Source organism: Phascolarctobacterium sp. Marseille-Q4147 (assembly GCF_017968825.1).
In the GTDB taxonomy this organism is placed as follows: domain Bacteria; phylum Bacillota; class Negativicutes; order Acidaminococcales; family Acidaminococcaceae; genus Phascolarctobacterium_A.
This window is the reverse complement of the sequence record NZ_CP072874.1, coordinates 692060-922745: the sequence shown is the minus strand read 5'-3', so window position 1 is coordinate 922745 and position 230686 is coordinate 692060. Positions and strand designations below refer to the sequence as shown.

General features: G+C 46.4%; 210 protein-coding genes, 5 tRNA genes, 3 rRNA genes, 1 other RNA gene, 5 pseudogenes and 1 other annotated feature (2 of these 225 cut by a window edge). Of the genes and pseudogenes, 163 read left to right on the top strand and 61 right to left on the bottom strand.

The features are described from left to right. Positions 1–700, bottom strand: a pseudogene (locus tag KAH19_RS04300) (PLP-dependent aspartate aminotransferase family protein); it reaches 440 nt to the left of the window's first position. 443 nt (positions 701–1143) lie between these two features. Next, positions 1144–1395, top strand: a binding site (T-box leader). A gap of 72 nt (positions 1396–1467) precedes the next feature. Here KAH19_RS04300 and KAH19_RS04295 point away from each other — a divergent pair. Beyond that, positions 1468–2271 (top strand): MetQ/NlpA family ABC transporter substrate-binding protein, encoded by an 804-nt coding sequence (locus KAH19_RS04295; RefSeq protein ID WP_210685246.1) that lies wholly within the window; start codon positions 1468–1470, stop codon positions 2269–2271. A gap of 116 nt (positions 2272–2387) precedes the next feature. On the opposite strand, the gene KAH19_RS04290 is transcribed toward KAH19_RS04295, so the two are convergent. Beyond that, positions 2388–2945 carry a hypothetical protein gene (locus tag KAH19_RS04290; RefSeq protein WP_210685245.1) on the bottom strand — a complete coding sequence of 186 codons (558 nt, stop codon included), beginning with the start codon at positions 2943–2945 and terminating at the stop codon, positions 2388–2390. 150 nt (positions 2946–3095) lie between these two features. Here KAH19_RS04290 and KAH19_RS04285 point away from each other — a divergent pair, with 150 nt between their 5' ends. The 10 genes and pseudogenes from KAH19_RS04285 (at position 3096) to KAH19_RS04245 (ending at position 11998) form a co-directional block, all read left to right on the top strand. Continuing rightward, on the top strand, positions 3096–3833 hold the full coding sequence (locus tag KAH19_RS04285; RefSeq protein WP_210685244.1) for a phosphatase PAP2 family protein: 738 nt from the start codon (positions 3096–3098) through the stop codon (positions 3831–3833). A 158-nt stretch (positions 3834–3991) separates the two neighbouring features. Then, positions 3992–4414 (top strand): very short patch repair endonuclease, encoded by a 423-nt coding sequence (locus KAH19_RS04280; protein WP_210685243.1) that lies wholly within the window; start codon positions 3992–3994, stop codon positions 4412–4414. Positions 4415–4439: 25 nt separating this feature from the next. Continuing rightward, positions 4440–5444: a DNA cytosine methyltransferase gene (locus KAH19_RS04275; RefSeq protein ID WP_210685242.1), complete on the top strand. Its 1005-nt coding sequence runs from the start codon at positions 4440–4442 to the stop codon at positions 5442–5444. Continuing rightward, the gene (locus tag KAH19_RS04270) at positions 5441–6262 is read left to right on the top strand and encodes an Eco47II family restriction endonuclease (protein ID WP_210685241.1); all 822 of its coding nucleotides are present in this window, start codon (positions 5441–5443) and stop codon (positions 6260–6262) included. The genes KAH19_RS04275 and KAH19_RS04270 overlap by 4 nt, the downstream gene beginning before the upstream one ends. Before the next feature lie 71 nt (positions 6263–6333). After that, complete coding sequence (locus KAH19_RS04265; protein WP_210685240.1) at positions 6334–8235, top strand: P-loop NTPase fold protein; 1902 nt, start codon at positions 6334–6336, stop codon at positions 8233–8235. 77 nt (positions 8236–8312) lie between these two features. Continuing rightward, positions 8313–8576: pseudogene (locus KAH19_RS04260) on the top strand (type II toxin-antitoxin system RelB/DinJ family antitoxin); the annotation flags it as partial. Further along, positions 8525–8665, top strand: a complete 141-nt coding sequence (locus KAH19_RS11045) for a nucleotidyltransferase family protein (protein WP_371816698.1) — start codon at positions 8525–8527, stop codon at positions 8663–8665. The pseudogene KAH19_RS04260 and the gene KAH19_RS11045, both read left to right, overlap by 52 nt. A gap of 223 nt (positions 8666–8888) precedes the next feature. Then, positions 8889–10352, top strand: a complete 1464-nt coding sequence (locus KAH19_RS04255; RefSeq protein ID WP_246869425.1) for an NAD(P)/FAD-dependent oxidoreductase — start codon at positions 8889–8891, stop codon at positions 10350–10352. A gap of 2 nt (positions 10353–10354) precedes the next feature. Then, entirely contained in the window at positions 10355–11623 is a 1269-nt protein-coding gene (locus tag KAH19_RS04250; protein WP_210685237.1) for an NAD(P)/FAD-dependent oxidoreductase, read from the top strand. Between the two features lie 12 nt (positions 11624–11635). Beyond that, positions 11636–11998: a DUF1667 domain-containing protein gene (locus KAH19_RS04245; RefSeq protein ID WP_009145284.1), complete on the top strand. Its 363-nt coding sequence runs from the start codon at positions 11636–11638 to the stop codon at positions 11996–11998. Positions 11999–12127: 129 nt separating this feature from the next. Here KAH19_RS04245 and KAH19_RS04240 read toward each other — a convergent pair whose 3' ends face one another. Beyond that, on the bottom strand, positions 12128–12472 hold the full coding sequence (locus tag KAH19_RS04240) for a hypothetical protein (protein ID WP_210685236.1): 345 nt from the start codon (positions 12470–12472) through the stop codon (positions 12128–12130). Positions 12473–12733: 261 nt separating this feature from the next. On the opposite strand from KAH19_RS04240, the gene KAH19_RS04235 reads away from it, so the two are divergent. The 9 genes from KAH19_RS04235 to rarD all read left to right on the top strand — a co-directional run bounded on the left by KAH19_RS04235 (position 12734) and on the right by rarD (position 23583). Next, on the top strand, positions 12734–13618 hold the full coding sequence (locus KAH19_RS04235) for a YitT family protein (RefSeq protein WP_210685235.1): 885 nt from the start codon (positions 12734–12736) through the stop codon (positions 13616–13618). A gap of 390 nt (positions 13619–14008) precedes the next feature. Next, positions 14009–15560: ribosomal RNA gene (locus KAH19_RS04230) — 16S ribosomal RNA — on the top strand. 234 nt (positions 15561–15794) lie between these two features. Next, a 23S ribosomal RNA gene (locus KAH19_RS04225) occupies positions 15795–18700 on the top strand. Positions 18701–18769: 69 nt separating this feature from the next. Continuing rightward, positions 18770–18886: ribosomal RNA gene (gene rrf, locus KAH19_RS04220) — 5S ribosomal RNA — on the top strand. The 16S, 23S and 5S rRNA genes sit together here, the layout of an rRNA operon. Positions 18887–19474: 588 nt before the next feature. Further along, positions 19475–20062, top strand: a complete 588-nt coding sequence (locus KAH19_RS04215; protein ID WP_210685234.1) for a hypothetical protein — start codon at positions 19475–19477, stop codon at positions 20060–20062. Between the two features lie 129 nt (positions 20063–20191). After that, complete coding sequence (locus KAH19_RS04210) at positions 20192–20833, top strand: DNA-3-methyladenine glycosylase (RefSeq protein WP_371816697.1); 642 nt, start codon at positions 20192–20194, stop codon at positions 20831–20833. Positions 20834–20888: 55 nt separating this feature from the next. Further along, positions 20889–21422, top strand: a complete 534-nt coding sequence (locus KAH19_RS04205) for a methylated-DNA--[protein]-cysteine S-methyltransferase (protein WP_210685233.1) — start codon at positions 20889–20891, stop codon at positions 21420–21422. Positions 21423–21434: 12 nt separating this feature from the next. Continuing rightward, a complete protein-coding gene (locus tag KAH19_RS04200; protein WP_210685232.1) occupies positions 21435–22613 on the top strand; it encodes an MFS transporter in 1179 nt (392 codons plus the stop codon). A gap of 88 nt (positions 22614–22701) precedes the next feature. Continuing rightward, positions 22702–23583 carry an EamA family transporter RarD gene (rarD, locus tag KAH19_RS04195; RefSeq protein WP_210685231.1) on the top strand — a complete coding sequence of 294 codons (882 nt, stop codon included), beginning with the start codon at positions 22702–22704 and terminating at the stop codon, positions 23581–23583. 51 nt (positions 23584–23634) lie between these two features. Here rarD and KAH19_RS04190 read toward each other — a convergent pair whose 3' ends face one another. Beyond that, positions 23635–23910, bottom strand: a complete 276-nt coding sequence (locus KAH19_RS04190; RefSeq protein WP_210685230.1) for a helix-turn-helix domain-containing protein — start codon at positions 23908–23910, stop codon at positions 23635–23637. Further along, a complete protein-coding gene (locus KAH19_RS04185) occupies positions 23907–24275 on the bottom strand; it encodes a type II toxin-antitoxin system RelE/ParE family toxin (RefSeq protein WP_210685229.1) in 369 nt (122 codons plus the stop codon). The genes KAH19_RS04190 and KAH19_RS04185 overlap by 4 nt, the downstream gene beginning before the upstream one ends. A 304-nt stretch (positions 24276–24579) precedes the next feature. Here KAH19_RS04185 and KAH19_RS04180 point away from each other — a divergent pair, with 304 nt between their 5' ends. From KAH19_RS04180 to ilvC, 5 genes are all read left to right on the top strand, one after another. Next, a complete protein-coding gene (locus KAH19_RS04180) occupies positions 24580–25608 on the top strand; it encodes a YeiH family protein (RefSeq protein ID WP_210685228.1) in 1029 nt (342 codons plus the stop codon). 493 nt (positions 25609–26101) lie between these two features. Continuing rightward, complete coding sequence (locus KAH19_RS04175) at positions 26102–27460, top strand: tagaturonate epimerase family protein (protein ID WP_210685227.1); 1359 nt, start codon at positions 26102–26104, stop codon at positions 27458–27460. 603 nt (positions 27461–28063) lie between these two features. Continuing rightward, the gene (locus KAH19_RS04170; protein ID WP_021719399.1) at positions 28064–28285 is read left to right on the top strand and encodes a hypothetical protein; all 222 of its coding nucleotides are present in this window, start codon (positions 28064–28066) and stop codon (positions 28283–28285) included. Between the two features lie 13 nt (positions 28286–28298). Beyond that, positions 28299–29969: a biosynthetic-type acetolactate synthase large subunit gene (gene ilvB / locus KAH19_RS04165; RefSeq protein ID WP_210685226.1), complete on the top strand. Its 1671-nt coding sequence runs from the start codon at positions 28299–28301 to the stop codon at positions 29967–29969. Positions 29970–30013: 44 nt separating this feature from the next. After that, positions 30014–31036, top strand: a complete 1023-nt coding sequence (gene ilvC, locus KAH19_RS04160; RefSeq protein WP_256437814.1) for a ketol-acid reductoisomerase — start codon at positions 30014–30016, stop codon at positions 31034–31036. A 415-nt stretch (positions 31037–31451) separates the two neighbouring features. Here ilvC and KAH19_RS04155 read toward each other — a convergent pair whose 3' ends face one another. Both KAH19_RS04155 and KAH19_RS04150 read right to left on the bottom strand, forming a co-directional pair. Continuing rightward, a complete protein-coding gene (locus tag KAH19_RS04155) occupies positions 31452–32852 on the bottom strand; it encodes a DHA2 family efflux MFS transporter permease subunit (protein ID WP_210685224.1) in 1401 nt (466 codons plus the stop codon). Next, complete coding sequence (locus KAH19_RS04150; protein ID WP_210685223.1) at positions 32845–33351, bottom strand: MarR family winged helix-turn-helix transcriptional regulator; 507 nt, start codon at positions 33349–33351, stop codon at positions 32845–32847. Before KAH19_RS04150 ends, KAH19_RS04155 begins: the two co-directional genes overlap by 8 nt. A gap of 339 nt (positions 33352–33690) precedes the next feature. Here KAH19_RS04150 and KAH19_RS04145 point away from each other — a divergent pair, with 339 nt between their 5' ends. Both KAH19_RS04145 and KAH19_RS04140 read left to right on the top strand, forming a co-directional pair. After that, positions 33691–34278, top strand: a complete 588-nt coding sequence (locus KAH19_RS04145) for a hypothetical protein (RefSeq protein ID WP_210685222.1) — start codon at positions 33691–33693, stop codon at positions 34276–34278. Between the two features lie 6 nt (positions 34279–34284). Then, entirely contained in the window at positions 34285–34614 is a 330-nt protein-coding gene (locus KAH19_RS04140) for a helix-turn-helix domain-containing protein (RefSeq protein WP_210685221.1), read from the top strand. A gap of 78 nt (positions 34615–34692) precedes the next feature. On the opposite strand, the gene KAH19_RS04135 is transcribed toward KAH19_RS04140, so the two are convergent. Then, complete coding sequence (locus tag KAH19_RS04135; protein ID WP_210685220.1) at positions 34693–35757, bottom strand: acyltransferase; 1065 nt, start codon at positions 35755–35757, stop codon at positions 34693–34695. A gap of 236 nt (positions 35758–35993) precedes the next feature. On the opposite strand from KAH19_RS04135, the gene KAH19_RS04130 reads away from it, so the two are divergent. The 30 genes from KAH19_RS04130 to KAH19_RS03985 all read left to right on the top strand — a co-directional run bounded on the left by KAH19_RS04130 (position 35994) and on the right by KAH19_RS03985 (position 74389). Continuing rightward, positions 35994–36818: a hypothetical protein gene (locus tag KAH19_RS04130; RefSeq protein WP_210685219.1), complete on the top strand. Its 825-nt coding sequence runs from the start codon at positions 35994–35996 to the stop codon at positions 36816–36818. A gap of 94 nt (positions 36819–36912) precedes the next feature. Then, complete coding sequence (locus tag KAH19_RS04125; RefSeq protein ID WP_210685218.1) at positions 36913–38202, top strand: OmpP1/FadL family transporter; 1290 nt, start codon at positions 36913–36915, stop codon at positions 38200–38202. Positions 38203–38321: 119 nt separating this feature from the next. Then, positions 38322–38927, top strand: a complete 606-nt coding sequence (locus tag KAH19_RS04120; RefSeq protein ID WP_021719413.1) for a DUF1847 domain-containing protein — start codon at positions 38322–38324, stop codon at positions 38925–38927. 185 nt (positions 38928–39112) lie between these two features. Further along, positions 39113–39901: a histidinol-phosphatase HisJ family protein gene (locus KAH19_RS04115; RefSeq protein ID WP_210685217.1), complete on the top strand. Its 789-nt coding sequence runs from the start codon at positions 39113–39115 to the stop codon at positions 39899–39901. Then, positions 39898–40662 carry a fumarylacetoacetate hydrolase family protein gene (locus KAH19_RS04110; RefSeq protein ID WP_210685216.1) on the top strand — a complete coding sequence of 255 codons (765 nt, stop codon included), beginning with the start codon at positions 39898–39900 and terminating at the stop codon, positions 40660–40662. The genes KAH19_RS04115 and KAH19_RS04110 overlap by 4 nt, the downstream gene beginning before the upstream one ends. Positions 40663–40806: 144 nt before the next feature. Further along, entirely contained in the window at positions 40807–42153 is a 1347-nt protein-coding gene (locus tag KAH19_RS04105; RefSeq protein WP_210685215.1) for an MATE family efflux transporter, read from the top strand. A 104-nt stretch (positions 42154–42257) separates the two neighbouring features. Continuing rightward, on the top strand, positions 42258–42821 hold the full coding sequence (locus tag KAH19_RS04100) for a hypothetical protein (protein WP_210685214.1): 564 nt from the start codon (positions 42258–42260) through the stop codon (positions 42819–42821). A 112-nt stretch (positions 42822–42933) separates the two neighbouring features. Beyond that, complete coding sequence (rsmI, locus tag KAH19_RS04095; RefSeq protein WP_210685213.1) at positions 42934–43821, top strand: 16S rRNA (cytidine(1402)-2'-O)-methyltransferase; 888 nt, start codon at positions 42934–42936, stop codon at positions 43819–43821. Then, entirely contained in the window at positions 43814–45775 is a 1962-nt protein-coding gene (gene metG, locus KAH19_RS04090; RefSeq protein ID WP_210685212.1) for a methionine--tRNA ligase, read from the top strand. The genes rsmI and metG overlap by 8 nt, the downstream gene beginning before the upstream one ends. Before the next feature lie 121 nt (positions 45776–45896). Then, positions 45897–46487 (top strand): hypothetical protein, encoded by a 591-nt coding sequence (locus KAH19_RS04085; RefSeq protein ID WP_210685211.1) that lies wholly within the window; start codon positions 45897–45899, stop codon positions 46485–46487. A 3-nt stretch (positions 46488–46490) separates the two neighbouring features. After that, entirely contained in the window at positions 46491–47270 is a 780-nt protein-coding gene (locus tag KAH19_RS04080; RefSeq protein ID WP_210685210.1) for a TatD family hydrolase, read from the top strand. 187 nt (positions 47271–47457) lie between these two features. Then, positions 47458–49158, top strand: coding sequence for a ShlB/FhaC/HecB family hemolysin secretion/activation protein (locus KAH19_RS04075; RefSeq protein ID WP_210685209.1), 1701 nt, complete (start codon positions 47458–47460; stop codon positions 49156–49158). 35 nt (positions 49159–49193) lie between these two features. Next, the gene (locus KAH19_RS04070; protein ID WP_210685208.1) at positions 49194–57071 is read left to right on the top strand and encodes a hemagglutinin repeat-containing protein; all 7878 of its coding nucleotides are present in this window, start codon (positions 49194–49196) and stop codon (positions 57069–57071) included. Positions 57072–57125: 54 nt separating this feature from the next. After that, positions 57126–57581, top strand: a complete 456-nt coding sequence (locus tag KAH19_RS04065) for a hypothetical protein (RefSeq protein ID WP_210685207.1) — start codon at positions 57126–57128, stop codon at positions 57579–57581. Between the two features lie 5 nt (positions 57582–57586). Further along, positions 57587–58003 carry a hypothetical protein gene (locus KAH19_RS04060; RefSeq protein WP_210685206.1) on the top strand — a complete coding sequence of 139 codons (417 nt, stop codon included), beginning with the start codon at positions 57587–57589 and terminating at the stop codon, positions 58001–58003. Between the two features lie 405 nt (positions 58004–58408). After that, positions 58409–62863, top strand: a complete 4455-nt coding sequence (locus KAH19_RS04055; protein ID WP_210685205.1) for a hemagglutinin repeat-containing protein — start codon at positions 58409–58411, stop codon at positions 62861–62863. After that, on the top strand, positions 62847–63212 hold the full coding sequence (locus tag KAH19_RS04050; protein ID WP_210685204.1) for a hypothetical protein: 366 nt from the start codon (positions 62847–62849) through the stop codon (positions 63210–63212). Before KAH19_RS04055 ends, KAH19_RS04050 begins: the two co-directional genes overlap by 17 nt. Before the next feature lie 117 nt (positions 63213–63329). Next, positions 63330–64463, top strand: coding sequence for a hypothetical protein (locus KAH19_RS04045; protein ID WP_210685203.1), 1134 nt, complete (start codon positions 63330–63332; stop codon positions 64461–64463). An 8-nt stretch (positions 64464–64471) separates the two neighbouring features. Beyond that, entirely contained in the window at positions 64472–64921 is a 450-nt protein-coding gene (locus KAH19_RS04040) for a hypothetical protein (protein ID WP_210685202.1), read from the top strand. Between the two features lie 19 nt (positions 64922–64940). Next, the gene (locus tag KAH19_RS04035; RefSeq protein WP_210685498.1) at positions 64941–65492 is read left to right on the top strand and encodes a hemagglutinin repeat-containing protein; all 552 of its coding nucleotides are present in this window, start codon (positions 64941–64943) and stop codon (positions 65490–65492) included. After that, positions 65467–65883 carry a hypothetical protein gene (locus tag KAH19_RS04030; RefSeq protein WP_210685201.1) on the top strand — a complete coding sequence of 139 codons (417 nt, stop codon included), beginning with the start codon at positions 65467–65469 and terminating at the stop codon, positions 65881–65883. Before KAH19_RS04035 ends, KAH19_RS04030 begins: the two co-directional genes overlap by 26 nt. Before the next feature lie 324 nt (positions 65884–66207). Next, positions 66208–67656, top strand: a complete 1449-nt coding sequence (locus KAH19_RS04025) for an aminotransferase class I/II-fold pyridoxal phosphate-dependent enzyme (RefSeq protein WP_210685200.1) — start codon at positions 66208–66210, stop codon at positions 67654–67656. A 9-nt stretch (positions 67657–67665) separates the two neighbouring features. Next, positions 67666–68301 carry a dTMP kinase gene (gene tmk / locus KAH19_RS04020; protein ID WP_210685199.1) on the top strand — a complete coding sequence of 212 codons (636 nt, stop codon included), beginning with the start codon at positions 67666–67668 and terminating at the stop codon, positions 68299–68301. Position 68302: 1 nt separating this feature from the next. Further along, the gene (locus KAH19_RS04015) at positions 68303–69328 is read left to right on the top strand and encodes a DNA polymerase III subunit delta' (protein ID WP_210685198.1); all 1026 of its coding nucleotides are present in this window, start codon (positions 68303–68305) and stop codon (positions 69326–69328) included. Between the two features lie 6 nt (positions 69329–69334). Further along, positions 69335–70177 (top strand): stage 0 sporulation family protein, encoded by an 843-nt coding sequence (locus KAH19_RS04010; RefSeq protein WP_021720771.1) that lies wholly within the window; start codon positions 69335–69337, stop codon positions 70175–70177. Beyond that, positions 70170–70898: a tRNA1(Val) (adenine(37)-N6)-methyltransferase gene (locus tag KAH19_RS04005; RefSeq protein WP_210685197.1), complete on the top strand. Its 729-nt coding sequence runs from the start codon at positions 70170–70172 to the stop codon at positions 70896–70898. The genes KAH19_RS04010 and KAH19_RS04005 overlap by 8 nt, the downstream gene beginning before the upstream one ends. A gap of 148 nt (positions 70899–71046) precedes the next feature. Next, entirely contained in the window at positions 71047–72015 is a 969-nt protein-coding gene (locus KAH19_RS04000; protein WP_210685196.1) for a 3D domain-containing protein, read from the top strand. A 15-nt stretch (positions 72016–72030) separates the two neighbouring features. Beyond that, positions 72031–72573, top strand: coding sequence for a ribonuclease M5 (gene rnmV, locus KAH19_RS03995; protein ID WP_210685195.1), 543 nt, complete (start codon positions 72031–72033; stop codon positions 72571–72573). After that, positions 72570–73421, top strand: a complete 852-nt coding sequence (gene rsmA / locus KAH19_RS03990) for a 16S rRNA (adenine(1518)-N(6)/adenine(1519)-N(6))-dimethyltransferase RsmA (RefSeq protein WP_210685194.1) — start codon at positions 72570–72572, stop codon at positions 73419–73421. Before rnmV ends, rsmA begins: the two co-directional genes overlap by 4 nt. Before the next feature lie 290 nt (positions 73422–73711). Further along, positions 73712–74389: a heparan-alpha-glucosaminide N-acetyltransferase domain-containing protein gene (locus tag KAH19_RS03985; RefSeq protein WP_210685193.1), complete on the top strand. Its 678-nt coding sequence runs from the start codon at positions 73712–73714 to the stop codon at positions 74387–74389. A 219-nt stretch (positions 74390–74608) separates the two neighbouring features. On the opposite strand, the gene KAH19_RS03980 is transcribed toward KAH19_RS03985, so the two are convergent. The 3 genes from KAH19_RS03980 to KAH19_RS03970 are packed head-to-tail and all read right to left on the bottom strand — an operon-like array spanning position 74609 to position 76538. Then, positions 74609–75472 carry a hypothetical protein gene (locus tag KAH19_RS03980; RefSeq protein ID WP_210685192.1) on the bottom strand — a complete coding sequence of 288 codons (864 nt, stop codon included), beginning with the start codon at positions 75470–75472 and terminating at the stop codon, positions 74609–74611. Beyond that, positions 75469–76044 carry an hDIG domain protein gene (locus KAH19_RS03975; RefSeq protein WP_021720778.1) on the bottom strand — a complete coding sequence of 192 codons (576 nt, stop codon included), beginning with the start codon at positions 76042–76044 and terminating at the stop codon, positions 75469–75471. Before KAH19_RS03975 ends, KAH19_RS03980 begins: the two co-directional genes overlap by 4 nt. Before the next feature lie 59 nt (positions 76045–76103). After that, positions 76104–76538 (bottom strand): Rrf2 family transcriptional regulator, encoded by a 435-nt coding sequence (locus KAH19_RS03970; RefSeq protein WP_210685191.1) that lies wholly within the window; start codon positions 76536–76538, stop codon positions 76104–76106. A gap of 186 nt (positions 76539–76724) precedes the next feature. On the opposite strand from KAH19_RS03970, the gene KAH19_RS03965 reads away from it, so the two are divergent. From KAH19_RS03965 to KAH19_RS03945, 5 genes are all read left to right on the top strand, one after another. Further along, complete coding sequence (locus tag KAH19_RS03965; protein ID WP_009144405.1) at positions 76725–77063, top strand: hypothetical protein; 339 nt, start codon at positions 76725–76727, stop codon at positions 77061–77063. Between the two features lie 59 nt (positions 77064–77122). Continuing rightward, positions 77123–78061: an AEC family transporter gene (locus KAH19_RS03960; RefSeq protein WP_210685190.1), complete on the top strand. Its 939-nt coding sequence runs from the start codon at positions 77123–77125 to the stop codon at positions 78059–78061. Between the two features lie 92 nt (positions 78062–78153). Next, the gene (locus KAH19_RS03955; RefSeq protein WP_210685189.1) at positions 78154–79557 is read left to right on the top strand and encodes an FAD-binding oxidoreductase; all 1404 of its coding nucleotides are present in this window, start codon (positions 78154–78156) and stop codon (positions 79555–79557) included. A gap of 207 nt (positions 79558–79764) precedes the next feature. After that, positions 79765–80052: a LysM peptidoglycan-binding domain-containing protein gene (locus KAH19_RS03950; RefSeq protein WP_210685188.1), complete on the top strand. Its 288-nt coding sequence runs from the start codon at positions 79765–79767 to the stop codon at positions 80050–80052. 249 nt (positions 80053–80301) lie between these two features. Beyond that, on the top strand, positions 80302–80730 hold the full coding sequence (locus tag KAH19_RS03945; RefSeq protein ID WP_009145362.1) for a hypothetical protein: 429 nt from the start codon (positions 80302–80304) through the stop codon (positions 80728–80730). A 134-nt stretch (positions 80731–80864) separates the two neighbouring features. Here KAH19_RS03945 and KAH19_RS03940 read toward each other — a convergent pair whose 3' ends face one another. After that, a complete protein-coding gene (locus KAH19_RS03940) occupies positions 80865–81071 on the bottom strand; it encodes a cold-shock protein (RefSeq protein ID WP_210685187.1) in 207 nt (68 codons plus the stop codon). A 125-nt stretch (positions 81072–81196) separates the two neighbouring features. After that, positions 81197–81844, bottom strand: a complete 648-nt coding sequence (locus KAH19_RS03935) for a YitT family protein (RefSeq protein ID WP_210685186.1) — start codon at positions 81842–81844, stop codon at positions 81197–81199. Between the two features lie 197 nt (positions 81845–82041). Between KAH19_RS03935 and KAH19_RS03930 the strand changes: the two genes are divergently transcribed. The 6 genes from KAH19_RS03930 (at position 82042) to pdxT (ending at position 88581) form a co-directional block, all read left to right on the top strand. After that, on the top strand, positions 82042–83013 hold the full coding sequence (locus tag KAH19_RS03930; RefSeq protein ID WP_210685185.1) for a YybS family protein: 972 nt from the start codon (positions 82042–82044) through the stop codon (positions 83011–83013). Between the two features lie 59 nt (positions 83014–83072). Next, positions 83073–85121, top strand: coding sequence for a DHH family phosphoesterase (locus tag KAH19_RS03925; RefSeq protein WP_210685184.1), 2049 nt, complete (start codon positions 83073–83075; stop codon positions 85119–85121). After that, on the top strand, positions 85093–85539 hold the full coding sequence (rplI, locus tag KAH19_RS03920; protein WP_021719166.1) for a 50S ribosomal protein L9: 447 nt from the start codon (positions 85093–85095) through the stop codon (positions 85537–85539). The genes KAH19_RS03925 and rplI overlap by 29 nt, the downstream gene beginning before the upstream one ends. 436 nt (positions 85540–85975) lie before the next feature. Further along, positions 85976–86740: a sulfite exporter TauE/SafE family protein gene (locus tag KAH19_RS03915; protein ID WP_210685183.1), complete on the top strand. Its 765-nt coding sequence runs from the start codon at positions 85976–85978 to the stop codon at positions 86738–86740. A 393-nt stretch (positions 86741–87133) separates the two neighbouring features. Further along, entirely contained in the window at positions 87134–88006 is an 873-nt protein-coding gene (gene pdxS / locus KAH19_RS03910) for a pyridoxal 5'-phosphate synthase lyase subunit PdxS (RefSeq protein WP_210685182.1), read from the top strand. Beyond that, complete coding sequence (gene pdxT / locus KAH19_RS03905; protein ID WP_210685181.1) at positions 88006–88581, top strand: pyridoxal 5'-phosphate synthase glutaminase subunit PdxT; 576 nt, start codon at positions 88006–88008, stop codon at positions 88579–88581. The genes pdxS and pdxT overlap by 1 nt, the downstream gene beginning before the upstream one ends. Here the strand turns inward: pdxT and KAH19_RS03900 are convergent, their stop codons facing one another. Next, positions 88582–89997: a PLP-dependent aminotransferase family protein gene (locus tag KAH19_RS03900; protein ID WP_210685180.1), complete on the bottom strand. Its 1416-nt coding sequence runs from the start codon at positions 89995–89997 to the stop codon at positions 88582–88584. Between the two features lie 265 nt (positions 89998–90262). Between KAH19_RS03900 and KAH19_RS03895 the strand changes: the two genes are divergently transcribed. Further along, positions 90263–91729 (top strand): bifunctional UDP-sugar hydrolase/5'-nucleotidase, encoded by a 1467-nt coding sequence (locus KAH19_RS03895; RefSeq protein WP_210685179.1) that lies wholly within the window; start codon positions 90263–90265, stop codon positions 91727–91729. A 134-nt stretch (positions 91730–91863) separates the two neighbouring features. Here the strand turns inward: KAH19_RS03895 and KAH19_RS03890 are convergent, their stop codons facing one another. From KAH19_RS03890 to KAH19_RS03870, 5 genes are all read right to left on the bottom strand, one after another. Then, positions 91864–93027: a M20 family metallopeptidase gene (locus tag KAH19_RS03890; RefSeq protein WP_210685178.1), complete on the bottom strand. Its 1164-nt coding sequence runs from the start codon at positions 93025–93027 to the stop codon at positions 91864–91866. Positions 93028–93282: 255 nt separating this feature from the next. Further along, positions 93283–94398, bottom strand: coding sequence for a M20/M25/M40 family metallo-hydrolase (locus tag KAH19_RS03885; protein WP_210685177.1), 1116 nt, complete (start codon positions 94396–94398; stop codon positions 93283–93285). 20 nt (positions 94399–94418) lie between these two features. Then, positions 94419–95693 carry a C4-dicarboxylate transporter DcuC gene (gene dcuC / locus KAH19_RS03880; RefSeq protein ID WP_210685176.1) on the bottom strand — a complete coding sequence of 425 codons (1275 nt, stop codon included), beginning with the start codon at positions 95691–95693 and terminating at the stop codon, positions 94419–94421. 175 nt (positions 95694–95868) lie between these two features. Further along, positions 95869–97164, bottom strand: a complete 1296-nt coding sequence (locus KAH19_RS03875; protein ID WP_210685175.1) for a hypothetical protein — start codon at positions 97162–97164, stop codon at positions 95869–95871. Between the two features lie 91 nt (positions 97165–97255). After that, positions 97256–98110, bottom strand: coding sequence for a patatin family protein (locus KAH19_RS03870; protein WP_210685174.1), 855 nt, complete (start codon positions 98108–98110; stop codon positions 97256–97258). A 717-nt stretch (positions 98111–98827) separates the two neighbouring features. Between KAH19_RS03870 and KAH19_RS10975 the strand changes: the two genes are divergently transcribed. The 17 genes from KAH19_RS10975 to KAH19_RS03790 all read left to right on the top strand — a co-directional run bounded on the left by KAH19_RS10975 (position 98828) and on the right by KAH19_RS03790 (position 111641). After that, positions 98828–98956 (top strand): hypothetical protein, encoded by a 129-nt coding sequence (locus KAH19_RS10975; RefSeq protein ID WP_256437809.1) that lies wholly within the window; start codon positions 98828–98830, stop codon positions 98954–98956. 2 nt (positions 98957–98958) lie between these two features. After that, the gene (gene madB / locus KAH19_RS03865) at positions 98959–100170 is read left to right on the top strand and encodes a Na+-transporting malonate decarboxylase, carboxybiotin decarboxylase subunit (RefSeq protein ID WP_210685173.1); all 1212 of its coding nucleotides are present in this window, start codon (positions 98959–98961) and stop codon (positions 100168–100170) included. Between the two features lie 18 nt (positions 100171–100188). Then, complete coding sequence (locus tag KAH19_RS03860) at positions 100189–100932, top strand: biotin--[acetyl-CoA-carboxylase] ligase (RefSeq protein WP_210685172.1); 744 nt, start codon at positions 100189–100191, stop codon at positions 100930–100932. Between the two features lie 38 nt (positions 100933–100970). After that, positions 100971–101420, top strand: coding sequence for a HutP family protein (locus KAH19_RS03855; RefSeq protein ID WP_210685171.1), 450 nt, complete (start codon positions 100971–100973; stop codon positions 101418–101420). Between the two features lie 157 nt (positions 101421–101577). Beyond that, on the top strand, positions 101578–103251 hold the full coding sequence (gene mdcA / locus KAH19_RS03850; protein WP_210685170.1) for a malonate decarboxylase subunit alpha: 1674 nt from the start codon (positions 101578–101580) through the stop codon (positions 103249–103251). Between the two features lie 15 nt (positions 103252–103266). Then, complete coding sequence (gene mdcC / locus KAH19_RS03845; protein ID WP_210685169.1) at positions 103267–103593, top strand: malonate decarboxylase acyl carrier protein; 327 nt, start codon at positions 103267–103269, stop codon at positions 103591–103593. 1 nt (position 103594) lies between these two features. Continuing rightward, entirely contained in the window at positions 103595–104554 is a 960-nt protein-coding gene (locus KAH19_RS03840; protein WP_210685168.1) for a biotin-independent malonate decarboxylase subunit beta, read from the top strand. A 28-nt stretch (positions 104555–104582) separates the two neighbouring features. After that, a complete protein-coding gene (mdcE, locus tag KAH19_RS03835) occupies positions 104583–105464 on the top strand; it encodes a biotin-independent malonate decarboxylase subunit gamma (protein ID WP_363317001.1) in 882 nt (293 codons plus the stop codon). 24 nt (positions 105465–105488) lie between these two features. Next, entirely contained in the window at positions 105489–106592 is a 1104-nt protein-coding gene (locus KAH19_RS03830) for an acyl carrier protein (RefSeq protein ID WP_210685166.1), read from the top strand. Continuing rightward, positions 106574–107284 (top strand): phosphoribosyl-dephospho-CoA transferase MdcG domain-containing protein, encoded by a 711-nt coding sequence (locus KAH19_RS03825; RefSeq protein WP_210685165.1) that lies wholly within the window; start codon positions 106574–106576, stop codon positions 107282–107284. The genes KAH19_RS03830 and KAH19_RS03825 overlap by 19 nt, the downstream gene beginning before the upstream one ends. Before the next feature lie 75 nt (positions 107285–107359). Continuing rightward, on the top strand, positions 107360–107569 hold the full coding sequence (locus tag KAH19_RS03820) for an acetyl-CoA carboxylase biotin carboxyl carrier protein subunit (protein WP_210685164.1): 210 nt from the start codon (positions 107360–107362) through the stop codon (positions 107567–107569). A 78-nt stretch (positions 107570–107647) separates the two neighbouring features. Next, entirely contained in the window at positions 107648–107857 is a 210-nt protein-coding gene (locus KAH19_RS03815; protein WP_210685164.1) for an acetyl-CoA carboxylase biotin carboxyl carrier protein subunit, read from the top strand. A gap of 94 nt (positions 107858–107951) precedes the next feature. Further along, positions 107952–108317: a malonate transporter subunit MadL gene (gene madL / locus KAH19_RS03810; RefSeq protein ID WP_210685163.1), complete on the top strand. Its 366-nt coding sequence runs from the start codon at positions 107952–107954 to the stop codon at positions 108315–108317. A gap of 23 nt (positions 108318–108340) precedes the next feature. Further along, positions 108341–109096 (top strand): malonate transporter subunit MadM, encoded by a 756-nt coding sequence (gene madM / locus KAH19_RS03805; RefSeq protein WP_246869423.1) that lies wholly within the window; start codon positions 108341–108343, stop codon positions 109094–109096. Between the two features lie 47 nt (positions 109097–109143). Beyond that, the gene (locus KAH19_RS03800) at positions 109144–110094 is read left to right on the top strand and encodes a triphosphoribosyl-dephospho-CoA synthase (protein ID WP_210685162.1); all 951 of its coding nucleotides are present in this window, start codon (positions 109144–109146) and stop codon (positions 110092–110094) included. A gap of 134 nt (positions 110095–110228) precedes the next feature. Continuing rightward, positions 110229–111182, top strand: coding sequence for an AEC family transporter (locus KAH19_RS03795; protein ID WP_210685161.1), 954 nt, complete (start codon positions 110229–110231; stop codon positions 111180–111182). Positions 111183–111215: 33 nt separating this feature from the next. Further along, a complete protein-coding gene (locus KAH19_RS03790; RefSeq protein ID WP_210685160.1) occupies positions 111216–111641 on the top strand; it encodes a PaaI family thioesterase in 426 nt (141 codons plus the stop codon). An 80-nt stretch (positions 111642–111721) separates the two neighbouring features. Here the strand turns inward: KAH19_RS03790 and KAH19_RS03785 are convergent, their stop codons facing one another. Together KAH19_RS03785 and gluQRS are read right to left on the bottom strand one after the other, a co-directional pair. Then, positions 111722–111940 (bottom strand): hypothetical protein, encoded by a 219-nt coding sequence (locus KAH19_RS03785; RefSeq protein ID WP_040564521.1) that lies wholly within the window; start codon positions 111938–111940, stop codon positions 111722–111724. Positions 111941–111993: 53 nt separating this feature from the next. Further along, a complete protein-coding gene (gene gluQRS / locus KAH19_RS03780; RefSeq protein WP_210685159.1) occupies positions 111994–112950 on the bottom strand; it encodes a tRNA glutamyl-Q(34) synthetase GluQRS in 957 nt (318 codons plus the stop codon). Between the two features lie 212 nt (positions 112951–113162). Between gluQRS and KAH19_RS03775 the strand changes: the two genes are divergently transcribed. From KAH19_RS03775 to bioB, 8 genes are all read left to right on the top strand, one after another. Beyond that, positions 113163–113726 (top strand): hypothetical protein, encoded by a 564-nt coding sequence (locus KAH19_RS03775; RefSeq protein WP_210685158.1) that lies wholly within the window; start codon positions 113163–113165, stop codon positions 113724–113726. 120 nt (positions 113727–113846) lie between these two features. After that, a complete protein-coding gene (gene trmB, locus KAH19_RS03770) occupies positions 113847–114485 on the top strand; it encodes a tRNA (guanosine(46)-N7)-methyltransferase TrmB (RefSeq protein WP_009144566.1) in 639 nt (212 codons plus the stop codon). Positions 114486–114498: 13 nt separating this feature from the next. Beyond that, positions 114499–115677 (top strand): FtsW/RodA/SpoVE family cell cycle protein, encoded by a 1179-nt coding sequence (locus tag KAH19_RS03765; RefSeq protein WP_210685157.1) that lies wholly within the window; start codon positions 114499–114501, stop codon positions 115675–115677. Further along, positions 115674–117707, top strand: coding sequence for a penicillin-binding transpeptidase domain-containing protein (locus KAH19_RS03760; RefSeq protein ID WP_210685156.1), 2034 nt, complete (start codon positions 115674–115676; stop codon positions 117705–117707). The genes KAH19_RS03765 and KAH19_RS03760 overlap by 4 nt, the downstream gene beginning before the upstream one ends. A gap of 116 nt (positions 117708–117823) precedes the next feature. Continuing rightward, positions 117824–119494 carry a formate--tetrahydrofolate ligase gene (locus KAH19_RS03755; RefSeq protein WP_210685155.1) on the top strand — a complete coding sequence of 557 codons (1671 nt, stop codon included), beginning with the start codon at positions 117824–117826 and terminating at the stop codon, positions 119492–119494. Between the two features lie 195 nt (positions 119495–119689). After that, positions 119690–120520 carry a bifunctional 5,10-methylenetetrahydrofolate dehydrogenase/5,10-methenyltetrahydrofolate cyclohydrolase gene (locus KAH19_RS03750; protein WP_210685154.1) on the top strand — a complete coding sequence of 277 codons (831 nt, stop codon included), beginning with the start codon at positions 119690–119692 and terminating at the stop codon, positions 120518–120520. Positions 120521–120556: 36 nt separating this feature from the next. Further along, positions 120557–120985 (top strand): VanZ family protein, encoded by a 429-nt coding sequence (locus KAH19_RS03745; RefSeq protein WP_210685153.1) that lies wholly within the window; start codon positions 120557–120559, stop codon positions 120983–120985. A 241-nt stretch (positions 120986–121226) separates the two neighbouring features. Then, the gene (gene bioB / locus KAH19_RS03740; RefSeq protein WP_246869422.1) at positions 121227–122246 is read left to right on the top strand and encodes a biotin synthase BioB; all 1020 of its coding nucleotides are present in this window, start codon (positions 121227–121229) and stop codon (positions 122244–122246) included. A gap of 414 nt (positions 122247–122660) precedes the next feature. Here bioB and KAH19_RS03735 read toward each other — a convergent pair whose 3' ends face one another. The 4 genes from KAH19_RS03735 to KAH19_RS03720 all read right to left on the bottom strand — a co-directional run bounded on the left by KAH19_RS03735 (position 122661) and on the right by KAH19_RS03720 (position 125269). Continuing rightward, on the bottom strand, positions 122661–123275 hold the full coding sequence (locus KAH19_RS03735) for a hypothetical protein (RefSeq protein WP_210685152.1): 615 nt from the start codon (positions 123273–123275) through the stop codon (positions 122661–122663). Between the two features lie 4 nt (positions 123276–123279). After that, positions 123280–123519, bottom strand: coding sequence for a helix-turn-helix domain-containing protein (locus KAH19_RS03730; protein ID WP_210685151.1), 240 nt, complete (start codon positions 123517–123519; stop codon positions 123280–123282). Positions 123520–123662: 143 nt separating this feature from the next. Next, the gene (locus tag KAH19_RS03725) at positions 123663–124514 is read right to left on the bottom strand and encodes a type II restriction endonuclease (RefSeq protein ID WP_210685150.1); all 852 of its coding nucleotides are present in this window, start codon (positions 124512–124514) and stop codon (positions 123663–123665) included. Between the two features lie 44 nt (positions 124515–124558). Further along, a complete protein-coding gene (locus KAH19_RS03720; protein WP_210685149.1) occupies positions 124559–125269 on the bottom strand; it encodes a hypothetical protein in 711 nt (236 codons plus the stop codon). 191 nt (positions 125270–125460) lie between these two features. On the opposite strand from KAH19_RS03720, the gene KAH19_RS03715 reads away from it, so the two are divergent. The 9 genes and pseudogenes from KAH19_RS03715 (at position 125461) to KAH19_RS03675 (ending at position 135279) form a co-directional block, all read left to right on the top strand. Continuing rightward, entirely contained in the window at positions 125461–126186 is a 726-nt protein-coding gene (locus tag KAH19_RS03715) for a TRM11 family methyltransferase (RefSeq protein WP_371816696.1), read from the top strand. A 75-nt stretch (positions 126187–126261) separates the two neighbouring features. Continuing rightward, on the top strand, positions 126262–127095 hold the full coding sequence (locus KAH19_RS03710) for a Dam family site-specific DNA-(adenine-N6)-methyltransferase (protein WP_210685148.1): 834 nt from the start codon (positions 126262–126264) through the stop codon (positions 127093–127095). Between the two features lie 11 nt (positions 127096–127106). Further along, entirely contained in the window at positions 127107–127916 is an 810-nt protein-coding gene (locus KAH19_RS03705; protein WP_210685147.1) for a site-specific DNA-methyltransferase, read from the top strand. Between the two features lie 271 nt (positions 127917–128187). After that, positions 128188–130689 carry a response regulator gene (locus KAH19_RS03700; protein WP_210685146.1) on the top strand — a complete coding sequence of 834 codons (2502 nt, stop codon included), beginning with the start codon at positions 128188–128190 and terminating at the stop codon, positions 130687–130689. A gap of 22 nt (positions 130690–130711) precedes the next feature. After that, a complete protein-coding gene (locus tag KAH19_RS03695) occupies positions 130712–131077 on the top strand; it encodes an Hpt domain-containing protein (RefSeq protein WP_210685145.1) in 366 nt (121 codons plus the stop codon). Beyond that, positions 131074–131448, top strand: coding sequence for a fluoride efflux transporter CrcB (crcB, locus tag KAH19_RS03690; RefSeq protein ID WP_210685144.1), 375 nt, complete (start codon positions 131074–131076; stop codon positions 131446–131448). Before KAH19_RS03695 ends, crcB begins: the two co-directional genes overlap by 4 nt. Positions 131449–131539: 91 nt before the next feature. Further along, entirely contained in the window at positions 131540–133150 is a 1611-nt protein-coding gene (locus tag KAH19_RS03685; RefSeq protein ID WP_210685143.1) for an AAA family ATPase, read from the top strand. Positions 133151–133207: 57 nt separating this feature from the next. Further along, positions 133208–133794, top strand: a pseudogene (locus KAH19_RS11040) (DUF262 domain-containing protein); the annotation flags it as partial. 63 nt (positions 133795–133857) lie between these two features. After that, the gene (locus KAH19_RS03675) at positions 133858–135279 is read left to right on the top strand and encodes an HNH endonuclease family protein (protein ID WP_371816695.1); all 1422 of its coding nucleotides are present in this window, start codon (positions 133858–133860) and stop codon (positions 135277–135279) included. Here the strand turns inward: KAH19_RS03675 and KAH19_RS03670 are convergent. Together KAH19_RS03670 and KAH19_RS03665 are read right to left on the bottom strand one after the other, a co-directional pair. Continuing rightward, the gene (locus KAH19_RS03670; RefSeq protein ID WP_210685140.1) at positions 135276–136154 is read right to left on the bottom strand and encodes a DMT family transporter; all 879 of its coding nucleotides are present in this window, start codon (positions 136152–136154) and stop codon (positions 135276–135278) included. The genes KAH19_RS03675 and KAH19_RS03670 overlap by 4 nt on opposite strands. Continuing rightward, positions 136151–136954 carry an ATP-binding protein gene (locus KAH19_RS03665; RefSeq protein WP_210685139.1) on the bottom strand — a complete coding sequence of 268 codons (804 nt, stop codon included), beginning with the start codon at positions 136952–136954 and terminating at the stop codon, positions 136151–136153. Before KAH19_RS03665 ends, KAH19_RS03670 begins: the two co-directional genes overlap by 4 nt. 198 nt (positions 136955–137152) lie before the next feature. Here KAH19_RS03665 and pcrA point away from each other — a divergent pair, with 198 nt between their 5' ends. Both pcrA and ligA read left to right on the top strand, forming a co-directional pair. Then, positions 137153–139378, top strand: coding sequence for a DNA helicase PcrA (pcrA, locus tag KAH19_RS03660; protein WP_210685138.1), 2226 nt, complete (start codon positions 137153–137155; stop codon positions 139376–139378). 39 nt (positions 139379–139417) lie between these two features. After that, positions 139418–141457, top strand: coding sequence for an NAD-dependent DNA ligase LigA (gene ligA / locus KAH19_RS03655; RefSeq protein WP_210685137.1), 2040 nt, complete (start codon positions 139418–139420; stop codon positions 141455–141457). A gap of 45 nt (positions 141458–141502) precedes the next feature. On the opposite strand, the gene KAH19_RS03650 is transcribed toward ligA, so the two are convergent. Beyond that, positions 141503–143062: a sodium:alanine symporter family protein gene (locus KAH19_RS03650; protein ID WP_210685136.1), complete on the bottom strand. Its 1560-nt coding sequence runs from the start codon at positions 143060–143062 to the stop codon at positions 141503–141505. A 292-nt stretch (positions 143063–143354) separates the two neighbouring features. Between KAH19_RS03650 and KAH19_RS03645 the strand changes: the two genes are divergently transcribed. The 7 genes and pseudogenes from KAH19_RS03645 (at position 143355) to ffs (ending at position 149883) form a co-directional block, all read left to right on the top strand. Further along, positions 143355–144761 carry an FAD-binding oxidoreductase gene (locus KAH19_RS03645; RefSeq protein ID WP_040564517.1) on the top strand — a complete coding sequence of 469 codons (1407 nt, stop codon included), beginning with the start codon at positions 143355–143357 and terminating at the stop codon, positions 144759–144761. 268 nt (positions 144762–145029) lie between these two features. Next, a pseudogene (locus KAH19_RS03640) lies at positions 145030–146430 on the top strand (FAD-binding oxidoreductase). Between the two features lie 74 nt (positions 146431–146504). Then, positions 146505–147902 (top strand): FAD-binding oxidoreductase, encoded by a 1398-nt coding sequence (locus tag KAH19_RS03635; RefSeq protein ID WP_210685135.1) that lies wholly within the window; start codon positions 146505–146507, stop codon positions 147900–147902. Between the two features lie 245 nt (positions 147903–148147). Continuing rightward, on the top strand, positions 148148–148462 hold the full coding sequence (locus KAH19_RS03630) for a helix-turn-helix domain-containing protein (protein ID WP_210685134.1): 315 nt from the start codon (positions 148148–148150) through the stop codon (positions 148460–148462). Positions 148463–148607: 145 nt separating this feature from the next. After that, entirely contained in the window at positions 148608–149468 is an 861-nt protein-coding gene (locus KAH19_RS03625; protein ID WP_009144540.1) for a universal stress protein, read from the top strand. Positions 149469–149624: 156 nt separating this feature from the next. After that, a tRNA-Ser gene (locus KAH19_RS03620) sits at positions 149625–149714 on the top strand. A gap of 69 nt (positions 149715–149783) precedes the next feature. Then, an RNA gene (ffs, locus tag KAH19_RS03615) (signal recognition particle sRNA small type) lies at positions 149784–149883 on the top strand. Between the two features lie 64 nt (positions 149884–149947). Here ffs and KAH19_RS03610 read toward each other — a convergent pair. Continuing rightward, positions 149948–151516: a nitrite/sulfite reductase gene (locus tag KAH19_RS03610; protein WP_210685133.1), complete on the bottom strand. Its 1569-nt coding sequence runs from the start codon at positions 151514–151516 to the stop codon at positions 149948–149950. A gap of 165 nt (positions 151517–151681) precedes the next feature. Between KAH19_RS03610 and dnaX the strand changes: the two genes are divergently transcribed. The 14 genes from dnaX to KAH19_RS03540 all read left to right on the top strand — a co-directional run bounded on the left by dnaX (position 151682) and on the right by KAH19_RS03540 (position 165800). After that, positions 151682–153502, top strand: a complete 1821-nt coding sequence (gene dnaX / locus KAH19_RS03605; RefSeq protein WP_210685132.1) for a DNA polymerase III subunit gamma/tau — start codon at positions 151682–151684, stop codon at positions 153500–153502. Between the two features lie 87 nt (positions 153503–153589). Continuing rightward, entirely contained in the window at positions 153590–153916 is a 327-nt protein-coding gene (locus KAH19_RS03600; RefSeq protein ID WP_009144537.1) for a YbaB/EbfC family nucleoid-associated protein, read from the top strand. Between the two features lie 4 nt (positions 153917–153920). Further along, on the top strand, positions 153921–154520 hold the full coding sequence (gene recR, locus KAH19_RS03595; RefSeq protein WP_009144536.1) for a recombination mediator RecR: 600 nt from the start codon (positions 153921–153923) through the stop codon (positions 154518–154520). A gap of 21 nt (positions 154521–154541) precedes the next feature. Continuing rightward, positions 154542–154814, top strand: a complete 273-nt coding sequence (locus KAH19_RS03590; RefSeq protein WP_210685131.1) for a pro-sigmaK processing inhibitor BofA family protein — start codon at positions 154542–154544, stop codon at positions 154812–154814. A 178-nt stretch (positions 154815–154992) separates the two neighbouring features. Then, positions 154993–156210 (top strand): dicarboxylate/amino acid:cation symporter, encoded by a 1218-nt coding sequence (locus KAH19_RS03585; RefSeq protein ID WP_210685130.1) that lies wholly within the window; start codon positions 154993–154995, stop codon positions 156208–156210. Between the two features lie 208 nt (positions 156211–156418). Further along, positions 156419–157084 (top strand): CoA pyrophosphatase, encoded by a 666-nt coding sequence (locus KAH19_RS03580; RefSeq protein WP_210685129.1) that lies wholly within the window; start codon positions 156419–156421, stop codon positions 157082–157084. 14 nt (positions 157085–157098) lie between these two features. Next, positions 157099–158466 carry an LCP family protein gene (locus KAH19_RS03575; protein ID WP_210685128.1) on the top strand — a complete coding sequence of 456 codons (1368 nt, stop codon included), beginning with the start codon at positions 157099–157101 and terminating at the stop codon, positions 158464–158466. 373 nt (positions 158467–158839) lie between these two features. Continuing rightward, complete coding sequence (locus KAH19_RS03570; RefSeq protein WP_210685127.1) at positions 158840–159697, top strand: DegV family protein; 858 nt, start codon at positions 158840–158842, stop codon at positions 159695–159697. Between the two features lie 21 nt (positions 159698–159718). Further along, positions 159719–161326 (top strand): DAK2 domain-containing protein, encoded by a 1608-nt coding sequence (locus tag KAH19_RS03565; protein ID WP_210685126.1) that lies wholly within the window; start codon positions 159719–159721, stop codon positions 161324–161326. Between the two features lie 6 nt (positions 161327–161332). Continuing rightward, positions 161333–161764, top strand: coding sequence for a Fur family transcriptional regulator (locus KAH19_RS03560; RefSeq protein ID WP_021720189.1), 432 nt, complete (start codon positions 161333–161335; stop codon positions 161762–161764). Between the two features lie 163 nt (positions 161765–161927). Further along, positions 161928–162743 carry an MBL fold metallo-hydrolase gene (locus tag KAH19_RS03555; RefSeq protein WP_210685125.1) on the top strand — a complete coding sequence of 272 codons (816 nt, stop codon included), beginning with the start codon at positions 161928–161930 and terminating at the stop codon, positions 162741–162743. A 13-nt stretch (positions 162744–162756) separates the two neighbouring features. After that, positions 162757–163854: a S1C family serine protease gene (locus tag KAH19_RS03550; RefSeq protein ID WP_210685124.1), complete on the top strand. Its 1098-nt coding sequence runs from the start codon at positions 162757–162759 to the stop codon at positions 163852–163854. Continuing rightward, positions 163851–164330 (top strand): 23S rRNA (pseudouridine(1915)-N(3))-methyltransferase RlmH, encoded by a 480-nt coding sequence (rlmH, locus tag KAH19_RS03545; protein ID WP_210685123.1) that lies wholly within the window; start codon positions 163851–163853, stop codon positions 164328–164330. The genes KAH19_RS03550 and rlmH overlap by 4 nt, the downstream gene beginning before the upstream one ends. A 216-nt stretch (positions 164331–164546) precedes the next feature. Further along, positions 164547–165800, top strand: a complete 1254-nt coding sequence (locus KAH19_RS03540; RefSeq protein ID WP_210685122.1) for an ATP-binding protein — start codon at positions 164547–164549, stop codon at positions 165798–165800. Between the two features lie 189 nt (positions 165801–165989). On the opposite strand, the gene rbr is transcribed toward KAH19_RS03540, so the two are convergent. The 4 genes from rbr to KAH19_RS03520 all read right to left on the bottom strand — a co-directional run bounded on the left by rbr (position 165990) and on the right by KAH19_RS03520 (position 170080). Then, positions 165990–166529 (bottom strand): rubrerythrin, encoded by a 540-nt coding sequence (rbr, locus tag KAH19_RS03535; protein WP_009146377.1) that lies wholly within the window; start codon positions 166527–166529, stop codon positions 165990–165992. 251 nt (positions 166530–166780) lie between these two features. After that, a complete protein-coding gene (gene mnmA, locus KAH19_RS03530) occupies positions 166781–167854 on the bottom strand; it encodes a tRNA 2-thiouridine(34) synthase MnmA (protein ID WP_210685121.1) in 1074 nt (357 codons plus the stop codon). After that, entirely contained in the window at positions 167851–168930 is a 1080-nt protein-coding gene (gene hydE, locus KAH19_RS03525) for a [FeFe] hydrogenase H-cluster radical SAM maturase HydE (protein WP_210685120.1), read from the bottom strand. The genes mnmA and hydE overlap by 4 nt, the downstream gene beginning before the upstream one ends. Before the next feature lie 4 nt (positions 168931–168934). Further along, entirely contained in the window at positions 168935–170080 is a 1146-nt protein-coding gene (locus KAH19_RS03520; RefSeq protein ID WP_210685119.1) for a cysteine desulfurase family protein, read from the bottom strand. Between the two features lie 406 nt (positions 170081–170486). On the opposite strand from KAH19_RS03520, the gene cysK reads away from it, so the two are divergent. After that, positions 170487–171416, top strand: coding sequence for a cysteine synthase A (gene cysK / locus KAH19_RS03515; protein ID WP_040565217.1), 930 nt, complete (start codon positions 170487–170489; stop codon positions 171414–171416). A gap of 119 nt (positions 171417–171535) precedes the next feature. Here cysK and KAH19_RS03510 read toward each other — a convergent pair whose 3' ends face one another. Further along, a complete protein-coding gene (locus KAH19_RS03510; protein ID WP_210685118.1) occupies positions 171536–171973 on the bottom strand; it encodes an Rrf2 family transcriptional regulator in 438 nt (145 codons plus the stop codon). 367 nt (positions 171974–172340) lie between these two features. On the opposite strand from KAH19_RS03510, the gene KAH19_RS03505 reads away from it, so the two are divergent. Continuing rightward, the gene (locus tag KAH19_RS03505; RefSeq protein ID WP_246869421.1) at positions 172341–172898 is read left to right on the top strand and encodes a hypothetical protein; all 558 of its coding nucleotides are present in this window, start codon (positions 172341–172343) and stop codon (positions 172896–172898) included. A gap of 101 nt (positions 172899–172999) precedes the next feature. Here the strand turns inward: KAH19_RS03505 and hemL are convergent, their stop codons facing one another. From hemL to KAH19_RS03465, 8 genes and pseudogenes are all read right to left on the bottom strand, one after another. Continuing rightward, a complete protein-coding gene (gene hemL, locus KAH19_RS03500; RefSeq protein ID WP_210685117.1) occupies positions 173000–174298 on the bottom strand; it encodes a glutamate-1-semialdehyde 2,1-aminomutase in 1299 nt (432 codons plus the stop codon). Positions 174299–174310: 12 nt separating this feature from the next. Beyond that, complete coding sequence (gene hemB, locus KAH19_RS03495) at positions 174311–175300, bottom strand: porphobilinogen synthase (protein ID WP_246869420.1); 990 nt, start codon at positions 175298–175300, stop codon at positions 174311–174313. Between the two features lie 14 nt (positions 175301–175314). Further along, positions 175315–176832: pseudogene (cobA, locus tag KAH19_RS03490) on the bottom strand (uroporphyrinogen-III C-methyltransferase). A 13-nt stretch (positions 176833–176845) separates the two neighbouring features. Then, on the bottom strand, positions 176846–177766 hold the full coding sequence (hemC, locus tag KAH19_RS03485) for a hydroxymethylbilane synthase (protein WP_210685116.1): 921 nt from the start codon (positions 177764–177766) through the stop codon (positions 176846–176848). Continuing rightward, positions 177738–179042, bottom strand: coding sequence for a glutamyl-tRNA reductase (hemA, locus tag KAH19_RS03480; RefSeq protein WP_210685115.1), 1305 nt, complete (start codon positions 179040–179042; stop codon positions 177738–177740). The genes hemC and hemA overlap by 29 nt, the downstream gene beginning before the upstream one ends. After that, complete coding sequence (locus tag KAH19_RS03475) at positions 178996–179658, bottom strand: bifunctional precorrin-2 dehydrogenase/sirohydrochlorin ferrochelatase (protein WP_210685114.1); 663 nt, start codon at positions 179656–179658, stop codon at positions 178996–178998. Before KAH19_RS03475 ends, hemA begins: the two co-directional genes overlap by 47 nt. 269 nt (positions 179659–179927) lie before the next feature. Next, complete coding sequence (locus KAH19_RS03470) at positions 179928–180473, bottom strand: NADH peroxidase (RefSeq protein ID WP_210685113.1); 546 nt, start codon at positions 180471–180473, stop codon at positions 179928–179930. A 160-nt stretch (positions 180474–180633) separates the two neighbouring features. Beyond that, the gene (locus tag KAH19_RS03465) at positions 180634–181245 is read right to left on the bottom strand and encodes a hypothetical protein (RefSeq protein ID WP_210685112.1); all 612 of its coding nucleotides are present in this window, start codon (positions 181243–181245) and stop codon (positions 180634–180636) included. A gap of 177 nt (positions 181246–181422) precedes the next feature. On the opposite strand from KAH19_RS03465, the gene KAH19_RS03460 reads away from it, so the two are divergent. From KAH19_RS03460 to KAH19_RS03450, 3 genes are all read left to right on the top strand, one after another. Further along, positions 181423–183033: a polysaccharide biosynthesis protein gene (locus KAH19_RS03460; protein ID WP_210685111.1), complete on the top strand. Its 1611-nt coding sequence runs from the start codon at positions 181423–181425 to the stop codon at positions 183031–183033. Positions 183034–183046: 13 nt separating this feature from the next. Next, positions 183047–183985, top strand: a complete 939-nt coding sequence (locus KAH19_RS03455) for a M23 family metallopeptidase (RefSeq protein WP_210685110.1) — start codon at positions 183047–183049, stop codon at positions 183983–183985. Positions 183986–184256: 271 nt separating this feature from the next. Further along, positions 184257–185183, top strand: a complete 927-nt coding sequence (locus KAH19_RS03450; protein ID WP_210685109.1) for an alpha/beta hydrolase — start codon at positions 184257–184259, stop codon at positions 185181–185183. Between the two features lie 39 nt (positions 185184–185222). Here KAH19_RS03450 and KAH19_RS03445 read toward each other — a convergent pair whose 3' ends face one another. After that, positions 185223–185870: an HAD family hydrolase gene (locus KAH19_RS03445; protein WP_210685108.1), complete on the bottom strand. Its 648-nt coding sequence runs from the start codon at positions 185868–185870 to the stop codon at positions 185223–185225. A 104-nt stretch (positions 185871–185974) separates the two neighbouring features. Between KAH19_RS03445 and KAH19_RS03440 the strand changes: the two genes are divergently transcribed. Further along, positions 185975–186784, top strand: a complete 810-nt coding sequence (locus tag KAH19_RS03440) for an HAD-IIA family hydrolase (RefSeq protein WP_210685107.1) — start codon at positions 185975–185977, stop codon at positions 186782–186784. A gap of 43 nt (positions 186785–186827) precedes the next feature. Beyond that, positions 186828–188054 (top strand): Xaa-Pro peptidase family protein, encoded by a 1227-nt coding sequence (locus KAH19_RS03435; RefSeq protein ID WP_210685106.1) that lies wholly within the window; start codon positions 186828–186830, stop codon positions 188052–188054. A gap of 58 nt (positions 188055–188112) precedes the next feature. On the opposite strand, the gene KAH19_RS03430 is transcribed toward KAH19_RS03435, so the two are convergent. After that, positions 188113–188751: an isochorismatase family protein gene (locus KAH19_RS03430; RefSeq protein WP_210685105.1), complete on the bottom strand. Its 639-nt coding sequence runs from the start codon at positions 188749–188751 to the stop codon at positions 188113–188115. A gap of 203 nt (positions 188752–188954) precedes the next feature. Here KAH19_RS03430 and KAH19_RS03425 point away from each other — a divergent pair, with 203 nt between their 5' ends. The 6 genes from KAH19_RS03425 (at position 188955) to alr (ending at position 192719) form a co-directional block, all read left to right on the top strand. After that, positions 188955–189404: a hypothetical protein gene (locus KAH19_RS03425; protein ID WP_210685104.1), complete on the top strand. Its 450-nt coding sequence runs from the start codon at positions 188955–188957 to the stop codon at positions 189402–189404. Positions 189405–189592: 188 nt separating this feature from the next. Continuing rightward, positions 189593–189961 (top strand): hypothetical protein, encoded by a 369-nt coding sequence (locus tag KAH19_RS03420; RefSeq protein ID WP_210685103.1) that lies wholly within the window; start codon positions 189593–189595, stop codon positions 189959–189961. A gap of 101 nt (positions 189962–190062) precedes the next feature. Beyond that, complete coding sequence (locus KAH19_RS03415) at positions 190063–190269, top strand: hypothetical protein (RefSeq protein ID WP_210685102.1); 207 nt, start codon at positions 190063–190065, stop codon at positions 190267–190269. A gap of 93 nt (positions 190270–190362) precedes the next feature. After that, the gene (locus KAH19_RS03410) at positions 190363–190920 is read left to right on the top strand and encodes a hypothetical protein (RefSeq protein WP_210685101.1); all 558 of its coding nucleotides are present in this window, start codon (positions 190363–190365) and stop codon (positions 190918–190920) included. 381 nt (positions 190921–191301) lie between these two features. Next, positions 191302–191445: a FeoB-associated Cys-rich membrane protein gene (locus tag KAH19_RS03405; protein ID WP_210685100.1), complete on the top strand. Its 144-nt coding sequence runs from the start codon at positions 191302–191304 to the stop codon at positions 191443–191445. 155 nt (positions 191446–191600) lie between these two features. Further along, positions 191601–192719, top strand: a complete 1119-nt coding sequence (gene alr, locus KAH19_RS03400) for an alanine racemase (RefSeq protein ID WP_009144443.1) — start codon at positions 191601–191603, stop codon at positions 192717–192719. Positions 192720–192897: 178 nt separating this feature from the next. Here alr and KAH19_RS03395 read toward each other — a convergent pair whose 3' ends face one another. The 6 genes from KAH19_RS03395 to thiS form a co-directional block, all read right to left on the bottom strand. After that, entirely contained in the window at positions 192898–193425 is a 528-nt protein-coding gene (locus KAH19_RS03395; protein WP_040564460.1) for an inorganic diphosphatase, read from the bottom strand. 141 nt (positions 193426–193566) lie between these two features. Continuing rightward, positions 193567–194145, bottom strand: a complete 579-nt coding sequence (locus KAH19_RS03390; RefSeq protein WP_210685099.1) for a thiamine phosphate synthase — start codon at positions 194143–194145, stop codon at positions 193567–193569. Beyond that, positions 194138–195355, bottom strand: a complete 1218-nt coding sequence (thiH, locus tag KAH19_RS03385; RefSeq protein ID WP_210685098.1) for a 2-iminoacetate synthase ThiH — start codon at positions 195353–195355, stop codon at positions 194138–194140. The genes KAH19_RS03390 and thiH overlap by 8 nt, the downstream gene beginning before the upstream one ends. Positions 195356–195364: 9 nt before the next feature. Further along, positions 195365–196132, bottom strand: coding sequence for a thiazole synthase (locus KAH19_RS03380; RefSeq protein ID WP_210685097.1), 768 nt, complete (start codon positions 196130–196132; stop codon positions 195365–195367). Position 196133: 1 nt separating this feature from the next. Further along, the gene (thiF, locus tag KAH19_RS03375; protein WP_210685096.1) at positions 196134–196763 is read right to left on the bottom strand and encodes a sulfur carrier protein ThiS adenylyltransferase ThiF; all 630 of its coding nucleotides are present in this window, start codon (positions 196761–196763) and stop codon (positions 196134–196136) included. Further along, the gene (gene thiS / locus KAH19_RS03370) at positions 196764–196958 is read right to left on the bottom strand and encodes a sulfur carrier protein ThiS (protein WP_210685095.1); all 195 of its coding nucleotides are present in this window, start codon (positions 196956–196958) and stop codon (positions 196764–196766) included. 242 nt (positions 196959–197200) lie between these two features. On the opposite strand from thiS, the gene KAH19_RS03365 reads away from it, so the two are divergent. Continuing rightward, positions 197201–197548 (top strand): cupin domain-containing protein, encoded by a 348-nt coding sequence (locus KAH19_RS03365; RefSeq protein WP_210685094.1) that lies wholly within the window; start codon positions 197201–197203, stop codon positions 197546–197548. A gap of 59 nt (positions 197549–197607) precedes the next feature. On the opposite strand, the gene KAH19_RS03360 is transcribed toward KAH19_RS03365, so the two are convergent. From KAH19_RS03360 to KAH19_RS03345, 4 genes are all read right to left on the bottom strand, one after another. Continuing rightward, a complete protein-coding gene (locus tag KAH19_RS03360; RefSeq protein ID WP_210685093.1) occupies positions 197608–199200 on the bottom strand; it encodes a helicase HerA-like domain-containing protein in 1593 nt (530 codons plus the stop codon). A gap of 28 nt (positions 199201–199228) precedes the next feature. Continuing rightward, entirely contained in the window at positions 199229–199459 is a 231-nt protein-coding gene (locus tag KAH19_RS03355; protein WP_210685092.1) for a hypothetical protein, read from the bottom strand. Positions 199460–199468: 9 nt separating this feature from the next. Further along, positions 199469–200419 carry a magnesium transporter CorA family protein gene (locus KAH19_RS03350; protein ID WP_021720430.1) on the bottom strand — a complete coding sequence of 317 codons (951 nt, stop codon included), beginning with the start codon at positions 200417–200419 and terminating at the stop codon, positions 199469–199471. A 74-nt stretch (positions 200420–200493) separates the two neighbouring features. After that, positions 200494–200733: a TIGR03905 family TSCPD domain-containing protein gene (locus KAH19_RS03345; RefSeq protein ID WP_210685090.1), complete on the bottom strand. Its 240-nt coding sequence runs from the start codon at positions 200731–200733 to the stop codon at positions 200494–200496. A gap of 276 nt (positions 200734–201009) precedes the next feature. On the opposite strand from KAH19_RS03345, the gene KAH19_RS03340 reads away from it, so the two are divergent. The 18 genes from KAH19_RS03340 (at position 201010) to aguB (ending at position 216448) form a co-directional block, all read left to right on the top strand. Then, positions 201010–202452: a sodium:solute symporter family protein gene (locus tag KAH19_RS03340; protein WP_246869419.1), complete on the top strand. Its 1443-nt coding sequence runs from the start codon at positions 201010–201012 to the stop codon at positions 202450–202452. A gap of 49 nt (positions 202453–202501) precedes the next feature. Then, a complete protein-coding gene (locus tag KAH19_RS03335; RefSeq protein WP_009144430.1) occupies positions 202502–202942 on the top strand; it encodes a HutP family protein in 441 nt (146 codons plus the stop codon). Positions 202943–202951: 9 nt separating this feature from the next. After that, positions 202952–203617, top strand: a complete 666-nt coding sequence (gene sdaAB, locus KAH19_RS03330) for an L-serine ammonia-lyase, iron-sulfur-dependent subunit beta (RefSeq protein WP_210685088.1) — start codon at positions 202952–202954, stop codon at positions 203615–203617. 10 nt (positions 203618–203627) lie between these two features. Further along, positions 203628–204515, top strand: a complete 888-nt coding sequence (gene sdaAA / locus KAH19_RS03325) for an L-serine ammonia-lyase, iron-sulfur-dependent, subunit alpha (protein ID WP_210685087.1) — start codon at positions 203628–203630, stop codon at positions 204513–204515. A gap of 25 nt (positions 204516–204540) precedes the next feature. After that, positions 204541–204915 (top strand): RidA family protein, encoded by a 375-nt coding sequence (locus tag KAH19_RS03320; protein WP_021720424.1) that lies wholly within the window; start codon positions 204541–204543, stop codon positions 204913–204915. Positions 204916–205058: 143 nt separating this feature from the next. Then, positions 205059–205134, top strand: a tRNA-His gene (locus KAH19_RS03315). 42 nt (positions 205135–205176) lie between these two features. After that, positions 205177–205252, top strand: a tRNA-Gln gene (locus tag KAH19_RS03310). Between the two features lie 2 nt (positions 205253–205254). Further along, positions 205255–205330 (top strand) — tRNA-Lys (locus KAH19_RS03305). Between the two features lie 92 nt (positions 205331–205422). Then, a tRNA-Leu gene (locus tag KAH19_RS03300) sits at positions 205423–205507 on the top strand. Positions 205508–205690: 183 nt separating this feature from the next. Further along, positions 205691–206539 (top strand): NERD domain-containing protein, encoded by an 849-nt coding sequence (locus KAH19_RS03295; RefSeq protein WP_210685086.1) that lies wholly within the window; start codon positions 205691–205693, stop codon positions 206537–206539. Between the two features lie 698 nt (positions 206540–207237). Then, the gene (gene ilvN / locus KAH19_RS03290) at positions 207238–207777 is read left to right on the top strand and encodes an acetolactate synthase small subunit (RefSeq protein ID WP_021720421.1); all 540 of its coding nucleotides are present in this window, start codon (positions 207238–207240) and stop codon (positions 207775–207777) included. A gap of 29 nt (positions 207778–207806) precedes the next feature. Further along, positions 207807–209468, top strand: a complete 1662-nt coding sequence (ilvB, locus tag KAH19_RS03285; protein ID WP_210685085.1) for a biosynthetic-type acetolactate synthase large subunit — start codon at positions 207807–207809, stop codon at positions 209466–209468. A 123-nt stretch (positions 209469–209591) separates the two neighbouring features. Then, complete coding sequence (locus KAH19_RS03280) at positions 209592–211040, top strand: aminotransferase class I/II-fold pyridoxal phosphate-dependent enzyme (protein ID WP_021720419.1); 1449 nt, start codon at positions 209592–209594, stop codon at positions 211038–211040. Between the two features lie 13 nt (positions 211041–211053). Then, positions 211054–211908: a polyamine aminopropyltransferase gene (gene speE, locus KAH19_RS03275; RefSeq protein WP_009144908.1), complete on the top strand. Its 855-nt coding sequence runs from the start codon at positions 211054–211056 to the stop codon at positions 211906–211908. A 35-nt stretch (positions 211909–211943) separates the two neighbouring features. Beyond that, on the top strand, positions 211944–213203 hold the full coding sequence (locus KAH19_RS03270; RefSeq protein ID WP_210685084.1) for a saccharopine dehydrogenase family protein: 1260 nt from the start codon (positions 211944–211946) through the stop codon (positions 213201–213203). A gap of 1 nt (position 213204) precedes the next feature. Next, entirely contained in the window at positions 213205–214443 is a 1239-nt protein-coding gene (nspC, locus tag KAH19_RS03265; protein WP_210685083.1) for a carboxynorspermidine decarboxylase, read from the top strand. Continuing rightward, the gene (aguA, locus tag KAH19_RS03260) at positions 214440–215573 is read left to right on the top strand and encodes an agmatine deiminase (RefSeq protein WP_210685082.1); all 1134 of its coding nucleotides are present in this window, start codon (positions 214440–214442) and stop codon (positions 215571–215573) included. The genes nspC and aguA overlap by 4 nt, the downstream gene beginning before the upstream one ends. Next, positions 215570–216448, top strand: a complete 879-nt coding sequence (gene aguB / locus KAH19_RS03255; RefSeq protein WP_210685081.1) for an N-carbamoylputrescine amidase — start codon at positions 215570–215572, stop codon at positions 216446–216448. The genes aguA and aguB overlap by 4 nt, the downstream gene beginning before the upstream one ends. A 62-nt stretch (positions 216449–216510) precedes the next feature. Here aguB and KAH19_RS03250 read toward each other — a convergent pair whose 3' ends face one another. The 5 genes from KAH19_RS03250 to KAH19_RS03230 all read right to left on the bottom strand — a co-directional run bounded on the left by KAH19_RS03250 (position 216511) and on the right by KAH19_RS03230 (position 220968). Beyond that, on the bottom strand, positions 216511–216924 hold the full coding sequence (locus KAH19_RS03250; protein WP_246869418.1) for a type II toxin-antitoxin system HicB family antitoxin: 414 nt from the start codon (positions 216922–216924) through the stop codon (positions 216511–216513). A gap of 4 nt (positions 216925–216928) precedes the next feature. Beyond that, positions 216929–217123, bottom strand: coding sequence for a type II toxin-antitoxin system HicA family toxin (locus KAH19_RS03245; protein WP_009144914.1), 195 nt, complete (start codon positions 217121–217123; stop codon positions 216929–216931). Positions 217124–217352: 229 nt separating this feature from the next. Next, entirely contained in the window at positions 217353–217946 is a 594-nt protein-coding gene (locus KAH19_RS03240) for a hypothetical protein (protein ID WP_210685080.1), read from the bottom strand. A gap of 195 nt (positions 217947–218141) precedes the next feature. Beyond that, on the bottom strand, positions 218142–219599 hold the full coding sequence (locus tag KAH19_RS03235; RefSeq protein WP_246869417.1) for a sodium/proline symporter: 1458 nt from the start codon (positions 219597–219599) through the stop codon (positions 218142–218144). A 157-nt stretch (positions 219600–219756) separates the two neighbouring features. Next, positions 219757–220968: a DUF401 family protein gene (locus KAH19_RS03230; RefSeq protein WP_210685079.1), complete on the bottom strand. Its 1212-nt coding sequence runs from the start codon at positions 220966–220968 to the stop codon at positions 219757–219759. A gap of 175 nt (positions 220969–221143) precedes the next feature. On the opposite strand from KAH19_RS03230, the gene KAH19_RS03225 reads away from it, so the two are divergent. From KAH19_RS03225 to galE, 5 genes are all read left to right on the top strand, one after another. Further along, positions 221144–222460 carry an AAA family ATPase gene (locus KAH19_RS03225; RefSeq protein ID WP_210685078.1) on the top strand — a complete coding sequence of 439 codons (1317 nt, stop codon included), beginning with the start codon at positions 221144–221146 and terminating at the stop codon, positions 222458–222460. Beyond that, complete coding sequence (locus tag KAH19_RS03220; RefSeq protein ID WP_210685077.1) at positions 222457–223236, top strand: retron system putative HNH endonuclease; 780 nt, start codon at positions 222457–222459, stop codon at positions 223234–223236. Before KAH19_RS03225 ends, KAH19_RS03220 begins: the two co-directional genes overlap by 4 nt. Before the next feature lie 117 nt (positions 223237–223353). Continuing rightward, positions 223354–224724, top strand: coding sequence for a phosphomannomutase (locus KAH19_RS03215; RefSeq protein WP_210685076.1), 1371 nt, complete (start codon positions 223354–223356; stop codon positions 224722–224724). Positions 224725–224804: 80 nt separating this feature from the next. Continuing rightward, positions 224805–225686, top strand: a complete 882-nt coding sequence (gene galU, locus KAH19_RS03210; protein ID WP_210685075.1) for a UTP--glucose-1-phosphate uridylyltransferase GalU — start codon at positions 224805–224807, stop codon at positions 225684–225686. 3 nt (positions 225687–225689) lie between these two features. Next, positions 225690–226679, top strand: coding sequence for a UDP-glucose 4-epimerase GalE (gene galE, locus KAH19_RS03205; protein ID WP_210685074.1), 990 nt, complete (start codon positions 225690–225692; stop codon positions 226677–226679). A 137-nt stretch (positions 226680–226816) separates the two neighbouring features. Here the strand turns inward: galE and KAH19_RS03200 are convergent, their stop codons facing one another. After that, positions 226817–228346, bottom strand: a complete 1530-nt coding sequence (locus KAH19_RS03200) for a hypothetical protein (protein ID WP_210685073.1) — start codon at positions 228344–228346, stop codon at positions 226817–226819. A 172-nt stretch (positions 228347–228518) separates the two neighbouring features. Beyond that, on the bottom strand, positions 228519–230686 hold the 3' portion of the coding sequence (locus tag KAH19_RS03195; protein WP_246869416.1) for a pyruvate carboxylase. Its footprint extends 1273 nt past the window's final position; 2168 of the gene's 3441 nt are visible here — the last part of the coding sequence; its start codon lies off the right edge, out of view; the stop codon is at positions 228519–228521.

Sequence of the window (230686 nt, the reverse complement as noted above, 5' to 3'; positions counted from 1 at the left end):
CATCAAGTGCTCCCAGACAGGCACCGGTTGTTTTATAAATCAGACGCAGCTTGTCGGCAATAACATGGTCTTTGGCTACGGTAAAGCCGACGAGTACATCGTTATGGCCGCAGAGATACTTTGTTCCGCTATGGATAACGATATCAGCGCCGAGGTCCAGCGGTCTTTAAAAATATGGTGTCAGGAAGGTATTGTCAACGATAACCAAAAAGTTATTTTCATGGGCGATTTTGCTGATAGCGCGCAAATCACTGATTTCCATTGTGGGGTTGGTCGGTGTTTCCAAAAAGATGGCTTTAGTGTTGGGATTAATGGCAGCCTTAATTTCTTCCAGATTAGAAGTATGCACAGAGGTGAACTCTACGCCGTTTTTGGCGTTGAGGTTGCGGAACAGACGGAAGGAGCCGCCGTAGAGATCGTTGCCGGTGATAATGTGGTCGCCGGGCGCGAAAAGATTCATAACCGCATCAACTGCAGCCATGCCGGAGGAAAAAGCCAAGGCATCGACACCGTTCTCCAATGCTGCCAGAAGTTGTTCCAGACGTGCACGTGTCGGGTTGGATTCACGTGTATAATTAAAGCCTGTAGTGTCCCCCAGCTTGGGGTGTGCAAAGGTTGAGGAAAGATAAATTGCCGGGGTAATGCTGCCGGTTGCGTCAGCTGCGCCGATTTCATGAATACATTTTGTTGCAAATTCCATAGTGTCATCTTCTCCTTTCAAGGTCAGGCGGCAAGATACCGGATATTGAATCGGGACTGCAGCAAGCAGGTTTATGCACATTGCTGCATTTTTTATTCTCCGGAATCTTCTCACCTGTTGAGCGTGATATTGTCAAATTTTTATTGCGTGAAACAAAATCAACAAGCAATGCTTGTGTGATGTTGGTTGATAATTTACATGATAAAGCCTAGTTTGTCAATAGGTAAATTTACACTTTTTGTTGCATTTTGGGGCGCTATAATGAAGAAATGTAAAATAAAAATAATATTTCTGTTGCATGGGCCTGAATAGCATTTGTCTAAGTAAGTGAATTGTGTAACATCGTTTACAAATCTACTAAAATACTAGGCTTTAAGGAAAATTTTTCAGTTTTTTGTTGACAGATGCTTTGCCAAGTTGTATATTTTTACTCACAAGTTCATATACGAGCGATGAAAAGAAGAGTACGCAAGGAGTACTGCCACAGAGAGCTTCCGTTTGGTGCAAGGAAGCGCAGGAGAATTTGCCGAAGATGGTCTTGGAGCTGATTGGCTGAAGCGCAAGTTTAAGTCGTCCGGGCGCACCCGTTACAGTGCTGAAGTATTAATGGCTTAGTCCGGCGTACTTGAGGAGGCTGCTATCGTGAGGTAGCAGTGAAATTGGGTGGTACCACGAAGTTTGCTTTCGTCCCTTACTGCATAATGAAAATGCGGTATGGATAAACGAAGGCTTTTTTTATTTTAGTTTTGTAAAGGAGACGATGAATTATGTTGAAAAAATTATTGGTTATTGCGTTATCTGTAGTGGCATTGGCAGCAGCAGGCTGCGGCGGCGGTGACAAGCAGGCTCAAACAACGATTAAGGTTGGTGCTACCGCCGGTCCCCATGCCGAGGTTGTGGAGGCTGCAGCCAAGGAAGCGGCTAAAAGTGGCCTGAAGGTACAGGTTGTGGAGTTCTCTGATTATGTTACACCGGACAAAGCTTTGGCAGATGGTGAGCTTGATTTGGTAAGCTATCAGCATAAGCCCTTCCTGGATAACTTCAACAAGACTAACAATACCGATCTTGTGCCTATCGGCAATGCTATTTTAATGCGCATGGGCATTTACAGTGATAAGGTGCGTGATGTGAAGGATATTCCTGACGGTGCAACGATTGCGATTCCTAATGACCCGACAAACGGCGGCCGTGGTCTGTTGCTTTTGCAGCGTGCCGGCCTGTTGAAATTGAAGGATGGCGTGGGCATGAAGGCTACGCCGAAGGATGTTGTCGATAATCCCAAGCATCTGAAATTTAAGGAACTGGAGGCAGCACAGCTGCCGCGCAGTCTGGCTGATGTTGATGCTGCGGCTATTACCATGAACTATGTAATGAGCGGTGGCTTGGATGTTAAAAAGCAGAATATCTTCCTTGAGCCTAAGGATGAGCCGCTGGCTGTAATGATTATTGCTGCCCGCAACAAGGATAAGGATAAAGAAGCTTACAAGGCTTTTGTGAAGGCTTATCAGTCCGAGGCTGTGAAGAAGTTTATTGCCGATAAATATAAAGGCACCATTGAGCCTGCATTTTAACACTTATCTAGCGATATATTGATATAGCGAAAAGTCTATAGCTTTACGTACAGCAAAAAAGCACGGGCAAATACCCGTGCTTTTCTTCATTATATGAGATATGCTTTTTATGCTTTTTACCACCCTACGCCAATCCAGGGGCCATGGTGATGTCCGCCGCCGATGCCGATACCTATGCCGATCGGGAAGTTCCAGCCACCTCTGCGGCTTTGCTTTTCGCGTTCAATCTTCATGAACCACAGGCGATAGATTTTACCGCCGTTCTCCAGCTTTTTCGGCGTATCTTTATCTGTAATAATCTTATAGCCGTTGAAGTTGGCGTTGGAGCTTTCGTAATCGCTGAGCATTTTGTTCATCTGCGCAAAGGTTGCCTTGTTATTGGTATATAAGCGCAGCATTTCGGTATTGGGCATGGTTAAAATCAACTGCTTACGCAGAGAGCGGTCTGTTGCCAATCCCTGGTAAACCTCTACCCTGTCTTCTTTGATTTTTACATATAGCAGGTCATCGCTATCGCCTGCCTGCAATCGTTCATTCATTACTGCCGCGCTGATGGTTTCCACCGGTTTGATTGCGTCAGCATCATCTGCAGCCTTAGTTTTTTCTGCGGCGAGCGCCAACGCGCTGCAGCAGCACATCAGTAAGCAGGTTAACAGTAAAAGCAGCTTGCGCATGATTCTCTCTCCTTTGGAAGATGATGGGAAAAATCTACATAAAAGACTTATATAATCCTCAATAATATGGTATCATATTTACGTAAATTTGTTAACTGAACTTTAGGTGATATCTGAGGAACAGTGGATATTGAAATACGAGGAGATTATATGAAGAAAAATAACCTGATTTGGATAATTATCTGTAATATCCTGGGCGCACTGCTTTTGGTAAGCTGGCTGGCAAGCACCCCCACCGCCGGTTATCACGGACCGTGGCTGGCTCTGGACCAAAGTGTCTTTTATTTCTTTAACCAGAAGCTGGCGCAGGGAACGGCCTTTACTTATTTTATCGCTTTTGTTAATCTGCGTGCCTTTGATGTGGTGGCCTTTGTGGCGATGCTGGCGATTTTTTACAGCTATTACCGCAAAAGCAATGTTGAAGGTAAGCGCTGGCTGTTCTGTATCGGCGTTGCCATGCTGGTAAGTGCGGTAATCATTAAGCAGTTTGATAAGCTGCTGCCGATTGACCGCGTTAGTGCATCTGTTTATTTTGACCAGCTGTATCATAATGTCAACTGGGTTAGCCAGCTGAGCGGCTGGCCTGCTAAGGATCGCTCTGGCAGCAGCTTCCCCGGTGACCATGGCATGATGCTGTTGATATTTGCTGTGTATATGTGGAAATATATCGGCAAGGACGCTTTCGTTAAAGCACTGGCTGTATTTATTATTTTCTCTCTGCCCCGTATTATGGGCGGTGCGCATTGGTTTACCGATGTTTTCGTAGGCTCCGTTTCATTTGTCCTGCTTGTCTTAAGCTGGATTCTGCTGACACCGCTTTCAGATATCTTTATCGGTTGGCTGGAGAAAAAGCTGCCGCTTAGATGGTTTGTGAAAAAGAGAGAATAGAATTTTTAGCTGTTGCTATTTTCAGTTTTGCTTACAGTAAGACTGAAATGGCAGCAGCTTTTTTGTATGTTATATGCTATTTCACAGTTCGTTTGCTCGAAAGAATTGTAAACATATGGTAAAATATATAAGCAAACACAACTTGTGTGGTGAATATAATGAAGCTGGAAACAACCATTAAGCGTTCGAAGATAATGAAATCAATAAAAGGTTCTGATACTGGGATAGAGGTGCGCCTAAGAAAAGCATTGTGGCATAAAGGTATTAGATACCGAAAAAATTTTAAGGTTTTTGATTGTCACCCTGATATAGTAATTACTAAATATAAAATTGCTGTGTTTTGTGATGGAAATTTTTGGCATGGTAAAGAGCTGCAGAAACGTCCTATAAAGCATAATTCCAGTTATTGGAATGAAAAAATTAGGCGTAATGTAGAACGTGATTTGGAAAATACTATTGAATTAAGAGACAATGGGTGGATTGTTTTACGTTTTTGGGAGGATGATATTCAGAACAATTTGCCTAATTGTGTCGATGATGTGCTTCGTTATATTTCAATAAGGAAAAGTTTTGGACAATAATATTTAAGGGGGATAATCTGTAAGGATGCTTACTACAATAGAGTTATTTGCTGGTGCTGGTGGTTTGGCGCTTGGCATTGAAAAAGCAGGATTTCACACGTTAGCTTTAAATGAATTTGACGCAGATGCGTGTGCAACAATGCGTATAAATCGACCATATTGGAATGTTATTGAAGGTGATGTTGCTAAAATATCATCACTAAATTTAACTGATTTTTTTGGCTTAAAAAAAGGAGATCTTGATTTGTTGTCTGGCGGTGCACCTTGTCAAGCATTTTCTTATGCTGGAAAACGATTAGGATTAGAAGATGCGCGTGGTACTCTTTTTTATCACTATGCTTTGTTTCTTGAAAAGTTACAGCCTAAAATGTTTTTGTTTGAAAATGTCAGAGGTTTATTGAGCCATAATAAAGGTAAAACTTATGAAACTATGACTGCTATCTTTGAACAAGCTGGTTATACCATTCAAAAAGAAGTTCTTAATGCTTGGAATTATGGCGTACCTCAAAAACGGGAACGATTAATAACTATAGGTATACGCAATGATTTGTTGGGGAAAGTATATTTTGAGTTTCCTAAACAACATGAGTATAAGCCTGTTCTAAGAGATATTTTATTAGATTGCCCCAAAAGTGAAGGCTCGTTGTATTCTGAATATAAAACTAAAATTTTTGAGCTTGTACCGCCTGGTGGTTATTGGCGTGATATTGATCCTGTGATAGCTAAAGAGTATATGAAAAGCTGTTGGGATATGGAGGGTGGCAGAACAGGAATATTGAGAAGAATGAGTCTTGATGAACCTTCTCTTACAGTACTTACATCACCTAGCCAAAAACAGACAGATAGATGTCATCCATTAGAAGCAAGACCATTTACTATTCGTGAAAATGCGCGTTGCCAAACATTTCCTGATGATTGGAAGTTTTGTGGTAGTGTTGCTTCGCAATATAGACAGGTTGGTAATGCTGTACCTGTAAATTTGGCTTATGAAGTTGGTTTGAAAATCAAGGAGGCATTGGAAAGATTATGACTTGGGATTTAAGCTTTATTACGGAAGAGAATTTTACTAAGCATGTTCAAGATACCATTGAAAAATATGGTGATAAATTAAAATCATTTGATGTACAACGGTTTAATAAAAATATTATTGACCCTGTTAAATTGATTTTCGATAAGACAGTTTACCAGGCTGATTGGAAAGAAACTATCAGTAATGAGATTTTCAGACAGCGTGATAAATCAAACAATAATGATATTGGATATTTTCATCAACGTATATTTCAGTATATTGACAAATGCCATGTACCGGATAATGGCACTGAAGGTGGTTGGGATGTTATCTATAAAAATCCGGAAGGAGTAATATTACCTGATGGTTCTTGTGTACATACCATTTATGTTGAAATGAAAAATAAACATAATACTATGAACTCATCTGCTGCTGGTAAAACTTTTATCAAGATGCAGAACCAATTATTGAAAGATGATGATTGTGCATGTTTTTTAGTGGAAGCTATAGCTAAGAAATCCCAAAATATAAAATGGGAAACAACTGTTGACGGACAAAGAGTTGGCCATAAGCTTATCAGGCGTGTAAGTATAGATAAGTTTTATGAGTTAGTTACTGGTCAGGAAGATGCATTTTTTAAGCTTTGTATGGTACTCCCTACCATTATTCAAAAAGTTGTCGATAACAATGGGAATAATTTAGTACCCCATGATACTGTATATGATGAATTAAGACTTACTGCAAGCAATGTAGAAGACAAAGATATGATTATGGAGATAGCAATTTTTATGTTAGGATTTTCGACATACAACGGTTTCTCTAAACTTGCAGAAAAATAATTATAGAGATAGCCTGGTTTGTGCAATATCATTGCAATAAACTAGGCTTAAGTTTTATGTGAGGAGATGAAATGATGCTAGATAACAGAGAGAAAATAATAAAAAGTATACAAGTATATATTAATGAAAATATGTCTGATTATGCTATCATGATAAATGGTGCTTGGGGTTCGGGAAAGACTTATTTTGTAAAAAATGAATTGATTCCTGAATTAGAACAAGATAAACCAGTAATATACATTTCATTGTTTGGAATAAAAACTATAGATGATTTAGTCAATGTTATGTCATTGCATATTTTAAATATATATTCTAATGAGAGGGCACAAAAAAGAGCAAACTTAAATGGTAATAGTTTTAGGCAAATAAACTCTAGAAATATATCTTCAACATCAAAAGTAGCAACTACTTTAATGAGTCTTATTAGTAAAGGTTTGAAATTAGTTCCTAAAGGTGAAGATACGAAGGCCTTTGTTAGTGATTTACAGAAGAACAGTATTAAATTTAATCGTTATATCTTTATTTTTGATGATTTTGAGCGTTCTATCATTGATAAAATCGAGTTATTAGGTTTCTTTGATGAGCTAGTTGAGCAGAATAATGCTAAAGTGATTATTGTTTGCAATGAGAGTAAAATTACTAATGCGAGAGAAGAAAAGTCTGCTAATAATGCGCAACAAGAAAACAATGAAAGCGATGATAAAAGATTAGTTGATGATTATAGGTTATATAAGGAGAAAGTCATAGGCCTTACAGTTAAGTATGAAGCAAATTTATATTCTGTTTATGAAACAGTATTAATGAAAGAAACTAATAATGATAATACTTGTAGCTTGTTACTTCAATATAAAAACGATATACTAGAATTATTTAAAATAACACACTCAATAAACATAAGAACATTAATATTTACATTTAAAAGATTCAAAGAACTTCGTGAAGAAATAGAAAGCGTTTTCAAAACAAATAAAAAAGACATGACTTATTTTGACGAGTATGCTTCTATTATAATGTTAAATGTTGTAACAGCGTCGCTTAGTTACAAAGACTTAGGAAAAAACATCTTAGATATTTTAAAAAATAAAGATACTATAGCCTGTTATTTTTCAAGTGAGGGCTTAAATGATGATGTTAAAAATTTTGATATGACCAATTATGTTAGGGTAAGCCGGTTTGTTAATAAGTATATATATAGTTATTTGTTAGATTATAAATTATTAATAGAAGATATAGATAGATATATTGAGGAAAAGGTAAATGATACTCAGGATATCGCGAATAAAGTAAATAATATCTTTTACATTGAGGATGATGAATGTGCTGTTCGAAAATTGTTAGCAGTGTTAGATGATATAGAAAAGAACAAATATTGCCTTGGTGTATATCCGCGCATATTAAGTAATTTGTTTATACTAGTAGACTTATTTAGTGATGGAAAACAGATTTCAACAGATAGATTGAAAGAAATTATTTTGGCAAGTACTGAAAAAAGATCTAACGAATTCAGTGAAAGCAATTGGTATTATTTTGGTAGTTCAAATATAGAAGCGAATGAATTCAATAGCCAGCTTTATAAAAGATTGAAAGACATGCGGACTATCAACAGTAGGAGAAAGTATATAGAAGATTTTGATAGTAGATATGACATTCCCGCATTAATGAGGAAGTTGATGGAAATTGGAAGTCCAGTAGAAGAAGGAAGAAGTTTATTGAGCTATATACCAGTTGAAATTGTAGTAAAACGAGTTATGGAAGTACCGAACAATGACCTACGAGTAATACATGGAATATTACGGCATAATTATCTGGACGTCAAGAATATAAAGGATATACGTCATGGTGATATATATATGTTTAAAGAATGGAGAGATATGATGGGGCAACAAATGGATACAATTGATAGCAAATTAAAACATTTTCATATGGAACTATTATTAGATTGCATAAAAGATATTTGCAACAAGCTGGAGTAGCTAAACATGAATTTGCTATAGTGTTTATTACATGATAAAAATAATTATATTTAAGAGAAGAAACTAATGCAAGTGTCAATATATGTATGAAGCTAGAATTAAAAAGACAGTTTAAGTTATTTTGTGCAGATATGGGGTTGTCTATGACCGAGGCGTTCAATTTGCTGGTTCAAAAGGCAATTGAAGAATATAAAATTCCTGCATTATATAAAGACGATAATATGTTGACGCTCGATGAGATTAAGGCATTGGTCAGCAAGTTAGTAAAAAATATAAAGCAGAATATACAATTCTTTTTGGTTCCTATGCTCGTGGTGAAGCCACTGAAGAATCTGAGATAGATATAATTATTGTTGGTGGTAAGTCTTTTAGCGCACTTGATGTTCTTGCTTTTGGAGAAGAACTGAGAGAGCTAACAGGAAAAAAGTAGATGCTTTTGAATTACGTGAAGTTGAGAAAAATACTGAGTTCTATCAAAATATTTTACGTGAAGGAGTTAGGATAGAATGAAGAAAACGGATAAATAGAATGTGATGGGGCTGGAATTGTCCCACTATGGACTTTTTATTTTCGCTTCCCTCTTCTATTTTTTGCAGATTTGTGATAAAATTTAGATGTGTTTTTATGAGAAAATTCAGCAAGGAAGTGACGGAATGGAATTTGTAAAATCTGCTGATGTAGTCGTTATTGGTGGCGGCATTGTAGGTACTGCTGTATTGCGCGAGCTTTCCAAGTATGACCTGAAATGCGTTCTGCTGGAAAAAGAGCCGGACATCGCTATCGGCACTACTAAAGCTAACAGTGCAATTCTTCATGCTGGCTTTGACGCTCCTACCGGCAGCCTCAAAGCTATTACCAATGTTCGTGGCAACGCTTTGTACCACGAGCTGCAAAACGAACTGGACCTGGATATTAAATGGACCGGTTCCCTGGTTGCTGCAACCACCGACGAGGAAATGCAGACTCTGCAGGAGCTGCTGCAACGCGGTAAAAAGAACGGCGTTGAAGGCCTGCAAATCCTGTCTAAAGAAGAAGTTCTTGAGCAGGAGCCTAACCTGACCACTGTCAAGGGTGCTCTGTGGGCTCCGAGTGCCGGCGTATGCTGGCCGTTCGGTGCTGCTATTGCTTTCGCTCAATGCGCTGTACAAAACGGTGCAGAAGTTATCCGCGACTGCAAGGTACTGGGCTTCGTTAAGGAAGACGGCAAAATTACCGGTGTAGAAACCAATAAAGGCACTATTGCTGCTAAATATGTAGTTAATGCTGCCGGTGTTTATGCTGACGAAATCGCTAAGTTGGCCGGTGATGATACCTTCACCATCACTCCGCGTAAGGGCGAATATATTCTGTTTGATAAGACTGCTTGCAGCAGCCTGGTTTACGGCGTGGTATTCCCCACCCCGACCAAAAAATCCAAAGGTATTCTGGTTTGCACCACTACCCACGGCAACACCTTCATCGGTCCTAACGCTAATGAGCAGGATTCCAAAGAGGATAAGGCTGTTACCACCAACGGCATGAATGAAATCATTGCTTCTGCCAAGAAGCTGATTCCAAACCTGCCGATGGGCGCAGCTATTACCGAATTTGCCGGCCTGCGTGCTGTTTCCAGCACTGGTGACTTCGTACTCGGTCCTTCCGAAAAGGTTGAAGGTCTGTACAATGCTGCCGGCATGCAATCTCCCGGTCTGACCGCAGCTCCTGCAGTTGGCGAGCTGATTGCCAACGAAATTGCTCGCGTAAGCGGCGCTGCCAAGAAGGCTGACTTCAAGGCTGCTCTGCCGAAGCATAAAGCATTCAACTATATGACTGCTGATGAAAAGGCTGCCAAGATTGCCGAAGACAATCTGTACGGCCGCGTAATCTGCCGTTGCGAAACCGTTACCGAGGGCGAAATTGTAGAAGCAATCAACTCTCCTGTAGGTGCACGCACTGTTGACGGTGTAAAACGCCGTACCCGTGCAGGCATGGGCCGTTGTCAGGGTGGCTTCTGTGGTCCGCGTGTTACCCAGATTCTGGCACGCGAGCTGAACATTTCTGTTCCCGAAGTATTAAAAGAACGTACTGATTCCAATATGTTCTACGAAAAATATTCTGCAGATGGCGGGGAGGAATAATAATGAACCAATTATATGATGTAATTATTGTTGGCGGTGGCCCTGCCGGTCTGTCTGCTGCTTACAGCGCATGGCAGAATGGTGCTAAAAAAATCGTTGTTATCGAGCGTGACCGCGAACTCGGCGGTATCCTGCAACAGTGCATTCACAATGGCTTCGGTCTGCATCACTTCAAGGAAGAGCTGACCGGCCCCGGCTATGCACATCGCTGCATCGAGCTCGTTGCTGATAAACCTGAAATCGAAACCCTGGTTGATACCATGGTATTAGATGTACAAAACAATAAAACCGTTATTGCCGTTAATCCGGAAAAAGGCTTACTGAAGCTGGAAGGCAAAACAGTTATCCTGACCATGGGCTGCCGTGAGCGTACCCGTGGCGCTATCCGTATTCCGGGCGAGCGTCCCGCAGGCATTTTCACTGCCGGCGCTGCTCAACGTATGGTTAATATGGAAGGCTATCTGCCGGGTCACAAAATCGTTATCCTCGGCAGCGGCGACATCGGCCTGATTATGGCCCGCCGTATGAGCCTGGAAGGCTGCAAGGTTCAGGCTTGCCTGGAAATCTGCCCCTTCTCCAATGGTCTTACCCGTAATATCGTTCAATGTCTGAACGACTATGATATTCCTCTGTACCTCTCCCACACCATCGTTGCTATTCATGGTGAGGAGCGCGTAACCGGTATCACCGTTGCTAAGGTTGACGAGCGCATGACTCCGATTCCGGGTACCGAATTTGATATCGAGTGCGATACCGTACTGCTGTCTGTAGGTCTGATTCCTGAGAACGAGCTGTCCCGCGGCCTTGATCTGGAAATGAACCCGCTGACCAACGGTCCGGTTGTTGACCAGCATCGTGAAACCAGCTTAGACGGTTTCTTTGCTGCCGGTAACGTAGTACACGTACATGACCTGGTTGACTTTGTATCCGAAGAAGCTGAAATCGCAGGCAAATATGCTGCACTGAAGGCTCAGGAGAAAATGGCAACCGAAAACCGTACTGTAACCGTAAAGGCTATTGACGGCGTACGTACCTGCGTACCGCAGAAGCTGACCATGCCTGCTGAAATTCCTGCAGACGAAAAGGTTAAGCTGTTCATGCGTGTTGCTGCACCGCACCGCAAAGTTAAGCTGGAGGTTAAGAGCGGCGACAATGTTCTGCTGAGCCGTCCTCTGCCCGTAGCAAAGCCCAGTGAAATGATTGCCGTAGAAATTCCGGCTGCAAAATTTGCCCAGATCGGTGACGAAGTTACCGTAGGTCTGGTGCTGTAAGGAGGGTATAAAATGGCTGTTGAAACTCGTGTTATGAACTGCATTATGTGCCCTATGGGCTGCGAGATGACTGTTACCATTGAAAATGGCGCAGTTACCAATGTTACCGGCAACACCTGCCCGCGTGGCGCTAAATATGCTAACGATGAAGTTACTGCTCCGAAGCGTATGCTGACCTCTACCGTTGCTGTAGAAGGCGGTATGCTACCTTTGCTGCCCGTAGTATCCGCTAACGTACTGCCGAAGGAACGCATCCTGGACTGCGCACGCTTCCTGCGTAGCGTAAAGGTTACCGCTCCGATTAAAACCGGTGACGTTGTAGTTAAGGATATTCTCGGCCTTGGTGTAGATATTATCGCCAGCCGTGATATGTAATCAGCTGAGGATTCTTCTGTTACATATAATATAGTAAAAATTGAAAGAGCTGCAGTTGCACTACCCTGCGTAGTGTAAAACTGCAGCTCTTTTTTGTATGAGTAATGAGTATGAAAGGAGTATGTTAATTTAGGTGTTTTTGGCAATTACCGCACCGAGTACAGCACCGATGATGAAGCTGGTGGTAGCTTTTTTGTTGCTGTCCTTTTTCGTTACGTAATCGTCGTTCTTATGACGCTTGTTATAGCGGTCATGTCTGTCGTAACGGTCATGCTTGTCATAGCGGTCGCGTTTGTCGTAACGATCATGCTTGTCGTAGCGGTCGTGTCTGTCATAGCGGTCGGAATGACGCGGTGGCGGAGCATCGTGCCTTTCGTGAGCGGATGCTACGCTTGCCAGCGGCAGAGAAAGCACCATGGCAGCCATAGCAATTGCTGTGGTTTTCTTCATATACTTGGTTAATGTTGTCATCATATTGGCACCTTCTTTCTTAAAGTGGTTGTTTACCTTTGTTGCTTTTATTATAAAGGCAGTATATGGCGAAATTATGACGATTTTGCCTGATTTGCAAAAAATAAGCAGAAAAAATTGTAAAGACTTTAGCATTTTACTTATTTTGTTATGGAAAAAGTGCTTTATTTACTTTGTTAATACGCAAAGAGAAGATTTTAGGTTATTATAATAGTAGTTATTAATCAACCCCCTTCCCCGTCAGTCGGCAAAGGAGGCTGTAGCATGAAGGCTGTTACCTATCTGAAACAATTTCTTTCCCTGAAGTCCCTGTGCCTGATTATAGGAGGCTCGCTAGTATATTCTATAGGCTTTAATATGTTCATATTGCCCTGCAATCTGTATAACGGAGGATTTTTAGGTATAGCACAGCTGCTGGGATATTTTATGAGAAACGTTCTGGGACTGAGCTTTGTTACCGATAACTATATCGGCATTATCTATTTTCTCCTGAATATACCCCTGATGCTGCTGGCTATACGCAAGTTTGGCAAGGATTTTTTAGTAAAATCTGCTGTCTGCATCACAAGCTACAGCGTATTGCTGAGTCTTGTGCCTGTTGCGGAATATAATTATCTGCCTGATACGATTACGGCTTGTCTGGCAGGCGGTATTCTGTGCGGTCTTGGCTGCGGCATGACGCTGATGAGCAAGGGCAGCGGCGGCGGTGAGGGCATTCTGGGACTGCTGCTGATGCACCGGTATCATAATATGAGTGTAGGCAAGGTCTTCAATATTATTAATATCTTTGTCTTTGGCAGCTGTATTCTATTATATGATGTTGCTGCAGCAGTCTACTCTATCTTCTTTGCCGTAATTACTTCCGTTGTTCTGGATAAGGCATATTTGCCAAGTATTACGGTAACGATGATTGTAATCACTAAAATAGATTTGGTAGAAGAGGTTATTTTTGCTGCTGTGCATCGCGGTGTAACTAAAATTAAGGGCATAGGTGCCTATAGCGGTGAGGATACCAATGTGCTTTTAACAGTAGTTTCGAAGGTTGAGTCGATGAAATTACGTCATTTGCTGGAAGAATGTGATCCGAATATCTTTATTATTGAATACGAAAATGTATCGGTGATAGGAAATTTCGAAAAAAGATTATAGAAATTTTTGCCGGAAAATGACGTTTTGCAAGGTATTTTTGGGGATTTTTCGTAGATTTTCAAAGAAATTTATGAAGTTTTTCAGAGGCCTCAAAGCGTGTATACATGATACTTTATTTGCCCACTATGCCAAGTGTTTCACTAAAAAATCTTAAAAAAGTTATAAAAAAGGTGTTGACATTACCTTGCCCACGTGGTATTATATACAAGTCGCCGGGATACAGCGACAAACACAAACAACAAAGTTGCGAACAAACGCAACAGAGTGAACCTTGAAAACTGAACATAAACCTAGAAAAAGCGAATGTGCGGGTCGAGCGCGAAAGCGCAAGACCAAGTCAAATAACTTCTTTTTTAAATAATAAGAGCTAGATTAGTTCTTCAATAAACTTTATTGGAGAGTTTGATCCTGGCTCAGGACGAACGCTGGCGGCATGCCTAACACATGCAAGTCGAACGGAGATTACTTCGGTAATCTTAGTGGCGAACGGGTGAGTAACGCGTGGGCAACCTGCCCTCTAGATGGGGACAACATCCCGAAAGGGGTGCTAATACCGAATGTGACAGCAATCTCGCATGAGGATGCTGTGAAAGATGGCCTCTATTTATAAGCTATCGCTAGAGGATGGGCCTGCGTCTGATTAGCTAGTTGGTGGGGTAACGGCCTACCAAGGCGATGATCAGTAGCCGGTCTGAGAGGATGAACGGCCACATTGGGACTGAGACACGGCCCAGACTCCTACGGGAGGCAGCAGTGGGGAATCTTCCGCAATGGGCGAAAGCCTGACGGAGCAATGCCGCGTGAGTGATGAAGGAATTCGTTCCGTAAAGCTCTTTTGTTTATGACGAATGTGCAGGTTGTGAATAATGACTTGTAATGACGGTAGTAAACGAATAAGCCACGGCTAACTACGTGCCAGCAGCCGCGGTAATACGTAGGTGGCGAGCGTTGTCCGGAATTATTGGGCGTAAAGAGCATGTAGGCGGTTTTTTAAGTCTGGAGTGAAAATGCGGGGCTCAACCCCGTATGGCTCTGGATACTGGAAGACTTGAGTGCAGGAGAGGAAAGGGGAATTCCCAGTGTAGCGGTGAAATGCGTAGATATTGGGAGGAACACCAGTGGCGAAGGCGCCTTTCTGGACTGTGTCTGACGCTGAGATGCGAAAGCCAGGGTAGCGAACGGGATTAGATACCCCGGTAGTCCTGGCCGTAAACGATGGGTACTAGGTGTAGGAGGTATCGACCCCTTCTGTGCCGGAGTTAACGCAATAAGTACCCCGCCTGGGGAGTACGTCCGCAAGGATGAAACTCAAAGGAATTGACGGGGGCCCGCACAAGCGGTGGAGTATGTGGTTTAATTCGACGCAACGCGAAGAACCTTACCAAGGCTTGACATTGAATGACCGCTTCAGAGATGAAGCTTTCCCTTCGGGGACATGAAAACAGGTGGTGCATGGCTGTCGTCAGCTCGTGTCGTGAGATGTTGGGTTAAGTCCCGCAACGAGCGCAACCCCTATCCTATGTTACCAGCGGGTAATGCCGGGGACTCATAGGAGACTGCCAAGGACAACTTGGAGGAAGGCGGGGATGACGTCAAGTCATCATGCCCCTTATGTCTTGGGCTACACACGTACTACAATGGTCGGCAACAGAGGGAAGCGAAGCCGTGAGGCAGAGCAAACCCCAGAAACCCGATCTCAGTTCGGATTGCAGGCTGCAACTCGCCTGCATGAAGTCGGAATCGCTAGTAATCGCAGGTCAGCATACTGCGGTGAATACGTTCCCGGGCCTTGTACACACCGCCCGTCACACCACGAAAGTTGGTAACACCCGAAGCCGGTGGGGTAACCGTAAGGAGCCAGCCGTCTAAGGTGGGGCCGATGATTGGGGTGAAGTCGTAACAAGGTAGCCGTATCGGAAGGTGCGGCTGGATCACCTCCTTTCTATGGAGTACATGAACGAGGAAACTTGTTCGTACGACAAGTCGACGCACATTCGCTTAGGTTGATGTTTAGTTTTGAAGGTTCAAAAAACCTTCTATTGTACCTTGAAAACTTCAAACAGAAGAATAAAAAGTCCTTGTTATTGATGAGATGACAAGGCACCTCTAATCAATGCGAAAGCAAAGAGAATGAGTTAACGAGATCTAGGAACGCAAAGTTCTTAGTAAGCTGAAAAGTCAAGCTACTAAGGGCATACGGCGGATGCCTAGGCGCCATCAGCCGATGAAGGACGCGGTAAGCTGTGAAAAGCTACGGGGAACTGCAAGCAAGTATTGATCCGTAGATGTCCGAATGGGGAAACCCACCTGTCGTCATGGGCAGGTATCCGAAAGGAAGGGAACCCGGGGAACTGAAACATCTAAGTACCCGGAGGAAGAGAAATCAAACGAGATGCCCACAGTAGCGGCGAGCGAAGAGGGCAGAGGGCAAACCGAGGAGCTACGGCTCTTCGGGGTTGAGGACTGCATTTAGTCTTAATGGTTTATCCGAACTACCTGGAAAGGTAGGCAACACAGTGTAAAAGCCACGTAGGTTAAAGACCAAAGAGATGAGCAGTATCCAGAGTACCACGAGGCACGAGGAATCTTGTGGGAAGCCGGGGGGACCACCCTCCAACCCTAAACACTGAATGGCGACCGATAGCGCATAGTACCGTGAGGGAAAGGTGAAAAGAACCCCGGGAGGGGAGTGAAAGAGAACCTGAAACCGTATGTCTACAAGCAGTCGGAGCGAAAGCGACGGCGTGCCTATTGAAGAATGAACCAACGAGTTACGTGCACTAGCGAGGTTAAGTGGAAGACACGGAGCCGAAGCGAAAGCGAGTCTTAAGAGGGCGGATAGTTAGTGTACGTAGACCCGAAACCGCAGTGATCTACCCATGTCCAGGTTGAAGCGCAGGTAAAATTGCGTGGAGGACCGAACCTGTGAGCGTTGAAAAGCTTTAGGATGAGATGTGGGTAGAGGTGAAATTCCAATCGAACGCGGAGATAGCTGGTTCTCCCCGAAATAGCTTTAGGGCTAGCCTCAAGTAGTAAGTATAGGCGGTAGAGCACTGATCGGGCTAGGGGCCATAAAGGTTACCGAACCCTGTCAAACTCCGAATGGTTATACTGTAGAGCTTGGGAGTCAGACTACGAGTGATAAGATCCGTGGTCAAAAGGGAAACAGCCCAGACCACCAGCTAAGGTCCCTAATGTCGTACTAAGTGGAAAAGGATGTGGGGTCTCTAAAACAACCAGGATGTTGGCTTAGAAGCAGCCACCATTTAAAGAGTGCGTAATAGCTCACTGGTCGAGAGACCCTGCGCCGAAGATTACCGGGGCTAAAGTACGAAACCGAAGCTGTGGCTACGACGTAAGTCGTGGGGTAGGGGAGCGTTCTGTGAGGGCTGAAGTCGTTCTGTAAGGAACGGTGGACTTCACAGAAGTGAGAATGTTGGTATGAGTAGCGAAAAGAATGGTGAGAATCCATTCCACCGAAAGCATAAGGATTCCTGGGCAACGATCGTCGTCCCAGGGTAAGTCGGGACCTAATCCGAGGCATAGAGCGTAGGAGATGGACAACTGGCAGATATTCCAGTACCGGTAATGATTGTTTGAGCGATGGAGTGACACAGGAGGGCAGGCAGGCAGGAGATTGGTTGTTCCTGTACAAGCGTGTAGGATGGGTTGCAGGCAAATCCGCAACCTGTGAGTCTGAGGCGTGATGTGGAGGTTCCGGAAACGGAACTGAAGCTGCTGACCCCACACTGTCGAGAAAAGCTTCTAGTTAGAGAATTACCGCCCGTACCGTAAACCGACACAGGTATGCGGGGAGAGAATCCTAAGGTGCGCGGGAGAACCCTCGTTAAGGAACTCGGCAAAATGTACCCGTAACTTCGGGATAAGGGTAGCCGCTGTTGTGAAGTCTGTACAGATGGAGCATAAGGCGGTCGCAGAGAAGAGGCCCAAGCGACTGTTTACCACAAACACAGGTGCCTGCTAAAGAGAAATCTGACGTATAGGTGCTGACACCTGCCCAGTGCCGGAAGGTTAAGGAAGGATGTCCGGAGCAATCCAAAGCATTCGACCGAAGCCCCGGTGAACGGCGGCCGTAACTATAACGGTCCTAAGGTAGCGAAATTCCTTGTCGGGTAAGTTCCGACCCGCACGAAAGGTGTAACGATTTGGGCACTGTCTCAACGAGGGACCCGGTGAAATTGAAGTACCTGTGAAGATGCAGGTTACCCGCGACTGGACAGAAAGACCCCATGGAGCTTTACTGTAACCTGACATTGGGTTCTGATACATCACGTACAGGATAGGTGGGAGGCATGGAAGCGAGGACGCTAGTCTTCGTGGAGCCGCCGTTGGGATACCACCCTTGATGTATCGGAATTCTAACCGTAGGAGTAACGAAACTCGGGACAGTGTCAGGCGGGCAGTTTGACTGGGGCGGTCGCCTCCCAAAGAGTAACGGAGGCGCCCAAAGGTTCCCTCAGCGCGGCCGGAAATCGCGCGAAGAGTGTAAAGGCAGAAGGGAGCTTGACTGAGAGCCAAACACGGCGATCAGGTACGAAAGTAGGGCTTAGTGATCCGGTGGCATCCAAGTGGAAGGGCCATCGCTCAACGGATAAAAGCTACCCTGGGGATAACAGGCTAATCTCTCCCAAGAGTCCATATCGACGGGGAGGTTTGGCACCTCGATGTCGGCTCATCACATCCTGGGGCTGAAGTCGGTCCCAAGGGTTGGGCTGTTCGCCCATTAAAGTGGTACGTGAGCTGGGTTCAGAACGTCGTGAGACAGTTCGGTCCCTATCCATCGCGGGCGCAAGAGATTTGAAGGGGGCTGCTCCTAGTACGAGAGGACCGGAGTGGACGAACCAATGGTGTACCAATTATCTCGCCAGAGGTATAGTTGGGTAGCTACGTTCGGAAAGGATAAACGCTGAAAGCATCTAAGCGTGAAACCAGCCTTAAGATGAGATCTCTCATAGAGTAATCTAGTAAGACACCTTGGAGAAGACGAGGTTGATAGGTCGGGAGTGTAAGTACAGTAATGTATTCAGCGGACCGATACTAATATGTCGAGGGCTTGACTTAAGAAGTAAGCCTGAAGTTAAAGAAATTCTTCTGTTGAAGTTTTGAGGGTACAACCTCAAAAATAAATAATCCGGTGGTGATGGCTAAGGGGATCCACCTGTTCCCATCCCGAACACAGTAGTTAAGCCCTTATACGTCGAAAGTACTTGGCTGGAAGCGGCCTGGGAGGATAGATAGCTGCCGGTTAGAAAAATAAAACTCCGTATCTTAAGATACGGAGTTTTATTTTTCTGTAACGGATAAACTATTTACCGACCAGGGAACCTGGGAGAAGCGACACCCGATTTGTCACGAGCTTTGCGACGTGAGAAATCGAAAAGCTGGAGCTTTCTCCGAAAATACGACCGAATAGGGAGTATTTTTGGAGGGATAGATAGCCATGCTTGAATGAGTGAAACGACGCGCAAGCATGTGTCAGGCTTTTTACAGTACTTTCTCTATTCGCGAGAGGTATATCATTTCGGTCAGCAGCAATTTCTTAACGCAAATTTCGTGTGGAATCAAGACGAAGTGGCGCAAAACTCGCGCTATGCAAGGAGATTTTACTATAGTAGATAGCTTAGCGCTCAGACAATGCGACACTTCGATGATTCCTGACACTCATTTGCTAAAATTGCCATTCCTTGCACGATATTACCCCTCGCTCAATTTACTAGAGTCCGAAGAACAAATATTGCAAAACAGAAGAAGGAGTAAAGCGACATTATATGTTGTACTTGCACCACCTTGCCACTTGTTCTATAATATACCTATCTTATTTTCAGGAGCATATGCATGAAATCTTTACTTATCACCGGCTTTGACCCCTTCGCTCACTATATCGTCAATCCTTCCTGGAAGGCAGTGAAGGCTTTGCCGGATATTGTTGGCGATTATCAGCTGTATAAGCTGATGTTGCCTAATATTTTCGATTTAGAAGCAAAAATTTTGCTGGAGGAAGCCGGCAGGGTAAAGCCTGACGTTATTTTATTATGCGGTATGAACAGCGGCAGCACCAGATTACAATTAAATCTGGCGGCTTTAAATATAAGGGATGCTTTTTTAGAAGATAACCTTGGTCATCGTCCTTGGGGCGTGTCAATCCGGGAGGGCGCTCCTGATGCCTATTTTGCTACCATTCCTGTGCATAATATGGTACGTTCTTTACGTGCCAAGCATTATCCTGTTGATCTGGCGCTGAGCTCAGGCGGTTTTGTCTGCAACGATATTTTTTATCTTGCTCTGCATGCCTTCAATGGTACGGATACTAAAGTAGGCTTTGTGCATGTACCGTTGCTGCCGGAAATGGTGATGGATGAAAATATGGCCTTACCATTAGAAAAGACTGTGGAAGTTTTGCAGGCAATCATCAAAGAATTATAATTTACCGGATAGCTGTCATGGCTATCCGGATTTTGCATATCTGAGTACAATTTTGCATGGTTAAATGCTATTATTTTTTCCTGCAAGGCGCTATAATATTAAAAGCAAAGCATATGGGCAGGTGATATGATGTACTTTCAATACGGCGAAACGGAAATAAATTATCTTAAGCGCAAGGATAAGAAGCTGGCCTTGGCAATAGAGCAAATCGGCCATATCGAACGCAAGCTGGATGCTAATCTTTTTGCTGCTGTTGTACGTCATATTGTCGGTCAGCAGATATCATCCAAGGCGCAGGCAACGGTCTGGGCGCGCTTGGAGGCAAGGCTGAAAGATGTTACACTTGCGGCAGTGCATGCTGCGTCGGCACAGGAGCTGCAGGCCTTGGGCATGAGCTTGCGTAAGGCGGAATACATCAGGGATTTTGCTGATAAAATAGTTAGCGGTGATTTTGATTTGCAGGCCGTGGAGCAGATGAGTGATGCAGAGGCGATTACAGCTCTGAGCAGCCTTAAGGGTATCGGAAAATGGACGGCAGAAATGATATTGCTGTTTTGCCTGCAGCGGCCGGATATTTTGAGCTATGATGATCTGGCAATTCAGCGAGGCTTGCGGATGCTGTACCATCACCGTAAAATAACCCGCGAGCTGTTTAATAAATATCAAAAACGTTACAGCCCCTACGGCAGCACGGCAGCCATTTACCTTTGGGCGATTGCCGGCGGTGCGATAGAGGGGATGAAGGATTATGCGCCTGCGAAAAAACGTTAAATTATAAGGGTTCGATTCCCCTTAGCGCTACCACGCAAAATAAATGAGGTTGAATATGTTGTACTATAAAAAGATTTCCTCGCCTTTAGGCGAAATAACTTTACGCAGCGATGGTGAAAGTTTAACCGGTCTATGGTTTGCAGACGATAAGCATTATGGCGATAAAGATATTCAAGATGCGCAAAATGCGGAGCTGCCTGTCTTTGCAATTGCCGAAAATTGGCTGGCTGAATATTTCGCAGGCTGCGAACCTAAGGTAAATGTACCTTTGCAATTTACCGGCAGTGATTTTCAGGAAAGAGTCTGGAAGATATTGCAAAATATCCCTTATGGCCGTTTAGTAACTTACGGCGATATTGCGCGCGAAATTGCAGCGCAGCGTGGTCTTGCACGTATGTCGGCGCAGGCTGTAGGCGGTGCAGTAGGGCGTAATCCGTTGTGCATTATTATTCCGTGTCATCGCGTTATCGGCGCTGATGGCAGCCTTACCGGCTATGGCGGCGGTATGTGGCGCAAGGTGCGTTTGTTAGAGATAGAAAAGGCAGATATGAGTAAATTAACTGTACCGACAAAGGGCACAGCGTTATAAAGGAGTTTTTATATGAATAAAATGTATTATCCTGTTGTCGCATTGGCATTGGGACATCTTGTTACCGATATGCAGGCGGGTGCGCTGCCTATCGTTTTACCGCAGCTGAAGGAGCTGTTTTCCTTGAGCTATTCACAGTTGGCGGCGATTGTGCTGCTGCAAAATATTATGTCATCTGTTATTCAGCCGGCCTTCGGCTATCTTACCGACAGGCGCTCGCTGCCACGCTTTCTGCCGCTTTGCGCGGCGCTGGCTGGCGCAGGCTTTGCCTTTGTAGGCTGGGTTTCCAGCTACACGCTGCTTTTATGCACGGTTATTTTTATCAGCCTGGCGAGCGCAACATACCATCCGCAGGCTTCTAAAACAGTAAATTTTTTGAGTGATGATACGAACCGCACGAAAAATATGGGCTTGTTTTCTATCGGCGGCAATGCCGGTATGGCAGTAGGCTCCATCTTTATGACCTTTCTTTTAGGCTTGTCCGGCGGCATTCATAACACCATGTATTTTGCTGTCCCCGGCTTGCTGGTTTTCTTGCTGATGGCTAAGGCGATGCCGGATTATATCCGTGTTAATAAGGAGCATGAGGTACAGCAGGCTAAGAAGGCTGCTGACGGTACAAATGAAAAAATGTCGTATTTTGCGCTTTTCCTGATTTTGTTCTATATCTTTATGCGTTCTTCTATTCACAGCGGTATTTCAACATATTTGCCTTTATATTTTATGAAGTTCCGCGGTTTTGAGGCAGTTTTCTCCAGCAGTCTGGTGTCCGGCTTCCTCTTAGGCGGTGTGGCAGGTACCTATGTCGGTTCAATTTTGAGTGACAGGCTGGGAGCACGCAAAATTCTTTTAGGCTCTATTACGCTGAGTATTCCGGCGATTTACTGTATTACGATTGCTACAACTAAGCTTTTTGCTATGGCTTCTGTTGTTATCGCAGGCTTTTGCATCATCGGTTCCTTTGCGACGACCATTATTATTGCACAATGCATGATGCCGAATAATGTTGGCATGGCATCCGGCCTGACAATCGGCTTCAGCGTTGGCTTAGGCGGTTTTGGTGTAACGATTCTCGGTGTGCTGGCCGATAAGTTTGGCTTGCCGATGGTTATGCAGCTTTTGGTATGGCTGCCGATTGTAGCGGCGATTACAGCTATTTGGATTCCGATACCGAAAAAATTACAAAAATAAAATAACATATGCTGAAAAATGGTCCTCGGAACTTTTCGTTTATCTTAGGTAAATCATATAATAATTTTTTACAGAGGGGTATTTTCTTATGGATAATAACTATAGACTTGGTATTTTTTATGGTCTTGGTGCCTATCTTTTATGGGGCGTGCTGCCGATATACTGGAAGCTGCTGCAGCATGTTGAGGCGATGGAAATTTTGGCGAGCCGTTTTTTATGGTCGGCCGTTTTCGTTTTTCTCTTGTTATTGGCAACAGGCAAGTTGAACATCTTCATGCAGGAAACCAAGGTTATTTTCAGCACGAAAAAGACGGCCTGCTGCATGGTGCTGGCAGCAATTATGATCAGCTTCAACTGGGGTATTTTTATCTGGGCGGTAGAAGCCGGACGCATTGTAGAAACAAGCATGGGCTATTATATCAGCCCGCTGATGAATGTACTCTTTGGTGTAGTGTTTCTGCGTGAGCGCCTTGCTAAGCTGCAGATTGCAGCTGTTAGCTGTGCTGCTGTCGGCATTGGGGTGATTATTGTCCATAACGGCGGCCTGCCTTGGGTAGCCTTGACACTGCCATTGACCTTTGCCTTCTATGGTTTGCTGAAAAAAATTATTGTTGCCCAACCGATGACGAGTATTCTGTTGGAAACACTATTGATTTCGCCCTTGGCTGCAGGCTACTTATATTATCTTAGCATCAACGAAGGTACTGTTTATCAAAGCTGCGATATGAGTACGCTGCTGCTCTTGGCAGGTGCGGGCGCTGTTACGGCGACACCGATGCTGCTGTTTACGGCCTGCGCGCGTAAGCTGCCTTTGAATATTGTTGGGTTTTTGCAATATATTTCGCCGTCGATATCGCTGATGATTGGCGTGCTGATTTACGGTGAACCGTTTACCGGTACTACTGCTACAGCCTTTGGCTGCATTTGGGCGGGACTGGCGTTGTTCATCTGGTCACAGATAAGAAGATAAAAATAAACTCCTGCAGGCAGGCTAGAGGCCCGTCAGCAGGAGTTTTTGGCGTTATATGGATACAAGTTTTATTTTTAATCCGAGTGGATGCATAATTTTTAGGAGCGTATCCAGTTTTGGGGTAGTTTTTCCTGATTCAATACGCGCAATGGATGATTGCGGAAGTCCGCAAAGCTGTGCTAATTCTCTTTGACTTATACCAAGGGCGTTGCGTTTTTCAATCATTGCACTGACAATTGCAGTCAACTCGTCTATTTCTTCCATCAGTAAATTATTATTTTCGTCAATGTTTTTTACATACTCTTTGTAATCTTGCCAAGTTCTCATTTTTGGACCTCCTGACGTTTTAAATATTGTCTACGGTTATTTATAGCTTGCTCAAACTCTTTCCTTGGAAGTTTTTGAGTCTTTTTTCTGAAGTGATGCAGCAAAACAAAGCGGTCATTTGTGTAGGAAAAATAAAGAATACGATTGTTTCCAGGACGTAATTCCCAAATTCCGTCAGCAATATATTTTGTAATAGTTTCTGGTAAATAAGTACCTTTCTCTTCCAATAAGTTTAAGTATAAGCATATTTGCTTGTATTGAATGCGTGCATCTTTATTGGTAAGTGCCTTGATGCGTAAGGTTTCCAGAAATTGCCATACAGAAGAATTTCCTCGTGAGTCTTCATAAAATTCAATAGTATACATATTAGTGCACTCCTGTCATTTTATTACTGCTCACACATATATGATAGCATGTATGCTATCATAATGCAAACAGTTTAGTTTTTAATAAAAAAGGAGTATTGCAGTTGGTACTACAATACTCCTAAGAGAACGACAACAATATTTAATTATTTATATTTTACCACAAAAACGCTTGTTGTTACAAAAATTTTAATAATTCTTCGGGAATAAATCTGTTTCCATAGCAGAACTGCCTATCCTCCATTTTTGAAAAATATATGCTGCTTATGCTATAATTATATTTGTTTTTTATGGAGGTGTTATAGTGAGCTTTTTCTCAGATAAGTGGCGCGGGATTATCTTATGTGCTGTTTTGGCAGTGCCGTGCTGGTTTTTAGGCAAGCTGGTGCCTGTTGTCGGCGCACCGGTCTTTGCAATTCTTTTAGGTATGCTGGTGGCGCTTGTGTGGCCCGTACAGGCTGCGTTTAAAAGCGGTGTAGGCTTTGTATCCAAAAAGGTGCTGCAATACGCAGTAATCCTGCTTGGCTTCGGTCTGAATATTTCCGTAGTGCTGGCAACCGGTAAGCAGTCACTGCCGATTATCGTCTGCACGATTGCAACTTCGCTTATCGTGGCCTATGTATTGCATAAGGTGATGAACATTCCTGGCAGGATTTCCACACTTATCGGTGTAGGCTCGTCTATCTGCGGTGGCAGTGCGGTGGCAGCGACAGCGCCTGTCATCAAGGCGGACGATGAGGAGGTGGCGCAGGCTATCAGTGTTATCTTTTTCTTTAATGTGCTGGCAGCGCTGCTTTTCCCGTGGTTGGGTACAGTGTTGGGATTTTCTACGACAAGCGGCGAAGCCTTCGGTATTTTTGCCGGTACTGCTGTTAACGATACTTCTTCGGTTACGGCAACGGCAGCGACCTGGGATGCTATGTTCGGTCTTGGCACGGCAACGCTGGATAAGGCGGTAACGGTAAAACTGACGCGTACGTTGGCAATTATTCCGATTACGCTGGTATTAGGTTATCTCGTAGGCAAGCGCGAACAGGATGCGAATCATGAAGTTAATATCAGGAGCATTGTGCCGAGCTTCATAATTTACTTCGTGCTGGCTTCGCTTATTACAACGTTGGCAACAAGCATGGGCGTAGCGGCAGAGGTTTTTGCACCGCTCAAATGGCTCAGTAAGTTCTTTATCGTTATGGCGATGGCTGCGGTAGGTCTGAATACGAATATCGTCAAGCTTGTGACAACAAGCAGCAAGCCTTTGGGACTCGGTCTTGGCTGTTGGGCAGGTATTACGTTTGTGAGCCTGCTTTTGCAGCATCTGCTTAATCTCTGGTAAGCAGAATAAAATTTAATTTTGCATCGGAAACAGCGACAAATAATAGTTTGTTCGCTGTTTTTGACGTTTTAAAAGGCTGTTTTGCTTGTGAGCGGGACGAAGCGGGACCCCTAGATATAGTGTTGTGGAAATCTCCTCCTAGTTGTTATTAAAGTTATCCACAGATTGTGCATAACATGTTGATAATTGTGTAAAATCCTTGTAAACAAGCCACTTTTTTCTCAGAGGCTGGTGGATAACACTCTGTATAACTAAAAGTTATGCACAAAAACTGTGGATAAGTCTGTTGATACTGTTGATAACCTTACACTAAATATCGGAAAAGGGGGATATATTTTCCAGGAAAACAAGATAATTTCCTATTGCTGAGGTGGTATTTTGTATACAAACGCAAGTTTTTTTGCTATCTGCAAAGTTTTTGCTTGCGTAATAGACGATTTTTGTTCATAATATTATTATGACTAATTGTAAGTAAATGGAGGAAGATTAGGTTATGGCATTAAAGCAAATGGATGCATTGGCAGCTTTGCGTGAGGCTGCAGGTGAAGTTATAGAAACTTCTTTGTGTGATGTACAGGGTAGCTGGCTGGCACTGGTAAATACTGAGGAAGGCAAGCGCCTGGCTTTTGCTGCAAAGGGTGAAGCTGCGCTGAGCGCACTGTGGAAGGATGTTGAAAAGGAAGCAGACGTTAAGGACGTACATGTTTCTGTTATGGCACTGAATGCAAATAATGCTGCGCTGGTGCGCCGCTATGTTAAATGGACCGCACCGACTGCCTGCGGCACTAAAGGTGCCAGCATCGGCTTCAGCGATTGGCTGGGAGAGGCAGATGCGGTTGTGGCGGAGCTGTTCGGTAAACGTCAGCTGAAACCGGTATTGGTTGACTTTACTACCGAGGACAGCGAGGCACTGCAGCGCTATTTTGTACAGGCTGTGGATACCGCAACCTGGGGTGTGCTCGAAGAGGGCTACAAGGAAGGCTACGGCGCTAATGCTGCCGGCTTGAAAACAGAAGAAGAAATTGTGAAGGCTCTGCTTTACGGTTACAGCATGATTGGCTTTGACTGCAGCGATAAGATTGACCTGGGCATTGAAAAGCTGTCCGACGAGGCTGTTGATAAACGCTTTGAGCAGTTCAACGAAACCTTCCGTGCTGCTGTGCATGCTTCCTATCTGAACGCTGAGTTCAAGGTTGGCACCAGCAAGATTACTTTTACGGAAAATCAGCTGCATCGCATCGTTCTGGAATACGGCGAAGCAATTATGCATATCCAGTTCATCTACAACTCTTATCTGAAAAATACTCCGTGGGATATTGACTTTGAGTTGGATCTGTCCAAACCGGGTAAGGTGCTGACTCCTCAGGAGCATTATCTGATAGGCAACGAGCTGCAGCGTAACGGTATTAAGCTGAGTTCTATCTGCCTCGACCCGCTGAAGGACGCAGAGGCGGTAAACGATAACCTGCAGCTGCACTGCGAGATTGCCGACACCTTCGGCTATCGCCTGAGCTTTAAAAATGCGGACATCGCTATGAACGATATTGCTGCTGCTATGAAATATCTGAAGGGCAAGGTTCATTTCAAAATGAACAATATCCTCTGGCTGAGCGCAATAGAGCTGGTAAAAGCTCTGGATGCCGACCTGTTCGGCAAGCTTTGTGCTGCCTGCGGCTGTGAGCCGACAGCAGACGCTGCCGACCGCGCACTGGTGCTTGGCTACAGAAAGGCGCTGAATCCGAAGAAAGAAGGCAATGTTGCTGCTGACATGAAGGCTTTCCTGGAAGCGCATCATGCTGAATATGCTGCTGCAATCAAAGAGAGTGTAGCTGCAAAATTGAAGAATATCTGAAATTAAAATTCAAGGGCTTCCCAAAAATTTTTGGGAAGTCTTTTGTTTTAAACGATACAAAACAGCGTATTTAACGTGTTTTTGCATAATGGATATTAGTGTACTTTGTCTACTGAAAAGTAGCGCGAAATTTTTAATCGTTTGATTAGTTTGTATACGATAGACAAAAAGCTGAAAATGTTCATGTACAGTGACTAAAAGAAGAAAAATGTAAAATTTTACAAAAAAGTGTTGACAAACGATTTAGATGGGTGTATAGTATCAGTAATTTCAAATTGACAACCAAAGGTTATGATTGGGACTAAAGATAAGCGTAGAGTTTTAGAGAGCCGGTGTCTGGTGCAAACCGGTACGAAGCCTTATTGATTAAATCACCCATGAACTCGTCAGCGAAAGCTTTGCAAGTAGACTGATGCGCAACGGATGCGTTATTTCCGAGCCGGTTGATGGACTGGTGCTGAAAGTAATAAATTAGGGTGGTACCGCGTATTATACGCCCCTGCATATATGCAGGGGCGTTTTTTTAATACTACTCCTGAAAAGTCCATCAAAAGATAATTGACGTAGTAGAAAATTAAGGTGTTCTTGATAGGAGGAATTAAAATGTTTGAAAAGGTATTGGTAACTGGTCAGAATGATGAAACTTTATTGCCGCGTGTATTGCGTGTGCTTTCCAAGCAAGGTGCTCAGGTACGTTCCCTGCGCATGGATGCAGAAGAAAATCGTCTGAAGCTGGAAATCCAGCTGGCAGATGTGGCTGCTGCTCAGGTTGCCAAGCTGCTGGCTAAGCAGGTTGCAGTTGAGTCTGTAGCTACTATGGCGTAAGGGGGATAGACTGATGAAGCTGAAGGGCTCAGAAGCCATTGTAAAGGTCCTTTTGGAGCAGGGCGTAGATACAGTCTTCGGTTATCCCGGAGGTGCCGTAATTCCGCTGTATGACGCATTGTACGATGCACCGCTGAAAAATGTGCTGACCGCACATGAGCAGGGCGCTATTCACGCAGCTGACGGCTATGCCCGTGCGAGCGGCAGAACCGGCGTATGTATCGCAACCTCCGGTCCCGGTGCCACAAACATTGTTACCGGCCTGGCAACTGCTTATCTTGATTCCATTCCGCTGGTAGCGATTACCGGTCAGGTTGGCGTAAGCATGCTGGGACGGGATTCCTTCCAGGAGATTGATATTGTCGGCGTTACAATGCCGATTACCAAATACAACATGCTGGTACGCAGCAAGGAAGAGCTGCTGCCGGCACTGCGCAAGGCATTTGCCTTAGCGCAGGAGGGCAGACCGGGACCTGTGCTGGTGGATATTCCCAGCAGCGTACAGGTTGAGGAGCTGGAATGGAGCGAGCCGCAGGCAGCTTCTGAAGCGGAAGAGCTGCCGCAGGCAACACCGGAGCAGCTGCAGCAGGCAGCGGCAGTGCTGAACAAGGCACAGCGTCCGGTACTGCTGGTTGGCGGCGGCGCTGTCAACAGTGGTGCACAGGAAGAACTGCTGGAGCTGGCCCAAAAGGCTGATTTGCCGGTAGTAAATACGCTGATGGGCATCGGCGTTTATCCCGAGTCTGACGAACGCTCCCTGGGCATGACCGGCATGCATGGTCATATCGCTTCCAACATGGCTGTAGCGCAGGCTGATGTGCTGGTAGTCGCAGGCAGCCGCTTCAGCGACCGCGTAACCGGTGACCGCAACCGTTACGTAGGACAAAAGACGATTATCCAGCTTGATATCGACCCGACGGAAATAGATAAAAATATAGCAACAAGCCTTTCCGTAATGGGTGATGTAAAGCAGACACTGCAAAGCCTGCTGCCGTTGGTGCAGAAGGCAGCACACGCCGATTGGTGGCAGCAGATTAAGGCTTGGGATGCAACAGAGGACCGCAGCCTGCTGGCTGGCGACCGCCTGACAGCTCCCTGGCTGATGAAGGAGCTGAGCCGCAGCTTTGAAGGAGAAAATCCGATTTATGTAACTGACGTTGGTCAGAACCAGATGTGGGCAGCACAGCATTTAATTGTTGATAAACCGCGTCACCATCTGACGAGCGGTGGCTGCGGTACGATGGGCTTCGGTCTCCCCGGCGCGTTGGGTGCAGCTTTTGCCGAGCCTGATAAGCAGGTAGTGCATATCTGCGGTGACGGCGGCTTCAAGATGACCGGCATGGAGCTGTATACGGCAGCGCGTGAAGGCAAAAAGCTAATCAGTATCGTTATTAATAACAGCTGCTTAGGCATGGTCCGTCAATGGCAACAGCTCTTCTATAACGAGCATTACTCTAATACACTGCTGACAGAGTTTGACTTCATCGGCTTTGCTCATTCCTGTGGTGCAGGAGGTCGCAGAGCAGCGACCTGCAAGGAATTTAAGGAGGCGCTGAAGGCGGCGCGCGAGGCTGACAAGCCCTTCCTGATTGAAGTAATAGTAGAACAGGGTGATCTGGTAGAGCCGATGGTGGCAGCCGGTGCTGCGGTAGATGACTTCGTCAAGATTAACAGATGCAGATAAACAGCTATAAATAAGGGAAATTTTTATTAAATTTATATATTAAAATAAGGGAAAAGAAAGAGGTAATAACAATGGTTAAAATGTATTATGACAACGATGCGAATCTGGAATTATTGAATGGCAAAACAGTTGCTATTATCGGCTATGGTTCTCAAGGTCATGCACATGCATTGAACCTGCAGGAGAGCGGCGTAAACGTAGTTGTAGGCCTGTATGAAGGCTCCAAATCCAAAGCTAAGGCAGAAGCTGCCGGCCTGAAGGTTATGACTACTGCAGAAGCTGCTAAGGCTGCCGATATTATCATGATGCTGATTCCGGATGAAAAGCAGGCTGCTACATATAAAAAAGATATCGCTCCGAATCTGGAGGCAGGCAATGCTCTGGCTTTTGCACATGGCTTCAACATTCACTTCGGTCAGATTGTTCCTCCTGCTGATGTAGACGTATTCATGGTTGCTCCTAAAGGCCCCGGCCATCTGGTTCGTCGTACCTATACCGAAGGCAGCGGTGTTCCTGTCCTGGTAACTGCTTATCAAAACCCGACCGGCAAGGCTCATGACCTGGCTCTGGCTTATGCTAAGGGCATTGGCGGTACTCGTGCAGGCGCTCTGGAAACCACCTTCCGTGAAGAAACCGAAACCGACCTCTTCGGCGAACAGGCAGTTCTCTGCGGCGGTGTTTGCGCTCTGATGAACGCAGGCTTTGAAACTTTGGTAGAAGCAGGCTATGAGCCTGAAAGTGCATACTTCGAATGCATGCACGAGATGAAGCTGATTGTTGACCTGATGTATGAAGGCGGCATGGCTAAAATGCGTCATTCCATTTCCGATACCGCTGAATATGGCGACTATGTAACCGGTCCGCGCATCATCACTGCTGAAACCAAAGCTGCTATGAGACAGGTTCTTGCTGAAATTCAGGATGGTACCTTTGCTAAGAAATGGTTACTGGAAAACCAATGCGGCCGTCCGCAATTCAACGCTATGCGTCGTCGTGCTGCAGCAACCCAGGCTGAACAGGTTGGCGCACAGCTGCGTGGCATGATGAGCTTCCTGAAGAAAAAATAATCAACAGCTTACAAGCACTTTTAGTGCAGAAAATAAAAATAAGGGAAAGAGCGTAATCCGCTAAAGGCAGCGTACAGAAAAAAATAGCTGCCGGGATTACGATAAACAAAAATAAGGGAAAGAGCGTAATCCGCTAAGGATAGCATACAGAAAAAAATCAGCTGTCCGGATTGCGAAAAATAAGGGAAAGAATGTGAGCCGTAAACGCAGCATAGAAAAATAAAAGCTGCGTGGCTTGCAGTAATTAAAAATAAGGGAAATATTAAAAGGTCGCTTACCTGCGCGTCAGATGCAGGAAGCGGCCTTTTTGACATGTTGGTATAATATTTGATGTAAAAAGCCTCCCCGGCGTATGTGCGCAAGGGAGGCTTTTGCAATATCTGCGATAGAATGCAGCAGATTAAGCGTGAGCAAGCTATTTATTTTTAATAAGAGCGAACACCTTTAAGGAGCAGCAAAGGATGAGCACTGCGCTGACGGTAAGCACGTAAAAGCCGTGTCTGCTGCCCAGCATAGTAGCGTGCGCGATATTTCCCGGTTCCGCAGCCTGTGCGGTTGCAACAATCGTACTGATAACCGCCGTACCGACTGCGCCTGCCAGCTGTAGCAGCGTGTTCATCGCTGCGTTGCCGTCGGCATTCAGCTCTTCCGGTAACTGGCTTAGGCCATTGGTCATAATTGTTCCCATGGAAAACCCTTGGCCGAAGGCAAAGAACAGATAGAACACAATGAAGAGCAACGAGCTCAGCTCGCCCGGATAAAGGCTGTAGCAGATTACGGATACGAGAATGGATGCATTGCCTAGTAAAATCGGGCGTTTGGCACCGAACTTGTCCAACAGCCTGCCGCTGATGGGAGCTAGCATAGCACCTATAATGCACCCCGGTAGCAGTAGACAGCCGGCAGTGAAGGCATCCGTATGCGAAACAAGCTGCGCATAGTTTGGGATTAAAAAGCCCAAGCCCAGGCAGACAAAGCCGACGAGCAAAAGGCTGGCAGTGCTGAGCGTATACGGAAGATAACGGAAAATTTCTACACGCAAAAGCGGCGCGCTGCTGCTTAATGATCGCTTGTAGAAGGCAGTTAACGCAGCAAAACAGATTGCGAAAAGAGCAAGCACCTCGATACTGAACCAACCAAAATCGGAGGCAATACTGGTAGCAAAAATCAGGCTGCTGAATCCGATTACAAGCAGCAGGTACAAGCCAAAGTTAAAGGAAGAAGGCTCCAGCTTGCCGGCCTGACGGATATTTTTGATACCCAAGACGGCAGAAAGCAGTAAAAATGGCAGCAGGCTGACAAAAATCATGCGCCAGCCAAAATAGCTGACGATCATACCGCCGAGCGACGGACCGACAGCCGGCGCCATGGCAGTAATAAGCGAAGCTATGCCGATCATAAAGCCCAGGCGTTCACCGGGAACCTGCTCCAGGATAATGTTAAACATCATCGGCAAGGCGATACCTGTACCGATACCCTGCAGCAATCTGCCGATAAGCAGAACATTGAAATAAGGCGACCAGGCGGCGAGCAGTGTGCCTGCAAGAAAGCTGCTAATGGCTGCAGTAAACAGGCTGTGTGTTGCGAAACGGCGCTTGAGATAAGCAGAGGTTGGGATAATAAGTGCCAACACCAGCAGATAGCCGGTGGTTATCCATTGTACGAGCGAGGTGCCGATATTAAATTCGTGCATGAGCGTGGGGAAGGTAACGTTCATAGCAGTTTCGACAACAACGCCGCTAAAGGACATGATACCGGCGGCGACGATTGAAAATAGTAAGCGTGTATCTAGCACACGTGTAGAGCTGTCAGTCATTAATTTTTTCCTTTCGTTGCCCGATAGCGGGAACGTGTCCCGGCAACGCAGGCTTATGCGTAGACATTGTTTGGTAAAGCTTGGCGATGGTGGCAGCAGTGGTGTTGATATCGGCTTCGCTGATATCGGTAATTTGTGCGGCCAGCCAGCTGTGATATTGGGCGATGTAATAGGCGTGAATCTTTCGTCCCTCGTCTGTCATGCGCAGTCTGACGATGCGTTTATCCTGTTCATCGCTGAACTTTTCGATAACATTGATTGCCTGCAGCTCGCTTACCAGACGAGTGATGCCGGGGCGAGTTACCTGCAGCAGGTCCGCAATGTCGCTGACCTTGGGAGGCTGCGCGGTACGTTCAAGGTATTCGATATAGTCCAGTACTTTAAGATTGCCAGGAGTTAAGCCTTCCGGCAGAGGTGGCTGCAGCTCTACTATACGCTTTGCTTCGTGGCAGGCGATGAGCAGAGTTTTGATTGCTTCGATAGGCAGTTTATTTTTCATGATGATTCTCCTTTGCAATATGATTACTTAAAGTAATTATCAAAGATAATTATATTGCGCTGGTGGGGGGATTGTCAAGGATGGGGGGGAATGGAAAATAATGTAATGATTTGCTGAAAACTGTCTAAGCGAAATATTTTAGTGTGAATATCAAAATAAGCTCTTTTTCCCAATATCCTCATAAAATATGCAGTAGTTGCATATTTTATCCTCATGAAATCTGCACTGATTGCATATTTCATGAGGATAGCTTAAAATAGAGTTAAAAAGAATGTTTAAGACACTTAAAAACTGATTATGCAAGTGTTGTAATTCGATTATTGAAGTGGAGAAGCATAAATGTTATTAAATTTTACCCCGCAGGATATTTCCTGTGCCTCCCATCTCACTAAGCTGACATGGGGTGATGAGATGGCGCTGACTAATGATGGCTTGAAGGATGTGCTGTACGAGGCGATGGTGCGCTATTATTATCGCAGTGAGGACTTTTCTTTAAAGATGACGGATGAAGAAGGTATGCAGGGATTTTTGTTGGCGGCGCCCTTGAGTGAGCGTGATCATTCCCAGTCCTGGTTAAAGCAAAGCCTGCAGCATTTTGAGTGCGAGGAGCAGGATCTTGTTTACGATTATCTGCGCTATTTGTCTTATAACGGACAAAAGGTGAGGGCGTTGGCAAATCCGGAGGATTTGCTGCTGTGCCTGTTTTTGAGCATGAAAAGCGGTGTGGGCAGCAAGCTGCTGCATAAGGTGGAAGCGATTGCTCAGAAAAATAGCGTTAAAAAGCTCTATTTATGGGCGGATGCTACCTGCGATTATGAATATTACCGCAAGCGTGGCTATAGCGAAGCGGCGCATTTTACGAATAATATTCTGCCGCAGTTGGGTGTGCAGGAAACATGGATATACAGCAAGGAGCTGAAGGAGTGACTGTAAATGTTGCATGAAATGAGTGATGCTTTACCGGCTTGTCCGGTAGAAACTACACTGACCTTAATCAGTGATAAATGGAAGGTGCTGATTTTGCGCGACCTTTTGACGGGAACAAAGCGCTTTGGCGAATTGAAAAAATCTTTGGACGGAGTCAGCCAAAAGGTGTTGACATCACAGCTGCGGCAGATGGAAGCTAGCGGCCTGCTGACGCGCAAGGTTTATGCTGAGGTGCCTCCGCGTGTTGAATATACGCTTACTGAGCTTGGTTACAGTCTGCAGCCTGTTTTGGAGGCTATGCGTGACTGGGGTGAGGCGTATAAGAAGAGATTTTGATTTGAAGATATAAGCAAAAACACCACCTGCAAACGCAAGTGGTGTTTTACAATATATGGGGAACAAGAAGAAAACTTTTTACAGACGGCTTACATGGCCGATGAAATAATGGCCCCAGGAAACGCGCGCCAGTGCTTCCATGGTCAGCAGGCTGAGGCTGAGCATAATGATGAAGAGCAGCGGATAAAAGCAGAGCTGCTGCGGTGACATATGCAGCAGTGTAAGCAGCTCGCTGCCGACATACATATAAATGATGTGAATCAAGAATAAACCGAAGGAATAGTTGCCAAGATACATCATAAAGCGCTTGCTGAGGCTGTCCTGTGATTCTAGGGTGCAGGCATAACGGAAGAGCATAGCGATGATGATGCTGTACAAAAACAGGTTGAGCGGGAAGCAGACAAATTCCAACAGCGGCAGGATATGCAGGTAGTATTTAGCAAACCAGCAGCCGCCGATTAAAATCAGATTCAGGATGAAGCCTGTCATCAAAAGAACGTGATGGGTGTCAATCCAGCGCAGCATTTTTTTATGGTAGATATAAGCCAGCATACCGAAGGAGAAGTAGGCGATATAACGCAGAAAAGTGGTAATTTCTAACGTTAAGATGACTGCCTGATTGCTGCAGCTGATATTGTTGCAGATTTTCCAGAACAGCTGCAGCAGGATTACCTGAATAATAAAGCGGTGCAGCCTGTGATGCAGACGGCAACGGTTAAAATAACGCAACAGCAGCGGGTAGATAGCATAAAAACCAAATAACGCCCGGAAAAAGGCCATGTGAACAGCGCTGCTGCCGGTGATAATAAGATAAGCTGCCTGCTTAAGCGTGAAGCTGGCGTTGCTGAAGAACCAGGCACCGCCAAGGTACAGTAACGAAAACAGCAAATACGGCGAAAGCACCGACAGGAACATCCTGCGGAAGAAGGACCACTTGTAATAATCGGCATGGCGATTGTGGCTGATGAACATATATCCCGAAACAAACATTACCAGGGGTACGGCAAAGAGGGAAATAATATCTAGCAGCATTTCGGAAATAGTGACCCATGATTCCGCGTGAGCGTGGCTGAAGTACCAGGTGGTGTGCATCAGCATGACGCCCAGAACCACGAAGCCACGTAATAATAGGGGAAAACTCATAGCTTTATACATCTTCTTTCTCTCTAGTAGAGTTATTTTACTACTTTAAATTTTATAGTCAAATAGCGATTAAGCATTTACATTATAACTAAATGGAATATAAAAGGTTGATAAGCTATGACAGATAACATATAAGCATTAATATTATTACTCCTGTACAGGTTGACGCTTGACAAAGACAGCGGCAACGCAGATAATTTGAATAGAATATATAACAGATTGAGGAGGATACTGAAATGGAAAAACAGGAATGGCAAGGTTATGTACAGAAGGTAGCAAGCTGTGATTACCCTATACCGTTGAATCTGATAAACGATTATGATGATTGGAAATGCCGCAGCAACGTAGGACGTATGCTGATGATTTTAAAGGATATCGAGGGAGCTATGGCGGTGCTGGCAACCGTAAAGGATGTGCAGCCGGATATGGAGGATGCACCAGAGTTCGGTCTCAGCGAGGCGGAGCATAAGGTGCTGTGCCTGCGTGATATTGCGGAAATCATTTGGCGCTTGACCGGTACCGGTGATGCACCGATTATTTATTTGAATGAAGCCTACAGACTGTGCCGTGAGTATAAGAAGGTTTTCCGCAGTGCAGATCGTGGCGCTATCTGGGCGCGCAGACTGGAGCTGCAGCGTTCCTGTGGCGCCGAGGATGCTGCATTGAGCGAGGCGAGAGCAATGCTGGAGGCGGAAAAGGCTGTGGAAGGTGTTAATCCGTACCGTTTCCACGCACTGAAGTTTATTGCGGAAAGCATGGCGGAGCAGGGCGATTATGCTAAGGCTGCGCTGCTTTTGGCAGATGCCTACAAATCCTTCCCTGTGAACGAGGCTGCCAAGAAAGCTCTTGCTGAGGCCGAGGCTGCAGCAGATGCTAAGGAAAGATATGCTATGTATCATCACTGCACCACGATTCAGTACCAGCCGTGGGAGAAGGATAATGTGCCGACGCTGGAGGATGTACGCCGCCTGCAGGAGCGTAACTTTGCACGTCGCGAGGCAGCGAAGGCTGCCGGCGAGGAGCCGGATGAAAAGGGTTCCTTTCAAAGTTTAATTAAGTAATTAAAACGAGCGATTAAAAGATTTTGTACGCACTTTTCACGAATCTGTTACAATTAGTAGCAGGTAATAAAAATGTGAGAAGGGATGTACTTATATGAATAAAAACTTTTTAGCTTTAGGCTTAGCTGTAGCACTGCTGGCACCCCAGGTAGCAGGCGCTGAAGGCTTTGGTATTAATGAATGGTCTGCTGAAGGTGTTGCTATGGGTGGTGCGCGTATGTTTGCTGAGGACGATGCTGCAAACGTGGCTTACAACCCTGCTTCTATCACCAAAGTAAAGGGTGAGGTAATGAAGAGCAGCTACACTTATCTGAGCCCGCACGGCAACTATAAGCTGTATGATGGTGCAGGCAAAGAAATTGAGGACGGCAAAAACGTTGTTCATGCCGGTTGGGCAGTAGGCAGCTACTACGTAAGGCAGATTAATGATAAAGAATGGTTCGGCATCGGTGCTTTCCCGCGCTTTGCCATGGTATCCGAGTTTGAGCGTGCCAGCAAGGCATCTACTAATGCATTTTTCTCTAAACTGAACGGTGTCAGCGTTACTCCGACCTATGCGCACAAGTTCGACAAAAAATGGAGCGCAGCAGTTGGTGCGGAAATCAACTATGTTGGCCTGGAGCTACAGAAAAACCTGCAGATGAAAATGCCTGTAGCAACACCTGTGGAAACTAAGATTGCTACTATCGACGGCACTACGCAGATTGAAGGCGAAAGCTATGCTTTAGGCTGGAACGCTGCTGCCAACTATGCTTTTGATGATAAAAACGAAATCGGTGTAGTTTATCGCAGCCGTATTAAGCATTCCTTAGAAGCAGATTTAAAAGGTTATAATACAAAACCCGATTTAATGGGTGGCGGTGACGTTTTCGGCAACGCTTATGGTGTGGTAACTCTGCCGGACAGCTGGGATATCGGTTACAACCATAAATTTGACAAGAAAACCCGTCTGGAATTGAAAGCTACTCGTACCAACTGGAGTACCTATGATGCTTTAAATGTTTATTTTGATAAATCTCTTGTAGGTATTCCCGGTATAGCGGAAAGTTCTCCTTCTGCTAAAAACTGGTCTGACGGCTGGCGTTATGCTATCGGCTTAGAGCACAACTTCAGCGATAAATATGCAGCTATGGCAGGCTTTGCTTTCGATGAATCCTCTATTCCTTACGAGGGCGGTGATTTCATGGTACCGACCGGTATTCGCCGTACCTATTCCATCGGTGCCCGTTATAACGATAAGAAACAGACTGTTGCTGTTGCTTTGGGTTGGATGGATGTCGGCAATCTGGATTTCGCCGGTCATGCTACCGATGCTTATAAGAGCGCTCATGCTTACGACAGCTTTACTAAGATTGCTTCTATTTCCTACCAACGTAAATTCTAATTTTATATTTTAGCTTTACCGGAGCTGCTGCACGAAAAAGTGCGGCAGCTCTTTTAATATGTCTGCTGTTTGTGCTACAATAGGCTTAACAAGGTTATTGGCGAAAGGAGAAATGTAAAATGAAATGTGATTGCGCTAATTGTCCTACACATGCCTGCTATACCAAGGGTGTTAACTGCACAGGCGTGCCCCTGGAGGCTGTCAAGGAAGCTTATACCGAGGAAGAATTGAAACTTATGCAGGCTGCTGCCTATGTTGAAGGCACGTTCTACAGCAATATCTGTCGCTTGCAGGAAACTGCGGAGTTTGCCAAAGCTATGGGTTATAAAAAGCTGGGCATGTCTTTCTGCATCGGCCTGAATGCGGAAGCACGCTATATTGCCAAATATTTTAAGCAGCAAGGCTTTGAGTTTTACAGCGTATGCTGTAAAAACTGCAGCTTCCCCAAAAAAGAGCTGGGACTGAAGCAGGTTAAGCCGGAGCTGGAGCATGAAGCAATGTGCAATCCTAAATTCCAGGCTAAGTTTTTGGCGGAAAAGGGCGTTGAGCTGTACATTTCCTGCGGCCTGTGCGTTGGCCATGATGCTATTTTCAACATGAACGCCGAAGGTCCGGTAACGAATTTGGTAGTTAAGGACCGTCTGCTGGCCCACAATCCTTTGGGCGCTATTTATTCCCGCTACTGGAAGCGTAAGCTGGGAATTATGGATGACGGAGAAGTATAAGATACATTGAATTCTACAGGGAGCACTTCAGAAAATATAAAAGAATAATTTGATTTTTTCTCTTGGATTACTCTCTGCTAACTCCTTTGTAATTTTCTCGTTAATTGGTGAAAAAATCCTGCCTTCCCCGTTGCTTTTTTGTTGCAATTTGATACAATATAATTTACGGAAGGAAGGTACACTAAATGATATTTGATACACATATGCACTGTGATTATTCCTGCGACAGCGAAATGAAATTTGCTGATGCCATCGGCGCAGCCGCTGAGCAGGGGATTGGTATAACGGTTACAGAGCATTGGGATTATGATTATCCGACTAATCCGGAAGCATTTATCTTTGATATAGATGAATATTTTGCGCGCCTGCAGCCGCTGAGCAGCGACAAGGTGCTGATAGGCATTGAAATCGGCATGCAGACACATACTGCGGCTGAGGATAAAAAGGTGGCACAGGCTCATCCGTTTGATTATGTGCTGGCCTCTATCCATTGCATCGGCGGACGTGATTTATACGAGCAGACCTGCTACAAGGGACGCACACGTCAGCAGATTGTAGAAGAATTTTTGCATGATGCGATTACATGCCTGGAGCAGGAGCGTGATTTTGATGCGTTTGCGCATATTGACTATATCTGCCGTTATTGGCCGTATAAGGGAGCGGAGCGTGAGCTGCGCCTGGAGGATGCACCGGAATTATTCGATAAGCTGTTTTTACTTTTGATTGAGCGGAACAAGCCTATCGAAATCAATACCCGTCGCCTGGATGATGCTACTGCGGTAGCAGGCTTGCTGCCGCTGTATAAGCGTTACCGTGAGCTTGGCGGCAAATACTGCACTCTTGGCAGTGACGCCCATTATAAGGAGCATGTGGGGCGCAGATTGCAGGAGGCGCTGGCGTTGGCAGCGCAGGCAGAGCTGACACCTGTTTATTTTAAAGCGAGAAGGATGCAGATTATGGAGGGGTTAAAATGAAATGCGTGCGTTTTGAGGATTTGCGGACAGGCAACAAGCGTATAGGCTTTATTGACGGCGATGTTATCCGTTGTGTATATGGTTCTCTGGAAACATATTGGCAGATAACGGACGAAACCTTTGCTATGCGTGATGTACGCTTGCTGGCACCCTGCGTACCCAAACAGATTATCTGCGTCAGCTTTAATTACCAGAAGCATGCGGCAGAATTCGGTGTAGAAATTCCGCGCGAGCCGAGTATTTTTTCCAAGGCTGCGCATACCGTTGTCGGTACAGGTGCGGATATCATCTGGCCGAAGCAGGTGCAGGAGCTGGCCTTTGGCGCAGAGCTGGGCATTGTTGTGAAAAAGAGGATGAAGAATGTTAAGGCAGAGGATGTGCCTAAATATATTTTGGGTTATACCTGTGCTAATGATGTTACGGCCCGCGACCTGCAGCGCAAGGAGCGCCAGTGGCTGCGCTGTAAATCCTTTGATACCTTCTGTCCCTTGGGACCGTGGCTGGAAACGGAGCTGGATCCCAGCGATTTATCCATCCGCTCTTATGTCAACGGTGTGCTTAAGCAGGATGCGCGCACGAGCAATATGATTTATAATCCTTATGAAATCTTGAGCTACATTTCCCAAAGCTTTACGCTGGATGCCGGTGATCTGATTTTGACAGGTACTCCGGTTGGTGCCGGCCTTTTGAATGAGGGTGATGAAATCACCGTCGAAATCGAGGGTATTGGCAAGATTTCCAATAGAGTAGTTATGGAATAAGATTTTACAAGACGTGTGTTGCTGCACGTCTTGTATTTTTTTCCTGATTGTGTTATATTTTGACTGATAAGTCAGTGATATATATTGTAATACCGGACTGATACTGCTGCTTGTGAGAAAGCAGCTAAAGGAGGTTCTTTTTTTATGCTTCAGAATATGACGGAAGGCGCACCATTAAAGCTGATTATTCCCTTTATGGTGCCGCTTCTGATAGGCAATGTTTTTCAGCAGCTGTATAATATTGCCGATATTATTATTGTCGGACGGACGATTGGCGTGAATGCTTTGGCTGCCGTGGGAGCGGTATCACCGCTGTTCATGCTGACGATGGTGCTGACGATTGGTCTCAGCAACGGTTTTACCGTTGTTACCGGCCAGCGCTACGGTGCGCAGGATATGCAGGGAATGCGCCGCAGCATTGCTACCTGCGTTGTATTGAGCTTGTTTTTCGTTTTGCTCATTATGGGGATTATGCATTTGGTTATTGACCCGATGCTGGTGATGATGAATATTCCGCCGGAGCTGATGGAGGATGCTTATGCCTATGTAATGATTATTGTCGACGGATTGCTGGCAATGATGGCGTATAATCTTTTATCAGGTATTATGCGCTCCCTGGGTGACAGCAAAACGCCGCTGTACTTTCTCATTATTTCTTCGATAGTGAATATTATTCTGGCGCTCGTTTTCATCATCTGCTTCGGCTGGGGCGTGCCGGGCAGCGCCTTTGCTTTGGTTATTGCGCAGGCCTTTTCGGCGGTGCTGTGCGTTATTTATATTTACAAGCGCTTTCCGCAGCTGCATATTCATCGCAGCGATTTTCAGCTAGACTGGCCGGAGCTGTGGGCGCATCTGCGTATGGGCTTGCCGATGGCAGTGCAGTTTTCGGTTTTGGGCTTGGGCATTATTATTTTGCAGTCAGTCTGCAATAAGTTCGGCAGTGACCAGATTGCCGGCTTTACTACGGCGATGCGCGTAGAGCAGCTGGCACTGCAGCCTATGATTTCCTTCGGTATTGCTATGGCTGTGTTTACGGCGCAGAATTTCGGTGCTCGCCGCTTTGATCGCATCCGTGATGCGGTGCACCGCTGCTCGCTGCTGACGCTGGCCTTCAGCTTGTTTGCTGCGGTTGTGGTCTTTGCTTTCGGCGAAGAGGTAATCGGAATCTTCCTGGATAATCCGTCACCGACGGTTATGCAGGCAGCACATCTTTACATTATGTATACTGTGCCTGTTTACTTCTTCCTCAGTCAGATTTTTATTTACCGTAACGCCTGCCAGGGCATGGGTGTCAGCATGATTCCTATGCTTTCGGGTGTGGTGGAGCTTATCATGCGTTCTATCGCGGCGATATATCTCAGTGTGCCCTTTGGCTATGAGGGCATTTGTATGGCCGAGCCGATTGCCTGGATTAGCTGTGCAGTTTTTGTGTTTGCGGCCTATCATTATTTTGTACGTCTGCTGGAAAAGAAATATACACCTGTTAACTGAATACTGAGCAGAAAGAGTCAATTTTTAGAAAATTAAGCTCGACAAAAAAACTTTGGCAGGTTACAATTAAAGTGCAGAGAATACATTTAAGGATGGTGAATGCTATGAAAAAAATCTTGCTGCTTCTGTCGATGCTGATGTTTATTTTTACTGCTACCGTATCGGCGGCGAGTGCTGTTTTCTTAAAGAACCAATGGTATGAGCCCAGTGAAGGAACAGCAGAGTACGTCAAAGTATTTACAACGGATAATCCCGATTATTATCGTTATATCAACGACAGATTTGCCTTTGCGATTAATCTCCTGGCAAACTTCAATCAGGCCTTCGAGAGCACTAACGGCGACGGCTGCATTTTTAAGGATGAATACGGTTCCAGCTTTACTGTCAGCGGCGGTCATAATATGGGCATGACGCTGGCCGATGAATATGATATGGATATCCAAAATCATCCGTCTGTTGCCTATAAGGCTAAGGGTGATGACTGGTATGTTATTTCCTATCTGGAAAATGACAGGATTTATTACAAAAAGTGCTTTATCAACGGGGAATATTGGAATACCTGGTATTTTGATTATCCTTCCTGGCTGGCAGACAGCTATAATAATAAATGTGCTGTTATCGAGTCTACATTTACACCCGGTTGGAAATCCGGCCGAGCTTTTTACTGATAAGCTGAACGCGTAACGAAAGTTACGCGTTTTTTCTTTATTTATCACGCTGTGTGTGATAAAATTAATATATTATGGGTTAGTATGTACTGCACCTGCTGACCACCGTTAAATGATAGGAGGCGGAGCTGTGACAGCAGAGCAAAATAATATATATGGAACACTTTATTTATGCGCTACGCCTATCGGTAATCTTGAGGATATGACACCGCGCGCTTTGCGGATGCTGCAGGAAGCAGATTTGATTGCGGCGGAGGACACACGTCATACGCTGCAGCTTTTAAATCACTTCAACATCAAAGGACGCCTGGTGCGTTATGATGAGCACAGCAAGGATAAGCAGGGCGAATATCTTTTAGGCCAGCTGCTAGAAGGCAAAAATGTTGCTCTTGTAAGCGACGCAGGCTTTCCCGGCATTGCTGACCCAGGTGAAGCCTTGGCTCATGATGCGATTGCTCATGGTATCAGAGTGGTGCCTGTACCCGGTGCCAACGCTGCTTTATGTGCTTTGATTGCCAGCGGTCTGCCGACGTATCCGTTTTTCTTCGGCGGTTTTTTACCAAAGAGTAAGCGTAACAGACGCGAGCAGCTGGAGCAATGGCAGCATATTCCTGCGACGATTATTCTTTATGAAGCACCGCACAGGATTGTGGAGGTACTGAAGGATATTCTGAATGCCTGGGGCGACCGTCCTTTGGCGGCAGCACGCGAGCTGACGAAGCTGCATGAGGAATTCTACCGTGGTACGGTCAGCGGCTGTCTGGAATGGTTGGAGGCCAATTCGCCGCGCGGAGAGTTCTGCCTGGTGCTTGGTGCCGGTGACGGTGCTTTAGCTGCAGCCGAGGAGGAGCTTGAACCTCTTGACGAGGTGCGCAAGCTGATGGCTGAAGGCGTAGATAAGAAGGCTGCCTTAGCGCAGGTAGCAAAAAAACGTAAAATTCCCAAACGGGAGCTATATAATCAACTAATTTCTGAAGGAGATGGGTCTGACAATGACTAAACCGAGTTATTATATTACAACACCAATTTATTATCCGAGTGACAATCTGCATATAGGCCATGCCTATTGCACAACTATCGCTGACAGCCTGGCACGCTTCCATCGTCTGAAGGGTGAAGATGTATTCTTCCTGACCGGCAGTGACGAGCACGGTCTGAAAATCCAACGTAAGGCTAAGGAAAAAGGCGTAACCCCGATTCAGTATGTAGATGCAATTATTGCTAATTTCAAGCTGCTGTGGAAAGAGCTGAATATCTCCAACAATGACTTTATCCGCACCAGCCAGGAGCGTCATCATAAGGTTGTTCAGGACGCACTGCAAAAAATTTATGAGCAGGGCGATATCTATAAGAAAAATTACAAGGGCCTGTACTGCGTACCCTGCGAATCCTACTGGCTGGAGCGTCAGCTGGATGAAAACCACTGCTGCCCCGACTGCCATCGTCCGGTAGAGGAGATGGAAGAGGAAAGCTACTTCTTTAAAATGAGCAAATACCAGGATTGGTGGCTGCAATTCATCGAAGAGCATCCGGACTTTATCCAACCGGCAAGCCGCCGCAACGAGATGATTAATTTCGTTAAGCAAGGTCTGGAGGATTTGTGCATTACCCGTACCACATTTGACTGGGGCATTCCTGTTCCGTTTGACAAAAAACATGTTGTTTATGTATGGTTCGATGCTCTGCTGAACTATCTGACCGGCATTAAATACGGCACCGATGATGCCTTCTTCCACAAATACTGGCCGGCAAGCCTGCATCTGGTAGGCAAGGAAATCGTGCGCTTCCACACCATTATCTGGCCGATTATGCTGCATGCTATGGGGCTGGAAATGCCGCAAGAGGTTTACGGTCATGGCTGGCTCGTAGTTGACGGCGACAAAATGTCTAAATCCAAGGGCAACGTTATCGACCCGTTGGGTCTGATTGATGAGTTCGGCGCTGATGCTATCCGCTACTTCCTGCTGCGCGAAATCAACCTGGGCAGCGACGGTAACTTCTCCCGTGATGCACTGATTACCCGTGTAAATGCAGATTTGGCTAACGACCTAGGCAACCTGCTGCACAGAACCGTAAGCATGATTGAAAAATATCATGGCGGAATTGTTGCCGATACCGGTGCAAGCGAACCGATTGATGATGAGCTGAAGGCTCTCGTTAAAGAAACCGTAGCTAACTATGTTAAGGCTATGGACAACATGGAAATCAACACTGCAATTAAAGGCGTATGGGCTTTAATCAGCCGTGCCAACAAATATATCGACGAAACCGCTCCGTGGATTTTGGCTAAGGACGAGACTAAGGCTGATCGTCTGAAGACTGTTATGTATAACCTGGCTGAAACCCTGCGTATCGTAGCTATTTTAATCAGCCCGTATATCCCGACCACTAGCCCGAAAATTTACACTCAGCTTGGCCTGACTGTGCCTGAGCAGTTCCTGCTGGCTGACGCTGAATGGGGCGGCCTGGCAAACGGCACTAAGGTTTGCAAGGGCGAGCCTCTGTATCCGCGTATCGAGGTTACCGAAGACGGCGCAACCATCATCGGCGGCAAACGCTATGAGCATAAGGCTGCAGCTCCCGCGCCTGCTCCGGCAGAAGAAGCAAAGCCTGCTATGGAGCCGATTAAACCGGAAATCGCTTTCCCTGACTTCGAGAAGATTGACCTGCGCGTAGGCAAGGTTCTGGAAGCAGAAAAGGTTAAGAAATCCAAAAAGCTGCTCAAGCTGCAGGTAGAAATCGGTGATGAGGTACGTACTATCGTCAGCGGTATTTCCCAATACTATGAGCCTGAACAGATGGTAGGCAAAAACGTTGTTGTTGTAGCAAACCTGGCACCGGCTAAGCTGATGGGTATCGAATCCTTCGGCATGCTGCTGTGTGCTTCCGACGGACAGGGCAATCTGGCTCTTGTTGACCCGCAAAATCTTGCTTCCGGCAGTCGTGTAAAATAAAAAAGTGCTTGACGCACTCTGAGATTTAGAGCAGTCACTCTGATACGTTTTGGCGGATGAGGAGTGCCTGCTCTTCGTCTATTAACATATTGTCTTTTGTTTTGGAAGGGGGGACTTATCAGTGTCCGAAAAGCTATTTTCGCGCTTGTTCTGGCGACCGTATATTTTTATAGGCATCAGTATGATTTTAGTGCTGCTGAGCAGCATGGTGCCTTACATCCTGCCGCATGCATGGCTGGGAGAGCATTATCCCGGTTATGACTTCTACATGTTCAAAGGTATGGCCTGGACGCTGAAGCTGGCGCTGCTGATTTATTTATATGGCATTGTCTGCATCTTTACGAAGAATTATTTCCCTAAGCTGAGCAGCCTGTGTACTGAAGAGGTGCGTGCGGTGATTACCGGCTACAAGAGCAGTTGGAGCCGTGGCAAGCAGCTGTGTCCTGTTTTTACCTATAAAGTAGGCGACAAGGAATACAGTGAAGCCTTGAACGAAGCCAAGGGAACGAAGGAAAAAAGCGGTGATGTGCTGGAGCGTGGCTTTACGCTGAAGCTGCCGCGTAAAATTATTTATAATCCGCAAAATCCCAAGGAATTTTATCTGCCGGGCTGCGAATATTATTCGCGTAAGGCGGCGGTTTTCCGTTATATTTTGTTCAGCATGCTGCTGTTTTTGCAGCTGTATCTGAACTTTTTTGTGAATGTGAGGTAGATTATGAGCAGAACTGGTTTGTGGGATTCGCATGCCCATTTAGATGACGAAGCTTTTAATGAGGATAGAGAGCAGCTGATTGCGCAGCTGGAGCAGGATATGGACGGTATCGTCAATCCAGGCTGTGATGCTGCCAGCAGTGCTGTTGCGGTGGAGCTGGCGGAAAAATATCCGTTTATCTATGCGGCAGTAGGCTGGCATCCGGAAAATTTAAAGGGTATTCCAGCCGATTATCTGCAGCAGCTGGCAGAGTGGGCGCAGCACCCGAAGGTTGTGGCAATCGGTGAAATCGGTCTGGATTATTACTGGAAGGAAAACGAACCTAAGGAGGTACAGAAGCGTATTTTCTTAGAGCAGCTTGATCTGGCTAAGCAGTTTGATTTGCCGGTGATTATTCATGACAGGGATGCGCACGGCGATATGCTGGAGCTGTTCCAGAAGGAAGTGCATGGCGTACAGGCAGTGTTCCACTGCTTCAGCGGCTCGCTGGAGATGGCGAAGGAGCTGGCTAAGCGTGGCTATTACTTTGGCTTCGGCGGTACGTCTACCTATAAGAATGCGCAGAAGGTGCGCGAGGTTATGCAGTATATTCCTAAGGAGCTGCTGCTGTTTGAAACCGACAGCCCTTATCTTACACCGGTACCGTTCCGCGGCAAGCGCAATAATCCCGGATATACGGAATATACGGCGCGTAATGCGGCGCAGGTGCTGGGAATGGAGTTTGAGGAGCTGGCGGCAATTGCCACGGCAAATACAAAAAGATTATTCAAAAAGATAAAATAAGCATACTCGGTAGATTGTATAATGCATTTGCACACCTAAAGATAATCAAGAATCTATATCATTTCCCAATTTAAGAGTATTCATGAAAATAAATTATTCACAAATCAGAGTTTTTATGATAGAATCATCTTAGGAATAGTTTAATTAAAGTTACTTGAATTATAAAATATTTTAAGCAGGTGATTTTGTGGGAAAAGGATTGGTGGTTTCGTCATTAGCTTTGGCAGCAGGTTTTCTATTGCCTGTATATGCTGGTGCAGCTCAACTAGATACACAACAACAGATAATTGCTCAGAAAGAGCAGGAGCAAGCTTCCAAACGCGCTGAACAGGATTTGCAGCATCGCGTTAGTCAGTCGATGGCTAAATCGCAGCAGCAAAGCAGCCGTTTGGAGGCTTTTGTTTTACCTGAGGAAGAGAACAGTTTTAAAATCAAACAGTTTGTACTTTCTGCGCCTGAGTATGGATATAAATTTACTTGGATAGATGAATATTTGGCACAGTTTAATGGTCAGAGAATTGGTGTGAACGGCATCAATGAATTGCTGAAACGAATCAACCAGGAAATCATCAACCGCGGATATATAACGACGCGGGTATATGTTGGTGAACAGGATTTATCAAAAGGTAAATTTGTTTTTTCGTTAGTACCAGGTATTGTGGGGGATATTAAATTTAGAAATGAAAACACTTGGGGAACTTGGCATAATGCAGTTTCCATGAAGCGAGGTTCAATACTTAATATACGTGATATAGAACAGACCATAGATAATTTCAACAATGTGCCTTCGCAGAGTGCAGATATCAAGATTGAGCCGGGCAGTAATGAAGGTGAAAGCAATCTCGTTATAGATATTAAGCGCACAAAGCCCTGGACTTTAATGACTTCAGTAGATAACAGCGGCACTAAGACAACAGGCAGGGCACAGATGAGCGCAACATTGCAGCTGCTGCAGCCTTTTTCAGCGAATGATGTATTTTACGCAAGCTGGAATGAAGATGCTACGCAATCAGGAGAACGTAAGGGAACAAGGGCGAACAGTTTGTACTACAGTGTCCCGTTCGGTAAAGAGCGATTTACTTTTAGCCATAGCAAGAATGATTACCACCAGACTGTTGAATATGCAGTAAATCCTTTTATTTCCAGCGGTAAATTTACAAGTGACAGCATTAGCTGGAATCATTTGCTGCAGCGTGACCAAAAGAGTAAAACTGATTTTGAGCTTGGCCTTGTACATAAAACTCGTCACAGCTATATAGACGGCACGGAAATAGAGGTGCAACGCCAAAAGACAACAGCAATGCAGGTCGGTGTCAATCACAGGCAGTATCTTGGTGCAAGCGTATTAGATGCCTCGCTGAAATGGCAGAAGGGCTTGCCGTGGTATGCAGATGCAGGACCTACTGACGGTATGACGGATGAAGCAACAACGCAGTACAATATGTATCTGCTCAGCGCTAATTATACTGCTCCGGTGCCTTTTGGAAATGGGTATGATGCGCAGTATAATGTTTCCGTGCGTGGGCAAAAAGCAGATCAGAGAATATATGGCAGTGAATTCTTTTCTATAGGAGGCTGGTACAGTGTACGTGGCTTTGATGGAGAGCAGACACTTTCAGCAGAAGATGGCATTGTAGTACGCAATGAGTTGCGTTTTCCGATAGATGATTTACCGCATCAGCTATATTTGGCATTGGATTATGGCAAGGTATCAGGACCATCTACCGAATATTTATTAGGGACGGAATTAGTAGGCAGTGCAATCGGTATGCGAGGAAGAGTAGGGGCTTTCAGCTATGATGTATTTGTTGGTTATCCGGTCAAGAAGCCGGAAGGATTTAAGACTGCCAGCAGAACGTATGGCCTGATGCTTACAGCACAGATTTAAAGATATCGGTATAAGCCTTAGGATGGAGGGCTATTATGGGGAATTTGGGTAAGAACAGAAAGAAATTTTTGGCTTTGGCTATTGCTTTATCATTGCAGATGCAGGCAGTTATGCCTTGCTATGCAGCAGTTACTGCAGAAGCAGGTGGAGCGAATGTAAACGGTAATATAATCAATATAGTGAAACCGGACAGTAATGGCTTATCACACAATAAATTTACTGATTTCAATGTGGCTGGCAATGGTATTGTATTCAACAACCATACAGGAAGCGCGCAGTATAATTCCCAATTAGCAGGAGCGTTGAATGCTAACGCTAATTTGCAGGGAAATGCAGCAAAGCTGATTCTTACTGAAGTAACCGGTACAGGTAAAACGAATCTTAACGGTATGCTGGAGATTGCAGGTACAAAAGCTGATTTAGTAATTGCCAATCCCAACGGTATTGTCGGCAAGGGCTTTGGCTTTATCAATGTAGGCAGAGCTACGCTGACTACAGGTGTGCCTGATTGGGGTGCTGACGGTAAGTTAAATGGCTTTTCTGTTGCAAAAGGTACTATAGATATCCAGAATGCTGGCTTAACAGAAGACCGACGCACAGATTACAGACCTGATAAATTAGATATTATGGCCCGTGCGATAAAAATTAATGATGAGCTTTGGGCAAATGAGGCGATAAATGTTGTTGCAGGCAGCAATGAGGTAAAATATAATGCAGATGGCTCGTTAGAAGTGCAGAAAACAAGTGCGACTGCGGAGAAGCCGCAGGTGGCACTAGATGTGGCTGCATTGGGCGGTATGTATGCCGGCAGGATTATGCTTGTAGGTACGGAAAAAGGGCTGGGCATGAATATTGGCGGCAACCTGAAAGCGCAGGAGAATTTAAGCATTACCAATGACGGCCGGATTGTCTTTACTAAAAACTCTGGCAGCAGCAGTAATGCTACAGACGGACTCCAAAATCAGGATTACACATCTCTTACCTCCGATGGCAACGTGATGGTCAGCAGTACAGAAGACATTGAAAACAGCAGCGTTATAACAGCACAAAAGGATATGACGATGACTGTTGGCGGCAAGCTGACCAATAGTGGTACCTTGGAAGCAGGCGCAGCGTACACTGCAGAAGAGGAAGAGGAGAATCCTAAATTTTTGCAGGACGCTGCAGCATTAAGGATTACTGCTGATGAAATTGCAAACAGTGGCAATATTAATGCATCAAGTATATTGCATGTAGCCAGTGCTAAAGCTATAAACAACGACGGATATATGCATAGCAATGGCGAAGCAAGTATTTCTGCTGGTGGTATTATTAGTGGCAGTGGTTCTATCGGCGCAAAAAGCAGCGTAAATGTTACAGCAGATAAGCTTACTTTAAACAAGAATAATATTTATACTATTGGCGCAGATGGTAAAATTAATAATACTACCGGTGTAAGCATTACAGAGATTAATCCTGATAAACCGGTAATCCCTGAGACGCCGGATCCTGAGGCACCGCGTGAGGCAGAAGATTTTAAAGCGCCTGCCTTGCCTGATATAGCGCAAGCTTCTGGTGTTGCGGCTACGGTGAAAAAGGATAAGATAAGTGACAATGATTTAGATTTAGTGGCAGATGCTAACGCCAATGGTAAATATAAACCAATTATTGACAAGGCTGCTAATGGTGTTGACCTGGTGCAGATTGCGGAAGTGAACGGCAACGGTGTTTCCCGTAATTTGTACAGTGATTTCAACATTAAATCCACAGGCCTGATTTTGAATAACGCAACCAAGTACACTAAAACTGAGCTTGGCGGTTACATTGACCGCAATATGTTCCTTGCCGGCAAAGGTGCGCGTGTAATCTTAAACGAGGTTACCAGCAGCAATGCCAGCACACTTAACGGATATCTGGAGGTTGCAGGCAACAAAGCAAGTGTTGTTATTGCTAATGCCAATGGTATAAGTGTTAACGGACTTGGATTTATAAACACAGATAATGTGCTTCTTTCTACAGGTGCGGTGACAAACTGGGCAGATGGCAGCTTTAAATTCAGTGACAACAAGGGTGATATGCTTATCGCTGGTGATGGCCTGAATGCGCGCACTCCTAAACAGTTGGAGATCTTCACGAACAACCTGCAGGTAGATAAAAGTGAAGTATATAACAATGAATTGCATATCAGTGCAGATGGATTAATGCAGAACACCGGTAAGATTGCTGCGATAGAAAATATGCAGATAAATGCTGGTGCACTTAAAAATAGCAGCTTGGGTTACATTGAAGCACAGAAAAATTTAACAGCTACAGTAAGTGGTGATGTGGAGCAGGATAAGGCTACCTTGAAAGCAGGCGAAGCTCTTAAGGTTTCTGCTGCAAAATTATCTAATACTAATAACAGCTTGATTTCTGCCGGAAATGATGCGGATATCAATATTGCTGCGTCTATTAGTAATAATAAATCTATCATCTTAGCTGGCAATGATTTAGACGTGAGGGCAGCTGATTTTATAAATCAGGATACTGCCCTGGTTAACTATGGGCAAAATGGTACGCTTGCTGTTGCTAATAGATTTGCTAATGACGGTGCAACCATAAGCACAGATAGTAATAATGCTTGGACAAAAATTACGACGACGGATTTTAGCAATACTAATAAAGGCGCGTTTGTCAGCAAGGGCAGCCTGCAGTTAGAAGCAAGCAATACGTTGAATAATAATTATGCCAATATTTATGTTTCCGGTGATGGTGAAATAAAAGCAGGCATGCTGCTGAACAATAATCTGGCTAATTTACATACCGGCGGGGATGCGAAAATAACTGCTGACACAATGCGCAGCAGTAAAGCAAGCGTTGACGTACAAGGCAATCTGGAAGCAGATTTAGGCAGTCTTACGAATCAGGACAGTGCATATTTTGGTGTCGGTAAAAATGCTGTTATAAACACTTCAAACGATTTCACGAATAAAGACCTTGGTAATATCTTTGTCACTAAGAATCTGACAATCAATAGCATTGGTGATTTCCTGAACGAAGATGGTTTGGTTGCTGTTGGCGCGAGTGGCACAATTTCTGCCACCAATATTACAAATCAGAACAAAGCAGGCGTAAAGCAAGGCTCTTTAATTAATGCTGCAGGTGATTTGTCTTTGACTGCGGAAGATACTGTGCTTAACCGTTCCTCTGATATAGAAAGTGAAGGCAATATCAGCATTAAGGCGAAGAATCTTGTCAACAAGAAAGAGATTTTTGAGACAAGCTTTAAAGAAAGCCATGAGGATATTTCCTACAAGATTCCGCATTTGAACGCACCTAATTATTATGATGCAGTGCGCAAATTTGACAGGCAGATTCTGACTGCGCAGATTGACAAGGAGACTGCGGATGCAAATATCATTGCCAGCGGTAACATCAACATTGATTTGGACAAAGATCTGACCAACCATTACAGCAAAATAAAGGCAGGCCAAAATTTAACTGTCAATGCTGGCGGTACGGTAGAAAATGTGGGTTATCAGGGAACGATACATTACTATGACCGTGGCAATGACTATCATTACTGGAAGTATAAAAAGCACAGAAGAATGCATATCAGATGCCGTTGGGTTTATGGTACTACTGTGATTCCTTATTATGACCATACGATGCGTGATGAGGAGGGCACTGACAGTGAGCGCTTAAGCCTTTTGAGTGGTGTTGGTGGCGTAAAAATTGAAGCCAAAGAGATAGTAAATAAAACACATCAGGCAAAGGGAAAAGTAGGCGATTTGCCTGAAAGCGATGCTTATTTCAAGACGGATGCAGACAAGCATCTTACAGATGAGACGCTTTACAAGGAAAAGCAGGATGTATCTACCAGCGTAGAAGGAAAGGCTGATGATAAGTCTGCAGCAGGCAAGGATAACAATACAGGCGATAAAATGACTGATATTTCCAGTCTGCACATCAACAGCAAAATCTTTAAGCTGACGGAAGATGCAAAGGCGAAGTATCTTATTGAGACGAACAAGAAATTTGCTGATTATCACGAATTTCTTTCCAGTGACTACCTTTTGGAGCGTGTAAAGGCAGATCCGGAAAAGGTTGGCAAACGACTTGGTGATGGTTATTTTGAGCAGCAGTTCGTTTTGCAGCAGATTGGCACCTTAACAGGTAAAAAATACTTAGGCGATTACGGCAGTGATATGGAGCAGTTTGCTGCTTTGATGAACGCAGGCGCAGTAGTTGCAGAGGAGATGAACCTTAAAGTGGGTGTTGCCTTGACTGCGGAGCAGATGGCAAGCCTGACCACAGATATTGTCTGGCTCGTGGAAGAAGTAGTAAACGGACAAAAGGTTCTTGTACCGGAGGTGTTCCTGGCACAGGTGCGCAGCGAAGATTTGCGTCCTGATGGTGCGCTCGTCATAGGCGGTGAGGTAGAGCTGTACTCCAAGCAGGATATCAAGAACATGGGTAACATCAAAAGCGATGGTACTGTAGCTTTGCGTGCAGCAAATGTAAGCAACAAAGGCGATATTGCAGGCAAAAATTTAGCTGTTAAAGCAGAGAAAAATATCACCGACAGTGGCACCATGCGTGCAAAAGTGGATGCATTGCTGCAAGCGGAGAACATTACCAACGAAGCAGCAACGAGCGAAAAACAATATAAGGAACTGAACCAGAAAAAGATAGAAGCAACTGGTTCTATTAGTGCTGGGCAGAATCTGACGCTGGAGGCAGGCAAGAACATTACTAATAAGGGTGCAAATCTGACTGCAGGCAAGGATTTGACTTTGAGTGCTAACGATGTTGATATCGTAATGGTAGCAAATGAAAAGCACGTTGCCGTAGCTTATGGCAGTTCTTCAGCAGAAATTCATGACGTGCAGCACCAGCAGAGTGCGCTGAGCGGCGAGAACATCCGCCTGAATACGAAAAAGGACATCAGCATTGCTGGTGGTGTTTTGAGTGCGAAAAATGACGTGGAGTTGAATGCTAAAGGCGATGTGAACCTAACTGCTGTGAAAGATTTGTACAGCGAGGAAAGCGAAGTAGGCAAGCGTGGCAGCAGCTATTACAACCATAATAAGCAGGTTGATGAGGCTGTAAAAGGTACAACTATTGCGGCGAAGAACGATATCAGCATTGCGAGCGGCAAAGATATCAATATTAAAGGCAGCAACGTAGCCAGTGAAGCAGGAAAAGCAGACCTGGCTTCCAAAAATAATATAAATATCGCTAATGAAACAGAATACCACGAGCGTCTGCATGAAGAGCATAATAAGGTCAGTGGATTGCTTTCGTCCAAAACAACGGATATTTATGATTACAGTAAGCAGAATACTGTTGTCGGCAGCAGCATTTCTGCCGGAGAGCTTGCGATTAGCAGTAAAAAAGATACGAATATTACAGGCAGCAACGTAGTTGCAGATAATGACGTAAGCGTAAAAGCTGGCGGCAATCTGAATATCGGCAGTGCGGAGCAGACTGGCGAAAGCGAATACATTAAATCTGTAAAGAAAAGCGGTGTGTTTGCTGGCGGCGGCTTGGGCTTTACCATTGGCAAGGAAAAACAGAAGGACCAGTACGCTAATCAGAACGTTGAACAGGTGGGAAGCACAGTTGGCAGTGGTAAAGGCAATGTGAACCTGGATGCTGATAAGTCTGCGAACGTTAAAGGCAGTACTGTTGTCGCAGCTAAGGATATAAATATCACCGGCGAGAATGTCAGCATTGAAAACAGCAATAGCGTTTATAATGCGCAGGAGAAGCATGAGTTTAAAAGAACAGGACTGAGTGTTTCTGTTGGCGGAGGTTATGTAGATGTTGTAAATAATGCAGCGAACAGCGTAAAACATGCAACCGAGGTTGAAGATAAACGCCTTGGTGCTTTAGTTGCTGTCAAAGGATACAAGGATGCTGATAAAGCTATCAAAAATATTAAAAGCAATGGTGGTGGCAAGGTAACCGAAAACTTGTCTATTAATGTCAGCCTTGGCACAACGAAGAGCAAGAGTGAAAGTAATAGCACAACAACAGTAGCTAACGCCAGCGAAGTAAAGGCGGGCGGGGATGTTAATGTTACTTCTACGAAGAAAGATATTAACATCACTGGCAGCAATGTTGAAGGCAAGGATGTTACCTTAAACGCTAAAGAAAACCTTAATATAACTGCGTCTAAAAATACTAATAAAACGGAGCAAAACAGTAAATCCAGCAGTGCAAGTGTTGGCGCAAGCCTAGAACTTGGTAAAGGCCCAAGCTACAGCATTTCCGGCAGTATGTCAAAGGGAGAAGTGTCTGCAAATGGCACAACTTATAACGAAAGCAATGTAACTGCCAATAAAGATTTAAGTTTTGCAAGTGGTAACGACACCAATATTAAAGGTGGCAAGCTGCGCGGTGAAAAGATTACCGGTAACGTAGGCGGAGACCTTAATATTGAAAGCAAGCAGGACAGCAACAATTACAAAGAAAGCAATAAATCTGTTGGCGCGAGTGTTGGTCTTGGCAGTAATAAAGCAGTTAGCGGCAGTGCAAGCGTTGGTAAAATTGACAGCAACTACAAGAGCGTAACAGACCAAAGCGGTATTTACGCAGGCAAAGAAGGCTTTAAGATTAATGTAGGTGAAAACACTGACCTTAAAGGCGGTATTATTTCAAGTACTGCTGATGCTGACAAGAATAAGCTTTCGACAGGTACGTTGACGTTTGAAGATATTCAGAACAAAGCGGATTATAAAGCTAATGGCATTGGTGCGAAAGTAAATAAAAATAACAATGCTGATTATAATGAAAAAGGTATAACACCTGATATTGGTATGCCTGCAAGTGGAGAAGCTGAAAGCACAACTAAGGCCACAATTAGCGAAGGCACTATTGAAATCCGTGGTAAAGAAAACCAGAAGCAGGATATTACTAATCTGAACCGTGATACCCAAAACAGCCTTAACAAGCTGGGAGAGATTTTTGACAAAACAAAAATTGAAGAACGTCAGGAATTAGCAAATTTGTTTGGCGAATTGGCGTATAATGAGATTCACTACATGGATGGCAGTGATGAACAGAAAGCACTTTACCATGCTGTTGTTGGCGGGATTATGAGTAAGCTTACTGGTGGTGATTTTCTTGCGGGAGCAAGTGCTGCTGGAATAAACAAGCTGGTTATTGAAGAAATAGTTAAGGTTGCAGATGGTGATCCTGATAAGGCGCAATGGGTAAGTGCAGTGTTAGGAGCAGTGATTAGTGGCTTAGTGTCTGGTAATACGCAAGCTGGGGCGAGTATTGCTGCGAGTGGGACTAAGAATAACTATTGGCATGATTTTATGGAAAATATGATAAATAAAATCGATGTGGATGAATTAGAAGAAAATAAGGCTTATGCAATCTTAATTAATGGTGCTTATGGACCTGGTGGGGTAACAGTTGGTTGCTATGTTGTAAAAGATCCTAATAATCCTAAAGACTTGATAATTTATGATACAACTGCTGTAAGCTTGCAACCATTAAATAAAGGTCGTGGTGTAGGATTTACTATGGTAGAAGTTGATTTTGGAAGTGGTGAGAATGCAGTTGATAAGATAGAGGGTTGGTCTGTATCTGGAAGTATAGATTTTGCAAGTATTCATGTTGGTGCTAGTTGGTCATCAAGTGGCGAACAGATTTCGTCAGAAGCTGGACTGAGTTCAGAGTTTAAGGCTGCTATAGCTGCAGGATTAAGCAATACTATTAAAATAGGCAATAGAAGTGATAAAAACATTTGGATATCATATGACGAAGTAATAAGTGAATATTTACATGATAACCCTAATGGTAATTATTCTATAGTTTACAATGAGGATAAAACGAAGATGAAAGTAGTAAGAAAAAATAATGGATATTATGAAATGTTAACAAATATAGGAAATAAACCTGTATGGATACCGATAAAGTCCAACAGCATACCATTTTAGATAATAAGGTGTAGTTGCTTTAACTTGCAAAAATATTATGCGAGGAGTTGTGAGATGATGAAAAATAATTTTAATCTAGGCATCACTATGGGTATTTTATTAGGTTTGTTCATATCAATGATTTGGGGTTATAATCTTATATGGGGAAAAACTTTTTTTGGAAAAGAAGTTCTTTCACAGTATGCGACTAATCAGAAAATAGCATTATATCAAACCTTTCAAGATATTCGTGATCCTGTAGGCGCAGAACATAAAAATGTAAGTTATTTTTCAAAGGATTTTGATGCGCATATGTATATTAAACGCATTTTGCTTATTACTGATATGTGTGCTGAAAATGTTTTTGATTATTACATTAAAGAGATTTCTCAAAAACATGAAGTAGACATTGACTATTCAAGAAGAATTATAAAATTCAATAAGACTTTAGATAGTAAGCATGAGTTTGAAGGGTATATCAGAATCGTACAATGTACTCCTGTTTTAGTAGAAATAACTATACGTAGGTAATCAAAATGAAAGCAATTAATTATTTTAATAAAAGAACCATATATTCAATGCTATGTTCATTAATGCTAGTGATATTTACCACTTTAACTATAATAAACTCTAGTATAGTAGAGCATTATACTAGAGAAAAAGAAAAATCTGAATTATATATTGAGTGGTACAAATTGATGATTGATGAACCTCATAAGATGCTTGATATTAAACAAGAGACTATTTCAGATTTTTCCATTAAAACTAAGTATATTTTCTATGCTTCTAAAGAGCAAGTTGTAGACAAGTACACAAAACTATTGAAAAATAATGACTGGATAAGCGAAAAAGATTTTAATGGTTATCGTTTCAAGAAAAATCAATTTGAGTTTTACATGTATTTTAACGGGAAAATATGCGAAATTCGTATAAGCAAAAATAAATTCACATAATTGCTTAATATATAGTTACTTATCCTTTGTTTTGCAGACCATTATTGGAAGTACAAGAAATACAGAAGAATGCATATCAGATGCCGTTGGGTTTATGGTACTACTGTAATCCCTTATTATGACCATACGATGCGTGATGAGGAGGGCACTGACAGTGAGCGTTTAAGCCTTTTGAGCGGTGTTGGTGGCGTAAAAATTGAAGCCAAAGAAATAGTAAATAAAACACATCAGGCCAAAGGGAAAGTAGGCGATTTGCCTGAAAGTGATGATTATTTCAAGACGGATGCAGACAAGCATCTTACGGACGAAAAGCTTTACAAGGAAAAGCAGGATGTATCTACCAGCGTAGAAGGAAAGGCTGATGATAAGGCAGCAGCAGGCAAGGATAACCAAACAGGCGATAAAATGATGGATATTTCCAGTCTGCACATCAACAGCAAAATCTTTAAGCTGACGGATGATGCAACGGCGAAATACCTCATTGAGACAAACAAGAAGTTTGCTGATTATCACGAGTTCCTTTCCAGTGACTACCTTTTGGAGCGTGTAAAGGCAGATCCGGAAAAGGTTGGCAAACGACTTGGCGATGGTTATTTTGAACAGCAATTTGTTTTGCAGCAGATTGGTACGCTGACAGGAAAGAAATATCTTGGCGATTACGGCAGTGATATGGAGCAGTTTGCTGCTTTGATGAACGCAGGCGCAGTAGTTGCAGAGGAGATGAACCTTAAAGTGGGTGTTGCCTTGACTGCGGAGCAGATGGCAAGCCTGACCACAGATATTGTCTGGCTCGTGGAAGAAGTAGTAAACGGACAAAAGGTTCTTGTACCGGAGGTGTTCCTGGCACAGGTGCGCAGCGAAGATTTGCGTCCTGACGGTGCGCTCATCGTAGGCGGTGAGGTAGAGCTGTACTCCAAGCAGGATATCAAGAACATGGGTAACATCAGGAGCGATGGTACTGTAGCTTTGCGCGCAGAAAATGTGGACAACAAAGGCGATATTGCAGGCAAAAATTTAGCTGTTAAAGCAGAGAAAAATATTACCAACAGTGGCACCATGCGTGCAAAAGTGGATGCATTGCTGCAAGCGGGAAACATCACTAACGAAGCAGCAACGAGCGAAAAACAATATAAGGAACTGAACCAGAAAAAGATAGAAGCAACTGGTTCTATTAGTGCTGGGCAGAATCTGACGCTGGAGGCAGGCAAGAACATTACTAATAAGGGTGCAAATCTGACTGCAGGCAAGGATTTGACTTTGAGTGCTAACGATGTTGATATCGTAATGGTAGCAAATGAAAAGCACGTTGCCGTAGCTTATGGCAGTTCTTCAGCAGAAATTCATGACGTGCAGCACCAGCAGAGTGCGCTGAGCGGCGAGAACATCCGCCTGAATACGAAAAAGGACATCAGCATTGCTGGTGGTGTTTTGAGTGCGAAAAATGATGTTGCTTTAAATGCTAAAGGCGATGTAAACATAAACGCGGTGAAAGATTTGTACAGCGAGGAAAGCGAAGTAGGCAACCGTGGCGGCAGCTATTACAACCATAACAAGCAGGTGGATGAAGCTGTGAAAGGCACTACTATTGCGGCGAAGAACGATATCAGTATTGCGAGCGGCAACGATATAAATATTAAAGGCAGCAACGTAGCCAGTGAAGCAGGAAAAGCCGACCTGATTGCCGAAAATAATGTAAATATCGCTAATGAAACAGAATACCATGAGCGCCTGCACGAAGAGCACAACAAGGTCAGTGGACTGCTTTCGTCCAAAACAACGGATATTTATGATTACAGTAGGCAGAATACTGTTGTCAGCAGCAATGTTTCTGCCGGAGAGCTTGCGATTAGCAGTAAAAAAGATACGAATATTACAGGCAGCAATGTAGTTGCAGATAATGACGTAAGTGTAAAAGCTGGCGGCAATCTGAATATCGGCAGTGCGGAGCAGACAAGCGAAAGCGAATACAGAAAATCTGTAAAGAAAAGCGGTGTGTTTGCTGGCGGCGGTTTGGGCTTTACCATTGGCAACGAAAAGCAGAAGGACCAGTACGCTAATCAGAACGTTGAACAGGTGGGAAGCACAGTTGGTAGCGTTAAAGGCAGTGTGAAACTGGATGCAGATAAGGCTGCGAACGTTAAAGGCAGTACTGTTGTTGCGGGTAAGAATATAAATATAACTGGTGAAAATGTCAGCATTGAAAACAGCAACAGCATTTATAATGCGCAGGAGAAGCATGAGTTTAAAAGAACAGGACTGAGTGTTTCTGTGGGCGGTGAAGCAGTAAATAAGGTAAACGAAGTAGTTAACCATGTTGAGCGTGCCAATCAGGTAAATGATAAACGTTTGGCAGCGTTGCATGGTTATAAGGCCGTTGAGTCTGTAGAGAAAAATATAGGCATGATAAAAGATGCTGTGAAGAATCCATCACAAGGACTTTCACTTAACGTGAGTGTTGGCAGTAGCCAGAGCAGAAGCGAAAGCAAAAGTACAACCGTAGTAGCTAATGGCAGCGAAGTAAAGGCTGGTGGAGATGTTAGCATTGTTTCTACGAAGAAGGACATTAATATCATTGGCAGCAATGTTGAAGGCAAGAACGTTACCTTAAACGCTAAAGAAAACCTTAATATAACTGCGTCTAAAACAACCAACAAGCTGGAGCAGAATTCCAAGTCCAGCAGTGCAAGTGTTGGCGTAGGCTTTGACCTAGCAACAGGTCAGGTAAGCAGTGTAACCATCAGCGGAAGCAAGAGCAAAGGTGAAGTAGATGCCAATAGCACATCTTACAATGAAAGTACTGTAAAGGCGGATAAGAATCTTGACTTTACCAGTGGCAAAGACACCAACATTAAAGGTGGCGAGCTGAGTGGTGAAAAGGTTACTGGCAATGTAGGCAAAGACTTTAACATCGAAAGCAAGCAGGAGAAGAATTCTTACAAAGAGAAGAACTCTTCTGCTGGTTTTGGCGTTGGTGTTGATCTTAGTGGTAAGAATAAAAAAGATGGCATAGTAACCGCTGATAAAAAAGACAAGGTTAACAATGCCAATAAGACAGGTATATTTGGTAGTGCTATAAAGAGTAATGTTGACAGCAACTACAATAGCGTAACAGACCAAAGCGGTATTTACGCAGGCAAAGAAGGGTTTGATATTAACGTAGGTGAAAATACCGACCTCAAAGGCGGTATTATCTCCAGTGAAGCTGAAAAAGACAAAAATAAAATCTCCACAGGTACACTGACCTATGAAGATATTAAAAACAAAGCGGATTATAAAGCTGGAAGTATTGGTATCAATGTCGATACATCTAAGAATGCTAAGAAAAAAGATGCTGGTGTAACGCCTAACATTGGTGTAGGTGCTAAAGATAATGCTGAAAGCGTAACCAAGGCAACTGTTTCTGAAGGTGAAATCGAAATCAGGGATAAAGGGCACCAGAAGCAGGATCTTAAAGACCTGAATCGTGATACCCAAAACAGCCTTAATAAGCTTGCTGAAATTTTTGACAAGACGAAGGTCGAAGAACGCCAAGAACTGGCCGGACTTTTTGGAGAGATTGCTTATAAAGCAGTAGGCGATTTGGCTATAAAAAATGGCTGGCAAGAAGGCAGTGCAGAAAAGAACGCCCTTCATGCACTTGTGGGTGGTATCATGAGTGAACTTAATAACAGTGGATTCTTGGCAGGGGCGTCTGGTGCTATGATTAATGAAATGATTCAGGATAAATTAAGCGATATGTTCAAGGATAATCCTGCAATGCATCAATGGGCAAGTGCTCTTATTGGTGGCGTAGTAGCTCAGGTTGCAGCTGACAATGCGCAGGTGGGAGCATCTACTGCTTCTAGTGGTACGAAGAATAACTATTTGACGCATGAACAACAGAAAAAATATGAAGAAGAATTAGCTGCTATTGATAAAGATGATACGCTAACACCTGAACAAAAAGATAAAGCAAAAGAAAAAGTTGATTTTAAATATAGTGTCATTTCTGTACTACAAAACAGAGAATGGTATGAAAAGAATAAAGATAAACTTCAATTAACAGGAAAAGTTGGAGATTTAAACGAATATGAGATTTTCAAAGAAGTCGTTGGAGTTGACAAGAATGGCAATGATGTGGAATTAAGAGCTGATACAAAAGACTGGATGATAGGATATAGCAGAGATTTAGTAGAAGCTGTAGCGAATATAAAGCCTGGGGATAGAATAAAATTCTCTGATGGAAGTATATATTATGTTCAGCCTAATGGTGAGCTATATAAAGAAGACAGTATAGGAGCATTAATGCCATATAAGGAAATCTCCTTAGAAGATCACAATGTGATATCAAAAAGAGAATCGCTTTTGGGTAAAGATACTGTAATTAGTGATGATCACCATGAAAAAGCTGGCCAGTATGTTTATGATTTTGTAGATAATATTATGGAATCATATACAGGAGCAATGACTATTGTTTCTGCCTTTAGCAATAACAATAATAATATTATATTAGCAGCAGAACTTTGTACTGGTGTAATATTGCTTATACATGGAAGCAATGAATCAAGTTCCACATTCTCTAATATAAACCATGATTTAGTTGATAATGAGAAAATGGAATATAATGTTCTTAAAGATCTATTGGGCAATGATAGATATGATAACTTTGATAGTGTAGCCAAAGTAATAAGCTTGTATGGAGATTTAGATAAATTAGTTTTAGCTTCTAAGACAGGAAGGTTTAATAATATTAATTGGGAACACTTAGTAGGAGATGATGTTGAAAGAGAAAAATTGAAATCTACTTTAGAAGATTTAGGACTGGTTATGGATATAAAAACGGTGAATGATTTGCGAGGTAAAGATGCAGAAGATAAATAAAATAAATTATATAGTATATTATTGTATATTTTATATATTATATATTATCATTCCAACTATGAAAGATGGTACTAGTTTGGAAACATGGGAGGCATATTTTCCTGTAAAACTATCACCTGCCTTTTTAGCATTGCTTTGGGAAGAATTACATAGAGATGTAAAAGAAATGTTATTCTACAGAAAAAGAGGTGATTTTGCTAAGCTACGTTCATTGAAAAAAATATATAAAAGAAGAATTTTCATAATTCTGGTCTTTCCTTCAATATTACTTGCTTTTATTTTACCTTACTTTTTTATATTAATAAAAAAAATAAGTGGCATAAAATTATTTTTCTTGATATGTAACTAAGAAGGCAATAGCAATTGCTTGGTTCTCAAAAATTAAAATAAGATATTTCTACAATATATATTTATCTTCCGTTGTTTTGAAATAATATAATAAAATCAGACAAGGAAATAGATAGGATTGTTGCAATCTTTTGATTTGGTTGGTGAGCTGGCGGATAATGAGATTCACTACATGGATGGCAGCAACGAACAGAAAGCTCTTTATCATGCAGTTGTTGGTGGAATTATGAGTAAGCTTACTGGGGGAGATTTTCTTGCTGGTGCAACTGCTGCTGGAATAAACAAGCTAGTTATTGAAGAAGTTAAAAAAGCGGCTAATTATGATCCTGATAAAATGCAATGGGTAAGTGCAGCATTAGGAGCAGTTGTGGCTGAATTTGTATCTGGTAATCCCCAAGCAGGTGGAAGTGTTGCTGCAAGTGGGACGAAGAACAATGCGGTAGCAGATATAATATTTAATCCTAAACGTGTATTAAATGGATATGGAGAAGGATTAAAAGATAGAGGTGTTGAAGAAATAGAAGATATATCTGCTATTGTTTCAGATCCTCTTGGTACTCTTAATGAAATGTATCAATTCTTGCAAGCTTTATATGAAGAACCTAGTTTAGCGAATGAAATAAAAGAGCAATTTGTAGATGTATTCAACGAGAGGTTGGATAAATTTGAAAATGGTACAGCAGAAGAAACAGGTTACGAGTTAGGTCGTATTAGTGTTGATATAGCTTCTTTATGTGTTGCTTCTGGGAGTAGCAAAATATTAACTAAATTTCCTAGAGTAGGCAAGATTGTTTCTAGTTTAGAAAAGTACACAGCTAAGAGTATATCGACTACTAAATTAACTAATGATATAATTTATGTAGGAGATAACCTGTGGACTAAGGGGGCGTTTAAAAGAGGACAAATTATAGATAAGGCACTGGGCAACAATTTAGGCTACAATTTTCCTGTTGTTGATAAATTAAATGATAGAACTATTACTAGTATAAAAAGTATGGACTTAACATTACCTACTTATCAAACTGGTAAAGGCATTTATAATACTTTGGTGAAAAATATTGATGCATTAGATAAGTTCACATATAAATCATGGAACAGAAAATTTATTGGCTTAAATGATTATGACTCCAAAGAACTAGAGATAGCAATTTCAAAAACGATAATTTCTAAAGAACAGAAATATGGTATTGATAGAGCTATACAATATGCAGGAAACAAAGGCATAAAGGTGAAAATTACTATTATAGAGTAGGTGATTATATGAGAGGACTAGTTAATTTATTCGTTGATAAGCAAACAGAAAAAATTTCTATTTTAGTATATCATGTTACTACGATTGGCTTTTATGAGAGTATGGGATATATGAAAGAAATAGACAGTTTAGATAATTTAAAAAACTCTGTTGATCAATATTTAAATTACAGTATATCTAAATATAAAGATGATAATATTGAAGATGTAGATCCTTTTAAAAAAACGAAGTACAAAACATGGAATAAGTTCTTTTCAAATAATTATCTTATAGAAGTGTCATATGATATGAAAGTGAAAGTATATGAAATCAGATTGCCAGAAAGGGAAAAGAAAACCAAGTCTTTTGGAAATACTATAGTTGGTTTTGATTTCAAATTCACTAAGGAGGAATATAACGAAAAATTTGATGATATAATAAGATACATATTAGACAATATAAGAACTAAACAAGAGTAAAAAACTTGCTGAGTACAATATTAAAGGCAGCAATGTAGCCAGTGAAGCAGGAAAAGCCGACCTGATTGCCGAAAATAATATAAATATCGCTAATGCAACAGAATACCACGAGCGCCTGCATGAAGAGCATAATAAGGTCAGTGGATTGCTTTCATCCAAAACAACGGATATTTATGATTACAGTAAACAGAATACTGTTGTCGGCAGCAATGTTTCTGCCGGAGAAATTGCAATTAGCAGTAAAAAAGATACGAACATTACAGGCAGCAACGTAGTTGCAGATAATGACGTAAACGTAAAAACCGGCGGCAATCTGAATATCGGCAGTGCGGAGCAGACAAGCGAAAGCGAATACATTAAATCTGTAAAGAAGAGCGGTATTTTCGCTGGCGGTGGTTTGGGCTTTACCATTGGCAAGGAAAAGCAGAAGGACCAGTACGCCAACCAGAACACTGAGCAGGTGGGAAGCACAGTTGGCAGTGTTAAAGGCAGCAGTGTTGTCGCGGGTAAAGGATGTTACCTTAAACACTATGGAGAAAAGTATATTGGCAATATTAAAGACTATAGATAAAAGAAAGATCTGTGTAATAGTTGTACTGTTAATTGTATGTGTTATATTAGGCAATCAATTCATGAAAAGTGCTGATGAACAGGAACTAAGAAATGAGGCCATCAATATTATTTATAAGTCTGGCTTTTCGACTGTAATTTACGATATGCATAGAGATTCACATTATTGGTATACAGTTCAAGTTCCGACCAGTCAGAGTTGTCGGCTAATAAATTATTACAATAGTTCTTTACAAAATATGGGGTGGATAGAAGATAGAGGTTCATATAGCAAAGATGTTAAAATTTTTTTAAAAACTAAAAATAACGTAAAGGCATCCGTAGTATTAAAGATTGTGAAAAAGAGTGATGAGCAGACGTTGTGGAGAATTGATATCAACTCGTGGAACTAATATAAAGTATACACACTTTTATACACTTTGTACTTATTATTGGTATGCCTGATTATCGGCTATATTGCAATAAGCTTTTAATATAGCTGTTTAATATAATTATTCTTCAAAATTAGATTAGCTCAACTAAAGCGTAAGTAATGGACTCATATAATAACTCAGAGAGGTCTTGTGATGTACGGGCCTCTCCTTTTTTGTGCCCAAGCATGCGTTTAAAGAATAAATTTACGCTGTTAGCAGCTGAAATGCTATATCTGCAGTGCTAAATATGTTAAAATATAATGATGTACTAAATTAGTTTAGCTTTGCCGGAGGGAGCAAATAATGAAAGATAAAATTAGCATGCCTTTAATAGAGGCGATGCTGCAATATAAAAGTGAGGACGTCTATCCTCTGCATACTCCCGGACATAAGGGAGGACGCGGCATGCAGCGCTTGCTGCGTCAGGAGCTGGGTGCCAGCGTGCAGATGGATGTGTCACTGATGAGCGAGCTGGATGATATCCACGAGCCGGAAACCTATATTAAAGAAGCGCAGGAGCTGGCGGCGCAGACCTACGGCAGTGATGCCTGCTTTTGGGCAGTCAACGGCACAAGTCAGGCAATTCATGCTATGCTGCTGACGGCGCTGAACCCTGGCGAAAAGCTGCTGTTGCCGCGCAATGCGCACCGCAGTGTCGCCGGCGGACTTGTTTTGGGTGGTATAGAGGCAGTTTATCTGCAGCCGGAGTATCAGCCGGAATTCGGCATTCAGATGCAGGTCACGGTGCAGCAGATAGAGGCGGCGCTGGCGCAGGACAGCAAAATTAAAGCGGTGCTGCTGACAAGCCCTAATTATTACGGTGTGGCGGTAGATGTGCGGGCGATTGCCGACTGCTGCCATGCGCATAATGCAGTATTGCTGGTAGATGAGGCGCATGGACCGCATCTGGGCTTCAGTGAGCTTTTGCCGCCGTCCGCTCTGCAGTGCGGCGCTGATGCCTGCGCTCAGAGTACGCATAAAATTTTGGGCGCGATGACGCAGTGCAGCATGCTGCATGTGCAGGGAGCACGTCTTGATTTGCAGCGTGCGGCGGATGTGATGAGCCTTTTGACGACGACGAGTCCCAACTATCTGCTGATGGCATCGCTGGATGCCGCCAGAGCACAGGTGCAGGCCTACGGCGGAGAGATGGCAGCGGCTGCTGTACAGGCTGCCGCCAAGCTGCGCAGACTGTGTGCTTCTTATAGCGGTTTGCGTGTGATGGAAGCAGCAGATTGCGGCGGACTGCAGTTGGATAGCACGAAGGTGACAGTGAATTTTGCAGCCTGGGGCTATACCGGCGTAGAGGTCGGGGAGCTTTTCCGTGAGGCAAGAGTTGCTGTTGAGCTTGTAGATGCCTATAATGTACTCTTTCTGGTGACCTATGCAGATGTTACTACGGATTATGACGAGGCATTGGCAAGGATTGCTGCCGTACTGGATAAAATGCAGGCGCAGAAGCGTGCGCCGCTGCAGCTTGCTGCGGCAGCGCAGGTTCCGCAGACGCAGGCAATACTGCCTTTGCGCGACGTATTTTATCGTGCGAAAAAAGCGGTACCTTTGGCGCAGGCTGCAGGCAAAATCTGCGGCGAGCAGGTGAGCTTTTATCCGCCGGGAATACCGGTGCTGCTGCCGGGCGAGCTGGTAACGGAAGAGATTATTGCCTACTGCAGGGCGCAGAAGGAGCTTGGACTGCCGGTGAGCGGTCCTGCGGACAGCAGCTTAAAAACGATACGTGTTATTGCGGATTGAGGTAAAAAAATGCGAGGATTTTTTATTACATTCGAAGGAATAGACGGAGCGGGTAAAACTACCCAGCAGCATTTGGCAGCGCAGGCCTTGCGCGAACAGGGTTATGATGTACTGGAAAGCCGCGAGCCGGGCGGTACACAGCTGGCAGAAAAGGTGCGTGCTTTGGTGCTGGACCCGGAGCTGCCGCTGACAACAGCAACGCAGACGCTGCTGTATCTGGCAGCACGCAGCGAGCATGTCGACAAGCTGCTGCGTCCGGCGGTGGAAGCAGGCAAGATAATTATCTGTGACCGCTTCAATGATTCAACGCTGGTTTATCAGGGACTGGCGCAGGGCAAGGCTCCGGAGGAGATTGCACAGCTGCGCCGGCTGGGAGCCTTTGCTACCGGTGGCTTGGAGCCTGATTTGACGCTTGTTTTTGATGCCGACCCGGCAGAATTATTGGCACGTCGGCAACAGCGCGGTGTGCAGGACCGTTATGAGCAGCAGGGGCTGGAATTTCAGCAGCGCCTGCGTGCAGGCTTTCTGCAGCTTGCTGAGGCTGAGCCACAGCGCCTGCAGGTGATTGATGCCTTAGGCAGTCAGCAGGAGGTTACTGCGAAGGTGCTGCAGGCAATCGGCAGAGTAATCAGCGGAGAGAAATAAAATGTGGGAGCATATTATCGGCCACACAGAACAAAAAAAGTTTCTGCAGAACTATCTGCAGGCCAAGGAGCGTCCGCATGCATTGCTGTTCAGCGGTGCTGCCGGCTTGGGCAAGCGCACGCTGGCTCTGGAATTTGCCAAGGCGCTATTATGCTTTAAGCATAACGGTACAGACGGCTGTGAAGCCTGCAGGCTGATGAATCTGCAGGACGGCAATCTGAGCCATCCCGATTTTGTGCTGGTACAGCACGAATGGGATGATAAAAAGGACCGTTTAAGAGATACGATTATCATAGACCAGATTAGGGAGCTGACGGCCAAGACAGCGTTGGCACCGGTAATGTCACCGACACGGGTGTGCCTGGTGGAGGATGCGGATACCATGGTTCCCGCCGCAGCCAATGCTTTTTTGAAGCTGCTGGAGGAGCCTCCGGCCGGCTGGGTGATTATTTTGCTGGCAGCCAATGTCAACAAGTTGCTGCCGACTATTATGTCGCGTGTGGTACAGCTGCGCTTTCAGCCAATCGAGCCGCAGCTTGTGGAGCGGGAGCTGCAGGCAAGGCAGATAGAGCCTGCCAAGGCCGCAGTATTGGCCCGTATCAGCGAAGGCTCCATCGGCTTGGCGCTGAATTTAGCTGCAGCCAAGGGACAGCTGGATGTATTTGAATGCCGTAAGCAGGCGGCAGCCTTTTTGGAGGCTTTGCCCTTGGCGATGCCGATGAATTATCTGGCCGGCCGCAGCTGGCTGGACAAAAAGCTGCAGCGTGAGCAGGCGTTGCTGCTTGTGCAGCTGTGGCAGCTGCTGTTGCGCGATTTAATGATGTGCAAATTGCAGCTTTATGATAGAATATATAATATAGATTTACTGGATGAACTTAAAAGCCAGAGCAGCGGTTGGCAGCTGTCGGCGCTGAAGCAGGCTTTAGTGATTGTACAGGAAGCATATGACGCATTGGTGAGCAGTGTCGGTATGAAAACGGCATTGGAAACCATGGCGCTTAAAATAGATAAAATTTATAAGGAGTGATATTTTATGCCGACAGTAGTAGGCATTCGCTTTAAAAAAGCGTGCAAGATATATTATTTTGACCCGGCGGAAACAGGTGTAGCAAAGGGTGATTTTGCTATCGTGGAAACAGCGCGCGGTGTGGAATACGGCGAGGTTGTTATCGGACCGCGTGAGGTAGAAGACAAGCAGATTGTTTCCCCGCTCAAGCCGGTTATGCGTAAAGCAACAGCCGATGATGATATGAAGCTGGCAGAAAACAAAATCCGTGAAAAGGAAGCGTTCAATATCTGCTTGCGCAAAATCAAAAATCATGGTCTGCCGATGCGTCTGATTGACGTAGAGTTTACCTTTGATGTGAATAAGATTATTTTCTACTTCACTGCTGACGGACGCATTGACTTCCGTGAGCTGGTTAAGGATCTGGCGGCTGTTTTCCGTACCCGTATCGAGCTGCGCCAGATTGGTGTGCGTGATGAAGCCAAGATGCTGGGCGGTATCGGCAGCTGCGGACGTCCGCTGTGCTGTGCAACCTTCTTAGGCGATTTTGAGCCTGTTTCTATCCGCATGGCCAAGGACCAGAGCCTGTCCCTGAACCCGACAAAAATTTCCGGCATCTGCGGACGTCTGATGTGCTGCCTGAAGTATGAAAACCATATGTACTGCAAGCACGGCTGCAACGGCTGCGGTCGTCGCGAGCGCATTGAAATTCCCAAGATGGGCAGCAAGGTAGTGACTACTATGGGCGAAGGCAAGGTAGTAGGCATTAACCGAAAGGAGCGTACCGCTGCTGTACAGCTTTCTCCGGATAATACTATTCAGGTGGAGTGGGAAGAGCTTGTAGATGCTTCCCAGGCTGACAATGTCTGAGCAGGAAAACAGCCTGCGCTGTGACTATGTGCCGGGCTGCGGCTATAAAATCTGGCAGGACGCCAAGGATTTCTGCTATACTACGGATGCCGTGTTTTTAGGCAACTTTCCGCATGTTGTGCGTAAGGCTAAGGTGCTGGAGCTGGGCTGTGGTACCGGTGCCATTAGTATGCTGCTGGAAAGCAGAGGCGCCGCAGAGGTGACTGCGCTGGACTGCAATCCGCAGGTAACAAAGCTGGTACGCCAAAGCGTTGCGGATAATTCCCTGCAGGATAAGTTTACTGTTATAGACGGTGATTTGCGCAATTACAAGCAGCTGCTGCAGCCGGAGAGCATGGATTTGGTGGCTGCCAATCCGCCCTACCGCAATAGCGGCAACGTGCGCCAGGTAGGCACTGCTGCCTGCCACGAGGTTACCTCAACGCTGGAAGATTTTTTCCGGGCGGCGGCTTTTGCTGTGCGCTATCGCGGACGCTTTGCTTTGGTGCAGCTGCCGGAGCGCTTTGCCGAAAGCATGCAGCTGGCGCTGAAATATGGTCTGCAGCCGAAGCGTCTGCAATGGGTGCATTCCAAGATTGATAAGCCTGCCTGGATTTTCCTGATGGAAATGCAGAAGGGTGGAAGCTACGGCTTGGATGTTCTGCCTCCGCTGATTATGTATAATCAGGATGGCAGCTATACGGAGCAGGTGAAAAAATTCTATGAGCCTGCTGTTAAATAATCTCAATGGACGGGAAAATATTAGACTCTAAGTAGTCTATATGCTAACAAATTATACATTTTAGATACGCGAAAATGCTGTAAATGTCACGGATTTGACGCTTCCTGCTGTTTTATGTTAAAATAATTACCGGATTAAGGAGGTTTTTATGATTAAGCATATATGCAGATTACATTTAAATTGTTTATTATCTGCCGTTATCCTTATGCTGATGGTACCTTTCCTGACAGGTTTTGATATTTCACAGCAGGTGACGATTATTTGTGACGGCCAGACTAAGGAGCTGCGTACTAATGCAGTTAAGCCAGGCAAAATTTTGCAGGAGGCCGGCATTGTCCTGGAGAAGGGCGATGGCTGGAAGCTGCAGAATACCAAAAGGGTACAGAACGGCAGTGTGATTGAGGTACTGCGCGGCAAGCCCTTTACTGTTATCCGTGGTAATGAAACGGTAGAATACAAAAGCTGTAAGCCGACTGTAGGCGAGGCGCTGAAGGATTTGGGCATTTCCTATAAAAAGGAGCGTGTTTATCCGGATGTGCATGAGCCGTTTAAGGAAGGCATGCAGGTTTATATTTTGAATGCCGATGAGGAGCTGCAATTCAGTGAAGCGAGTGTAGATATTCCGGTGAAGTATGAGGACGATTACAGTCTGAACTTCGGTACGGAAAAGATACACGTTGAAGGCAAGGTCGGTACAGCGAAGGTTGTTTCCAAAAAGGTAAAGAACAGTGACGGCAGCCATTCCGTACATGAGCTGACACGTCATGTGCTTATTGAGCCGGAAACAAAGGTTATCCGCAAGGGTATGGCCATGAGCGTCTATACTCCTGAGGGCTATAAGCGCTATACGAAAAAAATCAGTGTGCATGCCTCTGCTTATGTAGCAACAGGCAACCGTACTTCTATCGGTCTGGTGCCGTATGAAGGCATTGTGGCTGTTGACCCGCGCTTTATTCCGTATTATACAAAAATGTATATCCCCGGTTATGGTATCGCTATGGCCGGTGATACCGGTGGCGATATGGTTCACCACAGAGTAGATTTGTTCTTTAATGATTATCATCGTGCTATCCAGTGGGGCAGACGCGATGTGGATATTTATATTTTAGCTGATTAAGGTGGAATTTATCTGATGCTTAAGGAAGTGCTCGTAGTAGAAGGAAAAATGGATACGGTGGCAATCGGGAAGGCGCTGGAGGCCGACACTATCGAAACCGGTGGCTTTACACTGGCACCCTATACTTTGCGCCAGATAGAGGCTGCGTATAAAAAACGCGGGATAATTATCCTGACTGATCCTGACGGTGCCGGTGAGCGCATTCGCCGCTTTCTGACAGAGCGTTTTCCGGATGCAGGGCAGGCGTTTATTCCTAAGCGTCAGGCAACTGCCAATAATGACGTAGGCGTGGAGCAGGCGCAGCCGGAAGCTATTTTGGAAGCTCTGGCTAAGGTGCGTCACCACGAATATCGTCCGCAGCAGGAATTTACCATGCGCGATTTGTTCCAAAATAATCTGAACGGCAGCGAGAGTGCTTCTGCGCGCCGTGATGCGCTGGGGGCCGAGCTTGGTATAGGCTATGGCAATGCCAAACGCTTTTTGGAACGCCTGAATCATTATGGCGTGAGCCGTGAAGAATTTACGGCTGCTTTAGAAAAATTGGAGAGTGAAGAGTGAATAAACCGGTTATTGCTTCTCCCCAGGTAACGAATCATATTCTGCACCGCTTTAAGCTGCGTGCCGATAAGAAGCTGGGGCAGAATTTCCTGATTGATGAAAATATTGTGCGCCGTATTGTTGAGGCAGCAGAGCTGTCCCCTGCAGATAAGGTGCTGGAGGTAGGCCCGGGCATCGGTACGCTGACGCAGGGACTGGCAGAAAGCGGTGCCGATGTTGTAGCAGTAGAGCTGGATAAACGCCTGCTGCCGGTATTGGATGTTACACTGGAGGGCTATGACAATGTTCGCATCGTCAATGGCGATATCCTGCAGGTAAATATTATGGAAACGGTGGCAGCACCGGAATTTAAGGTGTGCGCTAACCTGCCGTATTATATTACTACGCCGATTATTTTTGCCCTGCTGGAAAAGCGTCTGCCCATGGAGCGCTTAGTTGCTATGGTGCAGAAGGAGGTTGCCGAACGCATGGCGGCTAAACCTGGCAGCAGAGATTACGGTGCGCTTTCGGTAGCTATCCAATATTACACCGAGCCGGAGATAGCGTTTATCGTACCGCCGACCTCGTTTATCCCCGCACCGGCTGTTGATTCGGCTGTTATAGTGTGCAAGCGCCGCTCCGAGCCGCCGGTAAAGGTGTGCGACGAAGCGTTGTTCTTCCGCGTTGTAAAGGCAGCCTTCTCCCTCAGACGTAAGATGCTCAGCAATTCGCTGAAGAATATGGGCATTAACTCCGAGCAGTGTGCGCAGTGGCTGCAGCGCGCCGGCGTAGACGGCAAGCGCAGAGCGGAAACACTAAGCCTGGAAGATTTTGCAGCTTTGACCAATACCTTCGGTGCAGAAAAATAAAAAACGCTGAAAAGAAGTTGCTTTACAAAACAGCAGAGAAAATGTAATGATATTTACACTTTCTCTGCTGTTTTGGGCTTTAAAGGGCCTATATTATTCCTGCTATGCATTATTAATATTCCAATAAAGCATAGCTGATATAAAACTAATTGCCACATGCCCAAACGTTATAACTTGACCTCTTGAAAATTCTGACAGAATAGTTTATATTATAACTACAGGGAATAATAAATATTCCCCTAAGGTTTGCGCGGCGCTTCACCTCCCAAGATGAAAGCGAGGTAAGTATTATGGAAAAGTTATTAGCAAAAATGTATGAGCAGTCAGAAAGCAAAGCAGAAAAGAAGCAGTACCGGGTGCTGAACGCACTCAAGGCTGCAGCCTTCTTAAATCTGGCAGTTTTCTACTTCCTGTATAATATCAATGTAGCTCAGGGTGCTAATCCTGCTTGGGATTATGTCTGGTGGCAGCGGCTGACGCTGTGGAGCATTGTGGTTCTGTGCGGTATGACCTTCAGCCAGGGCAGCAATTACCTCAAATGGGGATTGGGTCTTTTGGGTGTAGGCACTGCGATTTCGCTTTGCACCTATATTTTCACACCGCAGCATCCCATTTATTTCGGCATCTTTACCTTCCTTGGTCTTGCATATCTGGTAGTACAGCCCATTCATTGGTGGCTGCAGAAGTCTCCCGGTTCCTGCGGTTGGCTGTTATCTGCAATAGCCTATGATTTGACAAGGCATCTTACCGATGGCGTGATCATCTGGCAGGGTAAGATAATTGGACATCTGCCGTCCTTCCTGTACGGTGACTGGAACGTATGGCTGGGGCTGCCCGGTGCAGATTTTGTCTCGCTGGAGTATGTGCCTTTCCTGCCTAACATCTTCTTATTCTTGTGCGGCCTCTACCTGTTCCAGTTTATGTCCGAACATGAAAAAGGACAAGCTTATCTGAAAAAGCTGAGCTAAGTAAAAAAGCCTTTCTTTAAAAGTCAATTTGCATAGAAATTCTCGTAGTTATACAGTTTGTCTGCATATGGTGTTATCCCTCTGCTTATTTCTTCTTAACTTTTAACACCCCATGCTTTTAGCCAATGTCCCAACAAAGCTAATGTCCCCGGACTCATAATTAACGAGAGAGAAAGAAGAAAATCCTCCGCAGCTGGCGAGCTGTCGGAGGATTTTTCTTTATGGCTGATTTAATTTAAAGCTGTCTAAGGAATAAATGGCCTGGGGCAGATAGTTATCTGCCTGCAGCGCAGGCATTACGTAAAGCAGCTGGTAGGTTTTGCCGTTCAGCTGAGCTTCTGCAGTCAAAAGCAGCTTGTCGCCGTGATAATCATTGTGGGCGCTCAGGCGGCAGGTCCAGATTAACTGGCTGCCATGCTGCCATTGCCAGTATACTTTGGCATTTTCGTAGACAGGCAGAGCTTCTGTTGCCTTAAAGCTGGCAGTATCAGCAGGGTCAAGCACAGTTGCTGCCAACATCAGATTGTTGCCTGCAGTGCGCACCAGCATAGCTCCTTCGGTTTGTGGCAGGTCTGCCAGCGGATTTTTACCGAAGGCCTTGGGCACGGACATGCTGTAGCCGCCGGCTTCACTGTTGACGCTAATGAAATCGCTTGCCTGCGGTGTACGCATGAACTGCTTGGGCAGAGGCGGCTTGCCTACTAAATTAAGCTTTGGCTTAGGCTTTGGCTTATCTGCAGGAGCAACAGGCTCGTTGCTGACAACAGGCGGAGTGGCTGCAGCGTTTGCAGCTTCTGATGTTACTTCTGTTTCCTTCGCTGTTGCTGGGGCTTCAGTTTCAGTTTGTTTCGTTTCTGCCGGTACAGTGGGAACAGTGCTTACGGTGTCGTTGGTCGCAGTTTCCTCTGCCGGGGAAGCACCAGTCTTGTTTGCAGCTTCTGTTGGCTCAGCCGGTTTGGTGGGATTATTGGAGATTATGGCCGGATTCTGTTGGTAATCCTGCCCTATTTCTTCAGCTGTAGCTGCGAAGCTGCTGCCTGCAAGACTGAGCAGCAGCGAACAGATTAAGGCTGTGCGCCTCATAATTTATCGCAGACTTCGTTGATGGCTGCTTCGTCTACACGCATAGCGGCGATAGTTTTTTCCATCAGTTCGTCCAAAGGCCAGCCCAGGATATCGGCACCTTGTTTAATTACATCGCGGCTGCAGCCGGCTGCAAAGTGTTTATCCTTGAATTTTTTCTTCAGGGATTTCAGCTCCATGTCCTGTACGCTTTTGGAGGGGCGCATCAGGGCAGCGGCACCGATTAAGCCGGAAAGCTCATCAATAGCGAAAAGCACCTTTTCCATCTGATGCTCCGGTTCGATGTTGGCAGCAGTCAGGCCCCAGCCGTGGCTGGCAGTGGAACGGATGATACTTTCATCCACACCGTGCTCGCGCATCAGTTCCTGAGATTTTACGCAGTGCTCTTCGGGATACAACTCAAAATCCAGGTCGTGCAGCAGGCCTACGATGCCCCAGTATTCTTCCTGGTCTGCGTAACCGAGCTCCTTGGCAAAGTAACGCATAATGCCTTCTACAGTCAGTGCATGACGTAAATGAAAGGACTCCTTGTTATATTGACGTAATAAATTCCAGGCTTCTTCTCTGTTCATATTATTGTCCTCCTAATGCTTTGTTGTTTTTCTATAAAATGCGGGTGCTTGGCTCGCTTTTAAACATTTTCAGCCTGCGGATGCTTGGCACGGTAATCACTGATCATATCGTGCAACGTAGTGTGGTCGACTACGCCGTCAATGGCCTGCTGAATTTTTTTGTACAGACCGATGGTGATACAGGAGTCAAACTGATCGCAGGGTGTTTTGCAATCCAGGCAGGATACGGGAGCAAGACTGCCCTCGACTGTGCGCAGAATTTCGCCGACAGTGTATTCATCCGGCGTGCGCGCCAGACGATAGCCTCCCTGAGCGCCGCGGGCACTTTGGACAAAGCCTGCTTTACTCAGCTGGTGAATAATTTGCTCTAAGTATTTATCGGAAATATTTTGCCGTTGAGCAACTGTTTTTAATGGTATATAGCTACCGGTGTGGTTGATTGCTAAATCGAGCATCAATCGCAGGGCATAACGTCCCTTGGTAGAAATTTTCATTACGGTCACAACCTTTCTAATGACTATATTTTACTATGAAATTAGTAGGAATTCAATAATGATTATCATATCTGTGTTATGCGGGCATAAATTAATGATTCTGCACACGGAATATGAAAATGCTAGTGCCATTTTATGGCTTTTGTGTTAAAATACCCTTATACAACTATTTTTGGAGGAAGTAAGATGGAAAAAAATAAATTAGATAAAACCTTTAAGCATTATCTGGGAATTTTTACCGAGGACAAGGAATTGGGCAAGATTCTGAACAAGGTATCCTTCCAGGAATTATTCAATCCTAAGTTTTTGCAGGAAAACAGCAAATTTACTTCTATGGATGATATGATCTGGCGCAGCGGTTTTGGCATTATGAACCTGATGGAAGTAGAAAATGTTAATCAGGATAAGTGGAATGAGTATATTGCCAAAAATACCGAATGTGAAACCTGGCACGATTTTGGCAAGGTAGCAATGATTGACTGGATGAAAAACAAACTGGAAGAAGTAAAAAAATCCAAAAACTAAAATCTTCGTTGCCGGAGCTGAATGCTTCGGCAATTTTTGTCTTATGAGGGGAATGAACAATGGAAATAGTTTTACATGCATTAAACGGGGTGCTGACCATCATGCTGATGATTGCTGTCGGCTTTTATTTAGAGCGCAGGGGCTGGTTCAGCGAGGAAAGTGTGGCGCTGATTTCGCGGCTCGTGAATTATGTCTGCCTGCCTACATATATGCTGACCAATATTTTGGGACAGTTTAAGCATGACCAGCTTATTACGCTTTCGCATGGCCTGATTGTACCGGTTATTTCGATGCTGGCAGGCTATTTTATCAGCAGGCTGCTCGGACGTCTGATAGGTGTTCCGCGGGAGCACAGAGGAATTTTTTCTATCTGCGTCAGCTTTTCCAACACAATTTTTATCGGCCTGCCGTTAGGTATAGCCTTGTTCGGTGATGCCGGCGCGCCGTATATTATGATTTACTACATGGTGAACACAACGCTTTTCTGGACTATCGGCTTTCATGACCTGGCGAGCAGCAATGGCGTAACCATGCCGCTTTTCAGCCGTAAGACACTGAAAAGTATTATGTCGCCGCCGCTGATGGGCTTTATGTTGGGCGTAGTGATGGTACTGCTGGAATGGAATCTGCCTGAGCCGGTGTTCAAGTCCTTTCATTATCTGGGAAGCATGACTACGCCGCTGGCGATGCTGTTCATCGGTATTGCTATGAGCAAAACCCGTTGGGAAGAAATTGCCGTAGGTAAGGAGCTGGTAGTAGCTATGCTGGGACGCTATTTAATCTGTCCTTGGATAGTTTTCCTGATTCTGCCGTTTTTCCATCTGGAGCCAATGATGGAAAAGGTATTTGTAATTATGGCGGCGATGCCGGCGATGACTAATACGGCGATTGTAGCGAAGGGCTATGGCGGCGATTATAAGTATGCTGCCATGCTGACGGCGGTAAGTACGGTGCTGGCGGTCTTTGCGATACCGTTTTATATGTGGCTGGTACACTGAAAAAGATTTACTGTGATAAATGTCACTGTTTGTGATAAAATAAGCATAGAGTAGTTTAAAATATAAATGTTGCAAATGAGGAGGACTGAATTATGGAGTATAACAAGCTGTCTGACGAAATAATTGCCAAGCTGCAGGCTTTGGTCGGCGTGCAGAATGTAGTGACGGATGCAGGGCAGATGGAAATATATGCCCATGATGAAGTAACTGACCCGGCCTATCATCATATGCCTGAGGCTGTTGTTTTTGCGGAAAATGCGCAGCAGGTGGCAGCAGTGGTCAAGCTGGCGAATGAATATCACTTTCCGGTTGTGCCTCGCGGCGCAGGCACAGGTCTTGCCTGCGGTGCAGTGCCCATTTACGGCGGTGTAGTGCTTTCGCTCGAAAAGATGAATAAAATTATCGAGGTTAATGCTGATGCTATGTATGCGGTTGTAGAGCCTGGTGTGCGCACCTCCGATTTGCAGGCTGCGGCTGCAGACAAGGGGGCCTTTTATGCTGGCGACCCCTGCAGCGGTGATTCCTGCTTTATCGGCGGCAATGTGGCAACCAACGCCGGCGGTAACCGTGCGGTAAAATACGGCACCACGCGTCATCAGGTATATGCCGTTGAGGTGGTAAATCCTACCGGCAAGATTGTGCAGCTGGGAGCACGCCTGCAAAAGCAGACTACAGGCTATTGCCTGGAGCAGCTGATAATCGGCAGTGAGGGTACCCTTGGTATCATCACGCAGATTACCGTGAAGCTGCTGCCGCTGCCCAAGTACAGCATGGATTTGCTGGCGGTTTTTGAATCGCCTGAGGATGCAATCGGCACGGTAAACAAGCTGATTATGGCCGGTATTATGCCTACCTGCGTAGAATACATGGATAATATTACTATCAAATCCGTAGAGCGTTATCTCGGTACAACGCTGCAGGGCAGTGACAAGGGCAATTATCTTATCGTAGAGGTGGAAGGCACCAGCGAGGATGACTTGGATGAAAAGGCTTGTACGATGGATGAAATCTGTTCGGAAAACGGTGCCGGCGATGTGCTGGTAGCGGAGCACGATAAAATTTGGCAGGCACGCAAGGCCTTCGCCGAAGCAGTACGTGCGGAAAGCCTGATTGTTTGCAAGGAGGACGTTGTCTGCCCGGTAGACCATGAGCCTGCGCTGTTGGCGGAAATTTTGCGCCTGGCGGATAAATATCAGCTGGTAACACGCATTGCCAGTCACGCCGGTGACGGCAATATCCATCTGAATATCCTGAAGCAGGAGCAGGAGGATTATGCGGACTGGGATGCCAGAGTCAAAGCTAACCAGCAGGAGCTGTACCGCTTTATTTACACACATGGCGGACGCTTGAGCGGTGAGCATGGCATTGGCTATAAACGCAAACAGCTGATGGAGGAATTTACTAATCCTGATGAGCTGGAAATGATGCGTGCGATTAAAAAAGCTCTGGACCCAAATAATATCCTGAATCCGGGCAAAATTTTCGATATAGAGTAGCATATATTAAGCAAAAAGGCATTGCCGAGAGGTGATGCCTTTTTTGCTGCGTTGATTTTTATATATGACGCATAAACCATATTGATGTTTGGCAATGTGTTCGCAAAGGACCAATTAACGGCAAACAGAAATTCATAAAAGTGTTGACAAAGTTCGCGCAGAGCACTATAATATAAGCAAACAGAGATTTATTAGGTGGTGATAGATATGAAAAAGTTTTTAAGTATTATCTGCTGCGCTTGCTTCCTTTATGCCGGATATAGTGCTGTGTTTGCTGATGAACCTGTTTATAAGGAATATACGGTGACTGTCGCTGAGGGTGAAACGCTGTGGGAAATTGCCGGTCGTCATACAGAAGCGCGTGAGGATGTGCGTGAGGTTATTTTCCGCATTGAACAGGCGAACAAGCTTAATTCCAAACATATTTATCCCGGTCAGGTTTTAAAGGTGCCGCTGCGCGTTCATGATGACGGACTGATGGTAGCGGAAAGATAGATGATAATATAATAAGCAAAGAAATAAGAAGGGCTGTTGTATCTGCAGGGTGGTACAACAGCCTTTGGTGCTTTAAAATCAAGATTGTTGGTAAACCTGTCAGTTTGATAGCCTTTATGGATGCAGTCAGATTATAGGGGAATTCAAGGCTTGAGCAGTAACAATCTCGTTACTTTAATTTCACAGAATGCTTGCAAGGCTTTTGACGCTGCTTGTCGAATATAATAAGTATTCGAGGAGGTATGCACTATGCGAAATAAAAAATGGATTGCGGCAGCACTTGTGTGCGGTTTTGTTTTAGGTAACAGTATGCCTGCGGCGCAGGCCGGTATTTTAGATAAGGTCCTCAAGGGCGGCGTTATCGGTTATGCTGTAGATGCTACCGCTCCGGCGTTGAATAATGCAATTAACTCTGTAACGGCTAAGTACGGTGTAAGCTCGACGGATGCTACGAAGGTAGTACCTGTTATTTCTGTAGGTGACGGCAGCCGTGCCGGTGCGGCGCAGGTTTCTGGCCCGCAGTCTAAAGTAGACCAGGTAAAGGCGGCGCTGATGATTGAACAGACGCTGTTGGGAGTACGCTGCAAGGTGCTGATTCCGGTAGACAATGTGTCTTATCAAAATGTTAACCGCGTGCAGGGCGTGGGCGTTAGCGCTTCGCTGGACGTAAAGCTTTAAAAGAGTGAATTTGGTATAAAAGTTGCTGGGACATAACTCAGCCTTCAATAGAAAAACCGGTGGAAGTTTACCTGACGGTAAACCTCCACCGGCTTTTTAGTACAAAAAGCACATAACAAGCTTTTCTGTCCGCATTAAATAATCGGCGATACGTTCAATGCCATCGGGCCGTGTTTACCGCGTGAAAGATGATAGGAAACACGCTGGCCCTCCTGCAGGCAGCGATAGCCGTCGGAACGGATGGCTGAAAAATGCACGAAAACCTCCTGACCGTTGCGTGCTTCTATAAATCCGTAGCCTTTGTTATTATTAAACCATTTTACTGTACCAATACTGAGCATAAATTAGCACCTTCTTTGATAAATATTATACTAACAGCTGTTGTAATGGATTATAACATACAATCTTGCAGAAAACAAGAAAAATTCAGAAAATTAAAACGAAATAATAAGAGTAAGAAAAAATCTTACTCTAAGATACTCCATTTGTCGAAAATATGCAGCTTGTTGCTGTAAAGCTGTATCCAGCGGCCGACGAGAATGGCGGCGGCAATCGTGCCTACTCCTACGCCGCGCATAGCGCCGAAGTGCATAAAGGAAATTGCCAGGCTTATAGCAACGAGTGTGCAGTCGAAGCAATTTTTGATGATGCTGAATTTAATTTTGCTGACGAAGGCAATAACCAGGACGATGCCCTCGCCGGCAGCAACAAAAATTTTGGCGCGGATGCAGAGAAAAACGCCGAAGGCAAGGATGATGGTGCTAAGAATACAGTCAAACCATTGCCAAAACAAGGTATCCGGTGCTACCCAGCTCAGCAGATTCATCGAAAAATCTATGCAGTAGCCGAAGGCGAGCAGTGTTACCAGCTGGCCCAACAGCTCACGCCAGTAAATTTGCCGCAGCAGGATGGGCTGGGCAATAATAAAAAGCAGATTCAGAACAATAGTTATTTCACCGATGCTCCAGGGCGTAAACATACTCAGAACCCAGGGCACACTGGAAATGGGCGATGTGCCTAAATCAGCCTTGCAGGAAAGAGCGATGCCGAGTGTCATGGTAAAGATGCCGACGAGAAACATACAGCAGCGCTGCGGAAAATATTGCTTGTGCAAGCTAAGAACCCCTTTGAAAAAAATAAAAGACGCTTATGTACGGCAGGCGTTGCTATACAAGAGCGTAATATATATTATACTACTTTTGTATGAAATGCACAATACAGCCTGCCGGCGGATGTAAAGCCTTTGCTTTTCAGCGGTTGATGTAGTACAATAATATATTGAAGAAATATATCCATAAAGGAGGATAACCTGTGATTCGTAAAACATCTGCCATGGTTGAGGCCGGTATTTTAGCTGCCGTTGCCATCGTTATGGCTTTAATAAGTATGTATGTGCCTGTGCTGGGCGCTTTCGTTAATTTCGTCTGGCCCCTGCCTATCGTCATCTGCGGCTGCCGTCACGGATTGAAATGGAGCATTATGACGCTGCTGGTTGCTACCGTGATTATCGCAATGATTATCAGTCCGATTAATGCCTTTTTCCTGGCGGCTATTTTTGGCCTTTTGGGTTTGATTTTAGGCGAGTGTATGCGACGCCATCTGCCGCCGATGAAAATGATGCTTTACGGCAGTGTCGGCGCTGTAATTGCGCTGGTGCTGAATATTGTGCTGAGCTTCTGGGTACTGGGTATTGACCCGATTGAGATGATGTTCAGCTCCTTCCACCAAAGTCTGGAGCAGCTGACGGTTTATTACCGTGAGCATGGCATGAGCGAGGCTGATATCAAAAAGACTGTCGACGGTTATGCTGAAATGCTGCGCATGATGCGCATTATCATGCCGGGTGCATTCATGATGTGTGCGCCGCTGATGGCTTTTGTGAACTACATGGCTGCCAAAAAGATTCTTACGAAGCTGGGTGAAAGCTTTGAAGCCTTTCCTCCGTTTACGATGCTGCAGGTTCCCGGCTGGATTTTGTGGCCGTATGTTGCGTCTTTGTTTGCGGTAACCTATTATTATCAGCATGATCAGGCAAGCTGGATGTATACGCTGTCTGTCAATGTACAGACGGTCTGCAGCTTTGTGCTGGTTTTGCAGGGCATCGTACTGCTGTACTGGTTTGTGGATACAAAGCATAAGCCGCGTTGGTGGGCCAATATCGGTATAGCGCTGCTCTTTATAGTGCCTATCTTTACCCAGATTATGGTTTATGTAGGTGCCTTTGATATTGTTATGGACTTCAGGAAAATCCGTCCTGCAAGCAGATTCAGAAAACAAAGGTAAAGTTCGGCAGATGTGCCGGATTTGAGGTGAAAATAATGTTCAGTAGGTTTAACCGGAATATGAATTCCAAAGCGGATACTAATATTTATTTGCTGATAATTGTGCTGCTGGCAGTATTAGTCTGCTATCTGCAGCCTAAGCTGATTTTTCCTGCACTGATTCTTTTTGGCGTTATCTATTATTTCAGCCGCCAGAACCTTATCAACAGGGAAATCTTTTTCAGCAGCTATCTGGATAATATTATCCGCAATATTGAACGTACCAACCATTTTGCGGTGCGCAAGCTGGATGTAGGCATTGCAGTTTTTTCCAAAGATGGCAAGCTGCAATGGAAAAATGAATTGTTTGCCGCCTGGACCGGCAAAAGTAATCTGGAGGGCAAAAAGCCCGAGGATATTCTGCCGTTGGCACAGAATGCTTTTGAGCTGATGAGCGTGCGTGACGGTGAGCAGGTTATCCAGATTGAGGATCACTATTACCGTATGCGCTATTACAGCGTGGAAACGCAGGAACACCACAGTAAAAAGGAAAATACCTCCAGCGGCCTTATGCTGTATCTGACGGATATCACGGATTATGAGCTTTTGCGCCAGAAATACAGCAATGATAAGCTGTGCCTGGCCTATGTGCGCTTTGATAACTACGAAGAGGTTATGCGCGGGCTGAGCGAAACCAATATGGCCAATTTGAATGGCGAAATCAACGAGCTGCTGACGAAGTGGGCTGCTTCCAAGCAGGGCTTTATCTGCCGTATGAACAAGGAAAGCAGCCTGATGGGCTTTTCCATGTCTGCCGTAATGGATATGATGGAAGATAAGTTCATGATTCTAGATAAGGTGCGCGAAATCCGCAGCGGCAATAAAATACCGCCGACGGTAAGTATAGGCGTAGCCTGCGACGGCGTTACGCTAGAGGAGCTTATCGGCAATGCCAATAAGAGCCTTTATCTGGCATTAGGACGCGGCGGTGACCAGGCTGTTGTTATGAAGGATAAGAATACGCAGTTCTTTGGCGGCACGAGCAGTGTCGGTGCCAAAAGTACGCGTGTACGTGCCCGCATCGTGGCGCAGACGATTCATGAGCAGATGCTGCAGGCTGACCGTATCTTTGTTATGGGACATGTCAATGAGGATTATGATGCCATCGGCGCTACTATTGGTATGGCTAAGCTGGGCCTGTCGCTGGGCAAGGAAACCTATATTGTCAGCAGCGAGCATAACGCTTATTATAAGCGTATTACCGAGGTGCTGGATAATGAGAATATCATTCTTTCGGCTAACGAAACAAAGTATATAGATATTATGCGGAGTGGTGCCGATGCTTTACCGTTGGTTACCAATAAGAGCCTTTTGATTATCGTCGACCATCACCGTGAGGTGCTTTCGGCCAGCAAGGCTGTGCTGCAGGCTTGCCGAAACCGCATTATCATCGACCATCATCGTCGTGCCGAGGATATTATCGGTGATACAACGTTGCTTTATCTGGAGCCTTCCAGCTCGTCCACCAGTGAACTGGTAACGGAGCTGATCGGTTATTTTGATGACAGACTGGATATTACGCCGGCGGAGGCAACAGCCTTGTATGCCGGTATTGTACTGGATACGAAAAACTTCAATGTGCAGACAGGCGAGCGTACCTTTGAGGCTGCCGCTCTGCTGCGCCGTTGCGGTGCTAACCCGAATCTGATACGCCAGCTGTTTAAGGATGATTTGAGCTTTGTACAGCAGAAGGCTAAGCTGATAGCCGGAGCAAGAATGCCGATACCGGGTTTATCTATTGCAATTATGCGCAATGCAGATAATGATACTATGTCTTCCGTGCTTGCCGCGCAGACAGCTGATACTCTGATTACCATTGAGAGTGTAGCTGTAGGCATGGCAATTGTTGAATATAAAGATGGTTCCCTGAGCATAAGTGCCCGCAGTGACGGCAGCGTCAATGTGCAGGTAATTATGGAAGAGCTGGGCGGCGGCGGTCATCAGACGGTGGCCGGTGTGCAGCTGGCAAATAAACGTGCCAGGGATGTAGAAGCGCAGATTATTGCGCTGACTAAAAAACAGTTAGAGGAGTGTCGAACAGATGAAAGTAATTCTTTTACAAGATGTTAAAAGCTTAGGCAAGAAAGGTGAAATCGTAGAAACTGCCGAAGGCTATGGCCGCAACTACCTGCTGCCGCGTAAATTAGCTAAGGAAGCTACCGCAGCTAACCTCAACCAGGCTAAACAGGACCAGGCAACCGCTAAGCATCGTGCAGCTCAGGCTAAGGATGAGGCTGTTGTTTTGGGTGCGCAGGTAGAAAAGGTTGTAGTAACCATGAAGGTACGCGTGGGTGAAAACGGTAAAATGTTTGGCTCCGTAACCTCCAAGGATGTTGCCGAAGCTTTGATTAAGCAAACCGGTCTGAACATTGACCGTCGTAAAATCGAGCTGAAATCCGCAGTTAAGGGCTTAGGCGAATACACCGCCGTTGCTAAGCTGCATACCGATGTAACTGCTACCTTTAAGGTTATGGTAGTTGCCGAATAATTTCAGAGCGAAGCTGATGCATGTGGCAGTCGCTAATAGCGGCTGCCGCTTTTACTTTGTTGACAAGGATTTAACTGTTTAGTACAATGAAATAGTTAGTTTTTTATTTACAAAATAATTGTGTATTGCAGGAGGTTATGATGCAGGCTCCTATTGAAGAATTACGTGCCTTTGTCGAAAAGAACAGGCATGAAATGTTGTTGTTTTGGGAAAACCTGGTGAATATGCAGGCAGGCTCCCATTTCTAAGTGATTTTTATCACAGGTACTTCCTTTTTTGATTATTTAGGTGTAAAATATTTGCTGTTCCGCAATTTTTTCGAATGCTTGCGGAGCATATGAGAATACAGGTCAAGGCTGATTTTGACCGACGAGAGATTTAGAGATTCAAAAAAAACAAGCTAATCTGCAATGAGAATTATGAGAGAATGAGAGGGATGCAGATGGAAGCAGCGGGCTTTTTGGCCTTAGGTATTTTAGTCGGTTTATTGGGAGCGCTTTTAGGCATTGGCGGCGGTATGGTAATTGTACCGCTTCTGGTATTTGTCTGGCATTATGAACCGCAGCTGGCCATTGGTACTTCGGTGCTGGTGGTACTGATGAATGCGGTTTCGGGGACCTGGGGCTATATCAGGCAGAAGAAGGTTTGCGTTGATGCGGCCTTGAAATTTGCTGTGGCTACTGTTCCCGGTGCTTTTTTAGGCAGCTATGCCGCAGAATATCTGCAGGGCAGGCTTTTTTATCTGGTGTTCGGCGCTTTCTTTGTGCTGGCAGCGATAAATATGTATCGCAAGGCCAGTAAGAATGCGGCGGGTAAGACGGCCGGCGAGGTGCCGGAAGTTTATAACTGGAAGTTGGGCGTTCTTTGCAGCGTCGGTGTGGGCTTTTTAGCCAGCATTTTGGGCATCGGCGGCGGTATCGTCCACGTTCCCTTTATGGTATATGTGCTGAATTTCCCTGTGCATGTGGCCATTGCTACTTCTACCTGCATTTTGGCGGTTTCCTCGCTTGCGGGCTTAGTGTCGCATGCTATGCTGGGGCATATTGTGTGGACCAGCGGTCTGGCGATTGGTGCGGGTGCTTTTATCGGCGCTCAGGGCGGTGTAGCCTTGGCGCAAAGGCTGCAGTCCGGCATTCTGATGAAGCTGGCGAGTGTATTGGTGTTGATTACCGGCATTAAATTTTTGATGAATGCTCTATAAAGTGCAGGCGGTTTATAATTAAATATATTGCAGTAATAAAAGTTCAGTTTTGCATAAAAATGTGAGGCCAGATGCTCAGGTAATGGCAGCGTGCAGTTGAAAAATGTCACTGTCGTTGTTATGACGAAGGCAGAGATGTAAATGCATTACTGGCCTTCTGAATATACGCAAAAGCAGTCGCTGTCATCGTTGATGATAGAACGACTGCTTTTTTTGCTGTCTGCGGCAATGCTTAAGGCGTTACTTAGCAGTATGTTTGTGTAAGCTGTGAAAAATACCGATATACAAACTGAACATAGCAAATTGATGAGAAATGAATATACTAATAAGTTCAGATGTGAGTATAATACTACACATAACCTATTATTTGCATATATTTTGGAGGTATTCACAATGAATGAACGTTATAAATTAAATGCACAGTTGGCACAGATGTTAAAGGGTGGCGTAATTATGGATGTTACTACACCGGAGCAGGCGTGTATCGCGGAGGCAGCAGGTGCCTGCGCTGTTATGGCGCTGGAGAAGATTCCTGCCGATATCCGTGCAGCAGGCGGTGTAGCACGCATGAGCGATCCGAAGCTGATTAAGGCAATTCAAAACGCAGTTTCCATTCCTGTTATGGCAAAGGTGCGCATCGGTCATTTCGTAGAAGCGCAGATTCTGGAGGCTCTGGAGATTGACTATATCGACGAGAGCGAGGTGCTTTCTCCGGCTGATGATGTTTACCATATCGATAAAACCAAGTTTAACGTACCATTTGTTTGCGGTGCCAAGGATTTGGGCGAAGCATTGCGCCGTATCAACGAAGGTGCATCCATGATCCGTACCAAAGGCGAGCCCGGTACCGGTGACGTTGTGCAGGCAGTGCGCCATATGCGTAAAATGAATCAGCAGATTGCACAAATCGCTGCTATGGAAGAAAACGAGCTGTTCAACGCTGCCAAGGAGCTGCAGGTTCCGTATGATTTAGTTGTTTACGTACATGAGCATAAACGTTTGCCGGTAGTAAATTTTGCAGCAGGCGGCGTAGCAACTCCGGCGGATGCAGCTCTGATGATGCAGCTGGGTGCCGAGGGCGTATTCGTAGGCTCCGGTATTTTCAAATCCGGCGACCCGGCAAAGCGTGCGCAGGCTATTGTTAAGGCAGTAACCAACTTCAACGATGCCAAGATGCTGGCAGAGCTGTCCGAGGATTTGGGCGAAGCAATGGTAGGCATCAACGAGCAGAAAATTCAGCTGCTGATGGCGGAGCGTGGTAAATAATGAGAATTGGCGTTTTAGCACTGCAGGGGGCGTTTATTGAGCACGTGCAGGCACTGCAGCAGCTGGGCGTGGAGGCTGTAGAGCTGCGTCAGCTGCCGGATTTGGAGCAGCCCCTGGACGGCATCGTCCTGCCGGGCGGCGAAAGTACGGTGCAGGGCAAGCTGCTGCATGAGCTTGGTATGTTTGCACCGCTGCAGAAAAAAATAGCGCAGGACTTACCGGTACTGGCAACCTGCGCGGGTATGATTCTGTTGGCGGAAAAGCTGACGAACGACAGCAAGGTGCACTTGGCAACTATGCCGATTACCGTGAAGCGTAATGCCTACGGCAGACAGCTGGGCAGCTTTTTTACCGAGGCTGAATTCGGCAAGCTGGGCAAGGTGCCGATGACCTTCATTCGTGCGCCGTATATTGACAGCGTGGGTGATGGCGTAGAGGTGCTTGCTGCCGTAGATGAGCACATTGTGGCGGCACAGTACGGCAAGCAGCTGGCGCTGGCCTTCCACCCGGAGCTGGACGTAGCCAAAAGCACGGCCATCCACGAATATTTTGTCAGCCTGTGCGCTGCGAAATAATTACAGCTTCAGATAAGGCTTCAGCACGGTAAACAGTGTGTCTAAGGCCGGATACAGCTTATCATCCGCCAGACCGGTGTAATTCATCAGCAGGGTGTGCGAGCTGTCGCCAACCTTTTCATGATAATAGTCCGAAAGAAATTTAATCTGAATGCCCTTGGCTGCTGCAGCCTGCACAAGCTGAGAATCCTTGGCATCGGTAGCAAGATGCAGCAGAAAATGCAGACCGCTGTCCTCGCCTTCTACCGTAAGTGCGGGAGCAGCGTCGGACTGCGTGAGATACTGCAGCAGACGGTCACGCTTGCTGCGGTAGTAGGTGCGCATTCTGTTGATGTGGCGTTCGAAATAACCGTCCTCGATAAATTTAGCGAGCGTAAACTGCTCAAAATTAGATACAGTACAGGAATAAAAGCCAAGCTTGTCATAAAAGAGCGATGCCAGGTGCGGTGGCAGCAGCATGTAGCTGATACGGAAGGTTGGTGCCAGCGTTTTGGAAAAGGTGTTGATATAGATAACCTTTTCCTCGGTATCAATGCTCTGCAATGGCGGAATAGGCTTGCCGAACAGGCGGAATTCGCAGTCGTAATCATCTTCGATGATATAACGGCTGCTTTTTTTTGCTGCCCAGCGCAGCAATTCGTAGCGACGGCTGACGGGCATAACAATTCCGGTAGGGAATTGATGCGAGGGGCTGATGTGCAGAATATCGGCACCGCTGTTTTCCAGAACATCGGCGCGGATGCCTTGGGCATCCATCGGCAGATAACGGCAGAAGACGTCGTTGGCCTGATAGGCTGCTGCCAGCTGCGGATAGCCGGGATTTTCCAGCGCGTAGACGTGACTGCGTCCCAAAAGCTGTACGATAAGATTATACAGCGTCTGTGTGCCTGCGCCGATGATAATCTGCTCGGGTGCAACGTTCAGACCGCGGAACTGGTAAAGATGACGGGCGAGCGCCTGACGTAGCGGCAAAACACCGCCGGCGCTGGTGTCGCTGATGAGGGCGTGCTCGTCCGCAGTGGTGAGCGTGTGGCGCAAAAGGCGTGCCCAGATATTATAGGGAAAGGTGTCCGGCGGTACGCTGCTTTTGGCAAAGCTGACGCCTGGCGCCGTTGCCTGTGTTTTGAGTGACGGCGCTGCTTTGCGTTCTGCTTTTACCGGCAGAGGCTGCTGCTCAATGCGCGCTACGTAGTAACCGCGCTTGGGCTGCGAATAGATGTAGCCTTCGACAACGAGCTGAGCGTAGGCATTTTCCACGGTGATGAGGCTGATGCCCAAATTTTTGGCCAGCATGCGCTTGGAGGGCAGCTTTTCTTCGGCATGCAGGACGCCGTTGGTGATATCATTTTTGATGCATTTGTAGAGATGAGCGTACATGCTCTCTCCCTGTAAGTCGGCAAAGCTGTAGGTTAGCATAGCAGAAAATCCTTTCTGACAGAAAAGCCCAAGAAATTTTTTGACTATATTGAAATTCGGTATATAGGATAAATTGATAAGTTCAGATGAAAATATGATACTATGTATCGGGCAAAAAGTAAAGCAGGCGAAAAAATAGCCGAAAATAATAAAAAAATAGCCTCTTCCTACCCGAAAAACGCTTTTGGGGTAGGGGCAAATTACCGGGTTTACCTTATAATAAAATTACCAAAAATACAGTAACTGCAGGAAATGAGGTGCTACTATGAAAAATTTGAAAAAGCTGACACTGTTACATTCCAATGACCTGCATGGCGATTTCCTGGCTGAAAGAATTGATAATAAGCTTGTCGGCGGCGTATCCATGCTTTCCGGCTATATCAATAAGGTAAGGGCAGAAGAAGAGAATGTTATCTACTGCATCGCCGGGGATATGTTCCGTGGCTCTGTAATTGATGCGGAATACAAGGGTGTATCGACCATTGAAATCATGAATCTGCTGGGACCGGACGTTGTGACCATCGGTAACCATGAGGTTGATTACGGGCTGTCGCATCTGCTGTTTATCGAAAAATGCGCGAACTTCCCGATTATCAATGCGAACTTCCACATCCGCACGAATAACAAGCGTCTTTTCCAGCCGTTTTATATCGCGCACATTGACGGTATGAAGATCCTATTCATCGGCATCATTACCGAGGACGTACTGGCGCAGACGAAAATGGATAAGGTAATCGGTTCCTTTGTAGATATCTGCGAGGCGGCAGAGGAAATCGGCCGTATTTGTAATACCTACAATCCAATCGATATTGATTTTACGATTATTCTTACACATATCGGCTTTGAAGAGGATAAAAAGCTGGCGGCAATGCTTGATCCCGCTTGGGGCGTTGACGTTATTATCGGCGGTCATTCGCATACCTTTTTGGAGCATCCTGTAAAGGTTAATGACATTCTTATTGTGCAGGCCGGAACAGGCACGGACCAGATCGGTCGCTTTGATATCATGGTAGATACCGACTTGAATGCGGTAGATACCTACACCTGGTCGACCGTACCGATTGATGAATCCCATTGCCCGCGTGATGAGGGTTTGGAAAACTTCATTATGCACTATAAGGATTTAACCGATAAAAAATATGGCAGACTGGTTACCCGCTTTGCCCGCAAGCTGGAGCATCCTTCCCGAATTCAGGAAACTCCTCTTGGCAGCCTGGTAGCGGATGCGCTGCAGGAGAGCCTGGGCATTGATATTATGCTGATGGGTTCCGGTGCTATCCGCAGCTATAATCTGGGACCGGTAGTGCTTTACAGCGACTTTACCGAATGCTTCCCCTATGATGAAGCTGTATATATGCTGCCGGTTACCGGTGAGCAGCTGACGCGCATGATTAAGCGCTTCCTGCGCGAGGAGGCTTTTACCGGCGAGCATACGGAATTTTATCAGCTGTCGCAGGGAATGCATGTAGTATGGAGCCGCAGCGGCCAGTGCTTCAAAGAGCTGACGCTGGATGGCAAGCCCTTGGGCGCGCAGCAGATTTATAAGATTGGTCTGTGCAAATATCACTACAGCAGCCTGAAGCCGTTCCTGGATATTACGCTGGAGGAGGCCGAAGCCAACGGCAGAGTACGCGTGCTGGCGACTTCGTATCGCGATGTGATTGAGGAATACTTTATGACGCATCAGCATCTCAAACGTGAGATTGAGGGACGTCTGATTATTGAGGATTAAAGACAAAAGTGTAAAACAGACATAAAAAAGTACCGTCCCGGCAAAAAATGCCGGGACGATACTTTTTAGGGGTATGTAGGAAGAATATGATATGTAAGATGCTAATAAGGCATCTGCAAGCTTAATTATTTGCCTCAGATATTAAGCATGATAGTAGCAAACAGTTTACATCTGCTGAAGAGGGTATCTACAACAGCAAATTCTTCTGCCGTATGGTTGCGTGCGCCCTGTACGCCGATAGCACAGATTGTAGGAACGCCTGCAGCTGTAGCATAGGCACTGTCGCTGCCGCCGCCGACTGCTTTAGCCGTCGGTTGCGGTAAATTGCACTCTGCTGCTGCTTCCTGTACTAATTTGAGCAAAGCTGCTGTGCCGGGAACCTCATCCATGGATTGGAATTCCGTAACAGTCTTGAGAACGGTTTTGGTATCGGGAACGTATTGCTTATCCGCAATAGCCTGCAATTTGGGCAATACTTCTTCCAGTAAGGCATAGTCGGTATAGCGTGTGTCGCAGGTTAATTTTGCGTAGTCCGGTACAGCGTTGCTGACTGTGCCGCCTTCGAATAAACCTACGTTAAAGTTAATACCCTTGTCGAAATCGGTTAAGGATTCGATATCAATGCCTTTGTGCATTAATTCAATGATAGCGCTGCGGCCGTTTTGCGGGTCATTGCCTACGTGTGCGCCACGGCCATAGGCTTCCATGGTAAATTCATATCTGCCCTTGCGTCTGGTGACAACGCCCTGATCCAAGAAACCTGTTTCAAAGTTAAATGCAGCCAAAGCACCCTTGCTTTCAGCCAAAATTGTTTCGGAAGCATTGCTTAAATAATGAGCTACTTCTTCGTCGCCTGCGAGGATTACTTTAATACCATGTTTGGTATAATTATTTGCTAAAAGCACTTTTAAAGCTGTCAGCATGATAACAATGCCGCCCTTCATATCAAGGCAGCCGGGGCCGTAGGCTTTTCCGTCAACAATTTTAAACGGACGCTCTGCTGCGGTGCCGTCCTTGAATACGGTGTCCATGTGACCTAATAAAACGATAAAATCCTTACTGGTATCGCCAATTTTGCCGACAAGTGTGTTGCCTGCTTTTTCAAATTCTACCTGAGTTGTGGTAAAGCCAAGTGTTTTTAAAATAGCTTCGATTTTTTGTGCGATGAAGTCAACGCCTGCTTTGTTGCCGGAACCGCAATCAACGTTAACTAATTCCTGCCAAAGCTGCAGCATGTTTTCCTTTTCGTCGTCTATCTGCTGCCAAATTTTGTTTTTGTCTAATAATGTATCTGACATTGTTTTTGCCCCCTCGTAATAATAAAAGACCAATAAAGGCTATGTCTTTTATTACAGAATACATCTTTTTTCCTAGTGTGTCAATAGGAGATATATGTGTATGCGAAATTCATAGAAAAAGTTTTGAGTGTCAGTTTACTGCGAAAAACCGCTAAAAGTGTTCAAATATTACAAAATGAAAGAATGGATTAATTCTATTGCCCTTGAACAAGCGCAGGAGCCGCACTAATAGTGAGGCTCCTTAAAGTGAGGTCTTTATTTTGCCATATTCCAGGCGATTTTAGCAGCCAGCTCACCGCATTTGATTAGATCATCAAGATAGATGTGTTCAGCGGGTGTATGGTTTTTGAAGTAACCGGGAGCAATGCCTATAGCCTGGATGCCGTTGGCATTAAAATGATTTCCGTCCATTCCACCGCCGCCGCGGGCGAAGGCCACCTCTATGCCCATTTCCTGCAGTGCTTGGGCAGCAACTTGCACAATATCGGCATCTTGTTCAATTTTAAAGGTGCGGTAGAGTACGTCAGGCGTGTATTCGATTCTTACGCCGTAATCTTTTTCGATTTGAGCTACAGGTGCAGCGAATTTTTCCAGGACAGCATCAAATTCCGCATTATCGGTGCTGCGTGCTTCTGCTAAAATTTCGGCATAATCGCAGACAACATTAGTAGCGTTGGTGCCTGCGTGAATTGTAGATATATTGGTGGTTGTAAAGGGCGTAATACGGCTGTCGGGAATGTTCATAATAAGAGCGGCAGCAGCTTTGATGGCATTGATACCCTTTTCCGGTTCGTTGCCTGCATGAGCGCTCTTGCCGTAAATCTTATATGTCAGCTTGGCCTTGGAAGGTGCCTGCAGTACAATTTTTCCGATATGGCCAGGGACGTCAAATACAAAAGCTTTCTTAGCCGCAAATTTGCCGAAGTCATAGTAGGATGAGCCGATAACACCTGCTTCTTCGCAAACAGAGAAGGCTACTTCAATATCGCCGTGCGGTTTATCGCTGGCAATAATACGGCGCAGTGCATCTAAGATTACGCTTATACCGGAAACATCATCTGCCGCCAGAATTGTTACACCGTCTGCACGCAGGATATTGTTTTCCGCATCTAAAACCGGGTGAATGGCATTATTGTTTTTTACTCTGTCCATATGAGCAGAAAAGAGAATTGGTTCAATATCGGGATTGCCTTTTAAAAGAGCGCGTACATTACCGGTGTTACCATCTGCTACACGAATATCATCTTCGACAACACTGAGCCCGAGAGCTTCCAGCTTAGCTTTTAAATTATCTGCTATAAGGCGTTCGTTACGCGATTGTACCGGAATTTGTACTAATTCTATTAAGTCTTTTACAATTTGTTCTTGCATAAATTTATACCTCGCTTATGTTAAAACATCAGGAATGCTGCTGCGGTGAGCAGAGCAGCAAACATTGCCCAACCATTATATTTGATAATATCCATCGGTTGTAATTTGGCGATACCGGCACACAGAATCATAGCTGCGGAGAACATTGCCATGGAGCGGCCGATGCCACCGGAGAGTACTACCATTGCTCCCATATGGAGGGTGTCCATACCAAATCGGGATGCATGAACGCTGACTGCTTCATTGAACGCTATAGAAGCGGATTCGCCGCTGCCGCAGATTAAGGTCATGATGAATGGGCCGAAAACTGCTGCAAGCTTGGCGATAGACGGAGAAGTAGTCATGAAACCTATGAGCATTTTGATGAAGCCTAATTTTGTTAAGCCAGCAACAAAAATGTTAACGCAGATTAACAAACCGAAAACATTGCCGAATGCTGTACCCATGGCTTTGAAAAACTCTTTGGTAACTTCTTGCGGATTGGTACGCGTAACAATCATACATAAAAGACAGCCGATAATCATAGCATGCGGCACAGGCATTTTAAAGGCCGGTACTATTTTCAGGTTGCCCAAAAGCAAGATGATGATAGGTACAAGCGGTAAAACAGCGTATAGCGGATTAGCTTTGATAATTTCTACTTCGCCGAAAGCGGCAGCTTGGGCAGCAATAGCCTCTTTTCCATGTTTTTTGCGCAGATAAAAGGCCATACAGGTTAAAACGCAGGAGCTTACCACTACAGAAGCAATTAAGGCAGGAGCAGCAACGTGTACGAAATCCATGCCTTCAACGCCTGCCAGATGAGCTACGATTGTAGGATGCACGTGCCCGGGATTGAGGTTACCGCCATAAAGACCGCACATGATAGCGCCGGCTGCCAGTGGAACCGGGATACCGGAGGCAACCATCAGCGGGATGAAAACAGTACCCATCGCTGCAGTTACGCCGGCAGCACTTGTAATGGAGGTGTTGACGACCATGGTGGCTAAAGCTACACCTATAATTAAGAAAGGCCCTGCTTTTTTCAGGATTTTGGCAAACAGAGAAACAAGATGCTTATCGGCACCGCATAGCTTAACTACTGCGGCAAAGCCCATGGAAGTAATAATTGTTTCAAAAACATTTGCCTGCTTCATGGATGCAGAAAACGCTTTGAAGGTGCCGGTTAAGTCACCGGCCAGCAAAATCATAATCATGCCTGCTGCAAAAAGCAGTGTTTTGGGATCTTTACGCTTCGCCATTAAATAAATCATTATAGCGACAACAATAAGACCGATAATCATTTGTAGTGTCATAGTTTAATTCCCCCTCAGAAAAAACATTAAAGGTCTAATAAAGGATAAGACCACAAATAGAGAATAATACATTAACGTGAGTAAGTCAATAAAGCAGACTAATGTATACAAAATTCTTAATCAAAAAAGCTGAGGTTACAGTTTGTTACTGAACCTCAGCTTAAGAGAGAAGTGTTTATAATTTTATTTTGTATATTTTGCGTGGGCGTCCTTTGGTTTCAGACATTTCCGAGCGGATTTCTTCGGCATAACCATGCTCCGTCAGGCAGGTGAGAATGCGACGGGCGCTGCGGGGCAGGATCTGCAGTATCGTGGCAAGCTCCTGCGCATTAAGCTCATCGCGTCCGTAAATTTTCAATGCGTGGCAAATTTTGCTTAGAGTTGCCTGGCTGAGAGATGTTTTTTTGCTTACTTCTTCCAACTGTGCGGAGGCATATTGATAATCTATCTGTTGCGCACTTCCAAAAGGACCGCTGATGGTTTTGTCGTCAAGTACGACATACCAGCTGCCTTTTTTATCGGCACAAGCATGCTTTAAGGCAATAACAGCATTATATTCGGCTTCGCGGGCGCTATTGCCTATACCGATGCCGCAGGCACGAAGGCTTTTGCTTAAATCGTGCAGCATTGGCAAGTCCGGCAGACTGGTGAAGCTGTTGGTAAGCTGCTCTAAGCAACCACGTGTGGTGAAAATATAAAAATTACCTTCGTTGGCAGGCTTCAACGAGCCACTGATGTTTTTGGTGTAGCTGATGAGCTTTTGCGAAATGGCGATTTCCCTGCTGTATAAGTCGTCTACGGAATAAAAATTATCTTTTTCTCCCAGCAGATTAAAACTGAATACTTGTACAGCAATCTGGCATTCCTGTAAATTTTTTATGCGGAAATGACTTAAAATCAGATTTAAAATATTACGTATCGTAACACGTATCGGAATGATACAGAAGGTCGGAATGCCTTCCTGCTCCAATAAGCTTTTAACGTAGCAACTTTTTGTGACAGCAGCCTTTGTTATGCCTTTTTTGAAAAGCTTGCGATGAAATGTCACATAGCTGTCAAGCGGTAAGTCAGCGTGCTCATCGGACAAATGGTTGATAACGTTATAGGTTATCTGCATATCATCAAGACCGCGGGTAATATCATAATAAGGTATTGTATCGATACTCAATTCATCGATATTAAAGCCTTGGTGAATAGCAGCACAGAGCGTTTTGTAAAAGCTGGCACCGCGGTAAGGGATGTAGTAGACAGGCTTTTGTACTTTGCCCCATTTTTCGATACGCAGATAATTTATCTGGTCGAATACGAGCCAGGTGTCAACCTCCTGCTGATGGTTGGCAATAATATTCAATGTGCGAGTTTCATCATTATCAATGAAAATAGAAACTTCATAGTCATCATATTCTTCGATGACTTCTTGCAAAATATTTATGGCATGTTCTTCGCCGATAATGCCTAATTTTATTTTCATGTGAACCTCCAAGGAACAAAAGTATTTTGTCGGTTGTTTTAAAATTAAATATATTATACACTAAATTACACTAGGCTCAAAGAAAATAAAATTATTGTAGCTCTAATTCTTTTATCTTATCGATTGCAGCCAGTCCGCAGCCGATGCCATGGTCATGCAGTGCCAGCAGCTTGTGCGGCTTGATATCGAATTTATCAATCGTAAGCGGAATCTGCGGGCGGATGATGACAGCCTTGCCTTCGCGTTCCAGTTGTTCGACAGCCTCCAGCTGCTCATTGTAGAGCCTGGGGCGCTGCTCCATAATTTCCCACAGCTTGGGATATTTTTTGTACACTGATTTGAGCAGGAATTTGGGCACGCCTTTTTTCTTGCGGTAGCCTTCGTTACGTGTGAGCACAACGATGAGCTTTTCGTAGCCTGCGTCGAGTGCTTTTTGGTAGGGGATGGGTGCCAGCAGCGCACCGTCGAGCAGCGCACGGCCTTCATGCTTGACAACAGGGGCAACGAAGGGCATGGAGGAAGAAGCGCGCACCGGAATAAAGTCCTGGCCCAATGCTTTTTGGTCATACCAGACGCTTTCGCCGTTGACGATATCGGTAGCAGCTACCTGCAGCGTGCCGGGATAGGCGCGGTAGGCTGCATAGTCAAAGGGAAGCAGTTGCTTGGGCAGCTCCTTGAAGATAAAGTCAAAGCCGAAGATACTGCCGCTTTTAATCCAGTTGCGCACGCTGAAGTAACGCTTGTCGGTGACGTAGTGTTCGATAATCTGGCGTGTGCGCAGCGGTTGGGCAGACATATATGATAAAATATTGCAGGCTCCGGCAGAAACGGCAGTGATGTAGGGAAATGTGAGCTGATGCGCCAGAAAGGCTTCAAACACACCGGCGGAAAACATTCCCCGCATGCCGCCGCCCTCCAGAACGAGAGCTGTTTTTTGTAAATGCATAGTAGATTCCTCCTAATTGCTATTATACACTAGCGGTGGAGAAATACCAATATAAGTTGTAACAAATAATAGTGAAAAACAGGGAATACAATCATGTATAATACAGAAATATATCAAAGCGAGGCTGAAGAACGTAAACTGATATTATTGAAGTAATACCATTAAACTGGCTTAAAAAATAAATTTTCCCAAAATTGTTGACAAACATACAAAAGTGATATAAAATAAAAAACATAGAGAGACTGTGAGAAAAAAGCTACTATCATATATACTTATAAAATAGAATATAGGAGACTGAGTGATTATGAGAAATTTCATTCAGTCTCTTTTTGTTTTTCTAGGGTAAAATATGAAATTAGTTTTTGTAAGTAATGAGATTGTATTTTTGAGAGAACAACTAAAAAACTGATTGAGGTGCCTGCCTTGTGCAGAGTAAATTAAGGGAAGCAGTGAAAATCTGCTACGGTCACGCCACTGTGATGCTTCTTGAAGCCAGCTTTAAGAAGCTAAGTCAGATTGCAGCCTTGATTATGTTATATATTTCTGCGAGAGACGGAGTGTATACGAGATATCTGTACCCAGATGTATTGTATCCTTTTCCGCCGCAAGCAGAAAAGGATATTTTTATTTGCTGTGATGTCCGGAAATTACCGCAATAGAAATATCCGCAATTATAAAAATTATTAGATTTTCTTATATGACGAAAGGAGATTAATTATGAGCGTTGAACTTTATGCGTTGTTTTCTTACGCATTTACCGCAGCAATTGCTCTGGTTATGATTGGTGCTGTAGTACTGCTCAACAAGATTATGGGCGGTAGTAATGATGAAGGAGGTATGGAATAACAATGGATGGAAATATCGTTGCACAATTATTCCCTGGCATTGCGTCTTTGATGGTTCAAGATACAACCATTGCTATTGCCAGAATCGCACTTATTGCATTTGGTTTTATTTTAGCTTACTTAGGCTTTAAACGTATCCTTGAGCCGTTGATTATGGTGCCGATGGGTATTGGTATGATTTGTATTAACTGCGGCGTGCTGTTTTTAGATGGCGGCAAGCTGGGTACTCTGTTCCTGGATCCGTTGGTTTCTGATCCTGCAAAATTGGTTGATATTATGCAGATTAACTTCCTGCAGCCGATTTACAACCTGACCTTCAGCAACAGTCTGGTTGCCTGCGTAGTATTCCTGGGCGTCGGTGCAATGTGTGAAATCGGCTTTATTCTGGCTAACCCCTGGACTTCCATTATTATCGCTATATTCGCTGAATGCGGTACCTTCGTAACTTTGGTTTTGGGCGTACATCTTGGCCTGACACCTCCGGAAGCTGCAGCAGTTGCTTCTATCGGCGGTGCTGACGGACCGATGGTTCTGTTCACCTCCCTGATGCTTGCTCCGCACCTGTTCGTTCCGATTTCTGTAATTGCTTACCTGTATCTGTCTCTGACTTATGCCGGCTATCCTTGGCTGGTAAAATTAATGGTTCCGAAAGCTTTGCGCGGTAAAGATATTATGTACTATGCTCCGGAAGTTCCGAAAGCAAAAAAATTCATCTTCATTCTGGTATGCTGTGGATTGCTTTGCCTGCTACTGCCGATGGCTGCTCCGCTGATTATGTCCTTCTTCCTGGGTATGGCTATTAAAGAATCCGAAATTGTACCTTACCAGGATTTGGTTGAAAACACCCTGCTGTACACCGGTACTCTGATGCTCGGACTGTTGCTTGGCACCCTGTGCGAAGCTTCCACCCTGCTGAACCCGAAAGTTGCTCCGCTGATTGTTCTGGGTATTCTTGCTCTGGCAGTTTCCGGCGCAGTTGGTATCCTTGGCGGTTACGTTGTTTACTGGTTCAAGAAAGGTGACTTCAACCCGGTTGTTGGTATTGCCGGCGTATCCTGCGTACCGACCACTGCTAAAATTGCTCAGCATGCTGCTGAGGATGAAGATCCGTTCTCTGTTGTTATGCCTGTGGCAATGGGTGCCAATATCGGTGGTGTTATCGTATCCGCTATCGCTTGCGGCGTATTCATTGCAACCATCGGTCTGGTTAAATAATTAACCTGATAAATTATTATGAAAATACAGCTTCGAGAATTTGATGTATTGAAATCAACAAATGAAACTGCTGTAGCTATGGCCCAAGAGGGCGCTCCTGAAGGAACCGTTATTGTTGCTGCCAGGCAGGAGGGCGGACATGGCCGTATGCACCGTGTCTGGAACTCTCCGCTTGGCGGCCTATGGTTTACCGTTATCCTTCGTCCGCAAATCGATCCCCAATTTGCTGCTCAAATTACCTTGCTTGCAGGCGTAGCTGTGGCTAAGGCCGTACGCAGACTGTACAATACAGAAAGCGTCAAAATAAAGTGGCCTAATGACCTGCTATTAGACGGTCAAAAAATCTGCGGCATTCTTTCTGAGCTACAGCTTGATGAAAACGGCGTAATAGATTATGCTATCGTCGGTATTGGCGTAAATGTGGCGCTGTCAGCTGCAGACTTCCCAGCGGAAGTAGCTGCAACTGCGGCTTCGCTCAATGCCAGCCTGCATAAGGACTTTACTTGTGACCAGGTGCTGGTTGCCATTATGGAAGATTTTGGTATCTTGTATGACAAGTGGCTGCTGCTGGGCGCAGATGTTGTGATGAAAGAATGGCAAAAGCTTAATTGTACAGTCGGCAAACACGTGCTGGTGAAGGATAATGACCAGGTTGTTTTTGCCGGTACTGTAATAGATGTAGATGAGGAAGGTGCAATTATAGTGCGCAACGAGCAAGGGATAGTCCAAAGCTTTAACTTTGGTGAAATAAGTATCCGATAAGAGCTCTGCGGAGGTTTGAAATAGAAGGAGTGATTTGTATGGCAGCTAGTACTGTTCCGGGGTTTCTGGAAAGTAGTATTGTCAGCCCTGGAACCGCAGCAATGATGTTGGCTTTGACTCAGACGATTTATGATGAGGATTTAGCCAAAAAGCTGGTGGCGAAGAAAGGGTTAAAAGCTGTAGTCACTGAGGTGGGAGGAAAAACCAGTTTTGATGATTTCAATGAGAGAATTAACCGGGCTGTTATTGGGGCTTGTTTAAATTCAGGACTTATTGAAAAAAAGAGCAATGATATTCATGCAGTCATTCATGCTACAGAAGAGGCTAAAAGAGGGTTGTTAGTGAGTGTCAGTACAAGTGCAAGTCTGGCGTTGAAAATTGCTGTATCAAGAAACGAGCATTGGATAGCAGTTGCCCTGTTTGGGAAATCTGCACTGCACTATATGACTAATCATGAGCGTGCAGGTTTAGGCGTAATGCATATATAAATGCATATATTATCGGACTGAATCACAATTAAAATTTCATATTGGTGATAGAGAGAGCGAGAGCAGACAGTCAGTTTAAGTGGCTGTTAACCTTAAGCTCTTTTTTTGTCCGATTTATTATATGAAGCTTTTCTTAATTCAGAAAGGAGAGACCGTAATGGAGTTCAAAAAAGTTACCCGTGAGTGGGACACTCTGAAAAAGGACGCAATGGAGCGCGCAAAAAATGCTGCTCCGCTGGTCAAGGAAGGGAAAATTGTTGATGCAAAAGATACAGTTGCTTTGCTGGAAGCTGTAATCAAACCTTACGACAAGGTTAACATCGAAGGTAACAACCAAAAGCAAGCTGACTTCCTGGCAAAATGCCTGTGCCAAGTTGATCCCGCTAAGATTCATGATCTGCACATGGTTCAATCCGTGTTGACTCTTCCTGAACATCTGGATGTATTCGAAAAAGGTATTGCTAAAAAGCTGGATATGTCTTTCTCTGGTCCACAGGCTGGCCGTATTGCACAATTCCTGCAAGAAGGCAAACTGGAGCTTGGCGCTATCCACACCTATCTGGAATTATATGGCCGTTATTTTGTAGACTTGACTCCGCGTGTTGCCCTCGTTGCAGCTACTATGGCTGACAGAGAAGGCAATCTGTTCACCGGCTTCAGCACTGAGGATACTCCGGCAATCGTTGAAGCAACTAAATTCCGTCAAGGCATTGTTATCGCTCAGGTAAACAAAATCGTTGACAAGCTGCCTCGTGTTGATATCCCCGGCGATTGGGTTGACTATGTAATCCAATCTCCGAAACCGTTCTACATTGAGCCTCTGTTCACCCGTGACCCGGCACTGATTACCGATGCACAGGTACTCAAAGGCATGATGGCAATCAAAGGCATTTACGGTGAATATGAAGTAGCTTCCCTGAATCATGGTATCGGCTTTGATACCGCTGCTATCGAACTCTTGCTGCCGACCTACGGCGAAGAGCTTGGCCTGAAAGGCAAGATCTGCAAGAACTTCATCTTGAATCCGCATCCGACTCTGATTCCTGCAATCGAAACCGGTTGGGTAGAATCCGTTCACTGCTTCGGCGGCGAGCTGGGCATGGAAGATTATGTAGCTGCCCGCAGCGATATCTTCTTCGTTGGTCCGGATGGTTCCATGCGTTCCAACCGTGCATTCTCTCAAACTGCAGGCCACTATGCAATTGACATGTTCATCGGCGGCACTCTGCAGATTGACCCGTACGGCAACAGCTCCACCGCAACCGCTAACCGTGTTGCAGGCTTCGGCGGCGCACCGAACATGGGCTGCGACCCGAAAGGCCGTCGTCATTCCTCCGGCGCATGGCTCAAATGCGGCGAAGAATATGCACTTAACAAAGAGATGTGGGGACCTGTACATCGCGGTAAACGCCTTGTTGTACAGCTTGCAGAAACCTTCCGTGAAAAACTGGCTCCTGGCTTCGTAGAAGAGCTGGATGCTTTCAAGCTGGCTAAAAACGCTAACCTGTCTATTGAACCTGTTATGATTTACGGCGATGACCTGACTCATATCATTACTGAAGAAGGTATCGCATACCTGCCGAAGTGCCGTAACATGGAAGAGCGTACTGCTGCTATCCGTGGTATTGCAGGCTTCACCGAAGTCGGTATGAAAGCAGACCCGAAAGAAACCAAACGTCTGCGTGAGCTGGGTATTATCAAGACTCCGCAAGACCTGGGTATCGATATGAGCAGAACTAACCGCTCCATGCTGGCAGCTAAGAACGTACATGACCTGGTTGAATGGTCCGGTGGCTTGTACAATCCGCCTGCTAAATTCAGAAACTGGTAATAGGAGGAGCTTAAAATGGCATTACAAAATCTGGAATTTGAGTTTGAATCTGAAAATACCCAAACCATTAAACCGGAATGGTCCCATATGGGCGTAACCGGCTCTGGTGACCTGGAAGTTATGTTTACCAAAAAAGACCTCGGCGGCAAAGTTCAGGCTAAAGTATGCACTCCGGTAAAAGGATTTGACGCTGTTTGGGAAAAAATGCTGGGTAAATTCGTTAACGATACCGGTGTAGGCAACATCGTTATTGAAATCAACGACGATAATGCTACTCCTATCGTAGTATACATGAGATTGCGCCAGGCTCTGGCAGAAGCAACCGCAAAGGAGGCTGAATAAGATGAAAAACTGGAATGAATTGGAAAAAAGCAGCTTCTTTGATGCTAATGCCCGTGAACGCGCTGTAGGTCTGTGCGACAAAGGCACCTTTACCGAACTGCTCGGACCTCATGATCGCTTTGAAAGTCCGCATCTGCCGGTACTCGGTACTGCAGTAGAGTTTGATGACGGCACCGTAACCGGTGTTGGCCTGATTGGCAAGCATCCTGTATTCGTGGTTTCTATGGAAGGCAAATTCATCGGCGGTGCTATCGGCGAAGTTAACGGTGCGAAAATGGTTAACACCCTGCGCCTGGCTCTGAAAGCAGCTAAAGACATCAAAGCTGCTCATGCTGATGACTATGACGCTCGTCGTCCTCTGGTTGCTATCTCCTTTGAAACCGGCGGTGTTCGTCTGCACGAAGCAAATGCCGGCCTGCTGGCTCATGCTGAGGTTATGGACGCAATCCAGGATTGCCGCCGCATTCTGCCGATTGTTGCAGTTGTAGGCTCCAAGGTTGGCTGCTTCGGCGGTATGGGTTTCGTAGCTGCTGCTACCGACGTTATCGTTATGAATGAAGAAGGCCGTATCGGTCTGACCGGTCCTGAAGTAATTGAGCAGGAAATGGGCAAGGACGAATTCGACGCTTCCAACAAAGCTCTGGTATATCGTACTACCGGTGCTAAGCATAAATACATCATCGGCGACTGCAACTATCTGGTTGAAGACACCGTCGGCGATTTCAAAGCTGCTCTGGCTGAGGTTGCTGACCTCTCCATGGAGGCTATCGAAAAAATGCGCCGCATCGGCTCTCTGAAACTGGTTCAGGAACAGCAAGGTCTGGTTAAGCTGGTAGCTGAAATGCAGCCTAAGGATTCCATGGACCTGTGGAAATACTATGGTAACGAAAACCCTGCTGAACTTCCGGAAATGACTACCGAGGAATTCCTGAAAGTTGTTAAACGCAGACCGCGTGCATAAGAGAAGGAGGTAAAGAAACATGGATGAAATGGAAAACACTATGATTGGCCGTGGCCGTGATGCAATTGAAATGATTGTTGACGCAGGCTCCTTCGAAGAAAACAAAATCGGCACTGCTGAGTTCGATCCTGACTATGGCCCGGGTGCAGTAGTTGGTACCGCTAAGCTGAAAGATGAAACTGTAACTGTTATCGCAAACGATGCATATGCTTTCAATGACCGCTTCCCGGTTGTATTCGGTGGCGTAATCGGTCTGGAAGAAGGCTACAAGATGGCTACCGCAGTATACCGTACTATGGAAGCTGATAAAGATAAACCGGAAGCTGAAAAACGCCCGATTGTTCTGATCGTAGACACCCCGGGCAACGGCCCCGGCAAAATGGAAGAAATTGCCGGCATGAACAAATCTACCGGTGCTTACCAGCTGGCATTGGCTGAAGCACGCAAATCCGGTCATCCTATCGTAGCAATGGTAATCGGCCGTGCAATCTCCGGCGCATTCCTGTGCCATGGCCTGCAGGCTGACGAAATCCTTGCCCTTTCTCCGGAATTCGGCACTATGATTCACGTAATGCCTCTGACCTCTATTTCCCGTATCACTAAGATGGATATTGAGCGTCTGGAAGAGCTGGCAAAGGTTAACCCGGTATTCGCACCTGGCGTTAACTTCTTCTACAACCTGGGTGGCGTAAAAGAAATCGTTCACAAGGTTGAAAATATGCGTGATACCATTGCAAAGCATATCAAGGAAGTACAGGAGCTTAAAGCTGCCGATAAATATGAACAGCTCGGTCCTTGGGGCCGTGGCCTGGACGGCAACGAGCGTGGTGGCCGTGTAAATCGTCTGAAAGCTATGGCTAAAATGAACGAAGAGTTTGCTGCAGTAGCTGATAAATATATCAACGCATAAATTTTTTCAGAAAGAAGGGGTAGTATGAAAGGAATTCTGGCTGAAATAGCATCGATGGTTAAGGACTTTGGTTCTGCGCCTACATTTGCAGAGATGCCGCGCAAGACATTAGCTGACAAAGGCATTGCGGGACCGACCGCTGCCCATACGATAGAAGAGGTTCATACTCCCCTTAATCTTGCTTATCTTACTTTTACTACAGGTTCATCTGCTTTTCAAAATATTGTCGGCATTACTTTTGCTGAACTGCCTGCACGCGTGAAGGCTTCCTTTACGGTTCTGGAGCGGGCAGGTCTTAAAGCAGGGGATAGGGTTCTTGTTACTTATCCTCCTCTGGTAAATGTTTTCAGTGGTGAAGCCTTTAAAAAATATGGCCTGCAATGGGATTTTTTGGTGCGGTCCAGCAGAGATGCTTTTTTGGCAGCGCTTTATGAATTCCAGCCGAAGGCTGTTGTAGGTGAATCTTCTTTTATCAGAGCTTCCTTGGAAGATGCTAAGCATATGGGTGTTGCGGATGAGCTGCCAAAAGATATTGTTTTGCTTACTGCTGGTACGCCTTTGGATTTGGAACTGCTGCCGATAGCGCAGGAGGTTCTGAATGCGGAGGTTCATGACTTGTATGGCTGCCAGGAATTTGGCTGGCTGTGCATGGACGGAGTGCCGGTGCGTGACGATATAGAGCTTGTAAAGCTGCCTGATAACGGCGGGCAGGATATGTATGAGCTGGTTGTAGGCGGTTTGCCTATGGGTGACAGCTTCCCTGTTTCCAAAAGCGGTCATGTATGTAACCGTAACGGTAAGGTAATTACCTATCGTCGTGAGCGTACTTATCCTGAATATGAAGTGATTGTAAAAGCTACAACACTTACTTCTACTGTTACCTTAGGCCGTGTAGCAAGATCGATATTGCGCATTAAGGGCCGTGTAGTCAAGATTAGTCCGGATGTAGTTACAGGTGCCGAGCACACTGTACTGGAACTGACACCTGATTACATTACAGCCGGCAAGCAGCAAGGCATTGTAATCGAAGGGCCGGAAAAGACCAGATTCTTTGATGATCTGGTACAGGCACAGCTCGATTATCAACAGAAAGCGAAGGCGGACCCGACATGGACGAAACGCAATTAAAAAGACATAATCTGGTATTTATATCGAAGCAGGGAAAAGACAAAATCTGGAGCGATATTTCCCCACGCTATGATGGCGAAAGTAAGCATCTTGCAGAAGAGGTTTTACAGGGCAATGTGGATATTCCCGGTTTTATCCGTCGTAATGATGCGGAAAATACAGAGGGAATTGCCATTGGCTTTGTCCATCATAAACGTATAGAAGGAAACCGTATCCGTATAGGTGCTTGTACTGCTGCTGATGATATAGTTACGATTATGACACCTTATGAGGTCCTGACACGCAGGGCGTTTGCCTTTACAACGCGCAACCGTTGCATGCAGATAGTGCGTCAGTTATATGAATTGGCTTATGTGTTTGACCTGCAGATTGGCGTACTTGGTTCTGCTGCCCTGGAGCTGATAACAGGACTGCCGTATACAGATGAAAACTCAGATATCGATTTAATAGTCAAACCGGCCGGTTATAACCGTCTGCTGCAGTTTTACCGCGCAGCACAGGCCTGCTGTAATGAAATTAAGATGGATTTTGAGCTTGATCTGCCCAATGGCTACGGTGTCAAGCTTGCTGAAATATTTATGGAAACTCAGACTGTACTTGGTAAAAGTTTAGAAGATGTCTCCTTGCTTAACCGTAAGGATGTCATGCAATATTTGAAATCTGAAAGTCTCTGCAGCTGTCAGGCTGAGTAAGGCTTAAATAGGATTTGAATAAAGCTGCTAGGGGAATAATCCCCAGATTTTAAAGATTAAAGGAGTAAGAAAATCATGGAAATTAAATCTCGCGTACCCGGTAAAATCGTTCGCTTTGAAAAACAAGTTGGTGACACTGTTGCAGTTCGTGACGTACTGATCGTTATGGAAGCAATGAAAATGAAACAACTGGTACCTTCTCCGGTAGCAGGCGTAGTAAAAGAGTACAAAGTACAACCCGGCGACCGTGTAAGCGCCGGCCAAGTTGTTGCTATCGTTGAATAATAGCTGCTAACTTATTAGCATATTGATCTGATATTAATAAAGCACTTAAATAATTAACAATAAAAGGAGTAAAAAATCATGGAAATTAAATCTCGCGTACCTGGTAAAATTGTTCGTTTTGAAAAACAAGTTGGTGACACTGTTGCAGTTCGTGACGTACTGATTGTTATGGAAGCAATGAAAATGAAACAGTTGGTACCTTCTCCGGTAGCAGGCGTAGTAAAAGAGTACAAAGTACAGCCTGGTGACCGTGTAAGTGCTGGTCAAGTTGTTGCTATTGTTGAATAACACTTTTGTAAAGAACTGAATGCAATGGCTTTAGTTGTTTCGCTGCCCTATTATGGGCAGCGATAATAAAAAATTGTACTAAGGTGGTGTAATTATGGTTATTTATGGTGTAGCTCTGTTATCTGCATGTTTCTTAGCCGGTAACTTTCTTGGTGATATTCTCGGTGCTTTACTGCACGTTAAGGCAAATGTTGGTGGTGTAGGCTTTGCAATGCTTTTCCTCATTTTGTTGAGCAATAAAGGCATTGATGCCGGATGGCTGGATAAAAAAAGTCAGGAAGGTATTGCTTTCTGGTCTGCAATGTACATCCCTATCGTAGTTGCAATGAGTTCTATTCAAAATGTTGTCGCTGCTATTTCCGGTGGTGCGGTAGCAATTCTTGGTGGCTTACTGTGTACGGTTTTTGGCTTTTTGCTGATTCCTATTATGAGTAAGAATCATGCAGCTAAAGCTGAGTAAAAAACGGTGGGAGGTGTTTATTTATGGACATTATGGCAATGTTAACCAAACTTTTAACCAAAAATGGACTGATTTTTGCTTTCGTTATTATAGGTATTACAAACTTTATTGCATATAAGTTTGCCGGACTCTCCAAGGGACGTATTCATGGCAGTGCAGTAGCAATTTTCTTCGGCCTTATCTTAGCCTACATTGGTGGTGGCGCTAAAGGTCTTGCGTCCATTCCTCTGTTCGCCGGCGTTGGTTTGATGGGTGGTGCAATGTTCCGTGACTTTGCTATCGTATCTACTGCGTTTGGTGCAGATTTGCGTGAGATAAAAAAGGTTGGCGTTATCGGTGTACTTTCTCTGGTAATGGGACTTGTAATTTCCTGGGTAGCAGGCGTAATAGTTGCTTACGCTTTTGGTTATCGTGATACCATAAGCATTATCACGATTGCTGCCGGTGTTTGTACCTTCGTTGTTGGCCCTGTAACCGGCGCTGCTCTCGGTGCTTCCTCTGAAGTTATTGCTATTGGTATTGCAGCAGGTGTTGTAAAATCCGTAGCAGTAATGATTATTACTCCGTTAGTTGCTAAACCGCTTGGCTTGACTAATCCGCAAGCTGCAATGGTATTTGGCGGTCTGATGGGTACAACATCTGGTACTGCGGCTGGTATGGCAGCAGTCGATCCTAAGCTGGTTCCTTATGCAGCAATGACTGCAACCTTCTACACTGGTTCCGGTTGTTTGACTTTCCCGTCTGTTTTCTACTTCTTAACTAAAGCGATATTTGGCTAATGATATAAAAAACTAAGCATTTGATACGGAGAAAGTAGGTAGGTATAATGAGTAAAGAACAATTTTTACTTCAAAGAGTAGACAATAATGAAATAAAAATCGCTAATGAAGTTTATTCTTGCAGACTTTCTCCTTTCGATGCTGATTTGCAAAAGGTCGGTCAATATCTGACGCAGGCAATTTTACTGGAAGTATCTACGCATCCTAAACCAGGTCTGGTAACCAGATTATCCAATGGTGCGCATAAGGATATGAGTATCTTTACCTTTATGATGAGCTCCGCTGTTCTGAGCAAAGCGTTCAACGATTTGCAGGATATCGGACAGGCACATAGAGGAACCTTGGCAGAGCTTTTCTGCAAGCTGCGCAGCTACGGCGTTGGCGCAGAGGCAGAGCTTTTGAGAGTGACCAAGGGAGTCAATACACAGCGGGGAATTTTATTCGCCGGCGGCATAGTGAGCGCTGTAAGCGGCTATGCTATGAACATGGGGCTGAGCAGAGATGCTTTGCTGCCTCTGATTAAGGAAATGGCTGCAGGCTTAGTAGCCAGGGAATTGAAGAATCTTGATCATGCTGCAATGACAGCAGGCGAAAAGCTATACTATAAATATGGCATTACAGGCATTCGCGGTGAGGTTGAAAATGGTTTCCCGAGTGTGGTAAACTATGGACTGCCTGCTTTGGAAGATGCCTTTAACAAAGGCGCGACGATTAATGATGCTTTGGTGCATGCATTGATATCTTTAATGACTGTTGTTGAGGACAGCAACGTTATCTGGCGCACTGATTATGATACTTTGCTGGAAGTGCAGAGAATTGCTAAAAACATTCTGAGCCTTGGTAGTGTCTTCACCGAAAAAGGCAGGATGGCGATAGCTGAGACTGAGAGGTACTTCTTACAAAGGCGTATTAGTCCGGGAGGCAGCGCAGACTTGCTTTCCGTTACTATAACCTTATATTTACTCGAACATAAGGAATTTCCCCATGATATATTTTAGGGACATGGTATATCAGGCAATTCCTTGACATATACAGATGCATAGCACATAGATGCTAATACTCCTCCATTTAGCATAGCAAGGTACGGTAGGGACAGCCGTACCTTGTTGTGCGTTGAAAAAAGGTGATTACAATGATAAATTTTGTTTTACAAGCTCTCGATGGTATTTTTACGATTGTTTTTGTAGTCGGTATCGGTTATGTGCTCAGTAAAAAAGGCTGGTTTGATGATAAAAGCAGTGCTTTGATTGCTAAGCTGGTTACGACGGTATCATTGCCGCTGTATATGATTACCAGTCTGACGAAAAATTTTACGGCAGAAAAGCTGGTCAAGCTGGCTCCTGATATGCTGCTGCCGGTATGCTCCATGCTTTTGGCACTGGTTGTAGGCAAAATAGCAGCCAAGCTGCTGCATGTACGTCAGGGAAGACGCGGCGTTTTTGTCACCAATTTTTTTATAGCTAACACTATGTTTATCGGCCTGCCGGTAAATCTGGCGCTGTTCGGTGATGAAAGCATTCCTTCCGTTATGCTGTATTATATGGTTAATCTGACCTTCTTCTGGACATTGGGTGTGCAGAATATAGTTGCGGATATTGAAGGCAAATCCGGCGGTATTTTTTCTATGCAGGTGCTGAAAAAGCTGTGGTCACCGCCGCTGATGGGTTTCGTAGCAGCAATTCTGCTTATAGTGCTGAATATTCCGCTGCCGAGGTTTTTGGCACGTGGCTTTCAATATGTAGGCAACCTGACAACGCCGCTGTCTTTGGTTTTTATCGGTATTGAAATAAGCAAAATAAACTTGCGTGATTTCAATTTTGAAAGAGATATCTGGGGCGGTTTGTTCGGCCGTTTTGTTGTCTGCCCGTTGTGCGTGTTGTGCCTGGTGCCGTTGATTAATGTAGCGCCGATTTCCGTTAAGGTGTTTGCTATGCAGGCTGCTATGCCGGCAATGACACAGATGGCTATAGTCTGCAAGCAGTATGGCGGCGACAGCCGGTATGCGGCGGCGCTTTCGTTTATCACCATTATCGGCGGACTTTTGGTAATTCCTGTTTACATGACTGTGGTTAATATGTATTTTTAAGCTTTAGCATAAAAAATGAAAGGTGGCGTTTTTATGAATCCGGAAGAAATTATCCGCAAAATGTGGAGCAGCAACGCATTTATGAATGTCCTGAAAATCGAAATCAAGGAGGTGCACTGCGGCGGTGCAACCTTGGTGATGCCTATTGATTTTGATATTCATACCAATCATTGGCTGGGCGTGCATGGCGGTGCCATGGCAGCGCTGGCAGATTGCGTAACCGGTATTACATGTGCTTCTGTTGGCAAAATCTGTACAACGCTGAATATGAATATTGATTATATCAGTAATGTACGCGGACTGGGCGCACTGAGCGTTACAAGCAGGATTGTACATAAAGGCCAGTCTACGATTAATATTGTTTCGGAAATTAAGGATGATGCAGGCAACCTGATCTGTAATGTTACTTATATTATGTTCGTTATGGATAAGCTGCAGGAAGTACCGGAGAAATGGTAATAAAATAAAAAACTGCCCTGAGGCAGCCACGATAAATATCGTAAGCTGCTTCAGGGCAGTTTTGCTTTTGCGCCTTATTCTTATCTGTACTTGTTAGTGTGTTTCTTTTTGGTGTGCTGTTCGCGGTAATCTGCCTGTACCTGATATACCTGATAGATATACAGAGCGCACAGGGGAATAGCGACAATCAGGCCTAACCAGCGGTTGTTGAAGAAGTAGCTGCCGGCCATGCCGCCGAGTAAGCTGATGATAAGTACAATCAGCATATTAACCTTGATTTTCATTAAATATTTTTTCATTATATATTCCTCCCAGGTTTTATAATCAGTGAAATGTGTTATTGTCTGAGCAGTTAAAGCAACTGTGGTACAACGATATTGTCTTGGGGAACTTTTTCCGGACGGAAAAGCGGCAGCAGCTCTGCTGCGGTAAGCGGTTCCGGCTTGGGCAGCTGGCCTGCAAGATAGGCCAGGAGGCCGATAATAGGCTCCGGACTGCCGAAGTGCTGCCTGAGGGCAGCAATTTCCAGATCACCGTCGCGTTTGGAAAGCCTGCGTCCTGCAGCATCCGTAAGCAGCGGAATGTGGCAGAAGGACGGCGGCGTAAGGTTCAGCAGGCGGTAAAGATAAAGCTGCACCGGTGTGGAGTTGAGCAGATCGCAGCCACGTACTACCTGATTTACGCCCATGAGCGCATCGTCGATGACAACAGCCAACTGGTAGGCGTACACTCCGTCGCTACGGCGCAGAATAAAGTCACCGCATTCGTGCGCCAGGTTGGCCTGCTGTCTGCCGTAGTGCATGTCCGTAAAGGCGATAAGCTCGTCATCAACCTTGATGCGCCAGGCTGGACGGCGCTGCTGCATTTTAGCGCTGCGCTGCTCTGCCGTCAGCTCGCGGCAGGTGCCGGCGTAAATAATACGTCCGTCGCTGGCGTGGGGCGCTTCGGCGGCGTGCAGCTCGCTGCGGCTGCAAAAGCAGGGATAGACAAGCTCCTGCTGCTGTAAAAGGTCGAAGTAGTGAGCGTAGATATCGCTGCGGCGGCTCTGGAAAAAGCTGTCGCTGTCAGCGCTGCAATACGCACCCTCATCCCACGTCAGTCCCAGCCATTCCAGCTCGCGGGCCAGTGCGTCTGCCTTGGCGAGAGAACAGCGCTGCGGGTCCAGGTCTTCGATGCGCAAAACTATTTTGCCGCCGCTGCTTTTGGCATAGAGCCAGGCCAGCAGGCTGCAGAAAACATTGCCCAAATGCAGAAAGCCGCTGGGCGTAGGAGCAAAGCGTCCTACGACAGGCGTATTGTCCGCTGTCACTATCTTTCACCACCTTGACCGAATATCAATATATACTCTAATATTTTACCATAAACTCTCCTGCTTTGCTCAGGAGATTAGTCCGTATGAAGGAAAAAGTTTGCGGCAGCGGCGATTTCACTATAATCTCACTGTTTTGCCCGTCTGCTTTGCTGTATAATGTAATTATAAAAAGTAAGTCGCTTTGGATGCTGCATAAATGAGGTGAGAAAATGACAGAGCGTTTGGAAGAACACAAAATGAAATATGCCGTTGATACGGATAAAGAGGCGGAGGATATCTGCCGCTGGGCCGCAGCCCGTGCCGGTGTAATTGTCGTTGCTCCGGTAGTAGGCACGATGACGCTGATGGCGAACGAGGTTTATATGATTACCCGTCTGGCTAAGCTGCGCGGCATTAAGCTTTCCGAAAGTGCCGTGTTGGGACTTTTAGGTTCGCTGGGCGGTGCCTTTGTGGGACAGACCTTGGCAACGCTGATTCCCTTTGCGCCGGTGCAGATTCCCGTGGGCATGTCGGTGACCTACGCCGTGGGCAAGGTGGCGAATGCTTGGCTGGAGGCAGGCTGCCCCGATGATTTGTCTGCGTTTAAAACAACTTATGAGGAGGCACGCATCGAAGGCATTAAAATGCTGGGCGAGCTGAAGAATATGGCCTGCAAGGATAAGCCGCTGGGTGATGAAAGCCGTCGCTTTGAGGTGGATGATACGTTGGATAAGATGAATCGTAAGGCGGATGAAATGCTGCACAAGGCTAAGGATTTTTTGAAAAAGAATTAGTGCGGCAAGTTGAGCCGGCAGTGATTATTTACTGCCGGTTTTTTATAATTCTTTTCCCAAGTTAAGGGGATTTGTTGTATAATATATAGTTGAGAAAATATTTTTATGTGAGGTCTGACTATGCGCTTAAGAAAAAAACCGTGGATTGAAGAAGCTATGAAGGAAGTGCAGGGAGAATACGTTTTCCTGCATGATATCGATAAGTTTAAGGGACATTGGCAGGAGATGTTCCCGGGCAAACGTCTGTGTCTGGAAATCGGCTGCGGCAAGGGACGCTTTACCATCGGTATGGCAGAGCTGTATCCCGACAAAGCCTTTATCGGTATTGAAACACAGCATGATATTGCCTATTTCCCCGCTAAGGCAGCGAAGGACAAAGAGCTGACGAATGTTAAAATCATTTGCGCTAATGCCGAAAACCTGCTGGATTGGTTCGAACCAGGCGAAATCAAGGAGCTGTATCTGAATTTCAGCGACCCCTGGCCGAAGGCACGTCATGCCAAACGCCGTCTGACGCACCGCAACTTCCTGGCGCTGTACAAGCAGCTGTTGGGCGAGGGCGGTCACTTGCGCTTTAAAACGGATAACCGCGCTCTGTTTGATTTTTCCGTAGAGGAATTCAAGGAGTTCGGCCTGCAGATTATTGCTTTGAGCTATGACCTGCATCATTCCGAATATGAGAACCCTGTACAAACAGAATATGAGCAGAAATTCAGTGCGCTGGGTACGCCGATTAATTTCTGCGAGGTAGTTTTTTAAATAGGGCTTTGCCATGAATAAGAGATTTTTGTTATGGGATAATCCCCGTCAGGCTATTTTTACTCTTATGGCCGTGCTGCTGTTGCTTGGCGGCATTAATGTGTTCAGCGCCAGCTTATATGATAACGGACCATCTTATTTGTTTCGCTATTATTTTTGTGCCCTTGTGGGATTGGCAGGCATTTATTTTGTCCGTCGTATAGGCTACAAAAGGTTGCTGAATAAAAGATTTCTGTGGATATGCTATTGCATAGTGCTGGTTATGCTGGTAGTGGTGCATTTTTGGGGAGCAGCCAATAAGGGTGCTACACGCTGGATTTATATCGGTTCTTTTTCTATCCAGCCGTCAGAGATAGCCAAGCTGGTGCTGATTATGCTGTCAGCCAGATTTTTGGGCAACGCGATGAAGCTGGGAGAGAAGATAAGCCTGTATAAGGGCGAATGCCTTCTGGTGACAATGGCAACGGGTATAGCTGCCTTTGGCGTTCTTGTGCAGCCTGACCTGGGAACGGCGGCAATTATTGCGGCGCTGGTAATGGGCATGTTTATTGTTGCCGGATTGCCTGCGCGCTGGATAACAACTATTGTTGGCGTTGGTGCTGTTGGCGCTGTGCTTTTGTCAATAAGTTCGGAATATCGTCTGCAGCGTCTGCATGTGTGGTTTGACCCCTGGCTCGACCCGCAGGGCAAGGGCTATCAGATGGTGCAGTCGCTGCTGGCAATCGGCAGTGGCGGCCTTACAGGCACCAACTGGGGACACGGCGCAGCAAAGTTTGCTTACTTGCCGGAGGCTCATACCGACTTTGCTTTTGCTGTTTTTTGTCAGGAAAACGGCTTTTTCGGAGCACTTATTCTGCTGCTTGTTTTTTGTCTGTTGGGAGTTGCTTTTTATAAGATTACAATCAGTACGCGAGATCAGAAGGGCTTTTTGCTGGCAGCCGGAGTTACCTTTTTAATCATCGGCCAGGCTTTTGCCAATATGGCGATGGTTTGCGGTATTTTCCCGGTTATCGGTGTACCGCTTATTTTTATCAGCTACGGCGGCAGCTCGATGATAATTTCGATGGCGGCAATCGGCTTGCTGCTGTCTGTTTATGATGAGGAAGAAAAGCAGCAGCTTCTGGATGCCGAACCGCCGGAAAAACGCCGCAGTGATTTGCGTGTCGTGGGCAGCAGGAGGTGGCAGCAATGAAGCCTTTTGCTTTTTTAGACAGTAAAAGACGTTTTACAGCCTTATGTATATGTATGGTTGTAATTGTAGCCGGTGTGTTTTTACGTTTAATCTGGCTGCAGGTAGTGCAGGCAGACAGGCTCAAGCAGCTGACGAAATCACAGCTGACGGCAGAGTATATACGCGGCACTCCGCGCGGACGCATTGTGGACCGTGACGGCGAAGAGATGGCCGTGAGCATTATGACGGGCTCGCTTTACGCAGACCCTGAAATGATGCAGGACGAGCAGGATGAAAAGAACAAAAAAACCGTGCAGCGTGATGTGAGACGCTTAAGCGCGGATTTGCTGGCACCGGTGCTGAAAACGGATGCCCAAAAGCTTTACGGTATTTTTACCGGCGGCGGACGCTTTGTTTGGCTGAAGCGCACCATGGAGCCGAAGGAAGTAGCACAGGTTCAGAAAATTATTAAGGATAATGATTTGAAGGGCCTGCATTTTCTGGAGGAAAGCAAGCGCTATTATACTAAAAAGCGTGCGGCAGCGCAGATTCTCGGCTTTATCGGTACCGATGACAAGGGCCTGAGCGGCCTGGAATATCAGCTTGATGATGTGCTGAAGGGCAGCGAAACAACCTATTCCAAGCTGCATGATGCGGTAGGCAAGCAGCTTTTAGGCTTAATGGTGAATGATCCGGGGCATGAGCTGCAGCCGAAGCAGGAAAAGCTGCCTACGGTCTATCTGACACTGGACAGCAAAATTCAGTATGTGCTGGAGGATGCTATGGATGATGCTATGGCACGCACCAAGGCCAAGGGAGCTGCAGCCATCATCATGGACCCGTACACCGGTGAAATTTTGGGTATGGCCAGCCGTCCTACCTTTGACCCGAATAATTTCGGCAAGTACAGCCCCGATAGCTGGACGAACCGTGCCGTTTCCATGATTTACGAGCCCGGATCGGTATTTAAGCCGATTGTCGGCTGCATGGGCCTGACGGAGGGTATCATTACGCCTGATACACCGATTCAGGACAACGGCCGTATCAAGATTGCCGACCGCGTTATTTACAACTGGGATGGCGAAGGTATGGGTACGGTGCCGTTTTCTACTGTTATCAAGTTTTCTATCAACACCGGCATGGTACAGCTGGGAATGAAGCTGGGAGCGGACAGGCTTATCAGCTATGCGAAAAAGTTCGGCTTCGGTACGCCTACCGGTATTGAGCTTCCCGGTGAAGAGGGAGGCATTCTGTACAATCCTAAGGATATGTATGAGCCGGACGTAGCGACGATGGCTATCGGTCAGGGCGTTGCGGTGACACCTTTGCAGGAGCTGCGCGCTATCTGCGCGATTGCCAACGGCGGCGAGCTGCTGCAGCCGTATATCATCAAAAAAATTGTGGCTGCCGACGGAACCGTTATCAAGGAAGGCAAAAAGACGGTAGTACGCAATGTTATTACCGAGCAGGTTGCACGCCAGATGCGTGAGATGATGGAAAAGGTAGTCAGCGAGGGCGGCGGCAAGACTGCTGCGATTAAGGGCTACCGCATTGCCGGCAAAACAGGTACGGCTGAGAAGCTGGCAGCCGGCGGCGGTTATGCTGCCGGTCAGTACATTGCTTCCTTCGTAGGCTTTGTGCCTGCGGATAAACCGCGCTATGCAATGCTGGTTATGCTGGATACGCCTCAGGGAGCCTTCTACGGCTCACAGGTCAGCGCACCTATCTTTCGCGATACACTGCAGCAGATACTGGTTGCCAAGGGCATTCAGCCCGCAGCAAGCGAAGGCCTGCCTTCTTTCGAGGAGATGAATGCCGTAGGACAGAAGGATACCCAGAAGCCGAAGCAGCTGCCGGTGCTGCAAAGAATGCCGGACGGCAAAATCAAGCTGCCGGATTTCAAAGGACTGGACATGCGCAATACTGTCGATTTGCTGGAGCCGTATAAGCTGAAGCTGAAGCCTTACGGTAGCGGCCATGCATGGCAGCAGAAGCCGCCACCGGGCAGTGAGGTGCTTGAAAACACTACGGTAGAAGTGTGGTTTAACTAAAAATTTTGTATTATTTTACTTCCCCGGGCAGGAGAAAAGCTGCTCGGGGAAGAACTATATAAGATACTTTGCCACTATGCGCAGTTTTTTACGCAATGAAATAGGAGGAGATAAACATGTTATCCGATATTGAAATTGCCCAACAGGCAAAAATGCAGAAAATTACTGATGTTGCTGCCAAATTAGGCATTAGCGAGGACGATATTGAATTATATGGCAAATATAAAGCAAAACTGTCCTACGATTTAATCCGCCGTGTTAAAGATAAAAAAGACGGCAAGCTGATTCTGGTTACCGCTATTACCCCGACTCCGGCAGGCGAAGGCAAGTCCACTACTACCGTAGGTTTGGCACAAGGCCTGGCTAAGCTCGGCAAAAAGGTTATCGTAGCTCTGCGTGAGCCTTCTCTCGGCCCCTGCATGGGCATTAAGGGTGGCGCTGCAGGCGGCGGCTATTCTCAGGTTGTGCCGATGGAGGACATCAACCTGCACTTTACCGGTGACTTCCATGCTATCACCTCCGCACATATGCTGCTGGCAGCAATGCTGGACAACCATATCCAACAGGGCAACGCTCTGAACATTGACCCGCGCCGTATTGCGTGGAAGCGTGTTGTAGATATGAACGACCGCGAGCTGCGCAACATCGTAGTAGGCCTGGGCGGCAAGGCTCACGGCGTACCGCGTCAGGATGGCTTTGATATTACCGTTGCTTCCGAGGTTATGGCTATTCTTTGCCTGGCAAGCAGCCTGCATGACCTCAAGGAGCGTCTGGCAAAAATTATCGTTGCTTACGATTATAACGGCAATCCTGTTACCGCAGGCCAGATTAAGGCTCAGGGCGCAATGGCAGCTCTGCTGAAGGATGCCGTTAAGCCTAACCTGGTACAGACTCTGGAAAACGTACCGGCAATCATCCACGGCGGTCCGTTTGCTAATATTGCCCATGGCTGCAACAGCGTTATGGCAACTCAGACCGGCATGAAGCTGGCTGATTATACTATCACCGAGGCAGGCTTCGGCGCTGACCTGGGTGCAGAAAAATTCTTTGATATCAAATGCCGTTATGCCGGCCTGAAACCGGACGCAACTGTTATCGTTGCTACCGTACGTGCGCTGAAGATGCACGGCGGCGTACCGAAAACCGACCTGAAAACTCCGAACGTAGAGGCAGTTAAAAAAGGTCTGGTAAATCTGGAGAAGCATATCGAAAACGTTAAAAAATTCGGCGTTCCCTGCGTAGTTGCCATCAACATCTTCGCTCAGGATACCGCAGAAGAGCTGGAGGCAGTACGCGAGCATTGCGCTAAGCACGGTGTTAATGTTGCACTGTCCGACGTATTCGCTAAAGGCGGCGAGGGCGGTATCGACCTTGCTAAAGAAGTAATTGCCCTGGCAGACAGCGGCGAGAGCAAATTCGCGCCGATTTATCCGCTGGATATGAGCCTGAAAGGCAAGATTGAAACCATCGCTAAAGAAATTTATGGTGCTGACGGCGTTAACTATACTAAGGAAGCAGATAAAGCCCTCAAGGAATTTGAAGAGCTTGGCTACGGCAACCTGCCTATCTGCATGGCTAAAACCCAGTATTCCTTCTCCGATGACCCGGCACTGCTGGGCCGTCCGAGCGGCTTCAAGATTACTATCCGCAACTGCCGCATTGCAGCAGGCGCCGGCTTTATCGTAGTTTTGACCGGTGATGTTATGACTATGCCCGGTCTGCCTAAGGTTCCGGCAGCAGAGAAAATAGACGTTTCGGATGATGGTGTAATCAGCGGTTTGTTCTAAAGCAAGTCTGTCGGATAAAGCGCCATCTGCGTCGCGATAGCTCCTAGGAGTACGTTTAAGTACGCCGTCGTCGCTATCGCATAGCATCTGACGCTTTCCCGCCAGCCTTTAAGGAATTGGAGAATAAAGCGCTATCTGCGTTCCTGTTTTGCTATCTATAATAAATTATCTGTTTTGTTTTGAGGTGAATTTACTATGGAAACTGTTTTAATGAGGGGTAAGCCTGTTGCTGATGTTTACCGTGAGGCTATTGCCAAAAAGATTGCTGTTGCTAAGCAGCACGACCTGTTAGTAACTCTGGCTATTTTGGTTGTGGGTGATGATCCCGCATCTCACGTATATAAGGGCAGGCTGGTCAAATTGATTGAAAGCTTGGGCGGTGCCGCTAAGGTTATTACCTGCCCTGCCGATACTCCGGAGGAGGAGGTTATCAGCATCATTAAAAAGCTGAACCGTAACCGTTACGTTACCGGTATTATGCCGATGATGCCGATGCCGAAGCATATCAACAGCGATAACGTGGGCGCGGCAGTTTCTCCGAACAAGGACGTAGACTGTCTGAATCCGCAAAATATCGGTGATGTGTTCATGGGCCGCAGCCGTTTTGCTGCCTGCACTCCGCGTGCCTGCATGGCAACTCTGGCGCACTATGGCATTGAGCTGGAGGGCAAGAACGTTGTCGTTATCGGCCGCAGTAATGTTGTAGGCAAGCCTGTGAGCGTACTGCTGCTGCAGAAAAACGCTACTGTTACCATCTGCCATTCGCGTACACGCAATCTGCCGGAGATTTTAAAACAGGCGGATGTTATTGTCGCTGCAGTGGGTAAGGCCTGCTTTGTAAAGCCGGAAATGGTTAAGGAAGGCGTTGTAATTGTGGACGTAGGCATCAACGCTGTGGACGGCAAGCTGGTGGGCGACGTTGACCCCGCAGTTGCCGAAAAGGCGAGTGCCTTTACTCCTGTGCCGGGCGGTATTGGTGTTGTCAGCAATATGATGGTAATGGAGTGCCTGACACGTCATATCTGATTTTGCTGCAGGTACAATAATTAAGTGGGGAGCTTTATGAAATATTTATGGGTTTTTCTCACTGCCTGTCTTGTGGGCATTATCTATTATAATTCGTCGCTGCCCTTGAAGCAGTCTTCCGAGATTAGCGGCTGGTTTGTTGCACTGACACAGCTTTTGGCGCAGCATCTGGATATTCATCTGGCGGGTGATGTTGAGCATCACATCCGCAAAATGGCGCATTTTTGCGAATTTGCGCTGTTGGGATTGCTGCTGTGCCGCAGCTTCAGTGCTTGGGGCGTGCCTAAGCTTACGGCAACCGGTTATATTCTCTTTTTAGCACTTTTGGTAGCTGTAATCGATGAATATATCCAAGCCTTTTCGCCGGGACGTGCCAGCAGAGTGAAGGACGTACTGCTGGATTTCAGCGGAGTCTTCTGCGCCTGGCTGGAATATCGCATCTGGGAGTGGAGCGCACGAAAATAATTAAAAATTGCAGGCTGCAACTTGGCGCCGACAGGCGTCCGGCTGCAGCTTTTTGCTGCGCAGAGAAAATAATTGCTTTTGCAGACATTTTGCCGTTCCTTCTGCTTGCACTCATCGTTATCCTGTGCTATAATTCTGGTTAACGGATGGTAACGTTAAAAACGTCAAGGTTAACGTACCACTTATTTTTTTACAGCATAAGCCTACCAATTAAATAGGTTACAAAAAAGGAGAAGAGAATATGAACCCGCAAGCATTAGCACAAGAAATTATTGATGGCAGAAGACTGACTCGTCAGGACGATTTAAAGGCATTTCTGACCTGCGATTTGCAGGCCTTATGTGAAGGCGCAGATAAAATTCGCAAGCATTTTGTCGGTGAGCGTGTGGATTTGTGCTCCATTATCAACGGACGCAGCGGCCGCTGTCCGGAAAACTGCAAATTCTGTGCGCAGTCTGCACATAACCATACCGATTGCGAGGTTTACAGCTTCCTGCCGGAGGAGGATATCGTGAAGCTGGCACGCCTGAACCAGGAGGAAGGCGTACACCGCTTTTCCATTGTAACCGCAGGCAAGGCGCTGACCGGCGAAGAATTCGACAAGGCTATTCATGCGTATGAAACCATGCATCGTGATTTGAAGATTGATTTGTGCGCTTCCATGGGCTTCCTTTCCCGTGAGCAGCTGCACCGTCTGCATGAGGCAGGTGTCACCAGCTATCATCATAATATCGAAACCTCTAAGCGCAACTTCCCTAATATCTGCACCACGCATACCTATGATATGAAAATCAACACTCTGAAGATGGTCAAGGAGGAGGGCATGTGCGCCTGCTCCGGCGGTATTATCGGTATGGGCGAAACCTGGGAGGACCGTCTTGATATGGCTATTAGCCTTGCTGAGCTGGGCATTGATTCTATTCCGCTGAATGCGCTGATGCCGATTCCGGGTACGCCGCTGGAGCATCTGCCGCGTCTGAGCGAGGATGATATACTGCGTACTGTGGCCTTCTTCCGTTACATCAATCCTTTGGCTAATATCCGCCTGGGTGCAGGCCGTGCGTTGCTGACCAATGACGGTGAAACCGCCTTCAAGGCAGGTGCCTCCGCTACCATTACCGGTAATATGCTGACCACTGTGGCCTGCGCTACTATCCGCAGCGACAGAAAAATGCTGAATCATATGGGACGTGACATTAAGCCGGAATATATTACGGATGCGGAAGCTGCTGCGATTGATGCCAGAGCGGAACAGGCATAATTACATATTGCAAAAAATTCAGCTGCCTGCGGACGGACGAGGTCCTTTTGCAGGCAGCTTTTTATATGCTGCTTTAACGGTGCGTTTTACACCGGTTGCACCACTTGCACCAGTTGAACCACTTTTTTCGGCGTTTTTGCTGAAAAAGCAGCAGCTCGTGAATTTTAATATAATATAAATAAAAAAGCCTTATTTTAGCCGTAAACAGCATAAAATAAAGCTTTAGAACCCTTACGAAGACTTTACTTACAGGGATATATATTAGGGGTTGTGGAGCAGTTTTTACGTTTGCACCAAAAGTAGTGGTGCAAGTGGTGCATGTGGTGCAGCGGGATGGAATTTTAATTTTACGTAAAGGTGAGTTGAGCAAAGGTTTTTTAAATTTGCTTTGAGCGCGTTGCAAAGAATATGGTGTTAGAGTTGTTTATACCATAAAACAGTATTGTTAGAAGTGTAGCGTTTGTTGAATGCATTATCTTTACAAGTATATTGGGCTGCTGGTGGAGTATTTCTGCAAATTCTATAGCATAATTGGTCTAGCGGCTTATCACTGTCGATAAATGTTCTTATCCAGCCTTGTATATAGAGGGACGGAGGAGAAAATTTACTTTTATTTCCGTAACCAATATTTTGTTCAATTATGAATGACAGGGCTAGTATTGCATTAATATCTATAGGAGATAGACTTTGCTGGCAGTTAAGTGAAGTCAGTTTATCGACTGCGGTTAACGCATCTTCTCCGTAAAATATTTTATCGAAGGCTTCGAGTATGTCATTTTTCTTATTTGGATTTTCTCTGGATAAAAAATATAGGTCGAAGAGTAATCGTAGATGGTTTGGCTTATAGGGTTTTTGATTTGGCTCTTTAAGATAAATTTGGAAGTTTTTGTTTATATCATAGTGCTTAAATCTTGCAGATAGCTTACTTGGCCTAAAGAATGATATTTCATAACCTTGACTTTTGTATATTGTTATTTGTTCATCAAATGGTAATTCTTGTGCAACTTTAGTTATTTCTGCAAGATTCATAATATCAGCTCCCTTGTTTATTAAAGAATTTCTCAATGTCTATATTAAGTGCATTAGCTATTTGGTTTAAAACAGATATTGAAAGGCTTTTGTTTAATCCTGCAGCTTCTATTTTAGATAAATAACTGATGCTTATTTTTGCTTCTTCGGCAAGTTGGATTTGGGTGATTCCTCTTTGCTTCCGATAGTATTTTATGTTTTGGCTTATTGTATTGTATAAATCTAAGTCTGAAGAAAAGCGCATAACGTTACCACCTGTTAAGTTTCACTATTTGTGAATATTATCTCATTTTGTTAAAAGACAATATTGCACTTATAGTGAAATAAAAAAGAGTGGGTAAAGTTTTTAACTTTACTCACTCTTTTGGTAATAACGATTTTTAGGTTTTACTTAAATAACTGTTCAAAAATATTGTTTTCCATATCTGTGATATTGTATAAGGTATCTAACACGTTGAAAGTTTCTTCCAGATTACGTCTTGCACTACGCCAACCTGCGCCGTCAGTAATCCAAACAAACTTGAAATCTTTGATGTTTTTAGATTCCTCGGCTATCATTTTATAGCTGCGGGACGTTTCGTTTAATTTGGAACCACCGCTTGCGTAGAAGTTTGTTTCAATAACATAAATACAATTATCTGTTTTTATGACAAAATCCCAACGTTTTGTGGACGTTCCTTCAGCGGAAATAGCAGATAGATTAATTTGCCATTTTTCTTCTATTTCCGTAAGGTACATTTCTTTGTAGTATTCTACTTTAGCTTTCTTTAAATAGCTTTCAACTAAATCTTCCATCTGGTGACCGCCGCGATTTTTGCGACCATTGGAACCTAAACCTACTTCAACGCCTGTTACGTAATCGTATAAATTAGAGATAATATGGTTCTCTAACATATCAAATAAACCGGTTTGACGCATAAAGTATTTATATTGTTCTACAGATTGCTCGGCTTGGGAAAATTTGTAGTTTACTGAGCCTTTTTCATCCTGACAATATATTTCAGATTCGCGTACAGCCAGTAAAATAGGTATAGCCTTTAAACATTCAGGATATCTGGCAAGAAGAGCTTCAAAGTCTTCTTCGATATGTTTTGAATGGATAAGAGAATTCAATATATTAATTTCGATTTTTAACCGCTCAGCGTTTTCATATACTTTAGCAAAGTCAGTATAATATCCGTAACCATTAATTGAAGGTCTGAAAGTTGCAAGCCAATCATTAAAAATGCGTTTTTGCATATGTAGTCACTTCCTTGTAGAGTTTGTTTGTATTGCAGAGTATTTTAATCTATAAGCAGCTTTACATCTTCAAATTTTCTGATGTGGAGATAGGCATCTTCATTTTCGCTATATAAAAGCTCATTAATTTCGTCTACAGAATCATCAAGGTTGTTTTTGTCGATTTTTTTATTTAAAAATGTGCTTATAATCCTAAAAGCTTCTTCTTCTATAAGCATTTTTGAAGAATACGGAATGCGATTTGCGTATTTGCTATTTTTACTTATATAGCTTTCCATAAGATATTTTTCGTTGCCGGAATAACCAAGAAGTCGGAACATTTTATTGGGATCATGACGTTCATAAAGTGTACTGCCTTCTTCTTCTGATAGCCATGAATATTTTATTTCGTTGGCTTTATCGCCGTATAAATGCTCAAATAAAGATACCCACATTTTACTCATTTGGCACCAAGCAGTTTCTGTATCAACAGCAAAATAATAATATTTCATACCATCAATTACACTTGAAGAAACAGCGGTTATCTCGGAGATTTCACCGCGACATTTGCCATAATAACCATCAATGACCTTTTTTTCATCGAGTTCAGCTTGTATAAGGATATTGCCTAGCCATTTTGAACATCCATTCCAGTTGTTAGAGCTGAGTTTATCTTTAGGCATATTGCTCCATCTATTAAGCTTATCATGCAAATCACAAATGATGTCTTTGTTTTGGCTATAAAATAAATTATTATTATAAGCCCAGTTCGGCATTGCATTTCCTCCTTCGCAAAATTTGTTTGCTAACCGAAAAATATTATGATATTAATCGCCTATATATAGTATAAACGTTTGTAGAAAAAATGTCGAGATTATTTCATACAAATAAAGTGCTAAAACTAGACAGGAAGAATATAATATGATAGAATAAAAAGAAAATTCTGAATAATATAAGGGCGGCGATTATTATATATATTCAACCAAGTAATTTCGCATTAGAAAAAACAACAATTTGGTCTTTTAAAGAGCGTGGGAATTGGGCTACTCACACCGGAGAATATAGAGGAAACTGGTCACCGTATGTACCGAGGAATCTTATTTTACGTTATACAAAACCAGGTGAATGGGTGTTAGATCAGTTTGCTGGAAGTGGAACTACGCTTGTAGAAGCTAAACTGTTAAATCGCAATGCGATTGGAATTGACATCAACAATAAAGCAGTAAATTTGGCTAAGAAAAAATTACAAATCTCATTTGATTCCATATCACAGATTTTTGTTAAACAAGGTGATGCTACAAATTTATCATCTATAAAAACTAATGGGATTGATTTTGTTTGCACACATCCGCCCTATGCTGATATTATAAAATATAGCCAAGATATACCGGAGGATATTTCTTGTTTATCATTGAGCGATTTTTTGGAGAGAATGTCTTTAGTAGCTCAGGAAGCTTATCGAGTTTTAAAGCCTAATCATTATTGCGCGGTAATGATGGGAGATATAAGGCGTAAAGGAAAAATTTTCCCATTAGGATTTGAAGTAATGAAGATTTTTTTGGAGCAAAACTTTCATTCCCAGGAAATTATTATTAAAGAACAGCATAATTGTCGTTCAACGGACTATTGGTGTGAACGCAATCTTCAGTTTTTATTATTAGCGCATGAGTACATTTTTGTTTTTCAAAAGTAAAAATTCAGGATTGTCAAGTTCAGTTATTGCCTCTATAATAGAATGGTATAGTTTAGTCTGGAGAGGAAGAATAACTTGAAAAATGCTACAGTAGGTCCGTTTGTAAAATGGGCTGGTGGTAAAAGACAGCTTTTAGCACAAATAAGAGAGAGAATGCCAAGGGAATATAATAGATATTATGAGCCATTTATAGGCGGAGGAGCAGTAGTTTTCGATTTACTTCCTGAAAATGCGTTGATTAATGATATCAATGAAGCGTTGATAAATGCTTATGTACAGATAAGAGAAAATGTAGATTCATTTTTAGATAATATTAATAGAATTGATTCTGCAATAGGGGAGGACGGCAAAGCTTACTATTATTCAATGCGTAATTTATATAATATGAAATTAGAAAAAATGGAATATGATATTGAATTGGCGGCATTGTTCGTTTTTTTGAATAAGCATTGTTTTAATGGATTGTACAGAGTAAATAGCAAAGGACTATTTAATGTTCCTTATAACAACTCTAAACGTGTGTCCTGTGATGAAGAGTCTATAAGAATGACTTCGGATTATTTAAAAAGAGTAACGATAACAACAGGTGATTTTGAAGATGCATGTCGTAATGCTGATAGAGGTGATTTTGTCTTTTTAGATAGTCCGTATGCACCTTTGAACCCTACTTCTTTTGAATCTTACACTAAAGAAGGGTTTACACTTGAAAGTCATGAAAGGCTTGCTCGCTTATATGACGAGTTAACAGAGCGAGGCTGTTATTGTATGCTGACGAATCATAATACAGAACTTATTGAGCAATTATATGGTAATAAGGGATATACTATTAGTGTTGTAAATGTAAAGCGTATGATTAATTCAGATGCTAACAATCGCAAAGGTCAAGAGGTTATTATCTGTAACTATTAAAGGCTAGTATTATGGAAAATTTATTTGAAACAGATGTAGAATTCTTCTACCAAACTGAAAATGCACAACTGCTCCTAGGCGACACGTTTGAGCTGCTGCAAAAGCTTCGCCCTGAATCCGTTGACGTAATTTTTGCAGACCCGCCCTACTTTTTAAGTAATAACGGCATTACTTGCCGTAGTGGCAAAATGGTTTCTGTAAATAAAGCTGCGTGGGATATGGTTGATGATAAAGAGCACATGTTAGCCAACAAGCATCAATTCAACAGACGCTGGATAAACCTCTGCAAAAAAGTGCTTAAACCCAACGGCACCATCTGGATATCGGGAACTTTCCATAATATCTTTTCTATCGGCATGGCTTTAGAAGAGGAAGGCTTTAGAATAATCAATAACATTACGTGGCAAAAAACTAATCCGCCGCCGAATCTTGCCTGCCGTTGCTTTACGCATTCTACGGAAACAATCATCTGGGCCTGCAAGGATGATAAAAAAGCAAAATACTTTTTTAACTATGCCTTGATGAAAGAAATAAATGGCGGAAAGCAGATGAAGGATGTCTGGACAGGCAGTCTTACCAAGCCTTCGGAAAAGAAGTTTGGCAAGCATCCTACGCAGAAGCCGGAGTATTTACTGGAAAGAATATTGCAGGCTTCTACGCAAGCAGGCTATATAGTGCTGGACCCGTTTTGCGGTTCGGGGACAACTGGCGTTGAAGCATTGCGCAACGGTTGTAATTTTATAGGGATTGATAATGTGGAGGAATATCTGGAGCTTACGCAAAAACGCTTAGATAAAGAACAGGAGTCTTTGTTTATTTAACTCTTTCTTTAATAAAATAACAAAATCAGAAGCCTAACCACTTTCTAACTTTGTCCTCATCGTTACCTAATGCAATATTTTAGTCAACAATAGTAACGCAACAAGCATATATATACATAAATACCTAATTAGCCGCCTGCAGAGGAAACTTCTACCTCCGCAGGCGGCTTTTTGACGTATGCACTTGTAGAGATGTGCCTGGTGTTATATAATAAAATGTGTATGCATGAAATATGCACATGTTTATTGACAGTGGCTCAATGGAGGGCTTATGGACTTTAAATTTTTTAGGAACAGAATAAAGGTATCTCTATACAGCATAGGCATCTTCGCCTTCTTCCTGCTTGTTTCCCTGGTGAGCCTGTATATTGTGCGCGAAAAAATATTGGATAATTCGCATATTATGGGACAGCAGCTGGCAGCCCGCTTTGCCACAAGGGAAACAGGACGCATAAAAGCTCAGGAAATTCTGCTGCGCAGTGCCGCGCAGAACCTTGCACATATGCTGGAAATGAAGCCCGATATGACAGATGCAGAGCTGGAGGAGGCGCTGACGCATTTTACCGATTATATGGAAAAAAATGCTGATGTGGGCCGCTTTGATATGTGCGCTGTAGTACACGGGCATCTTATTGGCAAGCGATTGGAGGGACAGCCGACAGATGTTGCTTCGCTGAAATGGTATCAGGCAGCGCTGAGCAATAAAAGCGGCGTAGCCTATACTAATTTATATCAATACGGCAAGAATAATGAGCGCCTGCTGACGATGGCCGTGCGCTTTAGCGATAACAATGTACTGGCGATGAATCTTTATCCGGAGCGTCTGAATGGCCTGCTGAGTGACAATAAGCTGCCGAAGGACAGCTATTACTACCTTTGCGATCCGTCCGGTAATATTATGTTTACCATCAATGACCGCAATCTGTCGATAGAAGAAGAGCAACCTTATGTAGATAAAATCTTTAAGGAAATCCGTGATTCTGACAGTGATGTATCTTATATTACCGACTATGAAGGCAATAAGCGCGGGGTTTACTACACGGTTTCGGAAAAGGGTTGGATATCTATTGTAACGATTCCATATGATTTCCTGATGGGTGATTATAAGGATTTGATGCAGTGGTTCAGCCTGACGCTGGCCATTTTCCTGCTGCTGGCTGCCGGTTTGGCGCTGCGCGAGCATATGCTGAATAAACAGCTGCAAAGCATCAATGAGGTTATCCGCGTTATGAGCAAGTCCTTCCTGGCTGTGTTTAGAGTGAATTATGTTACAGGACGCTATTATATGCTGAAAAGCACCAGCCCGGGGCCGCAGGAGCCTGAGGGCGATTATGATGAGCTGCTGCAGGAGCTGATAAAGAATGTGGAGCCGGAGGCTGCCGATGAGTTTGCGGCCAGCTTTTCACGTGAGCATATCAAAGAGCTGGTGGAGCGGCATATCAATGACTTCGGCGGTGAGTTCCGCCATCGCTTCGGCAAGGAATACAGATGGCTTAATGTCCGCCTGATGCGTGATGATTTGTTGAATAAGGACGAAGCGGTTTTCTTCTTCCGTGAGGTGGAGGCTGAAAAGCAGAAGGAGCTGGAGCATCTGCAGCTGACGGAGCAGGCGCTGCAGGTAGCACAAGAAAATGCCAAGTCCAGAAACATGTTCTTCTCCGCACTGTCGCACGATATGCGTGCGCCTCTCAACGGCATTATCGGCATGGCTGAGCTGGCAGAGCTGCACAAGGATGACTGCGGACAGGTGAAGGAATATATCCGCAAAATAAGCGCCGCAGGGCAGCAGCTGCTGACTTTGATTAACGATATTCTGGAAATGGCACGTCTGGACAACGGCAAGGTGGAGCATGTGCAGGAAACCTTTATGATTGCCAAGGTAGCGCAGGATACCAGCGATATTTTTGCGGCGCAGGCCGAGCTGGAGCAGAAGTTCTTTGACTCTCAGCTGATGCTGCAAGAAGATGAAATGGTGAGCGGCGATTTGCAGGGCTTGCAGCAGATTTTGAATAATATTTTGTCGAATGCGCTTAAATATACCAAGGCGCATGGCAAAATCAGCTTTTTGGCGCGTCGTGAGCCGGGCAATGAGCGCAACCGCGTGCATTATACCTTTGTTATTAAGGACACCGGCTGCGGTATGTCGGCCAAATTCCTGGAGAAAATTTACAAACCGTTTGAACGCGACAGCCGTTTCGGTGTGCCGCGCGTTACCGGCACTGGCTTAGGCATGACGATTGTCAAAAGCCTGGTGGAGCGTATGGATGGCAGCATTCACATCAGCAGTCGTGTTGATGAAGGCACCTGCGTAATTATTTCTTTGCCGTTCAATATCGTGAAAAAGGTGGAAAGCAAGCCTCAGGATGCAATGCCGAAGCTGGAGGATTTTGCCGGCTGCAGAATTTTAGTAGCAGAGGATAACAGTATCAATATGGAGATTATCAGCGAGCTGCTGACGATGAACGGTCTGGAGGTATTGCCGGCAAGCAACGGCAAGGAGGCCGTGAACCTGTTTGAGTCTTCGGAGGAGGGCAGCATCAGCATGGTGCTGATGGATATGCAGATGCCGGAAATGGATGGCTGTGAGGCTGCCGAGGCTATCAGAGCTTTGCCGCGCGAGGATGCGCGTAAGGTGCCGATTCTGGCGCTGACAGGCAACAGCGGCAGTGATGACGTGGAACGTGCGATGGCTGCCGGCATGAATGATTTTATGGTGAAACCGGTACAGATGAAGCTGCTGGCGCAGATGATGAGTGCGTACCTGCAGCATTAAGAGCAGAAAGGGGTGCGAAGCCGTGCATTTACAGGAACTGCCGCAGTATGTGGCGATTGATATTCAGGAGGCGCTGGAGGAGCGCTTTATGGAAAGTGAAGCTATGTATGTGCGCTTTTTGCGCAAGCTGCTGACAACCGATGATTACAGACTGATGGAGGAGGCTGCTGCCGCAGAAAATTGGCAGGAGGTGCTGCGCTATGCGCACAACCTGAAAGGCGTGTGCGCAACGCTGGGGCTGATCGGCTTGCAGGCACAGTTTGCCGATATTGTGAGTTTGTTGCGCAGCGAGGACTATACCGTGCCGCAGCTGCAGGCGAAGCTGGCTGCGGTTAAGATTGACTGGCAGCGCACGCTGCAATATATTGAGGAGCTGGAGAGCGCATGATGGAAATAATAAGTGTAGCAGTCGGCGGTGCTTTGGGTGCAGTGTGCCGTTATCTGCTGGGTAATTTTATCAGCAGAGCGAGCGGCAGCGCCCTTCCCTGGGGAACCTTCGCCATAAATATCATAGGCTGCTTTTGCATGGGCCTTTTGATGACGCTGATTGTGGAGCGCGGTCTGCTGCCTGCGGCCTGGCGCCTGTTCTTGTGCGTAGGCTTGTTGGGCGGCTTCACCACCTTTTCCTCGTTTGGCTATGAAAGCCTGATGCTGCTGACGGAGGGTAATATCGCTGCCGCGGCAGCGTACAGCGGCGGCAGCCTGCTTTTGGGACTTGTGGCTGCGGGAGCAGGCGTGCTGGCGGGTAAAGGGGTATGAGGCTGACGCTGTAAGGAATAAACAACACTTGTGAAAATGTATGTTATAATCAGTGATATAGACTATGCGCAAAAGCAAGGGGGAGAATCATATGGGATTATTGTTAAATACTCTCTCTCCGGCAGTGTTATACGAGGAGATGGCTAAAAGTACATATTTTGTTGATAAAACAGCCTTTATAGGCCAAATGCTGCAGCGTATAGGTACTAATGGTAAGTATGTGTGCATCACACGTCCGCGCCGTTTTGGCAAAACTGTTATGGCTAATATGCTGGGAGCATTTTTGACTAAAAGTGCCGCTACGGCCAAGCTTTTTGCACAGTTAAAGATAGGACGTGATGCCGAGGCTATGCAGCATATTAATCAATATAATGTTATTTATATTGATTTCAGCAGAATCAGCAGCAATGATTACCAAAGCTATATAGATAATATTGCTGATGCCTTGAAGAAGGATTTGCATAAGGCGTATCCCGATGTTGATTATCGTGCGGCAGGCGGCGTAGCTGAGGATTTGGAAAGAATTACTGCAGCGACGGGCGAAAGGTTTATTTTCATTTTTGACGAATGGGATGCAATCTTTCATGCTGCCTTTATTTCCGAAGATGACAGAAAAAAATACCTGCTGTTCTTAAAGGATTTGCTTAAGGACAGAGTATACGTTCAGCTGGCGTATATGACTGGCGTACTGCCGATATCAAAATATACCAGCGGCTCGGAATTAAATACATTTGCGGAATATAATATGGCTACGATGTCATTATATAGTGATGTTTTTGGCTTTAATGATACGGAAGTAGATGCGCTGTTTGCAAAGTATCAGGCTTTGACGGCTCAACCGCAGGTTACACGTGAAGGCTTAAAAATATGGTATGACGGCTATCACACTGCTGCTGGCAATTTACTGTATAATCCGCGCTCTGTTGTTATGGCTTTACAGAATAACCAGCTTTATAATTATTGGACTAGCTCCGGACCCTATGATGAATTGTTTTACTATATCCGCAACAATGTGACGGCGGTACGTGATGATTTGGCGCTGATGGCTGCCGGTGAACGCATACCCTTGAAAATACAGGAATATGCGGCCATGCTGCTGGAGCTTAATACAAAGCAGCAGATTTTTTCGGCGATGGTTGTTTATGGCCTGTTGACATATGAAAACGGCAAAGTGTTCATACCTAACAAAGAATTGATGGATAAATTTAATGAGCTGCTCCTGAACAAGGATTCCTTGGGCTACGTACATCAGCTGGCGGTAAAATCGGAAGCGATGCTGCAGGCTACGCTGAAAGGCGATACCGCTACAATGAGCAGGGTTTTGGAATTTGCGCACAATACGGAAACACCGCTGTTGGCGTATAACAATGAGACCGAACTGGCTGCTATTGTTAATCTCATATATCTGGCAGCACGTGACAGATATAATGTCCAAAGGGAGGATAAGGCCGGGACAGGCTATGTTGACTTTATCTTCTATCCCTATCAGGAAAACGATGATTGCCTTATTTTGGAGCTGAAGGTGGACCATACGCCTGAGGAAGCGATTGAGCAGATTAAACGCAGACAGTATGCGCTCAAATTTGCTGGAACTCTGGGAGATGGCAGCAAGCGTTATAAAGGAAGGATTTTGGCTGTCGGTATAGGCTATTCCAAGAAAACAAAGCAGCACCGCTGTAAGGTAGAGGTGCTGCAGAAGTAGTTGTCTGTATTATGATGAAAATAGGGAGTGAATAAGGTGAAAATTGAAAGCGGAAGAATGCTGAATGACTATATTGAACCTAACAAAAAACAGTACTGCATTCCTGTTTTTCAAAGGGATTATGCATGGACTGAAGAGCAGTGTACAAAGCTTTTTGAAGATATAGTTATGGCATATAAAAAAGACAGACCTCATTTTTGTGGTTCTTTCGTGTATGCACCTTTGGGTTCTAAAAAACATATTGATTCATATATAATTATTGATGGACAACAACGCTTTATATCTTGATAAAAGCACTTGCTGATTCAGCAGATGATGATAGAGATAAGGATGCTCTGCAAAGATATCTCTACAATGAAGATAAATTTGACAGATATGGCTTAGACGAAAAAAGCAAGCTGAAATTAAAACCGGTAAAAACTGATAATGATCAACTTCTGTTATTAATGTCAGGAAAAATAGAGCAGATGGATAAGAGCAGGCGAGGCATAATTTATCATAACTATATGCTTTTTATGCAATTAATAAAATCATTTCTTGAGGAATCAAGTGCTAATTCTGTACTGATGATTAATGATGGGATAGAAAAGCTGATTTGTGCAGATATTAGATTAGATACAGACGATAATGCTCAAGAAATATTTGAAAGAATTAATTCAACAGGTATTAAGCTAGGATTAGCAGATTTGATTCGTAATTACATATTAATGACTGATACAGATCAAGAACGTTTATATGAAGAGTATTGGCTTACTGTGCAGAACTTGTTGCCTGATAAATTGCTTGATAACTTTTTTATAGATTATCTGAATATGAAAAGCGATGGCTTTGTAAAAGAAAGTGAAGCCTATAAAAGCTTTAAACAGGTATATGTAGAAGGTAAGTATGACAATGAGAAAATGCTTCAGGAAATTTTGCATTACGCAAAGCAGTATTATGTATTTTGTTATGGAAGCAGTGATTTTGGCGCTGAAGTAAATAAAGCTTTAGCAGGCTTGCGCAAGCTAAAGCAGACTACGGTATACTTATTTTTGTTCAGAGTTTTTGATGATTATGAAAATGGAATTATTAATAAAAATGAACTGGCGAGAGTGCTCAAAATGCTTCTAAGCTACAGTATAAGAAGACTTGTTTGTGAGATTGGTTCTAATACTCTGCGTGGATTATATAAGACTCTTTATGGACGTGTATTCGAACAAAAAGAAAATAAAAATACATACTACGATTCTCTAGTTTCGTTCTTTCTGCAACAAACCTCGAAAAATACAATACCATCAGATAATGAGTTTGTGACAGCATTGCAAGAAAAGAATCTTTATAGTAAAAATGCTCTTTGCAAATATTTACTCTGTGCAATCGAAAACCAAGGCAAGGAAACATTAGATACAGAAAATCTAAGCATTGAGCATATAATGCCACAAAATAAAAATTTGTCGATGTCGTGGCAAAAAATGTTAGGAGAAAATTGGCAATCTGTGCATGAAAAGTATCTTCATACGCTCGGTAATTTGACATTAACAGGGTATAATAGTGAGCTTGGAGATAAGCCGTTTGAAAAAAAGAAAGAGAAATTGGAAGAAACCATTACACATATAGCTGTTCTCTATAGTGATGTTAAGGATAAGAGTGAATGGAATAGCGTAAATATGGAAAAACGTGCAAAACGTTTGGCTGAGATTATTTTAAAACTATTTCCTATTGAGCAACCAAAAACAAAAATTGAATTTACTGATCCCCACTATAAGCTTTATACATTAGCGAATCCGGACGATGCTACTTATAAAACAGTAAATTATTTTGAGTTTTTAGGAGAACGTGTGAATGTTAGTAGTTTTGCTGAGATGGTAAGGTCTATTGCTCAAATTTTGTACGATATGGACAATAGCATTATTGATGATATGGCTAAGAAACATGAACCACTGCCGGAATGGACAACACCAGCGTTTTCTTATGAAGAAGACGGTGTACGCAACCCGTTTAAGTTGAGAAACTGTAACATTTATATTTCAACAGGTTATTCTGCATCTGCATGTATATTTTTCATAAGAGGTTTAATGAAAAAGTATGAGTTCGATATTAGTGAGGATTTTGTTTATAGTGCAAAACCTAACAATACATCGATAAATTAGCCTTTTTTCGTTTTCCTGATATTCAACACGGCAATCGCCGCAAATATCAGTCCCATGCCGATGATTTTTACCGGCGTCAGTGCTTCCGCAAAGAAGATGACACCGACGGCGGCAGCCACAAAGGGCTCAATCGTCGCGAGGATGGAAGCCTGTCCTGCTTCAATCTGTTCCAGTCCTTTGGTGTAGAGCAGATAAGGAAGTACGGCGCAGAGCAGGCCCAGCCCTAAAACGCTGACGATGGACGGCAGGTCAATGGCTGCAAGACGCTGATAATCAAAATCTGCCAATGGCCATGAAGCTGCGAGTGCCAGATAAAAGGTGTAGGCGGTGATGGTGAGTGACGAATATTTGCGCACTGCATATTTGCCGAAAATGCTGTACAGCGCATAGCCGAAGCCGCTGCCCAGACCGTAGAGCAGGCCGCTGAGCGTAAGCGTAAGGCTGCTGCCGAAGACGCCGGTTACACAGGCGCAGCCGCTGAAGGTGAGCAGCAGAGCGAGTGCCTTGGTGCGCGTGAAGGCTTCACTGAAGCATACTAGCGACATAAGCATGACAAAGACGGGCGCGGTGTAAAGCAATAGCGCTGCCACCGCCAAGCTTGTCTGCTGCATGGCGTTGAAGTAGCAGTAGTTGAAGAATACTAGGCTGCATATGCCGGTGCCGACGAAAAGCCAGAGGTCACGCAGTCTGATGCGCAGGGCGGCACTTCCTGACCGCAGCAGCGGCAGTGTGACGCAGATTGCCGCTGCCAGCGAACGCAGGGCAACTATTTGCATGGAGCTGAAGCCTTGTGCTGCCAGTGTTCTGACGAAGAGTCCGATTAAACCCCAGCAGACAGCAGCAGTGATGATATAAAGATAGGCCTTTGTTTTCATTGCTCAGCCTGCTTTTTGCCACGTCCCCAAAAGGTGTGGAATTTTTGCAGCAGCTCCTTGCCGGGCTTGGGCGGCCACAGCTCCTGCCTGTCGCTGTCACGCATGGCTGCCGCCAGATGCTCGTAGATTTCCGGATATTGCGCATCGAGTGCTGCGATGTGCTCCTTGATGTCCTGGCGCATGGTGTGACCGTCATAAGGACAGGGGTTTTTGATAGGCTTCAGACCCAGTTTTGCCACCAGATCGCGGATTTCCTGCTCGCGGTAGTAGAGCAACGGGCGCAGTACCGTGATGCCGGAGCGCGACAGTGGCGTTACCGGCAGAAAGGTGCGCAGTTGGCCGCTGGTCACAAGATTCATAAAGAAGGTTTCCACTGCATCGTCATTGTGGTGCGCCAATGCCACCTTGTTGAAGCCAAGCTCCTGTGCGCGGCGGTTGGTGGCTGCACGGCGGAAGTAGGCGCAGGTGAAGCAGGGACTGCCGCCTTTCTTTTCATGTGCTGCCATTACGTCAACATCGTCACTGTAGTGTGTAAGGCCGAACTGCGCGCAAAAGGCCTCCAGCTCCGCCTTGGGAAAGTTGGGTGCAAACATGCCGTTGACGGTGTAGCAGGCAAGGTCGAAGGGAATCGGCGAATATTTTTTGATTTCCGCCAGCATGGCTGTCAGAAGCATGCTGTCCTTGCCGCCGCTGAGGCCGACAAGGATGCGGTCGCCCGGCTGCAGCATATCGAATTCTATAATAGCCCGCCACAGCTTGCTCAAATCCTTGGCGGGAACGAAGGTGCTTTTCTTAGTCATCTGTATAATCTCCTTTTGCATTACATAGCATTATTTTAACACAATGCAGCTGCTTTTCCTAGCATATCTCTAGGCTAAAGCGGCTGCTTTTCTTCTGCTAAGAGAAGCGTTTTGTGATATAATATTTAAGTCAAAAATATTTTTACCCAAGAAGAGGATGCAGGTGCATTCGTGAAATGTTATGGAGGCTAACTACTGATGACCGATACAATGCAAGGACTCAATAAAGAGCAGCTTGATGCAGTACAGACTATTAACGGACCGATGCTGATTCTGGCGGGTGCAGGCAGCGGCAAGACGAAGGTGCTTACCTGCCGTATTGCGCATCTGCTGCAGCAGGGCGTGCGTCCCTATCGCATTTTGGCGATTACCTTTACCAATAAAGCCGCCGCGGAAATGCGCGAGCGCGTGGACCGTATGGCAGGCGCTGCGGCCAGAGATGTGTGGCTGTTTACCTTCCATGCCTTCTGCGCCCGTCTTTTGCGCTATGAGCTGGAAAATCTCAACGGCTATGCCAATAATTTTGCTATTTACGATACAAGCGACAGCAAAAACCTGATTAAGCAGGTGCTGAAGGAAATGAACCTTGATGAAAAGCGTTTCCCGCTGCCGGCGATTATCAGCCATATCAGCAATGCGAAAAATGCTTTGCTGCTGCCCGATGCCTATGCTCGTGAGGCCTCCGGCTATTATGAGCAGCAGGTGGCAAAAATTTATGATGCTTATCAGAAAAAGCTGCAGGCCAACAATGCCGTAGACTTTGATGATTTACTGCTGCTGGCGCTGCGTCTGCTGCAGGAAAATCCGGCGGTAAGAGAAAAATACCAGCGCAAGTTTGATTATCTGATGGTTGATGAATATCAGGACACCAACCATGCGCAGTACCTGCTGACGAAGCTGTTGGCTGCAGGCCACAGAAACATCTGCGTAGTAGGCGATGCCGACCAGAGCATTTATGGCTGGCGCGGTGCCGATATTCAGAATATCCTTGATTTCGAAAAGGATTATCCCGATGCCAAGCTGGTGAAGCTGGAGCAGAACTACCGCAGTACGCAGGTTATTCTGGATGCCGCCAATGCCGTTATCGACAATAACAGCGGACGCAAGCCGAAAAATTTGTGGACTGCCAACGGCAACGGTTCGGAAATCATTTACTATCAGGCGAACGATGAAAGAGATGAAGCACGTTATGTGATTGAAAATATGCAGAAGCTGCAGCTGAATGAAGGCGCTAAGCTGGGCGATATGGCGGTGCTGTACCGCACTAACGCGCAGTCGCGTGTATTCGAGGAAATGCTGATTAAGAGCGGTATCGCCTATACGATGGTCGGCGGTACGAAGTTCTACGAGCGCAAGGAAATCAAGGATGCGCTGGCTTATCTGCGCTTGCTTTATAATCCGCATGACAGCTTGAGCCTGCTGCGTATTATCAACGTTCCGCGCCGCGGTATCGGTGATGCGACATTGGCACGCTTGCAGGAATATGCCAATGCCAGCGGACAGACGCTGTTTGAGGTAGTGACCAATGCAGCGGATGTCCCCGGTCTTGCGAGCCGTTTTGCCAACAAGCTGGACGAGCTGAGCGAGCTGCTCTTTGAGCTGATGGGCGAGGCTGCCGATGTGCCGGTAAAACAGCTTTTGGATGATGTGCTGCTGAAAACAGGCTATCTGGAGGAGCTGCAAAGCAGCAAGGACCCGCAGGACGAAAGCCGTGTGGAAAACCTGAAGGAAATGCTGAGCGTAACCGAGGAGTTCGCAGTTAAATGCGAGCGTAACGGCGAAGAGCCGACGCTGGAAAACTTCCTGTCTGACGTAGCGCTGGTTGCCGATATTGATGATGCGGAGCTGGGTGAGGAGGCAGTTACCTTGATGACGCTGCATTCCGCCAAGGGCCTGGAATTCCCCGATGTCTTTTTGGTAGGTATGGAGGAGGGTATCTTCCCGCATTCCCGCACATTGATGAATGATAATGAGATTGAAGAGGAGCGCCGCCTGTGCTATGTAGGCATTACGCGTGCGGAAAAGCATTTGTTCCTGAGCAACGCTAGAACACGCACTATCTACGGCCGCACGCAGTATTACACACCGTCCCGCTTCCTGCAGGAGGTGCCGCGTAATCTGGTGCATGTAATCAAGCGTCCGGTTGTACAGCGCCCGGCGATGACTTCGCAGGTACACAAGCCTACTGCCAAGGAAAACGCCAACTGGTTCGAGCAGCATAAGGCCAGCTTCTTCCCGAGGGAAAGCAGTGCGGCGGCAGGCTGCAGCTTCCATGTCGGCGATAAGGTTATGCATAAGAAGTGGGGCGCAGGCACGATTGTTACCGCTAAGGCTGCGGATGACGGCCAGGAGGTTACGGTTGCGTTTGCCGGCGGTGGTATCCGTAGCCTGCTGACGAAGTATGCTAAGCTGGAAAAGCTGTAAGCAGCGGCTTTCCTGATAAAAATGTTGGAGGATAAAGCAATGGCAGAAATGGATTTATTTGCTGATGAGCGTGCAGCGGATTTGGCTGAGGCCGAAAAGCTGCGCCGCGAAATCCGTCATAACGAATATTTATATTATGTATTGGATGCGCCGGAGATTACGGACGCCGAATATGACCGCATGATGGTGCGCCTGCGTGAGCTGGAGGCGCTCTATCCTGACAGCATTCCGGCCGATTCGCCTACGCAGCGTGTCGGCGGCCGTGCCTCCTCGCAGTTTACCGAGGTGCGCCATCTGGAGCCGTTGCTGAGCCTTGGCAATGTGTTTTCTGCCGAGGAGCTGCGTGCCTTTGACGAACGCGTGCAAGGCGGTCTGCCTGCAGGCAGCAAGGTGGAATACGTTATGGAGCCGAAGATTGACGGTCTGGCCTGCAGCCTGATTTACGAAAACGGTAAGCTGGTGCGTGCCGCTACCCGCGGTGACGGCGTAGTAGGCGAAAATGTTACGGCCAACGTGCGCACCATCCGTAGCATTCCGCTGACACTGAAGGTGCCTGAGGGTGAAGCAGTGCCGGAGCTTTTGGACGTGCGCGGTGAGGTCTATATGCCGCGTCAGGCGTTTATGCGTTTAAACGAGCAGCGCGCGGAGCGCGGCGAGAGCGAATTTGCCAATCCGCGTAATGCGGCGGCAGGCAGCCTGCGTCAGCTGGACCCGCAGGTAACGGCAAGCCGCAGCCTGAGCTTTTTTGCCTATTATCTGGTAGGCGAGGGCGCGCAGCCCAAGCACAGCGAATCACTGGCCTTGCTGGCACGCTACGGCTTTAAGGTGAGCGAAAATTATAAGGTTGTCGAAAATATCGACGAGGCGATTAAATATATCGGCGATTTCAACGAGCTGCGTCAAGGCCTGTCCTACGATACTGACGGCGCTGTTATTAAGGTCAACGATGTTTACCAACAGCGTATTCTGGGCGCTACAGGCAAGGATCCGCGCTGGGCAACGGCCTATAAATATCCGCCGGAGCAGGCGGAAACTACGCTGGAGGATATCGACTGGCGTGTAGGACGCACGGGCGTACTGACACCGACGGCAGTGCTGACACCGGTAAAATTAAGCGGCAGCGTTATTAGCCGTGCTACCCTGCATAACGAGGATTTTATCCGTGCCAAGGATATCCGCATCGGTGACAGGGTTGTTATCAACAAGGCCGGTGAAATTATTCCCGAGGTATTGCGTGTAGTTGCTGAAAAGCGCACCGGTGGCGAAAAAGAGGTGGAAATCCCCAATGTTTGTCCGGAATGCGGCTGGCGTGTGGAGCGTCAGGGCGAGGAGGCAGCTATCCGCTGCACCAATCCGCACTGCCCGGCGCTCGGACGCGAGGGCCTCATTCACTTTGTCAGCCGTGATGCGATGAATATCGACGGCTGCGGTCCTTCTGTTATCAATGCGCTGCTTGATGCGGGCTTAGTACGTGATGCTGCGGATTTGTACAGCCTGCGCAAGGAGGATTTGCTGAAGCTGGAGCGTATGGGCGAAAAGTCTGCTGATAATCTGCTTGCAGCCTTGAGCGAGAGCAAGAAGAACGAGCTGGACAAGCTGCTCTTTGCTTTGGGTATCCGTCATGTGGGTGCCAAGGTAGCGCGTATTCTGGCAACGGAATTCGGCAGCATGGAAAAGCTGCAGCAGGCACAGCCTGAGGAGCTGGCGCAGATTCGTGATATCGGTGATAAGATTGCGGAAAGCGCCGTCACCTGGCTGAACGTGCCGGCGAATATCGACCTGGTGGAGCGCTTGGCGGCAGCAGGACTGACGATGACGTTTACACCGCCTGCCAGTCAGGAGGATAACCCCTTCTTCGGCAAAACGCTTGTCTTTACGGGCACAATGCCTACGCTGGGACGCGCCGAGGCAAAGACGATGGCGCAGGACGTGGGCGCTAAGGTCAGCGGCAGCGTCAGCAAAAAGACGGATTACGTCATTGCGGGCGCGGAGGCCGGCAGTAAGCTGGAAAAGGCACAGCAATTAGGCGTAACGGTTATTGATGAAGCAGAATTTTTACGTTTGCTTAAAGGTGAATAAGGCATAAAAATAGCGTGGCTGCGAGCAGCGGCCACGCTTAATTTTTTAGTGATGATATTCGTTTTTGTGTTCCTTGGCCAAAGCGTCCCAAACAGGCAACTGCAGCCCGGCGATTTCGGAGGTGAACGGAGTACCGTCGTTCTTTTCGAAGTGCTTCCAGGCACGCAATACATATTTAAAGCCGATATATTGCAGCGGTAAGTTGCAGTATACCATGAGGATGTTGGCGAAGTCGCTCAATTCCCAGAGCGCGCCTAAATCCATACCGGCGATGTTGGTGATAACGCCGAAGGAAATAACGATGAGGCACAGCACGCGGATAGCGTTGATGAAGGATGCCTTGCTGGAAATGCGGTTAGCACACATTTCGGTGAAGGACATAAAGCCCAAGAGGCAGGTGAAGGCAAACAGGCCGAAGCAAACGCTTACGAGCAGCGTAACAACACTGTAAAGCATGTCATTGCCGCCGGTAAGAGCACCGCAGGAGGCCAGGAATTTATCGAGCTTGCCCAGCTCAAACCAAGCCTGAGCATCTGTCGTGAGCCACATGCTGCCCATGATAACGACAAAGCCGGTCAGAGTGCAGATAACGATGGTATCAAGGAAAACACCTAAAGCCTGTACGCAGCCCTGTTCGCAGGGGTGAGCAACCTCTGCTGCCGCAGCCGGCATGGTAATAGTACCCTGGCCTGCTTCGTTGGACATCAGGCCGCGCTTAATACCCTGGCTGAGCGCCAGACCGAAGGCACCGCCGAAAACAGCATCAGGCGCAAAGGCCTGCGTGAAAACGGAGCTGAAGAACAGCGGAATGCGGTCGATGTTGCCGACGGTCAAAGCGATGACGGTGAGTACATAAATAACTGCCATAACGGGAACGATGCGGTCGGTAACCTTCGTTACCTTTTTAATACCGCCGAAGCTGATAACAGCGGTGATAACAATAAGCACTGCAAAGGAAATCCAGTAGAGCGAGGAATTGGTGGGGATGTTCACACCGCTGATTTTGCTGGCGATGGCACCCACGGCGGAAATAGTGTTGAAGCCCTGTGCGGGGAAGCACAGCAGCGCATAAACAATGTACAGCATGCTGAGCGCAACGCCGGCAGCGGCGGAATCGTTCAACAATTTGCGTGCGTAAAAAGGCAGGCCGCCGACATATTCGCTATCGCGCTTTTCCTTGAAAATCTGCGAAAGCGTGGATTCGGCGAAGGACGTTGCCATGCCGAAGAAGGCGGAAACCCACATCCAGAACAATGCGCCCGGGCCGCCGATGGAAATTGCGCCGGTTACGCCCAAGATATTTCCGGGGCCGACACGCATAGCGGTGGAAAGCAAAAAGGCTGTGAGTGAGGAAATACCGTTGCGCGTACGGTTGCGCTGCATTAGCACCTTTATAGCGAAGAGAAAGTTGTGTACCTGTACAAAGTGCAGGCGGAAGGTAAAGTAAATACCTGTGCCGACTAATAAAATAATTGCCAGACTAAAGTTTCCCAGAATGGGGATAGAACCGTACCAGTCAAGATTGCAGGGGAAATCCCAGAACAGATTGGAAACAATCTGGATTTTGGCGCAGATGGCGTTAACTGCATCAAATAAAGCTTGCATAAGACCTCTCTCCTATAGCTGTAAATTTATTTTGCCCTTGCGTTAAGGCGCAGCAAAGGCAGCTTCATTATCTATATCTTAACCTTTTTTATATTGCTTGGCAATGGGTGCGGGGAAGTATACAATATATAGCGAAACCTATTTTCTCTGCAAGAAAAACTTTTTGTGTTGATTTCTCATACATAATTTACAGACAAACAGCGCGATTTGTAATATAATATAAAGTTAGATAAGTAACATCTGCTGTCTTTCGCACAGATGTCTATATGTAATTTAGAAATGAGGGAATATGATGAAAGAGTATAATTCCGTATCAGAACCGTTTTTAGCGGATGTGCGCGCCGTAGTAGGTGACGCCAATGTATTTACAGAGCCTGAAAAGCTGGAGCAATATAAAACCGACGAGGAATATGATCCGCGCCGTTTCCGTGTGCCTGAGGCTGTTGTACGTCCTGCCAATGCTGAAGAGATTGCCGCAGTTGTGAAGCTGTGCAATAAGTACAATGTGCCGCTGACTGTCCGCAGCGGCGGTACCAGCCTTGCCGATGGCGCGATTGCTGTCTGCGGCGGTATTGTACTGCTCATGGAGCGCTTGAATAAAATTATTGAAATGAATACCGAAGCGATGTATGTTGTCGCCGAAGCCGGCGTGCGTACAGTTGATATTCAGAAGATGGCCAACGAAGCAGGCTATCTTTACGCAGGCGACCCCTGCAGCGCCGAAAGCTGCCTGATCGGCGGCAACCTGGCAACCAATGCCGGCGGCAGCAAGGCTGTACGCTACGGCGTTACCCGTAATCAGGTTTACAGCCTGGAGATGGTTACCCCGACAGGCGAAATCGTAGAGGTTGGCAGCCGTCTGAAAAAATGCAGCACAGGCTATTGCATGGAGCAGCTGGTAATGGGCAGCGAAGGTACTTTGGGTATCATCACCAAGGTAACTTTGAAGCTGCAGCCGATGCCTCCGTATCGCTTTGACCTGTTGGCGGTTTTTGACGACCCGTTCAAAGCTCTTGACGTAGTGCCGAAGATTATGCAGGCCGGTCTGAATCCGACGAGCATGGAATATATGGATAATTCCTATGTGCGTGCCTGCGCCGATTATATTGAATTTAAGGGCGCACCGCATTATGAGGATGGTATTTATGTTATCATTACGGTAGAAACATTCAGTGAGGATGAGCTGGACATGAAGATGGAACAGCTCGACGAGCTGTGCGAGGCAGCAGGTGCCGTTGAAGTTCTGGAAGCGGATGACCGCATCTGGGCAATGCGCCGCAACTGCCAGGAATCTATCAGCCTTGTAAGCAAGGTTTCCCTGACCGACGATGTTGTTGTGCCTGTAGACCGCATTGCGCCGACCATTAAAGAAATTATGCATATCGGCAGCAAGTATCCCTTCCCGATTCCGGTAAAAATCAACGCGCATATCGGTGACGGCAATCTGCATATCGTTCTCTGCAAATGCGATTTGGATGATGCAACTTGGGAAAAGATTGTGCATGACTTCCATGAAGAGGTTTATGCCTATGCTTACGCTCAGGGCGGCCGCTTAGCCGGTGAGCATGGCATCGGTGCCAAGAAGCTGGCTTATATGGAAGAATTTACACCTGCCGGTGAACTGGAGCTGATGCGCAGAATTAAGCTGGCTTGGGATCCGAATCTTATACTTAACCCCGGCAAAGTCTTCAACGCATAAGCAAGAGCGCATATAAAGCACCATCTGCGTCGGGATGGCTCCTAGGAGTACGTTTAAGTACGCCGTCGTCGCCCTCCCTCGCATCTGATACTTTCTCTGCACTCTTTATAAAAATTAGAAAAAGTAGTGTATTATTGAGAAAATAAAATTCCGGCGCATATAAAGCACCATCTGCGTCGGGATGGTATCTGGGAGTATGTGAAAGTACGTCGTCGTCCTTCCTCGCCTCTGATACCTTTTCGTCAGCCTTTAGAAAAGGTAGTGTATTATGAGCAATTATAATTCTGTAACTCCTGAATTTATTGATGAATTAAAAACGCTGTTGGGCGAAAAATATGTCAAAACCGATGCTGACACGCTCGACCGCTACAAGACGGACGAGGAGGCGGACGAACGCTGCTTCCATCTGCCGGATGTAGTGGTAATTCCCGCCGATGCCGAGGAAATTGCCGGCGTAGTGAAGTTGTGTAATAAGTATCTCATTCCGCTGACCGTGCGCGGCGGCGGTACAGGCATCGTTGACGGCGCTATTGCCGACAAGGGCGGCGTAGTGCTGCTGATGGAACGTCTCAACAAAATTATCGAGCTGAATAAGGAAGGCTTGTACATGGTAGCACAGGCCGGTGTGCGCACGCTGGATATTCAGGCAGCGGCGAAGGCGGAGAATCTGCTTTATGCAGGCGACCCGTCGAGCAGCGACAGCTGCCAGATTGGCGGCAACCTGGCGACGAATGCCGGCGGCATCAAGGCTGTGCGCTACGGTGTAACGCGCAATCAGGTATACGCTGTGCAGATTGTTACGCCCTACGGCGATATTGTTGACTTGGGCTCGCCACTGAAAAAATGCAGCACAGGCTACTGCATGGAGCAACTGGTTATCGGCAGCGAGGGCACGCTGGGTATTATTACACAGGTAACGCTGAAGCTGCAGCCTTTGCCTCCGTATAAAATCGATATGTTGGCGATTTTCCACGATCCGATGGCAGCAATCGGTGTGGTGCCGCAGCTTGTGAAAGCAGGTATTGACCCGACAAGCATCGAATATATGGATAATCCTAATGTGCGGACAACCTCGGAATATCTTGAATTCCCCGGTGCACCGCATGTTGAAGACGGTATTTACGTTATCATTACGATAGAAACCTTCAATGAAGATGAGCTAGATATGAAAATGGAGCAGGCCAGCGATATCTGCGAGGGCGCAGGAGCTGTGGATGTTCTGGAGGCTGATGAGCGTATCTGGTCGATGCGCCGCAACTGTCTGGAATCTGTCAGCCTCATCAGCAAGGTCTGCACGACGGATGACGTTGCTGTGCCTGTTGATGAAATGAGCGATATGATTCAGTACATCATTAAAACTGTGGCGAAATAGCCCTTCCCTCTGCGTATCAACGCGCATATCGGTGACGGAAACCTGCATATCGTTTTGTGCAAGCTGGATTTGTCCGATGAGGAGTGGGAATCCGAACTGAGCCGCTTTACGGAAGAGGTTTATACGTATGCTTATGCGCATGGCGGCCGTCTTTCCGGTGAGCATGGCATTGGCAGCAAGAAGGCACACTTCCTGGAGCGCTTTACTCCGGGCGGTGAGCTGGAGCTGATGAGAAAAATTAAAAAAGCCTGGGATCCGAATAATATCCTGAACCCCGGCAAGGTTTTTAATTTATAAGAAGACCTTTCAATGGTCTTGGAGAAGCTAAAATATGTAGCATAGTAGCTAAGTAGCAAAGGAGAGATTTTAGTATGACAAATTACAATCCCGTAACCGAAGAAGTTTTGGAGGAGCTGCGTAAAGCAGTCGGCGCAGAGCATGTAAAAAATGATGCCGAAACTCTGGAGCGTTACAAAACCGACGAAGAGCCGGACGCTCATTACCACCATCTGCCGGAGGTAGTTGTAGCACCGGGCAGCACCGAAGAGGTTGCTGCTGTTATGAAAATCGCCAATAAATATCTTGTGCCTGTAACTCCGCGCAGTGCAGGTACCAGCGTATCCTGTGGTGCAATCCCTGTTTTCGGCGGCATTGTGCTGCTGATGGAGCGCATGAACAAAATTATTAAGCTCGATGCTGATGCTATGTATATGGAGGTTGAAGCAGGTGCGCTGACCTCTGATATTCAGGCTAAGGCTAATGAAGCAGGCCTGCTGTATGCCGGTGACCCCTGCAGCGCAGACAGCTGCATGATCGGCGGCAATATTGCAACCAACGCCGGCGGCAATAAGGCTGTACGCTACGGCACTACCCGTCATCAGGTTTATTCTATCGAGGTTGTTACTCCGACCGGTGAAATCGCTGAGCTGGGCAACCGCCTGAAAAAATGCAGCACCGGCTACTGCCTCGACCAATTGGTAATGGGCAGTGAGGGTACTCTGGGTATCATCACTAAAGCAACTCTGAAGCTGCTGCCGCTGGCTCCGTATCGTCTGGATATCCTTGCAGTTTTCACCGAGGTACAGAAGGCTGTCGACTTGGTACCTGCGCTGGTTAAGGCCGGCCTGAATCCGACAAGTGTTGAATTTATGGACAACGGCTTTGTACGTGCTGCCAGCGATTATGCAGAACAGCGTCTGCCGCATTACGAGGATGGCAGCTATGTTATCGTTACCGTGGAAACCTTTAACGAGGACGAGCTGGATATGAAGATGGAGCAGCTTGACGAAATCTGTACTGCCTGCGGTGCAACCGACGTTGTTGAAGCAGATGAGCGTGTATGGAAGGTACGCCGCAGCTGTCTGGAAGGCTCCAAGGCTTTGAGCAAGGTATCTACCTCTGATGACCTTGTTGTACCTATCGACAAAATCGCTGTCTGCCTGAACCACCTGATGGAGGTTTCCAAGCAATTTGATTTCGAATGCATGTGCCTGGCTCACGCAGGTGACGGTAACCTGCATTTTAACTGCCTGAAGATGGATATGACCGACGAAGAATGGGAAAAACAGCTCGCAGAGTTCCACAAAATCTGCTACGCATATGTTTACAGCCTGGGTGGCCGTCTTTCCGGCGAGCATGGCATCGGTGCGAAAAAGATTGACGCACTGGCAGCTTATTGCGACCCGGTAGAAATGTCTATCATGAAGACTATTAAACGCGCTATGGACCCGAACAATATCCTGAATCCGGGCAAGCTTATCCGTGCCTGATTCTTTTTGAGCACTGCTGAATAATTTTAATATAGCGTTCGACGTACTCTTATATGCAAGAGTACGTCGCTTTTTTTTTTACAATATTCCTCGCTTACATTATAAATGTTGCCAACTTGATAGAGGCAGAGTTAAATAAATTGCGGAAAATTAAAAAACTATTGCTTGTAAAATACGTATATGTTATAATGCTATCTATATAAATTTAATTAGGAATAATGAATATATATTATGAAAAGGGGAATATGATGATGAATATGACAGAGGAATACAATCGCCTGATAGGCAAGCGTGTAAAAATGCAGCGCATTTCCGCTAAGGTATCTCAGACAGAATTGGCGAAAGAGTTGGGGGTAACTCAGACGCATTTAAGCAATATCGAAAACGGACGCGCGGGTTTGACAATACCAAATCTGATTAAGCTGCATCAGATTTTGGAATGTCCTATCAGTTCTTTTTTTGTTGATATCGAAGGGGAAAAGGAAGCTGATAACAGCAGCGATATAACTCTGGAAAATGTTATGGAGCTGGCAAGACTCCTGAAAAAGGCACGTGCCTGAAACAAAAAGCAAAGTCATTTTATGGCTTTGCTTTTTGTTTTTGCTGTGGCAGTATTTTTAGGAAAGCTGTTTTTTACTCAGGCAGGAATTTCGGGATTCATGGCGAACTATCCATATATTACATATTTTTTAAAGGAGCAATTAGATGAGTACATTCACCAAGGTCCTGTTGGCCACAGATCTGTCCCCGCAGGCTGATAAATTGACCGAGTGTCTGTTTTGCTTATGCCCCGATACGGAAACGGAAGTGGTTTTGGCTCACGTCTTTGATGATGACGATGATGCCGACCCTGACGGTAGCAGCTTTAAAAAAGCGCGCAGCCGATTGGATGGGTATAAAAATGATATAGAGCAGGCAGGCTATGAAGAAATTTCCATTGTAACCCCGGCAGGCGAGCCCTGCGAAACCTTAAGCAGGCTGGCGGAAGAAAACGACGCTGACCTGATGCTGGTAGCATCTCACCGCAAGGGCTTTTTGAAGCGTGCGCTGATGGGCAGCACTACCTATGAGCTGGCACGGGCTACAATGATTCCCCTGCTGATTAATAAGGATGAGGAAGATGAGGTTACAGAAAATCTGCTGGATACTGTGCTGATACCGACCGATTTTTCCCGTAAATCCTTAGAAGCGCTGAACGTTATCCGCAGCCTGCGTGAATATGTAGGTAAGGTATTGTTTGTGCATGTTGTTGAGCACAGCAGAAACAAGCATGATTACAAGGAAAAATACGGCAGTGCCAAAATGTTTTTGCAAGAGCTGGTAGACGAAATGAAAATTTTCGGTATTGAAGCCGATTACCGCATTGCACATGGCGTAGCCTCCAAAAAAATTGCCGCTATCTGTGAGCGTGATAATGTCAGCCTGATTATGATGACTAAAACCGGTGCCGATATGACTAACGGCGATGACTTGGGCAGCACCTCGGAAAACGTAGTCCTGAATTCTGATTGTGCGGTAATGCTGCTGCCTGCAGAAGACAGTGATGAGGAGGATACCTTCTCCTAAACTGCCGCAGAAGAATTTTTTGAGGATTTTATAAAAATTTTTACAAAAAACGCTTGACTTTCATTGAAAATGCCAGTATAATACTACTTGCAGTTATGTTGACTGCGGGTACGTATTGTGCTGGCAAATTGAAAATAGTTTAAAGTTTTCAACCTTGGAGAGATGACCGAGTGGTTGAAGGTGCACGCCTGGAAAGCGTGTGTACGGGAAACCGTACCGAGGGTTCGAATCCCTCTCTCTCCGCCACTTAAAAATCTGCCGCACTGAGCGGCTTTTTTAATAAAATCATATATTTGTTTCTCTGTAGGATCGTAGAGCCGGGTCCTGCGCAATGGGAGCCTGTGAACCAGGTCAGGTCCGGAAGGAAGCAGCCTTAAGCGGATACTTTCATGTGCCGTGGGGAAGCCCGTCTTTGCGGTCCTACAGGGAAATAACGAAGAAAATCCGTCGCATGTGCGACGGATTTTTTTGTGCTGTGCTTATTTGCTGAGCAGCTCGATTTTTTTCATATAGGGAGCAATGATAGTGGCGATGGCCTGAGGGTTTGCTGCCTGCCAGGCGGCAAAGTCCAGTCCGCTTTGGGCGATATGCTTGCCGATTTCCAAAAGCACGAAGGGAATATCCTCGGCGAGCAGTGTGCCGACCTCTTCTCCCAGACGCTCGCTTTCCTGCAGAGAGCAACCGTTGATGTACATGGTGAAGGCTGGGTGTGCTTTACCCTTGATGACCTTAACAGTTCCGCGGAAACCGAGTTCGCCTATTTGGTGAGTACCACAGCTGGAGGGGCAGCCGGAAATATAAATCTGTGGTAGCGCATCGCTGGCGGCGTACTGCGTAGCCATTTCTTCAAAACAGCTTGTCAGCAGGCTTTGAGAATCGCCCATGCCCATCTGGCAGACGGTGGAACCGATGCAGGCCACGCTGCTTGTGAAGGCATTATAGGCTGTGTCCGGCGTGAGCGACATAACCTTTGCTGCTTCGGGAGCAGTGAGGTTGATAATATATACGCTTTGGTCGGGTGCAAGACGCAGCTCGGCGGCTTTAACATTCTGCAGATAATTCGCCAGAGCGAGGAAGCTTTCAATTTTGGGCAGGCCTGCCTGCGGATGATAATTTACGGCATAAAGACCGGGCTGTTTTTGCGAGGTAATGCGGAAGCCGGTGATGAGCTTGAAGTCGCGCTTGGTGATTTTTGTTGCCTCAGGCTGCAAATCAAGACCGCCTTCCTGCAGTGCCTGCAGGAGGCGTTCACTGTAGGCTGCTTTGTAGGCTGCTTCACCGCCTAAAAGCTCAGGCAGATAACGTGTGCGTGCTTTGGCTCTTTGCGTATAGGTACCGCATTCGCGGAAGGTAGCAAGCATTGCCTTGATATGATAGAGAATTTTTTCGGGAGCAACAGCCTCCGCCATTTTTATACCGATGCAGGGAGCAGGGCCCAGACCGCCGGCGCTGTAGACATCAAAATGGCCGTCGGGACGAGCGGCGAAGCCTAAATCGCGCATGGTGGCGTGCGTAAGGTTTTGCGGGGAATTGGAAAAGCCGGTTTTAAATTTGCGCGGCAGCTTGCCGTCGGGAATGGAGGCGACAAGATATTGCGCTGCTGCTTCGGCATAAGGCAGTACGTCAAAATATTCCTCGCGCTCCACACCGCTTAAGGGTGAGCAGAGAACATTACCGGGATAGTCACCGCCGCAGCCGAAGGGAATGATATCCGCGTCCAGGCATTGCTCCAAAATTTCAGCGGCAGCCTCGGCGCTGAGGTCATGCAGCTGGATAGTCTGCCCGGTTGTGAAGTGAATGCGGCTGATGTTATATTTGCGGATCATCTTGGCGATGAAGACCAGCTTTTCCGCAGTGATGCGTCCTGCGCTGCAGCGCAGGCGCAGCATGTTGCTTTTGCCGTCACGTTGGGCAAAGCTGCCGAAGTAGCCGGAAAACTCCTTGTAGGCAATTTTGCCGATTTTTTCGTTATGATAGTCGGCAGTCTGCCCGGCAAATTCCGGCAGCTGCTTGCGCAAAAAGTCCTTGTCAATTTCAGGTATGGTCATTGCTGTAGCCTCCTTTTGATTAGCTGATGATATTATATAATACTTTAGTGCATTAGTAAAATATTTGTTTTAACGGAAGACTGGGACTGCAAAACTTCAATTTACATTTCAGGCTATTTTGAGTATAATAATTATGTATGTAATAAATTCCGGGGAGGTGCAGTGATGGCTTATGTAGCATTATACCGCCAGTGGCGGCCGCAGGATTTTGACGCTCTTGTGGGACAAAAGGCTGTGAAAACAACCTTGAAAAATGCTTTGGCAAGCGGTAAAATTGCTCACGCCTATTTGTTTTCCGGTCCTCGCGGCACCGGTAAGACCAGTATGGCGCGTATTCTGGCCAAGGCCCTGAACTGCGAGCAGGGGCCTACTGCCGAACCCTGCGGACAATGCGGCAACTGTCAGCGCATTGTGCAGGGAACCTCTCTGGATGTAATTGAAATTGACGCTGCGTCCAATACCAGTGTAGATAATATCCGTGACCTGCGGGAGCAGGTAGCCTTTACGCCGGCGGAAAGCCGTTATAAGGTTTATATTATCGACGAGGTGCACATGCTTTCTACCGGTGCTTTCAATGCTTTGCTGAAAACACTGGAGGAGCCGCCGGCACACGCTGTATTTATTTTAGCGACAACGGACCCGCAGAAGGTGCCTGCAACGATTCAGTCGCGCTGCCAGCGCTTTGAATTTCGCAGAGTAACAGTAGACGAGATTGCGGAGCATCTGGCTATGGTTGCGGCAGGCAGCGGTATTGAGGCCGATGCGGACGCGCTTCGCTTAATAGCTATTCAGGCTGAGGGCGGTATGCGTGATGCGCTGAGCCTGTTGGACCAGTGCGGAGTCATGGCTAAGCGTGTTACCGTAGCGACTGTGCGTGAGGTGCTGGGCATCGTAGGACGTGAAGCACTGCATGAGCTGACGGGAGCAATAGGCCGCAGGCAGTTGCCGCAGGCATTGGCTACGTTGAATCTGCTGCTGGAACAGGGCAAGGATGTCAAGCAGGTGCTTACGGAGCTTATTGAATATCTGCGGGCGCTGGTGCTTTATCTGGCAGTTCCTGACTATGAGGAAATTTATCTGACAGATACCAAAGAAGCGTTGGCGGAGCTGGCGCCGTTGTTCGGACGTGATCGTCTGTTGGCGGCGGAGGAGAGGTTGCATGGCGCTATTCAGGAGCTGCGCGGTTCTATGCGTCCGCGTATTACTGCGGAGATGTGCCTTTTGGATTTGTGCCGCGTAGAGGGCAGCACGTTGGCTGCTTTGTCGGCAAGAATAGAACAGCTGGAGCGTCAGCTGGCAGGCGGTGTGATGCCTGTTTATCAGCAGGCTCCGCCGGCACCGGTTGCCGTCGAGCCTGCAGCACAGCCGATTGCTCAGGAAGATTTTGCGGCGGCAGCACAGCAGCAGATTGCACAGCAGACACCTGCGGCAGATCAGATGCAGGCAGTAAAACCTGCTCCGGCTAAAAAGCCTGCAATTAAAGCGCAACCGCAGCCTGCTGCCGATACGTTGGCTGCGGCGGTGAACGCCGTTCCTAAGCCTAAAAGTGCTAAAGTGCAGCAGACAGAGGAATATGCCGGTGATTTTGCCGCAGGTGAGGATTTCTGGAAGCAGGCTCTGGAGATTATGAAGGCCGAAAAGAAGAATTCTATGGTATCCTGTGCTAAAAACGGCAGAGTATTCAGTTTTGCCAACAACATTCTGCAGGTTGCCTTTAAGGCACCCTTTCTTGCGGACAGGATGAACAAGGATGACTATCGCAAAGCCTTCGAGGAGGTTCTGCTGCGTCTGGCAAGGCGCGAAATCAGGCTGGAGGCTGTTATTGAGGGCAAGGCCAAGCTGCCGCAGCCCCCTGTAAAGCAGCAGGAGGTGCAGCAATCGCCGGAAAGCGAAGCGCAAAATCTGCAGGCAGCACAGTTGCCGGAAAACCTGCGCAGGGCTTTTAATGCCTTAGGCGGCAGTGTAACGGATATATCAGACCAATGAAACCTAATTTGAGGCTTTGAAGCCTTGGCTTATGTTTCTGAGAATATATAATATCAATATATGTAAATATCAAGGAGGAATTTAATTATGTTTCCAGGTGGCATGGGTAATATGCAGGCAATGATGAAAAAGGTACAAAAAATGCAGGCTGATATGGCGAAAATGCAGGAGGACCTGAAAAGCCGTACTGTAGAAACGTCTGTCGGCGGCGGTGCCGTAACCGTTGTTGTCAGCGGTAAAAAAGAACTGAAATCCATCAAAATCAATCCGACCGCTGTAGATCCCGAGGATGTAGAAATGCTTGAGGATATGATTCTGACAGCTGTCAATGACGCTATGAAGCAAATTGACGAGCTGACTGAAAAAGAAATGGCTAAGGTTACCGGTGGCATGAAGCTGCCTGGCATGTTCTAAGCTGATGGCAAGAATGATCAGGCCGCTGGCTAATTTATATGAGCAGCTCAGGCGTTTGCCGGGCATCGGCTCAAAAACAGCTATGCGACTGGCCTATCATGTGATTGACATGCCTGCGGAGGATGTGAAGCAGCTGGCGGCGGCCTTAAGCGGTGCCAAGGAGCAGATTCACTACTGCAGCCGCTGCTTTAATCTTACTGACAGCGATGTATGCGAGATTTGCCGTGACAGCTCACGCGACAGCTTTACTATCTGTGTAGTGGAGCAGCCGCAGGATATTGCGGCTATGGAGCGCAGTCATGGCTATCACGGACTGTATCATGTGCTGCACGGTGTGCTTTCGCCGCTCGACGGTATAGGCCCGGAAAAGCTGCGCATCAGAGAGCTTCTCTTGCGCCTGCAGCAGGAATCAGTCAGTGAAATTATTATTGCGACCAACTCGGATGTAGAGGGCGAAGCTACTGCTACCTATCTGGCACAGCTGCTGAAGCCTGTAGGAATAACCGTCAGCCGTATTGCTCATGGCCTGCCGATGGGCGGCGATTTGGAGTATGCTGACGAAATAACCTTGTCTAAAGCGCTGGAAAACAGGCGCACAATGTAGAAAGGACCGGCGTTATTTAATATGGAACTTAATGCTATTTTGACACCGCTTGGTGCCTTCGGACCGATGATTGGCGGCGTACTGCTGCTTTTGATAGTAGTAAAGCTGCTGTCGATGCCGTTTAAGCTGGTGTGGAATGGTCTCTGCGGCGCACTGCTGCTGTGGTTCATTAATTTGGTAGGCTCTTTGGCGGGCTTTACCATGAAGATTACCGTTATCAAGGCTTTGATTGCCGGCTTCTTCGGTGTTCCCGGTGCTCTTGCCGTAGTGCTGTATGAGCTTTTAGTTAAATAAGGTAATTTGCGTTTGCCCCTGCACGTTGCTGCAGGGGTATTTTTATGCGCTTAGACGGGATAGTCGTAAATAATATTGTATACACGGCAATAATACTGTATACAATCGGACTTTTTAATGATAAGTTGCTATAATTGACTTAACAGTTTTTTTACTTAATTATCTGGGGGTTGTAAAAATGAACTTATCTACAAAAATTTTAATCGGCCTTGCGCTTGGTATTATTGCAGGCCTGGAGCTGGGTGCTGAAGGTGCCGGCTTCGCCAAGACCTGGATTGGTCCTCTGGGAACAATTTTCATGAACATGATCAAAATGGTTATCGTACCGCTGGTATTCTCCAGCCTGGTAATCGGTGTCACCAGCTTGGGTGATATCAAAAAGGTAGGCCGTATCGGTGTTAAAACCGTAGCGTTCTATCTGGTAACCACTGCTTTTGCTATCGTTATTGGTTTGGCAATCGGTACCATCATGCAGCCGGGTGTTGGCCTGCATATGGCTGCTGATACCGCTAAGGTTGCTGCTAAGGCTGCACCGCCTATTTCCAAGGTTATCATTGACATTTTCCCGACTAACCCGTTGGAAGCTATGGTTAAAGCTAACATGCTGCAAATCATCGTTTTCTCTCTCTTCGTTGGTGCCGGTATCACCGTTGTCGGTGAAAAGGCTAACGCTCTGAAGCACACCATTGATGGTTTGGCTGAGGTTTCCTACAAAATCGTCGGCATGATCATGGCTGTTGCTCCGATTGGTGTTTTCGGCTTGATTACTCCGGTAGTTGCATCTAACGGTCCTTCCGTACTGCTGCCGCTGCTGAAGGTTGTTATCGCTGTATATCTGGCTTGCCTCCTGCACGCAGTTCTCGTTTACGGCTCTATGATTAAATTCCTGGCAGGCATGAGCTTCATCAAATTCATTAAGGGTATCGCTCCGGCATCCCTGATGGCTTTCAGCTCCTGCTCTTCCGGCGGTACTCTGCCGCTGACCATGAGCTGTGCTCAAAAAATGGGCGCTTCCAAAGAGGTTTCCAGTTTCGTTCTGCCGTTGGGCGCAACCATCAACATGGATGGTACTGCTGCTTACCAGGGTGTATGCGCACTGTTCATTGCTCAGCTGTACGGCATTGACCTCACCGCTTCCCAATACATGACCATTATCGTTACCGGTACTTTGGCTTCTATCGGTACTGCAGGTGTTCCGGGCGCAGGCTTCATCATGTTGACCATGATTCTGACCAGCCTTGGTCTGCCGCTGGAAGGCTCTGCTCTTATCGCAGGTATCGACCGTATCCTGGATATGCCGCGTACCTCTGTTAACATCACCGGCGATGCTGCTGTAACTCTGCTGGTTGACAAGAGCGAAAAAAAGCATGCAGAAGCTGAAGCTCCTCTGTACTAATTAAATCTGTCTTTCCCTTGGCGTCAGCTGCATTAGCGGCTGGCGCTTTCCTTTTGCCGTAAACAGTGTAAATAAAGCATTTTTTAAGGATTGTTACTTGGATTTTACAGCTTAGTTACATTTTGCGGCAGGAAAACACCTGTCTCACGCAGAAATTTATAAATACTATTTTCATTTGCTGACGAAGGTGTTAAAATAAGGTGTTATTATGAATGAGATGGAAAAATTACAGTATGTATTGTTTGAACGTCTGCATCGCCGTGCTCCCGGAATTGACAAGCTGGACCGCTTGTGGGACGCTGCCGTGCTGCTGCCCTTAGTGCGTACTCACGAAGGCATCAGTGTGCTGTTTGAGGAACGGGCACATACGCTACGCAGTCAGCCGGGTGAGGTGTGCTTTCCCGGCGGCAAGTACGAATGTGAGGATAACAGCTTCCGCAATACCGCAGTGCGCGAAACCTGCGAGGAGCTTGGCCTGAAGCCGGAGAATATCACCATCTGCGGTGAGCTGGATTGTCTGGTAACGCATAACGGACCGATTATCCACCCCTTTGTTGGTCTGATTGATGATATCAGTAAGATTACGTACAGCAAAAGCGAGGTAGAGCGCATCTTTACTGTACCCCTAAAGGTGCTTTTGGAGCAAAAGCCAAGGCGTGGCTCCGTGCAGCTGGCAGACCATCCTGGTGATGATTTTCCGTTTGACCTGGTGCCGCAGCGCAAGCGTGGCTGGCGCATGAACAAGTCCTATTATGTGTATTTTTACCTGTATGAGGATAAGGTTATCTGGGGTCTGACCGCACGCATGCTGTATGCTTTCCTGTACCGCAGCCGTAAGGAGCTGACGGAATATCTGGCAGAAGAAATTGATTGAGAGGTTATATAAGGATGAAAAGCATTCTCCAGACAAAAATTTTAATGATTGTAACAGCTATCTGTGTAGTAGGCTATATTGCCTTCGGTTATTTCTTTCCGGAAACGGGATTGGATAATCTTGCGCCGACAGACAGGCTGAATCTGAAAAAGAATATCGTTGTTATGGGTGTTGATGAACGCTCCGACGATGTGGGCCGCAGTGATACGCTTTTTGTCGTAATGTTCGACAGCAGCAACAAAAGCGCTTCCCTGCTTTCGGTACCGCGTGATACACGCGTACGCATTGACGGTCACGGCTGGGATAAGATTAACCATGCCTACGCTTACGGCGGCCGTGAGCTGACACAGAAAACTGTAGAAGAATTGCTGGGTATTAAAATCAACAATTACGTCATGGTTGATTTTAAAGGCTTTACCGGTCTTGTTGATGCTATCGGCGGTATTGATATCGATGTTGAAAAGGATATGTATTATCATGATACCTGGGATGGCTTTACCGTTGACCTGAAAAAGGGCCGTCAGCATCTGGACGGCAAAACAGCCATTCAATATGTACGCTTCCGTGATGAGGAGGGCGATATCGGCCGTATCCGCCGCCAACAGCATTTCCTGATGGCTGTTTACGACAAGATTACCTCTGCTGATATGCTGCTGCATATCCCCGGTCTGGCTAAGCAGCTGACCTCTATGGTGAAGACTGATATGCCTCTTAGCGATATGATGGATTTGGGCAGAGCGCTGCATTCCATGGTTAAGGAAAAGGGCCTGTCTATGGCGATGGTTCCCGGTACTCCGAAGTATATCGACGGTATCAGTTATTGGCTGCCGGATATTACCGACCTGCGTGAGCTGATGGTTAAGATGCAGGGTGCAACCATGACGGAGCACTACAAATCTGCAGCTGAGCTGATGGAAAAGGAATACAACAACGCTGTTGAAAAGGTAGAAAAGGGCGATGACAGCGAGGAAAATAAGGAAGCTGTCAAAGAGGAAAAAGAGCTGAAGGCTAAAAAGGAAGAAAAAGCCAAGGAAGAAGAAGCTAAGCAGTCCGGCAAATCCAAGAAAGCAGGCAAAGATCAAAAATCCGCCGCTTCCGAGGAAGCTTCCTCCGACAGCCGCGGAGTTGTGCGCCTTGTAAACTGCAGTGGCAGCAAAACTGCAGGTGCGGAGGCTGCCGCACGCTTGCGTAATGCCGGCTTTGAGGTTATCAGCGGTGGCAGCGGTGAAATAATTGCCAATACTGTTGTTGTTTCTACAACTAATAACGGTGCTGTTGTCAATCGTCTTTCCAATGTTCCCTTTGCGCATCAGATGCGTATCAGCCGTGACGGTGCTGCCGACTGCGATGGCGTAATTATGCTGGGTGCAGACTTTAAATAAGCTGTAAGCGGCCGCAGGTTTGATACTGCGGGCTATGATAATCAATAATGAAGTTGTCCACGAATCGGAAGGCTTGCCGGAAGTTCGTGGACAATTTAGTCAGCTAACGTAAAAAAATTTACAAAAAACTCTTGCATTTTGTATACAAAGATGGTATACTAAGAGCATCAAAACAGCCCCTCATTTGGCCCTTCTTCGTAAGGGCTTTTTTTTTTGCCATTTTTAGAAATTTAGTATATAATTTTTGAAATATTGTCAGTTAGCTATAGTCAATGTAGCAATAGTTTTCAGAATATGGTACAATATAATATAATATGGGAGAAGAACGGATATAACTTAAATAGAGAATATTCATAACTAACAGGAGGCTTATATGCACGATGAAATACATGTTGTCGTAGATAGTATTTCGGCAGCAGACGAAACAGCTTTGAAGGATGATCCACGTTGCCACATTCTGCGTTTGATTATCCGTCACGGAGATTTGGAATGGCAGGACGGTGACCGTTCTCTGGCAGAATTGTTCGGTATGGTAGACGCAACCGGCAAGCTGCCGATTACTTCTCAGCCGCCTATCGGCGTTGTAATTGAGCTTTTCACCAAGCTTGCTCAGGAAGGCAAAAAAGTAATTATGCTGACAGTAGACAGCGTGCTCAGCGGTACCTACCAGACCGCCTGCGTTGCTGCACGTCAGGTAATGGATGATATAAAGGGCGCGGATATCCGTGTAATCGACAGCAAGACTGCTGCCTGCCCTATCAGCGGTATTGCTATGGAAGTGTTGAAGCATACAGCTGAGGGCATGGATATTGACGAGGCCGAAAAAATGGCGCGTGAGATGGTTGCGCGTACAGAAACATTTTTCAGTGTAAATACATTAGACTATTTGCAAAAGGGTGGACGCATTGGCGCGGTTGGCGCTTTGATAGGAAGTATTTTTGGTATTCGCCCTATTGTGCACTTAGATAAAGAGGGCAAACTGGAAGTTGCGGACAAGTGCCGTACCCGTAAAAAGGTTATGAAGCGCATGGTTGAGATGGCTGCGGAAAAAGCACCCATTGAAGCAATTTTCGTCGCTCATGCAGAGGCTTTGGCAGATGCAGAGGATTTGAAACAGCAGATGCAGGAATTATTCCCGAATGTACCGACTATGCTTACAGGTATCGGCACCGTTTTGGCTGCTCATCTTGGACCCGGTGCTATCGGCTTGTTTGTCCGTCGCAAAGCCTGAAAGGAAAGGTGTGGGGTTTAGATGAATAATAGCAAGGTAATTACCGGCAAGCAGCTGAAGGATATGCTGCTGGGTGCTTACCATAGCTTTGAAAAGAATTTTGAAGCTATTAATGATTTAAATGTATTTCCGGTACCGGATGGCGATACCGGTACTAATATGATGCATACTATGGCGTCCGTGGCGAAGGCTATCAGCGCAATGAGCGATGAGGCCGAGGCCGGAGAAATCGGTGCCGCAGCTGCCCGCAGCGCTATTATGGGTGCACGCGGAAATTCCGGCGTAATTTTGTCACAGCTGCTGCGTGGTATCGGCAAGGGTGTTGCCGGTAAAAAGACGCTGAACAATACAGAAATCGGCAAGGCCTTCCAGTTTGGTATTTTATATGCTTACCGCAGTGTATCCAAACCGGTAGAAGGCACTATTCTTACGGTAGCCCGCGGTATGGCCAAGGGCGCTTATAATGCTGTCCGCGGTAATGTAAGCCTGGAGGAAGTACTGCTGGAGGCTATCCGCAGCGGCAAGGAAGAGCTTGCAAGAACTCCGGAGCTGTTGCCTGCATTGAAGGCAGCCGGTGTTGTTGATGCCGGCGGTCAGGGCCTGATTGTCTTTTTCGAGGGCTGTCTGGCAGGCCTGCGCGGTAAGGATTGCGAAGTGTTGCCTGTTACACCGCGTGCCAAGGTACAGATTCAGAAGGGCGAGCCGCTTGATCTGGAATATCCTTATTGCACCGAATTTATCGTCAAGGATGCAAATGTTGATAAGCAGACTGTCAGCAAGGCCTTGGAGGGCATGGGCAATTCCATGATTGTGGCAGTGGTAGAGGATATTGTAAAAGTACATATCCATACCAAGCATCCCGGTGATGCGCTCAACATGGCGCAGACCTGGGGAACTCTGCATGATATCAAAGTAGAAAATATGCGCGACCAGCACGAAAACCGTCTCTTTAGCGCTGATGATATTCAGCCGGTGAAGCATGGCGTGGGTGTGCTTACTGTCGCAGCCGGTGACGGCATTGCCAAGATTATGCATGAAATGGGCGCTGCAGAGATTATCAGCGGCGGTCAGAGCATGAATCCTCCGGTAGAGGAGTTTGTCAATGCTATTGAAAACGGTACCTGCGAGCAGTATATTATTCTGCCGAACAATAAGAATATTGTTTTGGCGGCTGAGCAGGTGCGTAAGCTGCTGGGTAATTCCAAGGTGGCTTATGTTCCTACTACCAATATGGCGCAGGGTTTGTCCGCACTGCTGCATTTTGATGCAACCCGCAGCATGGACGAAAACACTGTTATTATGACCAAGGAAGCCAAGGAAACATCCAGCGGCAGCATTACCGTAGCTGTACGCGACAGCGTAGTAAACGGTATTTCCATCCATGAGGGCGATTATCTTGGTATCTTAAATGATAAAATTGTTTGCAACGGCAGCAGCATGGAGGAAGTGCTGCAGAAGATGCTGACAGATGGGGATTATGAACTGATCAGCTTATATTATGGTGCCGATGTAACCGAAGAGCAGGCTGAAAAGCTGGCAGCTGAAGTGGAAGAGCTGAATGATGAGTGGGAGGTTGAAACCTTTTACGGCGGACAACCGCTGTATCCGATTCTTTTGGCAATGGAGTGATGAAATATGCTTACAAGTCAGGAATTAACCAACCTGTTGCGCGAGCGTGGCTATAAGGTCACCCCTCAAAGACTTGCTGTATATGAAGCCTTGGCTGATGAAACATGGCATCCGAATGCAGAGATGCTGTTTAATAAGCTGCAGCCGAAGTTTCCTGCTATGAGCTTTGCTACGGTGTATAAAACCGTAGAAATTCTGCATGATATCAACGTTATTCAGATTCTGAATACAGGAGAGGACAGCTTCCGTTATGATGCCGATATCAGTGAGCATTATCATCTGCGCTGCTTGAAATGCGGTGCGGTAGACGATGCGCTGATGGATGACGGCGTTAAGCTGCAGCTGACACAGGATGTAGAAAAGCAGAGCGGTTATACTATCAGCCGCCGTCAGTTCTATTTCTTTGGCCTGTGTCCGAAGTGCTCCACGATGCATTAAACTATAAAGAAGTGTACCGATTCTCTAGCTGATTGGTACACTTTTCTTTATATATTGAGTAATTATGTCAGATTTTTGTAGCGTTCTTTTTACCAAAATGCCACAATAGCAGTATATGAATTTGCTATAATAAAGATGTTATATTGATAGGAGTGAAGGCTTGGTGCTAAACGACTTTCAGATTGTGATGCTGGCCAGCGGCAGCAAGGGGAATGCCGCTTTGATAAGCACAGCAAAGCAACGCTTTTTGGTTGATATAGGTATCAGCTGCAGAGCGTTGACAACGAGAATGAAGGAAATAGGTGTCAGCGTAAACGAGCTGGACGGTGTGTTTATTACACATGAGCATGTCGACCATGTCCGCGGGCTGGCAACCTTTTTAAAAAATTATCAGGTGCCTGTATACAGCAGTGCGCTTACCTGGCGTGCAATATTAGCCAAGGACAGCAGTCTGGTGCGCCAGAACTGCCGTCTTATTGACAATAACCGCCTGCTTTGCGGTGATCTGGAGGTACAGAGCTTCAGCATACCGCATGATGCCGTTGACCCGCACGGCTATACCTTTACGAGCCGCAGCAACGGCTCAAAGTGCACATATCTTACGGATGCGGGCTTTGTTACCGATACCATACGTGAGGCAGTTGCCGGCAGCAGTGCTTTGGTGCTCGAAGCCAATCATGATGTGGAAATGCTGAAAAATGGTCCATATCCGCGTCATCTGAAGCAACGCATTTTAAGTACGCTGGGACATTTATCCAATGATACTGCCGGACATTTTCTGACGGAGCTCGAGCGTCTGCCGGAGCATATCGTGTTGGCGCACCTGAGCGAGCACAATAACCTGCCGCAGCTGGCGCAGGATACGGTGCAGAATATTTTACAAGATAATAACCGCCTGCAGGAAACAGAGCTTTTTGTGGCTGCCCAGAACAGGGTAGTAGCAGACAGTCCGCTGCCGGCAGTCTTAGATTTAAAATAAGGAGTGGATACAGATGAACAAAAGTATCTGGAAAAAATCGGCCAATATTTTTGTCTGTGGTCTTTTAGGTGCGGCAATTCTGGTTGCCGGCTGCGGCGACAATAAAACATCTGCCGCAGTGCATGATAAGCCTGCTGCTAAGACAGAGCAGCAGCTGAGCGCAGCACGCAATACACCGATTGTAGCTGCCGCCAAGAAGGTTGGTCCTGCTGTCGTAGGTATCACCAACAAGGCCTATGTGCGTGACTTCTTCAACCGCACGCAGCTGATGGAGCGCGGTACAGGCAGCGGCGTTATTTATGACAAGGCCGGCTATATTGCAACCAACAACCACGTAGTTGAGGGCGCATCGGAAATCATCGTCAGCCTGCCTGACGGACGTACCGTTAAAGGCAAGGTTCTGGGTGCCGATGCCGTAACCGATTTGGCTGTAGTAAAAATTGATGCGGATAATCTTACCGTTGCTACCTTTGGTGACAGTGATACCTTGCAGGTCGGCGAACCGGCAATTGCTATCGGCAATCCGCTGGGACTGGAATTCCGCGGCAGTGTAACCGCAGGCGTTATCAGTGCGTTGAACCGCAGCATTGAAGTAGGCGAGCGCAAGTTCAACCTGATTCAGACTGATGCGGCAATTAACCCAGGCAACAGCGGCGGTGCATTGGTAAATGCTGACGGCGAGGTAGTGGGCATCAACAGTGCTAAGGTTGCTGTAAGCGGTGTTGAAGGCATTGGCTTTGCTATTCCTATCAACACAGCTAAACCTATTCTGCAGGAGCTGGCAGAGCGCGGCCGCATTGCAAGACCGTATCTGGGCGCTTCGCTGATGGATCAGGAAATTGCTGACCGCTATGGCTTTGAAATCAATCTGCATGGCGGTATCTTCCTCGTTAAGGTTGTTCCCGGCAGTCCGGCAGCGAAAGCTGATATCCGCCCCGGCGATATTATCCTGAGCTTTAACGGCAGCAAGGTAAAGACAGCGCTTGACCTGCGTACTGCTCTGTCTAAATGCAAGGTAGGCGACAGAGCCGAAGTAACTATTATGCGTAATGGTCAGAGAGAAAGCAGAACTGTGGTATTGGAAGAGGTTCCGAAGGATTACGGCAATTGAAGATAACGATAGCCTGTGTAGGCAAAATTAAAGAAAAATATCTTACTGCGGGTATAGAGGAATTCAGCAAAAGGCTGACGCCCTTCTGCAAGCTGGAAACGCTGGCAATAAATGAGGAGCGTATGCCGGATAATCCCTCCCCGGCGGAAAAGCAGCAGGTGCTGGAGCGTGAAACGCAGCGCCTGCTGGCAATTATCCCGGCAAATTCCTATGTGATTTTGCTGGATGTCATCGGCAAGCAGCTTAGCAGCCCGGATTTGGCGGCAAAGCTGGACGAGCTGGCACTTGCCGGCAACAGCCATATCACCTTTGTGATTGGCGGTGCCTTTGGCTATACTGATGCGTTGCGTAAGCGTGCTGATCTGGCACTGAGCTTTTCAAAAATGACCTTTACGCATCAGATGATTCGTTTATTGTTGATTGAGCAGATTTACCGTGCTTTTAAAATCAGCAGAGGCGAAAAATACCATTGGTAAAATAAACATTATAAGCAATAAAAAAGAGTCGTGCGTAGGCACGGCTCTTTTTCGTTGCAACAGAAATGAAACGTAAAAATTTGCGTTTCGTTTACGTATTGGTTTTAAAATGAAAAATGAGATGAAAGTGGAATGAAAATGAAACGTAAAAAAATACGTTGCGCTTACTGCTGAGTTCTGCTACAATTTGTTTAATAGTGATAGGAGGCGTAAAAGATGAAAGAAACTAAAAGCCTGGAATTTAAGTCTGAGGTCAACAATACATTTCTGAAAACAGTCAGTGCTTATGCTAATTATGGCGCTGGAGAAATTTTATTTGGCGTAAGGGATGACGGAACTCCTTGTGGTATAAATAATCCTGAAAAGGTATGCCTTGATTTAGAAAATCGTATCAATGACAGCATTTCACCAAAGCCTGATTTTACACTGAGAATTAATTCTCAAAATAATACTATAGCTTTAAAGGTTTCTGAAGGTCTGGACAAACCGTATTTGTATAAGGGAAAGGCCTATAAACGTAACGATACTTCTACCATAGAGGTTGATAGAGGTGAATTGAATCGTTTGACTTTACTTGGTACGGGAAAATATTATGATGAACTTCCTACTGGAAATAGCGAATTAAAATTTACTATTTTAGAAAAGGAATTGCAGGCTAAGCTTGGCATTAAGAAGCTGACAAAAGATATATGCAGAACCTTGAATTTATATTACAGCAAGGACAGATTCAACAATGCCGGAGAACTTTTGGCAGATACTAACAGCTTCCCGGGCATTGATATTGCTAAATTTGGTAGCAGTAATGATGTGATTTTAGATAGGGAGCTCATTAAGAATGTATCAGTTATTGAGCAATTTGCTAAGGCGATAAAGCTATTCAGGCGTTATTACGTATATGAACAGATAAAGGGCGCTGAACGAATTACTAAGGAACAGATTCCTGAAAAGGCATTTCGTGAGGCATTAGCTAATGCTTTAGTACATCGCACATGGGATATCAATGCTAATATAAGAGTATTGATGTATACTGATAAAATAGAAATAGTTTCTCCTGGTGGCTTACCATTAGGTGTTAGCAAGGAAGAATATTTGAAGGGTTATGTATCTGTTTTACGTAATCCTACTTTAGGCAATGTATTCTTCAGATTAAAGTATGTAGAAATCTTTGGTACTGGAGTGCGTAGAATTTTAGAAGCATACAGGAACGCTGACGTGAAACCGAATTTTGCTATAAGTGACAATGCTGTAATGGTTACTTTGCCTAGCGTGGAGTATCAAATTCCGCTTGATGTGGATGAGCAAGCAGTTTTAGAAGTCTTTGCCGCTAACTTAGTTTTGGCAAGCTCTGATGTTTCAGCTATAACAGGCTTTAGTAGAGCTAAAACTATCAGATTGTTGAACAGCTTAGTGGAGAAAAATAAGCTTGTTAAAGGTGGCAAGGGTAGGGGTACAAAATATTCCTTAACCTAAAAATTCATTATAAGATATTAGAGCCATGCATAATTTGCACGGCTCTTTTACGTTGCATTAGAAATGAAACGTAAAAATTTGCGTTTCATTTGCGTATTGGCTTTGAAACGGAAATAAAGAAAAAGTGCAACGTAAATTTTACGCTACACTTTTGTACTTTCTCTTATGCGTTTGGGGAGATGTATAAGCTTAGAAGTTATCCATATGTACTTCAAAGAAACCTTGCGGATGAGCGCAGACAGGGCAAACTTCCGGAGCGCTGGGGCCGACTACAATATGACCACAGTTGCGGCATTCCCAAATGGTCAGGCCGCTGTCTTTGCTGAAAACCTTCATTTCTTCGATGTTTTGTAAGAGTTTACGATAGCGTTCTTCATGACGTTTTTCGATAGCTGCAACACCGCGCATTTTTGCTGCGATTTCAGGGAAACCTTCTTCCTCAGCTTCTTGTGCCATTTTTACATACATATCGGTCCATTCATGGTTTTCGCCTTCAGCTGCTGCTAAAAGGTTAGCTGCAGTATCGCCTAACTGGTCTAATTCCTTGAACCACATATAAGCGTGAGCTTTTTCATTATTAGCGGTTTTCTCAAATAATTCAGCGATTTGATCATAGCCTGCTTTGCGGGCTACAATACCAAACCAGGTGTATTTGTTGCGTGCCATGGATTCACCAGCAAATGCCTCCAACAGGTTCTTTTCGGTTTTGGTGCCTTTTAATGATTTCATATTATTCCTCCTTACTTCTGGCAAACTTATTTTAGAGCGGTAGAAAAATATTGTTTCGCTTTATATCTGCCTGTTTATATTCTATCATATAGAGTAAGTGTTAACAATGTATATATAAAGAAAATATTAATCATGCTTAAAAAGGTTTTGCTGACAACTGGTAAAATTATTACTCATTCAGAACGAGTATAATAAAAGAGCATCAGTTGCTACAATTATTGTAGCAACTGATGCTTTTAATTTGCAGGTTATTACACGATTGTGCCGCCGCCGATAACTACGTCACCGTCATACATAACCACGGACTGACCTTTGGTAATGGCGCGCTGAGGCTCGTCAAAAACGAGCTGCAGCGTATCTGCGTCAGGCTGGGTAACAGTTGCCCATTGCTCCTGCTGATGGTAACGGATGCGTGCTTTCACGCGGCGCGGTTCGGTGATAGCGTCGCAGTCGATAAGATTGATATTCTTAGCTGTAACGTTTTTGGTAAACAGTCCCTCGTTTGTTGTGAGGATAACAGCGTTGTTCTTGGTGTCAATCTCTTTAACATACATAGGCTGCGGCAACGCCAAGCCAAGGCCTTTGCGTTGACCGACGGTGTAATGGATAATGCCCTTGTGTCTGCCAAGCACGTTGCCTGCTTCATCTACGAAGTTGCCGGGCTTGAATTTTCGTCCCAGGCGTGCTTCGATGAAATCAGCGTAGGTGCCGGTCTGGATAAAGCAGATATCCTGGCTGTCATGCTTTTGAGCGTTGACGAAGCCATGCTTTTCGGCAATTTCGCGCACCTGTGTCTTATGCAGACCGCCGAGAGGGAACATAGCGTGTGCCAGCTGCTCCTGTGTGAGTGAATAAAGCACATAGCTTTGGTCCTTCAAAGGATCAACTGCCTTGCGCAGCAGATAGCGGCCTTTGGCTTCATCATAGCTGATTTGCGCATAGTGGCCGGTGACAACATAGTCACAGCCAAGCTCCTGTGCGCGTACGAAGAGCTGGTCGAATTTCAGATAGCGGTTGCAGTCAATGCAGGGGTTAGGTGTTCTGCCGTTAACGTAAGCGTCAACAAAGCGGTCGATAACGTCGCGTTCAAAGCGGTCGGCAAAGTTGAAAACGTAGTAAGGCATGCCAAGGCTTGTTGCTACGCTGCGGGCATCTGCTACGTCATCAATGGAGCAGCAGCTGTTGGCTTTGGAAACGCCGATATCCTCGTTGGCAAAAAGCTTCATGGTTACGCCGGTGCATTCGTAGCCCTGCTCCAGCATCATTAATGCGGAAACGCTGGAATCAACGCCGCCGCTCATAGCGATTAGTGCTTTCTTGTTCATAAATTTTCTCCTTCTGATTTATCTAAAGTGCGGCGTACATCGCCTCTATCGGGTACTATGTTATAGCCTGCTATTTTTACGCGTGCCTCCAGACAGCCACGGCATTGGGCTGCCTCCTCGCCGGTACAGATTTTGTTGGTGTACAGCTCGTATTTTTTGCGTACTCCTACAGGTGAAAGGTTAGGCATCACGACGTTGCCGCCGGCCTGCAGTCCCAGCTCGCGTCCATTGGGATGGATAGTGCCGAGGGCTGTTGTCGAAGGCAGCAGCGCGTAAGGGAAGAGCAGTCGCAGGATAGACAGCAGGCGCAGCGTCTGCTCTAAAGTACCGCTTGCCATATCCTTAAACGGTGTGTGTTTATGCGTAATGTAAGGACCTATGCCAATCATATCAGGCTGCAGCTTTTGCAGAAAGCGCAGGTCGCTGCCAATGTTTTGCGGCGTCTGGTAGGGGGAACCGACCATGAAGCCGGAGCCAACCTGATAACCTATTTCCTTGAGGTCAAACAGGCAACGCTTGCGGTTTTCCAGGCTCATGTTGGCAGGATGCAGCTTAGCGTAATGCTCCGCATCCGCAGTTTCATGGCGCAGCAGATAACGGTTGGCGCCTGCATCGAAGTATGCCTGGTAGCTGGCACGGCTTTTTTCACCGATGGACAGCGTAATAGCGCAGTCGGGATGCTGCTTGCGGATGGCGCTGACGATGGCGCAGATTTTGTCATCCGTATAATACGCATCCTCGCCGCCCTGCAGCACGAAGGTGCGGAAGCCAAGCCTATAGCCTTCGGCGCAGCAGGCAAGGATTTCCTCCTGCGTCAGACGGTAGCGCTCCGCAAGGCTGTTGCCGGCGCGGATACCGCAGTAGTAGCAGTTATTTTTGCAGTAATTGGTGAATTCAATCAGTCCGCGGATATAGACCTTATCGCCGTAATATTGACGACGTAGTTTATCCGCTTCACAGGCGAGCAGCTTGTTGAGGTCAGGGTCAGTGCTTGTTATCAGCGTCAAAAGCTCTGCGTCGCTCAGGTCATGCTCACAGGCGAGCTTTTTTATTAAATTGGCAGCTGTTGACAGCATAAGTTTACCTCCGTAAGCGGTTTACCGCTTCTGTGACTTTAGTTATAATTGTTTGGACTTCGTCCATTGTATTGTATTCGCACAGCGAAAAGCGCAGGGCGCTTTGAGCTGTTTCCTTGCTCAGGCCGAGAGCCAGCAGTACATGGCTGGGCTCAAGCGAGCCTGCGGAGCAGGCGGAGCCGGACGAGCAGCAGATACCTTCGTTGGAAAGCAGTGAAAGCAAAGCTTCACCGTTTACGCCCCGGAAGCTGTAGTTGACCGTGCCGGGAAGGCAGTGCTCACGGCTGCCGTTGAAGCTTGCAGCGTCAATTTTATCTAAACCGTTGCGCAGAGCATCGCGCAGGCCTGTGATATAAGCAGTGTTTGCCTGCATATTTTCCTGCGCGTCCTTAAGCGCTGCGGCAAGACCGATGATGCCGGGAAGATTTTCCGTACCGGCACGCTTGCCTCTCTCTTGTCCGCCGCCGCGGATAAGGCTTGTAAGCTGAATATTGTTCTTGGCAAATAAAAGGCCGATGCCCTTCGGTCCATGGAATTTGTGTGCGGAAAGCGAAAGCATATCTATGTTATCGCGCTGTACGTCGATTGTAAGGTGACCTGCAGCCTGCACAGCGTCAGTATGGAAAAGTATATCGCGCTTGCGGCAGAGCGCGCCGATTTCGCGTATAGGCTGGATGGCGCCTGTTTCGTTGTTGGCGTACATGACGGAAACAAGACAGGTGGTATCTGTAATAGCTTCTGCTACCTGCGTGGCGGTGACGATGCCGTCAGCCTGCGGACGCAGCAGTGTTACGGTAAAGCCCTGATTCTCCAGCGCTTCGAGCGTGTGCAAAATAGCATGATGCTCCATGGCAGTGGAAACGATGTGGCATTTGCCCTGCTTTTTGCCGAGGGCCGCAGCGCTGATAAGCGCCTGGTTATCTGCTTCGCTGCCGCCGGAGGTAAAGAAAACTTCCTTCGGCGCACAGTTAAGTACCTGTGCCGTCTGCTGCCGTGCGCTAAACAAAGCTGCTGCACTGCGCTGACCTAAAAGGTGCACGCTGGAAGCATTGGCATATATTTCCTGAAGATAGGGCAGCATTGCCTTGACGGCAACGTCGCTCATTTTAGTTGTAGCTGCATTATCTGCATAGATAAATTGCTTTTCCATAATAGTAAAACATTCTCCTTCAATAGCGGAAATCCTGCTTTTACTTTTATATTATACGCTTACCGGCGTGAGATTTACAGAGTCAGCGTCTTTTTGCGGCGTATTTTGAGTAAAATTTAATTCCTACTGTATTAATATGTTTCATATGGTACATTACAGACCTTTTTTTGTCAAGAGAAGAAAATTTTAATTCTTTTTGTTGACAGTAAGTAAAAAATCAGTATAATAATACCTATAAATCAACTATGCTTACTAGAGATTACAAAACAGAGAAAATGAGGGATTATACCAATGAAAAGCTTGTATTTTGATACACGATGTAGACTCTGATTACCTGTTAATATAAGAAATAAAAACTATGTAACGATAATTTACTGATCAGATGAATACAAAGGAGCGATTTATTATGGCAATTTATACTAGCATTACTGATTTGATTGGCGGCACTCCGCTGCTGGAGCTGAAAAACTACGAAGCTGAAAACAAGCTGGAAGCAAAGATTCTGGGCAAACTGGAATATTTCAATCCTGCAGGCAGCGTCAAAGATAGAATTGCTAAAGCAATGATTGATGATGCAGAGGCTAAGGGTGTTCTTAAGCCGGGGGCTACTATTATTGAGCCCACCAGCGGCAACACCGGTATCGGTCTGGCATCCGTAGCTGCTGCCCGCGGTTACAAAATTATTTTGACTATGCCTGAAACCATGAGCGTTGAACGCCGCAATCTTCTGAAGGCTTATGGCGCACAGCTTGTGCTGACTGACGGTGCTAAGGGTATGAAAGGTGCGATTGCCAAAGCTCAGGAGCTGGCAGAAAGCACTCCGAACAGCTTTATCCCCAGCCAGTTCACCAATCCTGCTAACCCTGCAACCCACAGAGCATCTACCGGTCCGGAAATCTGGCAGGATACCGAAGGCAAGGTTGATATCTTTGTTGCCGGTGTAGGTACAGGCGGTACTCTTTCCGGTGTAGGCGGATATCTGAAATCCCAAAATCCCAATGTGAAGGTTGTTGCTGTAGAGCCTGCAGGTTCTCCGGTACTTTCCAAAGGTGTTGCCGGCCCGCATAAAATTCAGGGCATCGGCGCAGGCTTTGTACCTGACACCCTGGATACCAAGGTTTATGATGAAATCATCGCCGTTGAAAACGAGGATGCCTTCAAAACCGGTCGTGCTATTGCCCATAAGGAAGGCGTGCTGATAGGCATTTCCTCCGGTGCTGCTGTATATGCGGCAACTGTGCTGGCAAAACGCCCTGAAAACAAGGGCAAGGTTATCGTAGCGCTGCTGCCTGATACCGGCGAGCGTTATCTCTCCACTCCGTTATTTGCTGAATAAGCAGATAAAATACATATCACATCCCATTTCCTAACCAAAAGAAAGCAGTCTGCGCGGACTGCTTTCTTTAATTTAGAGCGCAAAAAACCGCCGGCGTTATGCAACCGGCGGTTTAAGCATTAAATCGAATAATTATCAATGCTGCGAGCTTTATAGTTGTCGAGAATATCCTGCAGAGTGATATTGTCCAGATAATCTGCAATAACCTTGTTCAATCCCTGCCACAGCGGCAAGGTAATGCATTCGTTGCGGCGTTCGCAGCCCACAGGGTTAAAGTCCAGACAAGCTACCGGCGTAAGGTTGCCTTCTGTCAGGCGCAGGATGCTGCCGACAGTATACTCACGCGGTGCGTTTACCAGACGGTAACCGCCCTGAAAGCCACGGTTGGCTTGCAGGAAGTTTGATTTATTCAGAATAGGCACAATCTGCTCCAGATATTTTTTGGAAATGTTTTGTCTTGCCGCAATGTCCTTGAGGGCAACAAAGCCGTTCTGCTGATGCTCTGCCAGATCCAGCATCATGCGCAGGGCATAGCGTCCTTTAGTTGATATTTTCATTGATTCTCCACCTTTGAGTTAAACTCGGTAATTATCTATAAACCTACTTAAATTATATGCTATTATGGATAATAAGTCAAATCGAGGAGGCTGGGGGAGCGGAATAATAAGCAGCAGGCGGAAGTGTTTATGGATAGGGAGATTTTTATAAAGGGAATGCACAGCTTTTATCCACCAATCCACAAAAGTTATGCACATTGTGGATAACTTTTGTGAAAAACTGGGGATAAGTGGGAAATTATCGGGATAAATCCACCGGGAGAAGTGAATAACCTAATTTTAAAAAAATCATTTTTACATAGTACTTGCAAGTTATCTCAAATAGTGCTATAATCACTAGCTAATACATGAATGGGAGGCAATACTCTTGGAACATAAAAATATTTATCAGCTTGTTCTCGCAGGTGTACTGTGCGCTATAGGCTTGGTTGTACCTATGGTTATGCCGAAGGTGATTATCGGACCGATGTCCTTTACTTTGGGTGCGCATGTAGCAATCTTTTTGGCAATGTTTATTTCACCTAAGGTGGCAGCTGCTGTCTGCCTGGGTACAACGATGGGCTTTTTCGTAACCACGCCCTTGATTATCGCTGCGCGTGCAGCAACCCATATTATTTTCGCTCTGGTCGGTGCATTAATTATTAAACGCTATCCGAATATTATGGAGAGCTTCGTTGCAGGTATCGGTCTGAATCTGGGACTTGCTGTATTGCATGCTCTGGGTGAGGTGCTGGTAGTAGCGCCCTTTTTCTTCAGCGGTTATATGTTTACGCCGGAGCAGCTGTCCAATGGCTTTGTGATGAGCGTTATCGTGCTGGTAGGTGCCGGTACAGTTTTGCATTCGGTTATGGATTGCAGTATTTCCGTGCTGCTGTGGAAATTTGTCAGAGCGGCAGTGCCTTCTATTAAGCTGATTCGTGGCTAAGATGAAGTTTTAAAATTTAAAACTAAAAGCGTGCAGGCTTACTGCTGACTGATGTCAGCTTGTGCAAGCCTGCACGCTTATTTTTTTTGATGCTTTAGCTGTTATTTTCTTGCTTTGGCAACCTCAGCGAAGGCAATTTCCGCAGCATCGATAGTCTTTTGCAAATCCTCGGGACTGTGAGCAACGGAAACAAAGTTTGTTTCGAACTGAGAAGGAGGCAGATAGATGCCTTGCTCCAGCATAGAGTGGAAGTAGATTTTGAAGGCTTCCAGATCGCTGGCTGCAGCGCTGTCAAAATCAGTTACCGGTTTATCGCTGAAGAAAACGGTGAACATGCTGCCGAGGCGATGAATCTGTACAGGTACGCCGGCCTTAGCTGCTGCCTTCTCCAAGCCGCCGGTCAGAATAGCGCAAAGGCTTTCTGCGCGGTTGCAGACATCGTTCTGTTCCATGTAGGTGAGTGCAGCAATGCCTGCGGCCATAGCCAGCGGGTTACCGCTTAAGGTACCTGCCTGATACATTGGGCCTGCAGGAGAAACCATTTGCATGATTTCGCGCTTGCCGCCGTAAGCAGCAACAGGCAGACCGCCGCCGATTACCTTGCCGAGGCAGGTGATATCGGGGTCAATGTCATAGAGGGACTGGCTGCCGCCCTGAGCGCTGCGGAAGCCGCTCATAACCTCATCACAGATGAGGAGAGCACCATACTTTTTAGTGATGGCACGCACGCCTTCCAGGAAGCCTTCGTGCGGAAGCACCAGGCCCATGTTGCCCGGAGTAGGTTCCATGATAACGCAGGCGATTTCTTCGCCGCGCTCGGCAAAAACCTTTTCCAGAGCAGGAAGATCGTTGAACGGTACGGTAATAGTGGTTGCTGCTACTGCTTTGGGTACGCCCGGGCTGTCGGGTACACCAAAGGTAGCTCCGCCGCTACCTGCTTTAACAAGCAGGCTGTCATGGTGACCATGGTAGCAGCCGATGAATTTAATGATGCAGTCACGGCCGGTGTAGGCACGTGCCAGACGCAGAGCACTCATAGTTGCTTCGGTACCGCTGTTGACCATGCGGACCATATCCATAGACGGAACGAGGCGGCAGACTAATTTTGCCAGCTCGGTTTCGGCAATTGTCGGAGCGCCGTAGGAGGTGCCCTTTTCAGCTGCAGCCTTGATAGCGTCTGTTACGCAGTCAGGTACATGGCCCATGAGCAGCGGACCGTAGGACATAACGTAGTCGATGTATTCGTTGCCGTCGATGTCATAGATTTTGCTGCCCTTGCCGCCGGAGATGAACGGCGGTACACCGCCGACACTGCGGAAGGAGCGCACGGGGCTGTTAACGCCGCCGGGGATATATTGGCGTGCTTCCTCAAAAGCAGCCTGAGATTTTGTATGTTTCATTGTTATATCTCCTTATTTGCCTTGCAGCCATTTTGCTACATCAAGCGCATGGTAGGTAATAATCATTTTGGCACCGGCACGCTTGAAGCCCAGCATGGTTTCCATAACGATACGTTTTTCGTCAATCCAGCCTTTTTCAGCTGCAGCCTTAACCATAGCATATTCACCGCTGACATTATAAACACACAGCGGACGGTTAAAGGTTTCGTGTACACGTTGCACAATGTCGAGGAAGGCCAGCGCCGGTTTAACCATAACGATATCTGCGCCTTCTTCAATATCCAGAGCAACTTCGCGCAGAGCCTCGTCGCTGTTGGCAGGGTCCATCTGGTAGCCTTTGCGGTCGCCTGCGGACGGAGCAGAGTCTGCTGCGGCACGGAAGGGGCCGTAATATGCGGAAGCAAATTTTGCGGAATAAGCCATGATAGGAATATGGTTGAAGCCTGCTGCATCCAGTGCTTCGCGGATAGCCTTAACATAACCGTCCATCATATTGGAGGGAGCAATCATGTCAGCACCGGCCTGAGCGTGGGAAACAGCAACCTTAGCCAGCAGCGGCAGAGTTTCATCGTTGTTGACGGTGCAGCCGTTTTGCAGCACGCCGCAATGACCATGGTCGGTGTATTCGCACAGGCAGACGTCGGTAATGATAACCAGTTCAGGATATTTTTCCTTAATAAGCTTGCAGGCTTGTTGTACAGGCTCGTTCATATCCCAGCCGCTGCTGCCGACAGCGTCCTTGTAGGACGGCACGCCGAAGAGCAGGACAGCGGGAATACCCAGCTCTACAACCTCGTCGACACATTCCATAACGCGGTCGATGGACCAGTGGTAGTTGCCGGGCAGAGATTCGATTTCATGTTTAACGTTTTCGCCGGGAACGACGAAAAGCGGATAGATTAAGTCTTTTACGGAAACCTCGGTTTCACGGATCATTGCACGCAGATTTTCAGTAGCGCGTGTGCGGCGCGGACGGTATACAGGAAAACCGGTAATACTCATCTTGATACACTTCCTTATTTATTATAAAAATTTGTGATAGCGGTCATGAGGCCGTCGATTGTATATTCAGCGGCATTGATAGCCGGAGTATAGCCATGCTTTTTCAGGGTATCTGCGGTTACGGGGCCGATAGCAGCCAGAGCAGCCTTGTTCAGCAGTTCCTTCTTGTCGCCGAGAACCTCGAGCAGATTGGTTACGGTGCTGCTGCTGGTGAAGGTTATGATGCTTGCTTCGCCGCTTTCGAGAGCTTCGATAAGCTCATCCTTGTTTTCTCAGTCGGCAACGGTTTCGTAAGCAGTTACGACGTCAACGATGGCACCGATTTTGCGCAGAGATTCGGGCAATACTTCGCGTGCAACCTTAGCACGTGCCAGCAGGATTTTGTCACCGGCGGTAATTTCGCCTGCCAGTGCTTCGGCCAGCTCCTCTGCTTTATAAGCGGAAGGAATGAGGTCGGCGGTGAGGCCGTGCTCTGCCAGAGCCTTGGCGGTGGCGCTGCCGATAGCAGCAAGCTTAACGTTAGCTAGGGCGCGTGCGTCCTTCTTAGCAGCGCCCAGACGCTCGAAGAAGTAATCTACGCCGTTAGCGCTGGTGAAGACAAGCCATTTGTAGTTATTGATATTGGCAATAGCGTTGTCCAGCGGAGCGTAATCTGCTGCCGGAATAATTTTGATAGCCGGAGCTTCGATAACCTTGGCACCCTGTGCTTCCAGCTTTTTGGTGAGAGCGCTGGCTTGTGCACGTGCGCGGGTAACGATAACGGTTTTGCCGAAGAGGGGTTTGTTATCGAACCATTGCAACTGCTCACGCAGACGTACAACCTCGCCAACGAGGAAGATAGCAGGCGGCTTCATGCCGGTTGCTTTAACGTCAGCGGCAGCTTTGCCAAGGGTAGTAATCAGTGTGCGCTGTTCGGGATGAGTGCCCCAGCGGATAACGGCAGCCGGGCAGTCGGCGCTGCGGCCGTTATCGATGAGCTCGCGGCTGATTTTTTCAATATTTTCTACACCCATGAGGAAAACGAGAGTGTCAACAGAGGTTGCCAGACCATTCCAATGGATGGTGGATTCGCCTTTAGTAGGATCCTCGTGACCGGTAATAACGGCAAAGGAGGTTGCTACATGACGATGGGTAACAGGGATACCGGCATATTCGGCAACAGCAATAGCACTGGTTACGCCGGGAACGAACTCAAACGGCAGGCCTGCTTCACGCAGTTCGATGGCTTCTTCGCCGCCGCGGCCGAATACAAAGGGGTCGCCGCCCTTCAAACGTGCTACAACCTTACCTTCGGCAGCCAGTTTTACCAACAGCTTGTTGATATCGGGCTGGCGCATGGTGTGATTGGCGCTGGCTTTGCCAACGTAAACCATTTCTGCATCCTTGCGGGCGAAGGCCAGGATACGCGGATCTGCCAGACGGTCATAAACAACAGCGTCTGCAGTCTGCAGGCATTCCTTGGCCTTGAGTCCCAGAAGGCCCGGGTCGCCGGGGCCTGCACCGATTAAATATACTTTACCTTGTTTTGTCATGATGTCACTCTCCTTAAAGAATAGAGGCCAGAATTTCCTGACCGCCGGCAGCCAGCATTTTTTTGCCAAGCTGTTGACCGAGGCTGACAGCGTCATCAGCCTTACCGTTTATTGTATCACGCAGAATAGTGCTGCCGTCCAAGGCAGCAATGATTGCTTCAATGCGAATGTTTTCACCTTCAACGTCGGCATGTACGCCGATAGGAACCTGACAGCCGCCTTCCAGTAAGCCCAAGAAGGCACGCTCGGCATCGGTAGCCTGTTTGGTGTTCAGGTCGTTTAAGAAGCTCAGCATATCGCGTACTTCTTTATCCTCGGTACGCGCTTCGATTGCCAATGCGCCCTGGCCTACAGCCGGCAGGCAGACATCAGCAGGAATCAGGCTGGAGATACGGTCGCCGTGACCCAGACGCTCTAAGCCTGCAGCGGCCAGAATAATAGCATCGTACAGTCCTTCATCCAGCTTACGCAGGCGGGTATCAACGTTGCCGCGCAGGTCGCGGATTTCCAAATCCGGACGCTTAGCTAACAGCTGTGCCTTGCGGCGCAGGCTGCTGGTGCCGACTACAGCACCGAGCGGCAGCTCTTCGAAGCTGCCATATTTGTTGCTGACAAAAGCATCGCCAACGTTGGCACGCTCGGTAATTGCTGTCAGACACAGGCCTTCCGGCAGAACGGTAGGCATATCCTTCAGACTATGTACTGCCAAATCAATAGTACCGTCTAAAAGATCCTCTTCAATTTCCTTGGTAAATAAACCCTTGCCGCCGATTTGCGCCAGGGGTACGTCTAAAATACGGTCGCCTTTGGTGACAATTTTTTTCAGTACAACCTCACATTCAGGGTATTGCTTGCGCAGTAAGGCTGCAATATGATTGCTTTGCCAAAGCGCTAAAAGACTTTGTCTAGTCCCAATCGTCAATTTTGCTTTCATCACCAAACTCCTCTCCGGTTTCGTTTAATAAAAATAAATCACACATCATCTTTTTATAGCGTTCTTCCTCTGCGGTGCCTGCTACAGCATTCATAGCCTTCATAGGCTCGCGCAGGAATTTATGCTCCAGACGTTGGGTCATCAGGTCAATAATGCGCTTTTCATGATCGGTAAGCTTCGGCATTTTAATAAAGGCCTTCTTCAAAACCTTCTGGCGCAGGAAATTCATTTTATCATGCAGCTGTACCATAACAGGGCGCATTGTGTAATAACGCAGACGCTCCTTGAGGGCACCAATCTCTTCGCTGATAATCTGTTCGGCAACGTGAGCTTCCTTTTCACGGAAGTTTTTATTGGTATCAACAACGCCTTCCAAATCGTCAATGTTATAAATGGTTACACCGTCAACATCGGCAAGTCTTGGATCGACGTCACGCGGAACGGCAATATCAATCAGAATCAGCGGCCTGCCGTTGCGCTTGGGCAGCAGTGGTCCCAAATTTTCTACGGTAAGCACGTAATGCGGCGCACCGGTAGAAGTTATGATAATATCGGCATCGGCGGCATGCTCGAACATAGCACGGTAGGGAATAGCCGTACCGTGGAATTTGTCTGCCAGATCCTGCGCTCTTTCGTAGTGACGGTTGCTGACGCAAATAGTCTGCGCACCCTTGTCCAACAGATGCTGTGCGGTGAGCTCGCTCATATGACCGGCACCTACCACCAGAATCTGGGCCTTGCTCAGGTCGCCTAAAATTTTGATGGCCAGGTCAACAGCGGCACTGGAAACGGATACACTGCTGTAAGCAATTTTTGTTTCGGTACGCACGCGCTTGCCGACGGCAATTGCCTTATTCATGATGGTATTGAGAATTGTATCTGTCATACCGTTATTGCGGGCAATCTGATACGCATTTTTAATCTGGCTGAGAATCTGGCCTTCACCGACAATCAGGGAGTCCAGACTGGAGGCTACACGGAACAGATGCTTGACGCAATTTGTTCCGTTAAGATTGTAAAAATAATCGCTTTGGTAATGTTCACCTGCTAAATGCTTGAGCAATGATTTGATAAAAGGAATTGCTTCATGCGGATTTTCGATAACCATGTACAGCTCTGTGCGGTTGCAGGTGGAAAGCAGCATGGCTTCGGGAATATTATCGTAATTGCGCAGGCGGCGCAGAATACTTGCCACCCTGTCATTGGAAAAATTGAAACGTTCACGGATCTCAACGGGGGCGGTCCTGTGATTGAGTCCTAAAACTGTTAACTGCATCTAATACCTTCTCCTTTGCTTGAGCAGCCTTACCTGCCATAACTAAATTTAGTAAATCCTGTTTCAAAACACTGCGCCAGAATTGCGTCCGCTCCTGCGGCGTACTTTCAATGTTTTTGACAGCTTCACGCTGCAGCAGCAGAAAGCTGTTGAAGTCAGCCAGCTCGGGTGTCAGAATGTGTTCCAGCTGTTTTTTCAGCAGACGCGTAAAAGCAGGCATACCGCCTGTTGCTAACGCAATGGTAATATCACCTTCGCTGATAGCTGAGGGGACAGTGAAATTACTCAGCTCGGGTTCGGTAATATTATTGATGAGGCAGGGAGCAGCCTCTGAAATCTGCCTGTTTACAGCCTTATTATCTGTGGCGGCAATAACCACAAATGCATTCTGCAGATATTCCGGTTTGTAGTAATCATTGATGAGCGTACAGCTCTGTGCTGAGGCGAGCGTTTGCACTTCGTCACAGAAGAGCGGCGCAACAACCGTTACTTTAGCTTCGGCATCCAGCAGCGTTGCCAGTTTACGGGCAGCAACAGCACCGCCGCCGATGATTACGCAGTTTTTGCCTGCTACACGCAGCATAGCAGGATAATGAAAATTAGTTTTAATAAGCATATAATTAACCACCTATAGGAACGTGATAATGAGTGTCATTAAATATGTTTCCTAACCTTTATATAATATCATATCTTAAGCAATTTATAAAGATATTGAAGGCTTTTTAAGTGTGAAAAACATAAGAAAGTGTATAAAGCAAGAAGATTGGCGGAATGATTCCGGCTAAAACAGTAAATGGCTGTTAAAAACCGAAAAAACTCCCGCCGTAATCCGTCAGGATTACTCAGCGGGAGCCTTATTAAGTCTTATTAATTTTTATTGGTTAATTATTTACCGAAATATCTTTTCAGCAGGCCTGCGAAAGCTTTGCCGTGGCGAGCTTCGTCACGAGCCATTTCATGAACGGTGTCATGGATAGCATCCAGGTTCAGAGCTTTAGCACGTTTAGCCAGGTCGGTTTTGCCTGCGGTTGCACCGTTTTCAGCTTCTACACGCATTTCCAGGTTCTTTTTGGTGGAGTCGGTTACAACTTCGCCCAGCAGTTCTGCGAATTTAGCAGCATGTTCAGCTTCTTCGAAAGCAGCTTTTTCCCAGTACAGGCCGATTTCCGGATAGCCTTCGCGGAAAGCTACGCGGCTCATTGCCAGGTACATACCAACTTCGGAGCATTCGCCGTTGAAGTTAGCGCGCAGATCAGCTTTGATATCTTCAGGAACGTCGGAAGCGATGCCTACAACGTGCTCGGCAGCCCAGCCCATTTCAGCAGCCATTTCCTGGAATTTGGAAGCGGGAGCGCCGCATTGCGGGCATTTTACCGGAGCAGCTTCGCCTTCATATACATAACCACATACTTGACATACAAATTTTTTCATATTAGTTCCCTCCATGTTTTTATATTGCATTGCTTAATTTTATTTTGACTTGCACAGCTTGTGTGCCCTTGACACTTATATAATAACACAGGCCGGCACAGTTGTCAATAATAATTATCCGTTAGTTTTTATTTTAATTTAGTTAGCCGTCGCTGACAAATTAAAATTTGAGAGTTAAGCCCAGGTTAACGCCTTTAGCCTTCATGTCGAGGTCTTCGCCGAAAGCATCATCGAATGTCTGATTATAGTAAGAAGCATTAACTTCCAGGTTGTTCAGAATAGGCTTGCTGATGCCAATTTCATAGCCGCTGTTTCTGTTGCCGTAGCCCACATTTCCCCAAACAGTGAAGAGTGCGGGAATATCATAGGCAGCCTGCAGACCGATTTGACCGGAGTTTTTGGTTTTGCCGCCAAAGTCACCGGAGGTATCAGCGTTCAGATAACCTGCATAAGCGGAAATACCAGGCAGAACTTTATACATAATATTGAATTGTTGGGCGCGGGTTTTGGCTTCGTCTGCTTTGTAATTATTCCATTTGTAGTTTAAAGCAGTTTTTTGACCGATGCCGACAGTTGCGCCAAGATAGGTACTGTTGGATTTGCTGAATTTATAGTTGTCACCTTTAAGACTGGATGGCAGAGTAATGCCTGCATCAATAGCAACCTTGCCTGCGTCATAATTCTTCAGCGGAGAAGCATAGGCGCTCAGGCTGCAGGTGGTTGCAAGGCAGATTGCTGCGCCAAAAGCTAATAAAGCATGTGTGGATTTCATTTTGCATCGCTCCTTTTACAACATAATTTTGGTCTTAACTTAATTTTAGCATATAAAGATAGTTATGCAAGCAAAAAGCAGTGATGTGTTTATGACAAATGTGTTAAAAGTACTTGTAAAATCACGCGGAAAAGAGGATAATTATAATGTATATCTATCTATAAACAAGGGGATTTTATGAGCGCAGATTCTAAAGCTTCGAATAGCAAATTTTTAAAGGGAACTTTAATTCTCACGGCCTCCAGTATTGTGGTCAAGGTTATCGGTTCTCTGAACTGGATTATTTTATCACGTGTATTGGGTGGCGAAGGTATCGGCCTGTATCAGATGGGCTTTCCAATCTATCTGATGGCAATCACTGTATCTAGTGCCGGTGTACCGGTGGCAATATCTATTATTACCTCCGAAAAATTGGCGAATAAGGATTATCGCGGAGCCAAGCGAGTTTTTAATGTTTCGCTGCGAGTGCTGTTGTTGACGGGCCTTTTGTTTTCGTCCTCACTGTTTTTCGGTGCGGACTGGCTGGTTAATAACCATATCATTCGCGACAGCCGTGCGTATTATTCTATTATCGCTCTGGCGCCTGCGGTTTTCTTCGTAACCTTTCTGGCTAGCTTCCGCGGTTATCTGCAGGGCTGGCAGATTATGACGCCGACGGCGGTCAGTGAGATTGTTGAGCAGCTGACACGTGTTATTACCATGCTCGTTTTTGCCGACCTCTTTATGCCGTACGGTCTGGCGTTCGCTGCAGGCGGTGCCAGCATGGGCGCTGGCGTAGGCGCGTTCTGTGCACTTTTGGTGCTGATGTGGTTCTATCGCCGTCTGAAGCAGCGTCTGCAAAAGGAAATGGCAGAGCAGGATGACAGTGCGCCGGTAGAAAGCGCCGGACATATCATCAAGCGTCTGCTGAAGCTGGCGTTGCCGGTTTCGCTGACCAGTCTGATGCTGCCGATAGGTGCAAACCTTGACCTTCTGATTGTGCCGCAGCGTCTGGAAGCAGCCGGTTTTGATATTCATCATGCGACTGAGCTGTTCGGTTATCTGACTGGTATGGCTGTACCTTTGGTTAATCTGGCAACAATTTTTACTGCTGCGATGACCATTAGTCTGGTGCCGTCAATTTCCGAATCTCGTGCGCTGGGTAGCTTTGATGCAATCCGTGATAAAATCCGTATCGCCTTCCGCGTAGCGATGATTATTACTTTCCCCTGCTTTATGGGGTTATATTGTCTGGCGGAAAAGGTTGCGGCACTCGTGTATAATGCTCCCGGTGCGGCACCTGCGATTCAGACGATGAGCATCGGTATTCTGTTTTTAGGTATGCATCAGATCAGTACAGGTATTCTGCAAGGCCTTGGGCGCACAGCAATCCCTGTAATCAATATGATTATTGCCTGCATTGTAAAAATCGTTATGAGCTGGTATCTTACTGCTGTGCCGGAGCTGGGCATCCGCGGTGCGTCAATGGCGACGGTGGCAGATTTTGCCGTGGCAGCGATTATCAATATGGGCTTTATTTACAAGCTGACAGGCTATAGCTTCTCTGTTGGCAGCATTATCCGTCCCTGCTTTGCTTCCGGTGTTATGGGCGCGGCGATTTACGGCGTGCTGATGCTTACGGAAAGCATGGGTATGTGGTGTGTGCTGTTTGCTATGGCGGCAGCTGTTCCTGTCTATGCATTGGCGCTGCTTGCCTGCGGTGGTCTGAATAAAGAGGATTTGGACAACGTGCCCTTTGTGGGACGCAGATTGTTGGCAGTAGGCCAACGCTTTGGTCTTTTCAAGTGAGGTAATTAAAATAATGGAGGAAAGGAAATGTGAGCTGCGCTTGCCAAACGGCAAGGTAGTAAATTTTTCGTATGCTAAGCTCAAGGCAGGCATTGCCGTTACTGCTCTGGTTCTTGTCGGAGCAGTCGGCACAGCCGGCTATTTACATCATCAGTTGGCTGATTATCGCAGCGAAGCAACCGATTATGCTGCATATAAGCAAAACAAGGCTGAGCAGCAGACAAAGCTGCAGAAGCTTTTACAGGATAACGAAAGAATGCTGCGCGATATGGCGGAAATCTCTAATCTGGAGAAAAAGCTGCGCCGTGCTGTTATCCGTGATGTAGACAGCAGCAAGCTGGGCGAAGGTACCAGTATGGTTGATTCGACAGCGGCAAAGGAAACGTCTGCCAATACGTCTTATACAGGCAAGGGCGGGCCTGCTAAAATGGATATCAACGGCACCATGGCTGTGCTGACAGCGCAAAATGCCAATATCAAAAAGATGCTTGATAGTACCAAAAAATCTGTCAGCGAGCTCTTAAGTGAGGTTGAAGGCTCCGGTGGCGGCATGGCGTCCTTCCCGGATAAATGGCCTACAGACGGCGGCACTATCAGCAGTAATTATGGTGTGCGTACTGGTCCGATTGAGGGCGGTTATGACTGGCATCCCGGTCTGGATATAGCGGTTGACTTTGGCGCACCGGTTTATGCTACGGCTGCTGGTACGATTGAACAGGCAGGCTGGAACGGTGGCTACGGGCGCTATGTGCGTATAAATCATGGTAATGGCTACGAAACAGCCTACGGACATATGAGCGGCATTGCCGTTGCTGCAGGGCAGAAGGTAATCAAAGGCGAGATCATCGGCTTTGTCGGCAGTACAGGCTACAGCACTGGTCCGCATATTCATTATGAGGTATTGGCAGACGGACAAAATATCGATCCGTTCTATGTGCTGAAAAATAAATAAAGACTGCGGTATATCAATATAAGCGGTAAAACAGTTCAGTGCTAAGCTGACCGTTAAAATTAAAAATAGATTTTGTAAGCCACTATGACAAATTTGTTGTAGTGGTTTTTTGTATGCCTTGGTCAGAAATTATGAGGGATATGCAGGATGGATTTAGTGTAAAAAATACGTAAAACATTCTTTGGAGCGCTATTATTGCTTTACAGCAGGAAATGCAGGTGTTATCATTATCTTAATATTATAAATAATTACAGGCGAGGAGGTCCGCATTATGTCCATCAGAGAAATTTCCTTCCCTTCTGCCAACGGCAGAGATACAATCAAGGGCTGGTCCTACAGTCCTTTAGGCAAACCGAAAGCTATTGTACAGCTGATTCACGGCTACGGTGAGCATTCACGTCGCTATCTGCATATGATCAGTAAGTTCAATGAAGCAGGCTTTGTAGTGTTTGCTGATGATCATCTCGGTCACGGTAAAACCGGCTATGACGGAGGCACCCTGGGTGATCCGCATTCCGGCGGCTATATGACCTATCTGAAGGATGAAAAGGCTTTGCATGATATTGCTAAAGAGGCTTATCCTGAGCTGCCGTATTTCGTTTTCGGCCACAGTTGGGGTTCTATGCTGGCGCGTGCTTATGCGTCAATCTACGGTGAGGATATCAAAGGTATGATGCTGTGCGGTGTCTGCTCGCAGTGGCAGGGCTGTGAGGATGCCTATGTTAATGCAGAATTCAAGGCTGCTTATGAGGCAGATCCGTATCAGCCATGCGGCGTCTGGTTTGAGCGTGTTTTCTGCGGTATGACGGACAGGGTGGAAAATCCGAATGGTCCGGCAGATTGGATTGCAACAGATCCGCGCATTGTTGAGGACCATGCAGGCGATATGTTCAATACCTTTGATACTACGCTGGAGCTGTGCTATGATTTCGTGCAGCTGTATTATTATATTGAAAATGATGAATGGGCTGCCAAGGTGCCGCAAAATATACCCAGCTATCTGATTGCCGGTGATCAGGATCCCTGCGGTAATTACGGCGAGGGCTTGTATCATGTTGCCAATCTGCTGGCAAAAACAGGACATAAGGTTTCCGTAAAGCCGTATCCGGGCTTCCGTCATGAAATTCACAATGAGCTGTGCTTGCGCGATGAAGTAGAAGCTGGTCTGATTAAGTTTATGGATGATTGCTTGGCGTAAAATAGTTATAAAAAAGAGACTGCCTTACGGCAGCCTCTTTTACTTTATAAGCTCCCATATATCGCTTACATTTTCAGCCAACAGCTTAGCGCCGTGCGCTTCCAGAAAGGCGCGACCTCTGAAGCCCCAGCAGGCGCCGATGCAGGGCACGCCTGCATTGCGGGCGGTGTCGAGGTCGGTATCCGAATCACCGATATAGATAGTGCTTGCGGGCTCAGCCTTTAATTGCCGCATGATTGCCAGCAGCATATCCGGCGCAGGCTTTTTTGCGATGCCGGCGCGCTCGCCGCAGGCAGCGTCGAGCTGACCGTCAAAGTATTGCTTAGCCAGCGCTTGTACGCCGTAATCTGCCTTGTTGGAAACAATGGCGGTGCGGCAGCCTGCAGCGCGCAGCTGCTGCAAAAGCTGCGGCACGCCTTCGTAGGGGCGGGTGCTGTCGGCGCAGTGCTCCTTATAGTATCTGTTGAAGCTGGCAAAGACCTCCTCCTGCAGCTTTGCAGGCGTATCAGCCGGTACCGCACGCTCAATCAGCTTGCGGATGCCGTTGCCGACAAACCGGCGTACCTCGTCTGTGGTGCGCTGAGGCAGCTTGTGCTCTGCCAAAGCATAGTTGGTAGCGGCAGCTAAATCTGCCAGTGTGTTGAGTAAGGTACCGTCAAGATCAAAAATAATGGTTGTATATTTCATGATTAATCTCCTTTTGAACTTCAGATTTTCTTCCTCGTCTATTGTAGCACAAATAAGGCAAATGCTTTATAATATTGTTATATTTTAAGTATGGAGGATAGAGCATGACTTATGATTACGCTCGCTTAGCGAAAATTAAGTGTTTTCTTTTTGATATGGACGGAACCATTAACCTGGGTAACGAACTGATTCCGGGTATGGAGGGCTTTTTTGATAAATTGAAGGCAGCAGGCAAGGAATATTATCTGCTGACAAATAATTCTTCCCGTAGCCACGAGCATTATGTGCAGAAGATGAACGGATTGGGCGTACCTGTTACACGTGAGAATATCTTGATTTCATCAGATGCACTTACCAACTGGATGCAGAAGAACAAACCGGGCGCGAAGCTGTTTGTGCTGGGAACACCGCAGCTGTTGGCAACAATTGAGGAAGCAGGCTTTACGCTGACAAATACATTAGAGGAGGGCGCTGATTATGTAGTTGTCGGCTTTGACCAGACACTTACCTATGACCGCCTTACTACCGCCTGCCGCCTGATTGACAAGGGTGTGCCGTACGTTGCCACGCATCCTGATGTGCGTTGCCCGATTGAAGGCGGCGAATTCATTCCTGATACCGGTGCAATGCTGGAGCTGATTAAAACTGCTACCGGCAAAAAGCCGCAACTGATTTTCGGCAAGCCTTACAAGTATATGGTTGATGTGGTTTTGGACAAAACCGGTTATAAAAAAGAGGAAATTGCTATGGTGGGTGACCGCCTGGCAACTGATATTGCCTTTGGCCTAAACAATGACATTCTTTCTGTGATGGTGCTGACAGGTGAAGCAACCATGGAAGATGTGGAAAACGGTTCTATTAAGCCGGATATTATTTTGCCGCATGCTAAGGAAATTTTGCAATATATTGGTTAATAACGGATAAATACTTTGCTTTGACAATGAAAGGAGTATTGCTATGGCTGTTTTGGAACAGACTGCTGTATTGACTGATGCTATTCGCCCTGTGCCTGCCAGTGAGCTGGAGGCGCGTCTGGAGAAGTTCCGCCGCCTGATGGATGAAATGCATCCGGGGTGGGAAATGGCTGCAGTCAATCATAAGATTGCGATGTATTATTTTACGGGTACGATGCAGGAAGGCGTGCTGCTGATTCGTCCGCAGGATGCAATTTTCTGGGTGCGCCGCAACTATGAGCGTGCAGTAAACGAATCGCATTTCGGCGATATCCGTCCGATGCACAGCTTTCGTGAGGCTGCTGCCTATTATGGCAGTGCGCCGCGCATTATGTATGTAGAAACGAAGAAGGCTACCTTGGACTGGGAGCGGATGCTGCATAAGTATTTTGCTTTTGAAGAGGTTGGTTCTTTTGATGCTGTGCTGCAGGAGCTGCGTCTGCGCAAGAGTGCTTACGAGCTGCAGCAGATGGAACGCTCCGGCGCTATTCATGAAACAGTGCTGGATGTTGTTGCGCCGAAGCTGATTCATGCAGGTATCAGCGAGGCTCAGCTGGCTATCGAGCTTTACAGCGAGATGGTGCAGCGCGGCTCGCACGGAACAGCGCGCTTTAACCAGTCCTTGGGCGAGGAGGTTGTCGGTCTGGCTTCCTTTGGCAAGAGCGGTTTAGTACGCACCGGCTTTGACGGCCCCGGCGGTACCGGCGGCACCTGTATAGCGGTGCAATCCATCGGTAATGCTTTCCGCAAGCTGAAGTCCGGTCGATTGGTTTATCTTGATGTTCCCTGCGGATTTGACGGTTATCATACCGATAAGACAGTCGTTTATTATTTCGGCAGTCTGCAAAAGGACGAGCAATGCGCAAGACTTTTGGCGGCACAGGAGCGCTGCCTGGAGCTGGAGCAAGAGGTAGTGTCCATGATGGTGCCTGGTGAGCCGATTGAAAACCTGTATTTGCGCACCATGGAAAAGTTTGATAATGTTTACGGTGATGCGTTTATGAACGGCGGCAAATTCCTGGGTCACAGCATTGGTCTGGTGATGGATGAAGCGCCGGCTATAGCAAAGGGCTTTAAGCAGCCGCTGGAGTCCGGTATGACCTTTGCCGTAGAGCCTAAAATTGCTTTGCCGGGCTTAGGCCTGGTAGGCACGGAAAATACCTATGTGGTTACGGAAAAGGGCGCACGTTCGCTGACCGGTCGCTCACACGCACTGCGTGAAATTGAATAGTATTACGGTAAAACAAAAATGCTGCGGGCGCAAGCCTGCAGCATTTTTTGTAAGTTTCTTATTCAGCTAATTCCTTGGCGCATTCTACGAATTTTACTCCGGCAGCAGCCATTTCCTGCATAGCGCTTGCGATGGTTTCGGGAGCAATGCCGCGGCAAGCAGCCTTGTTCAGGATAACATCGAAGCCTGCAGCCTTCAGCTGTAGTACAGTGTTTTTTACGCAGTAATCGGTTGCCAGACCGCCGCAGATAATGGTGGTAATACCATGGCAGCGCAGATATTCGATGGCACCTGTGGAAAGAGTGTCCTTCAAGTCATGGTAGCAGGCACCGTAGGGATGCTTATCTGCTTCAATGCCCTTGAATACCTGATAATCATAGGCAGCTTCATCAAGGCCGTCGATGAAGTCAAAGCCTTTGGTGCCGATAATAGCATGTGCCGGCCAACGGATATCAAGATCGGGATAACCGCTGATGGGAGTGAGCGGAGCGTGCTCGGCGTCGCTGATCCAGAGCGCACAACGGCTGTGCGCGTCGCGGGAAGCGAGGCGCAGGCTGGCGAACTGTGCCTGGGCGTTCAGCTCGGGTGCGATGGTGTCGCCTTCGGCAACCGGCAGCTCATCGGGGCAGACCGGGGTGAAGGTGTTTTGTGCGTCAATATCAAAGGAGGCAATGTATTTTTTTTCCGGTAATTGCATAGGGAACCCTGCTTTCTGTTTTAATTTAGACTTATTGTAGTATACCACCGTAATTTTAGCAATAGGGAAATTGCTTTTGCTATCAGTATTGCAAGTGGTAATGATATTAATATAAAAGGTGGCAACGTAGCCAGTGAAGCAGGAAAAGTCGACCTTGCTGCCGAAAATAATACAAATATCGCTAATGAAGAGTAGGTGGCAAAATGAAAGGATTATTAAACATATATATAGAAAAAAACACAGGTGAAATATCTATTTTGATATATCACGTTACGACTATTGGGTTTAGCAGAAGCATAGGAAAAATTATCGATAATATCAGCAATGAATCTTTAAAGGAGACAGTAATTAAATGCATAGAATTCAGTTTAGATAAATATAAAAGTGAAGATAAAGAAAATCTTGATCCATTTAAACTCACAAAATACAAAACATGGAACCGCTTTTTTAATATGCACTATGTTGTTGAGGTGACTTATATAGAAGAAAACCAAGAATATTATATAAAAATGCTTCAAAGGAAAAAAGCTACCAAGTCTTTCGGAAGTGCAGTAAGTGGTTTTGAGTTTAAAATAAAGAAGGAAGAATTTGATTCTCAATTTGATGATATAATTAAAAAAATAATGGACAATCTTGAGAAATATCAAAGCTGATTTTGTTGGAATTAGTGGCAATGTTAGCAATGATAATGTTGATAGCAAATATGAAAGCGTTACAGACCAGAGTAGTACCTACGCAGAAAAAGATGGCAGAAGATAATAATGACCTTTTATTAGAACAAAAGCAGCAATTTTAGATGCTAATGTGGCTTATGTGAAATTAGAATACATGGGGAATACAAATGAAAAATAAAATAGTATATTTAATTATAATATTATTATGTGGATATAATGTGTTTGTTCCTTCAGATTCGTTGCAAAAACAAGAATTGAAATACGTTAATGAATATATCAAATTGCCGTTACCAGATGATAGCGAAACTTTGATACCGCAAGGGAATAAAGTTCCGCGGTATTATTCGTTATATGCTGATAAAAACTTTGATTTGGAAGAATTTTTAGCTATATTACGTAGACAAGGATGGGTTGATCACGAAAAATATAGAGATAATGAAGTTTACTATTATGTGTTTAGAAAAAATGGCTTTTTATATACTTTACGAATATATGATAATGGGAGATGGGGTGATGGATTAACATATGAACAATAGGTTCGTTAAAAATATATTGCTAGTAGCAGTTATATCATTTTTGTTTTTTGGCTTGATTAAGATAGTGGGGAATATGATCTTATATAATTCTATGGAAATAAATGAAACAGAGCGTTTTTTTTTGGTCATGTGCAAGAGAACTGCAGTTACCTGGAGAAGTAATTCGCTTTGAAGAAAAGAAGGGTATACGTTTTTTTAGAGATAAAACTATTATTAAAGTAAAGTATAAAAATGATAAAAATTTGAAAGAGGATGAAATATCAAATCTTTTAAAAAAAATGGATGGAAAAAAGGAAATAATAGAATGATTTTTTATAAAAAACAATCATATGTTGAAGTGATTTCTACCAATGAAGATTATTATGAGATATTATATAAACATATGTAGTTGACTATAATAAATGCTGAGCGACGAAAATATCCGCCTGAATGCTAAAAAGGACATCAGCATTGCTGGTGAGATTTTGAGTGCGAAAAATGATGTGGACTTGAATGCTAAAGTAGGTGAAATTATGTTAGGATTATTAGATATATATATTGAGCGTGATACTTTTCAAATCTCTGTATTAGTATATCATATTAACCCTATAGGCTTTGGTGAAGCTATGAAAGAGTTGATAAACGTAAAAAACATATCATATTTGAAAAAGTCGGTTGAAGACGCAATTGCTTTAAGCTTATCAGAGTATAAGAGAGATGTAGAAAAATGCAATTTTTTTAAACTTACAAAATATAAAACTTGGAATAAGTTCTTTAATGCACATTATGTTATTGGAATAACGTATGAAAAAGAGAAGAATTTATATACAATTAAAGTACCTGAAAGAGATAAGAAAACTAAATCATTCGGTAATACTGTAAGTGGTTTTGAATTTAAAATAAAGAGGGAAGACTTTGATTCTCAATTTGATGGTATAATTAAAAAAATAATGGATAATCTTGAGGAATATCAAAGTTGATTTTGATATCAAATGTGGCTTGGAATTAGTGATTTCAGAACAGAAGGTGTATCTCTTGGATAATGCAGTTTGAAAAATTATTCATTATTTAATAATTTTGGCGTACATGTTATCAATAGAATATATTATACTTCCGAAGATAGCATCCAATAATTATAAAGGATAATTTTATTATAGGCTTAAACTTGCGCAGATAGTAGTAATAAGAAGAATTGTTTGTTATTATATTGATTGCTCGTTTTTTGTTTTCTTCTCGCATTATCCTTCCTGCCGCTCTTTCACAAAGAATTCATTTGTCAAAAGCATAATTTTGGTTTACACTATAGCTAGAATTCTTGGTTAATATAACAAATAATGATAATTATAAAGTGAGGCAGACTGATGGCAACCTATATTATTGGTGGTTTGTTGGTAATATTGGTGATTTTGGCAGTGCGCAGTTATTTTGGCAACAAGTATCGCGGCGGGTGCAACGGCTGTTCCGGCTGTCCGCATGCTAAAAACTGCAACTCGATAAAAAAATAAAATGTTGACAAAATCCCCTGTTGGTTATATGCTAATATTAGAGTTTTATAAAATTATTGTATGCTAAACAAAATTCACGGGTAAGTTTGATGCCGCAGCAACGATGCTTTGCCTGCGGTTTATTTTTTGGACGATAAGCTGAGGAGGATGCCATTGTGCATATTCAACGTGGTGCGTGGGCAGAAATAAATTTAGATGCAGTTGCACATAACGTGCAGATGGCTAAGGCCAATCTGAAGCCGACAACCAAATTATGTGCTGTCGTCAAGGCAGATGCCTATGGTCATGGCGCTGTGCGCGTAGCGCAGGAAGCAGCGCGTAATGGTGCAGACTTTTTTGCGGTAGCTCTCCTGCAGGAGGGCGTGAAGCTGCGCGAGGCCGGCATTGAAACACCGATTCTGGTGCTTGGCTCAATGCTGCCGGAGGTTGCGGAAATCTGCGTGCGCTATGATATCAGCCATGCAGTATTTGATGAAGAACGCTTATATGCTTTGAATGCGGCGGCTTTGAAGCTGCATACTAAGGCTAAAATACATATTAAGATTGATACAGGTATGCACCGTATCGGTGTACATGTGCGTGATGCCGGCAGGTTTGCCAAGCTGGCAGCGTCCTTGCCCGGTATCTATATCGAGGGCGTATTCAGTCACTTTGCGACTGCTGACGCCGATGATAAGCAGTATGCTGCCTATCAGTTTGAACGCTTTCAGGAGGCGTTGCGCCTGATTGAAGCGGAGGGAGTGCATATCCCTATCCGTCATATCGCCAACAGTGCTGCGCTGACGGAGCTGCAGGAATATCAGCTGGATATGGTGCGTCAGGGAATCACCCTGTATGGCCTGCACCCGGCGCATATGATTGACTGCTACAAGGATTTTGAACCTGTTATGACTGTAAAGACGCAGGTTGCTTTTGTGAAAACACTGCCACCCGGTGAAACCATCGGCTATGGCAGAACCTATACATTGACGAGACCTAGTGTTATTGCTACTGTGCCTATCGGTTATGCCGACGGCGTGAGCCGCCGCTTGTCTAACCGCGGGTATATGCTGGTCAACGGCAAAAAGGCGCCGATTATCGGACGCGTATGCATGGACCAGACGATGCTGGACGTAACGGATATTCCGGACGTTAAGCTGGGTAGTGAGGTTATCGTGTTTGGCGGCCGTGAGCTGCCAATGGAGCTGGTTGCGGAATGGGCAGATACTATCTGCTATGAAATTGTCTGCGACGTGAGCCCGCGTGTGCCGCGTGAATATGTACGCGGCAACTAAAAAGAAGCATTGGCGTGAGCCGTTGCTTCTTAACAAAATACGCTTTCCCTTATTTTATGGCTGCTGGACGCATTTGCGAAAGGCAGTCCTTTTTTTGTGGGCGGAAGAGCTGCTTCAACCTAAAAAGGCTACTGCGTAAGCAATTTTACGCAATAGCCTTTTTTTACATGGTTATTTTTCAGCAAAAGGTATCTTTATAGCGCTGTTGGCACTGCTTGATGATTTCCTTTGCTTTGTCTACATCATGTGCCTCTTCAAGAGCGGTGCTTTTGCCCTCAAGGGATTTGTACACGCTGAAGAAGTGAATCATTTCATCGCTGATATGCTGCGGCAGCTCGCTGATGGATTTGTAGGAATTATACATCGGGTCACCGAAGGGAATCGCAATGATTTTTTCGTCCATATCACCGCTGTCCTCCATGATGATAACGCCGATGGGGTAGCAGCGCATCAAGGTCATCGGTACAACGTTTTCGGAGCATAAAACCAACACATCCAACGGGTCGTTATCTGCTGCGTAGGTACGGGGAATAAAGCCGTAGTTGGCAGGATAGTGAGTTGCGGTGTACAGGATGCGGTCCATTTTGAGCAGACCGGTTTCCTTGTCCAGCTCGTACTTTACCTTGCAGCCTTTGGGGATTTCGATAACTGCAATAAAATCGTCAGGAGAGATACGTTTGGGGTCAATGTCATGCCAAATATTCATAGTCATTTCGTTTTTGCCTCCTCTTGTGCTTTGGGACAGAAATAAATATGTTGCTCACAAATTCCTCTCTTAATCATAGATGTTCTGGAGGTCGATGTCAAATTTTGCAGGGCGATTTTTCACAACTTTTACCAAACATTATTACAACTTCATATAAGCGCTCATTACGCACGCTCCGCGTGCTCCATTCGCAAGAAGCTCGGCGTGCTGCTCAGCAGCGAAGCCTATGCCGCCAATGGCGTAAACCGGCAGGCTTATAGCGTTACAGACAGCCTGCAGAAAGCCAAGACCGCGCGGTGCAAGGCCTGCCTTGCACTGCGTAGTGTAGATGTGTCCGGCGATGAGCATGGTAGCACCAAGCACTTGTGCTTCGATTGCCTCTTCAACGCTGTGAACTGAGGTAGAAAGCCAGGTGAAATGCGCACGCTCGCACGTTGGCAGTTGGCGTAAAAGCGCCAGCGGTAGATGCAGTCTTTTTACACCAAGCTCGCGTGCCAGCTGCCAATCGCTGTGCAAAATAAGCGGTATACCTGCAGCTTCGCAGCTTTGCTGTGCTTGCAGCGCGAGCGTGCGATAGGCTGCTTTGTCTAAAGCCTTCGCACGCAGGATAACAGCCTGCGGCCGCAGCTTCGTAAGCTTTGCCAGATCCTCTATTTGCTCAGCTAGCGGACGGGGACAGATGGCGCTGTCCGTAACGGCAATCAGCGGCAGCTCAGACATAAACGTACTCCGACATTACAGGCTGCAGACCGATTTTCAGCAGAGCGTCATAGATTTCCTGCAGACTTCTGCTGTCATCAATCTCAAACTGTTCATCGCCAAGCTCCTGCTTTTTGCTGTGCGCACCGATGCCTGTATTGACGCCGGCGGAAATCTTGTTGGCGGCAATGAGCATCAGGTTATCACGCACGCGCGCGCATTCGCGGCTGGAAACGGTAATCGAGGCGAAGGGCATGAACAGGCGGTAGGCGCAGACAACCTGCAGCAGCTGGCGCTCATGCACATCCATCGGTTTAATTTTGTCATTGTTGATGATGGGACGCAGGCGGGGGCAGGAGAAGGCGATTTCCGCATGCGGATATTTCTTTTGCAGCAGGTAGGCATGCAGGCCGGTAGCAAGGGCGTCGCGACGGAAGTCGTCTAGGCCGAGCAGAGCGGCGAAGCCAACGCCGCGCATTTTGCCGCGCAGGGCGCGCTCCTGTGCGTAAAAACGGTAGGGGAAAACGCGCTTATGACCTGCCAGATGCAGTTGTGCGTATTTATCCTTATTATATGTTTCCTGGAAAACAGTTACGTAATCTACGCCGCATTCATGCAGATAAGCGTATTCATCGCTGTTGAGCGGATAGATTTCTACGCCTACAACCTTAAAGTATTGGCGTGCCTGCTTGCAGGCCTCGCCGATGTAATGCACGTCACTCATTTTGCGGCTTTCACCGGTGAGAATGAGAATTTCCTGCTGGCCGGTAGCGGCGATAGCCTGCATTTCGGCAGCAATCTGCTCGCTGCTCAGGCAGGCGCGCTGAATTTTATTATGGCTGTTGAAGCCGCAGTAAATGCAGTAATTTTCGCAGTAGTTGGCGATATACAGCGGCGTAAAAAAGGTGACGTTGTTGCCGAAGTAACGCTGGCGCTCGACCTGTGCGGCACGTGCAATCTCCTCCAAAAGCGGCAGAGCGGCAGGCGAAAGCAGGGCCGCGAAGTCCTCGGGTGTACGCTCGCTGTGAGCGAGGGCTGCAAGCACGTCTGCTTCCGTATATTTATTATAATCGTAAGCGGCGCGGGCAGTCTGCACTTTATCGAAAATATCGGAGTCGATAATTTCCATGCCCTCCTGATACTGCATCGGATCGGTCAGCTGTTTTTCGCTGAAGGCTGCTGCCTGCTCATCATAAATACTGTTGTTAAAAAATTTATCTTCGTTCTTCATGCTGTCACCTCAATCATGCAGAAAGCCTGTCAGCGGGGAGCTGGCACAGGCTGCATCACGGACACTGCCGCAGCCTGCAAGATATGCCTTGCGGCCGGCGTTGATAGCATCGCGGAAGGCACTGGCCATAAGCGGCAGATTGCCGGCGCTGGCAATAGCGGTATTTGCCATGATTGCCGTTGCACCCATTTCCATAGCCTCGCAGGCCTGAGAAGGCTTGCCGATGCCTGCGTCGACGATAATCGGCAGGTCGATTTCGTTGATTAAAATTTGGATGAAGTCCTTGGTGCAAAGGCCCTTGTTGCTGCCAATCGGTGCACCCAGCGGCATGATGCAGGCAGCACCGGCATCACGCATATCACGTGCACTCTGCAGGTCGGGGTACATATAGGGCATAACGATGAAGCCTTCTTTGGCAAGAATTTCTGTTGCCTTGAGGGTTTCATGGTTGTCGGGCAGCAGGTATTTGCTGTCTTTGATTACTTCGATTTTTACAAAGTCGGTGTGGCAAAGCTCGCGTGCGAGGCGGGCGATGCGCACTGCTTCTTCGGCGTTGCGTGCACCACTGGTGTTGGGCAGCAAGGTGACGCTTTCCGGCACGTAATCAAGAATGTTGGCAAGAGCGCCGCTGTTGGCGCGGCGCAGAGCGAGCGTAAGGATTTCCGCACCGGCCTGCTCTACGGCTGCTTTGATTAAGTCCAGCGAATATTTGCCGCTGCCTAAAATAAAACGGGAATGAAATTCGTGTCCGCCTAAAGTCCATGTATCGTTTGTCATTTTAATTCTCCTCCAAGTCTAAAATAATGCGTGCGGCAAGCAGTGCCTGCTGCATGGCGCAGAGTGCAACGCGTGCGCCGCAGAGCGGTAAATCGTGAAAATCGCTGCTGTCGTCGCCGCAAAGATAAAAATTTTTGGTGATTTTTTTACTGGTGATTTCTTCTGCTTTGCCGAAGCCTGCAATGCCGCTGCTGGCGATAACCTTTTTATCGCTCCAGGTACTCAATACAGTGCTCACGAGCATAGCCTTGCCGGCAGCATCATCAAGCGCTTCGCAGATAATATCGCAGTCACCTAAAAGTGCGGGGATATTTTCCTGAGTCACCTTGACTACCTGCGAATGCAAAGCTGCGTAGGGGGTGATTCGGCGCAAATGCTTCACAAGGGCGTCTGCTTTGTATTGCCCTATATCGTCAAGAAAATAATATTGGCGGTTGAGATTGGAAAGCTCTACCTTGTCGAAATCATAAAGATAAAGCTGACCGATGCCAAGACGGGTTAAGGCGACTGCTATATTGCTGCCGAGTCCGCCGAGGCCTACGACAGCAACGCGCGCGTTATGCAGAGCGTCGAGCTGCGCCTGTGTCAGTCCTTTGCCAAGTGCGGCATTGATTTCCTCCTTGATAATCATTCAGCCACCTCCTACAAAGCTGACGATTTCCAATTTATCGGCGTCGGTAATTGTTGTACTGCCAAAGTCTGCCTGCTTGATGATATTGCCGTTAAGTTCTACGGCAACAAACGCAGTGCGATAGCCGAGCTGCGTAAGCAGCTCGCTGAGAGCGATGGGGCAGCCTAAGGCCTTTTCTTCTCCGTTGATAAGCATGATTTTCTCCTTTCGGGTAATAAAAAAAGCTCATGAAAAAGCTACACCCGTGGTGGTGTACCCCTTCATGAGCTAAATTTCAGACTCACTCTAAGCTTTGTTTATGAAGTTGTTAGCATAAGTATAATGTTTTTGTCAGTAAGTGTCAAGGAGATAAGCTGTATATGCTGTCAGAGAAATATTTGCCTGCAGCACGAAATAGGCATATAATGGAAGCAGTAAAAAAAGAGGGGGATTCGCTTATGAAAATAACGAACAGCAAAACAAATATCTGCGCCAACCGCTTCGGTGGCAATGGTGACGTAATTATTGAACATTATCTTGACGAAAGCATGCTTAATGACAGCGTAGTAATGTACGCTAAGGTAATTCTTAAACCGGGCTGCAGCCTTGGCTATCACATCCATGACGGCAACAGCGAAACTATCGTGGTGTTGCAGGGAACTGCCGAGTACAACGATAACGGCAAGGCAATGACGCTGCATGCAGGCGACAAGGTGCATTGTCCCAGCGGCGAAGGTCATGCTATCGGTAATCCGGCAGATGCTGCCGAGGATTTGCTGCTGCAGGCTTTGGTCATCAAAAAATAATATTTTCTGTTCTAAACTAAAAGGACTGACGCTGTTGCTGTGCGTCAGTCCTGAATTTTTTATTTGCCTTTGAAAAGACTGCCTAAAATACCGCGTACCAGCTTGCTGCCGATTTGGCTGCCGACTGTGCGGGTAGCGGAATTGACGGCGCTGTCAAATACCTTGTCCAACACGCTCTTGGTTTGGCGGCCGCTGCTTCTTTGTGCAGCACGTTCTGCTGCAATGCGCTCACGTTCCGCAGCTTTGGCGGCACGCTCCGCTTCCTTGGCCTGCTTGGCTTCTTCTTTTTCTCTCAGCGCTGCTTCCTTCGCTTCAGCTTCAGCCTTCGCTGCCGCTTCGGCTTCCGCATGTGCCTCCTCTGCCTTTTGTGTCAGCAGTTCGTAGGCGGATTCACGGTCAACAGCTTCTGCATATTTGCTGTAGAGTGGGCAGTCTTTGATCAGCTGCTGGCGTTTGGCGTTATCACACACGCCAAGATAGCTGCGCGGCGGCATTACATAGGCACGCTGTACGATAGAAGGAATACCTTCGGGGTCCAGCATAGAAACAAGCACCTCGCCTGTGCCAAGCTCGCCTAAGGCAGCTTCGGCATCTAATGCCGGGTTTTCGCGGAAGGATTGCGCGGTAGCTTTAAGGCTCTTGCGTTCTTTAGGAGTGTAGGCGCGCAGTGCATGCTGCAGCTTGTTGCCCAACTGTGCCAGTACGCTTTCGGGTACGTCTGTAGGCTGTTGGGTGATAAAGTAAATACCGATGCCCTTGGAACGGATGAGGCGGACAATCTGTTCAATCTTATCCAAAAGGGATTGCGGTGCATCCTTAAAAATCAGATGTGCTTCGTCAAAGAAAAAGACCATCTTGGGTTTATCCAAATCGCCTGCTTCCGGCATCATTTCGTAGAGCTCGGAAAGCATCCACAGCAGGAAGGTGGAGTAGAGCAGCGGGCGTTGGAACAGTTCGGTAGCGTGCAGCAGATTGATAACACCGCGGCCGTCTTCTGCCGTAGCAAACCAGTCCTTGATATCGAGTGCCGGTTCACCGAAGAAGATATCCGCGCCCTGGTCATCCAGGCGCAGCAAAGCTCTTTGGATAGCACCGATGCTGGCGGGAGTGATGTTGCCGTAGCTTGTTTTGAACTGGGCAGCATTATCACCGACGTATTGTACCATGCTGCGCAAATCCTTGAAATCCAACAGCAGCAGGCCTTGGTCATCTGCTACGCGGAAAACAATATTCATTACACCGCTTTGGGTATCATTCAGCTCCAACAGACGGCTGAGCAGATCAGGTCCCATTTCCGAAACAGTGGCGCGTACGGGAATGCCGCCCTTGCCGTAAACGTCCCAGAAGCGTACAGGATAACCGGCAAATTTCCAGTCTGTTTCCAAACCCAGCTTATTTCTTAAGCGCTTGCGGAAGCCTTCACTGTCCTCACCGGGCAGGCACATACCGGAAACGTCGCCCTTGATATCAGCCAGAAAAACAGGTACGCCCATTTCGCTGAAGCTTTCTGCCAGCACCTTGAGCGTAACGGTTTTGCCTGTACCGGTAGCACCGGCAATCAGGCCGTGACGATTTGCCATTTTGGGATACATATAGATACCGCCTTTGTCGTTTTGACAAAGCCAGATTTTGTGCAGTTTAGGGATATACATCTTGCAATCCTCCTTGCGGTATTATGATTTAGTATGAACGCTTGCCCCACAGAGGATGAGCGCAGGGGCGCAGCGCAAGACGATGAACCTGCTGTGCCGCTTCTTCAAGAGGCAGGTCTTCGCGGCTGCCGCCGCGTTCCAGCACGCAAAGAGGCGCTTCGCTGCCAACCTCTCCGCCGGGCAGGTAAATATATTCTTCGTTATCATTGTCGCCGAAAATAATTCCGGCGAGCAGTTTTTCTTGCGTAACTTTAGACATTTTCTAACCTCAGAACATTCTCTTCTTCCACAGCAGGAAGGCAGTGCCGATGGCAATACATGCCGCCAGACTGATGACGATAAGGAACCCGAAGGGGTTTTCTGCAAAGGGAACAGGTACGTTCATGCCCCACAAACCGCTGATGAGTGTAGGAATCGCCAAAATAATGGTGACGGATGCCAAAAATTTCATGACCAGGTTCAGGTTGTTGCTGATGATGCTGGCAAAAACTTCCATCATGCTGTTAAGAATGTGGCTGTACATTTCAACCATTTCTACAGCCTGCTTATATTCGATGATAACATCGTCCAGCAAATCCTCATCTTCTTCGTATACCTTTATAAGATGCTGGGACTGTGTCGCATTGCGCAGACGCAGCAGTCTTTCCAGTACAATGGAATTACTGCGCAGAGAGGTGGAAAAGTAGGTTAAGGACTTCTGCAGATCAAGCAGGTTGAAGAGCTCGCTATTTTCCATGGACTGGCGCAGGTGAATTTCCAGTTCATCTGTACGGCGGATGATGATACGGATATATTTCAGATAGAGAGTAGCGGATTTATAAAGAATCTGGAACAAAAAGCGTGTTTTTTTGAAGGTGCTGAACATTTTGCTGTTGTGTGTACCAAAATCTGCAGTTACGGCGTTAGGTTCCAAACAGATAGTAGCAATGCCTTCTTCGGTTACTACGATACCTAAAGGCAGCGTGTCATAATCTTTATTGCTGCGTAAAAAAGGAATATCGACCAAGATCAGAATCTGGTCATCTTCCACTTCGATACGGGATTTTTCTTCTTCGTCCAGTGCGGCACTCAAAAAATCCATCTGGATTTTTGTCGCTGCTGCTATTTCCTGCAGCTCTTCTACAGAAGGAGCCACTATGTCAAGCCAGTAGCCCTTTTCCAGATGTTCCAGCTCCAGCTCGTCCAGTCCTTGGTCGGTACTTTTTAAAATTTTGTACATAGTAGGGTTCCTCCTTTCCTCTTTCCTGGCAGGCGTGATATAAAGCACCGTCTGCATCACAACGGCTTTAAAAATTACAGATTCTCTTCGATGGCTTTGGCCAATTGGTCGGCGCAGCTGGTGCCGCGGCCACGGCAGTCATTGCCCTTGAGCAGATCAGCAACTGCTTTGGCATCCTGGCCTTCTACCAGCTTGCCGATAGCAGCCAGATTTCCGGGGCAACCGCCGTCAAAGCTTACATTGTGTAGCTTGCCGTCAATTATATCAAAATGAATCTCGCGGGAGCAGACTCCGCTGGTTTTATAAGTAAACATATTTCTTTCCTCCATTGTATTACAACATACATTAGACAATTCGACAAAAATAAATAAAATCCTTTTTCTTACGCTTGCGCAAGAAAGATTTTACGTAAATTTTATTTCAAAAATTTTCCCGCTACAGAAAAGTTTTGGCGGGAGCTTTAATTTACTAAAAAAAGTTGGTATAATATAAGACAAATTATTGTACGTTGTAGGATGGTAGCATGGTTTATATTCTTACAGCACAAGTATTATGCTTTTGTAGCATGGAAGAAAGGTAGTGTAGTTTTTATGTCTATTCAGTTGGTAATTGTCGTAGTGTACATCGCGTTGCTTTTTGGCATCAGCTTGTGGGTTAAGCACAAGGCTGATTCGGGTTCGACAGCATTTTTGCTGGCCGGCCGTAAGCTGAACACAATTCTGGTAGCTGTCAATGTTACCGGTCTGGCAGTCGGTGCTGCTTCTACAGTCGGCGTAGCACAGCGTGCCTTCAGTGTTGGTTTGGCAGCAGGCTGGTATAACGGCGCGTGGTCTATCGGTGCTATTGTTATGGGCCTTTTGGCAGCAGGCAAGCTGCGTTCTATGAAGGTTTCCACTATCCCGGAATTCTTTGAGTTCTATTATGATACTAAAGGCCGTGCCATCGCTGCCATCGGTCTGGTTATCATTATGTGCGTTATTACTGCTTTGCAGTACATGGCAGGCGGTGCGATTTTGTCCTCGCTGCTGCCGGAGATTTTCTCCTTCCATGGCGGTATGATTATGAGTGCCGTGGTATTTATCGGTATTACGCTGATTGGCGGTCTTTGGTCCAGCGGTCTGGCAAATATCGTCAGCGTTACCTTGATTTATATCGGTATTATCTACTCTGCAATTCAATCTGTATCCAACGTAGGCGGTTGGGATGCAGTACTTAGTAAGCTGCCTAATCCCGAGGTTATGGGCAGTCCGGTAGCAGGCCTGGCTTTTGCTACTATTCTCGGCTGGATTATTGTTATGATTACCCAGACTATTACTGCGCAGGGCCCTGTACAGATTGCCTGCGGTGCGAAAAATGCCAAGGCTGCCCGCAACGGTTATGTTCTGGCCGGCCTGATGATTTTCCCTGTAGGCTTCATCTGCGCTGTATTGGGTGTTGTCTGCAAGGCAATGTATCCGGAAATGCCGGTAGCACAGGCTGCACTTGCTATGCCTAAGGTTGTTATGACTCTGGATCCTCTTGCCGGCGGTGTAACTCTGGCTGCTTTGTGGGCTGCGGATGTATCTACTGCCTGCACTATTCTGCTGGGTGCGGCTACGCTCTTCAGTAATGATATTTACAAACGTTTTATTAATCCTACTGTTGCGGAAAATAAATTTGTCATTATCAATCGTCTGTCTGTTTTTGCTGTAGGCCTGATTACTCTGTGGTTTGCCTTCAATGCAGCAGGCATTGTTAAGACGATGATTGCCGGTTTGTCTATGACCTGCGGCCTGACCTGCGTATTCTTCTTTACGATGTTTGCTCCCGGTCTGTGCCGTCGCAGCTCTGCCTTCTGGACTACTCTGGTGAGCCTTCTCGGTATCGCTCTCTGGTTTGTTCCCGGCAGCCCGCTGGCAGGCATCAAACCGCTTTTTGCCAACGAAGTAATTTACTTTGAATGGCCTATCTGCATTATTACCTTCCTGCTGGTAGCAATGCTGGATAAAAATAAAATCAAAGAGGTTGTAGAGGTTCCCGAAGAGGACGAATAATCTCTGCGCCTGCTGATATAAAAATTGTTTGGTGAGGGGTGTGACTAACATGCATGAATGTGGTAAAAGCTGCATCAACAGCATTGAAATCGGCCGTGCTGCCTTGCGTATAGCACTTACCTCCAGTCGTGTGGAGGAAACGAAGGTAAAGGAGCGCTTGGCGGAGCATGGAATCCGTTCAACAGCTGTTGATTTTGGCGGTGAATTTATTCCTTCTATTGTAAAAATTGTTGAGCGTGCCGTAGTGGCTGCGCAGCGTCAGGGACTTGTAACCGAATCTCATGTGGGTGCGGGTGCTGTGGCTGGGGCGGCGCACGAAGCTTTGGAGCAGGTAAAGGTTAAGGCCTTTGGCTTTAATGTCGGCGGCAAAATAGGTATTGCCCGCGCCGGAGAGCATCTTTGTGTTGCTATTTATATGGGTGTTGGCGTGCTGAACCTCAATGAGCTGTGTGTCGGATTGGCACATCGTTCGCTGGCCAGTGATGAATAGAGGTGCTTTATGAGTATTTTGGATATTATCGGACCGGTGATGATTGGTCCTTCCAGTTCGCATACTGCCGGTGCTGTTCGTCTGGGACTTTTGGCTGCCAGTATTCTTGGCGCTAAGCCGGTAAAGGCAGAAATTTATCTGCATGGCTCCTTTGCCGAAACCTATAAGGGACACGGCACAGATATGGCGCTGCTTGCCGGTTTGATGGGCTGGCTGCCGGATGATGAACGCATTCCGCAGGCTGGCAGCTTTGCGGAGAAAAACGGCCTGGAATATTCCTATCATAAAATTGATTTGGGCAATAAGGCTCATCCCAACACTGTGCTTTTTAAGCTGACTGCAGAAAATGGTGCCCGTTGTGATATCGTCGGTTCTTCTGTTGGCGGCGGTCAGGTACAGGTTACGGAAATTGACGGGTTCCCTGTAGAGCTCACTGGACGCCTGCCTGCTATTTTGACAGTGCATATTGATACAAGAGGTGTTATTGCGCTGGTTACCAGTACCTTGGCTAATGCCGGTGTAAATATCGCTACGATGCGCCTGTTCCGCAGCGATAAGGGCGGTATGGCATCTATGGTTATTGAATGTGATGAGGCAGTGCCGCAGGAGATTATCAATCTTATCAGCGCGCTGCAGCAGATAGAATCGGTGCGTTTTATCGCCAGTGTTTTGTAAGGGGTGCAGCATGAAAAAAGAAATGCTGTCTTTGAACAGCTGGATTAAAGAGGCTGTTGCTTGGCAGCAGCCGTTAGACGAATTTCTCATAGATTACAATATGCGCGAGCTGGAATGCAGTCAGGAAGATTTGCTGGCGAAAATGCAGGAAATGTTGGATGTCATGGAGAAATCAGTAGAGCATGGTTTAACCGGTGTCCGTTCGCATAGTGGTCTGACCGGCGGCGATGCCAAAAAGCTGGCTGCAGCTGCAGGTGCTGAAGGCTTTATCAATCTTTTGGGCGAGAAGGCCTTAGATGCCGTTATCTATGCTACAGCAGTTGGTGAATGCAACGCGGCTATGGGACGTATAGTTGCTGCTCCTACAGCAGGTGCCAGCGGCGTACTTCCGGGAGTATTCTTCGCACTGAAAAAGCACTGCGGACTGGATGCTGCAACCTTGCAGCGCGGTATGGTGGTTGCCGGAAGTATCGGTATGGTAATCAACGAGCGCGCTTCTCTGGCAGGCGCTATGGGTGGCTGTCAGGCAGAATGCGGCAGTGCTGCGGCGATGGCAGCAGGTGCTGCGGTTTCTATGCTTGGCGGCACACCGCAGCAGGTAGGTACGGCAGTAGCGGTTGTTTTTAAAAACGTGTTGGGCCTTGTCTGCGATCCAGTAGCAGGCCTTGTAGAGGTACCATGCATTAAACGTAATGGAGCCTGTGCTTTGCAGGCACTGTTGGCAGCTGAACTGGCGTTGGCCGGAATCAGCAGCTTTATTAATGCTGATGAAGCAATTGATGCCATGAAGAGCGTGGGGGATGCACTTCCCTGTGCTTTGAAGGAAACCGCAGGCGGCGGTATGGCCGCAACGCCTTCGGCTATAGAGTGGGCGAAAAAATACTTTGCCCGTAAATAAAAAAGAAGCAAAGGAGACTTTAATCATGGAAGTTATTGCAACAACAAATGCACCCAAAGCTTTAGGTCCTTATTCTCAAGCTGTATTAGCAGGTTCTATTCTGTTTGTATCCGGTCAGATTGCTATCAATCCGGAAACAGGTGAAATGGTTCAAAGCTCTATCGAAGCTGAAACTCAGCAGGTTTTAGACAATATTGAGGCTATCCTGACGGAAGCACGCTTCAGATTCATGGATGTTGTAAAAACTACTATTTTTGTAGATGACATCAAGAATTTTGATGCTATTAATGCTGTTTATGCAAAAACCTTTAAGATTGAGCCGCCGGCACGCTCCTTTGTACAGGTAGCAGCTCTGCCTAAAGGCGCTCATGTAGAAATTGAAGTTATTGCCCGCCGCTGATTAACTGCTGCAAAGCAATTTTTGACTATGTCCGGTGATTGCCGTAAAAATTTTTATAAAAATTAAATTTTCCTATTGACGCAGTGCCGGGAATATAGTATAATACTATTCGTCGCCAAGCTATTCAGCTTGGAAACAAGATGGTGGCTGTGGTGAAGTGGTTAACACGGCGGATTGTGGCTCCGTTACGCGTGGGTTCGACTCCCACCAGTCACCCCACCTTTTCAGATTTGGATAAATCTGAATAACCACTAATAAGCTTGGGGCGTAGCCAAGTCGGTAAGGCACGGGACTTTGACTCCCGCATGCGTTGGTTCGAGTCCAGCCGCCCCAGCCAATGATCCACTAGCTCAGTTGGTAGAGCACCTGACTTTTAATCAGGGTGTCCCGAGTTCGAGTCTCGGGTGGATCACCACGAATTTAAGGCCGTTCTTCGAAAGAAGGACGGCTTTTTGTTTACATGGACAGTTGCCATAGATGTTCTTGTTATGATATAATATTTCATATGCGAGTGTGGCGGAACTGGCAGACGCACTAGACTTAGGATCTAGCGCCTTTCGGCGTGCAGGTTCGATTCCTGTCACTCGCACCAACCTTATAAATCAGGCTCACGTGGAATGGTCACGTGAGCTTTTTGATTATAGTTTGCCTTTAGGTTTATTCTAATGATTCTTGAACAATGCTATCTTGGAAATAAATAATGAATTGACCGAGTAGAAATGATAGTGATAAACTAATATTGTGATTAAATTTTTATATTGAGGATTGGTTAAGCATGTCGATAGTTTTCATTATTTTTTTAGCGTGTATAATTCTTTATTGTATACATAGTGCCAGAGAAGTAGACAAGTACAATAAATCTCAGTATCGAAAAATAACAAAAAATTCATTTTGGGATGTAGAATTTGATAAAGGTAAGAATGGCGAATATAAGATTTATAAATCATTATTTCATTATGAGATGGATGGAGCGAGTTTTTTGTTTAATTGCTATCTGCCGATGGAAAACAAAGAAACGACTGAGATTGATGCAATAATGATACATCATAGTGGAATATATGTATTTGAAAGCAAAAATTATGGTGGTTGGATTTTCGGGAATGAACGGAATGCATGGTGGACACAATCTTTATTAGGCGAAGGTTATTCTGCACAAAAAGAGCGTTTTTATAATCCTGTTTGGCAGAATAGAACACACATAAAATACTTGCGAAAAAAATTAGGATTGTTTGATGGAAAAATTTATTCAGTAATAGTGTTTTCGGATAGATGCGAATTTAAAGATGTAACTATTTTTAGTGATGATGTTATATTGACTCAACAATTTCAATTAGCTGCTAGTATACAGAAATATACGAACAAAACTATATTTAATCAAGAAAAAATTAATAAGTACTACGATTTGCTATATCCATATACACAGTTGACAGAAGAGCAAAAGCAGGAACATATAAAAAATCTGCAAGAGAGAATGAATTTGCGAAGGCTTCAGCAGAATAAAGTGTGTCCTAGGTGTGGTAGCAAGTTAGTATTGCGTGTGGCGAAAAAGGGGGCGCTGGCCGGACACGAATTTTATGGTTGTTCAAATTACCCAAAATGCAGATATACCGAGAATAAAAAATGAAAACAGGTATTGCTATGTATGAAGATAAAGGTTAATGAAATATATTTAGAAAACTACTTATAGAATATCATGATTAACGTGTTGCACAGTAACAGTATGGAATTGATAAATATACAGTTATCTCTAGTTTCTGTAAGTTCAGCCAGATTTTTTACATATGCTTCCAGTGCTGTGAGCTCTGAGAGTAGCTATGAAAAATTTTGTCAAAATTCGCCAACGATGAGATAAACTAAAATGGCTAAGATTTTGCTCAGTTGCTCTTAAAACTCTTGCTGAATTTTTAATTTTTTATGCTTTGGAGAAGAACATGGGAAATTTATCACAAACTTCTGCTCCGGTGTACGAGGCACTGTAGCGTTTTCGTAAAAAACGAGTTGTACCTTATAAATCAGGCTCACGTGGAATGGTCACGTGAGCTTTTTGATTATATGCTTCAACTGTTAAACAAAAGAATGCTGTTGGAGGTTTTACTGCTCACGTAGCAATAGCTGCGTGAGCTTTTTTGTACACTGAAATCTGTAATAGTGTTTACACTAATAAGCTGCAATCGAAAAATAATTTACAAATATTACACTTTCTGTTGACAAAAAAACTGCTTGCTGAAATAATAAAAAAACACTGATTAGATGATGCCGGCAAGCCTGACAGATTTGTAAGAGCATCAGAACTGTAGACATGTTATTGCAGGAGGGAAAGATATGGAGCAGATTTTATCGATTGTTGTACGTAATCAGCCTGGCGTACTGATGCGTGTAGCAGGCATGTTTTCACGTCGTGGCTTCAATATTGACAGCTTGGCTGTAGGCACGACGCAAAATCCGGAGTTCTCACGTATGACAGTGACGATGGAGGCTGACGAGCCGACCATTATCCAGGTTACCAAACAGCTGGCGAAGCTGGTTGAGGTAGAACGTGTCAAGGTACTGCCTCCTAAATCCAGTGCTACCCGCAGCATGATTCTGGTTAAGGTAAAGGCCGGAAATAAGCGTCCGGAGCTGTTGCAGCTGGCGGAAGTGTTCCGTGCGCATGCTGTGGATGTAACCGGTGAGTCACTGATATTTGTTGCTACAGGTGATGAAGGAAAGCTGCGGGCTTTTGTTGATGTCATGCGCCCGTACGGCGTAACCGAAATGGTACAGACCGGCCTTGTTGCTTTAGAGCGCGGTGATACGTCGCTGGCTGTGGAGAAATCACGTTTTGAATGGCCGCCGCTGGATGATGGTCATGCGGCAATATAAGAGATAGATTTGCGGAAGGAAGTGAGCGTATGCAGTTAAGCGGCGCAGAGATTATGTGCAGAATACTGGCAGAAGAAGGGGTAACAACGGTTTTCGGATATCCCGGGGGTGCGATTCTCCCTTTTTATGATGCATTACGGCAAAGTCCGATACAACATATATTAACGGCGCATGAGCAGGGTGCTGCGCATGCGGCAGACGGCTTTGCGCGTGCTTCAGGTAAGGTGGGCGTGTGTATAGCTACATCAGGTCCCGGTGCAACCAACCTGGTCACAGGCCTGGCAACGGCATTTTTGGATTCCGTACCGGTGGTGGCCGTTACAGGTCAGGTAAACAGGGCGCTTATCGGCCATGACGCGTTCCAGGAGGTAGATATCACCGGTATTACAATGCCTATTACCAAGCATAATTTTTTAGTTAAAAAGCCGGAAAACCTGGCGCAGACATTGCGACTTGCCTTCCAGCTGGCGCGTGAAGGACGCCCGGGACCGGTGTTGGTAGACGTGCCGCGCGATGTGCAGACGGCGCTGATAGATTTTGAGGAAGCCAGTCTGGCGGAGCTGCAGCCGTTGGAGCCTGATGCTGAGCGTGTGGCAGCGGCCGCAGCGGCTATCAACAAGGCACAGCGCCCGGTAATGCTGGTCGGCGGTGGCGTTATCAATGCCAATGCAGAATATGATGCCATGCATTTGTGTGAAAAGCTGCATATTCCGGTTGTCAGCACGTTGATGGGGCTTGGTGCGATTAGTGCCTACCGACAGCTGTTTTTGGGAATGACAGGCCTGCATGGACATGAACGTGCCAATAATGCCGTTAAGGAAGCTGACCTGATTTTGGCTGTCGGCAGCCGCTTTAATGACCGCGTTACGGGCGAGCGCAGCAGCTATAGTGCCAACAAGCTTATTATCCATTTGGATATTGACCCTGCTGAGGTAGATAAAAATATTGATTCGGGCATAGGCATCACTGGAGATATGGTGGCAACGCTGAATGCGTTGAAAAAGGCAGCGCAGCCGCACGATTTGAGCTCGTGGTGGGACAAAATAAACTCCTGGCCGGGGATGGACGATGATTTTGGAAACGAGGAGGCGCCCAAGTTTTTTAAAGCATTGAATCCGGTGCTCAAGGACAAGGATTATATTATTACTACGGACGTAGGCCAGCATCAGATGTGGGCAGCGCAGCATTTGAAGATACAGTTTGCCCGCCAGTGGCTGACAAGCGGCGGATTGGGAACGATGGGATTCGGTCTGCCTGCTGCGTTGGGCGCACAGCTGGCGCGTCCGCAGAGCCGTGTCATCAGTATAAGCGGTGACGGCGGCTTTAAGATGACAGGCAGCGAGCTTTTTACTATTGCAAGCAATAATGTGCCTGTTATCGCTATAGTGTTCAATAACAGCGGACTGGGAATGATACGCCAGCTGCAGACGGTGCAGTTTGCCAAACGCTTTACGGCCTGCGAGCTGCCGGGCTATGTTGATTTTGTAAAATATGCTGCTGCCTTCGGAATTGAAGGTGAGCATGCGGATACGCCGGAGGCTTTGGCTCAGGCAGTGACCAAGGCGTGGGAAAACAGGAAGCCTTACCTTATAGAGGTTTGCGTTAATCCTAAAAATATGGTACTCCCGATGGTGGCTCCGGGACTGGGAATTAATGATTTTGTAAAATTTGCCAACGATGAGATAAACTGAATTGGCTAAGATTTTGCTTAGTTGCACTTAAAACTCTTGCTGAAACAGGTTAAAAATGTTACGATAAAGGGACAGAAGAAAATATCATCTGTCCTTTTATTTTTTTATGCTTTGGAGAAGAAAATGGGAAATTTATCACAAACTTCTGCTCCGGTGTACGAGGCACTGGAGCGTTTTCGTAAAAAACGCGTTGTACCATTTGATGTACCAGGTCATAAGCGCGGTCGTGGCAACCCGGAGCTTCGCGAGCTGCTGGGAGAAAAATGCGTAAACCTGGATGTTAACTCTATGAAGCCTCTTGATAATCTCTGCCATCCTGTTTCGGTAATCCGTGACGCAGAGGAGCTGGCAGCAGAGGCCTTCGGTGCGGCACACGCATTCTTTATGGTAGGGGGTACGACCTCGTCCGTGCAAAGCATGGTCTTGTCCTCCTGTAAGGCAGGCGATAAAATTATCCTGCCGCGCAATGTACACAAAAGTGTGATTAACGCGCTCGTACTTAATGGCGCGATTCCGGTTTATATCAATCCGCAGGTTGACAGTAAGCTGGGGATTTCTCTGGGGATGGAGATCGGCGAGGTAGCTAAGGCAATTAAGGCAAATCCCGATGCTACGGCAGTGCTCGTAAACAATCCTACTTATTATGGTATCTGTTCGGATTTGCGTTCTATCGTCAAGCTGGCGCATGAGCATAACATGCTCTGCCTGGTGGACGAGGCGCACGGTACACATTTTTATTTCGGAAAAAATATGCCTGTTAATGCGATGGCGGCCGGTGCTGACATGGCATCTGTTTCTATGCATAAATCAGGTGGCAGTCTGACGCAGAGCAGTCTTTTGCTGACAGGGCCTAATGTCAACTGGGAGTATGTAAGCCAGATTATCAATCTGACGCAGACTACCAGTGCTTCGTATCTTCTGCTTTCCAGCCTGGATATTTCACGCCGTAACCTGTATATGCGCGGCGAGGCATCCTTCGGCAAGGTGCAGGAGATGGCGGAATATGCCCGTGAGGAAATCAATTCTATCGGCGGCTTCTATGCTTACGGACGCGAGCTGAAAAACGGCAGCAGTATTTATGATTTTGATGTTACCAAGCTTTCGGTCTATACGCGTGATATCGGTCTTGCAGGCATCGAGGTTTATGATTTGCTGCGCGATGAATATGATATCCAGATTGAGTTTGGTGATATAGCTAATATTCTGGCTTATATTTCTATCGGTGACCGTATTCAGGATATTGAACGACTTGTGGGTGCTTTGGCAGATATCAAGCGCCTGTATTCCAAGGATCCGTCGCAGATGCTCAATACCGAATATATCGCGCCTAAGGTTGTTGTTTCGCCGCAGAAGGCTTTTTATGCCAAGGACGAATCTTTGCCTATACGAGAAACTGCGGGACGCATCTGCAGTGAGTTTGTAATGTGCTACCCGCCGGGAATTCCTATTCTGGCACCGGGTGAGGTTATCACCAAGGATATTATCGATTATATTATTTATGCCAAGGAAAAGGGTTGCTCCATGCAGGGACCTGAGGATCCGGATGTTAATAATATCAATGTATTAGTATAAAGGACGTGATTAAATGGAGCTATGGTTTTCTGACTATCATACAGAAGATGTGAAGCTGGATATCAAAATCGAAAAGCAGCTTTTCGGTGCGGATACGGATTTCCAAAGAATAGACGTTTTTGAATCTAAGGAATTCGGTCGCTTTATCAGTTGTGACGGTACCATAGTCTTTTCGGAAAAGGACGAATTTGTTTATGACGAAATGATTGTCCATGTGCCTATGGCAGTGCATCCGCATGTGCGCAAGGTACTGGTAATCGGCGGCGGCGACGGCGGTGTAGCGCGCGAGCTGACGCATTATGATGAAATAGAGGAAATCGACGTAGTAGAAACAGACCATGTTTTTATTGATGTCTGTCGCGACTATTTTCCCGACAACGCCTGCGGTCTTGATGATCCGCGCGTAACTGTTTTCAACGCTAACGGTCTGCGCTTTTTGCGTACCAAGGTTGATGAATACGATTTGATTATCAGCGATGCTATCGATCCCTTAGGTCATGCAGCGGGCCTGTTTACCAAGGAATTCTACGGTAACTGCTTCCGTGCGCTCAAAGAGGACGGCATCATGGTTTATCAGCATGGCAGTCCCTTCTACGATGAGGACGAGGAAACCTGCCGCGCCATGCACCGTAAGGCCAGTCACAGCTTCCCCATCAGCCGTGTATATCAGGCGCATATTCCTACCTGTCCTTCCGGCTACTGGCTGTTCGGCTTCGCTTCCAAGAAGTATCATCCGCTGAAGGATTTTGATGCTAAGAAATGGCTGGAGCGTGGTATTAAAACATGGTATTATTCCGAGCATCTGCATAAGGGAGCGTTTATGCTGCCGAAGTATGTTGAAGATATGCTTGAGGAAGAAGAAAGATAATTTATTTAATTTATGAACAGGAGATGATTTGAATTATGAGTAAATTATTAGTAATCGGCTGCGGCGGTGTTGCCGGCGTAGCTATCGCAAAATGCTGCCAAAACAGTGATGTGTTCACCGAGCTGTGTATTGCCAGCCGTACGAAGTCCAAATGTGATGCAGTTAAAGAAAAGCTGCAGCCTACGACCTCTACTGTGATTACTACAGCACAGGTTGACGCTGACAGCAAGGAACAGCTTGTACAGCTGATTAATGCTTACCAGCCGGACGCAGTGCTGAATGTTGCTCTGCCTTATCAGGACCTGACTATTATGGATGCCTGCCTGGAATGCAAGGTTGATTACATTGATACCGCTAACTATGAGCCGGAAAACATTGACGATCCCGCATGGCGTGCAGTTTATGACAAGCGCTGCAAGGAAGAGGGCTTCTCTGCTTACTTCGATTATTCCTGGCAATGGGCTTATAAAGAAAAATTTGAGCAGGCCGGCATTATGGCTCTGCTCGGCACCGGCTTTGATCCCGGTGTTACCAGTGTTTTCTCTGCTTATGCACTGAAGCATTATTTTGATGAAATCGAAACTATTGATATTCTGGACTGCAACGGCGGCGACCACGGTTATCCGTTCGCTACCAACTTCAACCCCGAAATTAACCTGCGTGAGGTTTCTGCTCCCGGTTCCTATTGGGAAAACGGTCATTGGGTAGAAATCCCGGCAATGGCTATTAAACGCGAGTATGATTTCCCTGAGGTTGGCATGAAGGATATGTATCTGCTGCACCATGAGGAAATTGAATCTCTGGCTAAGAATATCCCTGGCGTAAAACGTATCCGCTTCTTCATGACCTTCGGCCAAAGCTATCTGACACATATGAAGTGCTTGGAGAACGTTGGCATGCTGTCTACCAAGCCGATTAACTATGAAGGCAAGGAAATCGTGCCTATTCAGTTCCTCAAAGCACTGCTGCCGGATCCTGCTTCCCTCGGTCCTCGCACCGTAGGCAAAACCAACATAGGCTGTATCTTCACCGGTACCAAAGATGGCAAGAAAAAGACCATTTATATTTATAATGTCTGCGACCATCAGGAATGCTACAAAGAGGTCGGCTCTCAGGCTATCAGCTACACCACCGGCGTTCCTGCAATGATCGGTACTGCTCTGGTTATTACCAAGCAATGGCAGGGCAAGGGCGTATTCAATGTGGAAGAATTCGATCCGGATCCGTACATGGATATGCTGAACAAGTTCGGCCTGCCGTGGGTTGTTGACGAAAACCCGGCTACGGTAGAATAAGATGACGGACGCTAAGGAAACTGTAATGCCGGCATATGTTGTCGACAAGGCTGAAGGGGCTTCCCGTTTGGCTGATTTGCAGAAGAATTTACGTGCAGAGCGTGAGGAGGCGGCGCTGAAGGCGCTGCCGACTCCCTGCTATGTGGTTGATGAGGCTAAGCTGCTGAATAATCTGCGTCTTTTGCAGCATGTGCAACGTGCAAGCGGTGCGCATATTCTGCTGGCGCAGAAATGCTTTTCTATGTTCCGCCTGTATCCGCTGATGGGCGAATATCTGGCAGGCACGACGGCAAGCGGCATTTATGAAGCGCGCCTCGGTCATGAGGAGATGGGTAAGGAGAACCATGTTTTTGCGCCTGCCTTTAAGGAGCAGGATATGCAGGAGCTGGTGCAAATCTGCGACCATATTATTTTCAACAGCTTTGCGCAGTTTGAAAAGCATAAGGCTGTTTGCACTCAGGCCGGTGTGAGCGTGGGTATCCGCGTGAACCCGGAATGCTCGACGCAGGAGGGCGAGCATGCAATTTATGATCCCTGTGCCTATGGCTCGCGCTTGGGCGTAACACTGGCGAACTTCCCGGAGGTTTTGCCGCCGGAAATCGAAGGTTTGCATTTCCATACGCTGTGTGAGCAGAATGCTGATGATCTGCTGACGACCTGGAAGGCCTTCGAAGCGAAGTTCAGCAAGTATTTTGCACAGCTTAAATGGCTGAATTTGGGCGGTGGTCATCATATTACGCGCAGTGATTATGATGTGGAAGCGCTGATTGATTTAGTGAAATATATTCGTAATACCTATCATGTTGAGGTATATCTGGAGCCCGGTGAGGCTGTGGCACTCAATGCCGGTTATCTTGTGACCGAGGTGCTGGATATTGTGCATAACGGTCTGGATATTCTTATCCTTGATGCATCGGCTGCCTGCCATATGCCTGACGTGCTGGAGATGCCTTACTGTCCGCCTCTGCGCGGCGGCTATGAGGCTGACGAAAAGCAATATAAATACCGTTTATCTTCGATGACCTGTCTGGCCGGTGATGTGATTGGCGATTACAGCTTTGACAAGGAAATCAAGGTTGGCGATAAGCTGATTTTTGAGGATATGGCGATTTATTCCATGGTTAAAAATAATACCTTTAACGGCATTCCGCTGCCTGATATTGTGCTGCTGCACAAGGACGGTACTACGGAGCTGGTGCGCCGTTTCGGTTATGAAGATTTTAAAGGACGTTTGTCATGATGTTAGAGAAAAGCTTTACTCCCGCTGCCGATGGCTTTCATATGCCCGGCGAATACGAACTGCACGACGGCTGCATTATCGTGTGGCCGCAGCGTCCCGGCTCCTGGAGCTTCGGCGCAGTGGCGGCCTGCGAAGCGTTTACGGCTGTGATTAAGGCGATTGCGGCGAGCGAAAAGGTTTATGTTATCTGCGGTGCTAAGCACTTTGCCGTGGCGCAGGAATATCTTGCGGGTGTCGCCAACGTTGAGCTGGTCGCTATGGAAACAGACGACAGCTGGGCGCGTGACATCGGTCCGACGTTTGTTGTGCGCGACGGTGCACAGGGACGTGAGCTGCGTGGTGTGAACTGGCGCTTTAACGCCTGGGGCGGCGAGGTAGACGGCCTGTATCCCGATTATGAGCAGGACGATGCTTTTGCGGAAAAGTTCGCGGAGCATTATGGAGCTGCGCTGTATGATGCTGTTCCCTTTGTGCTGGAAGGCGGTTCTATTCACTGTGATGGCGAGGGTACGGCATTGGTAACAGAAGCCTGCCTTTTGAGCGCAGGACGCAATCCTGACCTGTCTAAGGAGCAGATTGAGCAAAAGCTCAAGACTTACCTGGGCGTAGAGAAGGTTTTGTGGATTCCGCGCGGTATTTATAACGATGAAACAAACGAGCATGTAGATAATGTCTGTGCCTTTATCCGTCCGGGTGAGGTGGTGCTGGCGTGGACAGATAACGAAGCTGATCCGCAGTATGCTTTGAGCAAGGCAAGCCTGGATGCTTTGGAGCAGCTGACGGATGCCAAGGGGCGCAAGCTCATCGTGCATAAGCTGCCTGTGCCTGCGGTGCCGGTGTGCATCACAGAGGACGAGGTAGCAGGCTTCGACTTTGTTGAGGGTGAGGATATGCGCGAGGCCGGTGAACGTCTGGCGGCTTCGTATGTAAACTTTTATTTCAGTAATGACAGTGTTGTAGTGCCTGCCTTTGGCGGGGAGAATGCGGCCAGCGATGCGCTGGCTGCGGAAATTCTTGCCAAGCTCTGTCCGGAGCGTAAGGTAGTGCAGATACCGGCGCGGGCAATTTTGACCGGTGGCGGTAATATTCACTGCATTACACAGCAAATTCCGAAGGGAGTGTGCTTATGAGCAAGGTAAAGGTGGCAGCAGTGCAGATGCGCTGTGCGCCGACCGTAGAAGAAAATTTGCAGCACGCTGAAGCACTGGTGCGTGAAGCTGCAGCGAACGGTGCGCAGATTATTCTGCTGCCGGAGTTGTGGGAGCGTCCGTATTTCTGCCAGCAGCGTCGCTATGATTTCTATCAGTATGCACTGCCTACGGAAGAAAATCCTGCGGTGCAGATGGGTAAGCGTTTGGCGAAGGAGCTGAATATCGTTCTGCCTATCAGCTTCTTTGAGCGTGATGTCAACGAATTATATAATTCCATCGCCTGCATTGATGCCAACGGTGAGATTTTAGGTGTTTATCGCAAAACACATATTCCTGACGACCATTTTTATCAGGAAAAATTTTACTTTAAACCGGGTAACAGCGGCTTTACGGTTTTCAATACCAAGTATGGCCGTGTCGGTATCGGTATCTGCTGGGATCAGTGGTTCCCTGAGACAGCACGCTGCCTGGCGCTGAACGGAGCAGAGCTTTTGTTCTATCCTACGGCGATTGGCTCCGAGCCTATCTTAGACTGCGACAGCATGCCGCATTGGCGTCGTGTTATGCAAGGCCATAGCGCAGCTAACCTGATGCCTGTGGTAGCAGCAAACCGCATCGGTCTGGAAACTGTGGAGCCCTGCGAAGGCAATGCAGGCCAACAGTCCTCGCTGCTGTTTTACGGCTCTTCCTTCATGACCGATGGCACCGGCGAGCTTGTACAGGATGCATCGCGCGATAAGGAAGAAATTCTTTATGCGGAGTATGATCTGGCAGCTTTGGCTGAGGACAGACTGAGCTGGGGTCTGTTCCGCGACCGCAGACCGGAATGCTACGGTAAAATTGCCGGCAAGTAAATATTGAAGCTATAATAAAAAATCACAATCGGTTATATATGTAACCGGTTGTGATTTTTGCTTTATCCGATATTGAGCTCGTGCTTGAGAGCATCCTGTAAAATTTTGGAGAAGTTAAGCTTCTTGGCAATCGCCGCATCATTTAACCATTTAGGGATGGTGAGAGTTTTTTTGACTGCTTTGGTAAAGTGCTCTTTGGCATATGCTTCTACATCAACACTTACTATATTAACAAAGGCTTCTGCGTAATCGCTATATTCTTCGTTAACGTCAATAGTGTTTAATTCAGATGGTTCCGGAACAGCTTCATTGCTGAGCTTTGCTTCGTAAAGAAAGCCGGCAAGGCAGTCTGTTGCCATTTTCATAGCATCTTGTAAATCCGTACCACAGGTTGCCAGGTGGTTAAGGTCTGGGAAAATTACGGTGTATTGTCCGTCTTTTTCTTTATAAAAGCACGCAGGATACATTGATAACATAAAATCACCCTTTCTGAAAATCTAAACCGGCTTGTTTGAAAATAGCTTTAACTGTGCCTATGGGAATATCTCCCTTATGGTTAGGAACAGTTACTTTATTAGGCTGGCGTGGATGTACGTAATAAAAGTGGGAGCCTCTGGTCGAATATAATGTCCAACCGGCTTTTTTTAGTAGCTTTTCCAGTTCTTTAAATTTCATGATATTGCTCCTTTCATAATTTTATCATTTAACACGTATAAAAACAATACGTATTGATGATGCTATTAAAAAAGGAGTATTGCAGATGGTACTACAATACTCCTAAGAGAACGACAACAGTATTAAATTTGTATGTTAGACTTATTATATCATAGAAAATATGGTTAGAGGTATATTTGCAAAAATTTCATAAGATGTTTGGATTAATGATGATAAAATTTTGACTATCTCATCCTCCTGCTTTGTCATCAGGCAGATACATAATGGTTATGCTGTAAATAATGATGGTGCAGACTGCCAGACAGATAGCTATTATTGTGAACAGCTTCAGCCAGGGAATTTCCTGCTGCAGATATTTGCGGCAGTAGCGCCAGAAGCAGGTGATGGTGAAGATGTTGAAGATGCTGCCTAAAATAAGCATAGTCCAGACGCTTTTGGCGAGCGGCAGATAGGATAGGCTGAGGTTAATCGCCGCAAGCACAGGCATAGCGGTCATGGTGTTGTAGATTTTGCCGTCTGCTATGGCAAAGCTGGCGGTGAGAACGACGCTGCCTAAAATCAGCGGCAGCAATGAGGCAAAAAGCAGCTGTGTACTGCTAAAATTATATTGCTGTAGCCTGTTGCGCCAAAGAAAGCGCCCGAAAAGCTTATAGAGGATTAAGGCATAAAGTGTTATCAGAATGCCGCTGGCAAGTGTATCCATGCCGCCGAAGCCAATGAAAGCAACAAGAAAATGAATTACAAAAAATCCTAATGCCCCCAAAAAGAAGAAGAGCTGGTTATAAAGCCAGTACCAAAAGGCTAATGGCAGAAAAGTACGCATGGCAGAACCTCCTTACATAATGTATTCAGCAAATTTATTGGTCACTTTTATTATAATATGATTGATAGGAAAATGCTATGCTTTTGCTTCGTTGAGTAAAATTAGCTTGAATTTTTGCTGAGAATATAAAAAGTCCGATTCGTCTGTGCTGACAAATCGGACTTTCTTATTTGGCTGATTTTTTAGGCTTTACAATTATTCCTCAACGTAGTTGGTGGCTTTATCATAAAGTTCAGCAACATCCTTGGAAGGACCGCCGCTGAGCAGGGAAACAATGACGCCTGCTACAAGGCTGGCAAAAAAGCCGGGGATAATTTCGTAGATGCCGGTGGAGGCTGCCATAGTCAGGTACCAGCCGATATCGACAACAGCACCGACGATGATGCAGGCTACCGCACCCTGGAAGGTGAAGCCGCGCCAGAAAAGGCTGAGCATGATAGCAGAACCGAAGGCTGCACCGAATACGCCCCAGGCGTTGGCAACAAGCTCCATAATGCTGCCTGCACGCGGAGAATCGGCAATAAGCAGAGCAACGAAGGAGATAACGAGTACGACGATGCGGCCTGCCCAAAGCATTTCCTTGTCACCGGACTGGTATTTACGGATTACAGGCTTATAAACGTCGCTGGCAAAGGCAGAAGCGGAAGCGAGCAGCTGACTGGAAGCAGTACTCATGGAAGCTGCCAATACGCCGGAGAGCAGGATACCGCTCATCAGAGCCGGGAAAATGCTGCGAACCATGGCGATGAATACCAGAGAGTTTTGGTTGATGTTTTCATCCATGCCCAGATACATACGGCCTACTACGCCTACCATGGTAGCGAAGAAGCAGATGAGGGCGGTCCAGCTGATAGCGATAACAGCGGATTTCTTCATTTCCTTCTGGGATTTGAGGGACATGAAGCGGATGATGATATGCGGCATACCGAAGTAGCCCAGACCCCAGCCGAAGCCGGAGATAATATCAGAGGTTTTGGCAACCGGATTCCAGTAATCGGGCGGAATGCCGGCAACAGCCTGCGGATTGATTAAGGATACTGCGAAGATAGGTGCAATCAGCAGAGAACCTAAAATCATCAGGCCTTGATAGAAGTCGGTCCAGCAAACAGCGGAAAAACCGCCTAAGAAGGTATAGCCGATGATGATAAAGGCTGCCACATACATGGTGTAGGTCTGATCAATGCCGATAACGGTGTTGAACAAAGTACCGCAAGCCTTGATGCTGGAAGCGGAATAAATAGTGTAGGCAATGAGAAAGACGATTGCACAGATTACCTGCAACACGTGGGACTTAGATAAAAAGCGGTTGCTGAGGTACTGCGGAATAGTGATGGCATCGTTGGCCACAATGGAAAAACGACGCAGGCGCGGAGCCTGAAAAATCCAGCTTAAGGAATAGCCGGTGAGCAGGCCGATACTGATCCAGGCCTGACCGAGGCCGAGAGCGTAGATAGATGTCGGCAAGCCCATGAGCACCCAGGCGCTCATATCAGAAGCACCGGCAGAAAGAGCGGTTACCCACGGTCCCATCTGACGGCCGCCGAGAAAGTAGGTTTTTTCACCACCCTGACGATTTTTATAGAAGAACCAGATGCCGATTGATAGCATGAACAACAGGTAGATAATGAATACTACCATTTCTGTATAATTCACAAACACCCCTCCAAAATTTAAGAATAGATAACATTATTATACACTTAATCTTTGTGCTACTGCAAGCAAATAATAAAAATAAAGTGCTTAATCTGCGGCGGACAGTGTTTTGAGGACTAATCCGAACACTGCTTGCTGCTGATTAAGCACTGAAAGTTTACCATGTGAAATATGTATAAGCTGTAAAGAGAGTCAGAATGATGATTTCGCAAAGCAGGACCGGCTTAAGCGTTTTGAAAAAATTGGCTTTAAAATAATCGACTGTGATAACAAGACACATATGCGTCGGTGTGAGCATCTGTCCGGCAATACCGAAGGCCATGGCAACGCCGGCCAGGTTCAGGCTGCCTGTCTGCATAGCGGCGACGATAGGCATGACAATGGCCACGTGTCCCTGCGACATACCGGTGAGAACGCCGATGATGAAGCTGACGCAGGCGATGATGACAGGCACCGGCAGCGGTGAGCTTTGAAAGGCAGCAACGATTTCCTGCAGCACATGGGTGACGGTCAAGATTTGAATGAAGTAGAGGATGCAGAGCACATTGAGAAACATTTTGATATCTAGCGCACCGATGACAACATCCTTGAGGCCGACCTCGCGTTTAGTAAAGCGAAGTACCAGAAACAGGCAGGCTGTGACCAGGCCCATGCCGGCGGAGGCATTAAAGCCGCAGAATACTACGAGAATAAAGGTGATAATGACAGGCGAAAGCGCCAGCCATAAATCCTGTGTACCCTGACTATCATTATTAATTTTTTCGGTATAACTGTTTTCCGCTTTGATGGGGCGGATGAGAACAAACCAGCCTGCGGAGAAGGCCAGTACGGTAAGCCAGGCCAGATGCAGGATGAATTCACTGTAGCTGACACCGGCAATGTTGCAGGCCATTATCATACCGGGGATAATCGGGCTGGAAAATTCAAAGATATGGCGGAACCAGAAATTGATGGCAGCTTTATGCTCCTGTTCGATAGGCAGATTTTTGCTGGCTTCCTCTACAATAGGTGCAGAAAAGCGCGCGCCGCCCAATGACGGCAGCAGTCCTAAGAAGGCAGGCATCACGGCCAGGGTTACCTTAGCGCTGGAAAAGATGCGTTGCAGCGCCTGCACCATACCGGCCAGTGCACCGCTGGTGCGCAGCTCGATTTCCAGGCACATGACAAAATAGAGGGCAAAAAGAATATCATAGGTGCGCGGCATTGTTAATGTTTCGCGTAATGCCTGCACCAGATACGGCAGCTCCGGTGCTTTCATCAGCCAGATAAAAATACCGCTGGTGAGCATACAGGGGCCGATGGGAATGTGACGACGCAGCATGAGGATAATCATGAGCATGGCGATTGTAAGCAGAAGAAATATATTCATAAACAGTTTTTCCTTTCGGTTGCGTAATTGTTGGCAAGTACCAAGTAATTGCTGATGATGTTTATTTATTATACACCCTGCTACAAAAAAATCATAATAAAACTGTAAAAAATCTTAGTATGGGATGCAAATAATGCTATAATGTAAGCAGAGATACAGAAACGGAGGTCAGATTATGCAGATAGAAAGATTAAGGCTGAAGAATTTCCGTTGTTACGATGAGCTTGATATTGATTTTGAACCTAGGCTGACAGTTATTGTAGGTGAAAACGGCAAGGGAAAGACGGCGATTTTTGATGCGCTGGCAATTGCTCTGGAGCCCTATCTGCGCAGCTTTGATGCCAGTGGCCGGCAAATTACTCCCCAGGATGTACGGCGTGTGCCTGTTTATAAAAAGGATATGCGTCATATTGATGGCATGGAATGCCATTATCCGGTAGAAATTAAGCTGGAGGGTGAGGTTTACGGCAAAAAGCTTACCTGTACCCGCCGCCTGCTGGAGTGTAATGTGCCTGAGGATGATGCTGATGAGCTGTGCGAACGTGGCTGTGCATTGGCGCACGATGCCAAGGAGAACGGCAACAGGCTGCTGCCGGTGCTGGCCTATTACGGTACTCAGCGCATTTGGGTAGACAGCAAGCTGATGACAAATTTTCATAAATCGCTGATGGAACGCAATGTAGGCTACGAGGAATGTCTGGAGCCGTCTTCTTCCTACAGCACCTTCGGAAAATGGTTTGAGTACGTTACCAAGTGTGCGCAGTCAGAGCAGCAGTACAGCGCAGAGGTGAAGCGCAATGTGATGCTGAAGAATGCGATTCAGAACGCTGTAGACGTGTGTCTGGAAAGTACCGGCCTGCGTGATTTGTATTATAATTATCGCCTGAAATGCTTTGTTGTCAGTCATCCCGATATGGGTGAAATGGTGGTAGATGAATTGAGCGACGGCTTCCGCAGTATTATCAGCATGGTGGCTGACCTGGCCTATCGCATGGCGCGTCTGAATCCGCAGCTGCGTGAGGATGCGGTAACCAAGACACCGGGACTTGTATTGATTGATGAGGTAGAAATGCATCTGCACCCGCTGTGGCAGCAGACGGTACTGCTGGATTTACAGAAAACCTTCCCGATGGTGCAGTTTGTGGTGACTACGCATAGTGCGCAGGTGCTTAGCAGCGTGCCGGCAGAGAGCATACGTGTATTGGCTTGGGGCAAGCAGTTCGAAGGCGTGCGCCACGTAGATTTTTCCTTGGGCGCCAACAGCTATCAGCTGCTGCAGGATATCCAGAATGTGAGCCCACGTCCGCAAGCTCTGCCGATTGTGCAGGATTTAAAGCGTTATCTGCAGCTGGTGAGCGAGGATGCCTGGGATACGCCGGAGGCGCTGGAGCTGCGCAAAAAGCTGGATAAATGGTCCAAGGGCAAGGAGCCTGCTCTGCTGCGTGCGGATATGGATATCCGTATGCGTCAGTTCCGCAGGAGGCGCTCATGAAACGTGTTTATAAAAGCAAGGAAGAACCTGAGCTTCTCAGGCAGTACAGGCTGCATAATCCCGAGGAAACCTGGGAGCATTTCCGCCGTCGCTGCCGCAAGGGCTATAAACAGGTGCGGGAAGCAATTTTGCGCGATCAGCACGGCCTTTGCGCCTATTGTGAGGTCGGCATTAAGCTGGCGGAGGAGGAAGGCGAGGTTGATGACTTCCGCGTGGAGCATTTTTATCCGAAAAATGCTACGCAGGAGCATGGGCACAACTATCATCTGGATTGGCGCAATCTGTTGGGCGTGTGTCACGGCGGCAGTCAGCCTTATGTGCCTGATCCCGAGTGGCGCTATTCCAGCCAGAAGCGTGACCGCAGCTGCGATGTGCCCAAGGGTGGGCGTGAAATTACAAACTATATCCTCAATCCGCTGAAGATTCCCGGAAAAATCCGTCTGTTCCGTTATGCGGAGCATAGCGGGCGGATGTATGTAGACGAAGACACCTGCCCCAAAGATTTGCAGGGTAAGGCGCGCAGTACCATCCGCGAGCTGAACTTGAACGCGCCACGTCTGATGCGCATGCGCCGTGAGGTAATTCATACATTGGAGGACCAGATAAGTGATGAGCTTAGTAAGGGCCGAGAGTTGGATGAAGTGTTGGAAATGCTGGCAACCATCTGTCTGGTGCCTGATTATAATGGTGTGACGCTGCCGTTCTTTTCCGTTATCCGTTGGTATCTTGGCGAGGCGGCGGAAGAAGTTATCCGTTCGAGCGGAGCAAAGCTGTAGCGTTTAAATCCTGTTTGCGATGCAGGCAGGATTTTTTTCGTCCATGAAGAATAATATAAAATGGTTCTTGAAGCATGAAATTTTGATAAATACACTATAAAAAAGGAGAATAGACAAATGCAAGTTACGAACAAGGCTTTTAAGGCTTACGATGTACGTGGCGTTTACCCTACAGAGGTTAATGAGGAAATGGCTTACCGTATGGGACGAATTTTTTCGGCAATGTTCGCTGCGGAAACTGTTGTTGTCGGCCATGATATCCGCTTGAGCGGCAGAGCACTGGTGGATGCGCTGACGGAGGGACTGCGCCATGGCGGTACCAAGGTTATTGATATCGGCCAGTGTGGTACAGAAATGATTTATTTTGCTACCGCGCATCTGAAAGCAGATGGCGGTATTATGGTTACTGCCAGCCATAATCCTAAGGAATACAATGGCATGAAGCTGGTGCGTCGTGATGCGCGTCCTGTTTCCAGCGATACTGGTCTGAAGGAAATTGGTGAGATGGTTGCTACTACAAAGCCGTTTGCACATCAGGTGGTAGCAGGCAAGACTATGGGTGCCTTGGAGCAGCTGGATATTATGCCTGCTTATATTGAGCATTTGCTGACTTACGTTGATACGAGTGTGCTCAAACCGATGAAGATTGTTGCTAACCCCGGCAATGGTGGTGCTGGCCCGATTTTGAAGGAGCTGGCTAAGCATTTGCCGTTTGAGTTTATTACGCTGAACGAAACGCCTGACGGCACCTTCCCCAATGGTGTGCCTAACCCGCTGCTGCTGCCAAATCGTGAGGCTACGGCCAAGGTTGTGCGCGAGAGTGGTGCTGATCTGGGTATTGCCTGGGATGGTGATTTCGACCGCTGCTTCCTTTTTGACGAGAAGGCAGATTTTATCGAAGGCTATTACATTGTCGGCCTGCTGGCGGAGGTTTTCCTGCACAAGGAGCCGGGTGCGAAGATTATGTTCGACCCGCGCCTGACCTGGAATACGGAAGCTATTTTGCAGCGTGACGGCGGTGTGCCTGTGCGCTGCAAGAGCGGCCATGCCTTTATGAAGGAATGCATGCGCAACAATGACGTGCTGTACGGCGGCGAGATGAGTGCGCATCATTATTTCCGCGATTTCTCCTGCTGCGACAGCGGTATGATTCCATGGTTGCTGGTTACCGAGCTGATGTGCCGCAGCGGCAAAAAGCTCAGCGAGCTGGTAGGCGAGCGCGTTGATATGTATCCCTGCAGCGGTGAAATCAACCGCAAGGTGGCAGATTCCGCAGCGGTACTGGCAGAGCTGGGCAAAAAATATGCTGATGGCGAGCAGGACCATCTGGACGGCCTGAGCGTTGCCTATGAAAACTGGCGCTTTAATGTGCGTGTATCCAATACAGAGCCTGTAATGCGCTTGAACGTAGAAACTAAGGGTGACAAGGAGCTGCTGGCGGCTAAGACTGCAGAGCTTTTGGAAGTAATCGGCGGCGAGGAAGCCTGATTTTAGATGCTTCCCGTAAAGCACCGCTTGCTGAGTCACTATGATTTATAAATTAAGTATATACAAGGAGAAAAGATAAAATGTTTAAACCTGTGCGTAAAGCTGTTATTCCGGCAGCAGGCCTGGGCACACGCTTCCTGCCTGCAACCAAAGCAACTCCGAAGGAGATGCTGCCTATTGTTGATAAACCGACCATTCAATATATTATCGAAGAAGCTCTTGCTTCCGGCATTGAGGATATCCTGATTATTACCGGCCGCAGCAAGCGTGCCATCGAGGACCATTTCGACCGCAGCATCGAGCTTGAGCTGAACCTGGAGGCCAGCGGCAAAACCAAGGAGCTGGAGCTGGTACGCAAAATTTCCGATATTCGCATTCACTATATCCGCCAAAAGGAACCGCGCGGACTTGGTCATGCTATTTTGTGCGCTAAGCATTTTGTGGGCGATGAACCTTTTGCCGTACTGCTGGGCGATGATGTTGTTGACAGTCAGGTGCCTGCACTGAAGCAGCTGATTGATGTTTACGATAAAACAGGTGCCAGCGTTTTAGGTGTGCAGGAGGTGCCGTTGGAGAAGGTTTCTGCCTATGGTATCGTTGCCGGTGAACCTACTGATGAAGCACGCACCTGCAAGGTAAACGATATGGTAGAAAAGCCTGCGGTAGAGGAAGCACCCTCTCGTCTGGCAGTTTTGGGCCGTTATGTAATTACACCGGAAATTTTCCCGATTCTGGAGCAAACTCAGCCCGGTCGTGGTAATGAAATCCAGCTTACCGATGCGCTTAAGGTATTGGCCAAGGAGCAGCCGATGTATGCTTATGATTTTGTAGGCCGTCGCTATGACGTAGGCGATAAGCAGGGCTTCCTGGAGGCAACCGTAGAAATGGCGCTGAAGCGTCCTGAGCTGCGTGACAAGTTCCTGACCTATCTGCAGGGAATCGTGGCAAAGGAGAGCAAATAATTAATGAATATCCTTGTTACCGGCGGAGCAGGTTATATTGGCTCCCATGTAGTGGAGGAGCTGCAAAAGAGCGGCTTTACTCCTATTGTTTATGATAATTTTTCTACCGGCCATGAGGCGGCAGTGCCTGACGAGGTACAGCTGGTAGAAGGCGATATCCATGATGTACGCTTTGCCAAGCACATTATAGAGCAGTTTAAAATTGATGCGGTAATTCATTTTGCTGCCAGCAGTCTGGTAGGTGAATCTATGACCGACCCGGCGAAATATTATTTTAATAATGTTGAAGGCAGCCTGCATCTTTTAGAGGCTATGCGTGGTGCCGGTGTGGACCGCATGGTATTTTCTTCTACCGCAGCTGTTTACGGTGAGCCGGAAGCAGTGCCTATTACCGAGGACAGCCGTCTGGCACCGACCAACGTTTACGGCCGTACCAAGCTGGCGATTGAAGGCATGCTGGCAGATTATGACCATGCCTATGATATGCGTTATGTAGCTTTGCGTTATTTTAACGCTGCCGGTGCTTCTCCGACGCGCGATATTGGCGAGGACCACAGCCCGGAAAGCCATCTGATTCCGCTGATTCTGAAAACGGCGCAGGGCGTGCGCAAGCAGGTTTCTATCTTCGGTACCGATTATCCGACGGCTGATGGTACCTGTGTGCGTGATTATATTCATGTCTGCGATTTGGCGAAGGCGCATGTGCTGGCACTCAAACATCTTTTGAGCGGCGGCAGCAGCCGTGTGTATAATCTGGGCAGTGAAAACGGCTTCAGTGTGCGCCAGATGATTGACAGTGCCAAAAAGGTTACCGGTGTTGACTTCCCCGTTGTGGAGGAGGAGCGTCGTGCCGGTGATCCCGCAGTGCTCATTGCTTCTTCGGCTAAAATTCGTGAGGAGCTGGGCTGGGAGCCGCAGCACAGCAGTGTAGATGAGGTTATCAGCACTGCGTGGAAGTGGCATAAGGGCCATCCGCATGGCTATTGTGGCTAAAAGTAAATAAGTGCATACTAAAAAACCGGTTTCCCAGGCTTTTAAGCCGATAGGGAAACCGGTTTTGTTATGTGTTGAGAAAGCTTTTCTTAGCAATAACTGTCTAAGCTAAGCAATAACATTGCATAGCAGTCTGCTTATTTGCGTTTGTTGAGGAACTTGCCGATGTCGAAATGCTTGCCTGCCAGCAGGCAGTCGATACGCGCGGTAACTACATCGTTATTGCTGAGCTGACGTGCTTTAATCAGCGAGCGGCGGATGGCAGGCGTGATAAATTCCTGTCCCCAGTCATCGACAATGCCGCAGGCGATGCCGCGCGGCAAATCGAAGATGGATTCCAGGGCAGCGCAGATAATAGCATCGCTTTCACCCGGATGTGTGTTGAGATAACGCAGCGGTACCAGCAGGTCATTTTGTTCTACGCAGTAGCGGGGCAGGTCTGCTTCGATTTGACGCAGCACGCGTTCGGAGCGCTGCTCGCCTTCGTAGGAAAGCAGGTACGGGAACAGCGGTGTTTCGTCCGGATGCGCCAGCCAAAAATCGAAAAGCCGCGGCCAAATGTCTATATCAAGCTCCACTGCCAGGTTGCACAGCTGGTAATCGAGCTTATCATCCTTGATTAAATTATTTTCTATTTCAGGCTGCCAGTCCTTGCGGTAGATGATTTTTTCGCAGGCGGCAATCTGCTCATGGCATTGGTTAAGCGTGAGCTGCATATGGTTCTGCTCATCGCAAAGCTGCTGCAGCGCCGTAACGTAGCTGATTAAATCAAGTACATCCTCCGGTTTGCTGACATATGCTTCCGCCTGTTCAAGCAGACAGGTAAGCAGCTTGTTCAGATGGATATCGCTGATGTTGAATTGCTCTTCGATAACTTCTGCCGGGAAGTGATTGAGCATAATCAGATAATTGCCCACGATGATGACAGCGCTTTTATACTGTGCGTAGTTAAGCGGCTGTGCCAGCTGTTCCTCTAAATGTGTTTCTCTGATGAATTTGACGGACAGCGGCGGATATTCTACGTCGATATCGGGACCGTTTTGCAGCAGCCAGAGGCGTTCCTCCTCATCACGGCAGTGGCAGTCGGTAATGCTGAAAACCTTGCCCCAGCCGCTGGTGCAGCGGATAAGCTCCCATATAGCGTTTTGCGGGTTGAAATTTGTTACGCGGCAGGAATATAAAAAGGCGAAGGTAAATTCCTCGCAGTGTGCTATGCGCAGCAAATCCTGCCACAGCTTCGGCTCCTGCTGACAAATTTTTTCCATGCCGTACATGCCGAAAAGCAGCAGGGCGAATTTAACCTGCTCGCGTCCGTCAGCGTTATAGAAAAAGCGTCGCGCCAGGTCGAAGGCAACACTGTTGATATCATTCTGGTCTAAGGCTTCGATAAAGGGATCGCAATATTCCGCAAAGGCCATGCCCTTAAGTTCATTGTACAGTTTGCTGCGCTGTTGGGTTGTAGGCTCGTTCAGATAGGCCTGCAGCAGCTTGAGCAGTACGCTGGCGGATTTAGGATTGGGCAGGTTGCCCATTGTATAGTGAAAGGCATCCTCGGAGCCAAGGGGACGGGGAATGGTGGCGTAGCGGTCATCGCACAGATTGGTAGCAGTAAAGCGGCCATGCTCGTCCAGATGGCTGTTTACGTATTGATAGATTGTCTGCTTCATGTGCTCACCTCGTAATAAAAATATGTATTGCAGCAAATAATGCTGTTTTTAAAAAAGCAAAGAGTAACTATATCATAACATAGAGGAAAAATAATGACCAGCAAAAAAAGTAAGGCTGCCGTAGCAGCGGAAATCCGCCACGGCAGCAGCCTTAAGTTTAAGCGTATGCAATTTACATTTGAGTTTTGATTTCCAGGAGGCAGTCGCCGCTTTCTACGCGTTCGCCTGCAGCTACATGGATAGCGCTGACGATACCGGAAATCGGTGCCGAAAGCGTGGTTTCCATCTTCATAGCTTCGGTAACAATCAGCGGAGTGCCCTTGGTAACGGACTGGCCTTTTTCTACCAGCACCTTGACAACGGAGCCGGAAAGGGAAGCGCCGATTTCGCCCATGTTGCCTTTTTCTGCTTTTTTGCGTGTAACAGTAGTGGTCTTGGCGTTGCGGTCCTTGATTTCGATTTCACGCGGCAGACCGTTGAATTCAAAGAATACGGTACGCATACCGGCAGCGTTGGCTTCGGAGATGTGGTCCAGCTTGATAACGAGCACTTTGCCCTGTTCAATCTCAACCTTGATAACCTCGCCCGGAGTCATGCCGAAGAAGAAGGTAGGAGTATCGAGAACGGATACATCACCGAATTGGTTGTAACGGTTTACCCAGTCGGTGAAAACCTTAGGATAGAGGCAGTAAGCGCTCACTGCTTCGTCCGTAGTAGGTGCTTCAAGCTCTTTGAGCTTAGCGCGTACATCTTCAAAATCTACCGGAGGCAGTACAGCGCCAGGACGCTCGCTGATAGGTGCGCGTCCTTTGAGCACCAGCTTCTGCAGCTTTTCGGGGAAGCCTTGGTACGGAGTGCCGATGCGTCCTTCGAAGAATTCCACAACGGAGGCCGGAAAGTCCAGAATATCGCCCTTAGCGTAAACATCTTCTTCCGTCAGGTCGTTCTGCACCATGAAGAGTGCCATGTCACCGACAACCTTAGAGGACGGAGTAACTTTGATTAAATCGCCGAACATCATGGATACGCGGTGATACATATCCTTGATTTCCTCCCAGCGATGGATGAGGCCCAGAGCCTGCGCCTGCTGCTTGAGGTTGGTATATTGTCCGCCGGGCATTTCGTGTACATAAACCTCGGGGTTGGGGAAGTTTTCGGTTCTGTCGGCAGCCTTGTAGTAGGGGCGCACGGTTTCCCAATAACGGGACAGCTCGTTCATAGCATCTACATCAAGACGCGGTTGACGCGGATGGCCGCTGAGAGCGTAGTACAGGCTGCTGCCGCTGGGTTGGGAGGTACCGTTGCTCATGGCGCTCATAGCAGTATCTACGATATCAACGCCGGCATCAATAGCACGCGCGTAGGTGTAGATAGCGTTGCCGCTGCCTTCGTGGGTATGCAGATGAATAGGTACGTTGACATAGGATTTGAGGCTGCTTACAAGGCGGTAAGCTGCTTCCGGCTTCAACAGGCCTGCCATATCCTTGATGGCAATGATGTTGGCACCGGCTTTTTCCAGCTCTTTAGCCATATTGATGTAGTAATGTAAATCGTATTTATCGCGGTTGGGGTCGAGAATATCGCCGGTGTAGCACAGTGCTACCTCTGCTACCTTACCGCATTCGCGGACGGTGTCAATCGACAGGCGCATATTGTCCAGACCGTTGAGGCTGTCGAAGATACGGAAAACGTCGATACCGTTCTTGGCTGCCAGCTTAATGAACTGCTTAACAACATTATCCGGATAGCTGGTGTAGCCTACGGCGTTGGCGCCGCGCAGCAGCATCTGGAAGAGAATGTTCGGTGCAGCCTGACGGAACTGTGCCAGACGTTGCCAGGGGCTTTCATCGAGGAAGCGATAGGCTACGTCAAAGGTAGCGCCGCCCCAGCATTCAAAGGAGAAGAGTCCGGGCAGCTTGCCGGCGGTGTCACGCATAACGCGCAGCATATCGGCAGTACGCAGACGGGTTGCGAAGAGGGACTGATGCGCATCACGGAAGGTGGTGTCTGTGAGCAGAACCTCCTGCTGTGCCAGTACCCATTCAGCCAGACCTTCAGGTCCGCGGGTATCAAGAACGTGCTTAGCACCCAGCGCCAGAATGCCGTTGTAGGGCTTGGGCATATTCAGCGGTGCAAAGTCCGGTTTCGGTTGTACGCCGACGTTGGAATAACCGTTGACGGTGATATCGGCGATGTAGTTCAGCAGCTTGTTGCCGCGGTCCAAGGTTTTTTGGAAAACAAACAGCTCCGGTGTATTATCAACAAAGTCGGTTGTGTAATCGCCCTTGATGAAGTGCGGGTTCTGCAGTACATTTTCTAAAAACTGGATATTGGTTTTGA

What these genes read in the sequence shown, in the direction of transcription:
- KAH19_RS03585 (WP_210685130.1), top strand. Translation starts at nt 154,993, where the DNA reads ATGAACTTATCTACAAAAATTTTAATCGGCCTTGCGCTTGGTATTATT.
- galU (WP_210685075.1), top strand. Translation starts at nt 224,805, where the DNA reads ATGTTTAAACCTGTGCGTAAAGCTGTTATTCCGGCAGCAGGCCTGGGC.
- KAH19_RS03440 (WP_210685107.1), top strand. Translation starts at nt 185,975, where the DNA reads ATGACTTATGATTACGCTCGCTTAGCGAAAATTAAGTGTTTTCTTTTT.
- KAH19_RS03900 (WP_210685180.1), bottom strand. Translation starts at nt 89,997, where the DNA reads ATGCTAACCTACAGCTTTGCCGACTTACAGGGAGAGAGCATGTACGCT.
- KAH19_RS04120 (WP_021719413.1), top strand. Translation starts at nt 38,322, where the DNA reads ATGAAATGTGATTGCGCTAATTGTCCTACACATGCCTGCTATACCAAG.
- KAH19_RS04270 (WP_210685241.1), top strand. Translation starts at nt 5,441, where the DNA reads ATGACTTGGGATTTAAGCTTTATTACGGAAGAGAATTTTACTAAGCAT.
- KAH19_RS03960 (WP_210685190.1), top strand. Translation starts at nt 77,123, where the DNA reads ATGGAAATAGTTTTACATGCATTAAACGGGGTGCTGACCATCATGCTG.
- KAH19_RS03320 (WP_021720424.1), top strand. Translation starts at nt 204,541, where the DNA reads ATGGAAGTTATTGCAACAACAAATGCACCCAAAGCTTTAGGTCCTTAT.
- KAH19_RS03220 (WP_210685077.1), top strand. Translation starts at nt 222,457, where the DNA reads ATGAAACGTGTTTATAAAAGCAAGGAAGAACCTGAGCTTCTCAGGCAG.
- KAH19_RS03700 (WP_210685146.1), top strand. Translation starts at nt 128,188, where the DNA reads ATGGACTTTAAATTTTTTAGGAACAGAATAAAGGTATCTCTATACAGC.
- cysK (WP_040565217.1), top strand. Translation starts at nt 170,487, where the DNA reads ATGGCAATTTATACTAGCATTACTGATTTGATTGGCGGCACTCCGCTG.
- metG (WP_210685212.1), top strand. Translation starts at nt 43,814, where the DNA reads ATGACTAAACCGAGTTATTATATTACAACACCAATTTATTATCCGAGT.
- recR (WP_009144536.1), top strand. Translation starts at nt 153,921, where the DNA reads ATGGCAAGAATGATCAGGCCGCTGGCTAATTTATATGAGCAGCTCAGG.
- KAH19_RS03915 (WP_210685183.1), top strand. Translation starts at nt 85,976, where the DNA reads ATGCAGATGGAAGCAGCGGGCTTTTTGGCCTTAGGTATTTTAGTCGGT.
- mnmA (WP_210685121.1), bottom strand. Translation starts at nt 167,854, where the DNA reads ATGAACAAGAAAGCACTAATCGCTATGAGCGGCGGCGTTGATTCCAGC.
- KAH19_RS03540 (WP_210685122.1), top strand. Translation starts at nt 164,547, where the DNA reads ATGAAAGAAACTAAAAGCCTGGAATTTAAGTCTGAGGTCAACAATACA.
- bioB (WP_246869422.1), top strand. Translation starts at nt 121,227, where the DNA reads ATGAACCCGCAAGCATTAGCACAAGAAATTATTGATGGCAGAAGACTG.
- KAH19_RS03415 (WP_210685102.1), top strand. Translation starts at nt 190,063, where the DNA reads ATGAAACAGAGCGTTTTTTTTTGGTCATGTGCAAGAGAACTGCAGTTA.
- KAH19_RS04070 (WP_210685208.1), top strand. Translation starts at nt 49,194, where the DNA reads ATGGGGAATTTGGGTAAGAACAGAAAGAAATTTTTGGCTTTGGCTATT.
- KAH19_RS04250 (WP_210685237.1), top strand. Translation starts at nt 10,355, where the DNA reads ATGAACCAATTATATGATGTAATTATTGTTGGCGGTGGCCCTGCCGGT.
- KAH19_RS03435 (WP_210685106.1), top strand. Translation starts at nt 186,828, where the DNA reads ATGGCTGTTTTGGAACAGACTGCTGTATTGACTGATGCTATTCGCCCT.
- mdcA (WP_210685170.1), top strand. Translation starts at nt 101,578, where the DNA reads ATGGAGTTCAAAAAAGTTACCCGTGAGTGGGACACTCTGAAAAAGGAC.
- KAH19_RS03755 (WP_210685155.1), top strand. Translation starts at nt 117,824, where the DNA reads ATGTTATCCGATATTGAAATTGCCCAACAGGCAAAAATGCAGAAAATT.
- KAH19_RS04150 (WP_210685223.1), bottom strand. Translation starts at nt 33,351, where the DNA reads ATGAAAAATAAACTGCCTATCGAAGCAATCAAAACTCTGCTCATCGCC.
- rarD (WP_210685231.1), top strand. Translation starts at nt 22,702, where the DNA reads ATGGATAATAACTATAGACTTGGTATTTTTTATGGTCTTGGTGCCTAT.
- KAH19_RS03365 (WP_210685094.1), top strand. Translation starts at nt 197,201, where the DNA reads ATGAAAATAACGAACAGCAAAACAAATATCTGCGCCAACCGCTTCGGT.
- KAH19_RS03760 (WP_210685156.1), top strand. Translation starts at nt 115,674, where the DNA reads ATGAAGCCTTTTGCTTTTTTAGACAGTAAAAGACGTTTTACAGCCTTA.
- KAH19_RS04275 (WP_210685242.1), top strand. Translation starts at nt 4,440, where the DNA reads ATGCTTACTACAATAGAGTTATTTGCTGGTGCTGGTGGTTTGGCGCTT.
- KAH19_RS03420 (WP_210685103.1), top strand. Translation starts at nt 189,593, where the DNA reads ATGAAAAATAAAATAGTATATTTAATTATAATATTATTATGTGGATAT.
- KAH19_RS03765 (WP_210685157.1), top strand. Translation starts at nt 114,499, where the DNA reads ATGAATAAGAGATTTTTGTTATGGGATAATCCCCGTCAGGCTATTTTT.
- pdxS (WP_210685182.1), top strand. Translation starts at nt 87,134, where the DNA reads ATGAATGAACGTTATAAATTAAATGCACAGTTGGCACAGATGTTAAAG.
- KAH19_RS03215 (WP_210685076.1), top strand. Translation starts at nt 223,354, where the DNA reads ATGCAAGTTACGAACAAGGCTTTTAAGGCTTACGATGTACGTGGCGTT.
- KAH19_RS03345 (WP_210685090.1), bottom strand. Translation starts at nt 200,733, where the DNA reads ATGTTTACTTATAAAACCAGCGGAGTCTGCTCCCGCGAGATTCATTTT.
- KAH19_RS03410 (WP_210685101.1), top strand. Translation starts at nt 190,363, where the DNA reads ATGCTGAGCGACGAAAATATCCGCCTGAATGCTAAAAAGGACATCAGC.
- hemC (WP_210685116.1), bottom strand. Translation starts at nt 177,766, where the DNA reads ATGAAAGCAAAATTGACGATTGGGACTAGACAAAGTCTTTTAGCGCTT.
- hemA (WP_210685115.1), bottom strand. Translation starts at nt 179,042, where the DNA reads ATGCAGTTAACAGTTTTAGGACTCAATCACAGGACCGCCCCCGTTGAG.
- KAH19_RS04280 (WP_210685243.1), top strand. Translation starts at nt 3,992, where the DNA reads ATGAAGCTGGAAACAACCATTAAGCGTTCGAAGATAATGAAATCAATA.
- mdcC (WP_210685169.1), top strand. Translation starts at nt 103,267, where the DNA reads ATGGCATTACAAAATCTGGAATTTGAGTTTGAATCTGAAAATACCCAA.
- madB (WP_210685173.1), top strand. Translation starts at nt 98,959, where the DNA reads ATGGATGGAAATATCGTTGCACAATTATTCCCTGGCATTGCGTCTTTG.
- KAH19_RS03670 (WP_210685140.1), bottom strand. Translation starts at nt 136,154, where the DNA reads ATGAAAACAAAGGCCTATCTTTATATCATCACTGCTGCTGTCTGCTGG.
- KAH19_RS04265 (WP_210685240.1), top strand. Translation starts at nt 6,334, where the DNA reads ATGATGCTAGATAACAGAGAGAAAATAATAAAAAGTATACAAGTATAT.
- KAH19_RS03980 (WP_210685192.1), bottom strand. Translation starts at nt 75,472, where the DNA reads ATGAGGCGCACAGCCTTAATCTGTTCGCTGCTGCTCAGTCTTGCAGGC.
- speE (WP_009144908.1), top strand. Translation starts at nt 211,054, where the DNA reads ATGGAGCTATGGTTTTCTGACTATCATACAGAAGATGTGAAGCTGGAT.
- KAH19_RS03635 (WP_210685135.1), top strand. Translation starts at nt 146,505, where the DNA reads ATGACAAATTACAATCCCGTAACCGAAGAAGTTTTGGAGGAGCTGCGT.
- KAH19_RS03200 (WP_210685073.1), bottom strand. Translation starts at nt 228,346, where the DNA reads ATGAAGCAGACAATCTATCAATACGTAAACAGCCATCTGGACGAGCAT.
- rbr (WP_009146377.1), bottom strand. Translation starts at nt 166,529, where the DNA reads ATGAAATCATTAAAAGGCACCAAAACCGAAAAGAACCTGTTGGAGGCA.
- dnaX (WP_210685132.1), top strand. Translation starts at nt 151,682, where the DNA reads ATGGCTTATGTAGCATTATACCGCCAGTGGCGGCCGCAGGATTTTGAC.
- KAH19_RS03720 (WP_210685149.1), bottom strand. Translation starts at nt 125,269, where the DNA reads ATGCCGAACTGGGCTTATAATAATAATTTATTTTATAGCCAAAACAAA.
- KAH19_RS04140 (WP_210685221.1), top strand. Translation starts at nt 34,285, where the DNA reads ATGTTGCATGAAATGAGTGATGCTTTACCGGCTTGTCCGGTAGAAACT.
- KAH19_RS04290 (WP_210685245.1), bottom strand. Translation starts at nt 2,945, where the DNA reads ATGCGCAAGCTGCTTTTACTGTTAACCTGCTTACTGATGTGCTGCTGC.
- KAH19_RS03955 (WP_210685189.1), top strand. Translation starts at nt 78,154, where the DNA reads ATGGAGTATAACAAGCTGTCTGACGAAATAATTGCCAAGCTGCAGGCT.
- KAH19_RS03465 (WP_210685112.1), bottom strand. Translation starts at nt 181,245, where the DNA reads ATGAAATCCACACATGCTTTATTAGCTTTTGGCGCAGCAATCTGCCTT.
- KAH19_RS04110 (WP_210685216.1), top strand. Translation starts at nt 39,898, where the DNA reads ATGAAATGCGTGCGTTTTGAGGATTTGCGGACAGGCAACAAGCGTATA.
- nspC (WP_210685083.1), top strand. Translation starts at nt 213,205, where the DNA reads ATGACGGACGCTAAGGAAACTGTAATGCCGGCATATGTTGTCGACAAG.
- KAH19_RS03510 (WP_210685118.1), bottom strand. Translation starts at nt 171,973, where the DNA reads ATGAAAATATCAACTAAAGGACGCTATGCCCTGCGCATGATGCTGGAT.
- thiF (WP_210685096.1), bottom strand. Translation starts at nt 196,763, where the DNA reads ATGATTATCAAGGAGGAAATCAATGCCGCACTTGGCAAAGGACTGACA.
- KAH19_RS03985 (WP_210685193.1), top strand. Translation starts at nt 73,712, where the DNA reads ATGGAAAAGTTATTAGCAAAAATGTATGAGCAGTCAGAAAGCAAAGCA.
- KAH19_RS04040 (WP_210685202.1), top strand. Translation starts at nt 64,472, where the DNA reads ATGAGAGGACTAGTTAATTTATTCGTTGATAAGCAAACAGAAAAAATT.
- crcB (WP_210685144.1), top strand. Translation starts at nt 131,074, where the DNA reads ATGATGGAAATAATAAGTGTAGCAGTCGGCGGTGCTTTGGGTGCAGTG.
- KAH19_RS03240 (WP_210685080.1), bottom strand. Translation starts at nt 217,946, where the DNA reads ATGCGTACTTTTCTGCCATTAGCCTTTTGGTACTGGCTTTATAACCAG.
- KAH19_RS03820 (WP_210685164.1), top strand. Translation starts at nt 107,360, where the DNA reads ATGGAAATTAAATCTCGCGTACCCGGTAAAATCGTTCGCTTTGAAAAA.
- KAH19_RS03360 (WP_210685093.1), bottom strand. Translation starts at nt 199,200, where the DNA reads ATGTATATCCCTAAACTGCACAAAATCTGGCTTTGTCAAAACGACAAA.
- KAH19_RS04000 (WP_210685196.1), top strand. Translation starts at nt 71,047, where the DNA reads ATGATTAAGCATATATGCAGATTACATTTAAATTGTTTATTATCTGCC.
- rsmI (WP_210685213.1), top strand. Translation starts at nt 42,934, where the DNA reads ATGATAGGAGGCGGAGCTGTGACAGCAGAGCAAAATAATATATATGGA.
- KAH19_RS03895 (WP_210685179.1), top strand. Translation starts at nt 90,263, where the DNA reads ATGAAAAATTTGAAAAAGCTGACACTGTTACATTCCAATGACCTGCAT.
- KAH19_RS03745 (WP_210685153.1), top strand. Translation starts at nt 120,557, where the DNA reads ATGAAATATTTATGGGTTTTTCTCACTGCCTGTCTTGTGGGCATTATC.
- KAH19_RS03560 (WP_021720189.1), top strand. Translation starts at nt 161,333, where the DNA reads ATGCTTACAAGTCAGGAATTAACCAACCTGTTGCGCGAGCGTGGCTAT.
- KAH19_RS03675 (WP_371816695.1), top strand. Translation starts at nt 133,858, where the DNA reads ATGACTGATACAGATCAAGAACGTTTATATGAAGAGTATTGGCTTACT.
- KAH19_RS03705 (WP_210685147.1), top strand. Translation starts at nt 127,107, where the DNA reads ATGGAAAATTTATTTGAAACAGATGTAGAATTCTTCTACCAAACTGAA.
- madL (WP_210685163.1), top strand. Translation starts at nt 107,952, where the DNA reads ATGGTTATTTATGGTGTAGCTCTGTTATCTGCATGTTTCTTAGCCGGT.
- KAH19_RS03825 (WP_210685165.1), top strand. Translation starts at nt 106,574, where the DNA reads ATGGACGAAACGCAATTAAAAAGACATAATCTGGTATTTATATCGAAG.
- KAH19_RS03430 (WP_210685105.1), bottom strand. Translation starts at nt 188,751, where the DNA reads ATGCAATTACCGGAAAAAAAATACATTGCCTCCTTTGATATTGACGCA.
- KAH19_RS04050 (WP_210685204.1), top strand. Translation starts at nt 62,847, where the DNA reads ATGCAGAAGATAAATAAAATAAATTATATAGTATATTATTGTATATTT.
- aguB (WP_210685081.1), top strand. Translation starts at nt 215,570, where the DNA reads ATGAGCAAGGTAAAGGTGGCAGCAGTGCAGATGCGCTGTGCGCCGACC.
- hemB (WP_246869420.1), bottom strand. Translation starts at nt 175,300, where the DNA reads ATGAGTATTACCGGTTTTCCTGTATACCGTCCGCGCCGCACACGCGCT.
- KAH19_RS03855 (WP_210685171.1), top strand. Translation starts at nt 100,971, where the DNA reads ATGGCAGCTAGTACTGTTCCGGGGTTTCTGGAAAGTAGTATTGTCAGC.
- KAH19_RS04010 (WP_021720771.1), top strand. Translation starts at nt 69,335, where the DNA reads ATGCCGACAGTAGTAGGCATTCGCTTTAAAAAAGCGTGCAAGATATAT.
- KAH19_RS04175 (WP_210685227.1), top strand. Translation starts at nt 26,102, where the DNA reads ATGGCATTAAAGCAAATGGATGCATTGGCAGCTTTGCGTGAGGCTGCA.
- tmk (WP_210685199.1), top strand. Translation starts at nt 67,666, where the DNA reads ATGCGAGGATTTTTTATTACATTCGAAGGAATAGACGGAGCGGGTAAA.
- pcrA (WP_210685138.1), top strand. Translation starts at nt 137,153, where the DNA reads ATGACCGATACAATGCAAGGACTCAATAAAGAGCAGCTTGATGCAGTA.
- KAH19_RS03625 (WP_009144540.1), top strand. Translation starts at nt 148,608, where the DNA reads ATGAGTACATTCACCAAGGTCCTGTTGGCCACAGATCTGTCCCCGCAG.
- hydE (WP_210685120.1), bottom strand. Translation starts at nt 168,930, where the DNA reads ATGCTGTCAACAGCTGCCAATTTAATAAAAAAGCTCGCCTGTGAGCAT.
- KAH19_RS04295 (WP_210685246.1), top strand. Translation starts at nt 1,468, where the DNA reads ATGTTGAAAAAATTATTGGTTATTGCGTTATCTGTAGTGGCATTGGCA.
- ilvN (WP_021720421.1), top strand. Translation starts at nt 207,238, where the DNA reads ATGGAGCAGATTTTATCGATTGTTGTACGTAATCAGCCTGGCGTACTG.
- KAH19_RS04115 (WP_210685217.1), top strand. Translation starts at nt 39,113, where the DNA reads ATGATATTTGATACACATATGCACTGTGATTATTCCTGCGACAGCGAA.
- KAH19_RS04190 (WP_210685230.1), bottom strand. Translation starts at nt 23,910, where the DNA reads ATGAGAACTTGGCAAGATTACAAAGAGTATGTAAAAAACATTGACGAA.
- KAH19_RS03390 (WP_210685099.1), bottom strand. Translation starts at nt 194,145, where the DNA reads ATGTCTGAGCTGCCGCTGATTGCCGTTACGGACAGCGCCATCTGTCCC.
- thiH (WP_210685098.1), bottom strand. Translation starts at nt 195,355, where the DNA reads ATGAAGAACGAAGATAAATTTTTTAACAACAGTATTTATGATGAGCAG.
- KAH19_RS03565 (WP_210685126.1), top strand. Translation starts at nt 159,719, where the DNA reads ATGAATAATAGCAAGGTAATTACCGGCAAGCAGCTGAAGGATATGCTG.
- KAH19_RS03445 (WP_210685108.1), bottom strand. Translation starts at nt 185,870, where the DNA reads ATGAAATATACAACCATTATTTTTGATCTTGACGGTACCTTACTCAAC.
- ilvB (WP_210685085.1), top strand. Translation starts at nt 207,807, where the DNA reads ATGCAGTTAAGCGGCGCAGAGATTATGTGCAGAATACTGGCAGAAGAA.
- trmB (WP_009144566.1), top strand. Translation starts at nt 113,847, where the DNA reads ATGCGCTTAAGAAAAAAACCGTGGATTGAAGAAGCTATGAAGGAAGTG.
- KAH19_RS03645 (WP_040564517.1), top strand. Translation starts at nt 143,355, where the DNA reads ATGAAAGAGTATAATTCCGTATCAGAACCGTTTTTAGCGGATGTGCGC.
- KAH19_RS04060 (WP_210685206.1), top strand. Translation starts at nt 57,587, where the DNA reads ATGAAAGCAATTAATTATTTTAATAAAAGAACCATATATTCAATGCTA.
- KAH19_RS04235 (WP_210685235.1), top strand. Translation starts at nt 12,734, where the DNA reads ATGAAGGCTGTTACCTATCTGAAACAATTTCTTTCCCTGAAGTCCCTG.
- KAH19_RS04005 (WP_210685197.1), top strand. Translation starts at nt 70,170, where the DNA reads ATGTCTGAGCAGGAAAACAGCCTGCGCTGTGACTATGTGCCGGGCTGC.
- KAH19_RS03775 (WP_210685158.1), top strand. Translation starts at nt 113,163, where the DNA reads ATGACAGAGCGTTTGGAAGAACACAAAATGAAATATGCCGTTGATACG.
- KAH19_RS03875 (WP_210685175.1), bottom strand. Translation starts at nt 97,164, where the DNA reads ATGAAAATAAAATTAGGCATTATCGGCGAAGAACATGCCATAAATATT.
- KAH19_RS03950 (WP_210685188.1), top strand. Translation starts at nt 79,765, where the DNA reads ATGAAAAAGTTTTTAAGTATTATCTGCTGCGCTTGCTTCCTTTATGCC.
- KAH19_RS03800 (WP_210685162.1), top strand. Translation starts at nt 109,144, where the DNA reads ATGAGTAAAGAACAATTTTTACTTCAAAGAGTAGACAATAATGAAATA.
- KAH19_RS04145 (WP_210685222.1), top strand. Translation starts at nt 33,691, where the DNA reads ATGTTATTAAATTTTACCCCGCAGGATATTTCCTGTGCCTCCCATCTC.
- KAH19_RS04155 (WP_210685224.1), bottom strand. Translation starts at nt 32,852, where the DNA reads ATGACTGACAGCTCTACACGTGTGCTAGATACACGCTTACTATTTTCA.
- KAH19_RS03570 (WP_210685127.1), top strand. Translation starts at nt 158,840, where the DNA reads ATGCACGATGAAATACATGTTGTCGTAGATAGTATTTCGGCAGCAGAC.
- KAH19_RS03405 (WP_210685100.1), top strand. Translation starts at nt 191,302, where the DNA reads ATGGCAACCTATATTATTGGTGGTTTGTTGGTAATATTGGTGATTTTG.
- KAH19_RS03295 (WP_210685086.1), top strand. Translation starts at nt 205,691, where the DNA reads ATGTCGATAGTTTTCATTATTTTTTTAGCGTGTATAATTCTTTATTGT.
- KAH19_RS04100 (WP_210685214.1), top strand. Translation starts at nt 42,258, where the DNA reads ATGAAAAAAATCTTGCTGCTTCTGTCGATGCTGATGTTTATTTTTACT.
- KAH19_RS03890 (WP_210685178.1), bottom strand. Translation starts at nt 93,027, where the DNA reads ATGTCAGATACATTATTAGACAAAAACAAAATTTGGCAGCAGATAGAC.
- ilvB (WP_210685226.1), top strand. Translation starts at nt 28,299, where the DNA reads ATGAAGCTGAAGGGCTCAGAAGCCATTGTAAAGGTCCTTTTGGAGCAG.
- KAH19_RS03460 (WP_210685111.1), top strand. Translation starts at nt 181,423, where the DNA reads ATGAGCGCAGATTCTAAAGCTTCGAATAGCAAATTTTTAAAGGGAACT.
- KAH19_RS04245 (WP_009145284.1), top strand. Translation starts at nt 11,636, where the DNA reads ATGGCTGTTGAAACTCGTGTTATGAACTGCATTATGTGCCCTATGGGC.
- KAH19_RS04185 (WP_210685229.1), bottom strand. Translation starts at nt 24,275, where the DNA reads ATGTATACTATTGAATTTTATGAAGACTCACGAGGAAATTCTTCTGTA.
- KAH19_RS03425 (WP_210685104.1), top strand. Translation starts at nt 188,955, where the DNA reads ATGAAAGGATTATTAAACATATATATAGAAAAAAACACAGGTGAAATA.
- KAH19_RS03455 (WP_210685110.1), top strand. Translation starts at nt 183,047, where the DNA reads ATGGAGGAAAGGAAATGTGAGCTGCGCTTGCCAAACGGCAAGGTAGTA.
- KAH19_RS03725 (WP_210685150.1), bottom strand. Translation starts at nt 124,514, where the DNA reads ATGCAAAAACGCATTTTTAATGATTGGCTTGCAACTTTCAGACCTTCA.
- KAH19_RS04255 (WP_246869425.1), top strand. Translation starts at nt 8,889, where the DNA reads ATGGAATTTGTAAAATCTGCTGATGTAGTCGTTATTGGTGGCGGCATT.
- KAH19_RS03280 (WP_021720419.1), top strand. Translation starts at nt 209,592, where the DNA reads ATGGGAAATTTATCACAAACTTCTGCTCCGGTGTACGAGGCACTGGAG.
- KAH19_RS04105 (WP_210685215.1), top strand. Translation starts at nt 40,807, where the DNA reads ATGCTTCAGAATATGACGGAAGGCGCACCATTAAAGCTGATTATTCCC.
- KAH19_RS03245 (WP_009144914.1), bottom strand. Translation starts at nt 217,123, where the DNA reads ATGAAATTTAAAGAACTGGAAAAGCTACTAAAAAAAGCCGGTTGGACA.
- sdaAA (WP_210685087.1), top strand. Translation starts at nt 203,628, where the DNA reads ATGAAAAAAGAAATGCTGTCTTTGAACAGCTGGATTAAAGAGGCTGTT.
- galE (WP_210685074.1), top strand. Translation starts at nt 225,690, where the DNA reads ATGAATATCCTTGTTACCGGCGGAGCAGGTTATATTGGCTCCCATGTA.
- KAH19_RS03230 (WP_210685079.1), bottom strand. Translation starts at nt 220,968, where the DNA reads ATGAATATATTTCTTCTGCTTACAATCGCCATGCTCATGATTATCCTC.
- KAH19_RS04285 (WP_210685244.1), top strand. Translation starts at nt 3,096, where the DNA reads ATGAAGAAAAATAACCTGATTTGGATAATTATCTGTAATATCCTGGGC.
- KAH19_RS03225 (WP_210685078.1), top strand. Translation starts at nt 221,144, where the DNA reads ATGCAGATAGAAAGATTAAGGCTGAAGAATTTCCGTTGTTACGATGAG.
- KAH19_RS03730 (WP_210685151.1), bottom strand. Translation starts at nt 123,519, where the DNA reads ATGCGCTTTTCTTCAGACTTAGATTTATACAATACAATAAGCCAAAAC.
- KAH19_RS03790 (WP_210685160.1), top strand. Translation starts at nt 111,216, where the DNA reads ATGAATCCGGAAGAAATTATCCGCAAAATGTGGAGCAGCAACGCATTT.
- KAH19_RS03380 (WP_210685097.1), bottom strand. Translation starts at nt 196,132, where the DNA reads ATGACAAACGATACATGGACTTTAGGCGGACACGAATTTCATTCCCGT.
- KAH19_RS03340 (WP_246869419.1), top strand. Translation starts at nt 201,010, where the DNA reads ATGTCTATTCAGTTGGTAATTGTCGTAGTGTACATCGCGTTGCTTTTT.
- rnmV (WP_210685195.1), top strand. Translation starts at nt 72,031, where the DNA reads ATGCTTAAGGAAGTGCTCGTAGTAGAAGGAAAAATGGATACGGTGGCA.
- KAH19_RS04015 (WP_210685198.1), top strand. Translation starts at nt 68,303, where the DNA reads ATGTGGGAGCATATTATCGGCCACACAGAACAAAAAAAGTTTCTGCAG.
- KAH19_RS03520 (WP_210685119.1), bottom strand. Translation starts at nt 170,080, where the DNA reads ATGGAAAAGCAATTTATCTATGCAGATAATGCAGCTACAACTAAAATG.
- mdcE (WP_363317001.1), top strand. Translation starts at nt 104,583, where the DNA reads ATGGAAAACACTATGATTGGCCGTGGCCGTGATGCAATTGAAATGATT.
- KAH19_RS04025 (WP_210685200.1), top strand. Translation starts at nt 66,208, where the DNA reads ATGAAAGATAAAATTAGCATGCCTTTAATAGAGGCGATGCTGCAATAT.
- KAH19_RS04205 (WP_210685233.1), top strand. Translation starts at nt 20,889, where the DNA reads ATGTTGTACTATAAAAAGATTTCCTCGCCTTTAGGCGAAATAACTTTA.
- KAH19_RS03830 (WP_210685166.1), top strand. Translation starts at nt 105,489, where the DNA reads ATGAAAGGAATTCTGGCTGAAATAGCATCGATGGTTAAGGACTTTGGT.
- KAH19_RS03665 (WP_210685139.1), bottom strand. Translation starts at nt 136,954, where the DNA reads ATGACTAAGAAAAGCACCTTCGTTCCCGCCAAGGATTTGAGCAAGCTG.
- KAH19_RS03335 (WP_009144430.1), top strand. Translation starts at nt 202,502, where the DNA reads ATGCATGAATGTGGTAAAAGCTGCATCAACAGCATTGAAATCGGCCGT.
- KAH19_RS03685 (WP_210685143.1), top strand. Translation starts at nt 131,540, where the DNA reads ATGGGATTATTGTTAAATACTCTCTCTCCGGCAGTGTTATACGAGGAG.
- aguA (WP_210685082.1), top strand. Translation starts at nt 214,440, where the DNA reads ATGATGTTAGAGAAAAGCTTTACTCCCGCTGCCGATGGCTTTCATATG.
- KAH19_RS03965 (WP_009144405.1), top strand. Translation starts at nt 76,725, where the DNA reads ATGGAAAAAAATAAATTAGATAAAACCTTTAAGCATTATCTGGGAATT.
- KAH19_RS04125 (WP_210685218.1), top strand. Translation starts at nt 36,913, where the DNA reads ATGAATAAAAACTTTTTAGCTTTAGGCTTAGCTGTAGCACTGCTGGCA.
- KAH19_RS04135 (WP_210685220.1), bottom strand. Translation starts at nt 35,757, where the DNA reads ATGAGTTTTCCCCTATTATTACGTGGCTTCGTGGTTCTGGGCGTCATG.
- KAH19_RS03650 (WP_210685136.1), bottom strand. Translation starts at nt 143,062, where the DNA reads ATGCAAGCTTTATTTGATGCAGTTAACGCCATCTGCGCCAAAATCCAG.
- KAH19_RS03630 (WP_210685134.1), top strand. Translation starts at nt 148,148, where the DNA reads ATGATGATGAATATGACAGAGGAATACAATCGCCTGATAGGCAAGCGT.
- KAH19_RS03975 (WP_021720778.1), bottom strand. Translation starts at nt 76,044, where the DNA reads ATGAACAGAGAAGAAGCCTGGAATTTATTACGTCAATATAACAAGGAG.
- ligA (WP_210685137.1), top strand. Translation starts at nt 139,418, where the DNA reads ATGGCAGAAATGGATTTATTTGCTGATGAGCGTGCAGCGGATTTGGCT.
- KAH19_RS03735 (WP_210685152.1), bottom strand. Translation starts at nt 123,275, where the DNA reads ATGAATCTTGCAGAAATAACTAAAGTTGCACAAGAATTACCATTTGAT.
- KAH19_RS03575 (WP_210685128.1), top strand. Translation starts at nt 157,099, where the DNA reads ATGAAAAGCATTCTCCAGACAAAAATTTTAATGATTGTAACAGCTATC.
- KAH19_RS04200 (WP_210685232.1), top strand. Translation starts at nt 21,435, where the DNA reads ATGAATAAAATGTATTATCCTGTTGTCGCATTGGCATTGGGACATCTT.
- KAH19_RS03610 (WP_210685133.1), bottom strand. Translation starts at nt 151,516, where the DNA reads ATGACCATACCTGAAATTGACAAGGACTTTTTGCGCAAGCAGCTGCCG.
- KAH19_RS03945 (WP_009145362.1), top strand. Translation starts at nt 80,302, where the DNA reads ATGCGAAATAAAAAATGGATTGCGGCAGCACTTGTGTGCGGTTTTGTT.
- thiS (WP_210685095.1), bottom strand. Translation starts at nt 196,958, where the DNA reads ATGCTTATCAACGGAGAAGAAAAGGCCTTAGGCTGCCCCATCGCTCTC.
- KAH19_RS03970 (WP_210685191.1), bottom strand. Translation starts at nt 76,538, where the DNA reads ATGAAAATTTCTACCAAGGGACGTTATGCCCTGCGATTGATGCTCGAT.
- KAH19_RS04215 (WP_210685234.1), top strand. Translation starts at nt 19,475, where the DNA reads ATGAAATCTTTACTTATCACCGGCTTTGACCCCTTCGCTCACTATATC.
- hemL (WP_210685117.1), bottom strand. Translation starts at nt 174,298, where the DNA reads ATGAAACATACAAAATCTCAGGCTGCTTTTGAGGAAGCACGCCAATAT.
- KAH19_RS03395 (WP_040564460.1), bottom strand. Translation starts at nt 193,425, where the DNA reads ATGAATATTTGGCATGACATTGACCCCAAACGTATCTCTCCTGACGAT.
- KAH19_RS03940 (WP_210685187.1), bottom strand. Translation starts at nt 81,071, where the DNA reads ATGCTCAGTATTGGTACAGTAAAATGGTTTAATAATAACAAAGGCTAC.
- pdxT (WP_210685181.1), top strand. Translation starts at nt 88,006, where the DNA reads ATGAGAATTGGCGTTTTAGCACTGCAGGGGGCGTTTATTGAGCACGTG.
- KAH19_RS03450 (WP_210685109.1), top strand. Translation starts at nt 184,257, where the DNA reads ATGTCCATCAGAGAAATTTCCTTCCCTTCTGCCAACGGCAGAGATACA.
- madM (WP_246869423.1), top strand. Translation starts at nt 108,341, where the DNA reads ATGGACATTATGGCAATGTTAACCAAACTTTTAACCAAAAATGGACTG.
- KAH19_RS03815 (WP_210685164.1), top strand. Translation starts at nt 107,648, where the DNA reads ATGGAAATTAAATCTCGCGTACCTGGTAAAATTGTTCGTTTTGAAAAA.
- KAH19_RS03750 (WP_210685154.1), top strand. Translation starts at nt 119,690, where the DNA reads ATGGAAACTGTTTTAATGAGGGGTAAGCCTGTTGCTGATGTTTACCGT.
- sdaAB (WP_210685088.1), top strand. Translation starts at nt 202,952, where the DNA reads ATGAGTATTTTGGATATTATCGGACCGGTGATGATTGGTCCTTCCAGT.
- KAH19_RS03885 (WP_210685177.1), bottom strand. Translation starts at nt 94,398, where the DNA reads ATGCAAGAACAAATTGTAAAAGACTTAATAGAATTAGTACAAATTCCG.
- dcuC (WP_210685176.1), bottom strand. Translation starts at nt 95,693, where the DNA reads ATGACACTACAAATGATTATCGGTCTTATTGTTGTCGCTATAATGATT.
- KAH19_RS10975 (WP_256437809.1), top strand. Translation starts at nt 98,828, where the DNA reads ATGAGCGTTGAACTTTATGCGTTGTTTTCTTACGCATTTACCGCAGCA.
- KAH19_RS03840 (WP_210685168.1), top strand. Translation starts at nt 103,595, where the DNA reads ATGAAAAACTGGAATGAATTGGAAAAAAGCAGCTTCTTTGATGCTAAT.
- KAH19_RS04240 (WP_210685236.1), bottom strand. Translation starts at nt 12,472, where the DNA reads ATGATGACAACATTAACCAAGTATATGAAGAAAACCACAGCAATTGCT.
- KAH19_RS03590 (WP_210685131.1), top strand. Translation starts at nt 154,542, where the DNA reads ATGGAACTTAATGCTATTTTGACACCGCTTGGTGCCTTCGGACCGATG.
- rplI (WP_021719166.1), top strand. Translation starts at nt 85,093, where the DNA reads ATGAAAGTAATTCTTTTACAAGATGTTAAAAGCTTAGGCAAGAAAGGT.
- KAH19_RS03550 (WP_210685124.1), top strand. Translation starts at nt 162,757, where the DNA reads ATGAACAAAAGTATCTGGAAAAAATCGGCCAATATTTTTGTCTGTGGT.
- KAH19_RS03870 (WP_210685174.1), bottom strand. Translation starts at nt 98,110, where the DNA reads ATGCATTTACAAAAAACAGCTCTCGTTCTGGAGGGCGGCGGCATGCGG.
- KAH19_RS04055 (WP_210685205.1), top strand. Translation starts at nt 58,409, where the DNA reads ATGATGGATATTTCCAGTCTGCACATCAACAGCAAAATCTTTAAGCTG.
- KAH19_RS03270 (WP_210685084.1), top strand. Translation starts at nt 211,944, where the DNA reads ATGAGTAAATTATTAGTAATCGGCTGCGGCGGTGTTGCCGGCGTAGCT.
- KAH19_RS03925 (WP_210685184.1), top strand. Translation starts at nt 83,073, where the DNA reads ATGAATTCCAAAGCGGATACTAATATTTATTTGCTGATAATTGTGCTG.
- KAH19_RS04210 (WP_371816697.1), top strand. Translation starts at nt 20,192, where the DNA reads ATGTACTTTCAATACGGCGAAACGGAAATAAATTATCTTAAGCGCAAG.
- KAH19_RS03600 (WP_009144537.1), top strand. Translation starts at nt 153,590, where the DNA reads ATGTTTCCAGGTGGCATGGGTAATATGCAGGCAATGATGAAAAAGGTA.
- KAH19_RS03860 (WP_210685172.1), top strand. Translation starts at nt 100,189, where the DNA reads ATGAAAATACAGCTTCGAGAATTTGATGTATTGAAATCAACAAATGAA.
- KAH19_RS03250 (WP_246869418.1), bottom strand. Translation starts at nt 216,924, where the DNA reads ATGTTATCAATGTATCCTGCGTGCTTTTATAAAGAAAAAGACGGACAA.
- KAH19_RS04170 (WP_021719399.1), top strand. Translation starts at nt 28,064, where the DNA reads ATGTTTGAAAAGGTATTGGTAACTGGTCAGAATGATGAAACTTTATTG.
- KAH19_RS03475 (WP_210685114.1), bottom strand. Translation starts at nt 179,658, where the DNA reads ATGCTTATTAAAACTAATTTTCATTATCCTGCTATGCTGCGTGTAGCA.
- KAH19_RS03795 (WP_210685161.1), top strand. Translation starts at nt 110,229, where the DNA reads ATGATAAATTTTGTTTTACAAGCTCTCGATGGTATTTTTACGATTGTT.
- KAH19_RS03355 (WP_210685092.1), bottom strand. Translation starts at nt 199,459, where the DNA reads ATGTCTAAAGTTACGCAAGAAAAACTGCTCGCCGGAATTATTTTCGGC.
- KAH19_RS04130 (WP_210685219.1), top strand. Translation starts at nt 35,994, where the DNA reads ATGGAAAAACAGGAATGGCAAGGTTATGTACAGAAGGTAGCAAGCTGT.
- KAH19_RS04065 (WP_210685207.1), top strand. Translation starts at nt 57,126, where the DNA reads ATGATGAAAAATAATTTTAATCTAGGCATCACTATGGGTATTTTATTA.
- KAH19_RS03785 (WP_040564521.1), bottom strand. Translation starts at nt 111,940, where the DNA reads ATGAAAAAATATTTAATGAAAATCAAGGTTAATATGCTGATTGTACTT.
- KAH19_RS03350 (WP_021720430.1), bottom strand. Translation starts at nt 200,419, where the DNA reads ATGTACAAAATTTTAAAAAGTACCGACCAAGGACTGGACGAGCTGGAG.
- KAH19_RS04080 (WP_210685210.1), top strand. Translation starts at nt 46,491, where the DNA reads ATGAGCAGAACTGGTTTGTGGGATTCGCATGCCCATTTAGATGACGAA.
- KAH19_RS03470 (WP_210685113.1), bottom strand. Translation starts at nt 180,473, where the DNA reads ATGAAAAAATTTGTATGTCAAGTATGTGGTTATGTATATGAAGGCGAA.
- KAH19_RS03580 (WP_210685129.1), top strand. Translation starts at nt 156,419, where the DNA reads ATGAATGAGATGGAAAAATTACAGTATGTATTGTTTGAACGTCTGCAT.